The organism is Pedobacter sp. MC2016-24, from assembly GCF_015223055.1.
Taxonomy (GTDB): domain Bacteria; phylum Bacteroidota; class Bacteroidia; order Sphingobacteriales; family Sphingobacteriaceae; genus Pedobacter.
Genome location: NZ_JADFBX010000005.1, coordinates 1 through 230,686 on the forward strand (window position 1 = coordinate 1; position 230,686 = coordinate 230,686).

At 41.1% G+C, this 230,686-nt stretch carries 175 protein-coding genes and 1 pseudogene (1 of these 176 cut by a window edge); 37 read left to right on the plus strand and 139 right to left on the minus strand.

Annotation, left to right across the window (positions count from 1 at the left end; all coding sequences use genetic code 11):
• Nucleotides 1-244: 244 nt before the first annotated feature.
• From IM797_RS13375 to purU, 28 genes are all read right to left on the minus strand, one after another.
• A complete protein-coding gene (locus tag IM797_RS13375; protein ID WP_194127650.1) occupies nt 245-868 on the minus strand; it encodes a hypothetical protein in 624 nt (207 codons plus the stop codon).
• An 87-nt stretch (nt 869-955) separates the two neighbouring features.
• Nucleotides 956-2,563 (minus strand): gliding motility protein RemB, encoded by a 1,608-nt coding sequence (locus IM797_RS13380; protein ID WP_194127651.1) that lies wholly within the window; start codon nt 2,561-2,563, stop codon nt 956-958.
• Between the two features lie 3 nt (nt 2,564-2,566).
• Nucleotides 2,567-4,513, minus strand: coding sequence for a nucleoside-diphosphate sugar epimerase/dehydratase (locus tag IM797_RS13385; protein ID WP_194127652.1), 1,947 nt, complete (start codon nt 4,511-4,513; stop codon nt 2,567-2,569).
• Nucleotides 4,514-4,612: 99 nt separating this feature from the next.
• A complete protein-coding gene (locus tag IM797_RS13390; RefSeq protein WP_228098853.1) occupies nt 4,613-5,527 on the minus strand; it encodes a glycosyltransferase family 4 protein in 915 nt (304 codons plus the stop codon).
• A 29-nt stretch (nt 5,528-5,556) separates the two neighbouring features.
• Complete coding sequence (locus IM797_RS13395) at nt 5,557-6,462, minus strand: NAD-dependent epimerase/dehydratase family protein (RefSeq protein ID WP_194127654.1); 906 nt, start codon at nt 6,460-6,462, stop codon at nt 5,557-5,559.
• A gap of 25 nt (nt 6,463-6,487) precedes the next feature.
• Nucleotides 6,488-7,537: a glycosyltransferase gene (locus tag IM797_RS13400; protein WP_194127655.1), complete on the minus strand. Its 1,050-nt coding sequence runs from the start codon at nt 7,535-7,537 to the stop codon at nt 6,488-6,490.
• Between the two features lie 13 nt (nt 7,538-7,550).
• Nucleotides 7,551-8,228: a hypothetical protein gene (locus tag IM797_RS13405; RefSeq protein ID WP_194127656.1), complete on the minus strand. Its 678-nt coding sequence runs from the start codon at nt 8,226-8,228 to the stop codon at nt 7,551-7,553.
• Nucleotide 8,229: 1 nt separating this feature from the next.
• Nucleotides 8,230-9,774, minus strand: coding sequence for a lipopolysaccharide biosynthesis protein (locus IM797_RS13410; RefSeq protein ID WP_194127657.1), 1,545 nt, complete (start codon nt 9,772-9,774; stop codon nt 8,230-8,232).
• A 4-nt stretch (nt 9,775-9,778) separates the two neighbouring features.
• Nucleotides 9,779-10,777: an acyltransferase gene (locus IM797_RS13415; protein ID WP_228098854.1), complete on the minus strand. Its 999-nt coding sequence runs from the start codon at nt 10,775-10,777 to the stop codon at nt 9,779-9,781.
• Complete coding sequence (locus IM797_RS13420) at nt 10,767-11,786, minus strand: hemolysin activation protein (protein ID WP_194127659.1); 1,020 nt, start codon at nt 11,784-11,786, stop codon at nt 10,767-10,769. Before IM797_RS13420 ends, IM797_RS13415 begins: the two co-directional genes overlap by 11 nt.
• A gap of 13 nt (nt 11,787-11,799) precedes the next feature.
• The gene (locus IM797_RS13425; protein WP_194127660.1) at nt 11,800-12,345 is read right to left on the minus strand and encodes an acyltransferase; all 546 of its coding nucleotides are present in this window, start codon (nt 12,343-12,345) and stop codon (nt 11,800-11,802) included.
• Entirely contained in the window at nt 12,317-13,486 is a 1,170-nt protein-coding gene (locus IM797_RS13430) for a hypothetical protein (RefSeq protein WP_194127661.1), read from the minus strand. Before IM797_RS13430 ends, IM797_RS13425 begins: the two co-directional genes overlap by 29 nt.
• On the minus strand, nt 13,483-14,580 hold the full coding sequence (locus IM797_RS13435; RefSeq protein ID WP_194127662.1) for an EpsG family protein: 1,098 nt from the start codon (nt 14,578-14,580) through the stop codon (nt 13,483-13,485). The genes IM797_RS13430 and IM797_RS13435 overlap by 4 nt, the downstream gene beginning before the upstream one ends.
• A 10-nt stretch (nt 14,581-14,590) precedes the next feature.
• A complete protein-coding gene (locus IM797_RS13440; RefSeq protein WP_194127663.1) occupies nt 14,591-15,805 on the minus strand; it encodes a glycosyltransferase in 1,215 nt (404 codons plus the stop codon).
• Nucleotides 15,806-16,951, minus strand: coding sequence for a non-hydrolyzing UDP-N-acetylglucosamine 2-epimerase (wecB, locus tag IM797_RS13445; RefSeq protein WP_194127664.1), 1,146 nt, complete (start codon nt 16,949-16,951; stop codon nt 15,806-15,808).
• 12 nt (nt 16,952-16,963) lie between these two features.
• A complete protein-coding gene (locus tag IM797_RS13450; protein ID WP_194127665.1) occupies nt 16,964-18,085 on the minus strand; it encodes an NAD-dependent epimerase/dehydratase family protein in 1,122 nt (373 codons plus the stop codon).
• 16 nt (nt 18,086-18,101) lie between these two features.
• Nucleotides 18,102-18,530, minus strand: a complete 429-nt coding sequence (locus tag IM797_RS13455) for a WxcM-like domain-containing protein (protein WP_194127666.1) — start codon at nt 18,528-18,530, stop codon at nt 18,102-18,104.
• A gap of 3 nt (nt 18,531-18,533) precedes the next feature.
• Complete coding sequence (locus IM797_RS13460; RefSeq protein WP_194127667.1) at nt 18,534-19,568, minus strand: polysaccharide biosynthesis protein; 1,035 nt, start codon at nt 19,566-19,568, stop codon at nt 18,534-18,536.
• Nucleotides 19,561-20,886, minus strand: a complete 1,326-nt coding sequence (locus IM797_RS13465; protein WP_194127668.1) for a hypothetical protein — start codon at nt 20,884-20,886, stop codon at nt 19,561-19,563. The genes IM797_RS13460 and IM797_RS13465 overlap by 8 nt, the downstream gene beginning before the upstream one ends.
• A gap of 58 nt (nt 20,887-20,944) precedes the next feature.
• Nucleotides 20,945-21,991 (minus strand): glycosyltransferase, encoded by a 1,047-nt coding sequence (locus IM797_RS13470; RefSeq protein WP_194127669.1) that lies wholly within the window; start codon nt 21,989-21,991, stop codon nt 20,945-20,947.
• Between the two features lie 59 nt (nt 21,992-22,050).
• Nucleotides 22,051-23,154, minus strand: a complete 1,104-nt coding sequence (locus IM797_RS13475) for a lipopolysaccharide biosynthesis protein (protein WP_194127670.1) — start codon at nt 23,152-23,154, stop codon at nt 22,051-22,053.
• 9 nt (nt 23,155-23,163) lie between these two features.
• Nucleotides 23,164-25,656, minus strand: a complete 2,493-nt coding sequence (locus IM797_RS13480; protein ID WP_194127671.1) for an SLBB domain-containing protein — start codon at nt 25,654-25,656, stop codon at nt 23,164-23,166.
• A 104-nt stretch (nt 25,657-25,760) separates the two neighbouring features.
• A complete protein-coding gene (locus IM797_RS13485; RefSeq protein WP_194127672.1) occupies nt 25,761-26,459 on the minus strand; it encodes a hypothetical protein in 699 nt (232 codons plus the stop codon).
• Nucleotides 26,460-26,732: 273 nt separating this feature from the next.
• Entirely contained in the window at nt 26,733-27,518 is a 786-nt protein-coding gene (locus IM797_RS13490) for a HEPN domain-containing protein (RefSeq protein ID WP_194127673.1), read from the minus strand.
• Between the two features lie 4 nt (nt 27,519-27,522).
• Nucleotides 27,523-28,176, minus strand: a complete 654-nt coding sequence (locus IM797_RS13495) for a hypothetical protein (protein ID WP_194127674.1) — start codon at nt 28,174-28,176, stop codon at nt 27,523-27,525.
• 611 nt (nt 28,177-28,787) lie between these two features.
• Nucleotides 28,788-30,023 (minus strand): MFS transporter, encoded by a 1,236-nt coding sequence (locus tag IM797_RS13500; RefSeq protein ID WP_194127675.1) that lies wholly within the window; start codon nt 30,021-30,023, stop codon nt 28,788-28,790.
• A gap of 38 nt (nt 30,024-30,061) precedes the next feature.
• On the minus strand, nt 30,062-30,727 hold the full coding sequence (locus IM797_RS13505) for a FadR/GntR family transcriptional regulator (RefSeq protein WP_194127676.1): 666 nt from the start codon (nt 30,725-30,727) through the stop codon (nt 30,062-30,064).
• Between the two features lie 49 nt (nt 30,728-30,776).
• Complete coding sequence (gene purU, locus IM797_RS13510; RefSeq protein ID WP_194127677.1) at nt 30,777-31,601, minus strand: formyltetrahydrofolate deformylase; 825 nt, start codon at nt 31,599-31,601, stop codon at nt 30,777-30,779.
• 115 nt (nt 31,602-31,716) lie between these two features.
• Between purU and IM797_RS13515 the strand changes: the two genes are divergently transcribed.
• On the plus strand, nt 31,717-32,688 hold the full coding sequence (locus IM797_RS13515; RefSeq protein WP_194127678.1) for an EamA family transporter: 972 nt from the start codon (nt 31,717-31,719) through the stop codon (nt 32,686-32,688).
• Here the strand turns inward: IM797_RS13515 and gmd are convergent.
• From gmd to IM797_RS13585, 14 genes are all read right to left on the minus strand, one after another.
• Nucleotides 32,672-33,808, minus strand: coding sequence for a GDP-mannose 4,6-dehydratase (gene gmd, locus IM797_RS13520; RefSeq protein ID WP_194127679.1), 1,137 nt, complete (start codon nt 33,806-33,808; stop codon nt 32,672-32,674). The two genes, IM797_RS13515 and gmd, sit on opposite strands and share 17 nt — an antisense overlap.
• 91 nt (nt 33,809-33,899) lie before the next feature.
• Nucleotides 33,900-35,174: a nucleotide sugar dehydrogenase gene (locus IM797_RS13525; RefSeq protein ID WP_194127680.1), complete on the minus strand. Its 1,275-nt coding sequence runs from the start codon at nt 35,172-35,174 to the stop codon at nt 33,900-33,902.
• 91 nt (nt 35,175-35,265) lie between these two features.
• Nucleotides 35,266-37,179 (minus strand): TlpA disulfide reductase family protein, encoded by a 1,914-nt coding sequence (locus IM797_RS13530; protein WP_194127681.1) that lies wholly within the window; start codon nt 37,177-37,179, stop codon nt 35,266-35,268.
• Nucleotides 37,180-37,190: 11 nt separating this feature from the next.
• The gene (locus IM797_RS13535; RefSeq protein WP_194127682.1) at nt 37,191-38,636 is read right to left on the minus strand and encodes a RagB/SusD family nutrient uptake outer membrane protein; all 1,446 of its coding nucleotides are present in this window, start codon (nt 38,634-38,636) and stop codon (nt 37,191-37,193) included.
• A 74-nt stretch (nt 38,637-38,710) separates the two neighbouring features.
• Nucleotides 38,711-41,947: a TonB-dependent receptor gene (locus tag IM797_RS13540; RefSeq protein ID WP_228098855.1), complete on the minus strand. Its 3,237-nt coding sequence runs from the start codon at nt 41,945-41,947 to the stop codon at nt 38,711-38,713.
• Between the two features lie 228 nt (nt 41,948-42,175).
• A complete protein-coding gene (locus IM797_RS13545; protein WP_194127684.1) occupies nt 42,176-43,180 on the minus strand; it encodes a FecR family protein in 1,005 nt (334 codons plus the stop codon).
• Nucleotides 43,181-43,275: 95 nt separating this feature from the next.
• Nucleotides 43,276-43,857 (minus strand): RNA polymerase sigma factor, encoded by a 582-nt coding sequence (locus tag IM797_RS13550; RefSeq protein ID WP_194127685.1) that lies wholly within the window; start codon nt 43,855-43,857, stop codon nt 43,276-43,278.
• A gap of 170 nt (nt 43,858-44,027) precedes the next feature.
• Nucleotides 44,028-45,170: a TlpA disulfide reductase family protein gene (locus IM797_RS13555; RefSeq protein WP_194127686.1), complete on the minus strand. Its 1,143-nt coding sequence runs from the start codon at nt 45,168-45,170 to the stop codon at nt 44,028-44,030.
• A 36-nt stretch (nt 45,171-45,206) separates the two neighbouring features.
• Nucleotides 45,207-46,640 (minus strand): PKD-like family lipoprotein, encoded by a 1,434-nt coding sequence (locus IM797_RS13560; RefSeq protein ID WP_194127687.1) that lies wholly within the window; start codon nt 46,638-46,640, stop codon nt 45,207-45,209.
• A 12-nt stretch (nt 46,641-46,652) separates the two neighbouring features.
• Nucleotides 46,653-47,507, minus strand: a complete 855-nt coding sequence (locus IM797_RS13565) for a DUF4843 domain-containing protein (protein WP_194127688.1) — start codon at nt 47,505-47,507, stop codon at nt 46,653-46,655.
• 13 nt (nt 47,508-47,520) lie between these two features.
• Complete coding sequence (locus IM797_RS13570) at nt 47,521-49,005, minus strand: RagB/SusD family nutrient uptake outer membrane protein (protein ID WP_194127689.1); 1,485 nt, start codon at nt 49,003-49,005, stop codon at nt 47,521-47,523.
• 53 nt (nt 49,006-49,058) lie between these two features.
• A complete protein-coding gene (locus tag IM797_RS13575; RefSeq protein WP_194127690.1) occupies nt 49,059-52,529 on the minus strand; it encodes a SusC/RagA family TonB-linked outer membrane protein in 3,471 nt (1,156 codons plus the stop codon).
• Between the two features lie 182 nt (nt 52,530-52,711).
• Nucleotides 52,712-53,881, minus strand: a complete 1,170-nt coding sequence (locus IM797_RS13580) for a FecR family protein (protein ID WP_194127691.1) — start codon at nt 53,879-53,881, stop codon at nt 52,712-52,714.
• A 111-nt stretch (nt 53,882-53,992) separates the two neighbouring features.
• Nucleotides 53,993-54,574, minus strand: a complete 582-nt coding sequence (locus IM797_RS13585) for an RNA polymerase sigma factor (protein WP_194127692.1) — start codon at nt 54,572-54,574, stop codon at nt 53,993-53,995.
• A gap of 132 nt (nt 54,575-54,706) precedes the next feature.
• On the opposite strand from IM797_RS13585, the gene IM797_RS13590 reads away from it, so the two are divergent.
• Complete coding sequence (locus IM797_RS13590; protein WP_194127693.1) at nt 54,707-56,482, plus strand: aminopeptidase P family protein; 1,776 nt, start codon at nt 54,707-54,709, stop codon at nt 56,480-56,482.
• A gap of 118 nt (nt 56,483-56,600) precedes the next feature.
• Here the strand turns inward: IM797_RS13590 and IM797_RS13595 are convergent, their stop codons facing one another.
• From IM797_RS13595 to uvrB, 24 genes are all read right to left on the minus strand, one after another.
• Nucleotides 56,601-57,389, minus strand: a complete 789-nt coding sequence (locus tag IM797_RS13595; RefSeq protein ID WP_194127694.1) for an SDR family oxidoreductase — start codon at nt 57,387-57,389, stop codon at nt 56,601-56,603.
• A 13-nt stretch (nt 57,390-57,402) separates the two neighbouring features.
• Nucleotides 57,403-58,236 carry an amidohydrolase gene (locus tag IM797_RS13600; protein WP_194127695.1) on the minus strand — a complete coding sequence of 278 codons (834 nt, stop codon included), beginning with the start codon at nt 58,234-58,236 and terminating at the stop codon, nt 57,403-57,405.
• Nucleotides 58,223-59,080 carry a fumarylacetoacetate hydrolase family protein gene (locus IM797_RS13605; protein ID WP_194127696.1) on the minus strand — a complete coding sequence of 286 codons (858 nt, stop codon included), beginning with the start codon at nt 59,078-59,080 and terminating at the stop codon, nt 58,223-58,225. Before IM797_RS13605 ends, IM797_RS13600 begins: the two co-directional genes overlap by 14 nt.
• Before the next feature lie 47 nt (nt 59,081-59,127).
• Nucleotides 59,128-59,892, minus strand: coding sequence for an SDR family NAD(P)-dependent oxidoreductase (locus tag IM797_RS13610; RefSeq protein WP_194127697.1), 765 nt, complete (start codon nt 59,890-59,892; stop codon nt 59,128-59,130).
• Nucleotides 59,893-59,901: 9 nt separating this feature from the next.
• Nucleotides 59,902-61,560, minus strand: a complete 1,659-nt coding sequence (locus IM797_RS13615; protein ID WP_194127698.1) for a UxaA family hydrolase — start codon at nt 61,558-61,560, stop codon at nt 59,902-59,904.
• On the minus strand, nt 61,560-61,895 hold the full coding sequence (locus IM797_RS13620; protein WP_194127699.1) for an L-rhamnose mutarotase: 336 nt from the start codon (nt 61,893-61,895) through the stop codon (nt 61,560-61,562). The genes IM797_RS13615 and IM797_RS13620 overlap by 1 nt, the downstream gene beginning before the upstream one ends.
• A gap of 15 nt (nt 61,896-61,910) precedes the next feature.
• Nucleotides 61,911-63,110, minus strand: coding sequence for an L-fucose:H+ symporter permease (fucP, locus tag IM797_RS13625; RefSeq protein WP_194127700.1), 1,200 nt, complete (start codon nt 63,108-63,110; stop codon nt 61,911-61,913).
• A 228-nt stretch (nt 63,111-63,338) separates the two neighbouring features.
• Nucleotides 63,339-65,696, minus strand: a complete 2,358-nt coding sequence (locus IM797_RS13630; protein ID WP_194127701.1) for a right-handed parallel beta-helix repeat-containing protein — start codon at nt 65,694-65,696, stop codon at nt 63,339-63,341.
• A gap of 209 nt (nt 65,697-65,905) precedes the next feature.
• The gene (gene rfbA, locus IM797_RS13635; RefSeq protein ID WP_194127702.1) at nt 65,906-66,766 is read right to left on the minus strand and encodes a glucose-1-phosphate thymidylyltransferase RfbA; all 861 of its coding nucleotides are present in this window, start codon (nt 66,764-66,766) and stop codon (nt 65,906-65,908) included.
• A 22-nt stretch (nt 66,767-66,788) separates the two neighbouring features.
• The gene (locus tag IM797_RS13640) at nt 66,789-67,370 is read right to left on the minus strand and encodes a DUF3109 family protein (RefSeq protein ID WP_194127703.1); all 582 of its coding nucleotides are present in this window, start codon (nt 67,368-67,370) and stop codon (nt 66,789-66,791) included.
• A gap of 3 nt (nt 67,371-67,373) precedes the next feature.
• On the minus strand, nt 67,374-68,150 hold the full coding sequence (locus tag IM797_RS13645; RefSeq protein WP_194127704.1) for a DUF3108 domain-containing protein: 777 nt from the start codon (nt 68,148-68,150) through the stop codon (nt 67,374-67,376).
• 22 nt (nt 68,151-68,172) lie between these two features.
• On the minus strand, nt 68,173-68,688 hold the full coding sequence (locus tag IM797_RS13650) for a DUF2480 family protein (protein ID WP_194127705.1): 516 nt from the start codon (nt 68,686-68,688) through the stop codon (nt 68,173-68,175).
• A gap of 63 nt (nt 68,689-68,751) precedes the next feature.
• Nucleotides 68,752-70,848, minus strand: coding sequence for a peptidylprolyl isomerase (locus IM797_RS13655; RefSeq protein ID WP_194127706.1), 2,097 nt, complete (start codon nt 70,846-70,848; stop codon nt 68,752-68,754).
• A gap of 128 nt (nt 70,849-70,976) precedes the next feature.
• Nucleotides 70,977-71,543, minus strand: a complete 567-nt coding sequence (lptC, locus tag IM797_RS13660; RefSeq protein ID WP_228098856.1) for an LPS export ABC transporter periplasmic protein LptC — start codon at nt 71,541-71,543, stop codon at nt 70,977-70,979.
• A complete protein-coding gene (locus IM797_RS13665) occupies nt 71,543-72,883 on the minus strand; it encodes a hypothetical protein (protein ID WP_228098857.1) in 1,341 nt (446 codons plus the stop codon). Before IM797_RS13665 ends, lptC begins: the two co-directional genes overlap by 1 nt.
• Nucleotides 72,846-73,598, minus strand: coding sequence for a type III pantothenate kinase (locus IM797_RS13670; protein ID WP_194127707.1), 753 nt, complete (start codon nt 73,596-73,598; stop codon nt 72,846-72,848). The genes IM797_RS13665 and IM797_RS13670 overlap by 38 nt, the downstream gene beginning before the upstream one ends.
• Nucleotides 73,599-73,662: 64 nt before the next feature.
• Nucleotides 73,663-74,583 (minus strand): DUF6427 family protein, encoded by a 921-nt coding sequence (locus tag IM797_RS13675; RefSeq protein ID WP_228098858.1) that lies wholly within the window; start codon nt 74,581-74,583, stop codon nt 73,663-73,665.
• 95 nt (nt 74,584-74,678) lie between these two features.
• Nucleotides 74,679-75,665 (minus strand): glycosyltransferase family protein, encoded by a 987-nt coding sequence (locus IM797_RS13680; RefSeq protein ID WP_194127709.1) that lies wholly within the window; start codon nt 75,663-75,665, stop codon nt 74,679-74,681.
• A gap of 96 nt (nt 75,666-75,761) precedes the next feature.
• Entirely contained in the window at nt 75,762-76,613 is an 852-nt protein-coding gene (locus IM797_RS13685; protein ID WP_194128035.1) for a UDP-2,3-diacylglucosamine diphosphatase, read from the minus strand.
• Between the two features lie 157 nt (nt 76,614-76,770).
• Entirely contained in the window at nt 76,771-77,736 is a 966-nt protein-coding gene (locus tag IM797_RS13690) for an energy transducer TonB (RefSeq protein ID WP_194127710.1), read from the minus strand.
• A gap of 42 nt (nt 77,737-77,778) precedes the next feature.
• Nucleotides 77,779-80,262, minus strand: a complete 2,484-nt coding sequence (locus IM797_RS13695; protein WP_194127711.1) for a YfhO family protein — start codon at nt 80,260-80,262, stop codon at nt 77,779-77,781.
• Nucleotides 80,263-80,381: 119 nt separating this feature from the next.
• Complete coding sequence (locus IM797_RS13700; RefSeq protein ID WP_194127712.1) at nt 80,382-80,633, minus strand: DUF4834 domain-containing protein; 252 nt, start codon at nt 80,631-80,633, stop codon at nt 80,382-80,384.
• A 104-nt stretch (nt 80,634-80,737) separates the two neighbouring features.
• Nucleotides 80,738-80,938, minus strand: a complete 201-nt coding sequence (locus IM797_RS13705) for a YwbE family protein (protein WP_194127713.1) — start codon at nt 80,936-80,938, stop codon at nt 80,738-80,740.
• A 14-nt stretch (nt 80,939-80,952) separates the two neighbouring features.
• Nucleotides 80,953-83,004: an excinuclease ABC subunit UvrB gene (uvrB, locus tag IM797_RS13710; RefSeq protein ID WP_194127714.1), complete on the minus strand. Its 2,052-nt coding sequence runs from the start codon at nt 83,002-83,004 to the stop codon at nt 80,953-80,955.
• Nucleotides 83,005-83,200: 196 nt separating this feature from the next.
• Here uvrB and IM797_RS13715 point away from each other — a divergent pair, with 196 nt between their 5' ends.
• The 8 genes from IM797_RS13715 (at nt 83,201) to IM797_RS13750 (ending at nt 90,626) form a co-directional block, all read left to right on the plus strand.
• The gene (locus IM797_RS13715; protein ID WP_194127715.1) at nt 83,201-83,890 is read left to right on the plus strand and encodes a YjjG family noncanonical pyrimidine nucleotidase; all 690 of its coding nucleotides are present in this window, start codon (nt 83,201-83,203) and stop codon (nt 83,888-83,890) included.
• 37 nt (nt 83,891-83,927) lie between these two features.
• On the plus strand, nt 83,928-85,268 hold the full coding sequence (locus tag IM797_RS13720; protein ID WP_194127716.1) for a flippase: 1,341 nt from the start codon (nt 83,928-83,930) through the stop codon (nt 85,266-85,268).
• An 83-nt stretch (nt 85,269-85,351) separates the two neighbouring features.
• Nucleotides 85,352-85,999, plus strand: coding sequence for an FkbM family methyltransferase (locus tag IM797_RS13725; RefSeq protein ID WP_228098859.1), 648 nt, complete (start codon nt 85,352-85,354; stop codon nt 85,997-85,999).
• An 11-nt stretch (nt 86,000-86,010) separates the two neighbouring features.
• Nucleotides 86,011-86,907, plus strand: coding sequence for a glycosyltransferase (locus tag IM797_RS13730; protein WP_194127717.1), 897 nt, complete (start codon nt 86,011-86,013; stop codon nt 86,905-86,907).
• 40 nt (nt 86,908-86,947) lie between these two features.
• Entirely contained in the window at nt 86,948-88,045 is a 1,098-nt protein-coding gene (locus IM797_RS13735; RefSeq protein WP_194127718.1) for a DegT/DnrJ/EryC1/StrS aminotransferase family protein, read from the plus strand.
• A gap of 3 nt (nt 88,046-88,048) precedes the next feature.
• The gene (locus IM797_RS13740; RefSeq protein ID WP_194127719.1) at nt 88,049-88,657 is read left to right on the plus strand and encodes an acetyltransferase; all 609 of its coding nucleotides are present in this window, start codon (nt 88,049-88,051) and stop codon (nt 88,655-88,657) included.
• A complete protein-coding gene (locus IM797_RS28720) occupies nt 88,657-89,877 on the plus strand; it encodes a glycosyltransferase (protein WP_194127720.1) in 1,221 nt (406 codons plus the stop codon). Before IM797_RS13740 ends, IM797_RS28720 begins: the two co-directional genes overlap by 1 nt.
• Nucleotides 89,874-90,626 carry a glycosyltransferase family 2 protein gene (locus IM797_RS13750; RefSeq protein WP_194127721.1) on the plus strand — a complete coding sequence of 251 codons (753 nt, stop codon included), beginning with the start codon at nt 89,874-89,876 and terminating at the stop codon, nt 90,624-90,626. Before IM797_RS28720 ends, IM797_RS13750 begins: the two co-directional genes overlap by 4 nt.
• 10 nt (nt 90,627-90,636) lie before the next feature.
• Here the strand turns inward: IM797_RS13750 and IM797_RS13755 are convergent, their stop codons facing one another.
• The 3 genes from IM797_RS13755 to IM797_RS13765 form a co-directional block, all read right to left on the minus strand.
• The gene (locus tag IM797_RS13755) at nt 90,637-91,353 is read right to left on the minus strand and encodes a 3-ketoacyl-ACP reductase (RefSeq protein WP_194127722.1); all 717 of its coding nucleotides are present in this window, start codon (nt 91,351-91,353) and stop codon (nt 90,637-90,639) included.
• A 117-nt stretch (nt 91,354-91,470) separates the two neighbouring features.
• Nucleotides 91,471-93,270 (minus strand): translational GTPase TypA, encoded by a 1,800-nt coding sequence (typA, locus tag IM797_RS13760; protein WP_194127723.1) that lies wholly within the window; start codon nt 93,268-93,270, stop codon nt 91,471-91,473.
• 109 nt (nt 93,271-93,379) lie between these two features.
• Nucleotides 93,380-94,135 carry an esterase family protein gene (locus IM797_RS13765; protein ID WP_255526862.1) on the minus strand — a complete coding sequence of 252 codons (756 nt, stop codon included), beginning with the start codon at nt 94,133-94,135 and terminating at the stop codon, nt 93,380-93,382.
• Nucleotides 94,136-94,503: 368 nt separating this feature from the next.
• Here IM797_RS13765 and IM797_RS13770 point away from each other — a divergent pair, with 368 nt between their 5' ends.
• The 9 genes from IM797_RS13770 (at nt 94,504) to IM797_RS13810 (ending at nt 101,820) form a co-directional block, all read left to right on the plus strand.
• Complete coding sequence (locus IM797_RS13770) at nt 94,504-95,208, plus strand: esterase family protein (protein ID WP_194127725.1); 705 nt, start codon at nt 94,504-94,506, stop codon at nt 95,206-95,208.
• Nucleotides 95,209-95,255: 47 nt separating this feature from the next.
• On the plus strand, nt 95,256-96,329 hold the full coding sequence (locus IM797_RS13775) for a RimK family alpha-L-glutamate ligase (protein ID WP_194127726.1): 1,074 nt from the start codon (nt 95,256-95,258) through the stop codon (nt 96,327-96,329).
• Between the two features lie 19 nt (nt 96,330-96,348).
• Entirely contained in the window at nt 96,349-97,452 is a 1,104-nt protein-coding gene (locus IM797_RS13780; protein ID WP_194127727.1) for a carboxylate-amine ligase, read from the plus strand.
• Nucleotide 97,453: 1 nt separating this feature from the next.
• Complete coding sequence (locus tag IM797_RS13785) at nt 97,454-98,284, plus strand: type 1 glutamine amidotransferase (RefSeq protein WP_194127728.1); 831 nt, start codon at nt 97,454-97,456, stop codon at nt 98,282-98,284.
• Between the two features lies 1 nt (nt 98,285).
• Nucleotides 98,286-99,470, plus strand: a complete 1,185-nt coding sequence (locus tag IM797_RS13790) for a hypothetical protein (RefSeq protein ID WP_194127729.1) — start codon at nt 98,286-98,288, stop codon at nt 99,468-99,470.
• 53 nt (nt 99,471-99,523) lie between these two features.
• Nucleotides 99,524-99,679 (plus strand): FeoB-associated Cys-rich membrane protein, encoded by a 156-nt coding sequence (locus tag IM797_RS13795; protein ID WP_194127730.1) that lies wholly within the window; start codon nt 99,524-99,526, stop codon nt 99,677-99,679.
• Nucleotides 99,680-99,696: 17 nt separating this feature from the next.
• On the plus strand, nt 99,697-100,287 hold the full coding sequence (locus IM797_RS13800) for a Crp/Fnr family transcriptional regulator (protein ID WP_194127731.1): 591 nt from the start codon (nt 99,697-99,699) through the stop codon (nt 100,285-100,287).
• A gap of 91 nt (nt 100,288-100,378) precedes the next feature.
• Nucleotides 100,379-100,912, plus strand: coding sequence for a YceI family protein (locus IM797_RS13805; protein ID WP_194127732.1), 534 nt, complete (start codon nt 100,379-100,381; stop codon nt 100,910-100,912).
• A 35-nt stretch (nt 100,913-100,947) separates the two neighbouring features.
• Nucleotides 100,948-101,820, plus strand: a complete 873-nt coding sequence (locus tag IM797_RS13810; protein WP_194127733.1) for a pirin family protein — start codon at nt 100,948-100,950, stop codon at nt 101,818-101,820.
• 344 nt (nt 101,821-102,164) lie between these two features.
• Here the strand turns inward: IM797_RS13810 and ispF are convergent, their stop codons facing one another.
• Together ispF and porV are read right to left on the minus strand one after the other, a co-directional pair.
• Nucleotides 102,165-102,647, minus strand: a complete 483-nt coding sequence (gene ispF / locus IM797_RS13815; RefSeq protein WP_194127734.1) for a 2-C-methyl-D-erythritol 2,4-cyclodiphosphate synthase — start codon at nt 102,645-102,647, stop codon at nt 102,165-102,167.
• 75 nt (nt 102,648-102,722) lie between these two features.
• Entirely contained in the window at nt 102,723-103,952 is a 1,230-nt protein-coding gene (gene porV, locus IM797_RS13820) for a type IX secretion system outer membrane channel protein PorV (RefSeq protein ID WP_228098860.1), read from the minus strand.
• 246 nt (nt 103,953-104,198) lie between these two features.
• On the opposite strand from porV, the gene IM797_RS13825 reads away from it, so the two are divergent.
• On the plus strand, nt 104,199-105,815 hold the full coding sequence (locus IM797_RS13825) for an SUMF1/EgtB/PvdO family nonheme iron enzyme (protein WP_194127735.1): 1,617 nt from the start codon (nt 104,199-104,201) through the stop codon (nt 105,813-105,815).
• 67 nt (nt 105,816-105,882) lie between these two features.
• On the opposite strand, the gene IM797_RS13830 is transcribed toward IM797_RS13825, so the two are convergent.
• The 30 genes from IM797_RS13830 to IM797_RS13975 all read right to left on the minus strand — a co-directional run bounded on the left by IM797_RS13830 (nt 105,883) and on the right by IM797_RS13975 (nt 132,481).
• Nucleotides 105,883-106,380, minus strand: coding sequence for an acetyl-CoA carboxylase biotin carboxyl carrier protein subunit (locus IM797_RS13830; protein ID WP_194127736.1), 498 nt, complete (start codon nt 106,378-106,380; stop codon nt 105,883-105,885).
• A gap of 2 nt (nt 106,381-106,382) precedes the next feature.
• Nucleotides 106,383-107,039: a DUF4159 domain-containing protein gene (locus IM797_RS13835; RefSeq protein WP_194127737.1), complete on the minus strand. Its 657-nt coding sequence runs from the start codon at nt 107,037-107,039 to the stop codon at nt 106,383-106,385.
• Complete coding sequence (locus IM797_RS13840; RefSeq protein ID WP_194127738.1) at nt 107,036-107,740, minus strand: 16S rRNA (uracil(1498)-N(3))-methyltransferase; 705 nt, start codon at nt 107,738-107,740, stop codon at nt 107,036-107,038. Before IM797_RS13840 ends, IM797_RS13835 begins: the two co-directional genes overlap by 4 nt.
• Before the next feature lie 11 nt (nt 107,741-107,751).
• Entirely contained in the window at nt 107,752-109,068 is a 1,317-nt protein-coding gene (locus tag IM797_RS13845) for a hemolysin family protein (RefSeq protein ID WP_194127739.1), read from the minus strand.
• Nucleotides 109,068-109,619, minus strand: a complete 552-nt coding sequence (locus IM797_RS13850; RefSeq protein ID WP_194127740.1) for an inorganic diphosphatase — start codon at nt 109,617-109,619, stop codon at nt 109,068-109,070. The genes IM797_RS13845 and IM797_RS13850 overlap by 1 nt, the downstream gene beginning before the upstream one ends.
• 2 nt (nt 109,620-109,621) lie before the next feature.
• Complete coding sequence (locus IM797_RS13855; RefSeq protein WP_194127741.1) at nt 109,622-110,284, minus strand: DedA family protein; 663 nt, start codon at nt 110,282-110,284, stop codon at nt 109,622-109,624.
• A gap of 136 nt (nt 110,285-110,420) precedes the next feature.
• Entirely contained in the window at nt 110,421-111,794 is a 1,374-nt protein-coding gene (locus IM797_RS13860; protein WP_194127742.1) for an NADH-quinone oxidoreductase subunit N, read from the minus strand.
• A 4-nt stretch (nt 111,795-111,798) separates the two neighbouring features.
• Complete coding sequence (locus tag IM797_RS13865; protein ID WP_194127743.1) at nt 111,799-113,265, minus strand: NuoM family protein; 1,467 nt, start codon at nt 113,263-113,265, stop codon at nt 111,799-111,801.
• A 21-nt stretch (nt 113,266-113,286) separates the two neighbouring features.
• Nucleotides 113,287-115,179: an NADH-quinone oxidoreductase subunit L gene (nuoL, locus tag IM797_RS13870; RefSeq protein ID WP_194127744.1), complete on the minus strand. Its 1,893-nt coding sequence runs from the start codon at nt 115,177-115,179 to the stop codon at nt 113,287-113,289.
• A gap of 23 nt (nt 115,180-115,202) precedes the next feature.
• A complete protein-coding gene (gene nuoK / locus IM797_RS13875; protein ID WP_194127745.1) occupies nt 115,203-115,532 on the minus strand; it encodes an NADH-quinone oxidoreductase subunit NuoK in 330 nt (109 codons plus the stop codon).
• Complete coding sequence (locus IM797_RS13880) at nt 115,525-116,028, minus strand: NADH-quinone oxidoreductase subunit J (RefSeq protein WP_194127746.1); 504 nt, start codon at nt 116,026-116,028, stop codon at nt 115,525-115,527. The genes nuoK and IM797_RS13880 overlap by 8 nt, the downstream gene beginning before the upstream one ends.
• Nucleotides 116,029-116,055: 27 nt before the next feature.
• The gene (locus tag IM797_RS13885) at nt 116,056-116,556 is read right to left on the minus strand and encodes an NADH-quinone oxidoreductase subunit I (RefSeq protein ID WP_194127747.1); all 501 of its coding nucleotides are present in this window, start codon (nt 116,554-116,556) and stop codon (nt 116,056-116,058) included.
• 32 nt (nt 116,557-116,588) lie between these two features.
• Entirely contained in the window at nt 116,589-117,626 is a 1,038-nt protein-coding gene (gene nuoH, locus IM797_RS13890; RefSeq protein ID WP_194127748.1) for an NADH-quinone oxidoreductase subunit NuoH, read from the minus strand.
• A complete protein-coding gene (locus IM797_RS13895; RefSeq protein WP_194127749.1) occupies nt 117,626-118,630 on the minus strand; it encodes a 2Fe-2S iron-sulfur cluster-binding protein in 1,005 nt (334 codons plus the stop codon). The genes nuoH and IM797_RS13895 overlap by 1 nt, the downstream gene beginning before the upstream one ends.
• A gap of 17 nt (nt 118,631-118,647) precedes the next feature.
• Nucleotides 118,648-120,012 (minus strand): NADH-quinone oxidoreductase subunit NuoF, encoded by a 1,365-nt coding sequence (gene nuoF / locus IM797_RS13900; protein ID WP_194127750.1) that lies wholly within the window; start codon nt 120,010-120,012, stop codon nt 118,648-118,650.
• The gene (gene nuoE / locus IM797_RS13905; RefSeq protein ID WP_194127751.1) at nt 120,012-120,524 is read right to left on the minus strand and encodes an NAD(P)H-dependent oxidoreductase subunit E; all 513 of its coding nucleotides are present in this window, start codon (nt 120,522-120,524) and stop codon (nt 120,012-120,014) included. The genes nuoF and nuoE overlap by 1 nt, the downstream gene beginning before the upstream one ends.
• A complete protein-coding gene (locus tag IM797_RS13910) occupies nt 120,517-121,731 on the minus strand; it encodes an NADH-quinone oxidoreductase subunit D (RefSeq protein WP_194127752.1) in 1,215 nt (404 codons plus the stop codon). Before IM797_RS13910 ends, nuoE begins: the two co-directional genes overlap by 8 nt.
• Before the next feature lie 6 nt (nt 121,732-121,737).
• Complete coding sequence (locus IM797_RS13915) at nt 121,738-122,241, minus strand: NADH-quinone oxidoreductase subunit C (RefSeq protein ID WP_194127753.1); 504 nt, start codon at nt 122,239-122,241, stop codon at nt 121,738-121,740.
• Entirely contained in the window at nt 122,241-122,783 is a 543-nt protein-coding gene (locus IM797_RS13920; RefSeq protein WP_194127754.1) for an NADH-quinone oxidoreductase subunit B, read from the minus strand. Before IM797_RS13920 ends, IM797_RS13915 begins: the two co-directional genes overlap by 1 nt.
• A gap of 105 nt (nt 122,784-122,888) precedes the next feature.
• Complete coding sequence (locus IM797_RS13925; RefSeq protein ID WP_194127755.1) at nt 122,889-123,260, minus strand: NADH-quinone oxidoreductase subunit A; 372 nt, start codon at nt 123,258-123,260, stop codon at nt 122,889-122,891.
• A 76-nt stretch (nt 123,261-123,336) separates the two neighbouring features.
• Complete coding sequence (locus tag IM797_RS13930) at nt 123,337-125,061, minus strand: hypothetical protein (RefSeq protein ID WP_194127756.1); 1,725 nt, start codon at nt 125,059-125,061, stop codon at nt 123,337-123,339.
• A 67-nt stretch (nt 125,062-125,128) separates the two neighbouring features.
• Nucleotides 125,129-126,037: a substrate-binding domain-containing protein gene (locus IM797_RS13935; protein WP_194127757.1), complete on the minus strand. Its 909-nt coding sequence runs from the start codon at nt 126,035-126,037 to the stop codon at nt 125,129-125,131.
• Nucleotides 126,038-126,060: 23 nt separating this feature from the next.
• The gene (locus IM797_RS13940) at nt 126,061-126,288 is read right to left on the minus strand and encodes a hypothetical protein (protein WP_194127758.1); all 228 of its coding nucleotides are present in this window, start codon (nt 126,286-126,288) and stop codon (nt 126,061-126,063) included.
• A gap of 3 nt (nt 126,289-126,291) precedes the next feature.
• The gene (locus tag IM797_RS13945) at nt 126,292-127,113 is read right to left on the minus strand and encodes an energy transducer TonB (RefSeq protein WP_194127759.1); all 822 of its coding nucleotides are present in this window, start codon (nt 127,111-127,113) and stop codon (nt 126,292-126,294) included.
• 23 nt (nt 127,114-127,136) lie between these two features.
• Complete coding sequence (locus IM797_RS13950) at nt 127,137-127,682, minus strand: biopolymer transporter ExbD (RefSeq protein ID WP_194127760.1); 546 nt, start codon at nt 127,680-127,682, stop codon at nt 127,137-127,139.
• A gap of 9 nt (nt 127,683-127,691) precedes the next feature.
• Nucleotides 127,692-128,309 (minus strand): biopolymer transporter ExbD, encoded by a 618-nt coding sequence (locus IM797_RS13955; protein WP_194127761.1) that lies wholly within the window; start codon nt 128,307-128,309, stop codon nt 127,692-127,694.
• A gap of 86 nt (nt 128,310-128,395) precedes the next feature.
• Complete coding sequence (locus IM797_RS13960) at nt 128,396-129,223, minus strand: MotA/TolQ/ExbB proton channel family protein (RefSeq protein WP_194127762.1); 828 nt, start codon at nt 129,221-129,223, stop codon at nt 128,396-128,398.
• Nucleotides 129,224-129,499: 276 nt separating this feature from the next.
• Nucleotides 129,500-131,104, minus strand: a complete 1,605-nt coding sequence (gene pckA / locus IM797_RS13965) for a phosphoenolpyruvate carboxykinase (ATP) (RefSeq protein ID WP_194127763.1) — start codon at nt 131,102-131,104, stop codon at nt 129,500-129,502.
• A 143-nt stretch (nt 131,105-131,247) separates the two neighbouring features.
• Nucleotides 131,248-131,601 carry a translation initiation factor gene (locus tag IM797_RS13970; RefSeq protein WP_194127764.1) on the minus strand — a complete coding sequence of 118 codons (354 nt, stop codon included), beginning with the start codon at nt 131,599-131,601 and terminating at the stop codon, nt 131,248-131,250.
• Entirely contained in the window at nt 131,591-132,481 is an 891-nt protein-coding gene (locus IM797_RS13975; RefSeq protein ID WP_194127765.1) for a diacylglycerol kinase family protein, read from the minus strand. Before IM797_RS13975 ends, IM797_RS13970 begins: the two co-directional genes overlap by 11 nt.
• A gap of 231 nt (nt 132,482-132,712) precedes the next feature.
• Here IM797_RS13975 and metK point away from each other — a divergent pair, with 231 nt between their 5' ends.
• Together metK and IM797_RS13985 are read left to right on the plus strand one after the other, a co-directional pair.
• On the plus strand, nt 132,713-133,963 hold the full coding sequence (gene metK, locus IM797_RS13980) for a methionine adenosyltransferase (protein ID WP_194127766.1): 1,251 nt from the start codon (nt 132,713-132,715) through the stop codon (nt 133,961-133,963).
• 472 nt (nt 133,964-134,435) lie between these two features.
• Nucleotides 134,436-134,783, plus strand: coding sequence for a hypothetical protein (locus IM797_RS13985; RefSeq protein ID WP_194127767.1), 348 nt, complete (start codon nt 134,436-134,438; stop codon nt 134,781-134,783).
• A 47-nt stretch (nt 134,784-134,830) separates the two neighbouring features.
• Here IM797_RS13985 and IM797_RS13990 read toward each other — a convergent pair whose 3' ends face one another.
• The 11 genes from IM797_RS13990 to IM797_RS14040 form a co-directional block, all read right to left on the minus strand.
• The gene (locus IM797_RS13990) at nt 134,831-138,502 is read right to left on the minus strand and encodes a glycosyl hydrolase (protein WP_194127768.1); all 3,672 of its coding nucleotides are present in this window, start codon (nt 138,500-138,502) and stop codon (nt 134,831-134,833) included.
• Nucleotides 138,503-138,532: 30 nt separating this feature from the next.
• Nucleotides 138,533-139,732 carry a glycoside hydrolase family 88 protein gene (locus IM797_RS13995; RefSeq protein WP_194127769.1) on the minus strand — a complete coding sequence of 400 codons (1,200 nt, stop codon included), beginning with the start codon at nt 139,730-139,732 and terminating at the stop codon, nt 138,533-138,535.
• A 59-nt stretch (nt 139,733-139,791) separates the two neighbouring features.
• Nucleotides 139,792-140,901, minus strand: coding sequence for a DUF4998 domain-containing protein (locus tag IM797_RS14000; protein WP_194127770.1), 1,110 nt, complete (start codon nt 140,899-140,901; stop codon nt 139,792-139,794).
• Between the two features lie 16 nt (nt 140,902-140,917).
• Nucleotides 140,918-142,084 carry a DUF5000 domain-containing lipoprotein gene (locus IM797_RS14005; RefSeq protein ID WP_194127771.1) on the minus strand — a complete coding sequence of 389 codons (1,167 nt, stop codon included), beginning with the start codon at nt 142,082-142,084 and terminating at the stop codon, nt 140,918-140,920.
• A 23-nt stretch (nt 142,085-142,107) separates the two neighbouring features.
• The gene (locus IM797_RS14010) at nt 142,108-144,051 is read right to left on the minus strand and encodes a RagB/SusD family nutrient uptake outer membrane protein (RefSeq protein WP_194127772.1); all 1,944 of its coding nucleotides are present in this window, start codon (nt 144,049-144,051) and stop codon (nt 142,108-142,110) included.
• Nucleotides 144,052-144,071: 20 nt separating this feature from the next.
• The gene (locus IM797_RS14015) at nt 144,072-147,284 is read right to left on the minus strand and encodes a TonB-dependent receptor (RefSeq protein ID WP_194127773.1); all 3,213 of its coding nucleotides are present in this window, start codon (nt 147,282-147,284) and stop codon (nt 144,072-144,074) included.
• Nucleotides 147,285-147,472: 188 nt separating this feature from the next.
• A complete protein-coding gene (locus IM797_RS14020; RefSeq protein ID WP_194127774.1) occupies nt 147,473-148,762 on the minus strand; it encodes a M28 family metallopeptidase in 1,290 nt (429 codons plus the stop codon).
• Between the two features lie 3 nt (nt 148,763-148,765).
• Nucleotides 148,766-150,022 carry a DUF2264 domain-containing protein gene (locus IM797_RS14025; RefSeq protein WP_194127775.1) on the minus strand — a complete coding sequence of 419 codons (1,257 nt, stop codon included), beginning with the start codon at nt 150,020-150,022 and terminating at the stop codon, nt 148,766-148,768.
• A 7-nt stretch (nt 150,023-150,029) separates the two neighbouring features.
• A complete protein-coding gene (locus IM797_RS14030) occupies nt 150,030-152,246 on the minus strand; it encodes a glycoside hydrolase family 3 N-terminal domain-containing protein (RefSeq protein WP_194127776.1) in 2,217 nt (738 codons plus the stop codon).
• Between the two features lie 140 nt (nt 152,247-152,386).
• On the minus strand, nt 152,387-154,051 hold the full coding sequence (locus IM797_RS14035) for a RagB/SusD family nutrient uptake outer membrane protein (RefSeq protein ID WP_194127777.1): 1,665 nt from the start codon (nt 154,049-154,051) through the stop codon (nt 152,387-152,389).
• Nucleotides 154,052-154,062: 11 nt separating this feature from the next.
• Complete coding sequence (locus IM797_RS14040) at nt 154,063-157,254, minus strand: TonB-dependent receptor (protein WP_194127778.1); 3,192 nt, start codon at nt 157,252-157,254, stop codon at nt 154,063-154,065.
• Between the two features lie 365 nt (nt 157,255-157,619).
• Here IM797_RS14040 and IM797_RS14045 point away from each other — a divergent pair, with 365 nt between their 5' ends.
• From IM797_RS14045 to IM797_RS14060, 4 genes are read left to right on the plus strand one after another with little or no spacing between them, the layout of a single operon-like run.
• Nucleotides 157,620-160,322 carry a glycoside hydrolase domain-containing protein gene (locus IM797_RS14045; protein ID WP_194127779.1) on the plus strand — a complete coding sequence of 901 codons (2,703 nt, stop codon included), beginning with the start codon at nt 157,620-157,622 and terminating at the stop codon, nt 160,320-160,322.
• A gap of 22 nt (nt 160,323-160,344) precedes the next feature.
• Nucleotides 160,345-162,507 carry a right-handed parallel beta-helix repeat-containing protein gene (locus IM797_RS14050; protein ID WP_194127780.1) on the plus strand — a complete coding sequence of 721 codons (2,163 nt, stop codon included), beginning with the start codon at nt 160,345-160,347 and terminating at the stop codon, nt 162,505-162,507.
• An 8-nt stretch (nt 162,508-162,515) separates the two neighbouring features.
• Nucleotides 162,516-163,160 (plus strand): carbohydrate-binding family 9-like protein, encoded by a 645-nt coding sequence (locus IM797_RS14055; RefSeq protein ID WP_194127781.1) that lies wholly within the window; start codon nt 162,516-162,518, stop codon nt 163,158-163,160.
• Nucleotides 163,161-163,215: 55 nt separating this feature from the next.
• Nucleotides 163,216-164,124 (plus strand): class I SAM-dependent methyltransferase, encoded by a 909-nt coding sequence (locus tag IM797_RS14060; protein WP_194127782.1) that lies wholly within the window; start codon nt 163,216-163,218, stop codon nt 164,122-164,124.
• A 27-nt stretch (nt 164,125-164,151) separates the two neighbouring features.
• Here IM797_RS14060 and IM797_RS14065 read toward each other — a convergent pair whose 3' ends face one another.
• The gene (locus IM797_RS14065; RefSeq protein ID WP_194127783.1) at nt 164,152-165,234 is read right to left on the minus strand and encodes a substrate-binding domain-containing protein; all 1,083 of its coding nucleotides are present in this window, start codon (nt 165,232-165,234) and stop codon (nt 164,152-164,154) included.
• 440 nt (nt 165,235-165,674) lie between these two features.
• On the opposite strand from IM797_RS14065, the pseudogene IM797_RS28725 reads away from it, so the two are divergent.
• The 6 genes and pseudogenes from IM797_RS28725 to IM797_RS14090 form a co-directional block, all read left to right on the plus strand.
• Nucleotides 165,675-166,679: pseudogene (locus IM797_RS28725) on the plus strand (DUF5107 domain-containing protein); the annotation flags it as partial.
• Between the two features lie 1,236 nt (nt 166,680-167,915).
• Nucleotides 167,916-168,833, plus strand: coding sequence for a tetratricopeptide repeat protein (locus tag IM797_RS28730; protein WP_370583087.1), 918 nt, complete (start codon nt 167,916-167,918; stop codon nt 168,831-168,833).
• Nucleotides 168,834-168,845: 12 nt separating this feature from the next.
• The gene (locus IM797_RS14075; RefSeq protein ID WP_194127785.1) at nt 168,846-169,748 is read left to right on the plus strand and encodes a phytanoyl-CoA dioxygenase family protein; all 903 of its coding nucleotides are present in this window, start codon (nt 168,846-168,848) and stop codon (nt 169,746-169,748) included.
• A 3-nt stretch (nt 169,749-169,751) separates the two neighbouring features.
• On the plus strand, nt 169,752-170,570 hold the full coding sequence (locus IM797_RS14080; protein WP_194127786.1) for a sugar phosphate isomerase/epimerase: 819 nt from the start codon (nt 169,752-169,754) through the stop codon (nt 170,568-170,570).
• The gene (locus tag IM797_RS14085) at nt 170,560-171,825 is read left to right on the plus strand and encodes a sugar MFS transporter (protein WP_194127787.1); all 1,266 of its coding nucleotides are present in this window, start codon (nt 170,560-170,562) and stop codon (nt 171,823-171,825) included. The genes IM797_RS14080 and IM797_RS14085 overlap by 11 nt, the downstream gene beginning before the upstream one ends.
• A gap of 53 nt (nt 171,826-171,878) precedes the next feature.
• Nucleotides 171,879-173,567: a sodium/sugar symporter gene (locus IM797_RS14090; RefSeq protein WP_194127788.1), complete on the plus strand. Its 1,689-nt coding sequence runs from the start codon at nt 171,879-171,881 to the stop codon at nt 173,565-173,567.
• Between the two features lie 83 nt (nt 173,568-173,650).
• On the opposite strand, the gene IM797_RS14095 is transcribed toward IM797_RS14090, so the two are convergent.
• The 17 genes from IM797_RS14095 to IM797_RS14175 all read right to left on the minus strand — a co-directional run bounded on the left by IM797_RS14095 (nt 173,651) and on the right by IM797_RS14175 (nt 203,797).
• Nucleotides 173,651-174,910: a DUF2264 domain-containing protein gene (locus IM797_RS14095; RefSeq protein ID WP_194127789.1), complete on the minus strand. Its 1,260-nt coding sequence runs from the start codon at nt 174,908-174,910 to the stop codon at nt 173,651-173,653.
• A gap of 9 nt (nt 174,911-174,919) precedes the next feature.
• Nucleotides 174,920-176,119, minus strand: a complete 1,200-nt coding sequence (locus tag IM797_RS14100) for a glycoside hydrolase family 88 protein (protein WP_194127790.1) — start codon at nt 176,117-176,119, stop codon at nt 174,920-174,922.
• Between the two features lie 43 nt (nt 176,120-176,162).
• On the minus strand, nt 176,163-177,665 hold the full coding sequence (locus IM797_RS14105) for an alpha-L-fucosidase (protein WP_194127791.1): 1,503 nt from the start codon (nt 177,663-177,665) through the stop codon (nt 176,163-176,165).
• 2 nt (nt 177,666-177,667) lie between these two features.
• On the minus strand, nt 177,668-179,458 hold the full coding sequence (locus IM797_RS14110) for a RagB/SusD family nutrient uptake outer membrane protein (RefSeq protein ID WP_194127792.1): 1,791 nt from the start codon (nt 179,456-179,458) through the stop codon (nt 177,668-177,670).
• A 62-nt stretch (nt 179,459-179,520) separates the two neighbouring features.
• Nucleotides 179,521-182,730, minus strand: coding sequence for a TonB-dependent receptor (locus IM797_RS14115; RefSeq protein ID WP_194127793.1), 3,210 nt, complete (start codon nt 182,728-182,730; stop codon nt 179,521-179,523).
• 331 nt (nt 182,731-183,061) lie between these two features.
• On the minus strand, nt 183,062-185,320 hold the full coding sequence (locus tag IM797_RS14120; RefSeq protein ID WP_194127794.1) for a hypothetical protein: 2,259 nt from the start codon (nt 185,318-185,320) through the stop codon (nt 183,062-183,064).
• Between the two features lie 55 nt (nt 185,321-185,375).
• Complete coding sequence (locus IM797_RS14125) at nt 185,376-187,142, minus strand: alkaline phosphatase family protein (protein ID WP_194127795.1); 1,767 nt, start codon at nt 187,140-187,142, stop codon at nt 185,376-185,378.
• Between the two features lie 30 nt (nt 187,143-187,172).
• The gene (locus IM797_RS14130; protein ID WP_194127796.1) at nt 187,173-188,624 is read right to left on the minus strand and encodes a M60 family metallopeptidase; all 1,452 of its coding nucleotides are present in this window, start codon (nt 188,622-188,624) and stop codon (nt 187,173-187,175) included.
• Between the two features lie 12 nt (nt 188,625-188,636).
• Complete coding sequence (locus IM797_RS14135; RefSeq protein WP_194127797.1) at nt 188,637-190,373, minus strand: alkaline phosphatase family protein; 1,737 nt, start codon at nt 190,371-190,373, stop codon at nt 188,637-188,639.
• A 16-nt stretch (nt 190,374-190,389) separates the two neighbouring features.
• Nucleotides 190,390-191,988 carry a DUF5008 domain-containing protein gene (locus tag IM797_RS14140; RefSeq protein WP_194127798.1) on the minus strand — a complete coding sequence of 533 codons (1,599 nt, stop codon included), beginning with the start codon at nt 191,986-191,988 and terminating at the stop codon, nt 190,390-190,392.
• A gap of 51 nt (nt 191,989-192,039) precedes the next feature.
• Complete coding sequence (locus IM797_RS14145) at nt 192,040-192,783, minus strand: fasciclin domain-containing protein (RefSeq protein ID WP_194127799.1); 744 nt, start codon at nt 192,781-192,783, stop codon at nt 192,040-192,042.
• Between the two features lie 23 nt (nt 192,784-192,806).
• Nucleotides 192,807-194,360 (minus strand): RagB/SusD family nutrient uptake outer membrane protein, encoded by a 1,554-nt coding sequence (locus IM797_RS14150; protein WP_194127800.1) that lies wholly within the window; start codon nt 194,358-194,360, stop codon nt 192,807-192,809.
• A gap of 4 nt (nt 194,361-194,364) precedes the next feature.
• Nucleotides 194,365-197,475 carry a SusC/RagA family TonB-linked outer membrane protein gene (locus tag IM797_RS14155; RefSeq protein WP_228098861.1) on the minus strand — a complete coding sequence of 1,037 codons (3,111 nt, stop codon included), beginning with the start codon at nt 197,473-197,475 and terminating at the stop codon, nt 194,365-194,367.
• Nucleotides 197,476-197,561: 86 nt separating this feature from the next.
• Nucleotides 197,562-198,605: a DUF5007 domain-containing protein gene (locus tag IM797_RS14160; RefSeq protein WP_228098862.1), complete on the minus strand. Its 1,044-nt coding sequence runs from the start codon at nt 198,603-198,605 to the stop codon at nt 197,562-197,564.
• A gap of 5 nt (nt 198,606-198,610) precedes the next feature.
• Nucleotides 198,611-199,261, minus strand: coding sequence for a fasciclin domain-containing protein (locus tag IM797_RS14165; RefSeq protein ID WP_194127802.1), 651 nt, complete (start codon nt 199,259-199,261; stop codon nt 198,611-198,613).
• A gap of 25 nt (nt 199,262-199,286) precedes the next feature.
• Entirely contained in the window at nt 199,287-200,816 is a 1,530-nt protein-coding gene (locus tag IM797_RS14170) for a RagB/SusD family nutrient uptake outer membrane protein (protein ID WP_194127803.1), read from the minus strand.
• An 11-nt stretch (nt 200,817-200,827) separates the two neighbouring features.
• A complete protein-coding gene (locus tag IM797_RS14175; RefSeq protein WP_194127804.1) occupies nt 200,828-203,797 on the minus strand; it encodes a SusC/RagA family TonB-linked outer membrane protein in 2,970 nt (989 codons plus the stop codon).
• Nucleotides 203,798-204,210: 413 nt separating this feature from the next.
• On the opposite strand from IM797_RS14175, the gene IM797_RS14180 reads away from it, so the two are divergent.
• Nucleotides 204,211-208,317, plus strand: coding sequence for a hybrid sensor histidine kinase/response regulator transcription factor (locus IM797_RS14180; RefSeq protein WP_194127805.1), 4,107 nt, complete (start codon nt 204,211-204,213; stop codon nt 208,315-208,317).
• Nucleotides 208,318-208,328: 11 nt separating this feature from the next.
• Here IM797_RS14180 and IM797_RS14185 read toward each other — a convergent pair whose 3' ends face one another.
• Nucleotides 208,329-210,518 (minus strand): polysaccharide lyase family 8 super-sandwich domain-containing protein, encoded by a 2,190-nt coding sequence (locus tag IM797_RS14185; RefSeq protein WP_194127806.1) that lies wholly within the window; start codon nt 210,516-210,518, stop codon nt 208,329-208,331.
• A 165-nt stretch (nt 210,519-210,683) separates the two neighbouring features.
• Here IM797_RS14185 and IM797_RS14190 point away from each other — a divergent pair, with 165 nt between their 5' ends.
• The 4 genes from IM797_RS14190 to IM797_RS14205 all read left to right on the plus strand — a co-directional run bounded on the left by IM797_RS14190 (nt 210,684) and on the right by IM797_RS14205 (nt 214,484).
• Nucleotides 210,684-211,487: an META domain-containing protein gene (locus tag IM797_RS14190; protein ID WP_194127807.1), complete on the plus strand. Its 804-nt coding sequence runs from the start codon at nt 210,684-210,686 to the stop codon at nt 211,485-211,487.
• Nucleotides 211,488-211,690: 203 nt separating this feature from the next.
• Complete coding sequence (locus IM797_RS14195; RefSeq protein WP_194127808.1) at nt 211,691-212,224, plus strand: hypothetical protein; 534 nt, start codon at nt 211,691-211,693, stop codon at nt 212,222-212,224.
• A gap of 78 nt (nt 212,225-212,302) precedes the next feature.
• Entirely contained in the window at nt 212,303-213,130 is an 828-nt protein-coding gene (locus IM797_RS14200) for a hypothetical protein (protein ID WP_194127809.1), read from the plus strand.
• On the plus strand, nt 213,117-214,484 hold the full coding sequence (locus tag IM797_RS14205; protein WP_194127810.1) for a hypothetical protein: 1,368 nt from the start codon (nt 213,117-213,119) through the stop codon (nt 214,482-214,484). Before IM797_RS14200 ends, IM797_RS14205 begins: the two co-directional genes overlap by 14 nt.
• 3 nt (nt 214,485-214,487) lie before the next feature.
• Here the strand turns inward: IM797_RS14205 and IM797_RS14210 are convergent, their stop codons facing one another.
• From IM797_RS14210 to IM797_RS14245, 8 genes are all read right to left on the minus strand, one after another.
• Nucleotides 214,488-217,355, minus strand: a complete 2,868-nt coding sequence (locus IM797_RS14210) for a carboxypeptidase-like regulatory domain-containing protein (protein WP_194127811.1) — start codon at nt 217,353-217,355, stop codon at nt 214,488-214,490.
• 91 nt (nt 217,356-217,446) lie between these two features.
• A complete protein-coding gene (locus tag IM797_RS14215) occupies nt 217,447-218,085 on the minus strand; it encodes a response regulator transcription factor (protein WP_194127812.1) in 639 nt (212 codons plus the stop codon).
• 238 nt (nt 218,086-218,323) lie between these two features.
• A complete protein-coding gene (locus IM797_RS14220) occupies nt 218,324-220,615 on the minus strand; it encodes a Gldg family protein (protein ID WP_194127813.1) in 2,292 nt (763 codons plus the stop codon).
• Nucleotides 220,616-220,625: 10 nt separating this feature from the next.
• Nucleotides 220,626-223,403 (minus strand): pitrilysin family protein, encoded by a 2,778-nt coding sequence (locus IM797_RS14225; protein WP_194127814.1) that lies wholly within the window; start codon nt 223,401-223,403, stop codon nt 220,626-220,628.
• Entirely contained in the window at nt 223,393-226,044 is a 2,652-nt protein-coding gene (locus IM797_RS28400; protein ID WP_228098863.1) for a hypothetical protein, read from the minus strand. The genes IM797_RS14225 and IM797_RS28400 overlap by 11 nt, the downstream gene beginning before the upstream one ends.
• A 1-nt stretch (nt 226,045) precedes the next feature.
• Entirely contained in the window at nt 226,046-228,319 is a 2,274-nt protein-coding gene (locus tag IM797_RS14235) for a Gldg family protein (RefSeq protein WP_194127815.1), read from the minus strand.
• Nucleotides 228,320-228,322: 3 nt separating this feature from the next.
• A complete protein-coding gene (locus IM797_RS14240; protein ID WP_228098864.1) occupies nt 228,323-229,246 on the minus strand; it encodes an ABC transporter ATP-binding protein in 924 nt (307 codons plus the stop codon).
• Between the two features lie 153 nt (nt 229,247-229,399).
• Nucleotides 229,400-230,686: the 3' portion of a RagB/SusD family nutrient uptake outer membrane protein gene (locus tag IM797_RS14245; RefSeq protein WP_194127816.1), read on the minus strand. The gene runs 165 nt beyond the window's last position; 1,287 of the gene's 1,452 nt are visible here — the last part of the coding sequence; its start codon lies off the right edge, out of view; it ends in the stop codon at nt 229,400-229,402.

Sequence of the window (230,686 nt, forward strand, 5' to 3'; positions counted from 1 at the left end):
GCCTATCGTTTTAGTTAAAATGAATTCGGGGACCTCCCGGTTCTTCCAAACATTTTTTAATATACGCTTTATTTTTGGGCAAAACAAATTTGAAGTTTTGAGATTTTCGATGGGTTTAAATCAGAAAAGTTATAAGTATACTTATAACTTTTACAAAATAAGGGTAAAATTATAATCATACTTATAGTTTACAGCCCATTTCAAAAAAGTTATAAGTATAATTAAAATAACCTTGGCAAATTCTCTATTTTAATGCACTTAGATCAAGTGCTTTCCTAAAGCTTTCCAATTCTGACAGGCTGTATCCATTTCCATCCAGGCTCACCGAATAGCGATCCTTGTATAAAAATTTAATGGATGAATTGGCTGACTGCTCCGATTTGCTATCTTCTGTCTGTGTACGAACCCCATTGATCTCAGCAGTTTTGGTTACTTTACCATCAGCTTCTGACTCTGTGTCCATGCTTAAGGTCATTGACAACAAGGAAACCACGGCACTTCCGGATTCGCCTGCGCCATCCATAATCATCACTTTGATGGTTTTGCTATTGTCATCCGCACCATACTCTGCTTCGACAGTACTGATACCGCTGATTGCTGCACCACCGGCACTAAAACTTTTTCTTTTTAACCCGTTTAAGGTTTCCGGAACCACAGCCTTTAATTCTGCATTGGTTAATGGGGTTAGCCCTTTAAGCTTTTTACCCATTTCTTCCATTTTATCGGCAGCACCGGACATTTTACTTAAATTTCCAACATTTTCAACGATGCCACCACCACTGGATTCCGCTGCTTTTTCTTCTTTCTTTTCGTTACTACTGCAAGAGAACAGCAATAGTGCTGCACCGGCGATCAAAATTCTTTTCATAGGGATTAGTTTTTATCTGCCCTAAAGTAAGAATTTTTATAGTTAATGATGTATTAAGGAATTATAAAAAATACGGGTTAGCAGATGTTAAAAATCCTGGTAAAGGTTTCTGAAGGATGATCTGAGACCGAATGTAATTAATTTCGTACTCATCGGATTTACTGCATTGCTTTCTTTTCTATAAACAGCTCCTAGTTCTAAGCGGAGGTTATATTTCGGGTTAAGAAGATAGGCTACTTTAGCTTCGCCAAAATAAAGGTTTGTTTTAATGCCATTACCAACTTTACTTCCGTAGTCCAAGGATCTATCAGTGTAACTTTTAAAAATATCATGCCCAAAATTCTGTCCGGCGGGATCTAGTCCATATGTAGCATAACTCAACTGCCCCTGGAAGTCAAAACGCTTATAGCTATAGTTTAGAATTCCCAAAAACTCCCTGAATCCTGCACCAAGCGGATGTGCTAAAGGTTGGCTCATACCCGAGTAATTTGAGATCCGATCAAAGTGTGCATAGGTATAAGGTCTTGCTGTATTGAACTCAGCTAAATAATTTAAGCTTTCTACTTTGAACAAATCAGAACCTCTAACACCAATTTGTGCAGCCCATTTATTTGCCCAATAACCTTTATTGCTGAAGAATTCTTTAGCAGTAAATTCATCAATCATGAACTGTCCGTATGCTGTTGTTTTATCCGAAAGCTTGTAACTTGTATTTAAACCCAAACGAAGTTTATCAGGTGAATCCGCGTTAGATCCTTCAATTGGCCTCAGGAATACAAAGGGATGAACGTAGTTGAAATCAAACCCCCGCTTTCCTTCTTTCTCAGCATCGGACCAGGTAACAGCTTGAAAAAAACCAAGTGATAAACGATTGCTAACTGTCCAATCGATATAATGCATGGCATTCCATTTTGCTCTTGCACCTAATCGCCGATCTGTGGTCAGTCGTTCTGCACCATTATCTAACATGTAGGAAAAAATGGTTTGATATTGAACGTTCCCAACCGTCGCCCTTAAACGTAAAAAAGAATAATTCCCGGCAACGTCAGACAAGAGCATCGAACGGTAGCCGTCACCGATGAAATTTTTATCATATCCCAAAGCAAAATTCAGGTGTTTATTCGGTGTATAAGAAAGCAAAGCGGTTACATAAGACCAATCTTTGGTTTTTCCATCTAATTTACCAGACATTTCGCTCGGAACGACTTTATTTGAATCAATAAATTTGGTCAGATAGTTTGCAAATACACCCTGGTTTTCAAAACCGTTCATATAAAATGAAAACTGCTTCCCAACTGTTCCGCCAACCTGAAAACCACGGGTATTTTTCCATGTGGTTTTCTGTTCTTGAAATTCTCTCCCAATTTGCAAATCAGTTAGAAAGTCTGCATAAATATTATAATCAGGCCCCTTAAAATTCAACAAATGTTGTTCAGTTAATATGCGTCTCACCCAACTACGTCTGTTAAGGCTATCGGTACCCATATTCATTAATTCGAGATATCTGGCGTTTAAAAGACTATCGTCTGCATAATAGCCTTTAATAGACGTATGCATTCTCGAGTTTACATCATAAACCGATTTGTTAAGCTTTTGATAAAATTGGTAGGAATATGGAATGTTAACATTTGGCGTCTGAGCATTGGCGCTTGTAAAAATAAAAGCGATCAAACTCATCCATAGGTATTTCTTCATGTATTAAGGTTTGTTTTGTATTTGAGCATCCAATTCTTCAAATACCGAATTTTTACTTTTAAACTCTGGAACGATTACTTTCATTTGTTGAACCACCTGCCTGATATTGTTCGTATTGGCACAAGCCAGCAATTGATAAATTTGGCTTTCGATATCATTAAAAACATATTCCCTGACCTGACCAATCATAATCTTTTCATGGTGCGTAGGCATGGTGTTTTCGCTATCGTTCAATAGCTCTTCAAATAATTTCTCACCAGGTCTTAAACCTGAATAAGCAATTTTAATGTCCTGGTTAGGGATCAAGCCTGCTAATCGAATCATCTTTTTAGCCAGTTCAACGATTTTAACGGATTTACCCATGTCAAATACAAAGATCTCTCCACCTTTGCCCATGCAACCTGCTTCCAATACCAATCTACAGGCTTCAGGGATGGTCATGAAATAACGTGTAATTTCCGGATGAGTAACCGTAACCGGCCCACCTTTTTCAATTTGCTGCTTGAAACGTGGGATAACTGAACCGTTAGAACCCAATACATTGCCAAAACGTGTGGTAATGAATTTTGTAATCGGCTTTACATTACCTTCATTTAAATAGCTTAAACCGTTTGAGAAAATCACATTTGGATTATTCAGGGAGTTGTTTAACGACTGCACATAGATTTCTGCAATTCGTTTGGACGCTCCCATCACATTGGTTGGATTAACTGCCTTATCTGTAGAAATCATCACGAATTTCTGTACGCCATGTTTAACGGATAGATCAGCGATGGTTTTAGTACCTGAAACATTGGTTTTAATCGCTTCTCCAGCATTATCTTCCATTAAAGGAACATGTTTATAGGCAGCAGCATGGTACACATAATGCGGCTTATAAGTATCAAATAAATGCTGCATCCTTTTCTGGTCCTTTACATCACCTACAAAAGCATGAAAATTAGTATTGGCATGCGTCTCTTCCAACTCTAAGTAAATATGATGCAAGGCAGTTTCACTTTGATCGCAAAGGATGATCAATCCAGTTTCGAATTTTAATAACTGCCTTACGATTTCACTTCCTATGGAACCTGCTGCACCGGTAATTAAGATGCGTTTACTTTTTAGTTGATTCTGAATACCTTCAATATCAATCTGTATAGTTTTTCTATTTAAGAGATCTTCGATATTGATATTTTGGATTTGCGCAGTAGTTACATCACCTTTCGCCCAAACTTCTGGCGAAGGAATATTTAATATTTTCACCTCATTTTCCAGGCAAATGTCAACGATTTGGTTTTTACGCTCTAAAGGAATCGTATATGAAGCAAAGATAATTTCATCTACTTCATGTTTGACAATCAAATGCTCCAGGTTTGCAGCATCCAATATTTTTACCCCATCAATGGTTTTCCCAACTTTACGCACATCATCATCCACAAAAGCAATAATAGCTTTGTTTACTTTTGCATCATGGTCAAAGGTTCTTTTGGTTGCGACACCAGCCTCCCCAGCACCATAAATAATTATTCTAATCTGATCCAGGTTCGCATTTTTGATGTACATAAAAAAGTACTTTACCATAATTCTGTAGGTTATTAACAACAGAAAGCTGAATAAAGTGTATACAATAATGGCGACATTACTAATTACATGTTGCCCTGTGATTACAATAGCTAAAGCATGAACAAAAAACAGGATTAAAGAGCTGAGTATGACAGCAAAGAGTATCCTAAAAGAATCTTGTGCAGATGTATATCTCACAATTCCTGCAAATGTCTTCACACTATAAAAAACCAAGGAGTTAACTGCGATGACCAATACAACGGCCTTATAGAACGCTGCAAAATCAATGGTAACTATTGCAAAGTTGTGCTGTAAAACTATAGCGAACAGCAAAGCAAAGATACTTAAACAAATATCTATAGTAAAAATAATCCAGCGAGATACAATTTGTAGTTTTGTAAACATAAGTCTATTTAATACATTGCTCTCAAAAGTAACAATAATTGAACCAAATTGGAATTACTTATGGTTGAGTTGATTGAGAGCTGCCGCAAAAATAGCTTATTAATCCTTAAGCATCAACCTTGGTTTTAAAATAATGTAAACCAATGCCAAAGGTAAAGTAGACAAGAAGAACAATGTTACTAATCCTAGCGGAACAAAAACAACGATTGCTATGATGATCAATTGTATGGTTGCATATAGGCTTGATACCCATAGATGCGACCATTTTTGTTCATTGGCTAGAATTTGGTAGAAATGCAGTCGGTGCGCATCAAAAATATTTTGTTTTAAAATCAAGCGATGTACAATCGTCAAGACCGCATCCACCCCGTAAACCGCCAAAAACAAAATGTAAACATAGTTCCCTGTTTGCATAATAAGGTTTAAAATTAGATAAATGATGTAAAACGCAATCGTTACACTTCCAACATCCCCTGCAAAGCACTTCGCCCTTTTCCTGAAATTAAAGAAAAGAAATACACAACAGGACATAATGGGCAACCAGATAAGATCTGGATTTATAAAAGCAAACATTTTATAATTTACATATTGTAAGCCAGAAAGAATTACCAAACTGTACAAGCCCGTAATTCCATTAATACCATCCATAAAGTTGTAGGCATTGATAATTCCAATAACCAGAACATATAACGCTGCACAAATGTACCAAGGAAAAAGCTGGAATATACTTAGCGAAAACAACATTAAGGTAACTGCCGTTAAATGGAAGATGATCCGGATTTTACTGGATAGAGTAATCCTGTCGTCTATAAAACTGATGGTGCCTATAGTAAACATGCCCAAAATGATCAACCAAGATTCTGGATGTAATATTAACAGACATAAAGCAACGAAGAGAAAAATGACTCCCCCACCACGTATTGTTACTTCACTATGAGAACTTCTTTCATTGGGATGATCAATGATATTGTAATGATCTGCTACTTTAAAGTAATAGATCATTACAACGAACATGATTATGATTAGAATCAGATAAAGCATTATTAGTTAATTTTTAGCCCCTTTAAAACAGGTTTTGGATTCCAGTTGAATGCGTTAACAGCGTTTTGATCATCAAACGTCAAATCACTGGTAATTTTATCAAGTTTTTTTGAATTTATCGGAGCGTATTTTCCTAGAAAATCTCCAAATTTCGCCATTAATTTGGTAATCCACATAGGTAAATTTAATGGTTGTTTCTTCCCCAATTGACGGGCAATATTCGAAGAAAGTTCAGAAAAACTCGGATGATATCGATCCGTCAGATTGTAAACCCCACCAATCCTAGCAACTTGAGGAAGTATCATGGCGACGTCTTCTGCGAGCACTACACTTTTACGTGCCCTACCTCCAGCAACATCAAAGTAATATCCCCTATTAATTCCATTAATCATTGCACCAAGATTACCTGGAGGGTTAACGCCAACCAATAATGGCAACCTCAAAATAGTACAGATTACACCTTTTCTTTTACACCAGGAAAGAATTAGGTGTTCTGCTTGTATTTTGCTCAAGCCATAAGGATCATTTGCAAGTAAAGGGGTTTCTTCATTGATTTCAGATCCTTCATCTTTTCCATATACAGCTACTGAACTAATAAAAACAAATGATTTTAACCGCGTTGGCATTTGTTCAAGGCTATTTAATAAATTTTTTGTACCGATTACATTGATATCAAAAAATTCCTTTTTTTCATTTTCTGATTTCGGAATGAAATGTGCTTTTCCAGCACAATGAATAACTAAATCAGGGCAATCTGATAATTGCGGTCCTTGTAATGATAAATCACAACTTATCGAGTTTCCGACACCCCTTCCTATGGTTTCAACAACATAGCCTTTTTCGATTAAATGATCATTGATATACTGACCTAAAAATCCATTTGCACCAGTGAGGAGTACTTTTAACATATTTAATGGTATCTATTATTGATTATTAATTGGAAAATTTTCTATAAAGAGAAACATATTTTAATTTGTTTTTATCCAAATCAAAGTTTCTTTTGAATAGCGATAAAGAGCCCTTTTTAAAATTGCTAAGGTCTTCTATACATCTATCAATTCCTTTTGCAATCGACTCTACTTGATTATCTACCAGAACACCATTCCCGTCAATTAATTCACTACATCCGCCAACATTGCTCAAAAGCAAGGCATTCGAGCAAGACATGGCTTCTATTGCTGATATAGGTAAACCTTCACTTTCAGAAATAAGTGCGAAAATATCATAATCTACAAATTGCTTAAACCCGTCTATTTTCCCTAACATTTTAATGTTTTTCAGTTGATTTGCTTCAATTTTCTCATTGATTAAATTAGCTTGTTCGCCCTCACCAACAATTGTCAATTGTACATCTGAACGGTTTTTTAGTGCATCTACAAGTAAATCAATTCTTTTAGGATGCTGCAGCCTAGCAACAGCGAGCATTTGAATTAAATTTGAAGAACATAGAGATTTTTCAGGATCCAAAGCTTTAATTCCATTAGAAATATGAATCAACTTCTTCGCTGAAATTTTTATTTTAGTTCTAGCCACGATCATATCATTCTCAGATACACAGATAATCATGGAAGTCAATTTAGATAAGCCCCATTCTATCCTATTAAATATCATGGAAAAAAAACCCCCATTATACACTGAAGACCAACCATGGCTAACATATATCGAATTGATCTGAGAATAAGCTGCAACAAGTCTACCATAGACACCTGCAATAGCAGAATTACATATTACTAGTTTTATACGATGCTCCTTGATAAAAGATGCTAGCCTAATAAAGTAAGACATTGACAATGAGGACACTCCACTATGAATCAATTGACCTACTACCTTCCCTTTAACTTCTTCTGTTAACCAGTTCTCTTCATTAGTAGCCAAATAACAATCAAATCCATGATCATTAGAAATTTCAATCTGTTCCTTTACAAACTTTTGGGCTCCCCCAATTTCACTTTTAGTAATTAAAAACAGAATACGCTCTCTCATAAAACATTAACACTTAAATTCTTTCTCTCATCCAATCTATATTGGATTTTATTACAACCGCAGGAAACCCTCCCAATATGCAATTCCCTTCTTCAAAAGAACTGGTAACCATTGCCCCAGAAGCTACAATTGAATGATTAGAAACACCTGCACCTTTACTTAATACTGCCTTATGGCCAATCCAAACGTGATTTCCGACAACTACATTTCTTGAAGGATTAATTCTTTTCCCTTGAAGATCAACTATGCTGTGACTATCACCTGTACGCACAACAATGTCACTAGATAACATACAATCCACTCCAATAGTAATATTGCAGCCCTCAATGCAGGCAAGCTCAGTATCTTTTTCAATCGTCGTAGCATTCCCTATCAAAATCTTATTATTCTGATCTTCAACCCAAAATTTAGTCCCCTTAACGCTACAGTTTTCACCGATTTCAATCACGTTATTATCACCATAAATCTTAATATCGACCTCTAGTCTACTTTGATTGCCAAATGTAATGGCATTATTATTTCCCTTAATAAGTATCCTAGAATTTAGCAAAAGCGCAGTACCATAATCAATCTGGTTATTTATTCCCTTTTTTGCAATTTTATTATTTCCAGTTATTTTATTAGTTATAAATGATCTCCATTTCCAAAAGAATTTTGATGTTTTAATTTTACTTTTTATAGTACTTATCATATTATTGTTTTATAAATGGTAACTTACTCAATAAAGATCTAAACATTTGTTTTTCTGATTCATTGATTCCAAAGAAAAACATTAGGAAACCATAAATGAAACTCAAAGCAATCGCTTTTGGTGCAAACATAAAAAGATTATGAGCTGGATAATATTTATTGATTAAAAATCCGATGATCAGCGTTAGTCCTAAAGGCATTAATAACCCTAAATAACATTCTTTAAAAAATCTAAAAATATTTAGCTTTAGTACCTTCCAGTAAACATAATTCATACCAATAACATGACATGACATCGTAGCTATAAATATACCAATCGCACAACCTAAAGCCCCAATGGATGGCGACAAGACAATACCAATGATCACACTCACAATAGAAGCTACAATGAAAATACCTGCTCTATATCTGACCTCATTTACAACAAACAAATAGGTGGATGCGATCTCCTGAGTTAAAGTAATAATACCAGGCAAAACTAATAATAAAACAATTTGATAGGAGGGCTCAAATTCTTTACCCATCCATAACATAATAAACTCTTTTCCAAATGTGACCAATCCAATAATTAAAAGTCCCATAATTAATAATTGCAGACGTCCAACTTTAATCATTAAATCAGTGATTTCCTTTTGGTTGTTGGATTCCAGGTGCATTTTTGAAACTTTTGGGAGAAATAAGCCATTCAGTGCATGTGCAAAAGTCCAGGTATAGCCTTCAATAATAATTCCGATTGAAAAAATAGCAATTTGCTCAGTTCCTGAATATCTTCCAAGAATAGTAGGAACTATATTAATTAACAGTCGCTGTGCAATTCCAATGATCGTAATCCATAAAGAAAATTTGAACAATTCCTTTAAAAGCTTATTATTTTTGTAGTTAAACTGCACTTTAATCGGAATGTTTTTATGAATATAAGTTAGTTTTATGAGGATAATGATAATGCCAATAGCTGCATTGATGGCCACAAGTGCATATAATTTATAACCTAAAAGCAGGGCTATAACCATTAAGATAATCACCCCAACTTTACTTATGATATCACTGAATTTCAGGATAACGAATTTCTCATAGGCGATTAAGATTCCATCCATAGGCATAAAGGGAAATGACAGGAGGCTAAAAAAGCCCGCTATGCAGAAAATCACATAAAATTTTTCTAATTCTGAGGGTGTTAATTCCGTAAATATTTGACCTAAAAACGCATAAACAACCAGAAGTGCCACAAATATCCCTAAACTGATATATAAATAAAAACGACTGGTTAAGCCAAGCAATTGGTTGACCTTCTCATCATCGTGTTGAGACCTATATTTTGCAATAAAACGTGCTATGGCCGAACCTAGGCCAAAATCCATCACAAAGTAGCTCAAAAATGAGGTAACCAAGATGTATAAACCATAATCCGACCTCCCAATTTGCTTAATCATCCAGGGTGTATAGATGAGGCCTGCAACAATATTAAAGATGATTGCAGCATAAGAAATTATCGCACCACGCTTAATTTGGTGAGATGAATTTACATTTTCGATATTCTCATTTTTCATCAATTTATAACTGTGATGGTAAATCCCTTTTGCTTCTAATTCCCATTAATAAACTGTATGCCTTATCCAATTTCAACTTAAAAGCTATTTGCAGGCCAATAAAAATCAATACAGAAGCCAAACACAAATAGATAATTGGATTTATAAACTCAACAAATTGATTGTGAATTAAAAGACGTCTAAATGGGAAAACAAGAAAATGAATAAGATAAATTGAAAATGTAAAGGCTGAAATGGAATAAATGTATTTATTATCAAAAAAAGACAGCGCAGATAAATTCCAAAAACATATAGCTCCTAATATTTCACAAGGAATAGCCAATTTAGAAAAATATCCTCCCTTTTCTGGTTCAATCAATAATCCCAAGCCTAAAAACAAAATAAATAGTAAAAAGAATAAGTACTTATGCTCTGCCAATTTTGCATTAATACTTTCCATTTTCCCTCTAGAAATCATCCCAAGAATAAAAAAGCCGAGCCAGTTGAAACAATTTAAATAATTATATACCTGACTTATACCAAAAAAACGATTACTAATTTGATCAAGATATCCAAAGGAAGTTAGTATCAAAGAAGTAACCGTTAATATAAGCAATCCCAACTTCAACTTGTTATTTTTAATTTTAAACATAATCAGATAACAAATCATCAATGTAGTTAAGTAATATAAATAACTTCCATTACCAATTAGCCAATTTAACCAGGTTCCTAGTTCAAATCTATTTATGACTAAATACACTACAGTACCTGTAAAAACCCATGGTACTAAAATTGTAGTTACTTTATTATAAAAAAAGTTCTTGAATCCATATTTATCAGGGTTAAAAAAATATCCTGCGATAAACAGAAAGCAAACGACACCTATTGTACCTAGTCTTTCTGTTATAATACTTAAAAAACCGTAATCTACACTTCTTGAATGAGCCATAATCACAGATATTATAGAAAATACTTTCAAAATATCTATGCGCCTATTGATATCCTTAGTCAAATTACTTACCATTAAAAGTTAATCTTCTAATAAAGCCCTTTTTTAAATTTTCGAAATCACCTATTGATAAACGTCTAAATCCTGATTCTAAAGCACGATAAAACTTCACTAATGGATATCCATTGGCCATAATTCTATCCAATTTCCTTCTAAAATTCACGTCTTCCATAATGTATTTAGGATGAGTTAGTGGAAGTTCAATCTCATAAGTTTTCATAAAGAAAATACCTCTAATTCCTTTGGGTAAAATCTCCATTGAAGTAGCTCCATGAGCTGCATTCATACCAATCCCGATATTAGATATCAAATTATATTTAGGTACAATGTTCAAATGGTTATTCAAATAGAAACAAGCACCCAATATTGACTCATAATGCTCTTTTCCTGATTCTCTATTTGCTGAAGCCACCTTTATAAAATTACTATAATCCTTATCACCCATTACTCCCTTTAGAACTCTATGTGCATGAGGATCATCCAGCCATTTATATGTGCTATCCCAAAGATCAATATTCCGTTTCCAAGTGGCCCAACCAGTAATCGAGCCTGATTTAGTAAAGATATAACTATCAGGAGTATCTTGATAAACCTCCATTTGGTTCATTCCACAAATAATTCCAATTCTTTTATCGTCTTTATACCTTTCCAAAAGTTCTTTACAGTACGGAAAAAAATTTAAGGCAGCAACGTCATCATCTTCTAACACCACCCCATACTCTTCAGTGCTGAACATCCATTTTTGGGCAATATATTCAGATGGATCGACTCCACAATTCTTCTCCTGATACATCTTATGCACCTCGCAATTCCAGTCAATATCCTCCACGATTTTTCTACATAGCTGAATATTTTCCACATCATCTGGCCTATTTTCACGTGCACCATCCTGATACAGATACAACTTCGAGGGTCTCGCTAATTTAATTTGTTCAAAGACTTTAAATAAAGGCTCTGGTCTTGCAAAGAAAATTATCAAAACTGATAAATCTATTTTAGACTCTTTACTTTGGTTTTGTAACATGTTATAACAATTTTTAGTTCCTAAATTTAATTACTTTTGCTGGAGTACCTATGGCAATTCCATAGGCTTCTATTTCAGAATTGACTAAACTCATCGCTCCTATAACAGCTCCATTATTAATCTTTGATCCTTTTAAAACTTTACATCCAGCAGCGACCCATACATCATCCCCGATATAAATCCCTTCGTTGTCAACCGAAAGCATTTGTGAAGTAATTAGCTGGTCTTTTTTAATCCCATGGTTACTATCAATTATATAACAATGGGCGGCAATATTTGAATTATTTCCGATCCGTACGGACTTCTTTGAAAAGATGATTGTACCAATTCCAATATCTACATTATCTCCGATCACAATCTCACCATCCCCCCAAAAATAGACTCCTGGATAAATGGTCACATTTTTTCCAATCGTTATATTAGTTGCATTTACATATACTTTACCTAATACTTTTACACAGTCGTTTGCTCCTTTTATTCTTCCTAAAAAAACCCCTTTACGATAAACGGACAGCAATTTTTCTTTTATCCTATCTAGGATTACCCAAAAGTTGATCATCGTTAAAAATCAAAATTATTTCATTTATAAAATTATCATTTAAATCAGAGATTACCTGAAAACTACTAACTGATAGATTCAAATTCGTTTCTTTGATCGCTGTGGCAATCTGTTCTGGATTATCCTCCGTATAATATTTTAAAAGATGCCCAATTTTAGACTTTTCAACACAATGAATCTTACCAGAGACTACACAAAGTCCCATTGAGAGATAAGATAATACTTTACTAGGGAAGGAAGTGTCCAAATATTTCCCTGACATCTTTTGAGTACTCAATCCGATATGACATGTCTGACAATATTCAATAAATTCATCACCACTTTTTGAGCCATCGAAAACAATCTTACAACCAGCTCCACGGTCATTATTTATCTCTTCAATACGTTTTAATAATTTTTCGACTTCGCCAAAGCCAATAATGTGCATTCTATATAAATCAGATAAATACATGGCACTTTCAATTGCATTGAACGCACCTGCTTTTTCAGAATCAATAATTCCAGCGTAAACAAGGTGTATTTTACCATCATCTGGTGGCGAGCTTTTTCTTTCTATCCTTTCATAACTACCGTAAATAATAACATTTGGTTTACCCTGATCCACACGATTCACCAAAAAATCAGTAGCCAAAAGGTAGCCATCAGCGCAGCGTATAATTTTGTCTTCTAACCTATCAAAATAGGAATGTAGGGAAGAAACGTCTCCGTAGATCTCCTCTACTTCCAATATTAATTGGAATTTTTTTAGCTTTTTTGCCAATAAGACTGGAAGTGCTAGCCAAGGGGAGTGATAAACTAAAACTTTTTCATTCTTTTTTATCTTAAGCAGCATGAAAAAGAATAACCACAATAAGCTATATACCACTTTTAATTTGAGCATCAATTTGTTCATTGTTCGAAAAGTGGGACAAAAGATGACCTTTTTTGCCTTGTGAACTGAAAACTCATTCTTCGAAAAAATTACTTCTCCAACTTTCGTATCATCTCTCCAGGATGGTGAAATCACCAGTACATTAAAACCAGCATTATTGATCGCATCACAGATATAATTCATCTTATTGACGGCAGCAGGAGAGGATACTCGATTGGTGTTCATGGAAGGAACATCAAAGAACCCAATATATTTTATATCTTTTGTCATAAATATACGTCATTTAACTGCATTTCTTGCCAGAAAAATTTATACTCTGAGCCAATATTTGATCTTACATACATCCCTACCAATAGCAAAATCAAGAAAGCATAAATTATATTCTGTATTTGCTTTGAAAAAATAGTTAAAGATTGTATAGATAAGGGAACCAAAACCATAATGAATACAGAGAAGTATTGTACAATTCTTAAAAAAGCATGTATCTCAAATACTAAGGATAAAAAAAACACCGCCATAACCATAGCCGCATATTGCATTTTCGCAACAGGTAGTATTTCAACAACTTTTGTATAACGGAATAAAGCCAGCAAAGAGACAATCAAGAGCATTACTGTAAGTGTAACCGGTTTAAATTCTTCCATGTGCCCATACTCCTCATAAGATTGGGAAAGTCCGATAAACAACAAGGAAATCTTACTGCTCAGTAATAGTAATAACGGAAAAAACAAAGTCAATGGCCAAAGAATAATGTCCGGTCTCTTAATCCGTGCAATAAAATAAAATGGTAAAAATATCAAACAAGATTGATGTATGGTAGAAGCTACAAGAATCAAGATTACATAACGGATAAGTTTACGTTGTTTAATCCATTCAAATCCAATTAAGGTTGCGGCTGTTGCTATTGTTTGCCGATGTCCAGTTATAGAAAAAAAAGAATAAAAAAGTACTGCGTAAATTACGTACGCGAGAATTGCGCTTTTAAGAGTTGTTGTATTCTTATAGATAAAATTCCCTAAAACCGGAAAAAACATCATAGCAATCAAAAAAAGAAAACCTTGATAATCACTAATAAAGATTTGTACTATTTTTTCAAAAACCATGAACCCTGGGTCCTTTCCAACTCCTATAGTATAATGAAGTACAAATTCAAGTATAACTTCATCCCAAGGGGTAGTCTTGACCGTCTCAAACATATCAAAATATGCATAAGTGTCTGTTCCTACTGCTACATTTCTTAATCCAGATTGTAAGATTAAAATTGCAGAGATTATGAAAATATATTGCTTTCTATTCGAATCACTATCTGGCAAACCTTTTATCCCTGTCGAGTAAACAACGCCAATAGCAATTATTAGAAACATAACAAATAGATTAAAAATCATTGCTTCTCATTTTCTTATATAAATCAATCGTTTTTTGCGTCAGTCTTTCATAATCGAAATTTTCTAATACAAACTTGCGGCATTTTAAAGAATAATATGATTTCCCTTCATTTTGAATGATTTTAATCGCATTCATTATTTGATCGATATTATTCGTATCAACAATATAACCACATCCCTCACCAACGATCTCCGGACAGGCGGTGCTGTTATATACAACAGCGGGAGTACCACAACTTAATGATTCCGCGATAACCTTACCAAAAGTATCCTCAGTGGATAAATGAACATATACATCTGCAGCTGCATATACCTTCGCCATTTTATATTTGCCATCCAAATAAGGGATATGAATAATATCTTTCGGTAATTTTTTTATGTCATTCAGTTTCCCCACCATTAAGAGTTTCATCTTTGAATCCAATCTGTTAACCAGCTTAATTAATCCCTGATATTTAGCATCACTTTCAGACCAACTTGCACTTACTACCAAGATTATAAACTCAGATACTGAGATCGAATAATCACCCCTCACATCAACCTGATTAGGATTAAATGTCTCATGATCAATCCAATTATAGATGGGTTGAATTGGATATTTATTTAGAAAAGAAAAACTTGCTTGACTAGCTAACCATTTGGAGACAGGAATTACTGTCATTTTTTTTATCGCAGTAAAGTATTCCTTTTTATCATAAAAACTAGATCTAGAACGATCTAACCAAATGCTTGCAGGATATTTTCTTACTTGTGGGCATTGGTCACATTCGGATTTCCATTTAAAACAGGCTACATCAGTATAATGTGCACATTTCCCTGTATAAGCCCAGCAATCATGTAAGGTCCAAACTATAGGAATATCTGAATTTGAAAGATAGGAAAACAACAATTTAAAATTCAGATAGTTCCCATGCAGGTTATGCAAATGAATTACATCAGGCTGCTCAGCCTGTATTCTTCTAATTAGTTTTCTAGTCCCGAATTGAGAAAAATATCCTTGTTTACCTGTTATTCTGGACAAAAGATTATGCAAATGATTTTCAAAACGAGTACCAATTTTATAAGCGTCAGGGTATTTCGTAGTTCCTTGTCCGTAAGCAATTGTACAGCTATGTCCTTCTCTGATTAATACCTCCGCCAAGTCAACACAAATACTTCCCGTACTTCCGTAACCACTTACCGTATTAATTTGAAAGACTTTCATTTATATTGAATTTTTTGACCAAACAACTCGTTGAATATAATCCACATAACTAATGATAATCCGGACTACCTTTTCAGATACATTAGGCATAGAATAATCTGCAACTAACTGTAATGTTCTTTCCGTTCCTCTGGTTTGATTTCGTAGGTGTACCAAGCCCTGCATGATCCTATTAGAATTCATTCCGACCATCATCACCGCAGCTTCTTCCATCGCTTCCGGGCGTTCATGAGCATCTCTGATATTTAACGCTGGAAAATTCAATATAGATGACTCTTCTGAAATGGTGCCGCTATCTGACAATACAGCAAAAGATCTCATTTGAAGCGCATTATAATCATTAAATCCCATCGGTTTTAAGAATTGTATTTCTGGCCTCACTTCGATCTTCATTGCATCAATCATATTTCTAGTACGTGGGTGAGTACTAACAATAATTGGATAACCATAAGTTTCAGCGATACAATTCAAGCTGTAGATCAATCCAGTGAAATTTTTCTCACTGGAGATATTTTCTTCCCTATGAGAGGATACCACAAAATATTTATTCTCTTCAAGATTTAATCTAGATAAAATATCTGATTCTTCTATTTGTGGTAAATAATGATTCAACACCTCAAACATTGGAGAACCTGTTTTAATGATTCGATCTGCAGGCAATCCTTCCCTTAACAAATATTCTCTAGCGATGTCACTATAGGTCAAGTTGACATCTGAAATATGGTCTACAATCTTTCTATTTGTTTCTTCGGGTACTCTTTGATCAAAGCAACGATTTCCGGCCTCCATGTGAAAAATAGGAATATGTCTTTTTTTTGCTGGAATGGCACATAGACAACTGTTGGTATCGCCCAAAACCAAGAAAGCATCTGGTTTTTCAGATTCCAATACGCCATCTATTTTAATGATAATCTGACCTATAGTTTCCGTTGCTGTTGCTCCAGCTGCATTCAGAAAAAAATCAGGCTTACGTATGCCCAGGTCATCAAAAAAGATCTGATTTAGCTCATAATCATAGTTTTGTCCTGTATGAACGATAATATGATCTATTGCTTCTGATGCATCTAAAGCAAACATGACCCTAGATAGTCTAATGATTTCGGGTCTAGTGCCGACAACAGTCATTACTTTTAACTTGTTCTCCATCAATATATATTATTAAACATTTTCAAAATAGGTATCATGATCAATAGGATCATAAAACTCATTTATCCAAAAGTTGGTGTATAAATCCTCATCGCCAATATTCTTAATATTGTGAGTATACCAAATAGGCATATCTACATAGGCTGGTTCAGCTCCATTAAGGTAAAAATCCAAGACCTCAGTTGAGCCAATTCTCCTTAACTGAATTAAAGCTCTCCCCTTAATTACGGCAAAACGTTCAATTTTGCGGGTATGATAATGATTCCCTCTTGTTATTCCCGGTACAGTCGTAGAAAATGAAACCTGTCCTCCAACATTTAACCGTATCACTTCTACAAAAGTCCCTCTTGGATCAGTATGCTGAGTAAACTTAACTGGAAAATGGTTTGGAATATCCATATAACACCGGAAAGTATTAAACAGGTTTATTTCAAAATTGCTATTCAGCGCTGGAATAATTCCCAATTTTGTATACTCCTTATGATATTTAATCAATAGCTCCAACACTTCAGAAACTTTGCATTCATCTGTATGAGGGATCACATAAAAAGGATTAGAAACCTCCGTTCCAATTTCATTAATAATGATTTTTACTAAATCCCCAACATACAGCAATTTCACTTCGCCATCAACCTCAATTTTCGGTTGTTCTCCTAAATTTAGCTGATGTGAAAAAGTCGCTATAAAAGAATTATAATAAGGATGACCAAAGGGCCCAAAAACATTTGGAATAACCAATCCACTAAATTTGGCGCCAGCCTTTCTAGCCCATGCTTCAATTAAGATTCGACCTTCCCTCTTACTCTTCCCATAAAGATTATCTTTGTTCTCCTGAGAAGACGATGAGAATAAGACGTCCGGTTTATTCCCCGTAGCCTCCAAAGCTTTGATCAATTTTGAAACGAGTCCAACATTCGTCTCATAAATAACTTCAGGATCATTATGCCTATTCATTGCCGCGAGGTGAACAATCACGTCACACTGACGTACAAAATCATTCATTTTCTCCTCATGACAGAAAAAATCCTTGTCAAATTCGATACGTTCAAAATCGTCTGGATATAGTCCAAGAGTATGGTATAAGTGTTTTCCTATAAATCCATTCTGACCGGTTATTCCTATTTTAGTTCGCATTATAAATATTTAATGTCTATTTCAAATTATTGAAGTAATCTGCATTATATTGCTGGTCATCATGCTTTGCATCTTCGATACTAGTATCTGCAAATACCATCACAGTAGCATCTGATTCTAATGCTCTTAAACTAGTTGCATGACCTTTAGGAACATGAAGAACATGAGGATCATTCACAGACAAAATGTAAGTTTTGATCTCTAAGTTTTGATCTGGTTTTTCAAAATCATTAATCTTTACAACATGGATTTCGTAGCTACCTTTCGTTACAAAAAACCACCTCTGTTCAATTTTATGTCCTCTCCATTTTCTACGGAACTTTGTATCAAAGTGACTAATCAAATACATCCTTTTGACATCTTTCATGTCAAAAACATTAACAAAAGCCAATATTCCAAAGCTGTCGGCGTGATTACCGCCAGGCATTAATGATACACTTGCCACCTCTTAGCTTGGATATTGAATCGCCGTAACATCACCAAAAACTTCTTTTTTGATCAAAGGAAGCCCAGACAATAATGTTTTCATACCCTCTACACCCTGCTGCTCAGTATTGTGAGAGTGATAATCTTCAATTCTTGAAATATCGGTTTCACCTTCAGAAAAATACTGTGCATAATTTAAATCTCTATTGTCGGCAGGTATACGATAAAAATCACCCATATCTTGGGCCTTTACCATTTCTTCTCTAGTGCATAATGTTTCATATAGTTTCTCTCCATGACGGGTTCCAATTACCTTAATTTCATTGTCGGCATTACATAATTCCTTTAGCGCTTGGGCCAAATCACCAATTGTACCAGCAGGAGCTTTATTTACAAATAAATCACCAGGATTACCATGTTCAAAAGCAAATAATACTAAGTCTACTGCATCCTCCAATGACATCAAAAAGCGAGTCATGTTAGGATCGGTAATCGTCAGTGCTGAGCCTTGTTGAATCTGCTTTAAGAACAATGGAATAACAGAGCCTCTCGAAGCCATTACATTTCCGTAACGGGTTAAACAAACTACGGTTTCCGTGGAATTCCTTGAAGCTGCTATAGCAACCTTCTCCATTAATGCTTTAGAAATCCCCATTGCATTAATAGGATAGGCAGCCTTATCAGTACTCAGGCAAATCACTTTTGCAACATTATTTGATATAGCCGCATCGATTACATTTTGAGTGCCAAATACATTAGTTTTAGTGGCTTCTAAAGGAAAGAACTCACAAGAAGGAACCTGTTTAAGTGCTGCGGCATGGAAAACATAATCGACATCTTTCATCGCGTTACTGATACTACTGGCATCACGAACGTCTCCAATATAAAATTTTAATTTATCACTTTTTAGCGTATTACGCATGTCATCCTGTTTCTTTTCATCTCTGCTAAAAATGCGAATTTCAGAAAAGTGCTCAGTATGTAAAAAACGGTTCAGTACGGCTGAGCCAAATGAGCCGGTACCACCTGTAATTAATAATGTTTTATTTTTAAACATGAGTTTGAGTATTTGAAACTAATTCTTTAAAATCTCTATATAAATTATCCTGAATGACAGTGCCTTGGTGATTCTTCTTACCACAAACATAGGCCTTTTTAGCATATTCATCTATTAAATCTGGCTGATCAACAATCTCGTTAAGTACCTTTGCAATATCTTCTCGATTATCTATGCAGAAAGCGGCATTCTCCTTTTGAAGATATTTTAATCCAGAATGTTCCTTCCAGCTAACTGCCATCACCGCACACCCGCTTCCTAAACAATCCACAATCTTAGTAGAAAAAGACAAACGAGTTAAGAGCCGGTAAGATCGATCAAAAGACTCGGCGTGTAGCGCAATATCGCTTGCCATATAAACATCTTTTAATTCAGACTGAGCTATGGATTTATGTAAAAAAATACTTTCTCCATCATTCAATCTTTCCTGAACTCTTTTTGAGCATTGAGTTGGTGTATAAATATCCAGACGGATTTTAACTCGATCCTTATTTATAGTTTTTAAAATTTTTCCAATATCGCCTAGCGTTTTCCATCGTCCACAGTAAACTCCTCCTGCAAAAACTATTCGAATCGGATCATTGATTACCTTTTTTGAATACTCCCCTTTAAAATCTATTCCTTTACGTAAAATTTTCATATTGGCATTCAATGCCTTGCTAAGTTCGTCCTTTTGTTCCTCTGTCATCGTATAAACCAGCGAATAACATGGAAATGTTTTTTTTAGAGCGTTCCTCAAAAATAACCTGTTCAACCAAAAAAATGGGGAATAGTTCCAGTGTCGAAATGTATAATGATCATCTGAAATATAAGAAATCAGTCGGCAATTTTGCTGTTTAGCGACATGTCTTGATAACCTAAGCATAAACAAATTTGCATAACAAGGGGCAAAAATGATATCTGGTTTAAAATCCTGTATAAAATCATCTAATTGCGTATTATTTGAATTGGCTAATTTCCATAACACTTCACGTGCAAAATCAAATATCGTCCAGTGAAATTTTTTGAAAAAAGAATAAAACTTATTTGGTTTATCCTCTGCCTGAGCTTCTTTCGGGTTTTCCCTCAACTCAAATTGATTTCCAACCTTACCTTTTCCCAAAATATTCTTAATCATCATAAAATCCGTCATCTGGAAATATTTACGACATATACCATTCATTGGCACACCAGGGCTACAATATATCTGAGCAAATTCAGCATCCATATTCTGAAATAGATTACTCAATACGTTGCCCCCGCTATTATCCGTTCTCCAAACTTCGTATGATAAAATAAGGATTTTCATCCTACCCTTAGCCTCGTTTACAATATTCATGTTGTTTCAACTGTTATAACTATAGTCCTCATTATGGTAAGAGTAGATTGAAGAAATATCATTTAAAAACCTGAGTTATAAGTTTTGACACTTCGTTCCAGGAAAATTCTTTTTTCTTTAAAGCCATTTTATGCTTTAAAGACCAAAACAAATCTTTATCATTTAATAACGATAGTAACCCAGTCTTTAAAGATTCCTTATTAGGTTCAACCCAAATACACTCGTCAGATTTCAATTGTTCTTGCAGTCCTCCAACTTTAGTGCAAACCATTGGCAGTTCCGCATATATCCCCAATGTAATGACACCTGACTGTGTCGCTTCTAGATAAGGAATAACTAAAATATCGGCCCAACTAAGTAATGCACCGATCTCTTCATCAGTTAGAAACTTATCTTTAATCTTTATGCTTTCAGAAGTTGAACGATTTACAATAGGATAAAGACTCTTGCCCGCTATTATCAACTGATCAAAATCAGGCAAAATATCACTAGCTGCATCTATCAGTAATTCTACACCTTTATACTTTCCTATTCTACCCACAAAAAGAATGTTCTTACTCAAATGCTGCTCCTTTATAGTTACAAACTCATTTTCATAAATGCCATGAGGAATGATATGAAGACGTTTGTTAGCCTTCATTCTATTTATCACTTGATTCTTGACAAAAACAGTTAGGAAAATAACATCTGTAGCCAATTTAATCTTTAAATCACTATCCAATTGTAACCATTTATTATTCTCCCCTTCATGTAATATACCATCATGGATGGTAATCACGACCTTCCTGCCAAGAATTCTAAATAAGATCATGAAAGGAAGTGCCCAGAAATGATTATAGGGCAAATATAATGTATTATATTCCCTGCACATCTTTGGAAGTAACATCATGAACTTAAAAGGCAAATAAAATAGAGTCCTGAACAAGAAAGATAGTATACCACTGTAAGTAGACATCACTATGGTGTGATCCAAACCATAATTTGCTGTTGCCTGCTTTGAAATTAACACATCATACTCTACACCTTCAAGCTCTTTTATAATTGAAGACGCATAATTTGGTAATCCACCGTTTCGCCCAAGAGAAATTATTAGTACCTTTTTCAAAAAAACTATTTTAAGTTATAATTAGAGATCATTCTTCCATTGAGGACTTGAATTAAGACTTATTCCTTAGCCATTATATCCCTAAAATATTTTTTAACTACCAAAACGACTATACCAATAAATACTGCTCCTATTGCAGAAAACACCATGAACATTAGCCTTCCCCTACCTTCCAAAGGTAATGGTAAAGTGGGTGAATCCACCACTTGAATTAAGGGTGTCTCTTTTCTGAGAGAGATTTTTGAAAGTTCTAAATTTTTAACCAGTTCAAGTAATATCCCTTTATTCGTCTCCGCACTGAATTGTGATTTTTGTATAGGTGCTAAGCGTTGAACGGTTCTTGTTGGATTCAAGTTAGGCGTAGCATCTGCTACAAATGCCGCTGTATAAATAGCTCCGTCCATCACAGCTCTTACAGAATCTACTTTCTGCTGCAGAATTTTCACATTATCCATCGATTTTCTGGTTTTAGTCTGGATGTAAAAATCACTTACATTTTTAACGATCTGATCATTGAATGATTTAGAGAAAAATTCGTTGCTAGACTTCACATCTGCTTTGATAATACTCAATTTTTTATCGGGCTTTAAAACATTTAGGTAATTCTTATTTATATCATTCACAATAATACTTAAAATACTATCCTGTACACGATTTAAAGTAGGTAATCCCCTATCAAGACTACCCATTGGTTTAAAAATCAAGTCTTTCAACTCACCTTTCTCTGCCCATGTCTTTCTAAGATTATTAATATCGATATATCTATCAACTAGCAATACTTTAGTCCCCTGATAGGAAACTTCGGTCAATAAGGTCTTAACAATCATACTTCTGGATCTATATAATGCTAAAATATTATCACCTTGGAACAGGCCACCACCTCCATTAATATCCATTCCAGCCATTGACGCTAGCCCCATTATAGAGCCTAAACCTCCCCCCCCCACTTTGTCCTCTTCAAGTACAAAGGTAGTTGTAGCAGTATATTGTATTTTTCTAGAATAAGTATAAGCAAAACCGATAACTGCTCCTAAAATTCCAAAAGAAAGTATCAACATCCATTTAGAAAGCAAGTAAGTAGTCCATTCGTTAATCTTAAAGATTAGTTCTTTCAAAGACATTTCATAGTGATCTTGCTTCTCCTTTGGTTTCTCTAAGTCCATATCAATCAGTTATCTTAACAAACTTACAACAATAGCTGCTAAAGAAGCAAAAGCAGTCCCTATACCTATCCAACTTTGTGCAGTCATTTTTTCTCTGTCCGCTCTTTTTGGAACTAGAATCTCAGCACCCGGTTTTACTTTCGGAAAGTTATTAAAGAATAAAAACTTCTTCGCAGCCTCTACAGAGCCATTAGCGTACTTAATGTAAGCACCTCCTCTAAGCGCACTAGCTGTAAATCCACCTGCACCATTTACATAATCTTTAAATCCTCTATTGTTAGCATAAACAATGCTATTAGGATTCAAAACCTCTCCTGTGACCTTAACTGTTTGCAATTGTCTCGGTACACGGATCACATCACCGTCCTCTACAATTAGATCTATTCTAGACAATGGTTTTTTCAAAATTCGCTCCAAATCAATCCCAACCAAATCTGATTGAATCAATTTTTGCTCAACATCAGCCTTTACTGTATCCTTAACTCCCGCTTCCTGAGCTCGTTTCAGCCCCAAAAGCTTCTTATCTTCTTCTTCTTTATTGTTGATGGCATTTTTATCTGAAGGATTTACTTTCTCAGCTCCTGGTCTTTTTAACGAAGCACCTTCAATATAAGCGGTTGGCGTTAATCCACCTGCCCGCTTAATCAAATCAGAAATTCTTTCATTCTTATTGGTAATCGTGTATATACCGGGATACAGCACCTCACCTTCCAATTTCACTTGCTTTTGCACCTGATAACCTTCAGAATTACGTACAGATATCACATCGAAAGGTTTCAGCACAAAATTATCATCCACAACCTTTAAATTCGCATCCACATTTACAATAAATACCTCTGCTGTCCTTGCAGATGCAGACATTGCGTCACTATTTTTGATCCTTCTGGATATCTCAATCCGGTTTGGCGTCGCACCTTCCTTAAAACCACCAGCCATTTGAATCACATCTTCTAAATTCATGTTATCTGCATAGTCAAATGTACCTGGAGCTCTTACTTCACCTTGAATACTCACCTTATATTCATCACGTAAATCAAACAAAGAAGAAATACTAACCTTATCTTCTCTTTGTAAAGTAACATCAGGATCCGTACCAGCTAAAACCTTCGCCACATCAAATGAAATTAAAGCGAGTGTATTATCAGCGTTCAAACGATTGATATAACCCCTATTTAAAAAAGCATCTTCGGTTAAGCCATCTGCCTTACGAATTAATCCCTTCAATGTCAAACCTTTGTCCAACTCAAACTTTCCAGGACGAAAAACTGCTCCAGCAATCTCTACTCTATTTTCAAAACGATCCAATATTGTTTCCACTAAATACTTATCGCCATTTAAAGGCCCATAAGTGGCATATTGGCTTGCAGGAACATCAATAATTCTACGTTCCTTATTGGTGTTTTGCAAAACTTTAATTTGTGCTGTATAGGCCTGATTGGTAAAGCCCCCTGCAAAGCGAATCACATCATCCAGATTTTCTGTACTCAAAACCTCAAATAAAGCCGGTCGTTTTATTTCTCCAGCGATTTCAACCCTACTTTGATAAACAGGGATATTGATGATGTCCTGATCTTGCAAACGAATATTCCCCTTCTGAATCCCGTTTAATAAAAAATCGTATACATCAATTGTTGAAACCACTTTATTATTTCTAATCACCTGTATCTTCCGAAACGATCCATTGGTATTTGGTCCTCCAGAAGCATTCAAGGCATTAAAAACAGTAGACAGAGAGGATAGCGTATAAGTACCTGGTTTAACCACCTCTCCCAAAATAGTAATCTTAATGCTTCTAATGTTTCCTAAGTTTACTGAAACTACCGTTCTACCATTTCTTAGTGATGGGTAAGTACCTCCCAGTTTAGAAGTTATCTTTGCGGTAGCCTGTTCAATAGATAAGCCCCCTACTGAAACAGGGCCAGCATATTGTAAACGAATAATACCTTCTGGATTAACCTTTAACTTATAATTCGCTTCATTATCACCACTTAAATCTATTAAGAGCTCGTCATCGGGGCCAATTACATAACTCTTTGGCGTAGCCATCCTCAAATTGGGCTCAAATGTAATATTGCTATTGGCAAAAAGTTCTGCACCAAAAATCTTAGGTTTTAAATCCTCCAGGGGATTGACATCTTTTTTTACTGGACTTTTAGCCTGTATAGCATTCTTTTCGGTAGCACCCTCCACTTTTCTACCAGCGACTTCATCATCTGAAGTCTCCGTTGTATTAGATGAAGTACCACCCTGCTTCCGCACCTTTTCCACACGCAAGCGCAATTTGGCAATCTCATCAGCCTTCATGCCCTGCGCCGCAGCCATTTGCTCCAACTGTGCATCATTATAACCCACAGATTCAGCCTTTTGGATCATCTGTTTGATTTGTGCATCAGACAATTCATCCACTTTGACGTTCGCATAATTGGTTTGCGACATCGCAGTCTCTGATATAAGTACCGCACACAATAATAAAATTGCGGCAATTGTTCTCTTAAAATTCATACGTGTGTTCGAGAGGTTAATGCAATAGGGTAAATAGGATATTAGTTTCACCTGCAAATATATCAAATTTATTAAATTCCGATACATATCTGTAATTCTATCCATTACCTGTTAATTCCCAAATGAAACTGAATGCCCACAGAGACCGGATTCAACAAAAATTCCGTCTTCCTGTATTTGTTAAACGTTTTGGTATTACTGGCATCCTGCATCACCGTCTCCTGCCGTTCATAGGAATTGAAGAAATCCATACTGCTTTCCGCAAAAATACTGATTTGAGGAATCGGGTTAATTTTTATACCAACTACTGGCGCAGCAACAAAACCAGCCTTGCTTGCCTCAACAATCGTAGGTGTTATGGCCGTAGAAGATACAGCATCCAACAATGTATTTCTATTGGTTAAGGTTCCATCAAATTTATTATACCTAAATCCAACATCCAAACCAAGATAAGGTTGAATCCTGGAGAAGTTAAGGTTTTTCTCGAACCCAATTTTGAAAGCATAATCTGTTAATTTTCCATCTGCTTCCTGGCAAGTCGCACAGTTATTAACCAATTTGACATTTTTCTTGATGTAAGATCCATTCAAACGATAACTAAACTGGTTATCATTGAATTTGATCATGAGACCATTGAAAGCAGCATTGGTAAATTGCTCGGCATTTTTCTGACTTAAAACTCTGGGCATTTGCACCATACTGAACCCTCGTACTGCAATCGTATAATTGTAATCCCCATTCATTTGTGAAAAGGCAACATTACTCAGCAGCAAGCAGAAAATAATTAGTAGATTTTTATTCATTTACACTCCCCTTTGTTAAACTTTGTTAGAAAAGATTTTAAACCTATCCTAAAAGTTACTCTGCACCGATAAGCATTTATTATGCCACAAATCAGTTTCAACAGTTTGGTAACTTAAATTCAAGCCGAGGGCGTTAATTCACTATATTAAAGCTACGATTTGTTTGGTACAAAAAACACTAAGTATAAAATATTGCATAATTTTCTAAACACATGGTTCAAACCTGGCCATTGGTCTATAGTTGACCTATCCCATTTATACTGTGTTGGATATCTACTGAAATACTTCTTTCGCTTGCATACGTGCTTTAAACTGCGTTATCACCAACTTATGCAATGCGGCAATCTCCTTTTCCATCAAATCTGCTTTAGACAAGATTTCTAACAATTGATTCCGATTGATTAAGTAAATAAGCTCATACCGAACCGAGCGGTAAGCCTCATCCAGCAGGGTAAGCAATGACATCTCTTCTTCATCATCAGGATTAAAAATTACCCCCAATTCTGGTACGTAACGGTACATCAACCTTTGATGGCTACGAACAGCATGAGAAATTTTCTCCCTCCCCATAATCAACAACTCCGCTGTGCGATAGCTCAATTCAATTACCTGATGCAGCATAAAGGCAGCGAGCGGATAGTTGTCCTCTTCGAGATAGAATTGAAACCCTTTCTTAAAATCGCTTACTTTTTTCCATTCTAGTTTGAAGTTTCGCTTCGCCTTTTTCAAGACAGCTTTGGCATCCAGATCGTTCGACAGTTCCGTATGGTAACAATCCGATTGATAAATTAGGTTTTCATCCCTGCAGATGGTATAAAACACCAGGCTTCCAGATTGTAATGACCGTTTGATTTCCTGGATATAAAATATCCTAAAATGATATTCCGGATGGTCAGAGAGGGCCATACTCACCAATGGTCTGGCTTCCGTGATGTGCATTTTGGCAGAATTCGGCAGCAGAATGATCAATTCACTAAACCGGGTTCCTTTATATTTAAAATCATTCAAATAGATGCGCTCCATACGAATGAGCTGAGTAAGCCTGTCGATTAATTCCATCGCGTTATTTTTTCGTTTTATAAAACACCAAACCATCCTGTTGCTGAATCTGAAACTCATTTGAATAAATATGAGCATAGACGAGATCCCTCAAATTGGTTAAAAATCGCGGCTTCCATTCTTCAGCGATGATCAGATTAAGCTTTTGATACAAGAACAATGCTGTACAGCCCCGATCGAAACAACCGGTCTTTTTTAAGTCGAGTAAAAACTCATAAACGAACTCATTTATTTGGAGATCCTGTTCTGCATTACGATACAAATCTTCTGTGATGGTTATTTGTACATCTTCCCCTTTTATTTTCCAGGGATGCACAAACTGAAAATGGCGCTCGCTTTCAGTTTCACTAACTGTTCCCCTGATCATCCGCCTTTCGGCTGAGACATCGATGTTATCGATTCTGGTTTGAAAAACAGGCACTGATGGAGGAACATGCTCAAAAACTAAAGCCATTAGCTCATAATCCTGATAAGATAGCTTCACATGCTCACTCAAATGCTCATAGTCATTTATTTCATAAGTCGTCTTCCCAAATAAAAATGACATTTCATGTCTTGAAAAGCCATTGATGACCCGCTGCATGGTAAAGATGTAACGTTCGATGAATTCATGCTGGTTGAGCATGCCGGAAATTTTAAGGATTTGATTGTTAACCATTTGCTCATTTTTAATAGTCATAAAAATGAGTCCCGAAGGGATTTAGGAAAGCGCCATAAAAAGCGAAGATGCAAATAGCGGGCTCTAAATACCGCCCCTCTAGGCTTTCTCACGGCCTGGCAAAACGGAATTACAATAGAGCCCATGACGCTATTTGCACCTGCAAAAGTACAACAAATATGGTCATGGGCATTAATCTACTGTCTCGTTTGCCGTAATGTGAGAAATTTAGAGGGCGAGACTCTTGAATTAATACCTCATTTAAGAAGTAATGATATGTTGTTGTATTTCTTTATTTCACCATATATAAGTTTTATCAGTTCAGTTTATTCCGATCATTTCAAGGTTTACCCGATAATTTGAACCCCATTTATGCACAGGATAGTTTCTGATTCCTTCCCAACTTGAGGTCGCAATTTGCGACCTCAAAGATTTCTATACGAAGATACCGACAACCATTTAAACAAACAAATATTTCACAATAATTAATATTTTAGAAGAAAATAAAAAATATTGAGCGTTTTCACAATATTTTGGTTGTTACAGCTTTGACTCTTCGTTAAGAGAGTCCTGGAACGTCAAGCTAAAAGAAAGCAAAATCACACCTAAAACTAGGCAACTTTCTTCTTCCGTTCCAGGTTCGGCAGGAAACCAGTAATTACCCCGATCAGTGGTAAAAATGCACAGATCTTAAATACATATTCTATACTGTTGTTATCTGCAATTTTACCCAGGATAGCAGAACCCAATCCGCCCATACCAAAAGCAAAACCAAAAAACAAGCCTGCAATCATACCAACCTTACCCGGAACCAATTCCGTAGCATAAACTAGGATGGCCGAGAAAGCGGATGAAATGATCAAACCAATTACAACCGATAAAATACCTACCCAGAATAAAGAAACATAAGGCAGCAATAACGTAAATGGAGCCACGCCTAAAATGGAAATCCAGATGATGTATTTCCGGCCAAAGCGGTCGCCCAAAGGCCCACCAATCAAAGTGCCTGCCGCAACAGCTCCCAAAAAAGCAAACAAATAAATCTGTGATTCCTGTACAGAAACATGGAATTTATCAATCAGGTAAAAAGTATAATAACTGGTCATACTGGCCATGTAAAAGTATTTGGAGAAAATCAGGACCAGCAAAATGCCTAAAGACCAGATTACCCGGTTACGGGAAAGGTTATGATGGTTTTCCTCTACAGCCACCTGTTTCCTGGCAGCTTTAATCACCAGTTGTTCCTGGTACCATTTTGCAATGACAGAAAGTACAGCGATACCCACAATAGCGATTAGCGCAAACCAAATGATATAAAACTGTCCGTAAGGCACCACAATTAGCGCTGCCAACAACGGCCCGATTGCACTACCTGCATTACCACCCAATTGGAAAATAGACTGCGCCAGCCCCTTTTTACCACCCGATGCTAAATGCGCTACGCGCGATGCTTCCGGATGAAATATCGAAGAACCAATCCCGATTAAACTAACCGAAAGCAGGATGTTTACAAAACTTGAGGCAAAAGACACGGCAATCAAACCCATCATGGTAAAGCCCATGGCGATAGCCAATGAATAAGGTCTTGGTTTACGATCTGTATAAAAGCCGATAAAAGGCTGCAAGATAGAAGCGGTCAACTGATAAGTCAGGGTAATTAAACCAATTTGGGTGAAGCTCAGGCTAAATTTTTCTTTCATCACGGGGTAAACCGCTGGAATAACAGCCTGAAGCATGTCATTGATCAAATGACCAAGACTGATGGTAAATAAAATAGAAAAGACTGTGTTCTGAGCCAATTTCTTCGGATCAATAACAGCGGCAGTGGAAAGGGAATTATTTTTCATGATTAATATCAGATCATCTGATGAATGTATATAAATTTTTATTGTGATACGTGCCCTATGATTTTTGCAGCGATGTTCCAGGCTTTTTTAGGATCGCCGGCAACAATACTTTTCAAAAGTTGTTCGTGAATGGCGTATGATTCCTGGAAAACAGCTGTATCCGGATAGATCTCATTAAACCAATGTTTAAGGTGTATCGATACAGAACGATACAGGTCTACAAAGATTTCATTTTTAGAAGCCCGGGCAATCGCCATGTGAAATTCGATATCGGCATTGATGCAATCCTGGAGTAAACCCAAATCGGCCCCTTTCTTACGATCAGCAAGGTGTTTCTTGATCAGGATAATGTCCTGATCCGAACGATTGAGCGCTGCCTTTTCTGCAATTTTCATTTCCAGCAACCTCCGCACCTCGTCCAGGTCTTTAATTGCAGCTCTTTTTAAACGCTGATCCATCGGTTCGCGGCTTCCGCTTACTTCTTCAACAAAAGTACCGACACCCTGCATAACCTTCAACAAACCCGAGTTGGCCAATATTTTAATGGCTTCCCGAATGGTAGAACGCCCAACGCCAAAACTTTTCATCAGTTCCGGCTCGATAGGCAGCTTTTCCCCCACTTTATATTGGGCCGATGAAATCTGTTCCTGCAGCCTGGCAGCAACTTCATCGGCAAGGGATTTCCTGGGAATTAATGTTTTCATAATTGCTAAATTCATCTGATGATACGATGAATCGCAAAGGTATTATTTTTTATTCAAACACAACAGTTTTGTTTTTATAAACAAATACCCGGTCGCTCAAAACCAGTCGCAGCGCTTTTGCCAATACCGCTGTTTCGATTTCCTTACCAGACTTTACCATGTCAGCCGCGGTATGTGAATGGTTTACGGGAATAATCTGCTGGGCAATGATTGGACCTTCATCCAAATCGTCGGTTACAAAATGTGCGGTAGCCCCGATCAGTTTTACGCCTCTTTCAAAGGCTTGCTTATACGGACTAGCGCCGGCAAAAGCTGGTAAAAAAGAATGGTGAATATTGATTACCCTGCTCGGAAAATTGGCCACAAAAGCAGGAGAAAGAATCCGCATGAACTTAGCCAGCACAATATAGTCGGGATTATAGCCTTGAATCTTCTCAATCATTGCCCGCTCCGAAACCATTTTATCTTCGTGATAGGGGATTAAAAAGAAGGGCACACCAAAGCGTTCGCAAATCTGTTGCAAAGTACTGTGGTTACCAATCACAAAAAGCACATCAGCACCCAGCGTTCCAAAATTATTACGGACCAGGATATCAGCCAGACAATGGTATTCCTTGGTGACCATCACTACAATTTTCTTATCAGGTACCGGATTGATCCCGATTATAGCACCTTCAGGCAATACTTCCTGCATTTTTTGCTCTACAGCCAGCTCATCGGCTACGCCATCTGTTTCCAAACGCATAAAGAAACGCGCCTCAGCTTTGTCTACATGCTCGCGCATGGACACAATATTTAATCCGGCTTCCGATAATATCCTGGAAATGTCCGCAACAAGACCCACACGGTCTTTACATTGTATTATTATAATCATCCTATTGCAATACTAAATAAAAAAGTAATATAATCATACGCTGTCCGAATTTATTACTACCAGCTTAGTCGTCTTTTGGTGTATTTTTGCATATTCCCTTCAACAAAATCAGAATATGCCCGCTCAATCTATAAAAAAAGCCAATCCAATACTCGTTATACTCGCTTTTGCAGTAGTGTACGTGGTTTGGGGCTCCACCTATTTTTTCATCCAAAAAGCTTTGGCCGGATTTCCGCCCTTCATTTTAGGATCGTTTCGATTCCTCGCGGCTGGTGTATTGTTAATGGGCTGGTGTATTTTTAAAGGCGAAAAGATATTCGATAAAAAAAGTGTAAAATATGCAGCCATTAGCGGCTTGCTGATGCTTGGTGTAGGAAACGGCCTGGTGATTTGGGTAGAACAATCTATCCCAAGCGGCCTGGTGGCCATTATGGTATCTTCCGCAGCCATTTGGTTTGTGATTTTAGATAGGCCAAAATGGGGAGAAAACTTAAGCAACAAATCGACTGTAGCGGGCTTAGTGATTGGCTTTATCGGGGTGATCCTCTTATTTGCCGAACAGCTTTTCCAAACCCTGGCCCAAAATCAAAGCAGCACGCAGATCATCGGCATCATTTTATTGCTGATTGCACCAATTGGCTGGGCTGCGGGTTCTTTATATTCCAAACACACTTCCTCCGGTAATAAAATTTCTGTTTCGGTAAATACAGCCTGGCAAATGTTGGCTGCTGGCTGTGCTTTTATTCCGGGCGGATTAATAACGGGGGAATTTAAAAATTTCAACTGGCAAACGATCCCAACAGAAGCCTGGCTATCTGTTGGGTATCTCATTATTTTTGGATCTATAGCCGCATTTAGCGCCTATGTGTGGTTGTTAACCGTTCGTCCGGCAACACAAGTCAGTACCTACGCCTATGTCAACCCGGTTGTCGCCGTTTTGCTGAGCGTGGCATTTACGCAGGAAAGGGTAACCATAATCCAGATTATTGGATTGGTCGTCATCCTTGCCAGTGTATTGTTAATCAACCTGGTTAAATACAGGAAGGAAAGCCAGCAAAAGCAAGCTGTGCCTATTCAAAATAGTTGAGTGTCTTATAACCACCCTGCTTCAGGTATTCATCTTTCTTCATCAGGTGTAAATCTGACTGAACCATATCCTGAACCAATGCAGGTAAATCATATTTAGGTTTCCAGCCCAATTTCGTATTGGCTTTGGTTGGATCGCCTAGTAAAAGGTCAACCTCTGTAGGACGGAAATATTTTTCATCAACTTGTACAACCACCGTACCTGGTTTCAGATAGGTATCGTTTAAGCCCAATTTAGCTACGATTTCCTGATCTACATCAATGATTACACCCCGCTCATGCTCATCCTTACCGCTAAACTCAACTTCTATACCCAATTCTGCAAAACTCATTTTCACAAAATCCCTAACTGTAGTTGTGATTCCTGTAGCAATCACATAATCCTCAGCCACTTCCTGCTGAAGGATCAACCACATGGCTTCGATGTAATCTTTGGCATGTCCCCAATCTCTTTGCGCAGAAAGGTTACCCAAATACAGACAACTTTGCAATCCTAGGGCAATTTTACAAGCTGCACGGGTAATTTTACGTGTTACAAAGGTCTCTCCCCTAAGCGGACTCTCGTGATTAAATAAGATTCCGTTGCAGGCATACATTTGATATGCTTCCCTATAGTTGACGGTAATCCAATAGCCATACATTTTAGCAACCGCATAAGGTGAACGCGGATAAAAAGGCGTGGTTTCACTTTGCGGAACCGCTTGTACCAATCCATACAATTCAGAAGTGGAAGCCTGGTAAATTTTTGTTTTTTTCTCCATTCCTAAAATCCGAATGGCCTCTAACAACCTTAAAGTACCGATACCATCTGCATTTGCGGTATACTCTGGCATTTCAAAACTCACATGCACATGGCTCATCGCCGCTAGGTTGTAAATTTCGTCAGGCTGGGTTTCCTGGATGATCCGGATCAAATTGGTCGAATCTGTCAAATCACCATAATGCAATTTAAAATTCACACCTTTCTCATGCTGATCCTGGTATAAATGGTCAATCCGATCGGTGTTAAATGATGAAGCACGTCTTTTCAAACCGTGCACAAAATATCCTTTCTTCAGTAAAAATTCGGCTAAATATGCACCATCTTGTCCGGTAACACCGGTTATTAACGCTACTTTCATTGTATATCTATTGTTTATTGTTGTTAGATTCCTGCCTAAAGACCTTTTGTTTTCAGCACCGTAAACATACGGAAATATTTATTTTTTTTTCCTACAGCCTTGCATCCGCAAACTTGCGGTCAATACATGATTTGGTATCAAATACAATGGCGCCCTCGTCCTTGTATAGCTGATAATCGATGGTTAAAAATTCGTCATGTGCCACTGCAATCACAATCGCCTGATAATCCCGGGCTGCAAGTGTCCTTTCCAGCTTTATCCCATACTCCTGCTCCACTTCATCCGCATTGGCCCAGGGATCGTAAACATGAACGTCCATCCCATATTGCTGCAACTCAGCATAAATGTCAATTACCCGCGTATTGCGGATATCTGGGCAGTTTTCTTTAAAAGCGAAGCCCAAAATTAGAGCCTTTCCACCTTTCACAGGCGCATCTTTGGCAATCAGCATTTTAACCACTTTACTGGCCACAAACACACCCATATTTTCATTCACCCGCCTGCCAGATAAAATGACCTGTGGGGTATAACCGAGTAAGTTCGACTTATGGGCAAGGTAATAAGGGTCTACACCAATACAATGTCCGCCAACCAATCCGGGTTTATATTTTAAAAAATTCCATTTCGTTCCCGCAGCAGCAATCACATCTGATGTATCAATATCTAGTTTATCAAAAATGAGGGCCAGTTCATTCACAAAGGAAATGTTCACATCCCGCTGTGCATTTTCTATGGCTTTCGAAGCCTCGGCGACCTTAATGCTCGGCGCCTTATGTGTCCCGGCCGTAATGATACTGCCATATAAGTTATCGATCCAATCGGCCACCGCCGGAGTAGATCCCGAGGTCACTTTAATAATTTTAGTTAAGGTATTGACCTTATCGCCCGGGTTGATGCGCTCCGGGGAATATCCACAGTAAAAATCCTGATTGTATTTCAAGCCAGAGTACTGTTCCAGAACGGGAACACAATCTTCTTCAGTACAACCCGGATAAACGGTAGATTCATAAATGACAATATCCATTTTGGATAAATAACCTGCCAACATTTTAGACGCGGCCAGTAAAGGACGTAAATCAGGCGCCTTAAACTGGTCGACCGGCGTAGGCACGGTTACAATATATACATTACAATCCTGCAGCAGGTCCGGATTGGCTGATAAAGTCAGCCCATTTCCAAGTACCTGTTGCAAGGCATGCAGATCTGCTTCTTTGGTCAGGTCTTTTCTGGCAAGCAAATCTGCCACCCGGTTTTCGTTGATATCAAATCCCAAAACCTGGTATTGTTTGGCAAATTCTATGGCTAAAGGTAGTCCAACGTAGCCCAGTCCAATAATGGCAATGTATGGTTTATTTGCTGCTGACATACCGGCAAACATACACAAACCGTATTATTTTCCACAATTATAATCTATAACAATACCAGGCGGTATCACAATTCTTTTTGCCGAAAATCCATTACCGCTGCTGTTCCAGCAAAACATCAATTTGCGCAGCGAGCTTATGTTCCAGTTCAGCACCTTCAAAACCTATGGTACGGAATTGCATCAAACCATTCTGGTCCAGAACGGCAATTGTAGGAATCACCGTAAAACCGACCTTTTCACCAATGTCCGGATCATTGTTAAAATACAATGGAAAGGTGTATTGCGGATTTTTAGCCTCCCAGCCTATCGCATCTTTAATCGTATTTCTGGCGCCGCTATTGACCACCATAAACATCACTCTTGGATGGTCTTTATATTTATCATAAACTTTTTGCAAATAAGGCATTTCCTGCATACAAGGCACACACCAGGTCGCCCAAAAATCTAGGATGACGATTTTATTCTTCATCATCTCCTTTGTCACAGCCTGTCCCTTCAAATCCATTAGCTTTCCCAGGTCCGGACCGGGCTTATGCATCATGATCTTTTTCAGCGACGCCTTTAGCTGTGTATTTTTTAATACTTCAAGGGCTTTTACTTTCGTAGTAAAGGCTCCCTCAGCATTATTGAATTTACTGAAATTCGTTTTGGCAAGCTTGATGACAGCAGTATCTGAAGGATTTTTTAAAAGCACCTGCCATAAAGCTTCAAAAGCTTGTTCAGGCTTACCTGTCTGTTCATAGACTTTGGAAACATCGATCAGGCTTTCCCGGTTTGCACCTTGCTTTTCAGCCTGAGCAGCAAAATTTAAGGCTTCTGTCCTATTGCCCAGATACAGCTTGTTTAAGGCAATGATCGCATATAAAGTTGACTTCGCTTCCGCGATGCCTGTTAACCTGTCACTTTCGGGTACGTATGGCAAAATGTATCCATATTCAGGAAAATACCGGATTAAGCCTAACGGCCATTGTGCTACCATTTTTAAAGATTTTTCTGCATACGCAATCGCTGTGTCCGGCGCAAGCTTATTCGCCGTAAGTAAACCTGCAATGTCCTTAAGTTCTTCTGGAGTACGTGGATTTTTTTTGCCTAAACTCCTGCTGGCATGGTATACCGACTTATCGCCATTTCCAACAGAAGCATAATGCCTGAACAGTATTTTATGGATTTGCTGTGCGTTTTCATTCCCTTGTTCATCACGCTGCTTAAGTAAAGCTTCCAGTTGGGCAATCTTCAGACCAGTATCCTGCTCCCTGGCAATGGCCGAAATTTTAAAATCTCTTGCGATTTCTGAATTCGGATAGCGCTGCAACACCATTTTGTAGACAGAATCTGTTCTTTTTTCACCAATGGTAAAAAAAGCAGCAGTCACACTATTCAGGTTTGCTGCAACGGTCGGATTTTCTTCAAACTTATCGGAAATGATTTGATATACAAGCTCACGCTCCTTTTGTTTATCTGCCGGTGTTTTAGCAAGCGCCATTTTAACCACCTGCAGGTAAACTTTAGCCTCAAAATTATCCGGGTAAATTTCCAGTTCTTTTTGTAGCAATGCGTATTGCGCGGGACGCAGGTTTGGAGATTTGGGCATTTCTGCGCTCAGGCTGTAAGCCTCATACAAATAGCTCGACTTTTCTCTTTTATCCCCTTTATAAACCTTGAGGTTATAATGGCGTTCGGCACTGGGCTGGTCGACAAGATCCCCGCTCTGAAAAGTAAAAGAAGCATAGGTTGCATAGCGCTGCAGCACGAAAGAAGTTACCCAATCTGCTCCCTGCCTGGTCATTGGCAATTTAAGCGGCAACTCATAAAATCTTGAAAAGGTGAAGTTCAGGTCAACCGAGCTTGCACCTTTCCCAATTTTGGCACCTGATGCACCTGGATGATAGATGATCGTTACTTTGTCACCCCTTTGCGGGTTTTCTGGTTTTATTTCAACAACCTGTGCTTGTAGTTGCTGTACTGCAACTACAAGACAGATCATGAGGAACATTTTCTTGATCATAGGATTTTTTTCTAATTGTAACCCGGATTTTGTAACATATTCGGATTGGTCAGCATGGGTTCAGAAGGTATTGGAAACAAAATAGCAGTCGACTTCCAGGCTGTTTTGATGGGAGCCAATACATCATCAGCACGGGTTTTTGTCGGATCTCCGGTGACACTTTTCCAACGTTTCAGGTCAAACCAGCGATGTCCCCATTCTGTGAACAGCTCCAGGCGACGCTCTTTTTCTACCTGCGCCATGGCTGCAGCCTGATCAGCAACCAGTGGTAAAGCTGCCAGACCCGCCCGATCCCGGATGACATCCAGATCTTCTTTCATCAAAGAAAATTTGTTCTGTTGCGCGCGGGCTTCAGCACGGATCAGATAAGCTTCAGCAAATCTCAATACCATTGAATACTCTGTAGGCGCATTGATTGTACCTACCCTTACTTTGTATTTTGCCGGGAAATAATGCGTTACGGGCGGCACAGCTGTGGTTATATACTCACCCACCCAATTTGTTTTGCGCAGATCATTTGTCCCAAAAGCTTCAACCAGACTTCCGGCTCCTTTGTTTAACCTGTAAAAAGGTGCCCCTGTAGAAAGCAGGGTATTGCCTTCCCAGGTATTTCTACCGGTGCTGGTATTAATGGACTGCAATTGCCAAACCGCCTCTGAACTGTTCTTTAAAAATACCTTAGTCATGTGGGCAGCATTGTTTGGATCTGGATTTTTAAGCAATGCATACCCTGTGGTATTGATCACCTCGGTAGCCTCCTGTTCAGCCAGAGCATTGTTGCCTACATACAGATAAGTTCTGGAGAGCAATAAAGAAGCAGCCGTTTTATTTGGACGAATCCGTTCTGCATTTCCGGGATATGGCAAGACCAGCAATTTCTTGGCCTCTGTTAAATCATTGATCACAGATGCATATACTTCGGCTTTGGCCGTTCTAGGTAAACTGGTATTTTTGAGTACATCTGTATCCAGGATCAGGGGTACATCACCAAAAAAATTAACGAGATAAAAATAACAGAAAGCCCGGATAAACAAGGCTTCTCCCAGGAGTTGATTTTTAACTGCCGGACTTAGCGTTGTCGAAGCATTTACGCCTGCAATCACCGTATTTGCCCGGTAAATAAAGCCATATGGCTGCGTCCACATGGTACCTACGTATTGATTACCCGAGGTAACTGCATTATTTTTGAATTCATCAAAAGGTGCAGAGGCTGAAGCATAGGTAAATTCGTCAGCAGCCATGGCACACATAAATGTAGTAACAACATTGGCAAACTGGTAATTAAACCCGTTCATATCACTGTATATGCCTGTGATGGCCGCTGTGGCGCTTGCATCATTTACAAACACAACAGAATTTACCAATTGATCCTTAGGAGCTCCGACGTTTACATATTTTTTGCAGGAAACTATTGCACTTAAAATGGCAATAGACAAAATTGAATATAATATTTTCATCAGTATATATTTTTAGTTGTTATGAAGCTTGCAATGCAGGCCATGTTTGACCAGCTATTGCTTGCCGGTATGTATTAAAATGCCAATTGTAAACCTGCCGTATAAACCCTTAGTGGTGGCAGTGCATAACCCTTGGTTTCCGGATCAAAACCATCATACGAGGTGATGGTAAATAGGTTTTGTCCCTGAACATATACACTTAAATTATTAAATTTCCGGTTTTTTAAAAGGTCAGATAAATTGTATTTGAGGGAAACATTTTTAAGCCTGATGAATGAAGCATCAACCCAGTTTGCGTTAGAAAGTCTGTATTGATTCTGATAAGCATTAAAGATCGCTTTGCCTGAAGTTGTACTTGCTCCGGGAATGGTCGCTTCCTGACCTTCAGTTTTCCACCTATCCAGCGCGCTCGCATCCTTGTTCTTTAAATAGCCATTTGAATAGGTCAGATAGCCATAATTTAAGCCCGGACCTTCCTGTTTGGCGAATTGGAAAAAGAAATCCAGACTAAAGTTTTTATAGCTCATGCTGTTTTGCAAGCCCCCATAAAACTTTGGCATGGTATTACCCATAACAACCATATCCTTAATATCGGTAAGCGCCCCATCGCCATTAACATCCCTAAACTGAGGAACACCTGTTGCAGGGTCTATGCTCAAAAAATCATAGCCTTTAACAAGGGTTAGCGGCTGGCCAATGACATAGACGTTGGCATTGGAGGAATTCGCAAGATCCGGATAGGACAATAACTTATTTCTGGCGATGGTCAGATTGGCTGAAGTCGTCCAGTTAAAGGCCTTACCGCGGATGTTGGCCGAGGTCAGCTCAAACTCAAAGCCCTGGTTCTGTACAACCGCAGGTAGATTTGCCGTATACTGTGTAAATCCCGATTGCGAGGAAAGGGTATAACCGATGAGTTGATTACCTGAACGGGTCCGATAAAAATTGGCAGTCAGTAAAAACCGATCTGCAACAAATCCCAAATCAATACCTGCTTCAAGCTTTTTGTTTACTTCCCAACTGTAATCCGGATTGGGGAAACGGCTTGGATAAATTCCTGCAGTACCACCATAAGGAAGACTGGTAGATGACCAGCTGTCAAGATACTTGTAGTTTCCAATCTGATCGTTACCCACAGTACCATAACTTCCCCTTAGTTTTGCAAACGACAAGACATGCAGGTTATCTTTCACAAAGGATTCATTGCTGATTAACCAGGCTGCACCAACAGCACCAAAATTACCAAATCGCTTGCCTGGCCCAAATCTGGAAGAACCATCTCTTCTAAATGTCCCGTTGATGATATACTTTTCCTCCCAATTGTAGGTTAACCTTCCGAAAACAGAAGCATATCTATATTTGGAGTACATATAAGTGCGCGGCGTTACCACTGTTGCGGCTTTAATATTCTCCAATTGTTCATCACTGATGTAACCACCACCTACTAAGGACTGGGCTTCTGTTACGCTATGCTGGAAGGTACTTCCGGCCAAAGCAGAAAGGTTTCCTTTACCCAATTTAACGGTATAGTCCAGTTGTGGTTCAAGGATATAAGAGTTTAAGGAACCATTGCCATAATTGGCCGTACTCCCACTATAACTGGCAGGGTTGAAACTGATTTTAGGTAAGGTCTGGAGTTGCTTCGAATCCATGCGGTTATAACCCGCACTTAACTTTGCATTTAGACCGTTAATGATGGTGTAGCTGAGTGAGGTATTGGCAAATAAATTATTGGTATTGGTCACATTTTTCCGTTCCAATAAAGCAAAAGGATTCTGCTCGATTGTATTGAACCAGAAATAATTACCCTGGGCATCATAAATAGGCATGTTCGGTACCAGGTTAAATGAACCTGCGAGATCCGTGATTGCTGCATTGTTCTCGTCCAGGGCATATTTTATCGAAGTAGTCAACCTAAACTTATTGTCTTTCGAGTTATAGTTCAGGGAAGAATTCAATGCCCCTCTTTTGTACCCGGTATTCCCCGGCAAAACTGATTTTTCATTACGGTATGTCCCGCCGATTAAAAAATTGGTTTGTTCCGTTCCACCGCTTAAACTGAGCTGTGCTTCTGTTAAGTTTGCCGATTTACCAAATAATTTTTCCTGCCAGTTCTGATCCAGATTCGGATCCCACTGAAAATCCGGAGCCTGGGCATCCGTCGGGGTTATGCCATCATTTTTGAAAGCCTCGCGCCGCAATTCCAGGTACTCAGCTGTACTGAGCATGTCTACCTTGTGGCTCACTGAAGACACCCCCTGGTATATATTAAACTTTGTTTCCGCTTTGCCGGATTTTCCTTTTTTGGTCGTGATCAGGATGACACCATTTGCTCCCCTTGAACCGTAAATCGACGTTGCATCGGCATCTTTCAGCACATCGATCCGTTCAATATCGGCAGGATTGATGCTGCTTAATGGACTTTGGGTTCCGTTTGCTCCATTAAACTGGCTCAAACTTTCTGAGATAAATGGAATTCCATCTACAATATACAAAGGTGAGTTACCTGAAGAAATCGAGTTTTGTCCACGCAAACGCACATTATAGCCTGAACCCGGGTAACCAGTAACTGCAGAGATATCAAGCCCTGCAACCCGCCCCTGTAATGCGGCAAGCGGATCGGTAACAGGCTGGTTTGCGATATCTTTTGAGGTTAAAGACGATACTGAACCGGTATTATTCCTTTTGGTTGTTGTTCCATATCCGATAACGACAACCGCATCCAGCGTACCCACATCTGGTTTCAAAGAAACATTCGTCATCCGCCCGTTCTTTACCGGGGCTTCTGCCGTAACATAACCGATATAGCTAAAAACAAGAACGGCATTTTCATCAGGTACCTGTATGATGTATTTACCCTGGTTATCTGTAGTCACGCCTTTATTTGTACCCTTAATCTTCACAGATACACCTGGCAGCGGAAGTTGATGCTCATCTGTAACCAATCCATTGATGTAAACATCCTGAATGGTCGCATGCTGCGTTTCAGCTGCAAGTTTGAAAATAATGACACTGTTGTTGACTTGTTTATAACTTAAGCCCGTTCCCTTTAAGAGTTCGTCCAGCGTATTTTTCACAGAACGTTGTTCTTCACTCAGGCGCAGGTTTTTAAACGCAGAGATCAGCTCATTGCGGTACGCAAATCTGAAATCCGTTTGCTTTTCAATCTGGGAGAATGCACTGCGAAGTGTTCCATTGTTTACGCCAACAGAGACTTTCACATCTGTGAGGGTTTGTGCGGAACCGGTAGAAGCCGTTAGGCTACCAATCGTAAAAAAGATGACCAATAAAAGGATCGCGTTCACTTTCATAAAAAATTTTAATTTTTTAATATTAAACGGAGCATAAAATGCCGGAACACACCGGCTTGCAAAACGAGTAGAATTGTAATACATTGCGTTGGTTTTAGTTTGAACTGAAAGGAAAATTTAAGACCGCTTTGCAAACTCCGGTTGCCGCCGGGGTTTGCTTTTTAGTCTGCGTATTTAAACAAGGGCGAAGCTTTATTCCTCATGGTATGGTTTAGGTTGGTTATAGGTTTAACATCCTGGTCCGTCAATCTGAACCAGGTTATCTTTTAAAGTCAATGTTGCCCCGGTAATTTCTCCAACTACCTTTAACACCTGACTAATGTCATTTTTATTCAGAAATGCCGCTGTAAACCGGCAAGCCTTCACTTTTTCATTTTCAAATTGAACTTTTACAGCATAGCGCTCAGCAATAATACCGGCGGCTTCCGCTAAGGTAATGTCATCCATGATGAGGTCATGTTTTTTCCATTCCAGGGCCGCCACAGCATTTACTTTTAATTTTACGGCCGAACCTGCTTTTGCATTCCACGACAATTGTTGATCGGGTGTTAAAACCGCAAGCGTTTTTTGCTCATCTTCTACCTTGACTTTACCCCGCGTTACGGTAACCACCACCAATTGATTGGCCGCATCGGCCTTGATGTTAAATGCAGTACCCAGAACTGTAGTTTTGATTTTACCCGTATGGATGACAAAGGGATGTTTAGGATCATGCTTAATATCGAAGTAGCCTTCGCCAATCAATGTGACCTCACGCAATGCTTTACCTTCAAATGAATCTGCATACTCAAGATGGCTATCCTGATTGAGTTGTACCGAACTTCCATCTGGCAATTTGATCCATTTGTGCGCCGTATGTTGGTGTTTAACCGGGTTTTCTGTTTTTAACATGGATGTTTCATTCTTCGGACCAGCAGGTTGATTTAACCATACCGCCAGGCTGCCCACCAGCAACACCGCAGCTGCAATGCCCAACCATTTCCAGGAATGTTTTTTTACAGGATCGGGCTGAAGCGCAATTTTTTGTTTGATCTTCTGAAGCAGTTCAGCTTCATTGAGCTCAGGCTCTGTAAATTTACCATCGGTAAATAATGCCTGTGATGTTTCCATTGCTTCACGCCATTCGGCTTCATAACCTCCTGACCTGATCAGCTCCTGTACCTGAGCAATCTCTTCCGTACTGCAACGGTTAAGAATAAAATTTTTAAATAATTGTATGACCGGTTTTTCCAATTTACACCCTGTTTAATAGTAATACAATTAACATAGGGGGTACATGTACTCCGCTTAAAAATAATTTATACTTTTTTAAGGTGTGCCTGAGCAGATTAGCTGCGATGGATAAATAGCAGCAATAAAGCGCCATTTTTAACCATAAAATCTTTGATTGTCCGGATGGCCTTCACCATCTGACTATTTACAGTGCTGTCTTTAATGCCTAATTTCTCGGCTGCCTGCTTATAGGTATAACCCGAATTGTGGCAAAGGTTATAGATAAGTTTACGCTGCGGTGGAAGCTGGTTGATGGCCTGATTGATGAATGCCCGCGTTTCCTTGTGTTCTGTATACTGCAAGCCATTTTCTGATTGATGAATCGCATTTTCAGCAATTTCATCCGAGATCCAGACTTCACGTGAAGCGCGTTTGATGACATTCAAGGCCTGGTTTTTTGCAATTGTGAACAAATAAGCCTGGATTGACCGGTCTGTATGGATCAATGCACGATGTTCCCACAGTTTAACAAAGGTATTTTGAGTGACATCTTCCGCCAGTTCAGCAGATTTGAGGATACTTAGCGCATAGGCATAGATTTTCCTTACGTACAGGTTGTACAATTGCTCAAAGGCATTTTCATCCTGTAGTTTAAGTTTTTCCAACAATGCGATTTCACTGGTACTCCCCAACCCCATAGTCTACAAATCTAGTAGATTTTAATTCAAAAGCTTGACTTTTCGATTATTATTGGGAAAGTTACATAAATTTAACAGTATTCAAAAGTCAGCACCAAATTGTGGGTTGCCGCTCACTAGTGCGACTCCCCACAACCTGGCTGACCCTAGAGGTGATTCATGCTTTATGATCAATTCAGCAACGCTGCAAGTTTTTCATTCAGCACTTCACCCATCAAATGGGAACCAATAATTTTTCCGTCCGGACCAATCAGAAAGTTAGCAGGAACTCCGGTAATTCCATATACTTTCCTTGCTTCATTATCCCAACCCTTCAGATCAGAAACCTGAGGCCAGGTTAACCCATCTTTTTTAATGGCTTCAAGCCACTTGGCTTTATCACTATCTACGGATACGCCAAGGATTTCAAATCCCTTTGATTTGAACTTAGCATATTGTTTTAAGAGATTGGGACTTTCTGCACGACATGGAGAACACCAACTGGCCCAGAATTCTACCAATACATATTTCCCCTTAAAGTCTGATAAAGCCAAGGGCTTTCCATTCACATCATTCTGGATAAAGTTGGGTGCACTTACACCCAATGCAGTTACAGCATGTGCATTTAACAATTTGTATAAACTCTGCCCACTATAAGAAAGGCGGAGCTTGTCATTCAATTTATTGAATATAGGAAGCGCGACTTCCGACTTTACTGAATATCCGCCCACAAGCTCAGATAATGCCTGTAAGGAGAAATAAGCGTTTGGATTTGCTTTGGCAAAAGCCAGCATTTTCTCGCCTCTGGATTTTCTGAATGCCTGCACTTGTTTATCCAGCACCTTAAAATAAAGTGTATCGGCTTGTTGTTCGGGAGTAGCACGATGAATGGCCACATTCGCATGATGGTGCACGGTCATCACAGTTGGTCCAACTTCCTGATCAAAAGCTTTCATTTCTTCATAAACTTTTGAGCCTTTCCAATGCGCATTATAAAGTGAATCTGCAGAATTAATCTGGATATTTTCCTGACCAAAACTCACATAGATTACATCACCTAAGCCTTTAGTACCATAAATTTCCTTATCCCTGATCCCTTCACGAGACAAGGTCATTCTTCCGCTGGCATAACCAGCGATGTTACCTGTAAATTTAAATGTCCCGTTCAGCAATTCACAGGAATCAGTCCCCCCCTTACCTTCTGAATTGTAGTCCAGGTAAATTTTTGCTGGTTTATTTAAGTTCCCGATTTTACCACTGATGGTAAAGTTGGGTGTTTGTGCTATGGCCAGGATGGGTAATAAAGTGGCCAGCATTAAAATTTTTAGTTTCATGATTGTTGTATTTTTAGCTATTTCTTGTTAGAAAAGTTAATTTGCCCTGATTAAAAAGTCGACAGGTGAGCCCGGTATACCATTTATGGTACTCAGGATATTTCCTTTCTTAGTGCCAGAGATGTCAAGCGTATGTAGGGCACCCGCTACACCAACATATAGTTTGTTCCCGTCATCGCTGATTTTAATCATGGAAATCTTCTTTCCGGCAAAATCTGCCTCCTGCAATTCTAAGTTCTGCCCGATGGGATTGTAGCGGTAAATTTTATCATTGCTTGAAAAATAGAATACGTTAATACTGTTTCGTACCCATTTGGAATCTGCCTGAACAAGCGAAGACCCTGCAAAAACACGCTTTTCTTCAGCTACGATTGACTTGGTATCTGCGGTAAGCTGATTGTTAAATCTCAATTCGTAGGTATTGCCATCAGGTTCTTTGAAAAAAGCGTAGGTTGTTCCAGCAGAACTTGCTTTCATATAAATGGGATTTGTGAGCCCGATATTTTTAGGATCAAATGGAGCTGTCGGCAATGTACTTGAAGTATAGGTTTTACCCAGGTAATTTCCGCCACCGTCAAACGTAACAAGACTTTTAGATTTAAGGTCATAACCCAAATAAAAGGCACCACCATAAGTAAAATAAGGCGATAAGGTGTAGTCGCCATTTTGCTCATTGGCAAATTTGCCATAATCAGGGGCGAATGGTGCGGTAGACTGCACGCCTATAAACAGCTTTCCATTAATCACCCCCTGGGCAACTGTACCCATTAATGTCTCCACACGTCCTGGTGTAATGGTACTTGCCGGCAGAAAAAATTGAGACCTGAAATTGTCTTTGTACAATAGCGTGCTTGGATTAACAATCACACTTCCTGTGGATGGATCATTACATAATATCCAATATTCCTCTTTAGACAGCAATTGGTAAGGAAGTGGTTTTGAATAATAAAGCTGCACCGGATTTTTAGGCAGAGATCCCGTTTGAAGGCTCTCATATATATTTGCCAAAACGGTATTGTCAGGCTTTACAAAAGAGAGTTTAGCGGTTCCGCCATCATCACTGAGAATGAGCGTTCCTTGGGAAAACTGTGTAGTTCCGGTGATTTTAAACTTGTATTTATAGATCAGGCCATTCCTTTTATCGGTAACAATTAAGGTTGAACTACGCTCACCAGTCCCCAGATTAAACAGCATTTTTAATGGGTAGCCTGTATAGCTCACCTCTCTTAAATCTTCCAGCAACAAAATACGCCATTCAAAAGTAAGATCCTTTAAAGGGTCTGCTCCGGCCAGGCTGACTTCAGGCTTAATGATGAGCGAGTCGCCTATTAAGGCAGAAATGTTAGCATTCAAAATGCCTTTCACGACTGGCTCTGACGGTGGGGAATAGGTATAGTTACCCAGGTCCTTTTTACAGGAGGTATAAAAGATGGCTGCAAAAGCCAGTAGATATAGAAGTTTCTGTTTCATGATGGTAGGTGCTTAATTCATGATAATTTGATTGCCATTCTCATTGATGAAAAAGTAGCTATTGACTTGCGGGAAAAATTTAAGATATACCTTAATGGTTGGCGCATCAACATGATAAAAGTCGTAATCTTCAGTCCCGTCTGTTCTTTTCGTGAGCACATAGCCTTTTTCAGGATACCTTGCTACCCAGGCAAAAGGGTTCCTAGTGAAGTTACGTGCATTTTCGAGGTAATAGAGAGACCTTGGAATACCAAGAAATCCATTCGGAGCGCTGGTATTAACGAGTTCTCCACCACCGGAAATCAGGTACAACTTGTGTGCGGTTCTGCTGTAAGTACCCAGGTTTCCCTGCCACCATCCCCACCATACCGGCTGTTCCAATCTGTTGGAATATATAATTCTCTTTGTACGAATGGGAACCGGCAAAAGACCTTCAAAATCTTCACCACCAACAACTCTCAACCCGAGAATAACCGAGTTATTGGCGAGTTCCGGATCTATATTCTTGAGGACAACTGGAACCATTATCTTTCCTGAATCTGCAGGTAGCACGTAGTAAGGTTTTAACGCCTCATAATGTTGGTTAACGCGAGCAGTGGTTAAGCTGTCGACCACAGTTAAAACAAATTTTCTGGCTGTCGGCAATCTTTTACCTGCTACGGTAACGGGTACAAAAATCGTATCGCTGGACAGGCCAGGATTTTCAGCAAAAGAATAGGTTATCGCCGCCGTATCCGGATTGCCTTTGACATCTAGATAATTCAGGGAAATATTATCCTTAAGACCTTCGTACTGAACGATCTCATTTTTTTTGCAGGCAAACAAAAGTATGCTCAGCAAAAGTATGTAGTTGATATTGGTTTTCATGGTTCTTATCAATTTAATTTCTGTAACCCAACTCATCGAGTGGCATTGGAAAAACAAAGATTTTATCAGATGCGGGATAGATCAATCCATTGGTGCTGATTATATCCCGGTTTAATCTTTTGTGCATATAGAAAATCTGGCTTTCTCCGTAAAACTCTTTCCTGGCATCTTTGACCAATTCACTAATAAAATCTCCTTTTACGATGGTTTTCGGTAAGAGTATACGAATTCCACGGTGAAGCCGTACACTATCAACGTATGCTGTTGCCTGGTTGGGGTTGCTGTCGAAACTAGCCTCGGCAGCTATATAAAACATTTCAGAGAGACGGATGGCGGGAGCAACTACCGGATGCAGGTTGCGCAGTGGGGTTGAGTTCCTGGTATATTTTTGAAGGTTGGAACGTTTAGCCCCAACATTATCTAAAAACCACTGTCTATACCTCCAGTCTTCTCCCCCCAACCCAGATTCATAAATCAGGTCTTTTTGCGTAATTGTAGGTACAAATGCAGCATTAACATCAGAAAAACGATTTTCGAAATGTTTCATTGCGTCAACACCTAAAGCCCATGAGGAAATTAATTCGGGATAAAAAAGTTTGTCCCGCTGTTCTTTGTTGGTGTTAAATACATCTACCTGCTGGGCCCATGGGAACTTCTTAGATTCAATCACTTCCTTCGCATTGCTCAGACTATTGATCAGGTCCTGCTTGTATAAATAAGCTCTGGCCAATTCTCCGCAAGCACTGAAATAATTCATCCGGTGCCTTCTGTTCTGGAGGAAAAGAGATGGATTTCTGGTCTCTGTAGATTTTGCACTTTCTGCAGTACCTTCCGGATACGTTTTATCAGGATAGCCAACTTTGTAATCTGCAGCCAGGATCGGATCTGAAGCCTTCAATAATGTTTTGGCCTCATTAAGATCTGCAACGACCTTATTCAACACTTCTGTAACATTGGAAAATGGGGTAGCCTTAATGGAAACCGCTGTTACATAAGGAATAGCCTTAGCCGTTGGATTATTTTTGTAAGAAGGTGCATACATTCTTAATAGATCAAAGTGCAGGTATGCCCTCAAGGTGAGTGCTTCGCCTTTGATCAGTTCGTAGTTTTTACCCTGGAAGAGAGATTTCTTTTCATCGATAACTTCGAGGATTGCATTGCAATACCCGATTGCTTTATAGGCATTGGTCCAGATCTGTGCAGCTTTACTCACCCATTGCGGGTCGTCATATTTAAAGGCAGCTATGTTTTGCGTATTCAAATCGGTAAACTCGTAATTCTGCGCAATGATATCAAGGTTGCTCACCGTCAGGTTACCCCCGTACAAATCCAGGGTACTACAGTAGGTATAAACTCCATTTAGTGCCTCTTTAAAGCCCTCTTCAGTACTAAATAACTGTTCTTTGGTCACATCTGATTCCGGCTGAACATCCAGAAATTTTTTGCATGAGGTAAATACCAGTATGCAAGCGATGATGTATAAATATTTTATTTTCATCAGTATATCTTTGTTTTTAATGGTAAGAAGCTATCATAAACATATTGATTGTGTTAAAATGAAGCCTGTAGGGAAAAAGTAATATTTCTTGCAAAGGGAGAATCAATACCACGCTCTATTCCTACACTTGAGGTCCTGAATATATCGTTCATGGTAATACTTGTCCTTAATGTCTGGAAACCCGCTCTGCGGATAAAGTCCTTTTTAAAATCGTAGCTCATGTAAACAGATTGCAGTTCAATTAGGTTTTCCTTCTGTACGAACCTTGAACTTACCTTTGTTGCCGTTAAATCAGCAATATTTTTATATAAGGCCCGATCGCCTGGCTTCACCCATCTTTGTGATAGTGCCCGGCTGTCTACGTTGAAACGGGGATCTGCATTCTCGATCCTATCTACCAAGGTCTGATTGTAAGTCTGCCCACCGAAACGGTAATAAAGGCTGAAGCTTAGCATAAAGCCCTTATAACTGATATTACTTCCTAAATTTCCAGAGATTTTTGGAGTGCCATCACCAATCGGCTGCGTATCTGTGATGTCATAGTCATAAGTTAAACTACCATCCTTTTTAACATAAATTTCTCTTCCGTTCTCCGGATCAATACCAAGTGATTTAACCCCATATATCGTGTACAGAGATTGGCCTTCAGCATAGCGTACGATAGGGATTGTCGCCAAACCGATCTCCCCTTCTTTATTATTGTCCGGGCTGTTTTGTATGCTGTTGATTTTATCATTGAAGGCCTGCAGTGAATTGGACAACTTGACTAATGTATTGGTATTGTGTGTTGCATTTGCCGTCACGTTAACATTCCAATCCGCATTTCGGAAGGCATTTGCCGTCAGATATAATTCAAACCCTTTATTGGCAATATCGCCCAGGTTTTCCTTGTAGGTTGTAAAACCGGTAGATGGAGGGAGTGTGATATCCGTAATCAATCCTTTAGTCAGTTTGTAATAATAACGCGGAGAGATCACGAAACGATCCTTTAGTAGTCCTAAATCCAGACCAGCATCATAAGTTGTTGTTTTTTGCCATTCCAGGTTGTCATTCCCGTAGCCTACAAGTGTAGCTCCAATGCCTGTAGAATACCAGTTGCCTGTCTGATACTGATAAATAGCACGTGACATGTAAGGATCAAAACCAACTGATCCTACCTGCCCTGTACTTGCTTTTAACCTCAACTGGCTGATGATTTCAGATCCCTGCAGAAAGCTTTCGTTATGTATGTTCCATCCCAAACCTGTAGCCCAAAAAGGAGCGAAACGTTTGTTTGATCCAAATGAAGAGGAACCGTCCATTCTGAATGAAGCATCTGCCAGATATTTGTTTTTATAAGAATAGTTCCCGGAAAAGAAAGCACCCAGGGTACGGTTGATAAGCACATTACCACCAGGAGCCGATTCCTCTTTATAAATGCGGGCAAAGCCAATATTGGTAAATTTATCATTGGAGAACCCTTGGGCCGAGATAGATTTGAAATCTGATTTTCTGGCAATCACATTTGTACCGAGTACCAGATTGAAAAAGTTTTCGCCAAGTTGTTTATTATAATTCAGCGTTACATTTCCATCAATACCGAGTGCATTGGTAGTGGTATAATCGTAAGTTCCCCGATTATTTAGTTTGTCTGTGGTATAGTCGTAAAACTGACTGCTCAAAGGAGAAACAAAACGATCAGACTTTGAGGTGGTTTGATTCAGGCTCATCAAAGCTTTTAACCGGAAACTTTCAGACAATTTGTAATCTATGGTGAATGCATCTATCAATTCCAGATAGCTGTCCTTGTTAAAATTGTTCAAACCCGCCTCAAAAAGAGGGTTAAATACGTATGCCGTTCTATACTGACCATTTACTGGATCTGTGTAGCCACGATCGATGCTCCATCTGGCCAATTCCTGTACAATCCTGCCTGTGCTGTCCGTTTTCGGGTAATAAGGATTCATCAAAGCATAAGTAGAAAAACTTCCGTAAGGTGAATTTGCCCCATTGGTTTGATTGACAGAAAGGTTGTTTCTAAAAATTAGTTTTTTAGACGGCATATAAGTAAAATCCATGCCCCCACTGTACCGGTCTCTGGTTACCCCTTTCATTACGCCGGGTTGAGTCTGGTAACGCATATCAATACCATAACGAAAACTTTGGTCTCCGCCTTGAATATTCAGGGAATGCTTCTGTGCATATGCATTACGAAGTGGTTGAGATAACCAATAGGTATTTACGCCACTGGCTACATTTTTCAACTTATTAAAAAGTTCCTGATCAAGGGCATCCTGAGTAAGATCACCTACACCTGGCGTAAGTTTGCGGTACAAGCCGGCCATTTGTTCATAAGCAATTTTATCTTTTGCATTAAGCACATCGTAACCAGATAAGTCCGGAGCTGAAAGGGTAAGTTCCGAATTGTAAAACAACTGCAGTTTGCCAGATACAGGTGCTTTAGTGGTGATGACCATTACACCGTTGGCAGCTCTTGAACCATATACGGCGGTGGCCGCCGCATCTTTTAATATATTTATTGACTCAATGCGGTTGATGTCCAGGTCAACAACCTTTTGTAAGGACACCTCAAAACCATCCAGGATAAAAGCAGGTAGGTTAAAAGAGCTGGATAGGTTATTGCGGTCCAAAACGTCGTCTTTATTCAGTGGCAGTCCCGGCAAAGCGGTTGCACCTCTTACATTTATTCTGGGCATCGCATTTGGATCTGATCCGGCTAAGTTGTTATCTAACAACCTGAAAGAAGGATCGAAACTTTGGATGGCCTTGAGCACATTTTGCGGATTTGTTCGTTTTAAGTCATCGCCTTTTATGGTAATGGCATTGCCGGTGTAACTTTCCTTTTTAATGGTTTGATACCCCGTAACCACGATGTCTTTCATTGCATTTACTTCCGACTCCATCAATACGGTTAAAGTTTTGCTATCTGTCACTTTAACCTCTACCGGCTTATATCCAATGTAACTAAATAACAATAGCTCACCAGGTTGTGCTTCCAACTTAAACCCACCATTTTCGCTGGTCTGGGTTCGTCTTCCCGGTATCCCCTTAACCGATACATTGACGCCGGGGATAGATTGATTGGTTTCTTTATCAAATACCCTTCCCGTAACGGCGAGCAGAATTGGCCTGGCTTCATTTCCAGAAGCGCCCCTATCTGTTTGTTTTGGACTGAGCACAATGGTTTTATTTACAATGATAAAGCTTAGATTGTCGTTTTGCAGGCACACCTGAAGCGCTTCATACAGGGGTACGTTTTTTAATTCAACATTGAGGCGCTGATCTGAGGTTTTAACTTTTCCTGTATAGAAAAATAAGTAACCAGTTTGTTGTTTGATTTCCTTTAATATTGTTGCCAGCGTAGCATTTTTCCTCGAAATGGTCACAGTCTGGGAAAAACTTGCGGCTGATAAATGTAAGGTTCCGATCAGTAATAAAATAGCGGTTAATTTCATCACTAGTAATAGTTTGTACTTTACCTGCTGTATCTGAAATACAGGGTTGTAAAGAAAAGTTAATTTCATATTTTTGGAATAGAATTAAGTGAATAAATAGCAACCCGGTCTCAACATCTGGCTGCTGACTTTTTTTGAACCGGAAGTGGTGAGATACTTCCGGTTTTTTAGTCAAATCATTTTATCGTTTCCCGATCTATTGTAGTTTTCTTATCATCTGATTTGGTTTAGTTGGTTAAAGAATAGGTTCATTATTTATTATTCTGCAGATTTGATACAGGTATTCGTTGGTTATACGAAACCTTAATGGTTTTCCCTGCTACATCAAAATGTACATTTTCAATTTTCAATATTTTAAATACTTCCGATAACTTGCTGTTTCGAAAAATCTCTCCATAATATTTCTCCTCGCTTACCGGGCCTACGTAGATCACATTGACGTCATACCACCTCGAAACCTGTCGCATGACAGACCTAATGTCTTCTCCGTCAAATGAAAAAACACCATTGATCCAGGCCGTTTCCTGCGCTGTATTTACGCGATGCTTAACCAGTGCATCCCCATAAGCCTTATTCCATACTGCCTGCTCACCCGGTTCAATGGTCTCAGCCGCTCCAGGCGTGAAAACTTTCACGGCTCCTTCAAGAAGCGTTGTTTTTATTGCTTCTTCGTCAGCATAGGCGTTGACATTAAAATGGGTACCCAATACTTCAATCGTTTGTTGTCCCGAAATTACCCTGAAACGACTATTTTTATGCTTTGCCACTTCAAAATATGCTTCCCCTTTAAGCTCAACCAGCCGGTCTTTCTGATTTAAAGCAGTGGGAAACGTTAGAGAAGAAGCCGCGTTGAGCATTACTTTAGTACCATCTGAAAGCATAATGGTGTATTGTCCGCCGTTGGGCGTAGAAATTGTATTGCGTATGGTTGTTGTAGATTCTTCCTCAGCAGCAACTGCTGTGTAAATCAACTCGCCATCTTTGGATTTGCTGACCGTGATACCTGACTGCCTGGTAATTTCACCTTTCGCAGCATCATTGAGTACAATTTTTTGCCCATTTGCCAAGGTAAGAATTGCTTTATTTCCACCGGGTGCAATATCAGCTGCAAGCTGGTTATTCAAGGAGCGATTACCCTGATAAAAATATAAACTCAGGCCTACCACCATCAATATCGCTGCGGCTGCAACAATACGTGGCCATAATGCTAAACGTTTCGGGACTGATTTGCCAAGTCCGGACTTCTGCAGTGTGGCAATCCAGATCTTCTCCTTTAAATGTAGAAAATCTGCTTCCTTTTCAGAAAACTGAAATTTACGCGATTCGTCCAAGTACCAGTTTTCTACCCAAGCCCTTTCTTCAGCATTAGCGAATCCATTGTTATACCTTTCTACGAGTTCTTTTGCTTGTTCCCTGTTCATTATTGCTTGATATTGACAGCCAATTTAAAAGAAGAACAGGCGAAACTGCCTTTGGGGGTATACAAAATGTAAATAAATTTAAAAAGCCAGCAATTCTAACAAAAAACGCACTTATCGCAGAAAAAACATCACCAAAATCCCTGATCCTAACATTGGAACTTTGTTTTTTATGATTTTCAGTGCATTCTGAACCTGCTTCTTAACAGTTTGAGGTGAAATGTTCAATTTTTCTGCAATTTCTTTGTGAGACAGATTTTCCTTTCTGCTCATTTCAAAGATTTCCCGCATCCTTGGTGGCAAGTTCCTGATCTCAGCTTCCACAATTTCCAAGATTTCCTGCTCATCAAAAAATGCAGAAGAAGTAGTAGACTGTGAAACAAAATTTGCTACGGAGCTCAAGTAGTCGTTACGCACTTTGTTTTGGGCTACAAGATTGAGGACCTTATTCCTGACCGAAACATACAGATATCCTGATAATTTCGTATTCACATTCAATGAAGATGACTTCAGCCATAAGCTGCTAAAAACGTCCTGTACAACGTCTTTGGAGCTGTCTTCATCTTTGAGCATGCGAAACGTATGATAATACATTTCAGCCCAGTAGCGATTGTAAATTTCAGTAAATGCAATTTGATCCTCCTGTTTCAACAAAATGGTCAGTTCCTCATCACTAAAATTGTTATAGACTAACATGGTTTAACTGAGCTGATTGGAGCAGAACGAAAATAGGCTTTTTAATTGAATTTCAAAAATCCGGCCTAAGTAGCCTAACATTCTTCTTCATATTTTCTATAGATTTGCCAAAGGACATAAAAAACTGAACATATGACTTATCAGGAAAAATTAAGCAAAATACGCGAACAAATGAAAGCCGACAACGTTCAGGCTTACATCATCCCTTCCGCAGATCCGCATATTAGCGAGTACTTACCTAAACATTATAAATGCATTCCTTTTGCCTCAGGATTTACAGGTTCTGCAGGCACATTGGTCATCACGGCCGACTTTGCCGGTCTGTGGACTGACTTCCGTTATTTTGAACAGGCTGAAGAACAGCTTGCCGGAAGCGGTTTTGACCTGGTAAAACAGAAAGTTCAGCATGCACCGGAATATATCCAATGGCTTCAGGAAAAATTGGAAAATGGCGCAGTTGTTGCCAGCAATGAAAAATTGTTGTCGATTTTACTTGGCGACCTGCTAACCCAGCAATTGGGCATTAAAAACATCACACTGGCCAACAAGGATTATCTGGATCCAATTTGGGAAAACAGGCCAGCCTTGCCTGCTGAGCCTGCATATTTAATTGAGGACAGACACATCGGACAATCGGTAAGCAGTAAAATTGCCGCGGTAAGAACCAGCCTGCAAAAACATGCGGCGGCTTATCACCTGATTTCTTCTTTAGATGACATGGCCTGGTTGTTCAACATCCGCGGCAAAGATGTCAGTTACAATCCCGTAGTATTGAGCTTCGCCCTGATCAGTCAGGATCATGCCAAGCTATTTGTAAATCCTGACAAACTGGATACCGCAGCTAAGGAACTTTTGTTGAAAAGCGGCGTAGAAGTTTTCGCTTACGAAGAAATTGAAACGGCATTACAACGCATTCCTGAAAACAGTAGCATCCTGATCGATCCAAAGCGCAATTGCTTTGCTTTCAGCAAACTGATTCCCGCTTCTGTGAAACTGATTAAGGAAACCAATCCCACAACCAATTTTAAAGCTGTTAAAAATGAAACAGAGCTGAACAATACCCGCACAGCAATGCTTAAAGATGGCGTGGCCATTACCCGGTTTTTAAAATGGCTGTCGGAACATATTGGCAAAACAACCATTACTGAATTGTCTGCCGCAGCAGAATTGCGAAAATTCAGAGCAGAGCAGGAAGGCTTTGTTGGCGACAGCTTTACCACCATCAGTGCTTACAAAGCACATGGTGCCCTCCCTCATTATGGTGCTTCTGAAGAAAGTAATGTGGAAGTGAAGGCCGAAGGCTTATTCCTGGTAGATTCAGGTGGTCAGTATTTTTATGGAACCACAGACATTACCAGAACCATCCCTATGGGAAACAATACGGAAGAAGAAAAAACAGATTATACGCTGGTTTTAAAAGGTATGATTGATGGTTGTAAAGTCCGGTTCCCTAAAGGTACTTGTGGCTATCAGATTGATGCGATTACTCGCAAGCCATTATGGGATTATGCCATTAACTATGGTCACGGCACAGGTCATGGTGTAGGTTATTTCCTAAATGTTCATGAGGGCCCACAGGTCTTTAATGCAACTGCGACTCCGGTTGCCATCGAACTGGGTATGATTACTTCCGTAGAACCGGGGGTTTACCGCCCTGGCAAACACGGCATCCGCATCGAAAACCTGGTAAACACAATTAAGGATGTGAGCAATGCGTTTAATGAATTCTATGCTTTCGAAACTTTGACCATTGCACCGATCAGCACCACTATTGTAAAAAAAGAGCTGCTGGAGCAATCGCAAATCGACTGGTTAAACAGCTATAATGCTTTGGTATTTGAAAAACTTAGCCCGCTGTTAAATACAGAAGAAGCAGCCTGGTTAAAAACTGAAACGAAAGCGATATAATTGGCCTTCAGGTCAGCAAAAAACCAGCTATGTTAAGAGAAGTCCCAGACCCTGCAACTACAGGGCAGCAGATGCCGGACTTCGACTAATACAGCTGGTTTTTTATGTAAAAGGAGTACTATTCCGGACTAATCGATCTGTCTAAATGCACATATCCCCCATCTACATACACCAATTGTCCAGTAGTATGGCTGGATACCTCAGAAAGTAAAAACACTGTAGCATTTGCCAGTTCTTCTGCCGTTGTCATCCTTTGTTCAAAAGGAATCTTTGCTTTAATGGAAGCCAGTTTCTCCTCCGGATTTGGAATGGAGTTGATCCAGTTCTGATACAAAGGTGTGTAACACTCTGCAACAATGACTGCATTTACACGGATGCCATAAGGCAATAATTCTACAGCCCATTCCCTGGTCATGGCATTTCTTGCACCATTTGAAGCGGCATAAGCAGAAGTGCCTCCTTGTCCGGTATCTGCTACTTTAGAACTGATGTTGACGATTGAACCTCTGGACTTTTTAAGTGCAGGTAAAGCATAATGAGCCATCATGTAATAATGGATCACATTTTTATGTAAGCTAGCCACGAAGCGGTCATAATCACCACTCTCCAGACCAACACCATCATTAACACCTGCATTATTGATCAGTCCGTCAATCCTGCCATATTTTTCCAGAACCAGGTTAACTGCTTTTTCACTTTCTTTAGGATCCATCAGTTCTGCTGCGACCTGGAAAGCCTGACCGCCATTGGCGACCAACTCATCAACTACCTTTTGGTTATCTGCAGCATTACGGCCAACAATCACAGGAATTGCACCTTCTTTTGCCAATACCTGGACGATGCCTTCGCCAATTCCTTTTGCCCCACCGGTAACGATTACGACCTTATCTTTTAATCTCAGATCCATATTTTTGTATTGCTTAAATTAAATTGTAAAAATTAGTGGCATTGCCGCCCCAAAACAAATCACGTTCGTTTGCAGACAGTGCTTTGGTATATTCATCAACAAGGTTCAGCACAGCTCCGTAGCTACCTGCAAGCAGGCAAACTGGCCAATCTGAACCATACATGACCCTTTTGGGACCAAATGCCTCGAAAACTACATCCAGGTAAGCTTTAAAGTCCCCCGACTTCCAGTCAGACCAATGCGCTTCGGTAACCATTCCAGAAACTTTGCAGGATACATTTTCCAATGCGGCCAGTGCCTGAATATCCTGTTGCCAGTCAGCGATCTTTTGATTCTTGATATCTGGTTTAGCGATATGGTCCAACACAAATTTCTGATCTGGAAAACGGGCTGCAAGCGCTGTGGCAAACTTCAGCTGATCCGGAAAAATCAAAATGTCATAGGTATAGTCAAAAACCTTTAAGGCCTGAATACCGTTTAAAAAAGCGGGTTTCAGCATCAGCGCCCGATCGGCTTCACCTTGCAGGATGTGGCGAAACCCTTTTAATTTTTTAAAACTACGCCAGGCAGCAAGCTGATCCTTGATATCTGCCGCTTGTAAATCCACCCAGCCTACAACACCTTTGATGAAATCATAGGCATCGGCATTTGCGAGTTGGAAACGATTTTCTGCGTTCGACTGATCGGATTGTACCACAATACAGCCGTCAAACTGATGTTGTTGAAGTACCGGAAGTAAATCTCCCGGTAAATAATCCTTACGGAGTACGGCCATCTCTTCCGAGATCCAGCTGTCCCTTATTTCATCATACACCCAGAAATGCTGGTGTGCATCAATTTTTAACATAGTTCTTCACTTCTTGCTTCGAAGTACCCAGTCCGTCAATACCCAGTTCTACCACATCGCCATGTTTAAGATATACCGGTGGGTTGAAGCCCAGACCAACACCAGCTGGCGTACCTGTAGAAATTACATCTCCAGGCAATAAGGTCATAAACTGACTTACATAAGAAACCACAAAAGGTACATTAAAGATGAAGTTAGACGTATTTCCATCCTGCATCTTTTCACCATTTACAGTTAACCAGAGACGCAGGTTATTGACATCCTTAATTTCGTCTTGTGTAGCCAGGAAGGGGCCTAAAGGCGCAAAAGTATCACAACCTTTACCTTTGTCCCAGGTACCATTTCTTTCAATCTGGAACTCACGCTCAGATACATCATTGTGCAATACATAACCAGCAACATAGTCCAAAGCCTCGCCCTCTTCTACATAAGATGCCTTGCGGCCAATCACTACAGCCAATTCAACCTCCCAATCTGTTTTTACCGAGTTTTTAGGGATGGTGATGTCATCATTCGGGCCTACCATTGCGGTAGTTGATTTCATAAAAATCACAGGTTCCGGTGGTATAGCTGCACCGGTTTCACGGGCATGATCGGCATAGTTCAAACCAATACATACTATTTTTGAAGGACGTGCAATTGGCGAACCCAAGCGTGTTCCTGCCGGAACTACAGGCAAATTGCCTTCATTCGCTTTTAAAAATTCTCCCAGTCGTACCAGACCGTCATTGTTAAAAAACTGCTCGTTATAATCACCACCAAAGGACGACGTATCGTACCAGGTATCATTAATTATTACACCGATTTTTTCCTGATCGGCTGCTCCCCATCTGATTAATTTCATTTGTTAAGTATATTTTTTTTGAAGATAATAATTCTTTTCCAACCAGACTAGTTGTTCAACTTGATAAAACCACCATCCAAAGGATAATCGTTTCCAGTTACAAAACCAGCTTCGTCGGAACACAGATAAAGCGCAAGGGATGCGACTTCTTCTGGTTTTCCCATTCTGCCTATCGGCTGACTCTTCGATAATTTTTCAAATATCTCTGCTTCTTGTCCGGCATAGTTCTTGGCAATAAAGCCATCCACAAAGGGAGTATGTACCCTGGCAGGAGAAATGCTGTTGCACCTGATGCCATCGGCCATATAATCCCTGGCCATAGACATGGTCATGGCATATATCGCACCTTTACTCATCGAATAAGCAAAACGATCGGCAATGCCAACTACAGCGGCAATAGAAGCCATATTGAGTACCACAGCCGAGCTGCTCTTTTTCAAAGCGGGTATCGCAGCATATAAACAATTATAAGCCCCTTTTACATTCACATTAAATACCTTTACAAAATCTTCTTCACTGGTATTTTCTACTTTCCCCACATGGGCAATTCCTGCATTATTAACCAGGATATCAATCGCACCAATCTGATCAAACACGGCAGTTACCGTAGCCTGGTTACTCACGTCACAGCCAAAAGCCGTTGCGGTACCACCTGCCGCCTTAATTTCTTCCACAGCTTGTTCAGCTGCTTCAGCATTTAACTCAATAATGTTGACATGCGCACCTTGTTTTGCGAAAAGCAGGGATATTGCTTTTCCTATACCGCTACCGCCCCCCGTAATAATTGCTGATTTTCCTTTTAAACTAAACATGGTATATAATTATAATGAAACTCCTCTTTTCCATGGAATAAAGTCGTCCTGATTCAACAAAACTGCTTTGGGGATGATCTCACCACTTGCAGCCTTAATGCAATATTCCAGGATTTCTGCCCCCATCTCTTCAATCGTTTTCTCGCCCCGGATAATTCCGCCCGTATCAATGTCAATAATGTCACCCATCCTGGTAGCCAATGCCGTATTGGTCGCAATTTTAATTACCGGACACACCGGGTTTCCTGTTGGCGTACCTAAACCTGTAGTAAACAAGATCAGGGTAGCACCACTGGCCGCTTTTCCGGTAGTGGCTTCCACATCATTGCCGGGTGTGCAAACCAGGCTTAGACCCGGTTTTGTTGCAGGCTCTGTATAATCCAGTACATCAACCACCGGAGATGTCCCGGCCTTTTTCGCAGCTCCAGTGCTTTTTATCGCATCGGTAATCAAGCCATCTTTGATATTACCTGGCGAAGGATTCATGTGAAAACCGGAGCCCACTGCATGAGCCTGGGCATCATAATCCTGCATCAAGGTAATGAATTTTTCGGCTGTTGCCTGATCCTGACAGCGGTCAATGATGTTTTGCTCTGCTCCACACAATTCCGGAAACTCTGCCAGCAAAACTTTGGCACCTAAAGCAACCAGTAAATCGGAGGCGTATCCCACCGCAGGATTGGCTGAAATGCCGCTAAACCCATCGCTACCGCCGCATTTAACACCCACACATAAGGCACTTAAAGGAGCTGGTTTTCTTTCTATTTTATTGATTTCCTCTAAACCCACAAAGGTTTGAAGGATAGCTTCTTTAATCAACTGCTCTTCACTCTGGCTTTGCTGTTGTTCAAAAATAAGCACCTTTTTTCCGAATGAAGGGTTGCGGGATTTGATGTCGTCCAATAGGTTTTGCGTCTGCAAATGCTGACAGCCTAAACTCAACACCGTAATACCGGCAACATTGGGATGATCCGCGTAGGCAGCGAGCAATTTACTCAGCAAGTCCGAATCCTGCCGGGTACCACCACATCCGCCCTGGTGATTTAAGAATTTGATTCCGTCAACATGTTTAAACACGCGGTGTTTATTCAGATCGGCAGTACCAATTGTATCTATTTTAAAGGAGGAGATCGATTCTCCGGCTTTAAAAGCTTCCAGTAGTTCTGCTGTAAACTGTTTGTATTTATTGGTTACATTGTAACCTAAAGTATTGTGTAACGATTCCTTGATCACATCCAGGTTCCTGTTTTCACAGAAGACTGTCGGTACAAAGAGCCAGTAATTGGCTGTTCCAACCTTACCATCAGCACGGTGATAGCCCTGAAATGTACGGTTCTTAAAAGCGCTGACATCAGGTGCTTTCCATTGATAATTTACATTGCGATAAGCGTAATCCTGCGAAGCATGGTGGACGTTATCTGTAGTCATTAATCCGCCCTGCGGTATAAAGGCTGTTGCTTTACCAACCAATACACCATACATGATCACTTCTTCCCCGATATTTAAGTCATTTATAAAGAATTTATGCTTGGCATGGATATCATCTTGTAAGGTAATTTCCGTCTGGTTCCAGGGAATGACCTGCCCTTTAGGCAAATCCTGTAAAGCCACCAAAACGTTATCGTCGGGGTGGATTTGTAAAAAACTTTTATTTGTTAGTATTGACATTAGGCTTTTAACTCAAATATTCTATTCATCATCATCCATTTCTCTCCCGGCTTGGCTCCGGGTATCGCTTGCTGGTATTTCCACATCAGCTGCTCCCATTCCTGTACTTTTTCATTCTCCGCATCTGCTGCTGCTTTTTGATCAAAGCTGAACGCATCGTTTACTTCCATAATCATGAACAAACGATTTCCCGTTCTGTAAATCTCCATCGCCACAATGCCCGAGTCTTTGATGCTTGCTTCAATCTCCGGCCAGACCTGCTCATGCATCACCTCATATTCTTTAATGAGCTGAGGATCGTTAACCAGATCAAGCGCTAAACAATATCTATTCATCTTTGTATTAGTCAATTAGTTTTTAATTATTTTGTAACCTCTGATTCCATACAGGAACACCACAATAAAACAAATCATAGGAACTACATAAGAGATTGGCGTTGAGTAATGATCTGCAATTGTACCCATCACATATGGAACCAAGGCTCCACCAACAATGGACATGATGACAAATGAAGACGCCTTTTTAGTATGCTGACCAAGATCTTTAATGCTGAGTGCAAAAATTGTTGGAAACATGATTGACATGAAGAAAAACAAAGCCATTAATGAATAAACCGAAAGCCAGGCATTATTCCACATGACAACTGCACATAACAAAACATTAACTACAGAATAAGTTGCCAGTAATTGATTTGGCTTGATCACACGCATCAACGCAGTACCAATAAAACGACCAGCAGTAAATAAAATCAGTCCAATAGAAAGTAGTTTAGCGGCCATTGCATTATCAATACCGATATGACTTTCCGTACAATAATTAATAAACAAGGTAGCGACACCAACTTGCGCTGCAACATAGAAAAACTGGGTAACTACACCAAGACTAAAATTACTATGACTAAATAGAGGCTTTTGATTAAAGACCTCGGAACTTACGGTTTCATTGTCTTTAATTTCAGGTAACTTTGTACGAACAAAGATTGCAGCTACGATGAGTACCAATATACCAATCACCACATAGATCATCTTAACAGAATCAAGATTTCCATTATCAGTACTACTCTTCTCTCCAAAAAACAGATAAGATGCTATAATTGGCCCTAAAAAAGATCCGACACCATTAAAGCATTGGGACAAATTCAATCGGGTTGCAGAAGTTTCTGGTGTACCTAATACCGTTACATAAGGATTTGCAGCAGTCTCTAAGCAAGCCAGTCCGGATGCAAGAATAAATAGTGCAAGAAGAAATGCATTAAAACTGGATTGTTCTGCAGCCGGATAAAATAAAAATGCACCTACGGCATACAAAATCAAGCCCATAATGATACCTTTTTTGTATCCATATTTATTCATAAAAATACCAGCAGGCAATGCTACCAGGAAGTATGCGCCAAAATAGGCCGCCTGCAATAAGGTAGATCTTGATTTGGTTATATTTAGCGCCTCCTGAAAATGTTTATTTAAAACATCTAGCAAGCCATAAGCAAAGCCCCACATGAAGAATAATGAGGTAATCATGATTAAAGGAAAAAGGTATTTATTTTTAGCCATTGGTCTAATTATTTGGTTTATCCAAAGGACGCGATTTATACCGCAATTTATTTTATGATTTTATCATATCATTAAGCAATTTTTACATAAAATGATAAAATGACCATTCTCTTCGAGGCTGCATAATTTGTGCTGAAGAAGCACAAAAGACGCTATGCCTCCTCAGAGAAGGTAATTTTATTTCCAATTGGACGTAAACCGTACAAACGTAACACTTATGGTGCTCAGTTATTTTAACACATTATCGAGTTTAATTTTTAAAGGCGATTGGTTGCGAAAAACAGTCAGTTCAATACTTTGATTGGTTCGGCTCCGTTCCTGCTCTTCGAGCAGGTCAGGTATTTTAAGCAGTTTTCGTTGCCTGTAGGCAATCAACACATCATTTGGTTTGAGATAATTAGCAAACGGGCTATTTTCGGCAATACTCAGAACCAGAATGCCGGTTTCATCAGGCATTCCGGTAGCGGAACGTTCGCCAAGCGTTTCCAGGTTTTTTATTTTCAGTCCGAACCACTCTACAATGCTTCCTTTGGATATTGCTGCTGCCTTAGTGAGTACTGGAATGGGTGCTTTCTTCGCGAGCCTCTTTAAATCTGTTGAGGTTACACCGAATTGATCCATTGGAAAGTTTTTGAAGCCAACAAGAAGTGCTCCGGAGCCCGGCTTTACACGATAATCTCCGGCAGCAGGATTGATAAATTCAGGATTCCCATAGGCTGAATGCTGGTCATTTCCCATTTCCCGGGATTTATGCAGGGATGCTAAATCCGGAAAAAAATTATGGTCTATATGCTTTCCCCAATCGGTGATTCTGATTGGATAATAATTGCGTGTTACCAGGTTGTGTTCAAAGCGGTCGCCACTATCTTCAAACCAGACATGCGGATGGAAAGAATTGTTGAGTATGATGTTGTTTTCTACCGTTCTAAAAAAGCCTTCCCTCAATTTAAGTCCGCCATTTAAGCAAACGTTGTTATAAATTAAGTAATTGCTGGATCCGTCATCCAGGTCAATGTCCCAGCCATGGTCACAATGAAAACGGTTGTCGTGAATCACAATTTGTTTGATCACATCTGCAGTCACCAGCGTACGGTTCTTTTTCACAAGCGCTTTCATCTCTGCAGCTTTGGGATGCCAGAATCGATCCCTGCCCCAGGAATTGAATGCGCCATGATCTCCTGTTTCCAATACCGTGTTGAAAACATCATTGTACGCGATGGTATGCCCGCCCCATGTGCCTTCACTGACATTTATTCCGGCTCTTGGAACGTCATAAATGGTATTGTGGCTGACAGTGATGCCCATCGACATGGAGATCTGAACTCCTGCAACTTGTTTTTCCACCTGTCCTAAGCCATACATTAAGGTGTTTTCTACCGTACAATCCTTTGGAAAGTTATCGTTTTTGGGGCCTCGCAATGTATCCATCGCGGCAAAGGGAACAAATTGATTGTATTCAAAAACGGCGGAACGCACAGCCTTAGGGTCACCAACAAAACAAACACCACTGGCACCTGCATAGGCAATATGACATCCGGAAATGGCATTATTCCGGTTATAATTACTTAGAAATATCGCATTTCCACCTACCCTATTGAAATAACAAGATCTGATCTGACAATGTGCTGCTCCTTCCATGAAAACAGCCCCGCCCCGGTAAATGGCCCAATCACTACGCAACAAAGGTTCTTTAGTTTCCATGAAGGTTCGCAAGGTATGCCGGAGTTCAAGACCTTCGATAATAATATTATTTACTGGCGCCTGTTCCGTACCACGGAATTCGAACAGATGCCTCAACTGTGGAATTTCTATCCATGCATCATTTAAATTACTTGTGGTGTCAGGATAGGCATAAAGCAGGTGTGCTGCTTTGTCGTAATACCATTCTCCAACGGTATCCAGTTCTTCGAAAATATTTTCTACAAAGCGGTATTGATCGTGCATCCCTAGCTGCCGGTTATTTTGAAAACCGCCTTCCAGGGTCAATTGATTATTGGCAGATTTACCAGTAATCTGATATTGGTATCCACCCCACTCATGTTTATGCAAAGCATGAACAAAGCCACCAATTGGATTTTTCCATTTTGCTATTCGTTCCGGACTCAAAGCGTCGGCCGCATAACCACCATAAAATCGGATAGCCGGATTATAATTCGGATACCTGGCCATCCGCATCGGCTTATGGTTCATAAATAACTGGTCAAAAACATAATCCCCCGGAACTTTGGCCTGATAAATACCGTTCTTAAAAAGCTTCCATGTCAATGACATCCGGTGGGCTCCGCTGATGACGACATGCTCACCCGGATAGGCCTTAAATGACAGGGGTTCAGCATCCTTCCTGGAATCATCCGGACTAAAGACAATGCGCTCTCTTAAATAATAGGTTCCTCCGCGCAAAAAAACAGTTACGGTACCTTTTAAAGACCGGGCCATCAACTGTGCCTTGCCAATACTTGCATAAGGAGATGCCTTAGTACCTGCGTTACGGTCGTTCCCATTCACAGCAACATAAATATCCTTAGATGAAGCTTTTGCAGTCCATAAGACCAGCACGGTAAGTAAACAGCTAAAACAGGTTTTCATGATCTCATTTGTTTAACATGGTGATTAATCCCCCTCAAACATCAATTCCTCCTGAACAAAGAAAAAAGATTTAGCTATTAAAAATTTTAAGCTTTTACCCAATCATTCAACTTTTTTGGCTAAAACCGATCAAAGCTGAATCTCAAAGAAAAAAATTTAAACAAAAAAAGCTCCGGTAACACCGAAGCTCTAGATCCTAAATACCTTTCCTACTTGATAATTTTGAGTAAATAAGCGCCATATCCGCTTTTAACCAAGGGCGTCGCGATCGTCCTCAATTGTTCCTTATCAATGAATCCCATTCTATAGGCTACCTCTTCAATACATCCAATCTTCAAGCCCTGACGTTCTTCGATGACCTGAACAAACTGTCCCGCCTGCATTAAAGAAGCAAAAGTCCCAGTATCTAACCAGGCTGTTCCCCTGCTCAGCACACCTACCTTCAGCTTGCCTTGCTCCAGATATACCTTATTCACGTCTGTAATCTCATATTCACCCCTTGGAGAAGGTTTGATATTCTTAGCGATTTCGACCACGCTGTTGTCATAAAAATACAAACCAGGAACTGCATAGTCTGATTTAGGTTCTGTTGGCTTTTCTTCAATAGAGATCGCGTTGTTATCCCCATCAAATTCAACCACACCATACCGTTCCGGATCAGATACGCGATAAGCAAATACAACGCCACCTTCCGGATCAGCGCTGGCTTGTAACAATTTAGCCATACCATCACCATAAAAGATGTTATCACCCAATACCAGGGCTACTTTATCGTTGCCAATAAAATCAGCACCGATGACAAATGCCTGCGCCAGCCCGTTCGGTTGCTCTTGTACCGCATAAGAGAACTTGCAGCCTAAAGCACTTCCATCGCCGAGTAACTTCTCAAAGTTTGGCAAATCATGCGGCGTAGAAATAATGAGCACTTCTTTAATCCCGGCCAGCATTAAAATGGACAATGGATAATAAATCATCGGTTTATCGTAAACAGGCATCATTTGCTTGCTCATCACCAGCGTTAAGGGGTGTAGTCTCGTACCACTACCACCTGCTAAAATTATTCCTTTCAATTGATATCGTTTTATTGAGTAATTACTTATGGAGTGTATCCCCATTCGAAGATACAGTATTTTCCAACTCTGCAAACCAATCTGCACCATATTTTCTAATCAGTGGCCCTTTCAGGAACTGATATACCGGAACCTTAAGCTCGCGACCAAAAGAACAGGCATCATGACAGATGTGCCAGCGGTCGTAATTCAACACCTCAAATTCCGGATACTGGGTAATGCGAATCGGGTACAGGTGACAGGAAATTGGCTTCTGCCAATCCACCAGACCTTGCTCATAGCCCTTCTCAATCCCACATTTGGTAATGCCGTTCTCAAAAGTTACATAAGCACATTCCTTATTGCCATCCACGCAGGGCGTAGTCAGGTCACCATCGGCGTCTACCACCGAAGTACCCTGTTGTTCAATGGCTTCAATTCCTTTAGGTTCCAGCAGGTGTTTAATTTTAGGATAAATATCCTTTAAAATGGCGGTTTCAGCTACATCCAGTGGGGCACCCGCATCACCTTCCACACAGCAAATCCCTTTACATTTATTCAGGTTGCATACAAAGCTTTCTGTAATGACATCCTCATGAACCAATGTATTTTGTACTTCTATCATTTTTTATTGAACTATGGCCAATGGATATCTTAACCCATCAGCCGATTTAATTTCCATAGTCACAGAACCGACGATTATTTCGACCTGTGCTTTTACCGGAACCCGGTTGCCATCATCAGTAACCCAAAGATACAAACGGCTATCCTTTCTAAAGATCCGACCTGGTTTAATTGAAGGGCTAAATTTCAAACACCTGATTTTCCCCAGTTTTGTTTTGATGACCTCACGACCTACAAACTGTATTTCAAGCTGACTCACCTCGTCACCCAAAAAGTAATTCAGCTTGACAAAGTCATTGATTTTTATTTTAGAGATGTCCAGGCTCCGCGCAAAGTAATAGGCAGAGACCAGGTCAAAGGTCTGCGTTGTCGGTGTTGCAAAAGTACCTTTAGTCGCAACTACTTTTTTATCTTCCTGATGAAACCGTGCCTTATCCTGGCGGCGATAACTGCCTTCACGGATATTCTCCTGGTAGAAATAAGGTTTCAGATTCTCTTTATCAATATAGGAATCATAATGGTCCCTGATTTTATAAAACACATCAAAAGTTCCGGAAGTCTCTCCATCAACCAATAGTTTATAGGTGGGTTTACCGTTAAACTTCAAATCCGAATCTTCTACCTTGATTGTCCCCTCAGCGGCAGTAATGAAACCATACTTCAGCTTATACTTCAGGACTTCACCGGCCTGAAATACGGGTTCCTTAACAAATGGCAATTCCTGCGCTATCGCGTTTAAGCTTAGGAATGCAAAAATGACGAACAACAATGATCTTCTCATACCTAAGTTTAATGTTTGATTACTAATCTTTACGCTTGTATACCGGCACTGTAGAGCATGGCTCCCCATACATGATGCTCTTTACAACCGGAGTCAGCAAATTGGTCACTTCTACATAAGCCGATACTGGTACCTCAATATCTGCACAACCTTTGATCACCACACGTTCATTCGCAAATGCAGCTAAATCAATTTTTGCCAGCGCTTTACTGAACAGCACAGCTTCCAAGGTCTCCAGACTTCCAAAAACAACTTCATTGGCAAAAGGTTTCATTCTGTTGGCCAACAACATATAGGCCCAGGTTGGTACAATCGCATCCGCACTGCAAATGATTGCTACATTTTTACCTGCATAGGCCGACCAGTCATGCGTTTTAATAAACTCCCTGAAGTCTTTCTCCCTCAATATCAAACCATGAAAAAGATTCTCCTTAATGTCATAAACTACCCTTTCACCCTGGTCGAAATATTCTTCCAGATTTAAGGTAATCAATCCACTTGCGGCTACTTTATTGACAAAATTTTCTTGAATATCCATATGCATGAAATAAAAAAACCGGAAGCAGTACTGCTTCCGGTTACAAAATTACGTAAAATAAGATTAATAGAATTTCACCCTATTGTCTTTTATGTTAGCCTTATCCTGCAAAGCCTGGAAAGCACCGGATAAAGAACGTTGAGCAGCGATTTGCATCATACCTTCTTTTTGTTTGTAAGTGTTTGCCAACGGCGCTGGATTGGTAAATCCATCAACTACAAATGCATAAACACCTTGCTCGCCATCTACCGGCTTAGAAAGTTTACCTGGTTGCGCACCAAAAACAGTTCCAACCAATTTATTTTCCTGTGCTGCTCCCGGGATAATTGGATTTGCAAACACAATGTTTTCAACCGGCAATACTGGCTTACCCAATTTTTGAGCAACCTGATCAATTTTAGCAGCACCTTGCAATGCAGCATTCATTTTCTCAGTCAGCATTTTTGCTTTCACCGCTCTGCGAACCATAGGCTCAATATCTTTCTTCACGGCGTCTAAAGGAAGCGGACCTTTTGGCTTCACATCAACCAAATGAGCAACTACATAAGCATTCTCCATTTGATAAACATCTTTCAACACATCACCTTTATCTGCTGCATAAGCATCACGGATCAACTGGCGCGGGTTATCTAAGCCTGGAGCAAAACCTTGAGAAGCGGTTACTTTATCGGCAACACCTACAGTATAACCTTTCTTTTGAGCAAGCTCAGAAAAGTTACCACCATTTACTTCGTTTAAGAATGCAGTCGCTTTTTTATAAGCCGCATCTTTAGTTTTATTACTTGAAGTCAGGCTTTTCTCAATGTAAGCCAGTTTAGCCACTTTAGAAGAACCAATCTGTTTTTCAATTTTGATCAGGTGAACACCAAATTGTGAAGTCACAACTTTAAGGTCGCCAGCTTTACCATTGAAAGCTGCATTTTCAAATACAGGAACCATTTGTCCGCGACTGAAAGTACCCAGGTCACCACCTTTATCTTTCGAACCATCAATGCTGAATTTTTTCGCTAAGTCTGCAAAGCTTGCACCATTTTGAACCAAAGTTTTCAATGAGTCTGCAAATTTAACCGCTTTATCAGCGCCACCCATTTTACTCGGGTCAATTAAAATATGACTTGCTTTAACTGAATCCGGAGAAAACCTGGTATCAATTACTTTTACCAGTTTATAAGAGTTACCAGAAAATTTCGGTCCGTAAAAACTTCCGGCAGGAAGGTTAAATACTACTGAATCAACAGCAGGATCCAATTTACCTTTACTCATATAGGTGTATGGAACTTTCACATCTGAGTTTACTACAGCAAACAAAGAATCATTGGCGGCGATTTTAAAATCAGCAGCCAATTTGTCTACCTGAGATTTCACTGCAGCTGAATCCTCTTTTGTCGGGCTTACGCTGAATGAAACATACTGGAATGTACGGGTCTCAGCAGGGCTGTCGAAACGTTTTTTATTATCGTTATAATAATCGCTGTAATCAGACTCTGACAATTTAACGCTGGCATCAGCGATAGCTGCATAATCCAGGTTTACATATTTGAAGCTCGCCAGTTTGTTGCGGTTTAAATATTCATCATTCGCCTCAAGTGTAGTTACATAAATTGAGTTACGGATTAAATTGGAGTATTTTTTCTGTAAAGCTTGTTTTTCAACTTCTGTTTGCAACAAATCCCATTGTTGTTTCAACTGAGGATTTTTATCTTGTTGTTTTAAAGAGTTGATTACTTCAGCACGGTTTACTTCACCTGTTTGGGGATTACCGAAATACTGTACAATTAGTGGACTTGGATTTTTTCCTTGCAACAGGTCAAACAATTCATCACTGGAAACAGTTAAACCAAGACGGTTATACTCTTTAGTTAAAAGAATGTTTGCAATCTCACCCTGCCATGCATTGTCAACAGCCATAGCTTGCATCTGCGGATTTGCAGAACCGCCATATTGTTGTTTAAACTGAGCTAAATTCTGATCCACTTTTGGAGTGAATTCATCAATGTTTATTTCTTCGCCGTCAACTGATCCTACAACTTTTTGAGAAGCAGCCCAAAAAGGCTTACCTACGTTAATTGCATCACCAACTAAAAATGCAACAATTGCAAAACCGATGGCTCCAACCAGGATATAGCCTGCGCGATTCCGCAAAAATGTCATTAATCCCATAATATTCTTATTTATAAATCTTTTTTAAGAGGGCGCAAGATACAACTTTTGGTAAAAAAAGAAAATATTAAATTGTATTTGAATAAGTATTTAAAAACTAAGGTTCTAAGACCTGTATTTTTCCGATTTTACTCGCCCAATTTTCCGTTGATAAATGCTTCGCCATTTCCGCTTCCGGTGGAATAGGTGCTGAAATTTTGAGGGGCACTAAAGTTTACAGCATCGGCAAATGAACCATCAGGATTGGTTACGATACCTTTTGGTGAAAAAAACATCTGTTTATTCTGGTCCCAGATTAATTCTTCAGTATTGAAAGTCATGGTTTGGTTAACCACCACCACATTGCGTTTAAAGATGATCAGCTTCTCCGTCTCCTTCATAATGGCATAATCGGAAGTAATGGTGCCGGTAATCTTTTGGAACTCATCCAGGAACTGAATTTTAACCCCATTAGGCATTTCCTGATAGGGCGAACCGCTGGATGGGGTAACCTTATCCAAAACCGGCGCATAACCTTTTGCTTTTACCTTAGCCGAATCACTGTATATGATTTCTACACCTTTAGTCCGGTCTACATTTAAGCTGATCTTTTTGATGACTTCAACTTTCTTCAAATCATCATCCCCACAACTGCTCAGCAACAGCTGAACCAGACAGATGGCAATTCCCTGAAAAACAAAGCGACCTGCTTTCATTAATCAAACCTAAATCGTTTAAACCAGGTATCGTTTAAAGTGAATCCTAAATGGATGTTGACGTAATTTTCCTGTACCAGACCATTCGTCATCGAGCCTCTTTTACCCAATTCTGTAGTCAGGTTGATCTTATAAACGGCATATCTGTTGTAAACCAATGGCAATCCAAATCCAAATGTAACTGCCATTTGTTTGATGTCCTGACTGCTGATTCGCATATACGTTTTATCATAAGTGAAACCAGCACGATAATCCATACGGTTAAAATAACTGCCGATTGAATTGATATCAGGTGTGATTTGTCCACCCGCTGAGAAACCCCAGCTATCCTGTAAGCCATCGTTTACACCGTCCATGGTCAGTTTAGACCATTTTCCGGTTCTAAAATCAGCGCCAATCATCCATTTGTTATCTCTTTGAATGGAAAAACCAAAATTGTGCATCAAAGGAAGTTTCAATTTAATACCATTCTGCTGAACTGAATCCACGGTAACATAAGAAGCAGGATTCTCTTCACCAGTAGAGGGATCGAAAGGGAACCTGGTTAACACTGTACTGCGATCGCTGCTGATGCTGGAAGATGCTGATCCGGAATAACCCAATGTAATACGGCTTTTGGTACTCAAAGGAATTTCAAATTGTGCACCGTAAGAAAAGCCAATTCCACCAACACTGTTTTTAATTTGCTGTCTTGTATTGTAAGCAGGATAAGTAACAGGCTCAATGGTTTGGGTTTGGATCAAGTTACCGAAAATATATTCAACATTGGCACCAATGCGCACATAATCGCCAAACTGTTGTCCTAATCCCAGATATGCTTTATTTAAGCCACCTTCACCAGAATAACGGTTATTGAAAGCCGTAGAATCCAGTGTACTTGATCCATTAGCTGCATACCCGGAGTTTTTGGTGTATTGGTAACCTACATCTGTAAATGGCAGCAAGCCGAAGCTTAATCCGGTACGACCCGGGTTTAAAGGGAAAGCCAATGCAATGTGACTCAATGAACCATTGAAACTGCCTTCTGAAAGACTGCCTTGTTTTAATTTTTTAAACTCAACTGAAGCACCGATGTCTACAGCAGTCATCATGATACCTGAATAAGTAGCCGGATTCTGCATGTTGATGTTGCTATAACCGTCCGGGCGATAAACACCGGTAGAAATACCACCCATTGCCTTAAACTGAGGCAACAGCAAGCTGTTTACATTTCCTAACCCATATCTGGAATATGGGGATTGTGAAGTAACCTGCGCCTTAACCGAAACACTGGCAAACAAGGCCATTATAGCTACTATATAATTAATTTTTTTGTACATATTCAAACGCAATAACTTCATTTAATCCTTTTAACACCAAATACGGATCGTGTATAATTTGCGGCGCAAAGATGCTGTTTTTTAATTGCTTCAGCAAGAAAGCTCCGTTACCACCTGTTAACAGTACCGTAAGATCAATATTTTCTTTATTATAGGAGGATATATATCCTTCAACTTCATTCAATAAACCTTGTAAAACCCCATTTTTTATCGCAGATATCGTATCTGTCCCAGCTGGAATCTCTTCATTTTCATTCCAGTCTACCCATGGCAAGCGACCTGTAAAATGGTTTAAGGCACTAAAACGCATGTGTATTCCCGGACTAATGCTACCGCCAAAATACGCTGAAGCGCTGTTGAGTAAATCGTAAGTCATACAGGTTCCAGCATCAATCATCAGACAATTCTGACCAGGATAAGCTGCATGGGCTGCCAAAACTTTAGCCCACCTGTCTAATCCCAAGGTTGACAAGCTGTGGTAATGGTTATCGATGCCCGTATTCACTTGCGTTGAGAAAGGGATGTACCGGGTTCTTTTTTTCAAAACATCAACAACCTCCTCCAAATCTGCATTTACACTTGAAATCGTTGCATTTTTGATGTCGTACTGCTGGATTAAAGAAATCAGCATATCCGGATCAATTTGCTTTAAAATCTGGTAATCAACCAGCGTTCTTTCCTCAAAAACGGCCAGTTTAATATTCGTATTACCAATATCTAAAACAAGGTTATGCATGACCTACTTCAAACTTCATGGCACAAAGCTATCAATCTTTAGCAAGTTTCAACGCGTCAATTTGTTAAAAAACGTTAAACAAAAAGCATTGGATCGCAAAAACCAAAATCAGGAACAAGCTTTCATAAAACCATCTCTTTTTGGCATTAGAGTAGTAATAAGCTAGCAAAACGGCACCCGGAGGCACACAAAGTAAGAAATGATAAAGGTTAAAATCCGGTTTGGTATAAAAACTGACAATCGAAATCAGGAACATAAAAAACAGCATCTGAAAGGCTTTTCTGGTACTGATAAAGCTCCTGAAAAAGTTCTCCCGCAATTGAAGAATAGCCAAAACCATCATCACCACTACCGGAACCAATACCAGGTAATCATTGTATTGAATTTTAAATACGGAAGGAAATTTATTGGCCAGTGGCAACCAGATCTTATAGAACATGGAAAGACTATCGTTCCAATAATAATATACGGCTACAAAAAAGAAAATGGTTAAAAAACCCACCAGGCCGGAAATCCATTCCCGCCAGTTGAAGGAACGGTACAGCAATAAAGCCAGCCAGATCATCACCAACATCACGATGAAGGGGAAATAGATGAGGGTTCCTATAGCAATAATCATCCCGATATCAAACATGATCATGATGGCATTTGAGGACTTACCGATTTTGAGAAACTTATCCATCATCCAGATCAACAGAAAATTACAGATCAACGTGGGGCTAAGTACCAGGAAGGGCATAAACAAACTGGCCCCCGTAATGTACATCAGTGCCGGCAGAAAACCAGGCTTATTCAGCAAATTATGGTTATTCACCACGCGGTTAAACAAAATGGCCTGGATATAAATGATGACGCCCGCAAAAAACACATTGGCACTTGGCGAAAATGTATTTTGAATAGGGATCTGAATGAAGAACTTGGTATAAGGTTCCAAAAACTCAAAATTAAGTTCCGGAGGTGTTTCTGCAAATATGGCAATCCGCATAAAAAAAGTATATGCGAATAATATGAGCAGATTTATAGGGTTTAAATTTCTAAATTGATTGATCATGCCTGTTTACTAAGGCAAAGTAAAGCAAATTATCTGGCAAACTGTTTGACAACTTTATCTATTACTGCAGCGGTTTCATCCGGAAAATGAAATTGATGCTCTTGCGGACGCTCTACCCAGTCCTTAATTACAGGCAACCAATTCTTATTGCTTCCCCAAATGACAGGCAAACCAAATTGCTTCAATGCAAAAGCATTACACTGCTGCTCATATTGGAATTTCATAGGCACCACCAACAGCTTTTTCCCTAGAAACAGTGCTTCGGCAGGGCCTTCAAAGCCGCCACCACTCAAAAAACCGGCACAGGAAGCCAGACTGATGTTAAACAATTCGTTGTGAATTGGCGAGACAGCGACATTTCCATCCGTATAACTTAATTTGGTATGTTTAGAAAACACCTGCCAGTTTACGTTTGGCACCTGCTTGAGTAAAGGCACAAGCCAGCGGTCATCTATCGCAGGCAAATAAACCGTATAATGGCCCAGGTTGCTGGTGCGCATGTTCCTGATCTCTGCACGAATTACAGGTGTATAGATGAAATCATCGTAACGGTCAAAATGAAAACCTACGTAATGTGAGGCGGGTGCATAGTACTTCAGTACCAATTGTGCCCAATCTATGCTTTTTGGTTTAGGAACCTTTTTAGATTGAAAAGAGGCCTGATGACTTAAGCCCACACTTTCTATGCCTTTTACCCGGCACGCCCAGGCTGTTACAGGCTCAAAATCATTTAATATGAGGTTATAGTCTTTTAAAGGAAGTGTCCTTACATCTTTAACAAATTGAGGTAAGTCCATGGTCTTCCAGGTTTCAAGGTGATTGACCCCACCCTTTTTTCCGAAAATAAAACTGAACCCATGCAATTGGTACTTGATCTCCTGCGTCAGCTTAACGTCGGCCTGGGTACCACTGATCAGCAAATCTACGTCTCCGTACTGCTGCAGCAATGGCACGATTTCTCTAGCGCGACTGACATGCCCGTTACCTGTACCCTGAATGGCATAAAGTATTTTCATCTGCACCTAATATCTGTAATTTTCACCAGTATATAATTATTTTTTAACTGCGATGAATAGAAAATAGGAAATGTAAGCTCATGCAGGTGTTATGATTTAGACAATTTCCAATTTAATCTTCTGGAGCAAAACATTGATGTCCAGCTTACTGGATAAATCTTCGCTATCAGACAATTGCCCTTCCTCAACCTCATCTTTTTGAAAGTCTTTAGGATCGTATTTAAAAATCTTCCAGGTTTTATTGTGATACTCAAGTGCGGTCAGATTTTCCACCCAGTCGCCACTATTCAGATAGGTCACCTGTCCGTTTTCTACAGCAATGGTTCGCATTTCCGGTTGATGAATGTGTCCGCAGATCACAAATTCATAGCCGTTTTCGATTGCCAGTTCGGCAGCCGTATTTTCAAAACTATTGATAAATTTTACCGCATCTTTAAACTTGGCTTTTATCTTTTTAGAAAAACTCATTTTTTCCCTTCCGAATAATTTGAGGATCCAGTTGACCATGCTATTGATCAGGATAAGTGAATCGTAACCAACTGCGCCCAGTTTGGCAAGCCACTTGGAATGCTGCATCGTCACGTCAAAGATATCTCCATGAAAGAACCAGGCCTTAGCGCCGTCCAGTTCTACAACCAATTTATTCTGGAGGTGAAACGTACCCATGTGCATATCTGCAAATTTCCGAAGCAATTCGTCGTGGTTACCGGTCAGATAGTGAACTGGTACACCTTCCACAACAAACTTCATCAGTTTACGTAACACTTTCATGTGCGTTTCCGGCCAATACCTTTTGCTGAATTGCCAAATGTCGATGATATCCCCGTTCAGGACCAGCATTTTGGGCTTAATGCTCTTCAAATATTTTAGAAGTTCTTTGGCATGGCAACCGTAGGTGCCCAAATGGACGTCAGAAATGACAACAATATCAACTTCTCTTTTAGACATCATCCTCCTCTATTGTAAGTTCATAAGAACTAAAAAAAAGCGCAACAATTGCGATCAGACAAGCAATAAAAAACAATTCCACCATGGGGATATTAGTTTATTCCCAAAAGTAGAACATGAAGATTAACAAACGATTAACAATACGTTATCAATTCAACTAGCGACTTATGGAGAAGGTTACAGGAATATTAAATTTAACCCTGACTGGAAATCCATGTTGCTTGCCAGGAATCCATCCAGTCGAGCGCTGAACAACCCGAATAGCCTCTGCGTCGAGGTCGGGATTCAGGCTTCTAGCAACCTTAACATCTGAAATGCTACCGTCCTTCTCTACCACAAAGTTCAAAAACACCTTGCCTTGTATACCAGCTTGCCATGCTGCATTGGGATATTTAAGGTTTTGCTTTAGATAAGTAAAGAATGCTGCGATACCTTTTTTATAACTCGGAGCCTCTTCCTGTATGGTGTATTTGTAATTCTGACCGTCTTTCGAACTCTCCCCTGAAACAAATTTGCCTTTATCAAACTGCTCTTTATACCAATAGGTACCAGAAACATTAGTGGCAAACCAGACACCGTCGCTAAAGCCAGCAGCATAATCCCCCTCTAAACTAAGCAGCTCTTTTTGGTCCGGGCTTTTAAAAAACTCTTTAAAATGTCCATTCCCATCCTTAACCATAACATTTCCTAAAGAATCTGCCATGTACATTGTTTTTTCAACCTTATAACGCCGATCATCAAGTGCATATTCAGTAATTTTCTTAAGCGCGCCGTTCTCAAAAAAAAGATAGGATTTATCCACCAGCTGATTGTTTTGGTAGTTGAACATAGCTTCCTTTGCCCCATTCATTTTATATCTGACAAGACTTCCTTCATATATCAGGAAAGGATAAAAACTTGAAACGGAACCTAAAGTTTTAACTTTGCCATTTTTAAAGTATTCTACCAATTTAAAATTCACCGAACCTGAATCAGCCCTTTCAATAACACGTATAAAGTCAGCACTATCCACACTGGTTACAAATTCGCCATTATCTTTTAGATAAAATACGTTTTCACCACTTTGTGCATACAAAGACAAACTTGTTATAGTTAAAAATGCGAATACGATGATCCATTTCATAAGAGCTATTTGATAACTAAAAAATACAAAAAGTTGCTTAAGTTATTTCTTTTTCTTCCGTTCTGTGTAAAAAGCTAAACCAAACCCTGCAACCAGCAAAATAGATCCTGCCAGTGAGATGTGTTCACCCATGTAATATGAGGTTGGTTCGAACTTGAATTCCACTTTATGATTTCCAGCCTCAAGCTGTGCCGCACGTAATACGTAATCGGCTCTGAAATAAGGTTTTTTAGCACCATCAACATACATATTCCAGCCTTTGTCATAATAGATCTCCGAGAACACAGCTACAACATCCGTAGGGGCGCTATAGGAATAAACCAGATGATCCGGATGGTAACTATCTAACTTAATCATCGCTCCTGTACCAGGGCCTAAACGCTTTTCATCCAATTTATCTTTATACATGACATCTACAATCGCTTCCTTCTTAGGATCAAAACTGCTGATGGCCTGCATCTCTTCATCCGCATTTTTTGCAAATTGTACGTTCGGCACAATCCAGGCATGGCCCGCAGCTGTTGCGTTACGCTGCATTTTATAAGAACCATTTTGCGGGTCCTGTGTGATGATATATTTGGTATTCAACATATCCAGTACATCCTGGTTCACACTTTTTGCAAACTGCTTTTCAATCAACTCCTGGTAGCGTTTCAACTTCGCTGCATGATAGCCACCAATTGTTTTATGAAATTGCGAAGCACTGGCATCTGAGAAAGTCGCGATACTCTGGTCATAAACCCTGAAGTCAGGGTCTTTATCAGCCATAATGAAATCATCCACATCACGAGGCTGAAAATGAGCACTCAAATCAGCTTTACTGGAGAAGTTGCTGTTGTTCAGGTAACGACGGTCAACCTGCCACATATCAACCAAGACCACCAATGCCAGTAAGACCATAACCGTCTGAAAGCCCATTTTTTTACCAATCAATGCCCACATCAAACCGAAGGCAATGGCAATAAATATAAAGGAGCGGAAGGCATCAGCCCGTGCAATGGCAATACGATCGGAGATCAGGGCATTTGCAATGTTATGAGCAATCGTTGTGTTATTTTGTAAACTTTGCGTAAGTGCCTGTACAATTTCCTGGTGATTTGCGGTCTTAAAACTGAAGAACAAAGTTGGTACGACAGCCACAATCAAAGCAAAACCTCCTGTAATTCCTGCCGACCAGGTTAGTTTTTGTAACAATACCTTCTGATCGGTCTGCCCATCCTGAACTTCTTTGACGGCAAGAATGGCTAATATCGGCACCATTAAGCCTACAACAGCTAAAATAGACTCTACAGCCCTGAATTTATTGTACAATGGGAAATAGTCAAAGAACAGATCAGAGATTAAAGGAAAATTTTTACCGAAAGACAGGAAAATAAACAATACTGTTGTTCCCAATATCCACCACTTTAAGTGACTTCGAACGATAAATAAGCCAAAAACAAATAAGAAACAGATCACTGCACCAAAATAATATCCACCAGAAGTTCCAGGTTTTTCTCCCCAGTACTGTTGCATATTCAAATTTTGACCCAGCTGCTGGATTACCTGAATGGTTTGGTTGGGATCACCACCTGTTACCTCAGCAACAGCCTTATACATATGGCTTTCTGGTTTTACCAGTTCATTGATGCTTGTTGCACCACCATATAAATCGGGAATCAAAAATGTGAAGCTCTCTCCTACACCCTGACTCCATCCATAAGCATATTCTTTTGCGTTGGCATTTCCACCGTCGCTGGCTGCACTGGTTAAATTTGATTTTCCCCTGTTGGTTTCCTGAGCATATTCTGCTGTAGTCCACAATAATGCAGCATTAACCATAACACCTACGATTAAAGCTACAGCAAGTGTGCCTATCGCTTTCCAAACATCAGGCAAAGTTTTTTTCTTATAGGCCTGATAAATTTCTACACCCATAAAGATGATAATGGATAAGAACAGATAATATGCCATCTGCACGTGGTTTGCCCGGATCAGCAAAGCCAGGAACAAGGCTGACAAACTACCGCCCAGCAAATATTTACCCCTTAAAGTTATGATGATACTGGCAATCAACGGTGCAAAAAAGCCTATGGCCAGTACTTTGTTGTTGTGCCCGGTTGCAATCAACACAAAGTTATATGTAGTAAATGTAAAAGCAATGGCGCCTGCAGCAGCGAGCCAGGGATTTACACGAAGTACTATGAATAAAAAATAAGTACCGATCAGCAAAAGCAATACAGGGCCAACTGGTGCCGGAAGTGTATTCACCACCAGATGCATGGCATAGGTAGCAACGCTGGAGCTATATTTTGCCCAGATCTGGTAAGCAGGCATCCCACCAAACATTTGATTGGTCCATAAGGGGGCTTTGCCATCCTTCTCCTTATACTCCATAATCTCTTTTTGCATGGCTTTAGCCTGCAATACATCACTTTGTGAAGGGCCTTTACCTTGCAGCACAGGGCTGAAATAGACAAAGCAGATGACAACAAAAAATCCAATGATGGCAAGATGTATGCCATTCGCTTTTAACCAATTATTCATTAAGGGTGGTTTAGATTATAAACTAACCCCAAAACTAGCCAAAAAAGCTTTATATCAAAACATTTTTATTGTTCTCCAGATGACTTTCGAAAAAAATCGCCGAAGTGGGAAAAAACAGGCTATTTGACTTCCTCGTAGTCGACAAAATCGCCCAACTTATCCGCATTGCCATGCTTAGGCTGAGGTGGCACATAATCAATAGAGATAGACCCCTCAGGTTTTGGATTACGCTGACGGGCCTGTTCATTGGCTTGATCCTGCACTTTATTTACCATTTTCGCCAATACCACCGGAAACAACCAGCGAAAAAGCAAACGAATGGCGTATAGAATCAAGACCGTGATGAGAAGAAATTTTACTAATGCTCCCATTTAATTTTTTAACGTTTATAATCAATAACTAAGCTATAGACGGATTTGAAATTTGATTATTACAAGCATCCGCTGATTATTGCAATGTCATTACAATACCGCCACTACAGCTCATCCACAATTTCAGCAACTCGGCCTACCTGCCCATCTTCCAGTCGCACTTTAATACCCCTGGAATGAAAAGGTGCCGAAGTTAACAAATTGGCGACAATACCCCGGGTTAATTTACCGCTCCGCTGATCCTTCTTCAGGATAATATCTACCTCCAATCCTGGATAAATGTCTTTTCTATTTTTTCCGTCCATTCGTATTTCTCAATTTACAAACTTACGCTTTTACCAAATCTTTCTTCAAACAACTTTTCCATCGCAAACATTTCGTCCCTTAAGCGCGCTGCAAGCAGGAAGTCCATATCCTTAGCGGCTTTAGCCATTTCCTTCCGGGTTTTATCGATCGACTTCTGCATTTCTGGTTTGGTCATATATTGTACAATAGGATCGGCAGCCATACTCACCTCATCTACTTCAACATATGGTTTACCTCGTTTGTTTTCACCAGAAGAGAAATCCAATACGGAAGTCTGCTCAATGATGGCTTCACGGCTTTTACCAACTGTCTTTGGCACAATACCATTTTCCTGATTGTAAATGACCTGCTTTTCCCGGCGCCTGTTGGTCTCATCAATGGTTCGCTCCATAGACTCGGTTATTTTATCTGCATACATAATCACCCGGCCCCGATCGTTACGTGCTGCACGACCAATGGTTTGGATCAGCGCACGATCAGACCGTAAAAAACCTTCCTTATCGGCATCCAGAATAGCCACAAAGGATACTTCAGGTAAATCCAATCCCTCCCGAAGCAGGTTGATTCCGATCAGGACATCAAATTCGCCCAGCCTTAAGCCCCTCAGAATCTCTACCCGTTCCAGGGTTTTCACCTCAGAGTGAATATAGCGTACCTTGATGTTCAGACGATCCATATATTTGGTGAGCTCCTCGGCCATTCTTTTGGTGAGTGTAGTCACCAATACCCGGTCGCCCATTTTTATAGTCTTATCAATCTCGTCCAGTAAGTCATCCACCTGGTTGATCGCCGGTCTCACTTCAATTAAAGGATCCAGCAGGCCTGTTGGTCTGATGACCTGTTCCACTACGATACCTTCTGATTTTTGCAATTCATAATCCGCGGGTGTAGCACTCACATAAATCGTTTGTGGTGCTAACCTTTCAAACTCATCAAAATTCAGCGGACGGTTGTCCAGGGCAGAAGGCAAACGGAAACCGTATTCTACCAATGACATTTTACGCGACCGGTCACCACCATACATAGCCCTGATCTGTGGTACAGTCACATGACTTTCGTCAATCACCATCAGGTAATCATCGGGAAAATAATCCAGCAAACAAAAGGGACGCATACCGGCAGCACGACCATCAAAAAACCGCGAATAATTCTCAATACCGGAACAATAGCCCAGTTCCTTCATCATTTCGATATCAAAGTTCACCCTTTCTTCCAACCGCTTGGCTTCAATCAGGTGCCGGTCTCCAATCAATTGATTTTTACGGATCTCCAACTCTTCCTGTATACCCCAAATGGATGAGGTGAACCTATCCTTTGGCGTAACAAACAGATTAGCCGGATACACCGCCATATCCTCCAGTTTCTCCAATGTCTTTCCCGTTACCGGATCAATCACACTCAATTCCTCAATATCATCCCCAAAAAAAGAAATCCGGTAAGCACTATCCAGGTAAGCCGGAAAAATATCTACAGTGTCTCCTTTAACCCGAAATGTCCCGCGTTTGAAATCAGTAGTGGTACGGGCATATAAAATCTCGACAAGGCTATGTAAAAAAGAGTTTCTGGAAATACGGGTACCTACAGAAAAACGAAACACAGATTTAGAGAAATCTTCAGGATTACCCATACCATAAATGCAGGAAATGGACGATACCACAATGACATCTCTTCGCCCGGACATCAGGGCTGAGGTTGTCCGGAGCCGGAGCTTTTCGATCTCTTCATTAATGCTTAAATCTTTTTCTATATAAGTGTTGCTACTGGCAATGAATGCCTCAGGCTGATAATAATCGTAATAGGAAACGAAATAGTTGACTGCATTTTCCGGAAAGAATTGTTTAAACTCACCGTAAAGTTGTGCAGCTAATGTTTTATTGTGACTTAAAATCAGGGTCGGCTTTTGCGTTTCCTGAATCACATTGGCAATGGTAAACGTCTTTCCAGAACCGGTTACACCAAGCAGCGTTTGGTAATGTTCATCGTTATTCACGCCTTCTACCAATTGTTTAATGGCAGCAGGCTGATCTCCTGTAGGTCTGTAATCAGAAACAATTTTAAACTTCATCCGGTGTTCTTTTAATGTTGCGCATCGCCAGGAATCTTGGTTGCTAAGCTAAACCGCAATTAAGATCAAATATAAGGATAATTTAGGTCAGGCTTTTGGCCGCGTAAAGGATAAAACATTGGGGTGACAGAGAAAGTTTTAAATAAAAAATACCTCAGAAAAATTGTCTGTACCTTTGCGACATAATAAGGAACTTATGATCAAACATATATTTTTCGACCTCGATCATACCATTTGGGATTTTGATAGAAACGCAGAGGAAACACTGACAGAACTTTATGAACAGTATGCATTGCAAAAACTGGGCTTAAGCTCTTGCACGGAATTCATTGAGGTATATACGGCAAACAACCACCTGCTCTGGGCAGAATACCATATCGGAAAAATCACCAAAGAAACATTGCGCTCTGAACGTTTCAGCAAAACATTTATTCAACTGGGTATTCATCCAGACCACATACCGCAGCAATTTGAGGACGATTATGTCCGCATGACACCCACCAAAACAAATTTATTTGAGGGTTCAACAAAGGTACTAAGCTATCTTCAACAGAAATTCGACCTGCACATCATCTCCAATGGATTTAAAGAAAGTACTTTAATGAAAATGGACCGCTCAGCATTAAATCCTTATTTTAAAAATGTGATCATTTCTGAAGATGTAGGCGTTAACAAGCCCCATCAAGCAATTTTTGAATATGCCTTACAAAAAGCCGGGGCCTCCAAAACAGAAAGTATCATGATTGGCGACAGCCTGGAAGCTGACATCATAGGCGCTAAGAATTTTGGTATGCAGGCCATCTTTTTCAACCCCAATAAAAAGGAAGCTCCTGATTATGTAGACTGGCAGATCCACCACCTGGAAGAATTATTGCTCCATTTTTAAACATTGATTTGCCGTCAATTTTCTCATCTTTGCAACAATGAAAATCCCGGGAATTAAAGGTTTTGACGAAGCAGCCTTCAACAAGTATTTAAAAAACACCAGCTGGCTGATGTTCGGAAAAATACTTAGCATGGTCATCAGTTTTGTCATCATACGGTACCTCGGACCGGTATCTTTTGGTGACCTGAGCTTTGCCGATGCACTGACAGCCATTGTAGCTGCTGTGGGTACCTTAGGACTCGACACCTTCATCATCCGGGAAATCATCAATCATCCGGAAAAAAGAGACGAAATACTAGGCACTTCCCTGGCTTTGCGTATTGCTGTAAATCTATTGCTCATCCCAATAGCAGTCGGCATTTATCTCGCATTTCATACCCTAACAGAAAAACCGGGTAATCCATTAACCTGGATTGTTCTGCTCCTGGCATTTGCCGCATTTTTTAAATCGTTTAACATAATTGATTCTTATTATCAATCACAGGTACAATCCAAATATGTTGTTCATGTGCAAAATATTTGTGTTATTGTATCTGCGCTTGTCAAAGTATTACTGGTCTGGCTACAGGTTTCATTAATCTGGTTTGCCGCGGCCCTGGTTTTTGACGGTCTCATCCTTGCCCTTGGCTTGGTTGTCCTCTACCATAGCCATGGATTTAAAATGCGCAACTGGAACTTTAGCCAGAGTAGAGCGCGTTCCTTACTTAAACAATCCTTCCCCCTGATACTGTCCGGCATCATGATCATTTTATACATGAAAATAGATATCCTGATGCTCAAAAGAAACGGCAGTACAGAAGTAGGGATTTACGGTGCCGCCGCAAAAATCAGCGAAGCCTGGTATTTTATACCCACTGCCATCATCACTTCCGTTTTTCCTGCCATCATTCAGGCCAGAAAAACAGATATTGAACGTTACCATAAGAGATTGGGCAATTTATACGATTTACTGGTGTTCATCAGTGTTCCCATCGCTTTCATGGTCAGCTTTTTACATAACTTTATCATCAACCTTTTGTACGGACATCAGTACGATGGAGCCGGACTCATGCTCGCCATACACATCTGGTCGGGTGTTTTCGTATTTCTGGGCAGTGCCAGTTCACAATATTTGCTGGCAGAAGGGTACACCATGATTTCCTTTAAAAGAACAGCAGTAGGGGCGATCATCAACATTGGCCTGAACTTTTGGTTAATCCCCTTGTACGGTGGCGTCGGTGCTTCTATTGCCACACTGATTGCCTGCTTTTTCTCTACTTTCTGGATACTGCTGATCCCAAAAACAAGGCAACAGGGCGTCATGATGCTCAAATCCCTATTCCTGATTAGCCTGATCCAAAAACTTGTTCATTTCAATAGTGCCGGCAAACAGGCCTAAACGCAATTATTAGTTGATAAATTAGTTTTTTGCATTTAACATCTTACCTTTGAAATTCCAGACCCAATAATTCTGATCATTTTATGTTGAAACGTGTATTATCACCCTATACCCTGTTAAATCCCGATAAATTAAAAGTAATACTCTCCCTGGGATTCAAAGGTTATCTTGCTGAAAAGGGCTGGTTCAAGGCATTTGAAACGAAATCTTCGGTAGACTTCAATGGCGATCCCATTCCATGGGTAACCTACTCCTTCATCGATTTTATCAAAGAAAGAATTACCAAACAACACGATGTATTTGAATTCGGTTCAGGAAATTCTACACTTTTCTATTCAAAATATGCAAACCATGTTTCTGCTGTAGAGCATGATCAGGAATGGTATGAAAAATGCAAAAACACCAATCTTAACAATGCAGACCTGATCTATTGTGCACTGGAAACCGGGGGGGAATACTGCAAAAGTGCAAACACAACCGGCAAAAAATTCCATTTGATTATTGTAGATGGTCGCGACCGGGTAAATTGCTGTAAACAGGCCATCCAGGCTTTAACAGCCGATGGTGTGATTGTTTTGGATGATTCTGAAAGACCTAAATACCAGGAAGCCATTCATTTTTTAAAAGAAAAGGGCTTTAAACACATTGCATTTACCGGAATGGCGCCAGGCGTAATCTATGCAAAATCTACCTCTATATTTTACAAACCTGCCAATTCCATGGACATCTAAACACGATTAATATGGAGCTTGCGCCAATTGTCTTATTTGTCTACAACCGACCAGAACATACTAAAAAAACCCTGGCTCATTTGCAGCAAAACAAACTGGCCCCGCAATCTCAGCTTTTCATCTTTTCTGATGGCCCTAAAAATAGTAAGGGGGCAGCAAAAGTAGAAGAAGTTAGGGCAATCATCCGGAACATTCCCGGTTTCCTGTCCGTCACGGTTATAGAACAAAAACAGAACTTCGGACTGGCAACGTCTGTAATCAACGGCGTAAGCAAGGTGCTGGAAAGCAATTCAAAAGTTATTGTGCTGGAAGATGACCTCATCAGTGCTCCCGATTTCCTGGATTTCATGAACCAGGCACTCGAGACCTATAAAAATGAACAGAAAATATTTTCGGTATCTGGGTATAGCTACCCGCTTGACATCCTGAAGAAATATCCTTTCAGTGGTTATTTTTCCCATCGGGGATCATCCTGGAGCTGGGGTACCTGGGCCGACCGCTGGTCTGGCATCGACTGGGAGATTACAGACAAAGCAACATTTTTAAACAATAGCGCCTTGCAACAGGAATTTAACCAAACCGCTGGCCCCGATCTTTCCAAGATGCTCATCAGGCAACTAAACGGCGAAATTGACTCCTGGGCAATCCGCTTCGCTTACAGTGCATTTAAACAAAAAAAACTCCATGTTTTAGCTGCAAAAAATAAGATCAACAACATCGGTCACGACAATTCCGGCACCCATTCTCCTAAAACAGATAAGTACACGGTACCACTCGTCACAGAGGCTAAATATACTTTTCCCAACCCCATCCAGGTGGTGCCTGCCATCAAAAAAGCACTCCTTAAATTCCACACCAAACACATCCTCATTCGCCTGATACGCAAATTTTTTCCCTTAAAAAGATAAAATCATTACTTAACTTAGCCCATCGCAAAAATGCTAAAATATGAGCTTTAAGTACCCGGTATATCAGCCTTCTTTAAATGGTAACGAAAAAAAATATGTGTTAGATTGTCTGGATTCAACCTGGATCTCTTCAAAAGGCAAGTACATTTCGGAGTTTGAAAACAAATTTGCAGCTTACATTGGCATTGAACATGCTTTAGGCGCCAGTAATGGCACAGTAGCCTTGCACCTGGCCTTATTAACCCTGGGCATCAGGCCCGATGATGAAGTGATCGTTCCTACACTCACTTACATTGCTTCAGTAAATGCGATCACTTATACCGGTGCAAAACCAGTATTTGTAGACTCAATAGCAGGAACCTGGCAAATCGATTATAATGATGTAAGAAAGAAAATCACGCCAAAAACTAAGGCCATCATGGCGGTCCACCTTTACGGCCATCCATGCGATATGGACGAGCTAATGGCCATATGTAAAGAACATGGAATCTTTTTAATAGAGGACGCGGCAGAGGCCTTCGGCACTTATTATAAAGGAAAGCATGCCGGAACTTTTGGAGATATCTCTATTTTTAGCTTCTTTGGCAATAAGACCATTACCACTGGCGAAGGTGGGATGGTGGTGATGAATGACGAAACTTTATACAAAAGAGCGTTACACTTGCGCGGACAAGGTCTGGCTCAATACCGTGAGTACTGGCATGACATCGTAGGCTATAATTACCGCATGACCAATATCTGTGCAGCCATTGGTCTGGCACAACTGGAACAGGCAGATGGCTTTATTGCCCAGAAAAAGGCAATTGCAGCACAATATCGTGAAACCCTGAAAGGCTTACCACTGCAAGTTCATCAGGAAGCTAAAGATTGCGTTCATTCCTACTGGATGGTATCTATCCTCACCAACAGCATCAAAGACCGTGATCCTTTAAGAGAATTTTTAAAAGAAAAAGGCATCGAAACCAGACCGGTATTTTACCCGGTACATACCATGCCGATGTATGCCACATCTTATCAAAAACATGCTGTTGCAGAAGATATCGGCTGGCGCGGAATTAACTTACCCAGTTATCCGGCACTGACTACCGAAGATGTAGATTACATCTGCAATGCCATTAAAGCTTATTTCAATGGATAAGCCATGGAAAAACTATATATAATGGGCTGCGGCGGTCACGCAAGAAGCATTGCCGATACGTATTTACAAAGGTATCCCGATGCTGAACTTACTTTTGTAGACCAGAATGCAAGGCCAGGTGAACGTGTTTTAGGCTTTAATCTCTTGCCTGAAGTAGATGACACTGAATTACAGGAAAATCCTGTCTTTATTGGCATCGGCGACAACGCTTCGCGTGCAGCAAGTTTTGAGCAATTTCACAAGCAAAACCTGGTCACCATTATTTCAGCTTCGGCATACATCAGCCCCTCTGCTCATATAAGCCGCGGCTGTTTTGTCGGTAATTTTTGCCATATAGGCCCCGAAGCATTTGTGGATGAGAATACCATTTTAAATACCGGAAGCGTTATAGAACATGGAGTACGGATTGGCAGGCATTCACATCTTGCACCCAACGTATCCGTATCCGGAAATACAACGATTGGAAACCATGTGTTTGTTGGCGTAGGAGCGAGTATTATTGACAAGCTGAGCATATGTGACCACGTCATTATTGGCGCAGGCTCATGTGTCATCAAAGACATTACCGTTCCCGGAACCTATGCCGGCACACCCGTAAAAAAAATTAAATAGTGGGGGAAGAAAAAAAAATAGCCATTTGGGGTTCCTACCTGACCTGGGATGGGGGAATAGACTTTTTATGTTATCTGGTTAATGGCTTATATTCCGTACAGGATAAATATAAACTCAAATTCTATCTGATCCTGCCTTACGACAACATTACCGAACTGAAAAGCTTCACACTTTCTGTATTGAATGCTGTTACTAAAGGCGGAAAAATCCAGTTAGGCGGTACAAATGTGAACGATAAAATCAGGGCAGCTTTTAAACAATACGACATTCCAGTAGAAATAGTTTACTACAATTACCTGCAAAAAAATGTAAATAAAAAGTTAAAAAAGCTAAAAATTGATGTGCTGTTCCCAGTTATAAAGTCCTTCAATTTTGACTTTGAAACTTCGTATGTATCCTACATCCCTGATTTGCAACATAAACACCTTCCCCATTTCTTCTCAGCAAAAGAAATCAAATTCAGGGACGAACGCTTTACGTCACTTTTGGATACCAGTAAAGCAGTTATTGTAAATGCATTGGCTGTTAAAGCAGATATTGAAAAACATTATGGGCAGACTTATAACGTATTCAGTCTTCCATTTTGCCCACCAGGACCATCTGCGGCATGGCAGATTTCAAACGAAACAGCTCAGTTGAGAAAATTCAATCTACCTAAAAGATACTTTCTCATATCCAATCAGTTCTGGAAGCACAAAGACCACATTACCGCATTTAAAGCTTTCAACCTGCTGATTAAACAGCCCGGGTATGCAGATGTTAAGCTGCTTTGTACCGGACTTATGCAAGATCCGAGATTTCCGGAATATGTACAGGACTTAAAGGATTTCATTACGAATAATCAGTTACAGGATAAAATCCGTTTACTGGGTTACATCGCAAAAGAAGAGCAAATTGCTTTAATGAATCAGACAGACGCTTTAATTCAGCCCACTTTATTTGAAGGTGGCCCCGGTGGAGGTGCAGTGTACAATGCCATTGCCATGGGCACACGCTGCATCGTTTCTGATATTCCGGTAAACCTGGAAATAGACGACGATAAAATCACTTTTTTTAAAGCGGCTTCGCCAGAAGATCTGGCCAGAAAAATGGCCCTGGTATTGAATACGCCATATCAGAAACCTACCCTTGCCTTGCTGCAGAAGGAAGGTCATGACAGAATGCAGGAATTGGGAGAAGCGCTCATCAAGGTAATGAAACAAGTAAATCCTACTTTATGAGTAAACCATGCTTGTCTGTCATCACCATCGTTTACAACAATGTAAAAGACATAGAACGCACCATGCTTTCTGTGCTCAACCAAACTTACCCCAACATTGAATACATCATCATAGACGGGGCTTCTACCGACGGAACGAAGGACATCGTCTATCAATACAAGTCCAGACTTGCACAGTTCATCTCAGAACCGGATAAAGGCATTTACGACGCGATGAACAAAGGCATCGGACTGGCTACGGGAGACTATCTCCTTTTCATGAACTCCGGCGACGAGATTTACGCTCCCGAAACCGTTTCAGAAGTATTTGCTACTGCAGAGGCTGCCGATATTTATTATGGCGAAACTGAAATGTTTAACGACAAATGGGAAAGCCTGGGCCAGCGCAGGCACCACGCACCAGAAAACTTCAGTTGGGAGAGCTTTAGATTTGGCATGAGTATAAGTCACCAGGCCATTTATGTAAAAAGAGACATTGCAGAACCTTTCGATCTGAACTATAAATACAGCTCAGACATCGACTGGATCATTAAAGCGGCTAAAAATGCGTCCAGCATTGTCAACACACACTTATATGTGGCAAAATACCTGGTTGGTGGAATCTCCAAAAAGAAACACCTCGCCAGTTTAAAAGAGCGGTTCCGGATATTTACCAAATACTACGGATTGATTCCAAATCTGATCAATCATGCTGTAATAGCTTTAAACCTTACCCGGTATTTTATCCGAAACCGCCGTACAAACGATTAACTTTCAAGGTTTAGGGATTTGTAGACCAAAGACCAGCTTCTTTGACAAATACCCTCCTGTTTAGTTTCAACTGCGCAACCACAAGCTCTGCAAAATCTTCAGGCTGCATCACCCTTTCCGGGTTACCATCTGTCAGGTTCAAATCTTTGGCCATATCTGTAGCTACTGTACTTGGCAACAAGGTACTTACACGGATATTGTGTTTCCTTACTTCCTGCATCAAAGATTCAGACATCCCAATTAAACCAAATTTAGACGCACTGTATGCGCTGGTGACTGCAGCACCATTTTTGCCTGCGGTAGAAGAAACATTGATGATGTCTCCTGTCTTTCTTTCAATCATTTCGGGCAATACTGCACGGGTTACATAATAAGCACCTAGTAAATTCACTCGGATGATCTGCTCCCATTTTTCAGGTTCAAGCGCCATAAAAGAACCAAAAGCGCCGATTCCGGCATTGTTGATTAAGATATCGATTGGCCCCAATTCAGATTTCAAACTGGCGACTGCCGTATTAACGGCATCGATATCCGCCACATCCATCGTAGCAATGGCTGTTTTAACACCATACTGATTTAACGCTGCAGCTACCTCTTCTAAGTCAGCTGTAGTTCTGGCTGCCAAACCTATATTTACCCCTTCTTGTGCCAACGCAATGGCCAATGCTCTGCCAATGCCTTTTCCCGCACCCGTAATGATGGCGTTCTTTCCTTGTAATGATTCCATGGTATCTTATGCTAAAATGTGTCTACTTGATTCAAAGCACAAAACTAATAAAAAACAAAAGCCCGTTTCTGACGAAACGGGCTTTATGACTTATCAATAGAATAATTATTCTAAAAATTATACGATTTTATTGACTTTACGTGCAGCTTCAGTTAAGTGAATTTTACGTAAACGCATGCTTACCGGAGTAACCTCAATGTATTCGTCAGCCTGGATATACTCCATAGCCTCTTCCAAAGAGAATTTAATGGCCGGAGCGATACGCTGACTATCATCTGTACCAGAAGCACGCATGTTGGTCAAAGCTTTACCTTTCACAATATTGATAACCAAATCATTATCGCGGATGTGCTCTCCTAAAATTTGTCCTTCGTAGATGTCTACTCCCGGATCAACAAAGAAACGACCACGATCCTGCAATTTGTCAATTGAATAAGCAGTTGTACTTCCTTTTTCCATAGAAACTAATACACCATTCAATCTTCCAGGGATTACACCTTTCCAAGGCTCATAAGCTTTGAAACGGTGGGCCATAATGGCTTCACCACCTGTAGCAGTCAGTACGTTATTTCTCAAACCGATGATACCACGTGCAGGAATATCAAATTCCAAGTGCTGTAAATCACCTTTTGGCTCCATGATCAACAACTCACCTTTACGTTGTGTTACCAACTCAATTACTTTACCAGCAACTTCACCCGGAACATCAACAATTAAGGTTTCGATAGGCTCACATTTTTTACCATCAATTTCTTTAACGATAACCTGTGGCTGACCTACCTGAATTTCATATCCTTCGCGACGCATTGTCTCGATCAATACTGATAAATGGAGAATACCCCTTCCGTAAACCAGGTAAGCATCCGGAGATTCAGTTTCAACAACTTTAAGTGCTAAGTTTTTCTCAATCTCTTTATACAAACGCTCTCTCAAACGCTGAGAAGTTACAAACTTACCTTCTTTACCAAAAAATGGTGAGTTGTTGATGGTGAACAGCATGTTCATCGTAGGCTCATCAATTTTGATAACCGGCAATTGCTCCGGAGCTTCGAAATCAGCAATAGTATCACCAATATCAAAACCATCAATACCTACAACAGCGCAGATATCACCTGATTTTACTTCTGTGGCACGGATTTTACCCAAACCTTCGAAAGTATATAATTCTTTTACTCTTGTTTTTACAATTTTACCATCACGTTTAATCAAAGTAACCGGTTGGTTTTCTTTAATTACACCACGGTGTACACGACCAATTGCAATACGACCTACAAAAGATGAATAATCTAATGAAGTGATCTGCATTTGCAAAGTACCATCGTTGGTTGGCGCAGCAGGAATGTTAGCTACAACAGCATCTAACAAGGCAAAAATATCCGTAGTAGGTACTTTCCAGTCTGTACTCATCCATCCTTGTTTAGATGAACCGTAAATTACTGGGAAATCCAACTGATCTTCTGTCGCTTCCAGGTTAAAGAACAATTCAAAGATTTGCTCATAAACTTCTTCCGGACGGCAGTTTTCTTTATCTACTTTGTTGACAACTACAATTGGCTTTAAGCCTAATGCCAATGCTTTTTGTGTTACGAAACGCGTTTGAGGCATCGCACCTTCAAAAGCATCACACAATAACAATACACCGTCAGCCATTTTCAATACACGCTCAACCTCACCACCGAAATCGGCGTGACCAGGGGTATCAATGATGTTAATTTTTACATCTTTGTACTGAACTGAAACGTTTTTGGAAACGATCGTGATCCCACGTTCACGCTCCAAATCGTTATTGTCAAGTATTAAATCTCCGGATTGTTCATTATCACGGAAGATTGAACAGGCGTGTAAGATCTTATCAACCAGTGTAGTTTTACCGTGGTCAACATGGGCAATGATTGCTATATTTCTAATTTTTTGCATAAAATGCGTATGATTTTTGGCGCAAAGATAAGGTTTATTATCAATATATCAGCACGTTAGTTTAATGTACTTGATAGAATTTCTGATTTTCTTTGCTGGTGGACTAAAATTAACTTGTTTTTCTTGAAAATGCCCAGGTCAAAAAAGCAGGCATCGCTTTGCCCCAGGTAGCGACATCGTGCTTACCACCCACCATCTCGTAATAGGCTATATCAGCAGAACGCTCGTATCCTTTTTTAACCAGTTCTTTAATCACATCAATCGTATCATCTATCGAATCAATGATAAAATTTTTATTCCTGTCGGCCAGTTCATCTTCTGTCCCGGTCATTAACCAGAATTTAAGATCAGGCTTTTTAGCGGTTTGTGTAATCATTTGATGCAGGATACGGTCGTCATCAGTATATCCATCCTTCAAATCCTTAGCGCGCCACCAGAATGAACCCGAGAATACCCCAACAGCATCAAAATAATTATCGTGGTTCCAGGCGATGTCGAATGCCGTAAGCCCCCCTAACGAACAACCCGCAAAAGCGCGCCTGCCATTAATTGGCATTTCCACCTCTGCCTGTACATAAGGGATCAGTTCTTTAATGATAAAATCTGTGTAAGCGGTAGCTTTGCTGCCGCGGCCCATAAAGTCAAGCTGACTGGCGACACCATATTCATGAACCCGGTCGGCCGAAGCCTTGATCGCCACCACAACCAGGGCTTCGATTTTATACCCGGCATATAACTTTTTCAGCGTTTCCTGTAAATCCAGCATAGTCGTATCCTGTCCATCATTCAGCAGCAACAGGTTTAAAGTTTCATTACCCAATAAGTTATCGGGTATAAAAAACTCCAGTTCAACTGTTCTTTTCAAATGAACAGACTTTAAATCGTGTTTGGTCTTAATTACTTCAGGAAGCAACATTGCGGTATACATAAATCAAAATCCCCTTTCTCACAAATATTTAGCAAAGGTACCATTCTCATTAAAAAATCATTAAGGCCAATTTTTTTTTTACAAACCTTACAGGTTTCAGTAAGGGCAGAATCATTGGCTAGCGAAAAGATTGCAGCTATAACGCAACCAAAAACACCAGCATGATGATAAAACGTATCGCCTGATGTAAATACACTTTCGTAGTCAGCAAAGCTTGATTAAAATGCAGATTTTCAGAATAAAACAGTTTCAAACTTATTTTTTAATCATTTGTTTTTCTAACTTAAAGAAACAAAAAACTCACTATGGGGGAAGAATATAAAAAATGGTACAGTCCAAATCTGAATGCCGATTTTGAACTCCTTACTATTGGTCATAGCGGGTACCCTATCCTGCTGTTTCCAACCAGTATGGGACGTTACTATGAAAGTAAAGATTTTAAATTGCTCGATTCCATCCGTTGGTTTACAGACGAAGGCAAGGTGAAGGTTTACTGTGTAGATGGAATTGACAAATCAAGTTGGTACAACAACGACATCCATCCGGCCGACCGTGTAAAAAACCACATCTGGTACGACAAAATGTTGCTGGAAGAAGTTGTCCCCCTGGCACAACATGAAACCGGTCACCATAAAGTAATTACTGCCGGCTGTAGTTTTGGTGGTTACCATGCCGCGAATTTTGCATTTAGATATCCAGGATTGGTTAGCCACCTCTTCAGCATGAGTGGAGCATTTGACATCAGGGGTCAACTGGATGGCTTTTACAATGAAGACGCCTATTTCAATAATCCGGTAGACTTTCTGCCAAATGACGACAATCCCGATTTGTGGAATATGAGAATTGTGCTGGGGACGACCGACAGGGATATTTGTCGGGGAGATAATGAACGTCTATCACAAATTTTAAACGAGAAGGAAATCAACCATTGGCTGGATGTACGCCAGAATGCAGACCATGACTGGCCCATATGGCGACAAATGCTGCCAGATTATCTGGCTCAGTTATAGTGTAAAAAAGAATTTTAACCCCAACCATAAAAAAACAACAAGTTACAATGAAGAAAATAGGGATTTTATTTGGACAGGAAAGATCCTTTCCTGAAGCCTTTGTAAAAAAAGTAAACGAATTGGCCCCCAGTGGAATTAAGGCTGAGTTTGTAAGCATTGATAAAATCTTTCAGGCCGAAGCCTTGGATTACGCTGTCATCATCGACCGCATTTCGCAAGATGTACCTTTTTACCGTGCCGCACTAAAAAATGCAGCAATTACCGGCACAGCAGTGATCAACAACCCGTTCTGGTGGAGTGCCGATGAAAAATTCTTTAACAATGCACTGGCGGTTAAACTGGGCGTACCTGTACCGAAAACAGCATTAATCCCTTCGTACGAGCAGCCAACAGACACTTCCGATCAATCGTTTAGCAACCTCGCTTTTCCCTTAGATTGGGAGGCAATTTTCGAGTACACCGGTTTTCCGGCGTATATGAAACCTTTTGATGGTGGTGGCTGGAAAGAAGTATACAAACTGCACGATAAAGAGGATTTCTTCGATAAGCACAGTCAAACCAAACAGACGGTGATGATGCTGCAAGAGGAAATCATTTTTGATGCCTATTTCAGGTGTTACTGCATCGGTGGCAAATACGTACGCGTTATGCCATACGAACCCCGGAACCCCTTCCATTTACGTTATGTTGTGGATGGCCCGCCATCCGATGAAAAACTATTGAAAACCATACACGATCATGTGATTACCTTAAATCAATACCTGGGTTATGATTTCAATACGGTAGAATTTGCGGTACGCGACGGTATTCCATATGCCATAGATTTCTGCAATCCGGCACCTGATGCGGACATCAATAGTGTAGGCCAGGAAAATTTTGACTGGGTGGTAGAAACGAGTGCCAAATATGCCATAGAACGGGCACAGTCGAATGTAAGAGGTCAGGACAATTTAACCTGGGGCAAATACCTGCAAACGGCAGCTAATGCTCAGCCACTTTTACCTGTCGCCGGTAAAAAAGCAACATCACCAAAGTCAGAAGCCCCGGCAAAATCTGTAGCCAAACCAAAAGCGACAGCCAAAGCTAAACCTGCCGCAAAGGCAACAACATCAAAAAAATAGATTGTATTAAAGGGAACAGATGATGAACGAATTTACGCTTGGAGTTGAAGAGGAGTACATGGTAATTGATCCCGTTACCAGGGAACTGACATCACACGATCAGAAGATTGTGGAAGCCGCACAAAAAATACATAAAGATCAGGTCAAGGCCGAAATGCACCAGGCCGTAGTAGAGGTTGGTACAGGAATCTGTAAAAATACTACCCAGGCCCGGCAGGAGATCTCGCAGTTGCGATATACTGTGTCCCAACTTGCCGGAGAACAGGGTTTACGCATCGGCGCTGCCGGAACCCATCCCTTTTCACATTGGGAAAAACAATTGATAACCGAACATCCCCGGTATAGTGAAATCGTAAACGAACTGCAGGAAGCCGCACGTTCCAACCTGATTTTTGGCCTGCATGTTCATGTAGGCTTTCAATCACGCGAGCTGGCGATACACATCGCGAACCAGGTACGCTACTTTTTACCTCACGTATTTGCACTTTCAACCAACTCCCCTTTCTGGGAAGGCAGAAATACAGGTTATAAGTCGTTCCGGACCAAGATATTTGACAAATTTCCGCGTACAGGCATTCCAGATATGTTCAACAGCATTGAGGATTACGACAATTACGTGAAATTGCTGATCAAAACCAATAGCATTGACAATGCCAAGAAGATCTGGTGGGACATACGGGTACACCCTTTCTTTGAAACCATCGAATTCAGAATCTGCGACTGTCCCATGCTGATCGATGAGACCATGGCTTTTGTAGCCTTGTTCCAGGCACTGTGCGCCAAATTGTATAAACTGCGTTTGCAAAACATGAGCTTTATTGGCTATTCCAGAGCATTAATCAATGAAAACAAATGGCGCGCGGCGCGCTATGGCATCGATGGGAACCTGATCGACTTTGGAAAAGAAATGGAAGTAAACTGCCGTAACCTGGTACTGGAGCTGCTGGATTTTGTAGACGATGTAGTGGATGAACTGGGTTGCCGGGAAGACATCAATTACGTTCATCAGATTTTAGCAAAAGGGACAGGTGCCGACAGACAATTGGCTGTTTACGAACAATTTGGTAACTTTGAAGCCGTAGTAGATTATATCACTACCCAAACATTGATAGGCGCAAAGTAACATGAGTGGAAGAAATAAGATCAGGATTGCCGTTATAGATATGAACAACGGTGTTGCTAACCAGGGAATGCGCGGCATACAGGAAGTTTTGCTGCGCTATAGTGCGGAAATGGGATTAAACTTATCCTTTGATGTGTTTAATTTAAGACAAAAAGGCGAAATACCTGGCCTGGAATACGATATTTACATTTCAAGCGGCGGCCCTGGCAGTCCATACGATGGAGAAGGTGAAAAATGGGAAAATGATTTCTTTGATTTACTGGACGGAATTGACCGTTTCAATGATCAGCATGAACATACCAAAAAACACGCTTTCCTGATCTGTCATTCCTTTCAAATGGCCAGCAGAAAGTTCGGCATAGGAAAAGTAATTAAAAGAAGATCAACGGCCTTTGGCATCTTCCCTGTTTTTTTAACTGAAGAAGGTGAGCAGGACCCTATATTTGATGGATTACCCAATCCATTTTATACCGTAGACAGCCGCGATTGGCAGGTTACCAATCCCGATGACGAACTTTTCTCTGCCGATGAAAACCAGGTACTGGCCTTAGAAAAAGAACGCCCTCATGTTGATCTGGAACGTTGCGTGATGTCTATCCGCTTCCGGCCGGAAATTGTAGGTACGCAATTTCATCCAGAGGCCGACGCAGCAGGAATGAAAATATACCTGCTGCAGGAAGATAAAAAGGCCGCAATTATTAAAAATCATGGCGAGGAGAAATATCTTGACATGCTGCATAGCCTGGACGACCCCAACCGCATCCAATTGACACAAAGCCTGGTACTTCCCAATTTTTTAAATGAGGCCATCAACGCTTTACAAGAAGCTTAACATGATCGAGACTTACAGGAAACCATTCAATCAGCATTTTACCGGGGAAAAATACAAAGCATTTCTAGAATCGCTTGAAAAAGGCTTTACTGAAATACCTTTCCGCGTGGCCGAAACACCGGTATTCATACCCACAGAATTAAAAGACAAACTCATTGCCGCCGGGCAAGAGATCGTCAATTTAATTAGAAAACCTGATTTTAAACAGCTGACTGAAAAATCAATTCCTAAGACATGGCAGGTTGCTGCTGAAAATGATCACCCTCATTTCCTCACGTTTGATTTTGGAATTTGTAAGGATGAACAAGGAAACCTGATTCCAAAACTTATAGAAATGCAGGGCTTCCCGTCTTTGTATGGTTTCCAGCTGCATTTGGCTAAAAATTATAAATCTTCTTTCGATCTGCCTGACAATTTAAGTCCTTTTTTTAATGGGATAACTGAATCTACTTACCTTGAACTGCTGAAAAAAGTGATTTTAGGAGATCATCAACCACATGAAGTTGCCCTGATGGATGTGGATGCGCAAAATCAAAAAACGGCCATAGACTTTTTCATTACGCAACATCATCTGGGTATTCCCATATTGAGCCTGACAGACATCTTTAAAGAAGGTGAGGATCTCTTTTATAGCGCAGATGGTAAAAAAATACAACTTAAACGGATCTATAACCGATTGATCTTTGACGAAATTGCCAATCAGCCCGAATTGTTTAAACAGGGCTTTGATCCGCGTGAGCCGGCCAATGTAGAATGGATCACCCATCCGAATTGGTTTTACCGGATCAGTAAATATACAATGCCTTTCCTCAAAAGCGAATTTGTACCAGAAACGTATTTTTTAAATGAGCTTACAGAGATTCCCGCTGATCTGGAAAATTATGTATTGAAACCACTCTTCTCTTTTGCAGGAATGGGTGTGATCATTGATGTAACTGCTGCCGACATTCAGGACATCCAGGATCCCGAAAATTGGATCTTACAAAAGAAAGTGGTGTATGAGCCAGTAGTGCAGTCACCCGATGGCGGCGTAAAAGCAGAAATCAGGCTCATGTACCTCTGGCCAGACCAGGGTGAACCGCAACTGTGTATCAACCTGGCCAGATTGAGCAGGGGCAAAATGATTGGTGTACGCTACAATGCTGATTTTGATTGGGTAGGTGGAACGGTAGGCTTAATGGAATAGTAAATTGACATTCAACAGACCTGTCCCGGACAGGCTTTAATTATTTTTGTGTTATGGACATTCAAACCATTATTCTAATCGGACTATTCATTGCAGCCATCTGGTATGTTGGCCGCATGATTTACCGTGCAGTATCGCCTAAAAGTGGCGGCTGCGCTTCGAACTGTAAATGCGGTGTTGACTTTTCAAATGTAAATCCCAAGAAGTAGATTTCATCTATCAACCTATGCTGGAGCACCTCAAAGCTTATTTACAGAAAAAAGTAGCCATTACAGATGAACAGTTTGCGCTTATTTCTGATAAGCTTAAAGTAAAGCATTTTGCAAAAAATGAAATGATCCTGATGAAGGGCGATGTCTCCGCACATGGATATTTTGTGGTAGAAGGACTTTTAAGAAGCTATTCAATTGACAGCAAAGGCAAGGCACATATCATCCAGTTTGCACCAGAACAATGGTGGTTATCGGAACGGAATGGGATGCTGTATAAAGAAGCCTCCGACTTTTTTATTGATGCGATAGAAGATACCCATGCCATTGTGGTTCCAAGCGATTTTATAGTACAGGCGGCAAATATTGTCCCTTGCATGAACGATCTTAACCATACCATTTTAAACAATGCGATCCGTTTTATGCAAAAACGAATCAATATGCTACTGAGTGCTACTGCGGAAGAAAGATACCTTGACTTTATTAAGCTTTATCCAAATCTGACTTTAAGGGTGCCACAATGGATGATCGCCTCCTACCTGGGCATTACCCCAGAATCATTAAGCAGGGTACGTAAAGACCTGGCACATAAACATTTCAAACCTTAACCCATTTCTTACCATACATCAATGTGAGGCCAAACTCTTTGCTGTAATTTTGTGTTGTTAATAAAAAATAAACAATCTAAAACACAATATTATGGCAAATACAACATGGTCACTAGATCCAGCACACAGTGAGCTGCAGTTTAAAGTAAAACATTTAATGATCACTACCGTTACAGGTAGCCTGACCAACTTATCGGGATCAGTAGTTTCTGAATCGGATCATTTCGAAAATGCGAAAGTAGATTTTGAAGCTACAACTGACTCCATAGATACCAGCAATAAAGACAGGGACAACCACTTGAAAAGTGCCGACTTCTTTGATGCAGAGCAATATCCAAAAATCACATTCAAATCTACAGCATTAACCAAAGACGGTGATGACTACACCTTAACCGGCGATTTAACCATTAAAGATGTAACCAAGTCGGTTAAAATAGATGTTGAATTTGGTGGTATTGCTACCGATCCATGGGGAAATACAAAAGCCGGATTTACCATCAGTACCAAAATTAAAAGGACAGAGTTTGGACTTACCTGGAATGCCGCATTGGAAACAGGTGGTGTAATGGTGAGTGAGGATGTGAAAATATTAGGTGAACTACAATTCGTAAAACAAGCCCAATAGCAATCACGGTCCTTCGTTAAAAGAAAGGAAACAAAATGGAAACAACTATAAAACGTGTTTCGGCCGTTTTAAATCCGCCTGCGCCACATATGGTAGGCGATGGCTTTAGGGTACACAATTTTTTTCCAAGCGGATACCGCCTGGAAATGAGCCCCTTTTTTCTACTCGATTACAATGCAAAGATCAATTTCTCTGCACGTAATGAGCCAAGAGGTGTAGGTGTACACCCGCACCGGGGTTTTGAAACAGTAACCATCGCCTACCATGGCGCAGTAGCACATCATGACAGTGCAGGCAATAGTGGGGTGATTTATCCGGGCGATGTCCAATGGATGTCGGCCGCCAGTGGAATTCTGCACAAAGAATATCATGAAGCAGAATTCAGTAAAAAGGGGGGTAACTTCCAAATGGTACAGCTTTGGGTTAACCTACCTGCAAAAGATAAAATGAGCAGTCCTAAATATCAGGGCATCAAACAAGCGGATATGGCGAAGTTCAACCTTCCTGAACATGGAGGTAGCGTTGAGGTAATTGCAGGCGCATACCAGGGCACCAAAGGTTCGGTGAGTACCTATTCACCAATCAACGTATTCAACGCCCGGTTAAATAAAGGAGGAAAAGCCTCTTTTAGTTTTCCTGCAGCGTACAATACCGGATTTGTAGTAATTGAAGGTAGTGTTACAGTCAATGGGACTGAAACTGCAGCCACCAACCAATTCGTTCATTTCAAAAACGAAGGTGAACTGTTTGAAATTGAGGCTGCAGCAGATAGCATCGTATTAATCCTAAGCGGTGAGCCGATTAACGAGCCTATCGCCCAATATGGCCCGTTCCTAATGAATACCAATGAAGAGATTCAACAGGCGATTAAGGACTACAATGAAGGTCGGTTTGGCTATTTAGAGTAAAAAATAACCGTTCTCTTCGAAGACTGGAATTTTTTGCCCGCTTCGCTAAAAGGGCAAAACTTCCTAGGTCTTCTCTGAGAAGGTGATTTTTTAGTAAATCATACAAGGCTGCAGGAAACAAAGTTCCTGGTCGAACTTAATTCTGTAATTGAATAGCTTGATGCGTAGAATAAAAATATAGCCGGTAGGCTATTCATTTAAATGAATAGCCTACCGGCTTTTTTGTACTCAACCAGACTCAATACCGGTCTGCGCCCAGCTGGAAGGAAAATTACCTGTTTAGAAACGTCCTAGCGTCTTCGCTTCTTTCTTCAGCGCAATTATGCAGCCCTTGAATAGAACGGTTATTTTCCCTTTTGAATTAAACATATTGCATAGGCAACCACCCCTTCTTCTCTACCAACAAAACCCATTTGCTCATTTGTAGTTGCTTTTATCGAAATGTCATCCGTCGAAATCCCGGCAGCTTCGGCGATGTTCTTTTGCATCTCCGGAATATGCGGATTGATTTTTGGTGCTTCAATGCAAAGCATGGCATCGATATTACCAATCTCATAATCCTTTTCATTAAGCAGTTTAACCGTCTCTTTCAATAAGATCAGGCTACTGATTCCTTTCCATTGCGGATCGGTATTTTTAAAGTGGAATCCAATGTCCCGCAAATTTGCAGCCCCCAGCAAAGCATCACAAATCGCATGTAAAAGCACATCAGCATCAGAATGTCCAAAAGCTCCACTATGATGCTCCAGGTTTACACCACCAACTATAAAAGGGTGATTTTCTTTCAACTGATGTACATCAAACCCAAAACCTACTTTAATCTTCATGCTGTTATGTATTTATATTATTTTTATGTTTATCAAATTAATGAGCTATGTTCTTACCGTTCCTACGAGCAAAAACTAACGATCTTTTGCGGCCTCCCCGAAGTTAAACAACAGGGTAAAACGTAAAGTATTGGCCAGGGCACTCTTTTGCGAATTGGCCACCAGATAAGCAAAATCTATGTTAAAAACATTGTATTTTAATCCGGCACCAAGGGTAAGATACCTTCTGTTACCTTTTGCCGGGTTTTCATAAAAATATCCGGTACGAAAAGCAAATTGCTGACTGTACCAATATTCCATTCCGGCAGCGATACTCAGTTCCTGTAACTCCTCCTTAAATCCTCCCGGAGCATCTGAAAAAGAACCAAAAATGCTTGCCGGTACCGATCGGTCTGGACTTTTTCCTGCGATGATTCGACCATCAACATCATACCTGGGCTGTGTCGGAACCATGAGCTTATTGAAATCCAATGCAAATGTAAACTGGTTATAATCGTCAATCAGAAAAGTTGAGGCCGCCCCGATCTTAAGATTGGCCGGCAAGAAGAACTGGGAACGTGCATCATTATAGCCGATTTTAGTACCAATGTTAGACAAATTGATTCCCGCAGATACGATGGCGTCAGCGCCTAAAAAATAAGTTGGCTTTTTGAAATAAGCAGAAACATCGACTGCCAGGGCCGAACCTGCATGGGTTTGTGGGCCACCTGAACCCGGCGAAGACGAAGTATTTGAATAAATATACCTTAAGGTAGTCCCTAAGGAAAAAGATTCACCAAACCTCCTGGCATAGGTTACATCCGCCGCCAGTTCACTTGGACTGTAAACGCCCAGATCCTGCCGATTGATATCTGTCAGCAAGATCTCTCCCAGATTGAAATACCGCAATGAACCTCCAATGGCTGTTTGCGCATTCGGTTTATAATAACCACTTAAATAAGTGAGCGTCACATCCGGAACCAGATTTTTCAACCATGGGCTGTAAGAAAGTGAGATGCCATATGTCTTGTCTAAAAACGCAAGTTTTGAAGGATTAATCGCCATCGCATTGCCATCAGGCTGCACCGCTACACCGGCATCTCCCATTCCTGCAGCACGGGCGTCAGGAATGATCAGTAAAAATGGGACACCGGTAATGATGTTGTTGTATGCACTCCCATTGGTTTGTGTACCTGGTTGTACCAATTGCGCAAATGAATCCACGCCTGCTGCCGTTAAAGAAAAAATACAGAACGCAGTTTTTACGAGATGCTTCAAATTCATTGGTGGCAAATGACTAAACAATTGTGCTACGCAAGTTAGCATTGTATGCCTTAATTTCAAAGTATTGAGCACCTAAGTTTGGCTTTACAAAACATCTTTAACTTATTCATCATGTTTTTTATTGCATAATCCTTTTTTTATGTAATTTTAACTTCTGTGTATTCGTCGGTGGCAGGTAGTAAAAATAACATCAATTTTGTATTTTTAAACGACCTGGAATTTAGTCACCTGCAAAGCGCCCGGCGAGAATTAAAACAATTAATGCTACTGAAAAACAAATAGATAGTAATGAAAAAAATATATCTCTATTCACTTACGTCCCTGCTGGCTGTAACTGCTTTGGTTTCGTGTAAATCCAAATCCGGCACCTCAGATAAAACAGGAATGGCTTACAATAAACAGGAGTATGGGGGCTTTTCGGTAAATAATAAATACAAAAGAGGGCCCGGACCAGGTTTAGTTGAAATTGAAGGTGGCGTTTTTATTGTCAGCGGAAGTGCCATTAATGTACCAGGACAGGAGCTCAGTTCTTATAACCACAAAAGAGAAACGACCGTTTCTTCTTTTTATATGGACGAGACTGAGGTTTCCAATACCAACTGGCTGGAGTACATGAACTGGATTCGTACCAATTTCCCAAAGGATTACGAATACTATTACAATGAAACACCTGATACCCTCGTATGGCGCAGTCCACTTTCTTATAATGAGCCTTACGTAGACAACTATTTAAGACATCCGGCTTACCAGGATTACCCGGTAGTAGGTGTAACCTGGGAACAGGCTACAAGATATTGCAGCTGGAGAACCGATCGTGTAAACGAATTGCTGCTTCGCGACCGTGGCTATATGACCAGCTTCAAAGACCTCAACGGAACGAACGGAAAATCAACGGCTGCCGCTGGAAATGCTGCGGCAACGCCAAGACCTGATGGCCCTTACAATACCGATTTGTACCTGAACAATCAGTATGATGATAAAGGTAAAAGGGCAATGAAGGACCTCAATCCTGCAAATGCCAATACTGCGAATGCAGGCGCTGGAACTACTGGTAAAAACGCAGCAACCCGAAACGTCAGACTAGAAGATGGTATTTTAAAACAACCTTACAGACTTCCTACAGAAGCGGAATGGGAATATGCTGCTTTAGGCTTGGTGGGCAATACAGAGTATGAAAACATCAGCGACAACAAAATCTATCCCTGGAATGGATTGGGTATCAGTTCTGCTAAAAAAAATACCAGGGGCCTGATACTTGCCAATTTCAAAAGAACGAAGGGCGATTATATGGGCGTTGGCGGTTCATTGAATGATAAAGGTAGCATCACCGTTGATGTCAGATCTTATACTCCTAACGATTTTGGCCTATACAATATGGCTGGAAACGTAAATGAATGGGTAGCAGACAACTATAGATCCAATACTTTTCAGGATGCTGATGCCTTCAATCCTTATCGCGGCAATTATTATCAAAATAAAAAAGTTGCTGATGAGCGGACAGGCAGAATTGATAAAGACAAATACAACAAACCCGTTATGGTTGATGCCATCGCACCCAGAAAACAAACCTGGGCTGAAAAACAGGCAGCGGAAAACAAACCTACGGATTCTATCAATACAAAAAATAGCTATGCAGATCAACGTGGTTACCGGGATAGGGCTAATGCAGAACTCTATGGAGAAACTACCCTGGTTACTGACAAATCCCGCGTATACAAAGGCGGATCATGGAACGACCAGGCCTTATGGCTGAACCCAGCCACAAGGAGGTTTATGCAACAGGATGAATCCACTGCAGATATCGGATTCCGTTGTGCCATGACCATGTTGGGAGCCCCTGAAATCAGGACCATAGGCAAACCACATTTTAAAACTAAACAAGCTAAGTCTTTCCGGGGAAAATAAAGCTCAGCAATATAAAAAAGCCTCTGTTCAAACCGAACAGAGGCTTTTTTATGCCCGTAAATCCTACTTAAGCAAAGTGAATCAGAATTTGGTTTTTCTCTACCTTGACACCTTTAATAACGGTAATCTTTTTTACCAGTCCGGCACTTGGAGATTTGATGATATTTTCCATCTTCATTGCTTCCAGTACCAGTAAATTATCGCCTTTATTTACTTCTTGTCCTTCTTCTACCAATACATTCAACACCAAACCAGGCATAGGTGCCTTAACATCCTTCACTTTACCAGATTGGCTATTGTCCATACCCAATTGTTTCAATAACAAATCGTACTGATCTGAAATGGCAACCTGGTACGTATGGCCATTTACCTTAACTACGCTGGTTTTATCCGCTTTGTTTTCCGACACCAGTTCCATGTGATAAGATTTGTGCTTATAAATTACATGGCTATGTCCAGGAGCAATGTCGCGGTTATCTATCCGTACTGCAGATCCGTCAACCATCAACTCTTTTCCGGTTACATCAACCTCAAAATCGTAATGCTCATTTACTTTTACCTTCATTGTTATTGTGTTAATACATATTGTATCAGATTAGCACCCATTTTAAGCGCTGTCATTCGTTTTTCTTGTGTATCCTCAGGATAAGTGCCATAATCTTCCCAGCCATTCCCCAGATCGCATTCAAAGGTATAATAACAAACCATCCTACCCTGCCAAATCAGGGCGTAACCCCTGGCCGGCTTGCCATCATGTTCATGGATTTTAGGTAAGCCATTCGGAAACTTATATTTCTGGTTATAAAGCTGGTGACCTGGAGGCAGTTCTTCAAACGTCAACTCCGGAAATACCTTTTTCATTTCTACCCGGATAAACTTATCCAGGCCATAATTGTCATCGATATGCAGAAAACCACCACCGGTTAAGTATTTACGCAAATTAGCTACCTCAGCAACGCTAAATACCACGTTACCATGTCCGGTCATGTACACAAAAGGGTAATTGAAAAGCTCTGGACTTCCCACATCAACAATAGCTTCCTGTGCCACAAAATTGGTTTTTAAATTTTTATTGCAAAAATCGATCAGATTGGGCAAAGCAGTTCTATTTGCATACCAGTCGCCACCCCCGCTATATTTCAGTTTAGCCATCTTGTAAGTTGGCAATATAAAACTGCAATGGAAAAGAATAATAAATAATGGCAGAAATACCTTAAATCTCATCGGTTTAAATAATTCACTTCAAAACAAGCCGCCAATGCAGCGGTCTCTGTTCTAAGTCGTGTATTACCTAAAGTTAATGGTTTATAGCCATTTTGCAAAGCCAATTCTATCTCGGCTGGCGTAAAATCACCTTCGGGACCGATTAAAATGGTATAGCGTTGATGCGGTTTAACCAGTTCAGCAATATAATTACGCGGCTCACCGTCCACGCAATGCGCAATCATTTTTTCATCTGGATTGGGAAGTTTTAAAAATGAAGAGAGATTGATCTGCTGATTTAAAACCGGGTGGTAAGCCTGAAGCGATTGCTTCACAGCTGAAGTGATGACTTTGTATAAGCGATCTTCCTTAATTACCCTCCGCTCCGACCTGTCGCAGATCACCGGTGTAATTTCATCAATCCCTATCTCGGTCGCTTTCTCCAGGAACCATTCCAGACGATCTATATTTTTAGTGGGTGCAACTGCAATATGCAGGTGATGATTCCGCTTCTGATATTCGGTCTGCGTATGGACAACCTGAAGGGCTACATGCTTCTTTGATTCACTGACAATCTCAGCCTCATATAAGCCTCCCCTTCCATCAATCAGGTGAACATGGGCGCCAACACCCAGTCTCAGTACTTTAGTGCAGTGCTTGCTTTCCTCATCGCTCAATACATACGTATCAGCATTAATATCTGGCGTATAAAAAACATGCATCGTTATTTTTTTTAATGAAGATCAATCATATCTTTCTTATCGATCACCAGTTCCAACTTGATGGTTTCAATGTTTTGCTCTGTCTTTTTCAGGATCGTAAACAGATAACCATAACATTCTTCGCTGTCTCCAACCTCTGGTATTTTTCCAAAAGCATGAGATACCAATCCGCCAACAGTATCAAAATCTTCGTCCTCTGGTAAATCATGAGGCAAATGTTCATTTACGTCATATACAGTTGCATACGCGTTGATGATGAATTCCGTTTCCGAAATTTTCTCCACGGTCGGTTTTTCTTCATCATACTCATCCTGAATTTCCCCTACAATCTCTTCCACAATATCTTCCAGGGTAACCATACCGGCTGTACCACCAAATTCATCAATAACAATGGCAATTTGAATGCGCTTCTGCTGCAATTCACTCAACAGGTCGTTGATCTTTTTAGTTTCAGGAACAAAATAAGGTTTACGGATGATATCGCTCAAAGTCCACTCCCGGTTCTCGGCCAAAAGCGGCAGGAGATCCTTGGCATGCACAATACCGATAATCTTATCAATGATATCATCATATACCGGAAGTCTGGAATAACCCTCGGCAATGATTTTGTCTACCACTTCCTTTTTAGGCGTAGACAACTCTACACCCATAATTTTAGTTCTGGGAACCATAATATTTTTTACCACGCGCTCATTGAAATCAAATACATTCCGAATGAGTTCATGTTCATTGGTATCTAAAGCACCACTTTCTTTTCCCTGATCAAGCAAGTAGTACAATTCTTCCGTACTGTGAACTGAATCATGACCACCTACATTTGAAATGCCAAACATTTTCAAAACCACATTGGCAAAGCCATTTAACACCCAGATAAACGGTCTGAATATCAAATAAAAACCCTGTAAGGGTAAAGCAATGAATAGCGTAGTGGCTACCGGTCTTTGGATCGCTACCGATTTCGGTGCCAGCTCTCCAAATACGATATGCATTACGGTGATGAATAGAAAAGCGATACCAGTTGAGATTGAAGTAATGTATACCTCAGCAAGGTTAAAATTAATCAGCAGATCGTGCACGATGTTGTGCATTACAGACTCACCAACCCACCCCAGTCCAAGAGAAGCCAGTGTGATACCCAACTGCGTTGCCGCCAGGTAGCCATCCAGGTGTTGTGTAATGTATTTTGCAATATTGGCAACCTTACTCCCAGATTTGGCTTTGATCTCAATCTGGGATGCCCTGACTTTTACGATAGCAAACTCTGCTGCAACGAAAAAACCGTTCAGGGCAACCAAGAAAAAGGTAAAAAATATTTTAAATAATTCCATTAAGATTTATTTCTAAACTTCTCGTCGTAAAGCTTAATACTTTCTTCAATCACTTTGTGTGCATACCGTACACCAAGCAGATGTTCAATGGTTACTTGTTTTTCTTCTAAAGCCTTGTAATCCTGAAAGAATTTTACAATTTCTTTCATCGTATGCGGAGGCAATTCAGCAAGGTCATTGATATAGTTTACCGACATGTCGTTTTTAGCCACAGCAATGATTTTATCGTCTTGCTCGCCATTGTCAACCATATGCATGACACCAATTACCTTAGCCTCAATAATGGTCATTGGATATACATCCACAGAACATAAAACCAGAATATCAAGCGGGTCATTGTCGTCGCAATAGGTTTGCGGGATAAAGCCATAATTGGCAGGATACATCACAGATGAAAACAGAACCCTGTCTAATTTAATCAAATTAGAGTCCTTGTCTATTTCATACTTTGCTTTTGATCCTTTTGGAATTTCAATAATTGCGTTTACAGTTTCCGGCATGTTGTTACCCGGAGAAACGCTGTGCCACGGGTGGTGATCGTCTTTACTCATTTTTATTGTTCAGTATTTGATAATTCATCATTGTCATCTTTAGCTACCCTTTTCTTCACAAATGCGAGGATTAATGGTAGCGAGGTGATCACAATAAAACCTATAATTATGTATAATAAATAATCTGTAATCTCTTTTTCAAAGCGTTTGCCTAAAAAATAGCCCAGCAAAGTTAAGGAAGCTATCCAAATAATTCCACCTGCCAGGTTATATAATGCAAATCTTTTGAAATCCAATTTTACCACTCCAGCAAAAATCGGTGCAAATGTTCTTACAATCGGAACAAATCTTCCCATAATTAAGGCAAAAGCGCCTTGTTTATTATAATAGGCCTCGGCAGCCTTTAAATAACGCTTCTTAAAGAAAAAGGAATCTTTCCGGTCGTACAAAACCGGGCCGGTCTTTCGGCCAAACCAATAGCCCACAAAATTACCAGACACCGCACATACAAACAATCCTAAAATGAGGACATAAATATTGACATCCAGTTTACCTGTCGCGACAAACATGCCAGCCAGAAATAGCAGATAATCCCCGGGAAGAAAAAACCCGAAGAACAAGCCCGTCTCGGCGAAGATCACAAACATTACAACGTAAAAACCACCTTCTTTAAGTAATTTTTCGGGATCAATGAAGTGCTGTAATGAGTTCCAGAAATCTTGCATAGTTTTATTATTCGTAAAACTACAAATAATTATCTAGAGAACCCGATATGATTCAAATAATTATTAAGCACGCAACTCCTTAACTATTTGAATCATCAAAGGCTTCATCTCAACATAAATGAACGCCTGGTGTTGACTAGATCAGATTTAAAATGACCGAAGGATAAACCCCTAAAAAGATCGTAATCAGCAAGGAGATAACCAGCACAATTTTGTACTGCACAGGCGTTTCAAGTACCGTATCATGACCATCTTTAAAGTACATGGCTACAATCACTTTAAAATAATAATAGAAACCTACCAGTGCGTTTAAAATCGCAAAGGCAACCAGGTAAACCTGGTAAGCAGTCATGACATTTAAAAACATCAGGTATTTTCCAATAAAACCAGCCGTTAGTGGTATACCAGCCATAGATAACATGGCTACAGTAAGCACAAAAGCAGCAAACGGATTCCGTTTGGCTAAACCATTGAAGTTTTCAAAATTATCATTGCCTGTTTTCTGTTTCACCAGGATCAGGACCGCAAAAGCGATGATACTGGCAAAAGTATAAGCTGCAGCATACACCAACACATTGTTGGCAGAGTTGCCTGTTAAAGTAATCAGGGAGAACAATAAATATCCCGCATGCGAAATACTGGAATAAGCCAGCATACGCTTGAAGTTCTTTTGAAATAAGGCCGTTACGTTTCCGATCAATAAGGTCACGCATACAATAACCATCAAAGGCTGTAACCAGAAGTCGTGCAAAGGTGCAAAGGTATCCGCGAACAAGCGTAAAAAGGCTGCAAAACCAGCAGTTTTAACTACAGTCGACATAAATGCCATGATCAGCGTAGGCGACCCCTCGTACACATCGGGAACCCAGAAATGGAATGGTGCGGCACCTACTTTAAAACAAAGGCCGATCATCATCAAAATCACACCAGGATAAAACATCGGTGATATCGATTGATAATTTCCCACCAGGTATTGATTGATCACTTCCAGATCGAAAGAGCCTGTAGCGCCGTAAATCAGGGTAATACCAAACAATAAGAAGCCGGTAGAGAAGGCTCCCATCAGGAAATACTTTAATGAAGCCTCGTTTGAAGCAAAATTATTCTTACGGATACCTGCCAGGATATATAAACTCACTGACATGATTTCCAGTCCCACAAATAACATCGACATGTTTTTGTAAGACACCATGATCACGATCCCCGCTAACGCAAACAAGATCAGGGTAAAGTATTCTGCAACGTTTTCACTTTTTGCAGCAAAGTAATTTTGTGTCAGTAAAAAAATCAGGATCGTTCCTACAATGGTCACACCGGTAAAGGCCAATGCAAAATTATCCATTTGCATCATGCCGTAATACGATTGATTGGCATTCCAACCGGCAGCAGCAAAACCCAACGAGGTAAGCAACCCAAGTAAAGTGATGGGCAATAATGCTTTTTTGGCTTTAAACAAACCTGCGTAAAGCACTACTAAAGCTGTAACAGTGATGGTTATAATGATATTCATTTGCTTAGTTTACCGAAGTTAATTTTTGTGTTACCTGTTCTATTAAATGTTGTACCGAAGCCTCTGAAAGCTGCAGCACTGGTTTTGGATAAACACCCAAAACAATAATCAACGCACAGATGATGTATAATACTACCTGTTCCGATCCTTTAATGTCTTTAAAGCCGATCGTAAGCTCGTTCGTTTTCCCAAGCATAATATTCTGGTACATTCTGAACATATATACCGCACCAAAAATAATACTCAGACCTGCAAAAACAGCGGTCCACATATTATATTGATAAATACCAATCAACAATAAGAACTCACCGATGAAACCATTGGTTCCCGGAAGTGCTACTGTTCCCAAAACAATAATCAGAAAAACGATCGCCAGTTTAGGTGCCTGTTTTGCAATCCCGCCAAGATCTGCGATTTTATTGGTCTGTAAACGATCTGAAATGATATCCAACACAAAGAAAAGACCCACAACATTAATACCGTGACTCAGCATCTGAACCATTGCACCTTGCATGCCCTGGGTATTTAAAGCAAAAATACCAGCCGCAATTAAGCCAACGTGACCAATAGAGGAATAAGCCACCAAACGTTTGGCGTCTTTTTGTGTAAAAGCAATGATCGCTGCATAGAGCACGCCAATTACTGATAGAATGATGACTAAATGTCCCCATTGCTGTAATCCTGACGGTACAATAGGCAATAACCAGCGGATAACACCATAGATACCCATTTTTAGCATAATACCAGAAAGCAACATGGTACCCGCGGCCGGAGCCTCGGTATAGGTATCTGGTTGCCAGGTATGGAAAGGAAAAATAGGCATTTTGATTGCAAAAGCAATAAAGAAGGCCCAAAAGATCCAGCTTTGTTGTGTAGCATCCAGGTTAAGTGCATACAATGCCTGTATGTCGAAATTATGTGCCGGGTTTTGTAAGTACAGGTAAATAATACCCAGCAGCATAAATAATGAACCTGCAATGGTGTAAACAAAAAACTTCATGTTCACTTTAATCCGGTTCTTACCACCCCAAATGGCACAGATGAAATAAATTGGAATCAATGCTGCTTCCCAGCCGATGTAAAACAAAAAGGCATCCATTGCGGTAAACACCAATAACAAGCCACTTTGCATAAACAGAATCAAAGCAAAAAATGCAGCTGCATTTTTATATTCGCGCTGATAGCTCGCCAGAATAATCAGGGGAACCAGTACATTGGTCAGCAAAATCGTAATGATACTGATACCATCGATACCCGCATGAAAATGAATACCCAGATCTGCGATCCATGGATAATTTACCACAAATTGTGTACTGGCATCAGGTGTAAAATTACACACAACAATACCTGCCAGGGCTAATGAAATGATTGCAGAAACCAATGCAACGTGTTTTGCTGCATTTCCAGAGAAAGCAGTAACCAGGGCGCCAACCAATGGTAAAAATATGAGAAGTAGTAAAAGTTGTTCCATTATCTTTTCTTGAACGATCTTTTATAGAGATAAATAAGTATACAATAACAATGAGATGATTCCTACCACCATCATAAAAATATAGAAGCCAACATTACCAGACTGAATTAACCTCAGTCCTTTACTTGCTTCTGTAGCACTCCATCCAAAGCCATTCACAATGCCATCAACGATTTTATTGTCCACAATCCTGTATAAAAAGCCGGAAATGACATCCAGTGGTTTGCGAATTAATGCATCATATATCTCGTCAAAATAAAATTTATGGTAAGAAAGTCTAGCCAATAACGAACGTGGTGCCTCATCGGCAACAGGAATGTGGTTTTGTTTCACATATTTGTTATAAGCAATACCGATGGAGATGAGTACACCAACCACAGATACAGCCATCAGCATATATTCTGTAGCATGATCTGGTGCCTCAGCGGTGTGCTTGATCACCGGGGCAAGCCAGTGCGATAGCCAGTGGTTTCCACCAAGGGCCTCTGGAATACCAATTACGCCACCAATAGCAGAAAGTACAGCCAGTACAATCAAAGGGATGGTCATTGTTTTAGGCGACTCATGAATCTTCTCTTCAGCATGGTGCGTTCCGCGATACTTTCCAGAGAAAGTAAGGAACAACATCCTGAACATATAGAAAGCGGTTAAGAATGCACCAAATACCGCAATGGCCCACATTACTTTATTGTGTTCATACACATGCGCCAGGATTTCATCTTTAGAGAAGAAACCGGAGAATGGAGGTAAACCAGCAATGGCAATGGTACCAATCAGCATAGTCAAAAAGGTAACCGGTAATTTTTTACGTAAACCGCCCATATGACGCATATCCTGCTCATGGTGTAAAGCATGAATCACAGACCCGGCACATAAGAATAATAAGGCTTTAAAGAAAGCGTGGGTAATGACATGGAAAAATGCACCATTATAAGCTCCTACACCCAGACCTAAAAACATATATCCCAACTGAGATACTGTAGAGTAAGCCAATACTTTTTTAATATCTGTTTGTGTCAAAGCGATAATTGCCGCAACAATAGCCGTTGCTAAACCAACAATCGCAATCACGTGCTGGATCACCGGAGCAAGGTCAAATAACAGGTTTGATCTCGCGATCATATAAATACCAGCAGTTACCATGGTTGCCGCGTGGATCAGGGCAGATACCGGCGTTGGTCCAGCCATTGCATCAGGTAACCAGGTAAACAAAGGCAACTGCGCAGATTTACCGCAGGCACCAATAAATAACAATAAAGCGATTAAAGCAATGGTGGTATTGCCAGGCAGCATATTTGCAGCTTGTGGCCAGATCTTAGCAAATTCAACACTTCCAAAAGTGGTGAAGATCAAAAATACACCCAGTAAAAAGCCTAAATCACCAATACGGTTCATCACAAAGGCCTTTTTAGCTGCCGATGCATAAGCACTATTGGTGTACCAGAAACCGATCAACAGGTAAGAACATAAACCTACGCCCTCCCAACCAATAAACATGACAATATAGTTAGCACCTAAAACCAGCAATAACATAAAGAAGATAAACAAGTTCAGGTAGCTGAAAAACTTACCGAAACCTTCATCGCTATGCATATAACCAATCGAATAAATGTGGATCAGAAATCCAACACCCGTAATGATCAGCAACATCAGCGAACTCAATGGGTCAACCAGGAAGGACAAGGGAATATGTAAACTCCCCGCACTGATCCAGTCAAATAGAAAGATCTCATGAGATTTTACCGAATCGGCACCCAACTCAAAAAAGATACCCAGGCTAATGGCAAACGAAATCAATATCACGCTGCTTCCAATAAAACCAATCACAGTTTTAGACAATGAATTTCTCCCCAGGCCATTTATTATAAAGCCTAAAAGTGGAATCAACGGAACCAGCCAAACTAAATTTATCATCTTCTAATATTTCTTCTTAATAATTACCACTTAAGGCGATTCAACACATTTATATCAGTACTCTGCGTATTTCTGTAAACCATTACAATGATACTCAAGCCAACAGCAACCTCAGCGGCAGCCAGGGCCATGATAAAAAATACAAATACCTGTCCCGATGGATCGTTGTTATGCACAGAAAATGCAGTCAGCAATAAGTTTACGGCATTCAGCATCAACTCAACCGACATGAAAATAACAATGGCATTTCTGCGGGTCAACACACCAATCACACCGATGGTGAAAATGATCGCACTTAACCAGATGTAGTGGTTCAACGGAACTCCTTGCAATTGTTGCGTAACGTTATCCATTCGCTTCTTCTTTTTTAGTTAATAATATAGCACCTACCATCGCGGAAAGCAATAAGATAGAACACAGTTCAAAAGGCAGCATAAACGGCCCGAACAATTCTTTACCCAGGTTTTTAACCAAACCTAAGTTTGGATTCTGTAAGGCTACCGGATCAGAAATCGCCGTAGCTTTCAAGGCACCAGCTAAAGTAACCAGTAAACAGCAGCCTGCAATCACACCCACCACCTTCACCAGGTTAGATTTTAAAGGTTCATTGTCTTTATTCAGATTCAAAAGCATCAGTACAAAGAGAAACAGTACCATAATTGCCCCCATGTAAACGATAAAATTTACAACTGCCAGGAACTGCGCATTCAAAAGGATATAATGAACTGTGAAAGTAAAAAATGTAACAATCAGATAAAGTACACTATGCACCGGGTTCTTTGAAAAAATAACCAGCAGCGAAAAGATAACGCTTAATGTTGCTACAAAATAGAATACCGATGTACCCATTAATTTTCTTGTTTAATTGATTTAATACTATTTTACTTCCAGCGGGGCTTCTACCAGCTTGTCTTTACCGTAAATGAAATCTTTACGCAGGTAATCAGAAGGCACAATTGGTCCGTCCAGGTAAATTGCTTCTTTTGGACAAGCCTCTTCGCACAATCCACAAAAAATGCAGCGCAGCATATTGATTTCATATACCGAAGCATATTTTTCCTCGCGGTACAATGCTTTTTCTTCCGGTTTACGTTCAGCCGCAATCATCGTAATCGCTTCTGCTGGACAAGATAAAGCGCACAATCCGCAAGCGGTACAACGTTCTCTACCTTCCTCATCTCTTTTTAAAGAGTGCATCCCCCTAAAGTTGGTGGAGAATTCCCTTTCCACTTCAGGATACCTGATGGTCGCTTCTTTCTTAAAAAAGTGACTGATGGTAATAGCCATTCCTTTCACAATTGCAGGCAAATAACTTCGCTCGGCAAAGGTCAGTGGTTTCTGTGCTAATACTTTTTTCTTATTGGTCAATGGTTCCATTAAACCTCCTTATTATTCCACAATGTGGATGGTTAAAATCCTTCAATTATTCCGATAACTACTGCAGTTACCACTATGTTCGCTATGGCCAGAGGAATCAATACCTTCCAACCCAAATTCATCAGTTGATCGTAGCGGAAACGTGGAATGGTCCAGCGTACCCACATAAAGAAAAATATGAAAACAAATATCTTCACAAAGAAGATCGCCATGCCGAATAACGGTGCCCAGGTTGGACCCAGCCAAACAGCCATAGTGTCCATTCCTGGATAGTTATAACCACCAAAATATAAAGTAGCCATGACCGCCGATGAAACGAACATATTGATGTACTCCGCAAATAAATAGAAACCCAGTTTCATTGAAGAATACTCCGTATGGTATCCACCAATCAGCTCAGTTTCGCACTCCGGTAAGTCAAACGGAGCCCTATTGGTTTCCGCAAAAGAACAAACCATAAACAGGATAAATCCAAATGGCTGATACAATACATTCCAGCGCCATCCATGCTGACCTTCAACAATCTCTCTTAAACTTAAAGTATTCGTTACCAATAATAAAGCAATTATTGATAAGCCCATCGCGATCTCATAACTGATGTTCTGAGAAGCCGCACGGATTGCACTCAATAATGAATATTTATTATTAGATGCCCAACCACCGATCATTACGCCATATACCCCCAGTGATACCACACCAAAAATGTACAACAAGCCCACATTAATATCGGTAACCTGCAAAGGAATTACCCTTCCGCCAATGGTGATATCACTACCCCATGGAATAACGGCAGTACCAATACAAGCTGTCAGCATGGCCAGGCCAGGGCCTACCATAAACAACCACTTGCTGGCATTCGAAGGAATGATCTCTTCCTTCATAAACATTTTCAAACCATCAGCCAGGGGCTGGAACATCCCTGCAGGGCCTGCTCTGTCGGGTCCTAACCTGTCCTGTAAAAATGCAGCCACTTTACGCTCTGCATAAGTAGAGTACATCGCAATCACTAAGCTTATACCAAATATGATAGCTACAAGTACAAATTTTTCTATTACAAAAGCTATATCCATTAGAATTTAGTCGTTTTTTCTAGTTCAATGCGGTTTGCTTCCTGCAATTTCAGATTTGGTTGAATTACAGGTAATGGCTTTAACGTTTCATAGTGATTAGACGCAATTACAGAAGTATCGCTAATGTGTGTAGGATGCTCAATTACCCAATCCGCAGTCTTTTTCTTATCAAAGCGGCAAGTATTGCAAATAAACTCCGCTACTTCACCGTAAATATCTTTACGTCCTGTAACCCGCAATACATCCTCTCCCTTGTACCATAAAGTCACTTTACCACTGCAGGTAGGGCAATCTCTATGGGCATCAATCGGCTTGGTAAACCAAACCCGGTTTTTAAACCGGAAAGTCTTGTCGGTTAGTGCACCTACCGGACAAACATCGATCACATTACCTGAAAAATCATTGTCTACCGCAGTCTGGATATACGTCGAAATTTCCGAATGATCACCCCTGTTTAAAATCCCGTGAACCCTTTTATTGGTAATCTGATCAGCAGTAAACACACAGCGGTAGCATAAAATGCAACGATTCATGTGCAACTGGATTTTATCACCTATATCGATACGCTCAAAAGTACGGCGTTCAAATTCATATCTTGTTTTTTGCAAACCATGCTCATAACCGAGATTCTGAAGGTCGCATTCACCTGCCTGGTCGCAAACCGGGCAATCCAGCGGGTGATTGATCAACAGCATCTCTACTACCCCACTACGGGCTTCAATCACTTCCGGCGAGGTGATGTTCATCACTTCCATTCCATCCATCACCGCTGTACGGCATGAAGCCACCAGTTTAGGCATCGGGCGTGGGTCTTTTTCAGAACCTTTGCTTACCTTAACAATGCAAGTACGGCACTTTCCACCGCTACCTTCTAATTTAGAATAATAGCACATTGCAGGGGGTACGATATCTCCGCCTATCTGCCTAGCAGCATTTAGAATAGAGGTACCGGGTGCAACTTCTACTGTTATCCCGTCTATGGTTACCTTAACTTTATCACTCATTGTTAAAGATATTCTTGTTAATTTTCTGTAGTAACTGCTTTGGCAATCGGATCGGCATAATTTGCCAAACCGTAATTTGTGTCCAGGCTCTTAACCGGTTCCTTCACATGCCACTCAAATTCATCTCTAAAGTGTCTGATGGCACTTGCAACCGGCCAGGCTGCCGCATCTCCAAGCGGACAAATGGTATTTCCTTCTATTTTCTTAGACACGTCAACCAGCAAATCGATGTCGCTCATTTTACCATGTCCGTATTCCAGTCTGTGTAATACTTTTTCCATCCAGCCTGTTCCTTCACGGCAAGGCGAACACTGTCCGCAACTCTCATGGTGATAGAAACGGGAGAAATTCCAGGTATTTCTAACCATACACTGGTCCTCATCAAAAGCGATAAATCCACCAGATCCCATCATGGTACCTGTAGCAAAACCACCTTCAGATAAAGATTCATAACTCATCAGCCTTGGATCGCCATTGGCTAATTTCAAAGTTAAATTGGCAGGTAAAACAGGTACTGATGAACCACCGGCAACAGTTGCTTTTAAACGTTTGCCATTGGCGATACCACCACACCATTCATCTGAATAAATAAACTCTTCCACCGGTAAACCCAGCTCAATTTCATACACTCCGGGGCGCACTAAATTACCTGATGCAGAGATCAATTTAGTTCCTGTACTGCGGCCAATACCAATCTTAGCATATTCGTCACCACCATCATTGATGATCGGAACTACTGCTGCGATAGATTCAACGTTGTTTACCACAGTCGGACAGCCATACAAACCTGCAATCGCAGGAAATGGCGGCTTGATGCGTGGGTTACCACGTTTTCCTTCCAGGGATTCAAGTAAAGCCGTTTCCTCACCGCAGATGTAAGCACCACCACCCGGCTGAACATACAGTTCCAGGTCGTAACCCGAACCTAAAATGTTTTTACCCAACCATCCGGCAGCTTTAGCTTCTGCAATTGCTTTTTCCAGGATGCGAATCTGCGGCATCATTTCACCACGTACATAAATGTATGAGGTTTTTGCACCTAGCGCGAAGCTGGACACAATCATTCCCTCAATCAAAGCGTGTGGGATATGCGTCATCAGGTACCGGTCTTTGAAAGTACCCGGCTCAGACTCATCCGCATTACAAACCAGGTAACGGGCTACCCCTTCTGGTTTGGCTAAAAAGCTCCATTTCATTCCCGTAGGGAATCCTGCACCACCACGACCGCGTAAGCCTGACTTTTTAACTTCCTCAACCACTTCATCAGGAGTGAGGGTTTTTAAAGCCTTCTCAACAGCACGGTACCCACCTTTCTGGCGGTAAACATCAAGTGTATTGATGCCTGGTACGTTTATATGTTCTAATAATAGTTTACGGGCCATTATTTTTTGCGTAAATCTTCTATCAATTCGTCTACCTTTTGCTCGTTCAGGTTCTCATAAAAAGTATACTCCGGACCGATCTGTAAAACAGGGCCATAACCACAGGCGGCAAGGCACTCTACACCTCTCCAGCTAAACAGGCCATCGGCAGTAACTTCATTTTCCTTAACGCCAAGCTTATGCTCAATGTGGTTCATCAGCTTTTCAGCACCAACCAGGCAGCAAGGTCCTGTACGGCATACTTCCAATACAAATTTACCCTGCGGCTTTAAAAAATACATACTGTAAAAAGAGGCTACTTCGTATACCTCAATATCCTGGATATCCAGATAGTCAGCTACCTGATCCATAGCACTGGCACTTAACCAACCCAATTCTGCCTGTACTTCATGCAGAATTGGCAGCAAGGCAGATTTCTGCTTGCCTTCAGGATATCTTTTAACAATTTCATCGCACTTTGCAAGCAAAGCCGCTGAAAATACGACAGGTTGTTTTTCTTCTACTTTAAGCATCTAATTCTCCTGCTATAATGTTCATGCTACTCATGTTAATGATGGCATCTGAAAGCAGCATACCTTCGCTCATGTGTGCAAACATCTGGTAATTTATAAAACTAGGACGTCTGAAATGTAAACGGTAAGGTGTCCTTCCACCATCATTGATCAGGTAAAAGCCAAGCTCACCGTTACCACCTTCAACAGCATGGTAAACTTCAGCCTTAGGGGCATCAATTTCGCCCATTACAATTTTAAAGTGATAGATCAACGCTTCCATATTGTTGTAAACCTCTTCCTTTGCCGGCAGATAAAATTCAGGAACATCCGCATGGAAAATACCAGCAGGTTCGTTCTTCAATTTATCCATGGCCTGTTGGATCAGGCGTAAACTTTGCCACATTTCCTCGTTCCTGACCAGGTAACGGTCGTAAATGTCACCGCTGGTACCTACAGGCACTTCAAAATCGAAATCCCCATAAGATGAATAAGGCTCACTTACACGAACATCATAATCTACCCCGGTGGCGCGCAATAAAGGTCCGCTCCAGCTATAACTCAAAGCTTGCTCCGGAGTTACGCAAGCAACACCAGCAGTACGGTCTATAAAGATCCTGTTTCGGTTCAGTAAGTTTTCAAACTCCTTCAAAGCAGCAGGAAATTCCTTCAAAAATTTATTGATCTTGGCAAAAGCGATTTCATTAAAATCTCTTTCAAAACCGCCAATACGACCGATGTTTGTGGTCAAACGGGCACCGCAAATCTCTTCGTAAATCTCGTAAATGTGCTCCCGAAACTGGAACAAATACAAGAACGTAGTCGTTGCGCCCGTATCCTGCCCGATAATTGTATTGCAAATGATGTGGTCAGAGATCCTGGCCAGCTCCATGATGATTACCCGAAGATAATCTACACGTTTTGGCATCGTGATGTTCAACAGTTTCTCCACCGTCATGTGCCAACCCATGTTATTGATCGGTGACGAACAATAGTTTAGCCTGTCGGTTAAAGGGGTGATCTGGTAAAAAGGGCGGTGTTCCGCAATTTTCTCAAATGCACGGTGAATGTAGCCGATGGTAGAGACACCACTTACGATGCGTTCTCCATCCAATTGAAGCACATTCTGAAAAACACCATGTGTCGCAGGGTGGGTCGGACCTAAGTTTAAGGTGACCAGTTCGCTCTGCGGATCATTGTCTGTATATACCGGTTGATTGTGATTCATATAAACTTATCTACCAAAGTATTCGTCTTTTTTATCTACTCTGTTTGGATCTTCTAAAGGATATTGTTTCAGCATGGGATGAACACCCAATTCGTCCATATTCAATATTCTTCTCAAATCCGGGTGACCGTCAAACTTAACACCGAACAAATCGTATGTCTCGCGTTCCATCCAGTTTGCACCATTCCATACAACGGTAGCTGTAGGGATGTGCGGATGATGCTCATCAATAAAGACCTTAATCCGAACCCGAACTCTTTTCACCATGCTGTGCAAATGGTAAACCACTGCAATACCATGTTTCTTTTCAGGGTAGTGTACAGCAGTAATGTCGGTTAGAAAATTAAAATCAGTAGTACTGCTTTCTTTCAAAAAGGTCAGTACTGAAATGATGACATCTTTACTTGTTTCAAAAGTCAGTAAGCCATACGGCTCGCTCACATTAACTATTTTATCACCGAACTTATCGCCCAGTATGGTAATCAATTCTTGGTTCGTAATTGCTGCCATTATAATATTCCGTATGAAGCCAACATTTCCTGATATTGCGCCGAATCGCGTCTTCTGGACGACTCATTCCGTACCAGCTCCTGAATCTTACCAAAACCATCTAAAATGGCTTCAGGTCTTGGAGGACAGCCCGGAACATATACGTCTACAGGAATGATCTCATCAATCCCCTGTAACACAGAATACGTGTCAAAGATACCGCCACTTGAGGCACAGGCACCAACGGCCATTACCCAACGTGGCTCGGCCATCTGCAGGTATACCTGTTTTAAAACCGGACTCATCTTCTTGGCAATCGTTCCCATAACCATCAGCAAATCTGCCTGACGGGGCGAAAAGCTCAAACGCTCGGAACCAAAACGACCTAAATCGTAATGTGAACCCATTGTTGCCATAAATTCAATACCGCAACAAGATGTAGCAAATGGCAGTGGCCATAATGAATGGGAGCGAGCCAAACCGATAACTTTATCTAAAGAGGTGGCAAAAAAACCAGATCCTTCTATGCCTGGCGGCGCGTCTACTATATTGATGTCACTCATGATACAAAACGAAAAAGGTTCATTCCTTTAAAGAATGAACCACAAATTTACAATTTTTTGATGCAAATGACCTACGTCATCTGCATTTAGAAACGATCTAAATAATTAGTTCCAATCCAGCGCTTTCTTCTTTAAAACGTAGATAAAGCCCAATAACAGGGTCCCCATAAATACAAACATTTCGATCATGCCTGTCATCCCTAAAGACCTGAAATTAACTGCCCATGGATACATAAAAATAACCTCCACATCGAACAACACAAACAGGATGGCCACCAGAAAATATTTGATAGAGAAAGGCTGACGCGCGTTACCAACAATTTTAACACCGGCCTCAAAAGTCTCCAGCTTATCTTTTGTTTTTCTTCTTGGTCCTAAAAAGTGGGTAGCAATCAAGGTCACTACCACAAAACCTAAAGCAACAATAACTTGAAATATGATTGGTAAAAAATCTACAGGTACACTTTGCGTTTCCATACTATATAATTTGAGGCAAAATTAAAACAAAAAGGCAGGATATCAACCCTGCCTTTTCATTTATTTTATGATTTCATTATTTTTTCTTAACCGGGGCTTTAGCTGCTGGTGCAGTTAACGATTTAATACCTTCTAATGCTGTTGCATTCTGAGGATCGATAGCCAGTGCTTTATCCCAATATAATTTAGCTTTTGCTTTATCGTCTTTATAAGAAGCAAATCCAGCAATCTGGTTGTAAGCTTCTACCATGCTTTTTGGAGAAGGTGCTGGTTGCGACGCTTTAGCTACACGAACCTCAGCAGAATCTAAATATTGCTGATAGAAAGGCAATTTCAATCCTTTAGGATCAGTATCGCTATCCATTAAGTTCGCTACCCTTGCTCTCCACAAATGAACATCAATCGTAGTTGGAGATGCTTTCAATACGTTCGCAAGTGCCGCATCACTTTTCGCCAAAATGTCTTTAGAAGGATTAGTTTTATTGCTGTAGCCTTGTCCATACAGGAAGTAACCTGCCAATCCCTGGTAGTAATAGTTGTACAATGAACCTTTACCATTTGGGTTGAAACGGTTTACGATATCGTAAGTAGAAATCGCTTTTGTCCAATTTTTAGCATCATAATAGCTTTTCGCAACGTCAGCTAGCGCCTCAGCATTTGCTGAATCCAGTTCAACCGCTTTGGTTAAGCTGATTAATGCTAAACTGTCTTTACCATTTTGCAATTGAGCTTTACCTAAGTACAAGTAATCTGAAGGAATGATACGACTTGGATCTTTAGCTTTCGCAAAGAAATCGTCCATAAACTGCAAACTTTGCGGGTAATTTTTATTTTCAAAAGCCGAATATCCTTGTAATCTGGATACTACCAAACTTTTAGGATCATTTGGATTTAAAGCTGCCAGGGCAGTTGACTCTTCCTGTAAAGTTTTATAATCTTTTGCATAGAACAAGAACTGTGCATAACGCAATCTTGATTCGTAAGATTTATCAGTCAGGTCCAGGTATTTTTTATAGGCTGTCAAAGCTTCTGCAGATTTAGCTGCAAATTCATTTGGCAACTGAATAGCCCACTGCATATATAACTCAGCCAGCTCTCTGTAAGCCGGGCCATAGTTTGCATCAGCAGCAATTGCCTCTTTCAAACGCTCCTCAGACTCAGGAAATGCTCTTGATTCTTTGTACATACGTCCGATCTGAACAGTTGCTTTCAACAATCCAGCATTGATATTCAAGGCCCTCATGTAGTTAGACAATGCTTCAGAATTCTTTTTTTGCAGGGCATAGTAATCGCCCAATGCTAAAAAGGTTTCTCCGTCTTTATCGTTTGGATCCAACTCATCTGCTTTTTGCAAATAAGGTAATGCCGATTCGAAATCAGGTTTATCAGCAGCGATATAAGCTTTTCCGATATACAACTGAGGGATGTAATCCTTTTTAGAAGAAACTTCAACCGCTTTGGCAAAATTTGTTTTTGCAGAAGTTGGGTTGTTAGACACTAAATCCGCTTCTCCCAATCCAATATAGTTCAATGAATTTTTTGGATCTGCGGTTACACCTTTAGTAAAAACTGCACGGGCAGAATCCACATAGTCCATCTTCAAATACACTTCACCTAAACTAAAGTAGTTATCTCCTTTACTGGCTTGTGAATTTACCAATGCTTTCAGCATGGTCGACGCTTTCTGGTACTGCTCGGCATCTATGGCCTTCTTTGCATCATTTAAGCTCTGAGCAAAAGAGGCAGAACCCATCACTACTAAACCTAAACTTAAGGTTATTGCTTTCTTTGTCATTTTCATGGTTCAATTATTGTTTTTAGCTGTTATGAAGCCAACCAACGCGGGCTTCATTCCCCAAATATAAAATTTACTTTGTATTCTTAAAATTAAAATCGCGGGAAGATATCTTATGCGGACCCAATCCGGATTTAAGTACAATCAATTGTCCCCTCGGACTCACCAACCAATTGGCAAAACCCGTGCCCAATCCGTCTCTTCCCTCTGCATTAATGATGTAAATATTACGCAGAAACGGATAAATGCCATTGATCAGGTTAACCTGTTCTGGTTTGTAAAATTTATCATCCCCTTTCTTTCCTTTCACATTCTTCACTCCCATCATTTTCACCTGTTCAATATAAGGTGCCATTTCCTTCTGATTATCGATGAGCCAGTTCACACCAACCACACCAATAAATCCCTTATTTTCCGCAATATACTTAATTACATCGTTATTTGTCTTCAAAGTATATACACCTTTTGCAGGCAAATCTTTAATCTGTGCCAGCTCTTTAAAATAACGAAGTGTACTCGAATAAGCATTGTCAAACACCAATTGCTTAGTTCCCGCAGAAGTCCCTTTCAATATATCAACAACTTCATTAACGTTAATGTTTGTATCTAAATTACTTTTGTTCGTAATCAGGGCAATTCCATCTATGGCAAACCTGGATGTTTTAGGAACAATACTACGGCTTCTGTACAGCTTATCTTCAGCTGGCGTTAACATGCGCGAAAGGACAATTACGCGTACACTGTCATTCAAAAATGTAGGAATAATCTTTTGTTCATTACCTTCAGTGACGGTAAATTTAGTATCCGGATAGTCCGATTGAAAAACTTCAATCTGGTCGGCCAGCACTTCAGAAAAAGACTCGTCAACCAACATGGTTACCGTACCGGATGTCCGGGTCTCTTCCACTGCATCTGCAGGCTTCAGTTTCGGTTTACAGGCAATAAATGCCGTCAATAAAAGGATCAAACTTAAGTTCTTCATTACCTATTTTATTTAGTGCTGCGTTATTCTTCTGCTTTCGGACTCACTACACGCCAAAACCTGATGATTGCATATACGATCAGCAGGCAACCCAAAAGGATTCTATAAACCGGCTGCAACATATTTAAAACCTGATTTCCAAAAATGAGCATGCCTCCTAAAACCAGGTAAAAGAGAAACATGACCAGGCCTAAAATGAACAGAAATCGCTGTTGAGGCGATTTCTGTTTAAACGTTTCAAAACTAAACATCTATTATTGAGATAAAGTAAAGCTGATTGGAATGTTAAATTTAACACGTACCGGTTTACCATTTTGGATACCCGGAGTCCAGTTCGGGCTGTTCTGTAATACGCGGATTGCCTCCTCGTCAGTACCACCACCCAATTTTCTTTCCACTTTAATATCAGTAAGCTTACCATTTTTTTCAACCACGAAAGATACGAATACCTTACCCTGGATGTTGTTTTCCTGAGCCATGGCTGGATATCTTACCGCTTTCTTTAAGTAAGCGTAGAATTTCTCCATACCACCAGGGAAACCTGGTTGAGTCTCGATACTTACATAGTCATAAACCTTAGTATCTTCAACTACTGCTGCTTGTTTCGGACCTTCACCAACCGGACCAGCGATCACAATGTCAGCATCAGGATCACCTGCTACAGTTTTTTGTCCCGGGTCAGCTTTTTTCAAGTCTTCAATCTGAACAGGCTCTTTGTCAACCACCTCATTATCCGGTTTTACAATCGGAGGAGGGAATTTAACCTGATCCTGTTTTGGCGGCGGTGGCTCTACCGGTGGCGGCGGAGGTGTCTCCGGGTTTACCGGTGGAGGTGGCGCAACCACAACCTCAACCTGCTTCACTTCGTTATCTTCAGGAAGCTTCCCCTTAATCAAGCTCACGAGCTTAGGGGCAACGAACATCAATATAAAAACTGTTGATGCTATAAGAAGTGCCTTAGTCGTATTTGCATTACTTTCTCTACGTAGCTCGTAAGCGCCGTATTTCTTGTTTTTATCCGCAAATACTACATCAAGCCACTCTGTTTTTAATAAATCTATCTTAGAACCAAACATAGCCTAGTATTTAATATTGTTAATTATTTATCTAAAATTCCAGCTTGTCTCATGAAATCTTTTTCAGCATCAGTAATGTTCTCGTCATCGATCGCTGGTGCAGTTGTGATCTTTGCAATCGACAACTCATCCATGATATCAACAAAGTTTTTATAAGTAGCGCCTGATGTTGGTTTGATCACCATGATGATCTGTCTTCCACCAGTAGCTTCTGCTACTTTCTTTTTATTATCTAATATTGATTTTCTGATATCACCGAAGCCCTCTACATTAGGCTTTGATTTACCTGCTTCTCCCATGTACCAAGCCACTTTATTGTTTTTACCCAACAAGATGGTCATCGTTTCCGAAGCACGCAATTCATTCCTTTCAACCGAGTTATCGTCTTTATCAGGCTTTGCAATATCCATTGCAATTGGTTTCGACAGGGAGGTTGTTAGCATAAAGAAGGTAATCAACAAGAAGGCTAAATCCACCATCGCCGTTAGATCGACTTTGGTATTGGCTTTCTTGGTTCTTACTTTACCGCCTTTTTTGCCACCCCCGCTGGAGGTATCTAATTCTGCCATAATGTATGATTATTGAGCATCGCCTTCGGCAGATGTAATTAAACTAAATTTGTTAACTTTTTGCTTTTGAAGGATATCAACAACCTTTTTAACGGTTGGATACTCTTCCTGTGCATCTCCTTTAATACTCACGCGCATTTGTGTGGAGTGCAGCTCAGCAACAGAGTGACGGGATTGCATTACCCATTCTGCCAACTGGTTGTTGGTTGAATCGGCCGGAATACCACCAGAATTTGCTAAGAATGCTTTACGTTTCTCCCCATCCATGGCGATGAAATTTTTCATATCCTGGATTGGTACACCGAAAGCACCAATAACACCGAAACGCTCTTTTTCTTCTGGAGTGAAGTTAATGTTATACTTCTCACCCATTTTTCCAAGCGTAGCCATTTTGATGTCTTTACCTACGATCTCGTAAAACACTTTTCCTTTACCGATGGACAAAATACCCATATCCAAATCTGGAACTTTCAACTTGTAAGTTGAAGAAGGGATTGTCACGTCCAAAGGATCAGGCTGACGTGCAGTTGCTGTTAATATAAAGAAAGTAAGCAATAGGAAAGACACGTCGCACATGGCGGTCATATCTATCGAAGTACTCTTTCTTTGGACCTTTGCTCTTGGCATAATTTTAAAAATTACTAATGTTTTAACTAATGATGTTTATTCTTCCGGTTTTCCATAAAAGCCGGTAAAAAAAAATTCATTATTTTTTATTTATGCGTAGAAGCGTAAGTCTGGATGATGCTGAAACCTGCTTCATCAATTGCATAAGTCAATTTATCAATTTTAGAAGTCAAGATGTTGTACATGATAATTGCCAAAGTAGAAGTACCGATACCTGTAGCTGTGTTAATCAAAGCCTCAGAGATACCAGTTGCCAATGCAGCCTGATCTGGAGCACCAGAGTTAGCCAAACCACCGAAGGCCTTGATCATACCTGTTACTGTACCCAATAGACCCATCAATGTACCTACTGATACCAAAGTAGCAATTACAGTTAAGTTTTGCTCTAACATTGGCATTTCTAATGTAGTCGCTTCTTCGATGTCTTTTTGAATTGCTAAACATTTCTGGTCAGTATCCATGTTAGGCTCAACTTCCATCTCACGATATTTTTTCAAACCTGATTTAATTACGTTAGCAACAGAACCTTGTTGTTTATCGCATTCTGCCATTGCAGATTCGATGTTGTTAGAGTTCAAAAGTGATTGAACTTTTTTAACAAAAGCATCTAAGCTAGATGTTCCTGTTGCCTTACCAATTACGATAAAACGCTCTACTGAGAATACGATTACCATCAATAACATACCCATCAATACTGGTACGATCGGACCTCCTTTGTAAGCCATACCCATGTAGTTACCAACCTTAGGTAAGTTTTCTGGATTATCATCAATAAAGTTTTTAGCGTCTCCCAGGATAAATTTGAAAATACATACCCCAATAATGATACAGATTGGAATAGTTAGTGTAGCGAATAAATTTGAAGCTGATGAGCTCTCTTTCTTTACTGTTGTTGGTTTTGGTGCGTTTGCCATTTTTTTTTAGTTTTTTAGTTTTTAGTACTTTTTGTTTTTTAAAATTAGATTAAATATTCCGTAATACACACAACGACGATTACAAACAATTGTTGCAACAACAAATTTATAATTTTCATTTTAATTCCAAATTAAATAATCGTTAGCTTGTTATCCCGAATCATCCCTTCCCGTATTCGTGTATAATTAAAAAAGATTGTCTCGGTGGTGAGACAATCTTTCGCAATTAAAACTAAAAAAAAGCTGAAATGCAAATTTTTAAGTAAAAAAATGCTTTTAATGGGTGTTTTCCACAACTTTTGGTAAGGATGCCAGCATTTCATCACTTGCATAGTCCTCAAATTGCTTGAAATTCTGGATAAATGCCAGGGCAAGTTCTGCTGCTTTTTGATCGTATTCTTTTGGATCAGTCCAGGTGTTTCTTGGATTTAAAATTTCCGCAGGTACTTCCGGACAACCCACTGGAATATGCAGTCCGAAGATGGGGTCGGTGTCAAATGCGATGTTCTCAAATTCGCCTTTCAAAGCGGCTGAGATCATGGCCCTGGTATAGGCCAGTTTCATTCTTTTACCTACACCATAAGCACCTCCGCTCCAGCCAGTATTGATCAGCCATACATTAACCTGGTGCTTTTGCATTTTCTCTCCCAGCAATCCCGCATAACGGGTTGGATGTAAGGGTAAGAAGGCTTTTCCAAAACAGGCAGAAAAAGTGAGCTGAGGTTCAGTTACCCCTGCCTCCGTACCTGCAACCTTAGCGGTATAACCCGAAATGAAATGGAACATGGCTTGTCCCGGTGTCAGTTTGGATATCGGTGGCAATACACCAAAAGCATCTGCAGTTAGGAAAAAGATATTTTTAGGAACCCCTGCAATAGAAGGAATGATGGCATTTTCAATATAGTCAATTGGATAAGCCACACGGGTATTCTCTGTTTTATCAATATTTGAAAAGTCGACGGTACGTGTTTGCGGAAAATAGTTGATGTTCTCCAGCAAAGAACCGAACTTAATTGCGTTAAAAATCTGCGGCTCTTTTTCTGCGGTCAGGTCTACACATTTCGCATAACACCCGCCCTCAAAATTAAATACCGTTTCTGATCCCCAGCCATGTTCATCATCACCGATCAGGCCGCGCTCAGGATCTGCAGAAAGTGTTGTTTTTCCCGTACCAGACAAACCGAAAAAGATCGCGGTATCACCATCTTTACCCACATTTGCCGAGCAGTGCATCGATAAAGTATCTCTTTGCTCTGGTAAAATGAAATTCAACACAGAAAAAATTCCTTTTTTGATCTCACCAGTATAACCGGTGCCCCCAATCAGGATCATTTTTTTAGAGAAATTCAGAATCGAGAAGTTGGATTGTCTTGTTCCGTCCAATGCCGGGTCCGCCAAAAAGGTAGGTGCAGCAATGATGGTCCATTCCGGCTGGCCAATCACCTCATCTGCAGCCAACCTTAAAAACAGGTTATTCGAAAACAAATTCTGGTAAGCCGTTTCAGTAACCACCCTGATCGTTGTTTTGTAATTTTCATCTGCGCATGCGTAGGCATCACGAACATAAAAATCCTTTTGATTCAGGTGCGACGTAACTTTTTCAAACAGCGAATCAAAGTGCTCCGGCGTAAATTTAATGTTAATGTCTCCCCACCAAACGCTATCCGCCGTCAGCGCATCACAAACAACAAATCTATCCTTTGGAGAACGACCGGTAAATTTTCCGGTATCAATCGCCAGTGCCCCGGAATCGGCCAGTGTACCTTCTCCGTTTTTTAAGGCCTCTTCAACCAATTGTGCTACATTAAGCTGAAATAGCGCCTTGTCCGAATCTAAATTCAGATAGCTCAAATCAGGCTTAAGCATAAAAGCTTTGCTCATAAATAATAAGTTAGTCCGACAAAGCTATACAGATTAAAAGTAAAAAAGCACCTTTTTGCCGTAAAAATTTTACTTATTGTCGCCCATACACTAACAGCAAAACGCTCATTATCAATAATTTAAAACGTTTTCATAAAACGTTTTTAGCCACCTGATTTTTTAACTTTAAAGCCCGCCGCCTGAAGCAATAAAATCACTTTATCCCTAAAATCACCCTGGATTAAAATTTCGCCTTCCTTCGCAGCCCCTCCTACCCCACATTTATTCTTCAGCATTTTGGCCAGCTGATCCAGTTCATCGTCATTTCCCCGGAAGCCGGTAATCAGCGTAACGGCCTTTCCGCCACGATTTTTACGATCCAGTGTAACCCTCAAATCCTGCTGGTTATTCGGAATCGCTGCATCCGTCTGTTCGTCTTCAACTTCATAATTAAACGAGGGATCTGTAGAGTACATAATCCCGCCAAGATCGCTTAATGATTTCTTTTTAGGCTTCATATTTTGGAGTAATGATATTTAATGAAAGGGGTATAATTCCTGCTTCTATTTCTTTGCCCATAAAGAAGGGCTCGCCATCAATATGGATGGCATCTTCCATACCTCTTACAATACGGATCTGCTTTCCTTTGATGATCTCTACAATATTGGAGCGGTCGGTTTTCGCCATCATCATTTCATAGGCCAAAACCGGCAGCTTGTATAAAGGAAATGCATTCACGATACACACATCCAACAAACCATCTGTTACCGAGGCTGTTGGTGCAATATGAGCATTGTTTCCATATTGAGAAGAATTGGCCAAACTGATTACAAAAGCCCGTCGCACATATTCTTTGCCATCGATATAGATATGGTAAGTTTGTGCCCTGTAGCTTGTGGCTTCTTTTAAGGCCAGCTTGGCATAGCCACTCAGGCCACGTGTTTTATGTCCGGCAAATACCGAACTGATCCGGGCATCGAAGCCCATACCAGCCATATTGAAAAAACTCTTGTTGTTAAACGTCCCGGTATCGATTACCTGTACCACACCGGTATTGATCACCTGTATGGCTTTCACCGTGTTCATTGGTATTTTTAGAAACCGGGCCAGGCCGTTTCCAGAGCCAAAAGGCAAAACACCCAGCACCTTTTGTGCCTGCATGACCTTACTTGCTACTTCATTGATTGTTCCATCACCGCCAACTGCCACAATGATGTCAAAATTCTTATTGGCAGCCTCCTCCGCAATTTCTGCCGCATGCCCGGCATATTCCGTAAAAGCAAAATTGGGATTAAATTGCTCCCTGTCCAGATGCGCATCAATTAAAGCCGGGATTTTCTGTTTATCCTTACCACCCGAAATCGGATTAATGATAAATAATATGTTCGATTTTGACAAGATCTTATAGTTATTTCAGGTACAAAATAATCGATATTTTTTGACTATTTAAATATATAGTGTAATTTTGCGCTATTAAAGTGGACTGATTTGCGATGCTATGTAAAAGTAGCGGGATTGCAACCACGTAAAAAAAAGTGCTAACCTATCATACACTTCATTTTACCGCCTGTTTACAGGATCATCTTCCATTTTACTTAATTGTTTACTCTTTTAAATTAATTATTTAAAATGTCGTATTTATTTACATCAGAATCTGTTTCTGAAGGCCATCCAGATAAGATCGCGGATCAAATCTCGGATGCGTTAATTGACAACTTCCTGGCATTTGATGCCGATTCTAAAGTAGCTTGTGAAACTTTAGTTACTACCGGACAAGTGATCCTGGCCGGCGAAGTAAAATCAAAAACTTATCTGGATGTACAGCAAATTGCACGTGATGTAATTCGTAAAATCGGTTACACCAAAAGCGAATATATGTTCGAAGCGAACTCTTGCGGTATCCTTTCTGCCATTCATGAGCAGAGCCAGGACATCAACCAGGGTGTAGACAGAAGCAGCAAAGAAGAGCAGGGTGCTGGAGATCAGGGTATGATGTTCGGTTATGCAACCAACGAAACGGAGAACTACATGCCTCTGGCATTAGATTTATCACATACTTTATTACAGGAACTGGCTATTTTAAGACGCGAAAATACAGAAATCACGTATTTGCGTCCGGATGCCAAATCGCAGGTAACTTTGGAGTATGATGACAACAACAAACCAGTTCGTATTGCAGCCATTGTCATCTCTACACAACATGATGATTTTGCAGAAGAAGCAGAAATGCTGGCTAAGATCAAGAAAGACCTGGTAGACATCCTGATTCCAAAAATCATCAGCAAATACCCGCAGTATGCACACCTGTTCAATGATCAGATTGAATACCACATCAACCCAACTGGTAAGTTCGTTATTGGTGGTCCACATGGTGATACCGGTTTAACTGGCCGTAAAATCATTGTAGATACTTATGGTGGTAAAGGTGCGCACGGTGGTGGTGCTTTCTCTGGAAAAGACCCAAGTAAGGTAGACCGCAGTGCTGCTTATGCAACACGTCATATCGCCAAAAATCTGGTTGCAGCCGGTGTTGCAGACGAGATCCTGGTACAGGTAAGTTATGCCATTGGTGTAGCTAAACCAATGGGTATTTACATCAATACTTACGGAACTGGTAAAGTAGACAAAACAGATGGCGAGATCGCTAAAATCGTTGAAGGTATATTTGACATGCGTCCGTACTTTATTGAGCAACGTTTAAAATTGAGAAACCCAATTTATAGCGAAACAGCAGCTTATGGTCACATGGGCCGTAAACCAGAAACAGTAACCAAAACCTTCAGAACACCAAATGGTGAAGAAAAAGTAGTAACTGTTGAATTGTTTACCTGGGAAAAATTGGATTTTGTGGAGCAGGTTAAATCTGCTTTTGCATTATAACACATAAACGCTTAGCGAAAAGAAAAAGGGACAATCCGCATTGGATTGTCCCTTTTTTGTTTTGGTTTCCGGCAGGCAGTACTTTCAATTTCAGAAATCAGTTGCTGTTTACTAAAAATAGCCTTTCTGTTACTGTAAAGCTATATACGGGTAAGATATCGTCAATATAACACCTGAATAAGTACAGGATATCTTCAGGAAAAATACAGACCCGCTTTACCCCTGCTTTACCCCCCCTATACCCCTGCGCTACCCCTTCCTTACCTCTAGGGTAAAGCAGGGGTAAGGAAGAAGTAAGGCGGAGGTAAGGAAGCCCAGTACTCAAGCTGTATTTTTCCTGTACTTATGGTGAACCCATTCAGGCCTTATCCCAGGCTGAAACTGGGCGCAAAAGGGCCAACACACCAGTTGATTGATTTAAAAGAAACCATTTGGCATAAAATGTTGTTATCTAAGAAAAAACTCAAAGGTTATGGAACATCCGATAGAAATGAATACGCTTAGCCAGATATTAGAAAAACTGAGACTTAAGGGCTTAGATAACGAAATAAAAATGACCGACCATGGTAAGATGCAGGGAGTTGGCCTAAACAAGATTTACAGACCAGAAGATCTGACCATCATCAAAACCTATCGTTTTGAAGGAGATTCTGATCCTGGAGATAATTCTGTTTTGTATTTGCTGGAAGATAAAGACGGACAAATCGGTTATATCCTGGATGCTTACGGAATGTACAGCTCGCAGGAAGGCGCAGGCTTTGACGACTTTCTAAAAAAGATTCCTACAGCAGACCGTGATTTGCAGGAATTGTTAAGTTAATAAACAATTGCGTTTACCGGTTTGCCATCCGGTAAACGCAATTTGTTCTATTTATAAATTTCTATGGCTACAGGGCCCATCAATCCTGCTCTTGGATCACCTCTGTAGGCAGATGGAATGGTCTGATAATGGTTAGAGAGTGTGCTGTAAACCAACACTTCAATATCATTAGCCCCAGCTTTGAGAAACTTACTGATCTCTACTTTATAAGGCTTAGACATCAGCACAGCAACTTCTTTTCCGTTCACTTTTACAGCACAAGTGGCTACTACAGCGCCCAGGTTAAGCATCACCTCACCCTTCAGCTGCTGCTCAGAAAGCGCTACCGATTTACGGTAGTAAAGTCCCCCGGAATAATGTCTCATTTGCCCGGTAAGCGACCAGTCGCCCGCTGACATCAAGCCAGTTTTACAGAACAATTTAACTGGAAATGGAAAAATAGCCACATCCTGAAAACCCGTTTCTCTTGCTACTTCGATGGCAACTTCACAAATCCGATCTTTCTTTTCTGGTAAATTAACCTGGTAAGTATTCAATTTCCTTTCTGTTTTCAACAGGATTACTGCTTTATCGTTCAAACGCTGACCGTCGATCCAGATCCGGGGATTTTTTCCATAAATACCCATTTCCATTTTTTCGAGGCCCGGAGTTGACTTAAAGCGGTAACAATATGCTTTATTCAGGCCTTTATCCGGATCGAACATCAAATGGTCAGCAAGGTACCACTTCATAGCCAATGTGGTAGAATAAGGAGATATGGCCTCTGGCGTTTTTTGATTTGCAGGAATAAAAACCATAGCGCCCCTAGGACGGTCGTCCCTGGAATTCGGCCCGACTTTAAAACCTTTTTTAGGCACATTGGCATAGCCGATCAGGACAGAATGCCAACCTTTAGTCAGATTGATGATGCTATCCTTTACTGCAACACCGTCAATAAGCAACTGATCAGGTTGTCGTACACCCTTTTCTATTCGATACGGCTGATTTATATCTGCGTAAACCGCAGTTTTAAAGATATGTGATCCTGCACCGTCCAGGATAATGAAACCATCGTTTACTTTGGCTTTTAAACCGTGGTAACCTTGCGGACCAGGGTGGTCCCAAACACCAAAACGCCAGGAGAAGCGGTAGGGCTTCCAATCGGTAATTTGATTGTTCAAGGCATCCTTTAACAAACCTTCAAAATCCTTGCCGGTTGAATCGCGCAATACCTGCATCTGGTAGCCATAATCGTAAATCCCTTCTTCCCAGTCTTTATCCGGGAATGCAGGCGACATCCAATTCTTAGCCGCAGTTGCTGAGGCAGCAAATTTAAAAGTCCTTGCTTCTGTACCAATCATGCCTTCAAAAGCTGGCAAACGGAAATCCCCCCATTTGTTGTTCATGGTAGGCAGAAACTCCACATTCCAATCGCCGGTTAAGGCAATGCTTTCAGCAAGTGCAGGTTCTTTACGTTGTGCACTTTCCACTAAAGCTACGCCAGGTGAAAAGACAATGAGCGAAGAACTGCTGGCGTCGGCAGTAGCCCGGATATAGGTTCCTTCTTTGGTTTGTCTGATTACGGGTAAGGCTTTAGTTTCCCCGGTTTTGGCATCCCATAGCTCTGCCTTGCCCAAAGATCTGAAAAAGCATTCATTACCCGGTTTTACGTTCATGGTCATGTACAAATCACGGTCCCCGATTTTGCGGTGCAGCACTTTACCGCCACCTTCTCCGGGAATAAAATCCGGCGTAATCTCTTTACTGATCAATTGTGCAATGGAAGCAGAGCTGGCTATGATTCCACGTCCGCCTGCAGCATTTTGCTGTTTACCGGCTTTTTTGCCCGCAGCAAATTCTGCAGCAGTGACTCCAAAAATCTCTTTGACAATGGCATCTACCGCAGCATCATTGCTCCCCTGATTGGTACTTGCAACAGGCAATGATCCGGTGGATACGACAATGCCACCCTTGCGGTAAAAATCAAGCGCCCTTTGTAAAGCGGCATAATGCATGGCCTTCATGTCTGGAAGTACAAGTACTTTATAAGACATGTCGGATACATTCAGGGAGCGATCTTTAATTTCAGTTTTCATGAAAGAACGGTGGTCTATAAAATCATAGTCCAGCCCCACATCGCTTAAGTTTCTGGCCGTTTGAAAGCAGGTATCTGGAGTTGTGCCCGGAATGCCTTGCATGGCCTCTGTAGGATACATGACCGCGATGTCACTTTGATGAATACCCTGACTCATCAGGTAACTTAGCCGCTCCCCATATTCCAGCCATTTTTTCATGTGTGGCCAGTAAGGCATTCTATAATGAAAATCTGGTGGTGCCCATTCCCACCATCCCCCATGGGTAGTGTAATAAAGACCGTGCATACAAATCAGGTTCCCACCTGCAATAAAATGATGGTCGAGCTGTTCTGTTAACCACTCGCCACTGCTACCCCAGCCCATGCTGTGAAACGCTTCCAGCCAGGACCTGGGTCTTTTATAGAGGTGCGCTACAGAACTTGATACTTTGGTTTGAATGAAGGACGAGCCACGTGCCGGCGCGTCATTTCCGGGTGCTGTGTACCAGCTCTCTACACGGAAATAATCAACATAAGACATTGGATCCATACCACGTCCGAGATTGTCGGAGCCATAAATTAACCCGCGGCTGTAATGCCAGTCGAACACAGGTTTAAAATACCGCTCTTCAGCCAGGTCCATCAGTACATCGGCATAATCAATCCTGATTTTAGGGGTAATCTTACCGATATCTTCTTTTAAGGCAGGTAAATAAGGCAGAATATCATATCCTTTACGCTTATTGAATTCTGATACAAAATCTTCAGACCAGGTGGTCATGTCAAGTGGAATAAACAATTCATCCTGGAAAAAATAATTCATTCCTTTCCGGCCTTGTGCATCCATTTTATCTTCAAAGCGCTGAAAATAGTGCTTAACCAATTCTTTCCCATGATCTGGGTGCAACATGTAATTGCTTTTGGTGGTGATGGTAAAGATTTTCCAGTCGGTGTCTTTACCGGCTTTGAAATCTACCTGGCCATTTTTAGCATTTTTTGCCAGATCGACATATTGCAAACCTTTTACGGGCTTGACTGGCCAGGCAACCATGCTGATTGTTCCTGCCGGCAATTTGGCATTGAAGGCTGAACCTGCTTTTAGGGTATCTGTTTTAATGAGCAGCGTACCCTGGTAAGATTTGAACTTGGCCAGGTCGCGCACTTCATCCGTGGAATAACCATTGCCCACCCAGCCGATGGTATAATCATCCAACCCAACGGCCATACCTCTTTTGGCAGCTTCACCAGAAAACCAGTTCCATGTTTTCCACCATTCATCAGAGTAAACAGCCGGGTTGCCATGTTCTGTGCGGCCATACAAGCCATAACCCATTTTTTTATTTAACTCGTAATCTGCACCCTTGGGATCGGTATGCAAATAGCTAACAGCAAAACCATCGGTAGATGACTCCTTCAGGATGTCAAGTTGTTCGGTTAAGCGCGCTTTAGATAAAGTATCGCCGTTCCACCAGAAAAAAGGAACATTGCCATACCCTTTCGGCGGATTGATAAAGCCAGGTAATACGTTTAGTGAGGCATCTCTCGATGGATAACCGCTAAACTTGGTATCGTGCGGAATACCATTTTTCTTTTGTGCCATACTGTTTGTGGCACAAAGGGTAAAAACGGAGGCGATACTGGTTGCAATAATAACTGATAGCTTCATATTGATTTCGGTTGAAATAAATTATTAGACCTAGTTTGTATAGTTTTTATATCGTTTTAGAGCTTCTATGTAATAGTAGTCGCCGTAGGTAAGCGGTACATCAATTTCTGATTTTTTGGGCATATGTCCTACCCCATGCATTAGAATGAATCCTCCGTTTGTACCCGGGGCGGCTTTGTAGGCTACTGAAGAAAGCCTGCGGATAATTTGCTCAGCTATTGTGAAATACTCCTGCTTTGCCGGTTTGCCATTATACTTACTCAATTCCAACAATGCCGATGCAATTATTGCTCCGGCGGATGCATCTCTTAAAGCATTTGGAATACCTGGGGCATTAAAGTCCCAATATGGAATTTTGTCTTTTGGCAGGTTTGGATGGTCAAGTATAAACCTGGCAATGTGGTTGGCCTGATCCAGGTATTTTTTATCCCTGGTTTCGCGGTACATCAAAGTATATCCGTACAAACCCCAGGCCTGTCCTCTTGCCCATGCCGATTCATCTGCATACCCCTGATCTGTTCTTCTTTTTTGAACTGCGCCGGTTTGCGAATTGTAATCGACTACATGATAAGAACTGTAATCTGGTCTGAAATGGTTTTTCATGGTTGTATTGGCATGCGTAACCGCAATTTTGTAATAAGAAGAGTCGCCGGTAGCGCGGGTTGCCCAGAATAAAAGCTCCAGGTTCATCATGTTGTCAATGATGACCAGAAAATCCGGCACTTTTGAATCCCAGGACTCAATACAACCTACTGTTGGGTTAAACCTGCTGGCCAGGGATTTTGCACTGGTTAGTAAAATGTCTTTATACGCTGGCTTCGGCTTAATTTGATTGGCCAAACCGAAACTGCAATACATCATAAATCCAAGATCATGTGTTGTTTTATTGTTCTTTTCTTTTTCCAGCACTTTCAAAATGCGTTCTGCTTCGTTGTAAAGCCCCTGATCTTTGGTTTGCTGATAGAGATACAGCAATGTTCCAGGATAAAAGCCGCTTACCCACCAATCGGATTTACAGGCTTCAAATTTGCCTGTTACCGGATAAAATGTTTTTGGAAATTGATCTGGTGGAAGGTTTTTCATCAGTACGTGGTATTGCCGGCCGGCATCTTTGAACTCGGCATTGATGGTTTTTAAAAGTGCAGGATTGGGCTTTGGCGCTTGTTGTCCGGAGGCATTCCCGAAGAAAAAAAGAGCTAAGGCACAAAAAGAAAGGTTTAATTTATTCATAGGTCTTGGATTTTAAACACCACTGATAAGCGTATACTTACCAGTGGTGATATTGTTGCTTATTTTACGCTAACGTTGACTTCGCCAAGTACGACAAAAGTTTGCGGCCCGCTTACGGCCACGACTTTAAGGTAGCGTACCTGAGGAAAATTGAGAATGGTAAAAACCTGTTCATTGTTGGTCAGTCTGTCAAAATCGTACGTACCCAGGTCATTCCAGGTGACATTGTCAGTACTGCCCAGGTATTGCACTACATTTGGTCCACGTTCATCTGGTGTGGTTTGCACCCAGCGCCACAAACTAATGGTTTTAACACTCCGAACAGCACCCAGGTCGACAGTAATAAAATGCGGGTACCTGGAGGTCGTTGCCTGCGTAACCCACCGTGTAGCCGGATTGCCGTCAATCATATTTGCTGGTATACTCAGGTTATTGGCATCAGGATTCTGCGAAGAGAAATCAATTACCCGCCATTCTGATTTGTTGAGAACATAACTCTCTACCAATTGGTCATTGGTAAAAAAAGCTTCGATATTGTTAGGATACAAATGTTGTGTCCTTAATTTATACGGCGTTTCTTTTTTATAATCCGTTAACTGTAGCGCGAGTGTGCCGGGCAAAACGGTAACCGTCTTTAAGGCTCCGGCAGTGGTTGTATATTCCACTTCAGATTTAACGATGGTACTACCTGTTACTACTGGCTCAAACTGCAGACTAAGTGTATTGGCCAGGTTAATGGTAGAAGATTGTACCACCCTGTTTAATAACGTTCCGCGGTAGCGTTCGCCCCAGGCATCGCCAGAAACCTCTACAGGCACAGAGATATGCCCTTCTGCGTCATAGGTTTTGATGATAAAGCTATAGTAATTTTCAGGAAGATTGGTCACGGTATAACTGATCACTGCCTGATTTGCTGGTATAGGGACTTCTACAGAATCGGTATAGTTGTTCCAAAAAATCCTGGCTTTGACCACTTTAGGATCGGACCCTCTCAGCCAGGAAATCTGAATCTTATTGAGACCAGATTTGGTAGTTACTGAACTGGCTTTTCCGGGATAAATCTTCCCATTGGGTATCACATATTGCTCATATGTACTATCCATTCTTTTACAGGCCATAAAACTACAAATGCCCGATAGCGCAATTGATAAAAATATCTTAGTTTTCATATTAACAGCTTAACATTTATAATTTTCCCCAAAAAGTGATCTCTGCGATGGTGACCTGACCTGTACCACCCCAGGTTTCCGTTGTTTTAAAACGCAGGTAGCGGTAAGCCGGAGGCGTATCGGGCATTTCAAAATCTTCACCGTTTGTAAAGCCATAAGCATTGTCTTCTGCAGTTACACCGACACCACCTGAAGGTTTAAATGAATCAAATTTACCGATCAGTGTCCAGGATGCCCAGCTTCCATCTGATGCAGGTGCATTAGAACCCCATAGTTCAAATGATTTGACGCATGCCCCAACATAGGTATATGGTGGTGTCCTCTGATGCGCTTTCATGCGGCTCAGCACCACAGGAACTTTCAGGTCAATGGTAAACCATTGAGGTATGGGTGTATTGTTATTTGAAGCATAAATACTCAGGTTAACCAAACCATCCCAAATGTTGGCCAACACGTTGGTTCCTAAAGCGGCCTGATCTGTTGGTAAAGCATAGCCCGCGAAAGGTTTGGGTACCCGTTGCTCAAACAAAGGCGTAAGATCTTTGATAATGGCTTGTGATTTATTGCCCCAACGGTCCCTGAGATAGACAGAAAACTTTTTAGGTGTAGCAGAAAGTCCCCTTACAGAGAAGGAACTTGCGGCAGATTTGGTGTAAAATGTTTGCAATGGGCGCAACAGACCATTTCCGGTAGTATCTGCATCCACAACAATAGCCAGATTGGCCTGCAAATCATTCTTTATTCTCACTTTCACTCCACCGAAGCCGGCTTCGATGCTTAAGTTATTGTAGGCCAATTCCACAGGAGGTGCCAATGGTTTAACTTTCACAATTGCCGGAGCCGATTCTTTTTCATTGCGACCTACACTAATGATTTTCACTTCATGTTCGTTCGTGTCACCAAAGCCTTCCAATTTCAGCGTATCGGTATAGATAGATGATTTGGACTCTTTGAATACACCGGGCTGAATTTCATATAGCGCTTTTACATAAGCCAGGTTCACATCTGAACTGAGCTTATACGTAATATTTGCGCCTCCGGGCGTATTTTCAGCTTTAAAATCAGTTACCTGCTGTGGAGCCGCAGCATTTGGATCATTGTGATCTAATCTTGGATCTTCTTTACAGCCTTGCAGACCAACGGCTACCAGTAAAGTAAAGATCATGTACAATATATTTTTCATCACCTTTTTATTTTATTCGTGAATTACCACCCTATGTTTTGCACCAGGTTCCTATTGTTCAAAATGTTATTGTCACGAATGGGCCAGAAGTAATCTTTTTGGCCGAAACGTGGAGAAAAAATCAGCTTTTTACGATAGTACAGTGCAGAGGTGGACTGTTCGATGTCCCAGCCTTGTACCGGCTTTACATATTCCTGCGGCGCTTCTTTCCATCTTCTAAGGTCCCAGAAACGGGCGCCTTCAAATGCCAATTCTATTAAAGTTTCCCTATGGATAATGGCCCTCAGACCTGGCTGTGTCAAATACTTGCCTTTGTTATTGGAATAAGTAGACCAGGCAAACTGTACCGTTTGTAAACCGGCCCTTTCACGCACTAAATTGATGTATTTATAAGCTTCAGCATCCGGTCCGCTTTTTTCGTTTAAGGCTTCAGCATACAATAAGTACAACTGTGCAAGTCGGAAAATCGGCCATGGGTAATTGGTGATGCTATAATCATTGGCAGACGCCCCCTGCGTATTCTGGAAATGAACATATTTCTTGATAAAGTAACCGGTTACCGAACCAAAATCTGCTTTTCCTTTACCATTTGGTTGTCCTTTTTTTGCCGATACATAATAGGTACCAGTAGGTACGGCATCATTGTAATATCCCTGTCCATACCAGACACCACCGTCAAATCCAAGATTGGCATAAAAACGGGGTTCCCGGTCAAAATTGGTGGAAGAAGTTTCATAGTTCAGCTTGATGTAGCGCTGATCGGCAGCTGTTCCTGCTTTTATAGCAGGTTGATTTACGTTCCAGGTTGGGTCTTCTTCGATAGGAATCCCGTTCTTGCTGTAAAACATATCTGCAATTTTTAAAGGTGGCGCCAATTCGTACCCAATCACGGTATTGTCCTGGTAGCGAAAATCGACATTCGGTGTGGCTATCAACTGTGTACTTGCAGAAAGGCTCTGGCTATTTGCCCAGATGATTTCAGGATTCCACCTCTCCGTAAAAGCATTTCTGATGCTGAGCTGCTGTACAATCTGATCCGTAAGTACAGAAGCAGAACTGGCCCTGTCAAATTTGTATAAGCGATGCCCTGCCGACTCGGCAACTGTGATGGCCTCTTTACAAGCCAGCGCAGCAGCATCCCAGCGGCTCGCCGAAAATTGCTGATTGAACAATTGGGTACCGTCCGAATTTTTCAGGGTTGCCTGCTCTGAGTTTCCGTTAAAAAGCGGACTAGCTGCGGTAACCAGTACTTTTGCTTTTAGTGCATAGGCAATTGGTTTCGTAATCCTGCCCAACATTTTTACCGGATCGGGTACTATTGGCGGCAAATTGTCCTTGGCCTCATCGAGCAATTGTACGATGTAGGCAAAACATTCATCAACAGGAGCCCTGAAAATTTTAACCTTGGAAATGTCGATTTCTACCGGCAGGTTTTCTTTGATTAGTGGAATGGGGCCATACATCCTGACCAGGTAAAAATGGTAATAGGCCTTCAAAAATTTCACTTCTGCGATCCACTGTTCTCTTTCTTCTTCCTTCAGGTCGGGAACTTTTCCTATGTTTTCAAGGAAAATGTTACAATCCCGCAGTGCCCTGTACATGTTTACCCAGATACTATACGTATCTGTGGAGCTGCTACTATCACCAATGGGGTTCACGGTAGCCTGACGGCCCATGGCAAGATTGAATATCCGGTGGTTAAATGTTGGTTTTGGGGGTCCGTCAATTGCCCAGATCTCATCTCCACCAAGAAGGGATGGATCAGCCTCAAGACTTCCATCTTTAGGCATATAGGAATAACAGGTGTAAAGGTATTTCTCTGCCTCAGCGCGCATAGTGAAAGAGTTGTCTATGGTTGCTATGTTATCGGGAATAATATCTAAATACTTTTTACAAGAGCTGAATGTAGAGAAAAAAACAAGGATGGCTACTTTCAGGCACCAGTTTCCTTTTCGTATATATTTCATGTCGTACATATGATTAGCTATTAAAAGGTTAAATTGAGACCAAGATTGAATACTTTTTGCAGGGGATAGCCTAAGCCGTTACCTGCCATTTCAGAATCCCAGATTTTGAAATTACTGAACATCAGCAAATTGGTAGCACTGGCATAGATTCGAAAATTGGTGGCCTTGATCCTGTCTACCAGTTTTTTAGGGAAGGTATAACCCAACTCTACCTGTTTAAGTCTTAAAAATGCTGCATTGCGCATATACCAGGTGCTGACCTGGTTGTTATTGGCATTTGGGGTATTGCTTAGGCGGGGTAAGGTTGCATACACATTTCTGTTTTCTTCCGACCAATAGCTATCAGCATAGGCTTTTAGCAACTGGTTAGTATAGATTTTCCCCGAACTTGCCTCATTAGTTTTCGGATAGTAATAGGGCACAAAAGGAGCAGTTGCTGCAGGGTCAATCCAGAAAGACTGGTTGGCCGAACCTTGCGCAAATGCAGAAATATCGAATTTTTTATAACTTAAAGAAAAGCCAAAACCGTAAACTACTTCGGGAACAGTAGGATTGCCAATAGGTACCATATCGGCTTCATTCACCTTTCCATCGCCATTTACATCGGTATATTTGATATCCCCACCGCCATACTGCCCGCCAAACTCCTGGCGTGGCGAATTGGCTGCTTCCTGATCGTCAACAAACAAACGCTCGGCGATATAACCAAAAGTTTGCTGCAGAGAGTTACCTACCCGATATTTCCAGGGCTCTGCATATTGTGGTTCTTCATACACCTCATATTTGCTCGTTGCATAAGTAAAATTTCCACGTACAGACAACCAAAGATCTTTAGACCAGGCGTGTTGCATATCGAGGGAAATGTCTACTCCACGTCCGTTCGCTTTACCAACGTTAGATCTGGAAACGGAGGATAAACCCATGGTATTTGGAATGGAAGCCCGTGACATGAGTATGTTGTCACGCTTTTCAGTAAAATATTCTGCGACGAGATTGGCTTTACCAAACAGACTCATTTCCATGGCTATATTTTGCTTTTTGGCACGTTCCCAGGTAATGTTAGGATTGGCATATCTCAATACGACCACGCCATTTTTGATCTCACTGAGGTCTCTCCCAAAAACACCTCTACGGCCCACATTGTCCAGATCTGTATTGGATAAGTAGAAGAACCTGTCATCAACTTCCCCGATCTGATCGTTACCTACCACACCATAGGTATAGCGGAAGCGCAGATTGGTGATCACGTTTTTTAACGGAGCAAAGAATTTTTCGTTGGAGGCACTCCAGGCTAATCCAGCAGAAGGGAAAAAACCGAACCTGTTATTTTCAGCAAATCGTTCTGATCCATTGTAACCAAAATTAAACTCGGCGAAATACCTTCTGTCATAAGCATAGGTGGCACGACCAGAAACGCCCAGGTTTCTGGAAGGGAGAGATTGAAAGATATCTACAGCATTTGCACCACCCAGGCTTTCCCTGGCAATCATCACGAGCAATCCGCCGATTTCATGCTTTTTGGCAAAAGTTCGGTTATAATTGACAGTAGATTCAAAGTAAAAAGTTGAATTTAGTGTTTTAGGTAATTCTGAAAAACCCAGATACTCTTTACCAGTTGTATTGGCTAAAGCGATGGTATATTGATTGGCGAGCAGGTCATAGCCACCCAATTGATAATAAAAAGGGTTATAGCTCCTTGCATAGCTAAAATTAGAGGTACGTGTTAAGTTGACCATCGCTCTTGCAGAAAGTCCTTCGGTAATCCCACTAAGATTTTGCTTCAATTCAAACTGGGCCAGCATTTGAGAACGGCTTTCATCGCGGTAACCCCTAACCATGTCGGCATATGGATTGATATAGTTGTTTCCAAAAGCATTTCCGAACATGATGTGTTTGACAAATTTATGGTCTTCATCTACGGGATAATAAGCCGGAAAAAGCACGGGGTTAGAGCGCATCACATTCCGGTACATGGTTGTACCGGATTCTATCGGGCCATTATAATCGTCAAAGTTACCACTCAGGCGCACGATCAGTTCGGTTGATTTGGTCAGGTCGATATTCACGTTAGAACGCAGGGAATAACTTTTAAAATCGATGTTGTTATTAAAGTTGTTTCGGTTGTCGACCTTTAATAAACCATTATCCTTACTAAATGAACCAGCCACATAATACCGGGCCACGGTACCACCACCACTGACGTTGAGGTTGTAGCGCTGGGTGTTTGCATAGTCTTTAAACAACATTTTACGCCAGTCGTTTGCCGGAAAAATAAGCGGATTTACACCGTTTGCTGTATTTTCTATTTTATCTTCAAGATAAGGGATTGGCGTCAGGGAGTTCCGTGTTGCGGTAGCCTCATTGGCCAATCTCATATAAGTAACCGGATCGGCAAGCTCCACATTGCTGGTTGCGGCACTGGCAGAATTTTCTACCCGCAATGATACTTTTGCTTTACCTACAACACCTTGTTTGGTGGTTACGAGAATAACCCCGTTTGCCCCGCGGGCACCGTAAAGTGCAGTGGCTGTTGCATCCTTCATCACAGAGAAGGTGGCAATATCATCTGTTTGCAACCTGGCAAGGTCTGTTGCAGTAAGTTCAATTCCATCAATCAAGATCAGGGGTTTGGTATTTGTACCAAAAGTGGTGATCCCCCTTACAAAGAAATCGGCATTGTCGGCACCCGGTTCTCCACTTCGCTGGTAAGCGATAATCCCAGCTACCCGACCTGCCAGTGCGGTTGTTAAGTTACTGGAAGGAACTTTTAGCTCCCCCGGTCTTACTGTGGTAATGGAACCGATTACACTTTCCTTTTTTTGCACCCCAAACGCTACTACAGCGACTTCATCAAGGGCATTTTTAGGGTTTGGTAATAATTTAACATCGAGTTGTTTTTTATTTCCTACTACGATTTTCTGGCTGATGTAGCCAATGTAAGATACAATGAGCACTTCTGTATCACTGTTAACCTGAATGGTATATTTACCTTCATTGTTGGTCACTGCTCCCCGCTCTTTACCTTCAACTTTGATGGTTGCTCCCGGAAGCGACTCTCCTGTTTCATCATAAACAGTTCCGGTGACTACTCTTTGCTGAGTAAGTCCAAGTTCGTTATTTTTTAGTTTTGTGGTGGTTGTATTGAAAACATCCTGCTTGTCTAAGCGACTTGCCAGCACAGATATTGTACTGAAAATCAGCATACACGCCAGGAGAATGCGTATTTGTTTCATACTTATAACGATTAAATAGTTATGGATCACGAAAACAATGGTTTGTTTGGTTTTTGTGCTTTCGTTTTTTTGATTGGAGCGCGTTAGCTCTTCAGCGTGCCATGCAGGCGCCCTGAAGCAAGAAGTGCGTATCGGATTATACCATAGGCGATTTTTCTATGTGGGTTAGTTATTTGGTTAGGTTTTGTTTAAAATGTATTGAAGAATTTGGTCATGAGTTGAAAGTAGTGCGCGAACTCAGTTAAGGGTAATGTTTCTGCCCGATCGTATACATCATGATAAGCCTGAATACCACCCTGGGTATAAATAAAGAATGAGGGTACACCCAGCTGGTAGAATGGACAATGGTCACTTTTACAAGCCTCGCCCCTGATGTCAACTTTGGGCACCAACTGATATTGGTTGTTTAAGCTTACGATCTGATCAAATTGTTTTTTGAAAATTGTACCATTCACAACCTTAATACCTTCTTCACCAGTACCTGCCAGATCGAAGTTGACCAGAAATTTTATTTTAGTGAGGTCGATCAAGGGGTTTTTCACAAAAGCTTTTGAACCGAGCAGGCCGATCTCTTCTCCGCTAAAAGCAATAAATACAGTATTGTATTTGGGCTGATTTGCGGCATAATACTTCACCATATTGAGGAGGAATGTCGTTCCGCTGGCATTGTCATTGGCACCAGGGAAATACACCTTTTTGCCAAGGAGCCCCAGGTGGTCAAAATGAGCGGTAATGACCAGGGTTGAGTCTGATCCGGAACTGCCTTTAACCATCCCTGCTACATTCCGGGTTTTGTAATCGGGAATCAGTTTTGCATCTACATTTACGGTCAGGCTATGAATATCTGCAGGATTCAGGTCTTTCTTGTTGACACTAATTACAGGCCTGGCGTTCTGATAAGTTAAGGTTGTCCAGGTTAATTTTTCATTCGTAAAAACAATCAGCCCTTTAAAATCGAGCTCATCTTTTGTACGCAGTGCTCTCACTGCAGCAGAGATGTTGCGTTGATCAGCTACAGATTCATTGGCCGCAGGACGGTCATCCAATAAAATAAAAGAGGCTTGTGCCTTTTTTACCAAAGCATCCAGTTTCTCAGGCGTATTGATTTCCGCACGTTGTACCGGAATGACGTTAAAGGTACCATGTACTGCCGGACTGGTCGCATCAATGAGATAATCTACAGCTGTTTTTAGCAATTTACCGTTCAACCTGACTTCAACCTTTCCTGGAAAGGTATTTACAGACAAATCAAAATCCTGATAATAAGTGTCCTTATTTAAAGGAATCAGTCCGGATTTTTTAAACTCTCCTGCGATAAAAGCAGAAGCAATCTGATCGCCATTTTCTACATAACCACGGCCCCGGAACTGAGGGGAAGTTAAAGTCTTCAGGACTTTTCTGGAATATTCCATGTCCTGTGCAAACAGGTTACAAGATTGAATGGCAAAAATGACGATAAGTAAAGCTCTGTATTTCATAATTTAAGGAATTGAATGATCGGCCGGCATGTTAACTCCACTCCACAATTTTTTGGTGGTCCAATCGGCTGCAGGCCCTGCCCAAAATACATTATTTTCGGGTAAGCCCAGGGGCAAAAGTGCCACAGCGCATAGATAAAGGCTACCTGTAGAGATATAATATTCGCCCATATCAATCTGATGTCCGCAAAAACCAATGGTTAACCAGCCTTGTTTATCGAAAGTTCCCGGAGCTTCGATCATGCGTTTAATGACCAGCGACATGGCAGACCTGACCTGGGCCGGGTTGATAAATTCGGGCAATTTCTCCTGTAAAGCGATGTGGGCAAGCCCCTGCAGGGCACCAAAACGATAAGCAAGGGACCTTCCTACCGCGGGAAAAGTACCCTCCGGGGAAATGCTGCGTTCCTGGATATCTGCGTACCTTACGGCCCGCTGTAATGCAGTCTGATAAACCTCAGGTTTTTCCAGTCCTTTGTCAACCACCATTTTGACGATGTCCAGCATCATGGGCTGGATCACAAAACTGTTGTAATAATCAAAATGAAAACCGGGACCATCACCGTATATACCGTCTCCTTTATACCATTCATTGTGTTTTTTAATGGCATAGTCAATTCTTACGATATCGGCATCGGCATTGGCCATCAGTAAAAATGCTTCTACCATGCCCATAAACAATAGCCAGTTGTTATAAGTGGGCTTGATGTTGCGCGTTGACTTTAATGCGGCAATGACATTTGCTTTTGTAGATGCATCGAGGGGTTCCCAAAGTTGTTTGGGAGCCCGGATCAATGCATGTGCTAAAAATGAAGCGTCTACTAATGCTTGTTCGTATTTTTGTGAAGTAAACTGCATAAAATCTGGCGAAGCAGGGTTTACCGCGTTGGCCAGGCTTTTTTGAGCGAGTGAAATGTATTTACTTCTTAGTTTTCCTTCTTCAGTTGCATCCGGACCCAGTTCCAGCCATGGTGCAATCCCTGCCATCAAACGACCAAAAGCTTCCAGATGAGTAACTTTAGTCCGGTCTAATGTGCTTTTGGGATTAACCTCCACAGGCATATCTTTTTTTAACCTTCCCTGGCTTAAGCTTTGCAATACGGGATCGGCTATTTTCGTCAATACCGAGATCCAGTACTTCCTGCTGTCCGATCCGGGAACGGTTACATTCGGCGATGGCGATACAGCTGATGCATCTAAGGCAGTCAGGCCAATAACTGCCGCGGGTGGAATCATGGATAAAAAATCGCGTCTATACATCACCGTTTTATTTAGTTAGCTGTAGGGTTGTTTTTTTAAGTTCTTCCGAGTTTGGCCCGATCATTACCGTAAAGCTACCCGGTTCGGTAATCCACTTGCCGTCTTTCCAAAACTCAAGTGCCCTTGCTGAAATCGGAAACGAGATTTTTTGACTTGCACCTGGCTGCAGGCTAATGCGCTTAAAGCCTTTCAATTCTTTAATTGGCCGTGCCAATGAGGAAATGTCATCCCTCAGGTAAAGTTGAACAATTTCATCACCTGCCACTTTTCCTGTATTGGTTAACTCTACCTCTGCAAAAACAGTTTCCGTATCTTTCATATTGCTTTTAGATAACTTGATCTCCGAATATTTGAACTGGGTATAGCTTAGTCCGTAGCCAAAAGAGTACGTTGCGCCTTGTGCAGTTCCCCACATTTCTCTTGGCCGTCCAGGGATTAAAGTATTGTAAAAAGCAGGCACCTGCCCTACATTTCTCGGATAGGTAACCGTCAGCTTTCCGGAAGGATTGTTTTCTCCAAAAATGGTTTCGGCGACTACTTTACCGGTTTCCTGACCAAGAAACCAGCCATCCAGAATTGCTGGAACGTTATCTTTTGCCCATTGAATGCCGGGTGGACGACCATGTAATAAGACCAGTACAACCGGTTTTCCTGTAGCAACAATGGCTTGCATCAATTTGTTCTGATCGCCCGGTAAGGCAATATCATCACGGTCCACATTTTCCATTACGGTCTTCTCATCATCACCCAATACCAATATGCAGACATCGGCCGATTTAGCTACGGCTACTGCTGCCGTGATCTGGCTATCGTTAGGATGTTGGATGTCTGTACCTTTCGCGTACAGTATACTTGTGTTTTTATCAACCAGACTTTCTATTCCCTGTTTAACAGTAATGAAGTGTTTGGGTTGCTGTGTGGAATAAGTTCCCAAACGAATGGTATCTGCATTTGGCCCGATTACTGCAATTTTTTTAAACTGATCTTTTTTGAAGGGAAGCAGGTTATTCGCGTTTTTCAACAAGATGATGCTTTTACGTGCAGCTTCCAAAGCTAAGACATCATGTTCCGGACTGCTCAATACTGTTTTGTAGTTTGATCTGGGACTTGACAATGAACCATCAATCTGGGAGAAGAACACATCAGCGTTTACATCAGCATCTTTTGTCCCCTTTTGCAGTTCTGTCATTTCTTTGCCAAGCGGATTCTCTTCTTCTTCCAGGTGCAAGGCGATCTTGAATTCCAATACTTTTGTTACCGCTTCATCCAAAAGCTTCATTGGTACTTTTCCGCTTTTTACTGCATTGACCAATAAAGGACCATACATCCTTTTATCCGCCCAGGTTTGTTTAAAAGCCAGCTCGGTATGTACCCCAGCTTCCAAAGCTTTAAGAATGGTTTCTTCACGGCTTTCTGTAGCAAATAACCTGTCCTGTACCCAACGCAAATCGTTATTGTCCGATACCACCAGGCCATCAAATCCGTATGCTCTTCTCAGTACATCATTTAATGTATAAGTATTGATGTGGCAGGGTATGCCATTTAAAGTATGGTGAGCGGGCATAATTGCCCCAACATGAGCTTCTTCAACAGCAGCCCTGAAAGGTGGAAGATGAACCTCGTGCAAACTACGCAGTGAAATTTCTACTGCGGCGCCGTTGGCACCAAGTAATGGTTCGCTATCGGCTACAAAGTGCTTTGCCGTGGCCACCACATGGTCTTTATTGAAACGATTTTTACCGGTTCCCTGTAATCCATTTATAAAAGCCACCCCAATTTTACTCACCAGGTAAGGATCTTCACTATATCCTTCTTCAAATCTGCCCCAGCGAGCATCTCTTAATACACCAAGCATTGGCGTATAACAGTGTTGGATGCCCATAGCCCTCGCCTCTTTGGCAATAACGGTGGAAACTCTTTCAACCAGTCCGGTATCCCATGAACTCGCTAAAGCAATGGCCTGAGGAAATGAGGTTGCACCTGCTGCCACGATACCGTGTAAGGCTTCACCAGCCTGCATATGTGGGATATTGAGTCTTTTATTGGCATTTGGGTAAAAGGACGCCAGTTGATGGGCCTTTTCTTCTACCGTCATTTTGCTCAATAATAAAGCAACCTGTTGACGCTCTTTTGGGGTCAATGGAATATAACCTGTTTTTTCCTGCGCCTGGATAGTTGAAAGTTGCAGGCAGATGATGGCACATAATGTAAATTTTAACCTCATGAGTATTTGGTATTACAATCGATTGCGATTTAATAAGTTATTGCGGCAATTGGTTTAAGTAAATGAGAGTGTCCCAATTTGTAGTTCAGGACACTCTCGGTATCAATTGTGTGTATAAAAAACTTTAATGCGACTATTTCTTATTTATAACCCGGGTTTTGTGCCAGTGTTGCGCCCACGTTTCTATCTATCGCGGTTTGCGGTATTGGCATCAGGTTATTATATTGCTGGACAGAAGCGGCTGACTCTGGTGATCCAAATCGTTTGGTGCGATCATATACCAAACCTAATCGGGTTAGGGTCAGCATTCTGAATTCTTCACCGAACAATTCGCGCGCACGTTCATCTAGTATATAATCGATATTCACATCAGCAGCAGCAACAGGCGTAGCAATAGCACGTCCCCTAACTGCATTTAAATCATTTGCAGCTAAATCGGTGCGGCCTTTATTTAAATAAGCCTCTGCTCTTAAAAAGTAAGTTTCAGGTAAGCGGATCACATAGAAATTTCTCACATAGCCGTTATCAGGAACTGCATTGATGTGCTTATCCGTTCCAAATTTGGCCCAGTTTGGATAAACAAACAACATCGTATCCTCACGGGTAGTCAGGTAAGATTTAGGAATAAGATCTTTCTTTTTAAAGATCACCACTCCATTCCCGTCTTTAATATCTGCACCAAAGTAGTACTTACGTTTGATATTGACTTCATTGTTTCTGATATCAGTACCTGAATTTTTCCAAATGTTATAATTGGTATAGTTGGTTGGTTTTACAAAACCTACACCCCGACCGCTTGTGTCGGTTGGTGTACCCGGATAACCCAATTTAGCTGCACCCCAATACTGGCACCACATCATCCTTTCGATCAATGGTCTTGTTAGCGTACCAGGAACACCCCCTAATACCGGTCCGCCGGTTGCAGTTACCGCAAATTGTGCATTCCAGATACTTTCATTATTACCTGTCTGGGTATTTTGATTACCCATCACAAACAAATCGTAGTAATAGTTTTTATCTGCCTCAGCTGCGCGGGCACCAAACCGTGCTTTTACCAAAGAATAATTACCATCAGTTCCGTCAATAACGCGTGTTGCAGCGGCAATCGCACCATCATAATCTTTTAAGCTGATGTTAACTTCTGCCAGTATATGGTCAGCTGCCGCTCTTACTACTCTTCCTGGTTGCGTAGTTGTTAAAGGGAGATTGGCCGCAGCATAGATTAGATCAGCCTGTGCAAATTTATATACTTCATCCCTGGTATTACGTACATAATCAACCTTCGCTTCGGTAACAGGTGCATCAACGATAGGCACACCACCAAATGCATTGGCCAGGTTACGGTAAGCAAATCCCCTGAAATAACGAGCTTCAGCGATTGCTGCATTTTTAGCGGCATCACTTGGCCAAACTACCGCTGGATTAGCCGCTCCGGCAATTAAAGTATTCGCTACTTTAATCAGCGTATATTGCCAACTCCACCAGTCACCGGAAAAGTTATCTGTTCCATTAACAATGCTCCAATTGTTATATTTTGATGTAGGGTCACGTGGATCAAAACATACATCTGTACCCAAACCTAAAATCCATGCATCTTTAGTCTGATCTGCCGAACAGTAAAACAATTGTATGTAATGGTACATGGAAGCGCTCATTACAGAAAACTGTGCGGGATTTAATAATGAGTTACTTTCATCCAGGGCCTTTTGATTTTCAGTTAAAAAATCTTTATCGTTTTTGCAGGAAGCCATGCTCAATACCATGACTGCTACAATTGCCGTTATTATATTTTTATACGTTTTCATATTTAATAAAATTAAAAGCCAACATTTAAACCAAATGTAAAAGCACGCATGATCGGTTGTGATTTATTAACTGCATTATTTGAAGAACCACCGTTACCACCGATCTGTGCTCCATTCGCAGGATCAAGACCTGTCCAGCCTGTTAATGTAAATAGATTGGTTCCGCTTACATAAGCTTTAAGATTTGCGATCTTCAACTTATCTGTAATGTCTTTTGGGAACAGGTAACTAAGCGAAGCATTTTGCAACCTAACGAATGTTCTGGATTGATAAAAACCATACTGAAGTGGGTTGCCATAGTTTGGTCTAGGGTATTTATCACTTGGATTATCAGGAGTCCAGTAAGGCAGGTTGAGCCAGTTTCCAATGGTAACAGCACCTGGATTTAATCCTCTTAAATTCGTTGACATAAAGAAATTATCCTTACCACCGCCAAATATTCCATTTAAGCTAAAGAACAGCTGAAAATTTTTATAAGTAAAGGTATTGGATAAGTTCATGTTAAAATTCTCTTTTCCATAACCGATGATCGAGCGGTCGGCAGCAGTTATTTTTCCATCAGGAGTACCATCCGGACCACTAATATCTCTAAACTTAACATCGCCAGCAAGCGCTCCGTTAGCAGCTATATAAGCTGCATCTGAACTTTGAACGATACCATCAAAAGTATAATCATAAATCGCACCTAAAGATTTTCCGATAAACAGACTATTACCTGTATCGTCATCTTCTTTTCCGGTTAATGGATTGATTTTATAGTTTAAGTGCACCAATTTATTCCTGTTCATCCAGAAAGCAAATCCACTTTCCCATTTAAATCCGTTTTCGAATTTAAGGTTAATGGAATTTATGGTTACCTCAATACCTTTATTATCTACTTGACCAAGGTTATCCTGAACCACATCATAACCTGTGATATTTGGTATCGCACGTGTAATTAGCTGATCCTTTGTTGAACTTTTATATGCCTCAATCGAACCCCACAACCTGTTATTCAGGAGACTAAAATCAATTCCAAGATTGAAGGCTGAAGTTTTTTCCCAGGTTAAGTTTTTGTTACCCAATTGAGAAGGGAAAGTATATTGATAAGAAGTGGGACCAAATACCACATATCCCGGGCTCGGATAGCCGGATGTACCAACTGCAGAACCTACTGTAGCTTGTGTTTTATATGGCGATATTCCCTGATTACCAGTCCGTCCATAAGATGCCCTGATTTTAAGATTATTGATAACAGTGAGGCTTTTCATGAAACCCTCTTCACTTAAAGCCCAGGCGACAGAAGCACCAGGGAAGTTTCCGAATTTCCTACCGGGAACAAATGCGGAATATCCATCTCTTCTGAAGTTAAAAGTAGCAAAATATCTGCTTTTATAATTGTAGTTTAACCGGCCGATATAGCCCACATTGGTGAAACTACTGTAATTGCTGTTAGACCTTTGGGTAGTCGCATTATTTAATCCGTAAATACCTAAAATTGAAGATCCGAAAGAAGCATAGTCAGTTCCTGTGGCACTAAGTTCTTCTGTTTTACTTTCATCACGGGTATAACCAACCAAGGCATCAAGATGATGATCTCCGAATTGACGATCGTAAGTCAAGATATTATCAAACAAATAAGTAAGTGTGGTTCCATTCATTTTATTGCCGTAAGCATTGGCTAGAAACTGGGATGGATTAGCAATATTTCCAGGCAATAAGGTATTCACCTCACCTGACTCATGGTGGAAGTTAGCAACATTGCTTCCTGACCTTTCTCCATTTACGCTTAAGCGGTAAGAGAGACCTTGTACAAAAGGAAATTTAATATTGATAAATCCTGTACCGCGCATGCTATAATATTTCTCAACGTTATCATCTATCGTTCCTAAAACTTTACTGCCTGCATTACCCCAATATGGGTTATAGTTTGAACCGTTTCCTTGTGGAAAACGTTGAAGCAAACCGTTGTTTGTTCCATCTACATATTTGTAACTATAAGGAGACAAATAGGTAGCCATGTACAAGTCGGCAGGAATACCTGAATAATCTCTCGAAGAATAATAGCCGTTAATACCGTAAGAAAGCCAACTATTTATGGTGTTTTCAACCTTTAAAGTAAGATTTGGCTTACTATAGTTATCATTTGCTAAAACTCCTTTTTGATTGATATAACCAGCTGAAAAATAATAATTTACATTATCAGACCGACCTGAAACACTAAGATCGTAATTTTGAACAGGTGCATTTTGCTGAATATCTTTGATCCAGTCTATAGTATGCCCTTCATTATAAGCCTGCAATTCTAATGGTGCAGCACCAATTACAGCCGCAACATTAGCTGGATTATTCCCCCTTGCCTTAGCTAGATCCGTTCTCCATTGAATGTATTGCTCACCATTTCTCATCTCAGGAACACGCGTCCAACTTTGTGTGCCATAGTAACTATTTAATGTCACTTGTGGTTTGTCAGTTTTACCACGTTTTGTCGTAATTAAAATCACTCCATTTTGCGAACGCGAACCGTAAATGGCAGCAGAACTTGCATCTTTTAGAATATCAAAACTCGAAACATCATTCATATTGATCTGGTTCAAGTCTCCATTAAAGATAACCCCATCCAATACAATTAAAGGATTTGAGCTTGCACTGATAGAGTTCTGCCCCCTTACAACAATATTAGGTGTCGCCCCGGCAGTTGTTGAAGGTCCAACGTTTATACCTGGCGTCCCCTGAATGGCTTCTAAAGGGTTAATCAGTGGCACTGACTCTTTAGGTCCACCTTCCAGTTTTACACTACTAACTGCCCCTGTCACATCCTTACGCTTCTGCGTACCATATCCTACAACCACCACATCATTCAATTGATTGGCAGAAGGAACAAGTGTTACGGTAATTTTTGTGCGTCCACTGATTTTAACCTGTTGGGTAACATAGCCCAGATAACTTACGGTTAACGTCGCATCGCTTTCTGTTTTCAAAGAAAACGCGCCGTTCACATCGGTGACAACGCCACCACCTGCAGAACTTTTAATACTTACACCGATCAGGGATTCGCCTTTTTCATCCAATACTTTACCAGTAACAGTGATGGGGGCAAGCAGTTTTCTTGCTGCGATAGCCGTACCGGATGTCCCCAGCAAGGCTATAAAAACAAAAGCAATCAACATGGTTGCGACTTTTAAATTTAAAAAACCGCAATTAAAGAGTTTGTTTTTTGTCATACTTCATGAGTTTAGAGTGGTTCATTGATTCCATTTGGTTTACATTGGTTAGTGTTTGCGATTAATCGCGTGCTTTTGGTACTTTAAGTCAAGAAACAAAAATGTGTTAAGTGTGCGAACACAGAAATACCTCTTGATACTTACACAAACATAATAAAATATTAATGTGTGCGAACACAATTTCGAAATTATTTTTTATTCCTCGTTTTTTGTTACTATGTTTGAATACGAAGATTTTTGATTTAAACACTGTACTTACACGGAAATCTTTATAAAAGCAATACTGGTAGTTTTATAAAACAATTACCAAAAACCACGACAACCAAGTATAAACCATTCGATTTGTTTCAATAAATCAAAATTTTATGAAAAAATTGCTATTCTCTTCCTTGATGCTCATTGCACCCCTGGCTTATGCACAAAACAAGGACAAACTGACCCATCCTATTGACGTAGATGCAATCAGAGAAACCAAACTAACCGGATACATCGGGTTGAACCCAACTGTGATGTCAAAACCGGCAACACCTGCGCAAGCCAACTCCTTTCTTAAAAAATTTCCAGGCAAAAAGTATTTTACATTTCCCGAAGGACATGAAAATTCGATCAGACTGTTAGATAGTTTACCTGAGAAATGGACAAGCTACAACACCGAAGCTCAGACAAACTTTAAAGGCAAAGCACAACCCGGAGAATATTACACTTTTCAAATTGGGGTTTATGCCAATGAAACGCCTTTAAAAAATGTCAAAGTAAGTTTTTCTCCGTTAAGCAGTTCAAATGGACAAGTCATTAAAGATGTGACCTGCTTTAATACAGGAGGTATCTCTTTTAAAGGCGAGCCATTTAGCAAATCGGTGCAACTGAAAGCAAAACATGTATTGCCGCTGTGGTTTGGCGTACAAATTCCGGAGGATTACAAGGGAGAGTTTAGAGGTCGTGTAGAAATAAAACCCGAAGGCCTGCCAGCAACATTTGTCAATGTAAGTGTAAACGTAAGCGGAAACCTAATGGTAAACCATGGCTTTAACGATGAGACAACCTTAGCAAGACTAGCCTGGTTAAACACGAAAGTGGGGTTGGACGATGGCATTACCAATGGTTTTAAACAGGTAACCAGAGCACAGAAAGATATCTCTATATTAGGTAGGACAGTCAAATTATCTGAACAAGGCCTACCAGCCGACATTCAGACCTTTTTTGACAAGAACAATGAATTGATCGTATCCCGGGGTGAGCCCATCCTTGCTTCTCCAATCAAATTCGTTATTCAGCAAAATGGAAAAGAACTGGAACTGAAGGCTGGCACCATTAAATTTGAAGATCATTTTCCGGCATCAACTCATTGGGAAACGAAACTCACCCATGGAGACATTACTGTAACTGTAAAAGGCCGTGCCGATTACGATGGATTTATAGGATACAGTGCAACAGTAAGCTCGGCTAAAGATGTCGCGATCGATGACATCAGAATCCAGGTACCGCTGCGCCCGGAAAAAGCAACCTATATGATGGGATTGGATAAAGAGGGCGGCTTCAGGCCAAAAGACTGGCATTGGAAGTGGGATGTTATTGAAAAACACCAGGACGAAGTATGGATGGGTGCTGTAAATGGCGGATTGAAATTGAAACTGAAAGGAAAAAACTATCAAAGACAATTGGTAAATCTGTATTATCCTTTTGGCCCACTCCACGAGCCTGAATCATGGGGCAACGGAAGCAAGGGTGGAATAGACATTTTTGACGAGAACCAAAGTGTGATGATCAAAGCTTATTCCGGCCAGCGCATCCTGAAAAAAGGCGAAACCTATCTTTTTGATGCTGAATTCCTGGTTACGCCATTTAAACTGATCAATAAAAGTATTCAGTTCAACGACCGGTATTACCATTCTGACATTGATACCACCAGCAATACGATCAAACTGGCATTGGAACATGGTGCAAACATCATTAACGTGCACCATAAAAAAGACATCTACCCGTTCCTGGATTATCCTTTTGCGAACGACAATACCCCAGATCTAAAAGCTTTTATCGACAGTACACACAACAAAGGATTAAAAACAAAGATCTATTACACTACCCGTGAGATCAGCGTTAATGCTCCGGAATTGTGGGCAATGCGTGCATTGGGGGATGAAATCATTTATCCAGGACCAGGGATGGCTACAAGAACACTGGTAAATCCCAACGGCGTACACCCCTGGTTGGGACAAAACCTTAAAGAAAATTTCATACCAGGATGGGTGGCCACGTTTACTTCAGGAAAATATAAAGGCCGTCAGGATCTTGCGATCCTAACAAGACCAGACTCCAGGTTAAATAACTTCTTTTTAGGCGGCATGGAATGGATGTGCAAGGAATTGCAAATCGACGGCATATATATGGATGATCTTGCACTTGACAGGGAAACCATGCAGCGCACCCGTAAAATCCTGGAGCGCGAAAGACCTGGAGGAAAAATTGACATGCACACCTGGAATCACTATAATAAGTATGCAAAATGGGCTTCTTCTCTGAATTTATACATGGATATGTTACCATATATTGACCATTTATGGGTTGGAGAAGCAAGAGATTATAACAAATCTGCAGACTACTGGCTGATTGAAGTCAGCGGTGTCCCTTTCGGCTTATCGTCACAAATGCTGAATAAAGGCGGAAATCCATGGAGAGGAATGGTGTTTGGGATTACCAATAGGTTAGGTTGGTTTAAAGCAAAAACTCCGGAGCACATCTGGAAGTTCTGGGATGACTATCAAATTGAACGCAAACAGATGATTGGCTTCTGGAATGACGAAATTCCGGTAAAAACAAACAATCCTAAAACAGAAGCTACGATTTACAAAGGTAAAGACGAGGTCATCATTGCAGTAGCCAACTGGACTTCGGACCCGCAAAAATGCAAACTCAATATCGACTGGAAATCACTGGGCCTTTCTCCGGATCAGATTACAGCAGAGATTCCTGAAATTATTGAATTCCAGGAAGCACGCAAAATAGATGTTACCAAGGAAATCGAATTAGAAGGAGAAAAAGGATTTCTGATCGTTATTAAAAGAAAATAGCCAACCAGTTAAAACCAACATAATGACTGTAAATTCATTAAAAAAGGGCATGATAGGCTTGGCTTTGCTGAGCGCATCAGCTGTATGCAGCTATGCTCAGCAATCCATAAAAATATATGTTTCGCCAAAGGGCAAAGCACAAGGTACCGGGACGCTTCAAAGCCCGGTATCCGATATTGCAAAGGCACTCAAAACAGCCAATGCAGCCAGTAAGAAATCCAACAGGCCCATAGAAATCATTTTACGCGGCGGAGTATATCCAATAACGAATACGTTAGAAATCGTACAGGACAAGACCTGGTCTTCCAGAGTCCCCTTAACAATTAAAGCCTATAACAAAGAGCAGCCCGTTATTCATGGCGGAAGGATAGTTTCATCCAATTTAATCCAGCCGGTATCTGACCCTAGCTATCTGAGCCGCTTTTTACCTGAAATACGAAATAAAATCAGGCAGGTGGATTTAAGAAAAGCGGGAATCAAAAGCATTGGAAAGTTGAGAATGACCGGTTTTACACGCCCCTTTGCTCCTGCTCCACTGGAAATATTTACCAATGACGAGCCAGGAAAGATAGCAAGATGGCCAAACAAAGGTTCAGTACCTATATATTCAGTATTGGACACGGGCTCCATTCCAAGATGGGGCGACTCGACTAACCGTGGTGGAACATTTACTTACAAAGACATCAACCGCCCGAACCGGTGGAAAGAACCTGCCAAAGTATGGATTGCGGGCTTTTTCATGTGGGGATATGCAGATGATGCCGTTCCGCTGAAAAGCATCGATACCCTTAAAAAAACCATCACAACCTTAAGGCCCCATGCTTATGGTTTTGGCAGCGGAAAGCCCTGGAGGGCCTGGTATGCCTACAATTTACCGGAGGAAATAGATTTACCCGGGGAATACTATGTAGATACGGAAACTAAAATGCTCTATTTTCTACCTCCGGATAACTTAAAAAAGCTGGAAATATCAGAACTCGAAACGCCATTATTGGCCATCGACGATGTCAAAAACATTAAAATCAACAACCTGAACTTTACCTGTAGCCGGGGCATTGGCATCACCATGGAAAGAACAGACAATGTAATTATCGATGGCTGTAAATTTACAAACCTGGGCATGGTTGGTGTTTTTATGGGAAAAGGAGTCGAGGCAGAATCGGATAACCTGAGTGTATTTGCTGTAAAACCAGTATCCAGGGGCATTGGAAGTTTAGTCCAATATGTTTATGACCATACCGTATTTGATCGCGAAGCCGGCAAAAACAACGGCATCATCAATTGCGAAGTCTACAATACCGGCTCGGGAGGTTTCTTAATCAGTGGCGGAAACAGGTTAACTTTAGAACCAGGTAACAATTACATTAAAAACTGCAGCATCCACGACTTTAACCGCATTGAACGTTCGTACAGACCTGGCATATGGATTACCGGTGTTGGGAACCGGATTTCGAACTGTGACATTTACAACGCGCCTTCTTCGGGCGTCATGTTACATGGCAATAACCATGTGGTAGAATACAATAACTTTCACCACCTGGTGATGGATTCTGATGACATGGGCGCTCTGTATTTTGGGCGAAACCCTTCAGAACGCGGACAGATTGTGAGATACAACTACTTTCATCATATTGGTGGCGAACACAAAACCATGGCTGTTTACCACGATGATGGCGCATGTGGAATGGAAGTTTATGACAATGTTTTTTTCAAAGCAGGAACTGTTGCCGGATTTATTGGAGGAGGAAGGGACAACCCTTATCACAACAACATTTTTATTGAAACCAAATATGCAGCCCACATTGACGACAGACTGAAACACTGGGCCAAAGCTATGCTGGTTAAAGATGGTACTTTTCAAAAAAGACTAGAAGCTGTTAACTATAAAAATCCACCTTACGCTACGCAATATCCGCACCTGCCGGGTTATTTTGAAGATAATCCTGAGCTACCTAAGCGCGATACTTTTTACAGGAATCTATTGGTAAAAATGCCCAAAAGAGTGGAAGGCAAAGAAGAATGGTTGCCTTTTACAGAAAGCAATTACGAAACCAATGAAGATCCGGGATTTGAAAACTATGCTGCAGAAAACTTTAAATTACGGAAAGATGCGATCGTATGGGATAAGATTCCGGGGTTTAGAAATATTCCCTTTGAAAAAATCGGCTACAAAAAAGTTAATTAACCAGACAAATGACAACACTTCAAGTTGAATATCTGGCACACGTCAGCAGCAATACGGATCCCTTTGAGGTATCCGTATTGCTTGACAAAATCAATCGTCAGCACATTGGCGAATATCCCTGGACCGAGTTTAAAGATGAAAATGTACAGGCAGACTTTGTCATTGCACAGGGTACAGACTGCTTGCTCCTAAAATATTATGTCCGGGAACCACACAGTAAAGCCACCTACCTTCAAACCAATGATCCTGTTTATAAAGACAGTTGTGTTGAATTTTTCCTTGGCATTGATAGTCCCTGGGAATATTACAATTTCGAATTTAACCATGCTGGCACTGGCTTATTGTGCTTTGGAACGGCTAAGGAACGACAATTTCTTAGTCCGGCTTTGGTTGAGCAGATTAAATATGCCAGATCCTTTAAAAAGGACCAATCAACAGACCTCGTTACCTGGGAACTCTGCCTTGTGATTCCGTTTTGCATATTTACTTTCCACAAAATCACTCAATTGTCCGGATCAACCTGTTATGCCAATTTTTACAAATGCGGTGACGACCTCCCGATAGTTCATTATGCAGCATGGAATCACATCAGTTCTGATACGCCTAACTTTCATTTACCTGAATTTTTCGGACGACTTGATTTTCTACATTAGTATTAAATCTCTTGGCAATTTGTCGTTTTTTTTATAACCTTGCTAAAAAAATTAAATGTTTCAAGAAGAAAGCTATAACAAACACGGTAATTGGTATAACAAACTGTTCCCGACAGAGGAGTCAAAAAAAGCTTTCTTACAAAAATTTAAAGATGCCGATCAAAATACCGTTAACAATTGGCTTCAAAAAATAAAATTCTCCTGCATTGACCCTTTAATTGCCCAGGCCGGACAAAGCTGGTTTACTGTTGGTGATGCCTATGGCATGGATGCGCATTACATCACAGCTCATGGAAATCAGCAATCTGCACACGCGAGCGACTTAAACAGTGATTTTTTGAGTGTAGCGCACAAGGAAGGTTTTATACAGGAATTTTCTGCTGAGAATGCCGAAAAGCTTTCTTTTAACGACAACACTTTTGATTACATCCTATGCAAGGAGACGTATCATCACTTTCCAAGGCCATTTATGGCAGTTTATGAGATGCTTCGCGTATCGAAAAAAGCTGTAGTCATCATTGAACCTCAGGATCCAATTTCTAAAATACCAGCACTTTTGTTTATCTCCAACATATTGGCTGCTATCAACGATAAATTGGTTCAAAAGTTCTGGAAAAACCGCTTTTCTTATGAACCTGTCGGGAATTTTGTATACAAAGTTTCAGAAAGGGAATTTGAAAAACTAGCAGCAGGCATCAACCTTCCCCTTGTTGCTTTTAAAAAAATCAATTCACATTTTTATTTTAAAGGTGCTGAAACGATGAAAGCCACGCCTGGAAACCTAAAATTTATCACCTTAAAAATTAAGAAAAAGATATTTGATATCCTTGTTGCTTTAGGTGTTTCCAGCAGCCAGGTACTGAGTTCCGTGATTTACAAAGTAATGCCCGATGAGCAAGAGCTGAAACGATTGAAGGATGCTGGATACCGTATTGTACAGATTCCTGTTAATCCTTACCTGTAAAGACAAAAACCAACAGGAATCTTAAATTTAAAAACGGTTGTACAACATCGATTCGTCAATGTAATAATTGAGGTTCTCTTTGGTGACAATATCAAGCGGAAGAAATTTAATCGCTGCAATGTCTTTTTTAAAGACCAGGTGATCTACCAGTTGATTGATACCCCAATAACCCTGTCCCAAAGGATTTTGATTAATCAGGAAACTAATCGCCCCTTTATTGAGGTAATGCAGATTCTGGGGAAGAAGATCATAACCGATGATTTTTATGTGGTTGATGAATTTTTGCTCAAAATATTTAGCGACCTCATGTGCTCTTGAGGTAGTTACATAACAAAACTGTAACTGAGGATTATTCTCAACAATGGCATCAAGCTGCTCTACAAACAGGGCATAATTCCTGAGATTCAATTCTGCCTTGATGAACTTATATTGGTGATTTAAATTATACTGATCAAAATAATGGTGGAGTCCCTGTTCTTTTTTAGTCAAGTGTAACTGGCTGGAATTGGCGATATCCTCATCTATATGGGCTATTAAAATCGTGGAAGGATTTGACTGACCGTAATGAATCAGTTTACCCGCAACAAGTCCACTTTGATAAGAATCCTGCCCGATATAACTTAAAGGATCAAATTCAGCAATCTGCGTATTAAAAAGTACAAAAGGTATACCTAACTCCTTCCAGGTTTTAAAAAAGGGTAAAACCTCTTCATAAAAAATAGGCGCCAATAAAATCCCGTCCGGATTGGCGCGGGTAATTTCCTCGGCCTTCTTTTGAAAAGAGCTGATGTCATAGGGATTAAACATATATTGAGTGACTTTAACCCCATATTGCCGCGCTTCTTTTGCTGCTTTTCCAATTCCTGCCTTGGGATCTATCCAATATGAATCATATTTCGGATCCCCGATCAGGGCCGCAAAATGAAAATCTTTTTTTGTCCCGAGCGCACGCGCCATTAAGTTTGGCTCGTAATTCATCTCCTCAATTATTTTGAGAATACGCTCTTTCACTTTCTCCGAAACATTTCCCCGATCGTGAAGCACACGATCGACAGTACCTGCAGATACTTTTGCCTTTACCGCAATATCCTTAATACGGATGTTTTTCATACTCACTTGTTTACTATATCATTCAATATGAAACAACCCTGCCTTTCTAATTATCTCATTTTGAAATCTGTAAGAGCGGAATCGTTTCATCAATTCTTTATTTTTTGGTTATCATCTTCAGGTATATGAATTTCATCATCAATTTACAGACTTGAAATCCGGCTATATACCTTGTAAAAATTTAACAAATGTATCTATTTAGTTTGTAAGATAATCATAAAACAGGGCCGTGCATTTCTATGAGATCAATTCAGTTCAAACGGAAATGTATACGTATCGCAAATAAACATATTTTTATCGGTTTATTCATAAATAAACAAACTGTGTCCGCACACATTATTTTTATAAGAAGCTTGTTTATTAATTTATTGTTGATTAAGTTTGATTGTATAAATACCATAGCACTTCCCTACTTAACGCAACTCAGTTAACAACAACGAATGAAAGAGATTAAAAAGCTTGAGAAAGCGATAATTAGAACAGAACAAATTGTCCTGACCACCTATCCATATAATGACCCAAGCCCAATTGCAGAATTTGGACGGCTATACCCATACAACAGGTTTGATGGTTATACAGATCAAAGCAGCGCGCAAAGCTGGGAAATGATCATTATGGAAAATAATTATATTAAGATCTGGATCAATCCAATGGTAGGTGGTAAAATATGGGGCGCAATAGAAAAATCGACCGGAAAAGAATTTATTTATTTTAACAACGCGGTTAAGTTCAGGGACGTAGCTATGCGTGGCCCATGGACTTCAGGCGGTATGGAGATCAATATGGGGATTATTGGACATACCCCTTCCTGCTCTGCACCTGTGGATTATAAAATGGTTGAAAATTCTGATGGAAGCGTAAGCTGTTTTATTGGCGCGACCGATTGGCCCTCCCGTACAGAATGGCGGGTGGAAATTAAACTCAATAAGGACGCTGCTCATTTTAGTACCAAAAGCTGGTGGCACAACAACAGCTGTATGCCGCAGTCGTATTACCAATGGAATAATGTTGGAATCAAAGCCGCGGGTAACCTGGAGTATATTTATCCGGGCAAGCAACGATTGGGCCATGATGGCGCGTCACAGAGCTGGCCCGAAGATGAACAAAACCGTAAAATTTCTTTCTACGATCAGAACGATCATGGAGAATACAAATCATACCATGTATTTGGATCATACAGTGATTTTTGGGGGTGTTATTGGCATGATGACCAGTTTGGTATGGGACATTCTGCCACGTATGACGACAAGCCTGGAAAAAAAATATGGATCTGGGGATTATCACCATACGGCATGATCTGGGAAGATTTACTAACGGATAATGATGGACAATACACAGAAGTACAAAGCGGCCGATTATTTAACCAAAGTATCGCAACCAGCTCTAAAACACCGTTTAAACACAGATCCTTCTTACCGTATAGTTATGACACCTGGGAAGAGCACTGGTTTCCGGTAAAAAACAGTGGTGGATTAACTTACAGTAGCCGGCAGCTTTCATTTTATCTGCCAACGCAGGTTTCTAGCCCACAAATTAACCTATGCGCCATTGAACCGATTAACCATACTTTAATCCTATTCAATAATAAAACGGAAATCTTAAGGAAAGAGATCCAACTGGATCCCATGCAGACCTGTACCCTGACACTTCCCATGGCTGTTCTTGCAGAACACCTGACAATAATGTTAGATCAGCAAATTATCTTCAACGGTCCCGAACAAAGTTATCCGCTCAAAAGGCCTTCTAAAATTGACCGTGCATATAATTTCAATTCGGCTCAGGCGCTCTACATCCAGGCAAAAGAATGGGAAAGACAGCGTTTTTTCGAGCTATCCCTTAAACATTATCAGCTCTGTCTAAAAAAAGATCCCTTCTTCATTGAAGCACTGTCTGGCCTGGCCGGACTATATTTCAAGCAAATGAGATTTGAGGATGCACTGGGTTTATTGACCACAGCTTTGTCCATTGACACCTATCATCCTGAGAGCAATTACTTATATGGATTGGTAAACGACCGTTTAAACAACGATTCTGATGCCAAAGACGGATTTTCAATAGCAAGCCAGTCTGTAGAATACCGGATGCCTGCTTTTAACGAACTTGCAAAAATGCTATTGAGAGCAGGACAGATTGATCAGGCGGAGACTTACATTGCGAAAGCCAAGCAATTCCAACCGGAAAACCTACAGGTCATTTACTTTGAAATTGTGGTCAACCGCCTCAAAGGCCGTACGGAAAAAGCACGTGAAGCCATTTATTCCCTGCTTAAAAAAGATCCGATCAACTACCTGGCCAATTACGAACTTGATCTGCTCAACCAGGATTCCATACGCCCAATAACAATTAGCGAACTTCCTTATGAAACGTATATAGAACTGGCGGCTTTTTATACCAATATCCACCTGTATCAAGATGCAATTCTCATTTTATCAAAATCGCCAGATTATGCTATGATTCATCTTTGGATGGCATGGCTGCATCATGTTTCCGGCGCTCCTGACGCTGCTAAAGCCGCATTGAAGCTGGCCGCAACATCCAATCCTGACTTTGTTTTTCCGCATCGGGAAGAAGACATCTATGTACTCAACTGGGCAGTAAATGAACATGCGGACTGGAAATTCAAATACTACCTGGCATTGGCCTATATTCAAAATCTGAAAAAAGAAGACGCTTTATTGCTGTTGAACGATTGTGCTGATCAACCTTCTTTTTACCCCTTTTATATCCTCAGGGCAAACTTAAGACGCGAACTTGGTCATCCAGGCAGACTAGGTGATCTCCAAAAAGCCCAGGCTCAGGCTCCGGATGAATGGAGGCCGATTTTAAGCCTATCCAGGTATTACCTGGAGAATGAAGACTGGACTGCTGCTTTATCTATTGTAAAGCAGGGCTATCATCAGTATCCCGACAATTATTATCTTGGCTTACAACTCGCGAAATGCTTAATGCACACCAAACAGCTGGATCAGGCCATTAGCCTGATGAACAATATGACCGTGCTGCCAAATGAAGGCGCATCTGAGGGTAGGAACAGCTGGCGGGAAAGCCATTTGTTATCCGCATTTAATGCCATTGAAGCAAAAGACTTTGATCAAGTACTCAAACACATCAGCCTGGCCAGAACCTGGCCAGAAAACATGGGCATAGGAAAACCTTACCATGTTGATGAAAGATTAGAAGATTTCATTCAGCTGATCTGCAGCACATCTGACAATGCGGCACAAAGAGCGCGGTTATTCAGACGCATTACCCATTATAGAGCCGAACACAAGCAAACACCCTATTCTTCTTTGGACCTTTTGGGTATTCTGCTTTTACGGGCAACCGAAAATCATAAAGAAGCCGATAAAATACTGGAACGCTGGAAAAAACTGGAGCCCGAAGCTTTGGCTTTGAAATGGGCCATTGCCTTCCTTGAGGAGAACCAGCAGGAGATTGACAGGCTCTCCAAAGAGAAACCACTGATCAAAGAAGCCTTTCCTTATGAAATACTATTTGAGGACAGATCTTTTAATTTTATAAAGAAATTATATGAACTGGGATTACTTGACAAAAGCACGCATGCAGTAAATAACGAGTTAACAAATAATTTGGACTAAAAAAACAGCACAATGAACACGAATCAACTCAAAGACCTATCAGAACACCACCAATTGGTATCAGATTTTTTCAAATGGCCTGTCAACAAAAAAGAGTGGGAACAATACATGCTCAGCGATGAGCAAATCACCTTTTTTAAAGAGAATGGTTATCTGAGTAACATTAAGTTTTTGGAAGAATGGCAGGTGGACCAGCTAAATGAAGATCTGGTACGGATTTCTGATCCCAATTTACCAGACCACACCTTGTTTCATCAGTTCTTTTCCAACGCATCCACTGACCCAAATTCAGTATTGTTCCATGCTCTGGGCGCCTGGCGGATCACACCAGCATTTCACGATATATTGTGGAATCCCGCATTTGTCATGGCTGCAAGTCAGCTGCTGGGAAATAAGGCCGTTCGTTTTTGGCATGACCAGTTATTTTGTAAACCCGCCCAACATGGCGGTGTAGTGGCCTGGCATCAGGATTACTCTTACTGGACCAGAACTATTCCACTTCAGCATTTAACTTGCTGGGTTGCACTTGATGATGCCACCACAGAAAATGGCTGCATGTATTATGTACCCAAAAGTCATGAATGGGGCTTGTTGCAAAAACCTGAACTTGCAGGTGAAATGGAAGGATTAATGGAATTTTTATCGGCAGAACAAAAGGCTGCTTTTAAACCGATTCCAATGGAATTGAAAAAGGGCTATGGCACATTTCATCATCCCTTGCTTGTACACGGATCCTATGAAAACAGATCAGACAGATCACGGAGAGCATTTGTGTTAAACATGTTTGCGGATGGCACCATTTCAGACACAGACACCCCTTTAATGCCTGGCACTGAAGCTGTTCCAAAAGGAGAGAAAATAACAGGCCAGTATTTTCCGATATTGATGGACCCTCAGCAGGAATTGGCGATATAAGCCATGGAAAACCTATTTTTTTGTACGCGCTGGGGAAGTGAGCACCTCTCCTGGACTGAGTTTGCGAAGCGTGTAGCAGACGCAGGGTACGACGGTATAGAATCCAGTCTGCCAACAGATGAGCGCACATTACAAGCGATGACCGCAGCTTTGCAGAATGAAAATTTAAAATTTATAGGGGTACACTGGGACACCGTTACCCCTGATTTTAACCAACATCGAAAAGAAATGAGCGCCAGGTTGCAGGCCTTAATAGAATTGAAGCCATTGTTCATTACTGCGCATACCGGAAAAGATCATTTTAACTTTGAACAAAACCTGGAGTTGCTGCTGCTTGCACAAGAACTGAGTTTGGCAGGTGGTGTAACCATTGTACATGAAACACACCGGGGTAAGTTCAGTTTTGCAGCCCACACCACCAGGGATTTCCTCGAAAAACTTCCCTGGTTGAACCTGACCCTCGATATTTCCCATTGGTATGCCGTAGCAGAAAGCTACCTGCAAGATCAGGCCAGCGCAGTCGAAATTGCGCTATCGCGCACCACACACATTCACGCACGCGTCGGCTTTACACAGGGTCCACAAGTAAATGACCCACGCCGACCAGAATGGCAGGAAGCACTTCAGCATCATTTGACATGCTGGGATAAAGTAGTCTGTATGCAAAAGGAAAGAGGCACTGAAATATTTACATTTACGTCAGAGTTTGGCCCTTTTCCGTATCTGTCGACAGTGACAGATCCGACAGCAGCATTTGCGCAACAATGGGACATCAACAATTACATGAAAGATTTACTTAAAAGCAGATACTATGCAGAATGACAATACCACGCTGACGACAAGAAAGAATGCGCTGACGATGCAAATCATGACTATCGGGGCTTTCTTTTTTATTTTCGGCTTCATTACCTGGGTCAATGGTACTTTAATTCCCTACCTCAGGATTGCCTGTGAACTGGAGGAGTGGCAAGCTTATCTGGTGACTTTTGCATTCTATATCTCTTACACGGTAATGGCTATTCCTTCCAGCAAATTACTACAGCGTACCGGTATGGTAAAAGGCATGCGTGTAGGTCTGGTTATTATGGCTATAGGCTGTGTATTGTTTATACCTGCTGCCCTATTGCGTTATTACCCCATATTCCTGCTTGGACTTTTTGTTGTAGGAACAGGAACCACCTTGTTACAAACAGCAGTTAACCCGTATATTACTTTACTTGGCCCGGCAGATAAAGCAGCACAAAGAATCAGCATCATGGGCATCTGTAATAAGTTTGCGGGGGTGCTGGCACCAATTATTTTGGGAGCCATTATTCTTAAAAACTCAGACGGGCTGATCGCAGAACTTGCGGCAATGACTACGGATGCAAGAAAAGTACGGCTTGACAACCTGGCCCATGCTGTTATTGTACCCTATCTGGTGCTTACCGTCGTCCTTTTAATCATTGCCTATCTGATCAAATTTGCACACCTGCCAGAGATTGAAGCGGAACTTGCAACTGAAGAACCCGATAATACTGCCAACATCAAAGACAAGAAGATCAGAACGAATTTTGTTCTGGGTTTTATCGCTACCTTTTCCACAGTTGGACTGGAAGTTATTGCCGGGGATACGATTGGCAATTATGGGATTTATCATGGTCTGTCTTTAAACGTAGCCAAACATTTAACTTCTTACACCCTGGCAAGCACGATGGTCGGCTACCTTTTTGGAGCCTATGCCATACCAAAATTCATATCTCAGGAAAAAGCATTCACCTACTCTTCCTGTCTGGGCATCATCATCTCCCTTCTGGCCATTTTTGTTCCGGGAACGGGCTCTATTGTATTTATTGCCTTGCTTGGTCTTGCAAATGCATTGTTATGGCCGGCCATCTGGCCGCAGGCTTTAAAAGGATTAAAAGGAAAACAACTGAATCAGGGTGCAGCCATTTTGATTATGGGTGTTGCCGGTGGAGCAATTATGCCACTCATTTATGGCCTGTTAACTAAATATACTGGTAATCAATACGCTTACATCATATTAATACCATGTTACCTTTTTACTTTTTACTATAGTATGAGGGGAAGGAGATGAATATTGAATTAAAACATTATATTCGGAGTTCAAAACCAACCAAATCATAATGAATGAAAAATAACTTATTGGATACGAAAGATTATGTCGTATTCCTAATCTATTTCGTGATTGTTGCAGCGTATGGCCTTTACATCTACAACAAGAAAAAATCAGCCTCTAGTGGCTCAAAAGACTACTTCTTAGCAGAAGGTTCTTTAACATGGTGGGCCATCGGCGCCTCACTAATCGCATCAAACATCTCGGCCGAACAGTTTATAGGCATGAGTGGCTCAGGCTTTAAAATGGGTCTTGCCATTGCAACTTATGAATGGATGGCCGCGTTAACACTCATTGTAGTGGCCGTGTTCTTTATCCCGGTATATCTTAAAAATAAGATATTTACCATGCCACAATTTCTACATCAGCGTTACAACAGTACCGTTGCCATGATCATGGCTGTATTCTGGTTACTTTTGTACATCGTGGTAAACTTAACCTCCATCCTGTATTTAGGAGCTCTGGCTGTAAGTAGTATCTCTGGCTTCGATTTGACACTTTGTATGTATGCCATTGCAGCTTTTGCAATCATCATCACCCTTGGTGGAATGAAAGTAATCGGTTATACAGACGTAATTCAGGTGTTTTTCCTGATCCTGGGCGGATTGGCTACAACTTATCTTGCTTTAAACCTGGTGTCTGATCATTACGGAACCAAAGGCATCCTGGATGGCTACAGTTTAATGACGGAAAAGGCCTCAGAACACTTCCATATGATCCTTAAACCGGATAATGAAAGTTACATCGACTTACCTGGATTAACCGTATTGGTGGGTGGTATGTGGATAGTCAACTTAAATTACTGGGGATGTAACCAATACATCACGCAACGTGCCTTGGGTGCAGATTTGAAAACCGCACGTGGAGGTATCCTTTTTGCGGCATTTTTAAAACTTCTGATGCCGATTATTGTGGTTCTTCCTGGTATTGCGGCTTATGTGTTGTATAAAGACGGTGCTTTCCAGACTGAAATGTTACAAGACGGATCTGTAAATCCCGATCGTGCTTATCCGGTATTGTTGAACCTATTGCCAGCAGGCTTAAAAGGCTTGTCTTTCGCAGCCTTAACTGCTGCGGTTGTGGCTTCACTGGCTGGAAAAGCAAATAGTATCGCTACGATTTTCACACTGGACATCTATCAGAAAGCCATTAAAAAAGATGCCACTGAAAAAAACCTGGTATTGGTTGGTAAAGCATCTGTGGTGATTGCGATGATCCTTGGTGTAATTATAGCACCACATTTGGGTATCGATAAAAAAGGAGGTTTCCAGTTCATTCAGGAATATACCGGATTTTTCTCTCCTGGTATTTTTGCCATGTTTATCTTAGGTTTCTTCTGGAAGAAAACGACTTCAAATGCGGCTTTATTTGCTACATTGGGTGGTTTTTCGTTATCTGTATTGTTGAAAAAGTTACCATTAATGATGAACCTGGAGTTTTTACAACCGATGGGTTTTTCCAAACTGGTTACACAAGAAAATGGCACCTCAATTTATGAGATACCTTTCCTTGACCGTATGGGATTTGTATTCCTGTTCTGCGCAATCGGGATGATCATCATCAGTATCATTGAAAACAAACGCGGCGTTGTCCCTAAAGGACTTGAAGTGGATACAAGCATGTTCAAAACCACCAGAAGTTTTGCTGTGGGAGCTTTGATCATCATCGGCTTATTAGTGGCCTTGTATACTGTTTACTGGTAGTTTACAATTTTAGAATAAAAACAAATAGCCCTGAACCAATAAAGTTCAGGGCTATTTATTTTTAAAGTATCCCTGTGATCAGCCTAATAATCAACATGGTAATCTTTAGCAAATGCCTGACCTGCCCAGGCTTGCTTAGCCGTCCAGTCGGTTGCCGGAGCAGACCAGAACTCGTCTGATGCTGGCAAACCCAAAGGCAAGAATGACAAGGTAGCCATGTATAAACTACCCGTAGAGGTATAATAGTCCGCAATCTCCGGCTGATGTCCACAGAAGCCCAATTGCAACCAGCCATTTTTATCGAAGGTTCCGGAGTTGCTGTACATATTTTGCTTGACTTTAGTTAAAGCGCACCTTACTTGAGCAGGTTTGATGTTTACAGGCAACTGTTTCATTAGCGCAACCTGGCTTAACGCCTGGAAAGCACCTGTCCTGTAGGTAATGGAGCGCCCGACCGGCGGAAAGGTTCCTTCCGGAGAAATCATCCTTTCCTGGCCCACTGCATAGCGTTGCATGCGTTTTAACGCCAGATCATATACTTTTCGTTCTACCAGTTGTTTATCAGCCATGACTGCCAGTGTATCCACCATCATGGGATGGATCACAAAAGCATTGTAGTAATCGAATGCCAGATTTGGTCCATCCCCGTACCAGCCGTCACCTTTGTACCATTCATTAATCATTTTTGGCCCTTCATTGAGGCGATCGACATCATATTGCTCGTTAACAGACAACAAAAAAGCCTCGGTGATGGACCCGAACAACAACCAGTTACTTTTAAAAGGTTTTCTGTTTCTTAAAGACTTAAAGGCCGATATGATCCGCTGTTTAGTTTGTGGCTCCAATGGTTCCCACAAGGCTTTTGGCGCCCTTAAAAAGGTTTGGGCCAGGTAGGCGGCATCTACAATGGGCTGATAGTCCTTTGTAAAATTAAGTTGATCAGGACTGCCCGGTGCAAAGCAATTATTTAAACCTTTCAAAGCATCTGCTCTTAGCTTTTTCCGGAGTTTGCCCTCTTCCGTATCGTCATCAGGAAGAGCAAGCCAGGGCGCTATGCCCGCATAGGTACGGCCGACAGCTTCCAGATAAGTAACTATGGGCGACCTGTTGTCAAAGGTCGGGGATTTCTCCAATGGCATATTTTTAACCAGCGTACCGTTTGCCAGATTAGACACTACCGGACTGGCAATTTTATACAGTAACCGGCACCAGTATTCACGGTCATTTTTTGGTTTCTGAATTGGCAAACTTGGCATATCCTGTGCCGCAAATAGCTTTTTTGGACTTATTGCACTGAGCATTCCTGCCAGAGATACTGCCCCTATAAACTTTCTTCTTTCCATATTACAATTTTATAAATACCAATTCTTATAACGCAATAGCGCTTCCAGAAAATAATAATCTGCATAAGTTAAAGGCACATCAATTTCCGATTTTAAAGGTAGCGCACCCGTACTGTGCATCAATAAAAAGCCGCCATTGCTACCTGGTTTTGCACGGTAAGCATCTGAAGATAGAGAAACGATCATTTTTTCCGCTTCAGACACATACATCTGACTGTCTTTTTGACTCGCATACTGTCCCAATTCCAACAAACCAGAGGCTATAACTGCGGCTGCAGAAGCATCCCGATAGGTATTGGGGATGTCTTTTGAATCAAAATCCCAGTAAGGTATCTGATCTTTAGGCATGTTTGGATTGTTGATGATAAATTTAGCAATGTTTTCAGCCAGTTTGAGGTATTTTTTATCTTTGGTGAAGCGGTACATCATGGTGTAACCATATAAAGCCCAGCCTTGTCCGCGGCTCCAGGCCGATTCATCGGCAGCTCCCTGTGCAGTACCCTTCTTTAAAACCCGGCCTGTAACCATGTCATAATCGACCACATGATAAGAACTAAAGTCCGGTCTGAAGTGATTTTTCATTGAAGTATTGGCATGGTTAATAGCAATAGCTTTATATTTTGGGTCACCGCCATGGTCTGTTACCCAGGCCAGCAATTCCAGGTTCATCAGGTTATCTACAATAACCGGCCCCCTCCACTTCTTACTGGAGTTCCAGGACTGGATCACTTTTGCGGCAGGTCTATACCGTGTAATCAACGAAGCCGCAGCGGTATCAATAGTTGGTCTGTAAGCCGGGTTCCCGGTAATCCTGTAAGCGTTGCCAAAACTACAGAACATCATAAATCCCAGGTCATGATTACCGGTATAATGCTTTTCTTTTTCTAGTGTGCGCAGCCTCATCTCAGCTTCTTTCAACGTAGCTGTATCCTTAGTATATTCATAAATATACAAGAGTGAGCCCGGGTAAAAGCCGCTGGTCCACCATTTGGTATCACTGGTTTCTACCTTGTCCTTCTTTGAATAATACGTTTTGGGCATCACACCCATGGGTACATTTTTAGCCAGGATTTTATATTGCTGGTCTGCAAATTCAAATTGCTGATCAATCAGCTGTGTCATCTGCTCTTTTTTCCCGTTTGCCTGTTGCTGCCCCCTGGCCAGTCCAGCGGCAACCAGCAGACAGGCAGTAAACCAAATTCTGTTCATAGATTTATTTGTGTGTGTAGTTACGTTGTTAGTTTTGTTCGCGTTACATTTTCGCGTCCATTAGTTTCGTCGTTTTAGATTTTGGCGCGACCAGTTTCATTTTAATCACAAATGCGCTTTCAGGCTGAAATTTTGCAGGAAGTATGACATCGTAATAGGTGTTCTTATCCAGGTCCAATCCAAGATCAGACTGTTTCAACTGCAATTGCTGGTTGTTTAACAAAAGAGTTGCTGTACCCGGAACTTCCATGGCAGTTTTGGGCACGGCAATACGCACAATACCATTGACAGGCTTATTGAAAACAGTAAGATAAAGGTTGGTGTCCTTTTGCGTAAAATAGCCCAGTTTAGAAGGATTAAATGCGGCGTGGCGAACCCCGTAAACTGCCTCGCCATTTACTTTTAACCAATCACCAATCTGTTGTGCTATCTTATCCTCTTCAGGGTGCATATTTCCATTGCCATCCGGCCCAAAATTCAATACAAAATTGCCATTCATAGATACGGCATGCATCAACAGATCCAACAAATCGGCTGTAGTTTTGGTATAAATGCCCGACCAGTCTTTCATGTAACCCCAACCATTTGGCGGAATCGTCATTACGGCATCCCAATCGTTGCCACTAACCCATTCAAATTCTGCCGGAAGCTTACGTTCCCAACCCTGCTCATAATCACCCAGAATATTTCCGTTCGAATCGAAATGCCGGGAACCATGTTCATCGTTACGGAAACGGGAACCGATAATCAATCCGGGATGTTTTTCGCGAAGTTCCTTCTCTAGATTATAAGTAAACTCATAAGCACTTTTCCATGATGCATCCCAGGTTCCGTCAAACCAAAAGCCTTTTATTTTCGGATAGTTATCCAATAGTTCTAATAACTGGTTTTTGGTGTACTGCAAGAACTGATCGAAAGACTTTTTCTCCGCTTCTGTTTTTGGCACTTTACCCATATAATTTGGATTGTTCCATTCTAACACAGAAAAATACAGATAAACGTCTATTCCTTCAGCACTATAGGCATCTACAATCTGCTTTACAATGTCTTTCTGGTAAGGGGTCTTAGAAATGTTATATTCTGAATATTTTGTTGGCCAAAGTGCAAATCCATCGTGGTGTTTTGTTGTAAAAATCACATATTTCGCGCCCATATTTTTAGCTTGCTTTGCCCAGCGTTTCGCATCAAAATCTTTTGGGTTAAATTGCTTGTACAAGTTATCATACGTATTTTTCCAATCTTTAGGGGCGGTCGGACCAGCCCAGGAACGAATCCATTCTGATGCGGCAGCTCCAGATCTTGCGCTTACGCCATTCCATTCGTTTCCTGCTATGGAGTATATCCCCCAATGGATAAATTGTCCGAGTCCGTATTTACGAAAAGATTCCATGTCTGTATCTGTTCTGTTAGGCGGCGTCAGGGAGCCATATTTCACTTCAACTTGTTTGACAGGCTTGAGTTTAGGTCCAGTCCACTGAGCATTCGCATGACCAACAGCAACTATGGTTGAAATTGCTAGAATTGCGCATTTTAATTTGTGTTTCATAATTAATTATCTTTCCAGTTTGGGTTCTGCTTCAGGTTTTTATTTAACAATAGATCTTGAATTAGAATCGGAAACAGATAAGCCTTATTTTCTTCAAACTTACGTCCATTGGGTAGCGTTTTAGCGTAAGGCATAATGTAACCTTCGGCACTTAGATATACATCTTTATCAATTACAACTTTAGGAAACTGGTTTTGAACAAATTTGATTCCTTCAATAGGCACATTGATTAATTTTCCTGCCTTCCATCTCATCAAGTCATCCCAGCGCGTATTTTCAAAAGCCATCTCTACCCTTCTTTCTCTGCGGATCTCTCTCAATAATGGCGCAATTTTTCCACCCACATAAGTCAGATAGATTGCATCGAGCCGTGGATCTGCGGGCTCATTTCCAACTGTTAAATGTGCCATTCCGACACGGTCTCTTAACTTATTGATGGTTTGGTCAATCACAGCCTGTGTGGCCTGTCCAAGCTCATACTTTACTTCAGCATAATTTAGCAATATCTCTGCATAACGGAACACCGGCGCAGCCTGCTGCCCATTGGTCACCCTATTCCAGTCTGCAGGATTGTTATAAAACCATTTGGCTACGCGATAACCCGTTGCACATTTATTGCCGTTCATGCCGGCCAGATTTGGTAAAGGTGCATTTTCAGAACCCATAATGGTTGTACTTGACAATTGATAAGTACCGAAATTGGCAATGGTTTGTGTTAAACGGGGATCACGGTTTTGCATCTCGGACTGAATAGATCCCTTACCCTGAAACAAAGGGCTGGAAGAGATGCTCAAGCCATCCGTACAGAGATAGTCATCCACTAAACTACGGGTTGCCCCAAACTGGTGCCGTTGATTTTGTGCAAAATAACGGCTAAATGCAGCGCCATAGTCCAGACTTCCATCATATTGTCTCCAAAGGATGATTTCTGTATTCGCGCTATAGGATTCCGTAGCAAATAAACCATTGTAAACGGTACTGCTATTTCCTTGCGCCAGTTGATATTTAGTCAACAAAGCCTCTGAAGCCTGCACTGCATAGTTTAGGAATTTGCTGCCATCCAGGCCCAATTCGCTATGATATTTCCGGTAAGTACCTTCATATAATCCAATCCTCGATTTTAAAAAAAGTGCCATATCTTTATTTAAACGATTATTAGCTTCCGAGCCTTTAACTGGCAAATACTCGATTGCCCGGTCCAGAATCATGATCACAGAATCCATTACCTGAGCGCGCGGGGTCCTTGCTGCAAATAATTCAGGAGAATTGGTTTGTAACGAATGCTCCAGCCAGGGTACATCGCCAAATAACTTCACTTTATCAAAGTAATCCCAGGCTTTGAAGAAATAAATCTCCCCCAAGTACGGCTTTACAAGCTCATTGGCCAGGTTTCCGCGTTTATAATTATCTAAAAAATAATTTAGATTTCTGATCCCCTCAAACTTCCAGCCTCCGGAATCATTTGCGCCAGACAGGTACGCGATATATTCATCCGTACCTACTTTTGAGTAAGTGTTTGGCGCTGCATTGTCTGTGATCAGATCACCATATACTAAAGTACTTACGTTTACGCCATAAGGCTGCATGGTACCATCTGCATTACCGCTCCCAAAACCAACAACATAGGTTGGATAAAAGCTATTGACATATAGCTTCAAATCGTTTTCAGTTTTCCAGAAATTCAAATCGGTAATTTTATCCAAAGGAAAACGGTCCAGGGAATCCTTTTTACAACTATAAAGCGCTAAACCTGTTGTAAAGGCCAGTATAAGTAATTTGATGTTCTTCTTCATTTCGATATCATTTTGTTCTCGACTGCTTTAAAGCGATCAAAAAAATTCATTAATAATTTACTTTAAAATGTAGCCTGTATACCAAATGCAAAAGATCTGATAATCGGGTAATTCATACCAACCAATTCCGGATCAAAGGTTTTAGGCACACTTTTAAATTCAAACAAATTGTAAGCAGAGGCAGATACTCTTACCCGTTGAAGTTTAATTTTATCAGTTAAAGCTTTAGGAATGGTATAACCAAGCGCCAAATTTTTCAAACGCAAATAAGCTCCATTAGCCAGGTAACGGCTTTGGGTTTGCCTGTTTCTAGCTGCATTTTTATAGGCAGGATAAAAGGCGTCTGTCCGCTCTGGGGTCCATGAATTGTTATAGGTTTCCCAGGTACCAGTTGAACCTGCTCCCCAGTACAGATTATTATTGATCCATAAATCACGTTTACCTACACCTTGAACAAATACATTTAAATCGAAATTTTTATAGCTGGCATTTGAGTTCAAACCAAACTGATACCTTGGTGTACTGTTTCCTATGATCTTTCTATCTCCAGAATTACCCACGGTGTTGTTTCCGAAAGCGATCTGATTGTCTCCGTCGAGATCTTTATAACGAACATCTCCCGGAAACCACAGACCGGATGAGATTAGTTTTTGATTTGGCGCATTGTTAATTTCATCCTGGGACTGGAATATGCCATAGGTTTCATATCCCCAGATTTCACCCATCTTTTGTCCTTCATACAATATGGCATCACTAATTATTTTTGTTGGGTTATTGGCAAATTTCACTACTTCAGACTGGGCATCGCTAAGCGTAGCTGTAACGTCATAATTCAATCCATAGCTGGTATTGTTTTTATATTTCACACCCAGCTCCCAACCTTTGGTATCCATAGTACCTGAATTAACCTGAGGAGATGCTGCCCCCAATACTGCCGGATATTTCAGTCCATCAATCAGGATGTCTGATGTTCTTCTGCGGTACCAGTCAAAGTTAATTTCAAGATGATTGAAGACAGTCAGGTCAAAACCAAAGTCAATGGTCGTTGCTGTTTCCCAGGTGAAGTTGGGATCTACCAATCCCGGTGGTGTGATGCCTACCGGGCGTATGCCACTCATTAAGTAACTGATTTGTGCAGATGTACCATATTGCAGGATATATGGATAATATCCACTTACATTCTGGTTTCCTAAGCTACCGTAAGAAGCCCGGAGTTTAAAATCATTAACATAAGGTTTTATACTTTTCGCGAAATCCTCTTCAGTAATGCGCCATCCCAGGGAAACTGAAGGAAAGAATTTGAACCTGCGATCGGCCTGAAATCTGGAAGTACCGTCAGAACGGCCATTCGATTCAAATAAATATTTACCCTCATAGTTATAAGTCAATCGATAAAACAGACCTTGAACTGCCCAATGGTTTTCACTGTCAGCAACCGTCATTACGCCCTGCGCCTGACTCATGGTCGGGACATTTACATTGATTCCATTCCGCTGCCCTGAAGCGTCCTGTTCCGTATACCATTCTCTATTGAAACCGACCAGCCCATGGAAATTATGCTTACCTGCAATTGTTTTTGCATAATCAGTATAGACGTTGATGGTGTACTTGTTAGAATTGAAATTATAACGGGAAATGTAATCGGGATCTGTTTGCGTCGTTGTATAAGAGCCCACAGTAGTTTCTAATCGCTCCAATCGTGGTAAAATCGTTTTTCTGATGGTGCTATTGGCCAGATAAGAGATGTCTCCTTTTAAAGTCCATGCTTTAGTAAAATTGATGGTTGGTGAGGCCGCCAGCAGAATATTCGAATTATTTTCATCAACAGACGAGCCGTAATCCATGAAAGAAAGAATGTTATCCGTATACTTCTGAGGAACATGTAAAGACGCAGGAACCAACATCGGCATATTCACGTTGCGCCCAGGCTCCTGAGACATGGCAACCCACCATCCGCCTTTACCTGCCGGACTTACCGGCTCTATATAGGTTGAGTTGTTGTATGCCGTTTTAAAATCCATTTTGAACCAGTTGTTAACCTTAGAGGATACATTTAACAAAGCGTTGTATCTTTTCAGGTTGTCGGTATTGATTTTGTATAAGCCATCCTGGTTCTGATAACCAAATGATCCATAATAGGATGTATTTTCATTCCCTCCTGACAAGGATAAATTGTGTTTTTGCATTGGTGAGGATTTTAGTAAGGCCTCTTTATAAGGATTTACATTTCCCCTCCAAATGATATTTTTCTGACTGGCGTCTGTATAGTAATATGGCTCATTGTTTACAGGATCGTCCATATATTCTTTGATCTTATCGAGCTTTGCCAATTCATTTGATACAGAACCGTTTTCCATTTGCAAGCCTTTCACTATTGCATCCTGAATCGTATAAGCATCCAGGATATCAGGAACAGCAGTTGGTGAACTCCACTGAAAAGAATTTGAATAAGTCACATTCGTCTTCCCGCCTTTACCAGATTTGGTTTTGATAAGCACAACACCAAAAGCACCACGGGCACCGTAAATCGCTGCTGAGGCGGCGTCTTTGAGTACTGTTACAGATTCTATATCCTCAGGATTGAGCATATTGGGATCCATTTCAACCCCATCTACCAGGATAAAAGGAGATCCGTTTGAAAATTTGATCTTATTGCCATCATTTGCATCCTTATTGAAAGATGTTGCACCTCTAAGATTATACGTAGCACCGGTTTTAGGATTTCCATTGGCAATATTGACATTGAAGTTTGGGATCAGGCCCTGGAGTGCCTGACCAAGATTAGCCGTAGGTCTGTTTTCCAGCATTTTAGAATCAATCTGACTCACTGCACCAGTTAAGTTGGCTTTCTTTTGCGTGCCGAAGCCAACAACAACAACTTCTTCAAGTGCTTTCTTATCTGCTTTTAGCACAACATTGACCAGGCTACCGCTAACAACTACTTCTTGTTGAAGATAACCGATACTGCTGATGATCAAAATCGAATTTTTCTCTTTTAGCGCAATGGAAAATACCCCGTTAGCATCCGTGCTGGTTCCATTTTTTGTTCCCTTTACCAAAACATTAACACCGGGAAGTGGTAATCCATCTTCATCTTTTACAAGTCCTTTTACATTTTCCTGTAGTAATGATTTGATTTTTTCCGGAGCATTAAATGAAATACTCCGTGCAAAAGCATCACCACATGAGACGAATCCCAGCAATGGAATTAAAACCAGCAATTGCCATTTCGCTTTTGAATGAAGCAATTCATTAGGTATTTTTTTTTTCATACAATTCAGGTTTAGTTTAAACGGCTAAAAGCATCATGAGCCCATGATGTATGCAATTGGCCGGATCAAAACTGTAGTATTATTTGATTAAAAAAGATGAATTTTCTAAGAAAAAAGATAGAAAAATCATTAAAGGCCGGCCTTACGGCAGTTATTCTTTGTCTGATCCATTTTATCCTGCATCATCAAATTCAGAATTAATAGACTGTCTATGCCTGTAAACAGAAGAATATACCATTTATAAAGTTCCATTGTTCAAGTTTAAGTTTAAGCAGGCATGTAACAGTACATGCCTGCAGTTTGTAACTCAGATCAGTTTTTATGAATTGTTTTATTGAACATTTGCGGATTTCATGGTCCTGATTTTATTATTGGCAGATGCACCTCCATCGCCATCTGCGATATAAAATGTTCCGGTATATGGATCATAAGTAATCCCCACGATACCAGAGAACATAGCGGAAGTCGCGGCGCCATCTACATAACCACGAGTTGCGCTGGACGTTAGTTTTGTAAATGTCGAAGCGTTTCCGGCAACCTCAGTCTGCATTTTTGAAATGTAGAAACCTCCAGTATTAGAAATGATCAATTGGTTGGCCGGACTAATATATAGTCCCCGTGGCTGCAAGGTATTGGTTTTTGCAGTACCTAGAACAACAACTGTATTATCAGACAACTGAATTTTGCTTAATCCCGTGCCCGTCCAGCTCGACACATAGAGCGCATTCCCATCAGCACTTAACCGAACTCCCCATGGAAAATTGAAGGTTGCTCCAGCACCCACACCAGCCGTAATGCCAGCGCTTCCACTACCCGCGATTAAACTGACGGTATTTGTTGCCAGATCTATTTTTCTTACCCGGTGTCCGCTCCATTCAGCAACATATAAGCAATTACGCCTTTCATCATAACACAATCCTGATGGGCGGTTAAAGCTTGCAGCCGTCCCTACACCATTGGTACCCCCGGCGGTACCTGAACCGGCAATGGTACTTACGGTAGCTTTATAGCCCGCATCAATGGTAATCTTTCGCACTTTATGTGAACCAGTTGCTGCTACATTATCTACCGTATAGAGATTTCCATCCTTATCCATTGCCAATCCCCATGGTCCGTTAAACTGAGCTACAATTCCATCACCGTTTACTGAGCCCGCGGCCCCCGTTCCCGCCAATATGGTCGTGTTGCCTGTTCTATCGACGCGGATAATTCTGTTGCCACTGCCTTCACTGATAAAGCGATTACCGAGCTTATCGATGACAACATCCTGAGGGGCATTTAAACTCATTGTATTATTTAAGGCCAGGGTTCCAACCTGCAAATTCGTCAAATCCGGTTCAGGATATTTAGGTGCTTTAACTTCCAGATCCAGATCGATAGCTTTCGATTTAGGGTCCGGATTTACAAAATTCAAGGTTTTATCTGCAAAAGTCTGGTCACCCGAAACGACAAACTTAAATTCATCAGCCAAAGGAATGCTTAAGTTTAACTTTCCGTTGGCTGCAATGGCACTGGTTACAAAATCTGTAAATGAGCCCTGTCCTTTCTTGCGGTAGCTCACCTTCACATTCACATCAAAAGCATTTCGTTTATTATTTACCCCATAAACAGAAGTAAACACACTCAGTTCAACCGGAACAACCGGATTCAATAGTTTTGATGTCAGCGTAACTTTTCTATACTTTTCCTGTGCAAGTGAGGTAATTACAGTATCTGGCAGGTAATAGGTCAGATCACTCATCAAAATCTTTACCTGCCCCGAAAAAGGGGCATTGATTAAAAGCTTTCCATCTTTGTCCGTGATGCCATTCAGACCAATATCTTTAAAGTCAGCATCCCCGGTTAGTTTCTGCAATACCGAAATGCTGGCATTTGCAAGGGGTTTTGTATCATCTTTGTCTACCACAGTTACTTCTAACGGAACCGTCAATGGTTTCAATTCGCCTTTTAATGCTACAGAGGCTCCACGTACATTTTTAAGACTGGTACGTACAGTATCGGGAAAATACTTGATCGTATCTCCAACAGCAACAATGATGTCATTTGGATACGGTAAAGAGATCATCAATTTACCATTGGCATCAGTTTGTTCTGGTCCGGTAGAGATCCATTGCGTTTGTTCAGGCGCGCGACTACTTACAGACAGGACAAAACCAACCAAGGGTTTATTGCTGGTTTTGTCTGCTACATCGATGCTCAACGGCGCCATGCCGTATTTTGGTGTAGTATGCAAGCTTACATGCCCCCCACTTTCAGACACAAACTCGAGTCCCTGTTCAGCATGGTGATAATAAGTCGTATCTACCGCTATTTTTAGCAGATTTGGATAAGGCAAATTGGTATTGATTTCCCCTTTGTCGTTGGTACGAATGGTGTCAACCTGGGTATAATTGTCTTTAGCTGTTGTTTTACGGCTGATGATTACTTTAATTCCAGCCACAGGAAGCTGGTCATCATCATTGACTACACTAATGCTAAGCGGGGCGGTAATTACAGGGTGTTCCTGAAAGGCATCATTGCTTAACTTTTTACAAGCCATGAAACCCAGGGCAAATAGCAACAGGCCCAGAAAATAATAGCAATATCTCATATATGTTTGATTTTACTTTGCAGACTAGCAGGATTGCGCTGCAAATGTTTCCTATTTATTTAATAAACTCGCTTTCATAATTAACCAGGAATGCTTTTCCATCAAGTTTCCAGGAGTCTTCTATTTTCACGCCATACCAATACAGGATTTGTGCGGCTACATCTGAGTTTCTGATCAAAAACTGACTTGGCAAGACCGGTACTTCTGTGCCACAAGCAGGCTTTACCAGGGATTCCCAAATAAAATTACCTTCCAGTTTCATGTTTTTCCCTATAGCCAAAGGGCTATAGTTTTTGAAATAGGATAACCCATCATTTGCGGGCCAATAGCCAATGAGATTAGCATAGTAAGGGTCTGACGGGCTTACCCCTGCTGCACAAGCATCTTCCAGCAGTTTGCTATCCGGCAGTGCGGTATTCCAAAACCTGATATTTGCCACACTTTGGTTTGCATTATTCCCATAACCGCTTTTCCACCCGGCGATCAGCTCAATGGCATTGCTCACATCCTGACCTGTAATTTCCATCGGGTTGGATGCTTTAACCCCGTCCTGATAAATGATCATGTAACGTTTTCCGGCCAACATATAAATCTTGGCAGCCAGAGTATACCATTGGTCGGTAGTCATTTTAGGAGGCCCTGCAGTACCGAGATCTTTTGAGTAGACGGTCTTAGTAGATTGTGCGGGGCTTGATTGAGAACCTTTCAAAGCAAATCTCCAGCCCCCATTAGATCCGTCATGTACAAACCACCAACCAGAGGCGGTATTGGCCGGAGAGGAAGTTTTAAAAAATATCGGCGCGTTCAATGTACCGAAAGCGTGTACACGAAGTTTAAATTCAATCGTAAATTCACCTGTCGCCCCAAGGTTATACTGGGCTGCATCTGCTGCCGGAAGCCGCGCCAAAATCGTACCTGCAGAGAATTTAACACCATCAATTACCACAGGAGCATTGATTTCCAAGGGCTTAAAATCGGCAGCATAATACATGGTAAAAACATTCCGATCCCTGGCCCTGGTAGACTCTGCACCGTAAGATTTACCTGTGCCCCCGTGTGTTGAGGTGACAATGACCAACCAATCCTCACTGGCATAGGTCTTTCTGTTTTTAAGTGCTTCGATTAATTCTCCGATATAACCATCCGTCTTTAAAATCGCATCTTTATAGTCAGGGACATCTGGAGAAAAGCCAGCAGCTAATCCAACTTTATTGGGTTGGTTAAAGTTCACAATAACCAGATCGTTGTTACCGGTTTTAAGCTTAACCAATGCAGAATCCTTTACAGCAAGATCATTTGCAACCTGAAGGGGCTGATCCGCGTAAACCAGTAATTTATTGTTCAGACTTGCCCAGGGGGTAATTGCAACGGCACGTCTCATTTTCCCTGAAGCCTGCAACCGTTCAATAAATGTTGGCCAGGCTGTTTGCGCATCGTGTTCATGCCCATCCCCTTCTAAAGGCACCTCAAAGGTGCTGTCGATGATGCCATGTTTTCCTACACCGACACCTGTCATCAGGTTTTTCCAGGTTCCCCCATCGCTTACTAAAAAATCACTATAGGCATCAAAGCTATATTTGCTATTGGCTAACATGGCTGTAATTTTTGGAGGCGCGATGGCCTTAATATCTGCACCTGTTGCGCCATCAATTGCAATCAGTAACACACTCCTTTTGCGCTTTACTGATACATTTTGTTCTTCAAACACATATGGTGGGTCAAAATATTTTTTACAGCCCAACAAACAAAAAACCACGAGTAAAACAGCGGTAAACACCGGTTTTAAAGTATGGCTGGTATAATTTAATTTAATACTTTTCATCTCTTTATAAATTTTTATAAATGAATACCACTATTTACTCGGATCCAATAGCCAAACCTGCTCCGTTAACATCGGATATTTAGCAGCGATCTTATTTTTCGAAACATCACTCAGGTCCACACCCCATGCATCCATAAAAGGTTTCATATTTTTCTGGGTATATTCAGAAAGGCGTTCGTAAAAGAAATCCTTCCTATCCTGATCATTATTTGCCCCAAATCTAGCCATGCGCGCCTGGGTACATAAATAGGTCATAAAATCAAAACCGTAGCGTTCGAAAATCTGAATGAAGAGTCCCAATCGTGCATCTACCGAGGCTGAAGAAAACTGTTTTGCTCCTGCAGTAGCGGTAAAGGCAATTGCCGCAGGCATCACCCGCTTGTAATTAGCGTGTTTATAGCCATGCCGGTTTGTGATTTTGAATGAGAATAAGTTATTAGATACTTCTCCCAGGTCTGTCCAACTCCAGGTAGATTTCATTTGCATGTTATGCCCAATCTCGTGATAGGTACCCCAGTTTGAACCGACTACCAGATCAAGGCTCACTGCTTGATTAAAGTAATTGTCATTGGCCGTTGCCACAACAGGATAGCCAGAATGTTGAGCTCCTACGCTTGGCTGAATATCGTGCACTATACGCCATGGTAGTGTTGGATTGCGGTTCCGAATGTCGGTTGTCGTTTCAGACAAGCCGTACCATTCCCAATAACTATGCAGAATTTCCTGATCCCAGGCCGTCATTAATGCTGTCGGACTGTCAATTGGATATCTACTCAGCTTACTTGTCGGCAGGGTGAAAATCATTCGTTTACTACGCAATTCGAAATACGGAACCGTTGTTTTTGCAATCATGGCCTTCCATTCTGCATCCGTTGTTTCACCCAATATAAAATCAGGAGACTTACAAACTCCACTAAAGTTAAGTTCAACGGTATAGCCCAGTGGTCTTGAAGGAATTACCCAAACATTCCCTCCATACAGGTTACGTGCATAATTTTTCCCCGGATATAACTGCTGTCTGGTATAAATAATGGGTGCGCGCTGTAATGGATCATGACCAGTAAGATTATCGTCCTGGGCACCAATTTGCAACTCCAAGCCATAAGCACCCTCTGGTACATTAACCTGTACCAATTCACCTGCTGGTGCATATAATCCTGTACTTAAAAAGCCTCCCGGTGCGACACTCACCCGAATATCATTGGATTCTACCTGCACATAATCCAGGTTTATCTTTACCTTATAATTGTCATATCGGGGTTCTGCAATACCAACCAGTCCAGGAAAGGCCCTTGCGGCGTTAAACTGCGATTTATCAACCTTTTTACTCGAAGTATCTAAATCCAGGTTAAAAGTATCCTTGGGATGATTGTTATCTGTGGTTCCGTCCGGATAAGAGATACCATAATTTTTAGTACAGCTGATTGTCAATCCTACCAGGGCAAACAATAGCATTTTGTTAAAATTAAATGTCTTTTTCATTGTATGCTGATTTTAGGGATTAACGTTGTTGTATACAGGAACCCAGGTTTTGCCATCAAGCCCCAGATTTAAAGTTTTGATACCCATCCAACCATAAATCACGCTTGGGATGTCAATTCCATTTGGCATCCTGGTATAAATGTCTGCCGGCAAATCCACACACAATTTGGAATCAAAATCGCTGAAAGCTGTCCACTCAAATTTATTTTTTAAAACGAAGTCATTTTTTGAAGGGCTTTTATCCTTGAACAGTCCGCCAAAACCATCAGTCGCAGGCCAGTAGCCAATTAAATTGTTATAGTTGGGATGTTTATTGTCTATTGCGCCCTTGCAGGCATATGCCGAAATCACATTGTCTGGAACAGCAGTATTGAAGACTTTGATTTCCGTTACCAACTGTTTAGTTGTATTGCCATAACCAGATCTGTAACCGGCTACCAGTTCTTCAGTATTGTTTACATTTCTGTTTGTAATGTCTACCGGGTTAGCATAAGCTTTAACACCATCCTGATAAATCATGACCCATCTCTTGTTGTTTTCAGTATAAATTTTAAAACCAAGGGTATACCATACTCCTATCTTAAGTGCAGGTTGGTTGGAAATCATAATGGCCGATGGCAGTCCGCCTAATCTCCATTGACCATTTACACCAGAGTGAATAATCCACCAGCCCGTTGTGGAATTTGCCGGACTGGATGTCTTAAAAAGGATGGGCGCGTTGCTATTTCCTGTAGAGAACCGTAGCACTTTAATTTTAAGCTCGACCGTGTAATCACCACTGGTTCCGAAGTTATACAGATTGGATTGCGCAGCCGGAATGTTTGCCGTGGTATCATTTGCCAGAGCCACAGTTTTTCCTTCATAAGGTAAACCTGAGGTTCCTGGTTTTGAAAAATACTGGTAAGAAAACCTGGGATTGTAAAAAACAACAAAGGTATTCAATAAAGGTTTACTAAAGAGTGTACCATCATTTTGAGCTGGTGGTACCGGAAAATCGCCTCCTTGATTTGAGGCCACAATGACCAGCCAGTTCTCCTTCTTGAAACCTGGCCTTTCCCTCAAGGTGCGCATTGCTTCAGCAATATAACCATCAACAGTTAAAATTGCGCTACTGTACTGGCCCACGGAGGCGTCATAACCATATTGTTTTCCAGCTCTGTCCACGCTGTTAAACTCTGCCAATACAACTCCAGCCTGGTCGTTTTTCAACTCGGTCAGCAATGCCGTTTTTACTGCTGCATCGTCATTGTTAAAGTTCTGATTGAGGTCAGCATTGCTGATCAGGTTCTGACTAAAAGCAGGTGTGGAAGAGAATGCTGTGGTACGCGTATCCGGATTGCTCTGTTTAATCTGCTTAAAAAACATGGGGTAGTTTGCCAGGTTATTACCAGAAAAATCAGCTTGTGTTACCTTGTGCTTTACTTTATTCACGCCAGTCAGCATATCGGCCCAGGTTGTTGCCGCCAAACCACTTACATCACTCAGGCTATTAAACGTTTGCATCGCATTTTCACTGATTTCAGTTAAAGCGGGTGCCTGAACAGTATTTACAGCCGCTCCTCTTGCCCCATCAATAATGATGTAAAGGATTTTGGGTGCTTTATAGCCGCTAATGCTATCTGCTTTATCGGAAAGGTCCAGTTTATTCGCAAAGTCCTTATTACAGGATGTTGCTGTAAGCAGAACCATAATAACCAGAACCAGGTTTATTCCGCATATATATTTTTGATGTTGCTTATGAATTTTCATGTCTTAAATATTAAGGTTATGGACGTAAAGTGAATCGTACGATATTTCCTACCGACTTGTTATCAAACTTATTGATATAACCGACCATGACTACGGCAGGAAAGCCAAGTGGCGAAATCGTTTCATAGATGTCTCTAATTACACCAGAAAACATCCCTGTATTGTTGTAGCCATCGGCCAGGCTACCATTCCCGTTTAATATCATAAAGCCTTGTCGTACTACACCATTATATTTGGTAAACGACCCTGTTACCAGAATGAGGCCATTAGACAATTGCGCAACAAAACTGGTATTCCCACCTTCCAGTGTACCCAATTTAAACGATTCATCAACAGTACCATTTTGATTAAGCATCACCAATCCATTCGCTGGTTTCCCGTTAAAGTTTCTAAAGGATCCTGAAACCATAAACTTTCCGGTACTTGCATTATACCTGATGGATTCAATGGCACCATCGGCACCAGACCCAACCTGGAAGCCGGGATCAACCAGACCATTTTGGTCAATTCTGGTGATATAGTTTACATTCTTTCCCTGAAAACGGGTAAAGCTCCCCACAACTACAATTTTGCCGTCGCCCTGCATGACCGCATCGTTAAAGAAGCCGTTCGGTCTTTCGTAACTTGTTCCCGAAGCCAGACTAAAGTTATAGGTAGAATCTAACTGTCCATTAGGTTTCAATTGAAGTAAACTCTCCATTCGGGTTGGAAAAATCACTTTATTATCGCGTGTAGAACGTTCATAGAAATATTGATAATAATTCATAAATCCACCTATTGCAATCACCTTATCCTTATAACTAAAAATCTTATTGATGGTACCTTGCACTGCTCCATTGTAAGCGGCAACGGTATCATAGCTATTCCGCGGTTCCAAAGGTGTCAGATTCACGACCTCCACTATAGCCGAATCTAAAGAACCATTGGCATTTAAGCGGGTAATACCGCCAATGCTCTTGCGTTTGTTATAACTGGTAAAAGTACCGGCAACCATAAACTGCCCGTTGCTCAGACGCAGTATACTGGTTAATGATCCGCCAACGCCTGCACCGGCAGCCAATGTTGGTAAAAACTCACCATCGGCAGAAGTCAGCACAATTGCATTCACTGGCGCCTTAAGCGAGGCTTTCTTTTCAAAATCTGTAAAACCACCTACCAGCAACATGTTGCCATTTGGCAGGGGCAAAATCTGGTTAATTGTACCATTACTACCTACCGTTGCTTTAAAAGTGGGGTCTATGCCAATCTTACCTGTGATTGTAAATTCAGGCCCGAAAAAAATCTGTCCGTCAATAATGATGGTCAGACCTCCGGAACTGGCACCTGCCGGTACTTTCACCTTAATACTGCTGTCTGTTACTTCAATAACCTGAACTTCTGTCTCGTTCAGATAGCATTTTAGTTTTTCTTTGTAGTTCAGTAAACCACTCACCTGGTAAACCACCTCGGCCCCAACAGTTCCAGAAGCAGGTTTTGGTGCAGCGTTGGATACCTTTATCCCCAATGCCGCTTTCCCTCCTGCATAAGGATCGTCCTTAAGCGTTTCTGATTTCTTACAAGAGAAGATAGCCAGCAATAAAATCATGCCTAGCAGATAAAAATTTGGCTTATCCATCTTTTGTATGTTTATTTTTCTTTGATTCCACATGTTCTGATCTCCTATAATTTACTGTCCAATGCCATTTTCAGTAGCCAGTGTAATAAAATTGATGGCATTAAATCCAAAAAAATGATTTGTAAAACGTAGCGCATGAACAATACCATTGGTTGGATTTATATCTGATGAAGACACCGGTGCATTGATCCACAAGCTTTTCGGTTTGGACAAATCGGGGATATATGAGATCATCAATTGTCTGTAACCGGCATATTTAATGGTCACTTTATCATTGTCCGTTCCGTTCACTGCGTCGTTAAAAATGACACCAATATTCATTGGCTTATTGTTAAAGGATAAATAGCCCTGTCCAGAATAGGTATCCAGGGCCAGCGTATCTACCTGTCTGAAATCTTTCAAACGGCTCGTTCCTTTGAAAACATACATAGACAATATTTCTCTCCAGGCTTTGGGTTTAATATCGGCCAATGTTTTAACCGTATCCTTTCCTGTCACATAGAGGTAACTGTTTAACATGCGCACAGAAGATCCGATACAAGGATCTGGGGGTGCAAAAAAAGTAACATTCTCGTTTTTAAAAACATCCTCCATACCCGCCAGCTTGATCACCTGTACCAGTGTATCAAAATAAAGTGGTTTAGACTCCAGGTATTGCATGATATTGCCATCAAATTTGGCATTGGTTACGCCGCTATCCAAATAGTGGGCATTTTTTTTACAGCCTGTGGCCATACAAGCCATGGCTATCAAGACAACCAGCATTCCTTTTAAGTATTTTTCTATCGTATACATATTTATCGCTTATCTAGTAAAACCTATCTCCAGTAATTATTCAATACCATATATGGATTATTGATCAGGGCCTTCTCGTTGATGGGCCAGGTCCAGGCCCCAGCAACAAAAGCAGAGTAAGACATTGGACGTGAGGAGAAATTTGGATCCATGATTCTTTTGGTTCGTACCAGGTCATAGTAATAATGTCCTTCACCCATCAGTTCTTTACATCTTTCATAATAAATCGCATCTTTAATCTTTCCATTACCAGGGTTTGCAGGAAAAGGATCGGCACCAGCCCTCGAGCGAATCTTATTTAACAATTCCTGGGCTCCCGCATCATCTCCCAGTTCAGCTAAAGCTTCTGCATGCATCAAAATGGCATCAGCTAAGCGAAATATAATGGGGTTATCATCATCTCCTTGTGTAGGTGCTGCACGGTTAAAAAACTTATAAATGATCGCTTTACCGGTTTCATCATAGAGATCAGCGATGTCAAACCAAATGTTTTTACGCTTATCCGCTACACCTTCAGGATAAATGGTCTTCATATAACCTGAGCGATAGGCCAGTTCACTTAGCGTTCTGTCGGTAGAGGTCAGGAATGGCAAATGGGCGACACTATTGGAGAATTTATGCCGGCGGTCTACACTCACTTCGCCATAGTTACTACTCAACTGAATTTCAAATAATCCTTCCTTAGAACGGCCAAACATTACCAGATAGGTTTGTTCTATCGGCAACAGCGCATAAGCGCCCTGTTCAGCCATGCCTATATCTTCCAGTTCGCGGGCCAATACGTCCACTGCTTCATAATAAGATTTGGCACGTGGCTGATCAAATCCGGCACACCACATATTCATGTGCATCATCAGGGCGAGTGCACTTCCACGCATGGCACGCACGGCACGGTTGGCCGGATCTTTGTAAGTCCAGGGCAAGTCTTCTTTTACTGCATCAAGATCAGCAATACAGTTTTTAAACACGGTTACCAGGGTAGTACGTCCCAATGGTTCCTGATTGTAGGCATTTGTATAATAAGGCACATCGCCATACAACCTAACCAGGAAAAAATAGGCCATACAGCGCATAAAAACGGCTTCGGCACGGTACTGTTTTTTTAAAGTTGCTGTGAAAGCCGGGTCTTCTATCCGGTCCACTTCCTTATATAAGATGTTGGCAGATTGAATCACTTTGTAAAAAGGCGTCCAGTCCGGGATCTGGTCATAACGTGCTCTTGCCTGATACCATTCCAGTTCTGCATTGTAGTCTGGCCTGGTCCGGCTTGCATCTGCTGCCAGGGTTTTTTTAAGGTCATTGCCAGCCATATAATCAAAATCGTAACGTTTCGGAAAAGTACCGCCGGCTTTGGCATAACTGTTCCGGAAATCTCCGGTGGCCAGCAATATATTTGACATGGTTGCCGCTCTGAACAAGCGGTAAACATCTTTGGTAAAATCTTCTGCATCTTTGGTTGTTTTCCAATAATTATTACCGGAAAGGCTGGTTACCGGTTCTACATTCAGAAACTTTTTACACCCTGGATTTGCGATGAGCAGCACCAGCAACGGAATACTATATAAAATCCTTTTCATCGTTTTAAAATTGTACGTTAACACCTAATGAATAACTGCGTCTGCTTGGGTATCCTTTTGAATTGTCCCTGCCTAAATCAGTCACATTCTCCGGATCTGGACCTGAGTAATTGGTAAAAGTATAGAGGTTGTTCCCTGTGCAATAGATTCGCATAGAGGTGATTCCCATCTTCTCTGCAAATTTTCGGTCAAATGTATAGGCCAGTGTCAGCGTGTTGATTTTCAGGTAAGATCCGTCTTCCTGGAACAAGGTCTGATCAAAGCGGTATGGAGAATACACATCATAGCGCAGGTAATCATATGGATTTGGGTACATGGCCTGGTCGCCTGGCACCTGCCAGTGTTCGTAATTAACCAATGGAACCAGGTTGTTTTGCTTTACAGGATTGGCAAAGTTCTGGAAACGTTCTGCCAAAGCGTTATTCAAAATGTCGCGCTTCAAAGTGTAAGACATATTCAGGTTAACCGAATAGTTTTTATAAGAAAAGAACGAAGAAATACCACCTGTAATTTTTGGAAAAGAGTTACCAGCAATAACCAGATCTTTTTCATCCAAAATATAATCTCCATTGATATCAGCCCAATATGGATCACCTCCCTGGAAAAAAACCGTTTTTGTGCCATTGCTTGTTCGATACCGAAGTCCGGTAACCGGGTCTACAGCAACATCTTCTGTGTTAGCGTAAACACCTTTGGTATTGTAAAGTACATTGGATAAACTGTTTCTTCCCAGGCGATACAGGATATTTTGTTTGGTGGCCTCGTCCTTGATCAGTATAGAGCGAACCTCATCTGGCAGACGTGTAAGTACGTCCTTATTTATTGCTCCGTTCATGGATACAGTCCAGTTTACTTTACTATTTTTAGCAAGCGGCCTAACGGTTAAACTCAATTCATATCCGTAGTTAACCAAACTCACCTCATTGGTTTTGATTTCCTCAAAGGCATTGTGGTCAGCCAGGGATTTGGTACGTACCTGGTTGTCTACCATTTTATAATAAGTGTCGAAGGTTAGCTGGTATTTTCCTTCCAGGAAACCAACATCCAGACCAGCATTGAGTTGCGTGGTTTTTGTTGGCGTGAGCAGGGTATTGGGCAATTGTTTAAATCCAATTCCTATTGCTTGTGAACCGTTATATGATCCACTGTAATTGTAAGCGCCAAAGGAATCAAATACCGTACCCACAGGTACGATATTCTTTCCCCAGCTACCCCTCAAGGAACCATAATCTAACCACTTCGATTTGGCAAACCAGTTTTCCTTGTTAAAGTTCCATCTCAAACCTACCGATGGGTTTTTAGACCATGGAACATCCGGACCACTACTTGAAACACCATCCAGTCGGTAAGAAAGATCCAGCACATACTTTTTATCAAAGTTATAAGACAGTGACGCAGCAATGGCAGCTGAGCGCGAATCGGCATAGCTGTTCAACACCCCTCCTTTAGACTCTGCAGCATTGAACCCCAGCGGCCCCTGGTACTGATCATTGGGGGTACGCGACTGGTTAATTACCTGTGCCTGATATGCACGCACATACATCTCATTGAAGACAAAGAAACTCAGGTTATGATAGTTATTGAACGTTTCCGTATAATTGATCATGTTCCTGTTATACAAAGTGCTTCTGCGGTCGTTGTAGGTATATAAGTTCGACTTGTTGTTATTTAAAATGGATGGCTTAAAAGTATCTTCCGTGCCTGTATTGTAGTCGTAATTCACGACACTGGTCATGGCCAGGGTTTTCAAAAACTGGTACCTGCCTTCCAGATTGGTCTTGATATTGGCCGTTTTATTTTGATTGTCGACAATCAAAACGCCCGTTGCATCCCCTGCTCCGCTAAACAGAGATGGCGGAGGTAACAAAGATGAAGATGAACTTCCACTGGCTACCCCTCCCTGTTGCACACCGTTTCCACTTCCTTTCTGACTTACGCCAAGCGCTGAGGATACGTTAGCAAACAAACGGAACTTTTCATTGGGCTGATACAAAACGTTCATGCCAAGGGAATATCGGGTCAAACCGGTATTTTGAACAATACCATTCTCATCATAATAGCCAAGGTTTACCTTATAATTGAATTTTTGATCTCCTCCTGAGGCGTTCACATTGTGCGTCTGATTAAAAGTGGTCCGGTAAAAAATACTTTGCCAATCGGTAGAGTTGTTGTAAAAAGCATTTAAACTATCTGCCAAAAAGGGGGTATTGTCAATCAGTTTCCTGGAATCATACAGATCTTTGCCGTAATTGTAAATTTGCCATAAACGCATGTCCCGTTCTGTTTTACCGCCAATCACATCTTTCAGTTTTGGTGGTGTATTCACAAAAAAATTGGTAGTATACTGGATAATCGGCGTTTTTGATTTCCCCCTTTTTGTCGTGATCAGGATTACCCCGTATGCACCTTGCGATCCATACAATGAAGTGGCTTGCGCATCTTTCAACACAGTTACTTCCTCAACATCCTCTGGTGGAATAAGAGAAAGCGGACTAATACCCGGCCCTCCTTGAGAGAACCCATATTCATAGTTAGAGTTTGCATCTAAGGGCACACCATCGATAACAAACAAAGGCGAAGTGGGAGTTAAAAAGGCATCACTACCAGAACCCTGTATATCGATACTTGACAAACCACGCATGAAGATAGACCCGCGTGCGCCGGGACTTCCTGTATTGTTCTGAATGTTAAGGCCGGCGACCTTACCTTGCAACAGCTCAACCACATTAGAAACCGGAACATCCTGCAGCGCTTTACCGCTAATGGTTGTTGTAGCACCTGTAGAAACCTCCTTTGTTTTTGCAGTGTAACCCACAACAACAATTCCTTTCAGGTCATTATTGGATTCCTTTAATACCACACGCAAATTTTGTTTATCGCTGGCTTTTATCTTTTGGCTTTGAAAACCGATATAACTGAATGTAAGTTCGGCGTTGTCGGGAACGTTAATTGAAAAAGATCCGTTACCAGCTGTTGAACCAACCGATTTTGCAGGTGTTCCTGTCGTAATATTGACTCCGGGCAATCCAAGATTGGTTGAGCGCTCCAGTACGACACCTTTTACGTTAATCGTTTTTTGGGCGTAAGTGAACGCTCCGCTGCCGAGTATTAGCATAAGGAGTAGTAAAATTTTAAACAAGCGCTTCATAGCTATATTTTGTTTTTTCGTGTTCAGCTTTAATCTGTCTTGACTTCTATACCTCATTCGTTCTCAAATTTTGGGTTGTCCCGATTAAACCAAAAAATAATTTCCCATGCACCAGGACGGTAAATGCTGAAGTCAAATGCCAGAAATCCATTTTCTTTAACTCCACCAAAGCCCAACCGGTCATATTTAAACATGACTGACGCTTGTTTACCATCAGTAGAGGTATAAGCTGTCGGAATGGCAACCAATGGTATCGGATAAGCAACATCATACTTCACATAAGTATTGGTGATGTTCATGTTGAAACCATGTACAAGCTTAGCCCAGTCGGTACGGTTAAATTTATTCGGGTCAATTGGCCTTTGTAAAGAATCCAGGAATCGGAATGTCAAAGAGTTTCCATCTCCTTTTCTGTTCATATATACATTTACATCACTGGCACCCAAAAAGCTGGAAGTACGTTCACCAGTCATAAATATACCTGTTGGCCGAATTGGCGTATTTAAATCTGCGCCAGTAATCGGATCAATGGAATTCGGTTCTGAGGGGCGCTCCTTATAAGGTTGGAGCGACATATTATTGAAATAACGACGTCCGCCATTGTTGGTTACCTCTACGTCAAAGGTATAACCAGAGTCTGGCAATGATTTGAGGATATTCTGGTTTGCTGCTGCCCATAAGATAAATTCACCAGAGTGCTCTCTGATTTCAAACAAAGGGTGCTGCTCCACCACCCTTTTTGCTTCAATCTCGGCCAGGGTTTTTTCCAAACCTGTATAGGCTTTCTTCCAAACCAATACATCAAAAGGTTTGATCAATTCCGGAGCAATAACACCATCACTGTTTCTTGGGTTGACGATTTTGAAGGTCAATGGCAAGGTAGAGCTCTGGGCATCAAAATTATTAGTCATTAAAGTGGTTCGTCCCAGTACGGGCTTATAAACTGTTTGCGTAAACCGCGCTTCCAGATTGAAGGTATCCCGATCTGTAGGCAATAATTTTTTACAGGCTCCGGAAATGCAGATGAGGAGCACCAAAGGGATCACATAAAACCTTTCATATTTTTTATTGATCATGTTCTTTATAGCTGATTTCATAACTGTTATTGATTAAGTCGCTGCGTAAATTCACTAAACCCAAATTCGTGCGCAGGGTTAAGCACATGTACTACTGCATTTTTTGTAAAAATATTTACAGCCTGAGTGGTTGTCCTTTGCCATTGAACGATGTACTGAGATCCTTTCATGTCGCTGTACATAATCGTTTTAGGGCCACCTTTTACAAAGCCATAGGCATTTGAATTGACTTCCATCCCATGCATCTCATAGTTATACCGGGAAGTGCCCAATATTGCCCCGTCGGTAAGCAGTAAGCTGTCGGTAGTATACTTCCCCCGAATCAGATACCTGTTCAACATGGTATCTAACTGTTCCAGTTTAGCTGTACCCAGATTTATTTTCGGCCGCTTATCTGCAACTCTTACATTGTTTAAATTCAGCAGGGCAATGGTAAAACTGCGGTTTGTCGGCGCAAATAGCGTAAAATTAGCATCTGTCCTTAAAGAATCTTTAAACCAGGAAACCCGGTCGGCCACTTTAAGTAAAGAATCATAAACACCTGGCTGTGATTTCAGATACTCATATAGGTTACCATCATACTCGTTGACCTGGTTTTCGAAATTGTAAGCACCACTATCTTTCTTACACGCTGTAATGAACAGCACTGTGGCAAAGAACAGCGTCAGATTTTTCATCAGATTTTTGTTTAGTTTCATGTAATTACCTCCAATATTCATTTTGAACCAGTAAAGAATTGTTTCGAAGTACGTCTTCAGCAATTGGCCAGAAGATGCCATTGCTACTGATTAACTTATTAAAATCAGCATCGTTTTTCATGATCCGTTTATAGCGTACCTGATCGTACCATCTCCAGCCTTCACCCATCAATTCGCGTCTACGTTCTTTAAAAATGGCATCAATTAATCCGTTGGTCCCCCCGGTATACAAGGGTAGGCCACGATTGATCCGAAGTTGATCCAGTACATCTATTGCTGGTTGGGTATTTCCAAGAACAGCCATAGATTCGGCATACAAGAGCGCAATTTCTTCCAGTCGTGTAAAGACAATAGCAGAACTAAACAATCCAAGAGAGCCATCTGTGGAAGCATTACGGATACACTTAATTTTACTAAAAATGGTATTTGAACTGCCAAAACCAGTAAAATAATCTGTCACCGCACGTCCATTGGCCGGATTGATGGAGAACCGCTGATCTTTGGCTTCATCAAAAACAGATAAAATAACTGGATCCGGGATATAAATTTGTGGAACAGGTTTGACTACAAGCGGTGCCGCAAGTGTAAGGTCCTCAATATGCCCATCTAAACTGGCCTCCATATTACTCCAGGCAAAAGGTAAACCAAATAGCTGATTGGAGTTCTTATCGTAAAACAAGCCATCAACCCGGGTTAAAAGTGGTGTAACCGAGTAGCTTACCCCTGCTTTACCGGCATTGTCAAGAACAAATTTAGCATAGCCAGACGCATCAATATAACGTTCGTTCCAGGCGCAAACATGTGCAAGAATAGCATAAGCAGATATTTTGGTGATCAATACGCCGTTCCATTCTGCAATGGGCTGCCCATAATAGAGTCCCGGAAAGATTGGATCATTTACGTCTCCATATTTATAGGGAAGATCAGTAACAGCCTTTAAAAGCTCCGATTCGGCATAACCAAGTACTTCAGCTTTCGGACTACGTTTAACCTTTTCAAAGCTGCCATCATTAACCGATTTGATTAAAGGCACATCGCCCCAGATCCGGGTCATATAAAAATAAGCAAAAGCACGTAAGGCATGCATTTGTGCCATGTCGACCTGGTAGTTTTTCTCCGTATACTGCCGGTCCAAAGCCAATACTTCATGTGCCCTGCTGATGAACAAATTTGCACTGTTGATGACGGCATAGAATCTTCTCCAACTGCTTAACGACTGAACCACAGGATATGGTGCATTCAGGTTGCTGTTGATGATGGCTTTCAAATCCAACCTGGAAGTAGCCTGAAAGTCTCCGTTTCTCAATTCACCATATAACCAGTGGCCATTATTATCTGCCAGTGCAGCCCGCAACAAGCCATAAGTCCCCAACAAAGCAGAACGCGTATCCGTAATCGATTTCCAGTTATTGCCTTCATTAACCAGATGTGTCGCATCTATATCCAGCTTCTTATTGCATCCCCCCATTAGCGTGCCCAGAAGGAACATTGCGGTAAGGATCTGAAAAGATTTTTTCAATCTATTGAATTTCATGTCTTTCATTTCTATAAATCAACCTTAATACCTAATACATATGTTTTTGGAATAGACAAGCCGAATCCGGTATCAACCCCGGTATAATCAACTATTTCAGGATCACCACCTGTATAAGGAGTAATGGTGAATAAATTCGTCGCAGTTGCATACACGACAAATTTGCCGTTTGATCTTTTTCTTGGGTTCATGAAACCGAACCTGGAAAGGTCATAGCTTAAAGAAATCGACCGTAGTTTAAGGTATGATCCGTTTTCAATAAAAATATCCTGATCTGTACGATAAGATTGTACCGCACTCCATGGATTATACACCGGATATTTCGAAGCATCAAAATCAGTTTGCCAGAATGTAATTTCATCCACTGCCAGGATATCATTTTTACCTTTTCTATTGATAAAGTCGAAACGGTTAGCCACGGCCTGGTTGAGAATATTACGTCCCAGGGCAAAGTACAGGTTGAAGCTCAGGTTAACTCCGCGATATTCAAACTGGTTGGAAAAATTACCGGTAAATTTAGGGATGTAGTTCCCAAGGGCAACCTTATCAGCTTCATTAATAGTATAGTCTCCATTCTGATCTTTCCATCTTGGATCTCCCCCATGAAAAGGTAAGCCTTTATAATTCAAAATCTGATAAGTAGCTGGATTTACCGGCACGTCTACGTCCGCATTAAATACACCATCCGTTTGTAATACCCAAAATTTATCAATGGCCTGTCCAACAACCAACTTTTGTGTACCGATAGTGATTTCGGAAACCCCACCTGGAAGCGCATTAAGTTTATTCCGATTGTAGCTTGCATTGAGACTGCTGCTCCAGTTCAACTGTCTATGTCTTCCTGTTAAAACATCAGCCTGTAAGATTAATTCTATACCGCTATTGTTTACATTCATTCCGCTCTGATAAGCGGCAGTATAACCCGACTCCGCATTTACCGGCATAGGTAACAACATTCGGTTATTGTTTTTCGAATAGAGGTCTATTCTGGTTTGTAAACGATTGTTAAAAAAGCCTGCATCCAAGCCGAGGTTTGTTTCCTGTACATAAGCCCATGGGATATCATAGCCTACCCAGCCTTTAGTATAGGGCCTGGATAGCGTTCCAAAACCACCATAAGAATAAAACGCAGGATTTCCTGACCATCCAAGATCTACATCATATTGTGGCCCTGCTGCGAAGCGGTCATTTGCAATGAGACTGCCGATACGACTCCAGGAAGCTGAAAATATCAGTTTAGAGAAAATAGCATTGTCTTTAAGCAAACGTGTTTTCAGGTTATAATCAGCAGTGACTACGGGCGAAAAAAACCAGCGCGCAGTAGGCTGCATGGTAGAAGAACCATCTGTACGGGCAACCGCTGTAAAACTCAATTCCTCATTCAATTCATAATTTGCCTTAGCAAATAGTGAACTAAGGCTTGATTTCTGCCGGTCTGTAAAACGAAAGACAATAAAATCTTTTGGCAGCAAATAAGCACTATTTTTAGGATCCCCGTTTACCACATTGATCCGGATATAATCACTCGATCCTTTGTAGCCATATGCGTAATTGTATTTGTTGACATCAGCCTGAAAGGAATGTCCCGCTTCGAAGTTGAGTTTTTGACCTCCGTCAATTTTATGGGTATACTTCAGTACATTATCGACAACAACACGCTGATTAAAGCCAAAATAATTGGATACGTAATTGTTTCCGTCCCACATTGTTGAAGGATAAAAGACGTCACGGAGACCCTCATTGTAATCAAAACCAATACGTGATATGAAATCAAAACCCCCGATTCTGGCATTCAGTGAGAAATACCCCTGCACGGCATTATTTTTATTTTTATCGATGGACCTGGTATCATACTCCTTCAATAAGTTGCCGTAGATCAGTTTATTTGGCGAAATTGGACTGGTAAGGTCAGGCACATATTGCATTTCAGCAAAACGGTCCCTGAACGAACGGTTCCTGCCACGTTCCAGCCGGGTCGCATTGATCATACTTGATACCGTAAGCCACTTTAAAGGCAGCATATTAATGAAAAATGAGGCAACATACCGATCCAGCTTGGTATCGTCTGCATTACCTGCATTGCGGGTGTTGCCACCAAAAAAACGAAAATTAGAGCGACTTGTACCCCCCGTAATACTTGCGTTTATGTTGTGTACCGGACTATTTTTATAATACAAATCCGTCCAATTGGATGGGCCATAGTAGTTTTCGTTGGTCGCATCACGCAGGTAGCCGGGATAATTATCGTAATCAGCAGGGCTTGCAAACTTTTGGTAAAAAGGCTGTCTGAAATCATTTTCGTTTTTAGCATTTGCAGGTGTTACGCGATCTTTTTGCACCATGCCATAATAGCTGTTGAAACTGATCTGATTCAGGCCTTCCTGCGCATTTTTGGTGGTGATAAAAATCGCCCCGTTCGCAGCTCTTGGTCCATACAAGGCGGCTGCTGCTCCGCCTTTAATGACATTAATCGATTCGACATTGTCCAGGTCTATTGTAGAAAGCAGGTTTGTTGCTGTTCCGATTGGCAAATAATCAAACCGCTGTATATCGAACATGAACGGATTGTCCTGAATTAACGGGATTCCATTCAGGTATATGGTAGGTTGCACCTGATAAATATCCTTCCGGGACAACAAAGGCATTGACAGTCCCCTAATCAGCATGCTCTGTTCTGAGCTCCCTGGCTCACCGGTTGTTTCCTGAACATATATTCCTGCTACATTTCCTTTTAAGGCTTGGTGAAGCGAACTTACAGGTAGCATACCCAGCTGCTTTAAAGGCAGAGAGTCTATATTCTTCACAGATACAAAGCGCCTCAGCTTTACTGATCCGGAGTCTTTTCCTACAGTGTCCTTGCCTACAGTGCCATCCTGAAAAAGGCGACTATATCCACTCAGTGGAAATCCAAGACCAACAAGGAAAAAAGACACAAGCATCCAATGGCATCGCCTGTACTTGATAATTCGGGTATTTTTCATCCGTTTTAAAGTTGTTGTTTCGTTTGTTTATGGTGCTGCAGGGAAAAGCGTATAACGCGCCTGCAGTGCTGGTTTATTGAATGGTATTAAGCGTTAGTTGGTTGGTTTAGTCAATGTTTAATCATACATATTGGTTTAGGTTAACAATTCAATTATTTGCCCGGGCAATCCTGATAAAGCGCACGATAATAAAATCGGCACAAGTATCCCGAAGGGGAATGCTAACTATATTTGGTATGATCAAAACTGTAATATTATCTCCTTAAAAAAGATGAATATTCTAAAGGAAAGGGTAGAAAAATCATTAAAAAATGCCTTGAAATAGAAAATAGAAGTATATTTTTACATATTACTACCGATAAGCCACGTGTATCCTTAGTGTTAACGAATAAATAACATTTGATAAAGACTTTATGAAACTTCCAGCAAGGGGACTTCTATTTGCCTGCCTGTCAATTTTTGTTTTCAGTATAAAACTGCATGCGCAGTACCCAGTTTCATTTAACAATTTTACAATCGAAAATGGATTATCTCAAAACTCAGTTGTCGCCATCACTCAGGATAAAGCTCATTTTTTATGGTTTGGAACAAGGCAAGGCCTAAATCGATATGACGGCTATCAATTTAAAATCTACAGAAACAATGCTGACTATCCGCAAAGCTTATCCAGCAACGAAATAACCCAGTTGTTTACAGATTCTAAAGGGAGCATGTGGGTAGGCACCGTTAACGGACTCAATAGATACGATCAGGTGCAGGACCTGTTTATTCGTATTAGCATAGGCCGTAGAAACAAGAAGAAAAACCCGGTAATTGAATCTATTTATGAAGACCGGCAACACCGGCTTTGGATAGGAAGCTCACAAGGGCTGTATCTGTTAACTGACGATCGCAAAAATACGTTCAGTACTTTCCAATTTGGGCGGTCAAAGAAACCAGCAGACAGAACCATCTATGCCATTTACCAGGATAGTAAAAACAACATCTGGCTGGGCACAACAGATGGTCTGCTTTGCATGACTGAAAAAGATGGCCGCTATACGTATAAAAGGTTCCGATCCAACCCAGAACAAATCAATTCCATCGGCTCCAATTACGTCACTGCTGTTAATGCAGACCGCAAGGGAAATTTATGGGTTGGTACAGACAATGGCTTGTCGCTTTACCATCCCGAAACCCAGACATTTACCACCTACAGGCATAGCGATAAAGATTCAACAGGCATTATTCATAGTGACATCAGAGACATTACCCTTGACCACAAAGGGCTATTGTGGATCGGTACCCAGGAGGGCCTGAGCATCCTGGATCCCATCAGTAAAAAATTCAGGAACTATCAGCATGATACTGAACTCAGGAACAGCATCAGTCACAATTCTGTGCATAGTATTTTTCAGGATGTAAATCAGACCATGTGGGTCGGAACGTATTTCGGGGGTGTTAATTACTGCTATCCCATTGCCACGCGGTTTAACGTTTACCGAAACAGCAAACTGAAACCCAGTATTAGTGGCAATATCATAAGTTCTATTGTAGAAGATGAGGAACAAAACTTATGGATCGGGACTGAAGGTGCCGGTCTAAGTTTTATAGACCGCAAACATAACCGTTACAGCAGCTATAAAACCAAGCCCAACGATCCGAATAGCATCAGTTCTAACCTGATTAAAATTGTCATTAAAGACAAAACGGAAAACGGTCACCTTGTCATCGGCACCCACCATGGCGGCTTGAACTTATTTAATCCTGTAACACGCCAGTTTAGGAGGGTTTTAAATGTAAAAGATTCAACAGGTGCTATAGGGACCGCAGAGATTGTTGCGCTGAACCAGGATCAATATGGAACAATCTGGGTCGCCTCCTGGAACGGCCTGAGTATTTTAAAAAAACAAAGCAATGGCTATCCGGAACGTACCACTAAAAGCGTGTTGGATAAATATATAAAAGCCGAAAACCGGGGTATCCAGGTCTTATTCAGAGATCGCGCCAATCAACTTTGGATTGGAACTACTGCCGGTTTATTCTCTTATAATTTCAGCAGTCGAAAACTCTCGCTTTATAGGAAAAAAGCAACGGATCCCAACAAACTGAAATCAGACTACATCAATTGCCTGATGGAAACCTCAGATGGCCAACTTTGCATCGGCACTTATTTCGGCGGATTAAGCCTATTCAATAAACAAACCAATAAATTTAAAACTTATGATGAAAACGATGGCCTGGCCAACAACAATGTACTGGGTATCGTAGAAGATCAGAAGGGAATTTTATGGATCAGTACGGCCAATGGTTTATCGAAATTGGATTTGAAAACCGGTGTTTTCAGAAACTATACACAAGTAGATGGTCTGGCAGGTAATGAATTTAATTTCCGGTCCTATCTTGGCAGCCGCAATGGAGAGGTATTCCTGGGCGGCCTAAATGGCATGACCTCTTTTTATCCTGAAAACATTGAAACGAACGATGACGTAGTACCTATCGTTTTTACCGGATTAAAACTGTTTAACCAGCCGGTAGCAGTAAACGGACCGGATCAGCTCCTGAAACAACAACTGATGAACACCAAAGACCTTACCTTTCGGTATGATCAGAACAATTTCACGATTGGCTTCGCTTTATTAAACTACATCAAATCGGATAAAAATAAGTACGCCTATAAGCTGGAGGGCTATGACAGGGACTGGAATCAGGTTGACCATCCGAGTGCAACGTATACCAACCTGCCGTCCGGACAATATCGATTTGTTGTAAAAGGTTTAAATAATGATGGCATTGAAGGAAGTAATGCTGCGACAATAGGGATTCATATTTTACCACCGATCTGGGCCAGCTGGTGGGCATATTTAATTTACCTCCTGATATCTGCTACTATTTTATTTCTGGTGATCCGTTATCTGTTTGTCCGCGCTTTATTAAAAAGAACGGAAAATATACAACAGATGAAGCTCAATTTTTTCACCCATGTATCTCATGAAATCCGCACGCCATTAACACTCATCCTTGGCCCCCTGGAAAGTTTGCTGAAGAGTACAAAAGATCTTCCTGAAGTAAACAGCCAGGTTGTACCGATTAAAAACAATGCAGACCGATTGATGCGGCTCATTACAGAACTGATGGATTTCAGGAAAAATGAAAGCGGTAAACTTAAACTAAACGTAGCTCCTTATCACATCATTGCTTTTGCAGATGAGATCTTTCAATCCTTCAGCTATCTGGCGGGTAAGCACCACATTGATTACCGCTTTGACCATGCTGATCAGGATATTGAACTATATTTTGATAAAGCACAAATGGAAAAGGTATTATTTAACCTGCTTTCCAATGCCTTTAAATTTACAAAGTCCAAAGGTAGCATTCGGTTATCTGTTGCAGAAAGCACAGACAGCGTTATTATCCAGGTCAGAGACAATGGCATTGGAATTCCTTACGATAGTCAGGCTAAGCTTTTTAGCGAGTTTTTCCAGGTAAATGCCCAGGGCTCCAACCACATTGGCTCTGGTATTGGCCTGGCTTTGTCTAAAAGCATCATCACTGCACATCAGGGAAATATCAATATAGAGAGTACGCCTGCAAGCGCAACCCAACCTGGCGACACCTGTTTTACGGTTACTTTGAAAAAAGGGAAATTGCATTTCAGTGCATTAGATTTAAAAACGTTTTTAGATGATGGTATCGAAAAGAGCATTTATTCAGCTCCGCTTCCTGTGCCCGATTCCAAAACCACCGACCTTCGGGTACCGCAGCATCAGGAAACCATTTTAATTGTAGAAGACAATGACGAAATCAGGCAGTTGCTAAGAAATTACATTGGTAACGATTATAAAATAATAGAAAGTGCGGATGGACAAGAAGGCTGGGAAACAGCCATAGAATTATTACCTGAGTTGATCATCTGCGATGTGATGATGCCCGTAATGGACGGGCTTGAACTCACCAAAAAACTAAAGATGGATGAACGAACCAGTCACATCCCCATCATTTTGCTTACTGCAAAGTCATCCCATACACATCAAATGGAAGGAATGGAAATGGGTGCCGACAGTTATGTAACCAAGCCTTTTAGCATGGAACTGTTGAAATTAAATGTGCGCAACCTGCTGCAATCGCGTGCAAACATGCGCCAGAAATTTAGCCAGCAGGTAAGTCTCCAGCCCCAGAACATTACGGTAAGTACCATAGATCATAACTTTATGGCCAAAGTAATGCAGTGCATTGAGGAGCGCATGGCAGATCAGGACTTTGGCGTTCCTGAACTTTCAGCCCAGATTGGCATGAGCCAGCCGGTATTGTACAAAAAGATCCGTGCCATTACTGACTTGTCTGTTAACGACTTCATCAAATCCATTCGTTTGAAAAAGGCAGCCCAGTTGCTCCTGCAAAAAGTTTATAACATTTCAGAAGTCTCCTACCTGGTCGGCTTTAACGATCCCAAATACTTCAGCAGGGAATTTAAAAAGCAATACGGCCAAACACCCCGTGTGTATATCAACTTGATGGAAGGTGGGGAAACAGAACAATAGCAAGATTCTACTTATAAAAGGATGGATACCGTTTGCCCTGCATATTGTTTTTGAGGAAGGTCTAAAGTAATGGTGCGAACATCAGTGCTACTGAGCTGGATGCTCACTTTTAATTTATCATGAAGATGAGCCGGATCTGCTGCATGCAATTGATATCGCCCATTTGTCAGTTTTCTGAGCATCAGCACTGCCGGAATATCTGTTGAAACTGCGATCTTTCCATCATTAAATGACACATCAGCTTCATAAAATACCATTTGCCAAATCTTCAGCCCCTGATGGTAAACAGCCTGGAGCCTATCGGTATTCGATTCAATTTTAATAAATTTCTTCGTCAGGTAATTTTTCATCTGAGCTTCAGTTTTCATGCCTGGCAGTAGGATGTAAGTATATTTTGATGCATCAGGTCTAATACCATGAGCTATACTCAATTGGAAAACAGATTTATTTTCTATTCTTTCATCTGCTTTATCCCCACCCACACTAATCTCAGTCCAGTCGCTGCGCCTGTTTTCAACAGACAGGTTCACGATGCCCTTTTCAGGAAAGACATACCCAACCTGATCATGCAACACCCAGTCTAAATGTTTCTTGAAACTCAAATGCAAATTTTTACGCTTATAATGTGTTACCCTGCCGCCATCACTTAATGTCAATCCATCTGGCGCAGCAACGACCTGATTTAAGGTTGTGGCAATTGGCGCAGCCAGACCAGCGTTAATTCCTGTTCCGAGACAGACAATTTCCTCCTCGAACATAAACCAGCCTTTTTTTGCAGATACCTGCAGATCATTTTTCATCACGTAGGCTGTTGCGCCGTAAATCCCATCAGATACACCTCCAGAAAAAGGGTCTGTGCCTCTTCGATCTCCGGCCCCCGGTGCTTTATCTTTGAGTATGGGTAGGCTATCTGGTAAGGTTGTACCTGGCAACCTTGTCCAATTCCACAAAGGAAATATATTAAAATACTCATTTCCTTTCAACTGAAGATTCATGGTTCCCTCTGCTCCCCAGAAACCCTTCATGTTTTCTGAATTGCCGATCTCCTGCGAATATTTCCTGCTGGATACCGCATGGATGGAAATAAAGTAAGCAGGTCTGATGTGTACAGTATAATCAGCATTCCAATAGTGCCGGTGTGAAGACTGGACTTTAAAGGAAGCAGGTACTTCGGATGTCATCCTTTTTCTGATGGTCTGATATTGCTCCTTTCCCCTGGGGTCAATCCTTTCCAGTATGGCCAGACTGGAGATATAGTCAACCTGTGTAGCCCCGACCCTAGAAATCCCCCTTCCAATGACATTCCAGTCGATCCATTTCCCCCGGATGACACCGAATATAGACTCCAGGATAAACTTTCGAAACAACTCCAGCTTTTCTCCCTGCAGCGCGTATTTTGTTCCAACAGTATAAGCGGCGGATTTAAGTACGCTAGACATAAACACCGTTCCATAACCTCCGTTGTACAGGTATCCGTAATGCATATCATAGGAAAGATCATATTGAATGCCTTCACCAGTGGTATACTGTATCGGGGCATAACTCTGCTCAGCCCCCAGTTTCAGCATGTTCTCATCTTTCAACAATGCCCCTATATATATCCACCCCATTGCGATCAGGGACTTATTTGCTCCAAAATTAAATTTATGCATGGGATTGTTTCGCCCGTTGCTGGTTACAGCCGTATCCTTACATATGGTAGCCAATGTACTTTTCTCCACCAGATTATCCAAAGGCTGTGCACCAAATCTCATGTTCACCAAACTAAGTGCTAAGCTTTGCGGCCGAGTAATTCCCTGCTGATACCAATTATCGCAATAAGGCAAAGGTTTAAGACCGCTGAAATAGCTCAAACTTTTTTGAATCACATCCCTAAGCTTAAGATTCTTATAAAAGCTACTTTTAGGATGACCATATGCAAGTGTCATGATCCTTATTTTTTCCAAAACAGGTATCCAGGACGGATTAATGCGTTTGTGATCAGCATAGTCTATGGATTTGTACTTCCCATTCACTGGATCCAAATCCATCAAGTCATACTTAATCTGCTGATCAAGTTGCCTGACATTCTTTACTTCAGCAAGTTGCTCCTGATGAACCCGGCTTAAAACCGTTTGAAAAACCTGATCAGGCTGATTCTGTGCCCGACTAACCAAAATGAATAAAAGACTAAGTAGAAGAAATGAGATAATTACTTTCATGAACCCGGTAAATTGCTGTCACCAAATTTGTTATATTATTTGCTTAAAAAAGATGACTATTCTAAAAAATAGGGTAGAAAAACAGGCATTATCCTTGTGTTGTTTTGCTGTTTAAATGTTATATTAGTGTAGAAGGATGCCTTCTTGAAAATTAAATCCCTTGAAATGAAAAAACTCTTTTACTACTCCGCATTAAGCTTTGCATTGATGTTAAATGCCTGTAGCAGCTTAAACAAATCGAATCCGTCAAAAGAAAATTCAAAATCTATGTCAAACCAGGTGATTACTGACAAAAAGTGGAAGCTGATTGAGCTGGAAGGTAAACCTGTAGCGGATAAAATTAATGGCAAGGAGCCTTTTATACTGTTGCAAAAAGCAGACAACCGATATTCTGCCTCAGCCGGATGTAACGGCCTTGGCGGAAATTTCGAAATTTCAGACAACAACAGAATCAAATTTACGCAAGGCATGTCTACCATGATGGCCTGCGATCACATGGAAATTGAAACCGGGCTAAATCGTGCGTTGGTTACTGCTGACAATTATACGGTCGGCGACAATACGTTGTCGATTAACAAAGGTCGTATGGCGGCCTTGGCTCGTTTTAAAGTGGTAACAGCTCCTGTAGCCAGTAAAGCGCTAAACGGCACTTGGGAACTGGATTATATTTCAGGACCAAGAATCGCTTTTGACGGTTTATATCCTAATAAAAAACCGACAATAATTTTTGATCTTTCTGCAACAAAAGCAAATGGAAACAGCGGTTGCAACAATTACAACACTACTTTTACCATCGACGGCAACAACATCAGATTTGCAGATCCGATGAGTACAAAGATGGCATGCGAAGGTATTGGTGAGGCTACTTTTTTCAAAACGTTGAAAACCATTTCAAAATATGACGTGAGCGGTACCACGCTAAATCTGATCATGGGCGACATCGCTGTGATGCGTTTTAAAAAGAAATAGCATTTGTTTTTAATTACAGCTGAGCATAGCCCGGGAACAAAAAAATGTTTCCGGGCTATTTTGTTTAGTCACATCATCATGTGATGCCCAAAATTTCTTCGTAAAGGGCCTTTTTTGAATATTTGTATTGTGATAACAACCTAGAAAACAGGCGCTCTATTACAAAGAAATAAAAGATCCTTAAATAATTAATCTTAAACAAAATGAAAAAAAAATTATTCACTATGATTGCTGCATTAGCAATAACATTCGGGTTAAGCAATTCCGTTCATGCACAAACAACAGTACGGTCAATTGCTGTAACAGTTGAACTAAAGGATATTATTGGCATAAGTCCGACTACCCCTACAGGGAGTTCACTCGTGGAGTTCCTCTATGAAACAGCAGCACAATACAATAGCGACCAGACCTCCACAATTACCGATCAGTTCAGAATTACAGCAACCAAGGCATATGATGTGTTTTTAAAAGGTTCAGGCCCTTTTGTAGGGCAAACTACGTCTTCTAACACACTTGATCTTAATATTCTGGCAGTAAGCGCAAGACCAGGCCCTAGCGGTACACTTCAGACTGCTGTAGTACCTACTACTTCAGATCAGCTATTGATTACAAATTCGCCAGCTGCCCTTGACCAAAGTTTTGATGTCAGCTACAAAATTGCAAAGAATCCTGTTTTATTAACATCAGTAAAACAAAAATATGCCACTTCACTTACGCTATCAGTTGCGGCTCACTAATTAATTTTTTAATGGGGAACCGGAGGTTTATATGTATATTCATATAAACCTCTTCTTTTTTCTTAACGATCTTTACAAATGCAAATCCGCTCAAAATTTCTTCTATTTATTTTTACCCTCATTGCTACATGCGATTTTAATGTGGTATGTGCGCAAGCATTATCCTTTTCTCCAACCCGTATATTTTTTAAGGGTAACCCCGGGGAGACGGTTACAGAGAATGTCACTGTGGTGAATTCCGGAACGGATGTGTATGAATTTGTAACCAGGCTTCAGGACTGGAAACGTGATTCACTGGGCACAAAAGTTTATTTCCCAATGGGAACCCTTCCCAATTCGAATGGAAAAACAATTAGCCTTTCGAGCACCAATTTCAGCCTTGCAGCTGGTGAGAAAAAAAGTTTTACGATCAGCATGCGCATTCCTGAGTCTCAAAACAACAGCGTATCGACCAACAGCATGCTTTTTTTTACCCAGGCTAATCCTAAGGAGTCTGGCAAAAGTGATGCGATGGGCATCGGGATCCGGCTAAGTATTGAGCTGGGTGTCCAGCTATTTTATACACCCGCAGAGGCCAGGCCCGGAGAAATGAAGTTCCTTGCTTTTGAGTACGATACCACGATTAATGAACAGTATAAAACAGGACGCCTCGCGGTGAAATTTGAAAACACCGGAGACTTAAATAAAGACGGTTTTGTCAGATTTGAACTGACCAATAAACAAACCGGCGAAGAGATTAAACTACAGCCAATACCCATTGCCATTATGCCACATAATTATCAGTGGGTTTATGGTGCCTTAACAGCTGGCCTGAGTGCCGGCGATTATCTCGCTGTTGCCATTCTGGATACCGGGGGAAATAATGATTTAAAAGTAGCAGAAAAAGACATTCATGTTAAAAAGTAGCTTTATAACGTCATTTTTTATGTTGTTGAGCCAGATACTATTGGCCCAGAATCCTACATTTACCATTAACGAGGCCGCCTTAATAGCCGGACAACTTACAGTTGATGCTTCTGGATATAACTATACGCCACCAACCCTGGGCTTATTCCCCTCTATTACCATAGCCGGTACGGGCTCCACCCTAACACCAGGGACAATCCCTATATCTTCTTTTACAGCAGCAACTTTAAAAGGAAGCACCGTAGGTACTCCCGTTGCATTAAGTAGCACCGCAACACCCTTACAGACCGATCTATTGGCACTATTAGGTGCCGGTGGAGGACTATTTTCTATGCGTTATTCCATTGCCTCGCTTTCACCTATAGCCTGGACAGCAGGGAGCTACACCAATGCGCTAAAGTTTGGCATTTCGGGAGTTGCGCTTGGCGCAGACATTACTCCAAAAAATGCAACCTTAACCGTTACGGTACCTGCATTTATCTCTGTAGTTACAGATCCAGGTGATCTGGAATTTCTGATAAATGACCTCAAATACCTCAGAAATACAGACATCTCCTTAACTAAAACCACAAATTACCGATTTACTGTTCCCTTAAAGATTAACCTGAAAAGTAATACGGCAACATTTACATTTACTAACGGATATACGAATGTTCCTGCTCCTACCACAAATTTCAACCTGGTTACCGCCAAAACAACGACGCCGGTAAACACTCAAATTAACCTGAGTACTACAGCACAGGCATTTCTACCGACTTTGGCCGTCCCAACAGGTAATACCAGCAATGTAACTGCACAATACACCATTTCAACAGCAAATATCCTGGCAGGCTTCATCAATAAAGGAACCTATTCCGGAACCTTAAATATGGAGTTATCCGATGCCACCTCCGCTTATCCTGCTGCAACTAACAATAAAACAGTTAACATGAGAGTGGTGGTCAGTGATCTTTCAGAATTGTCTATCAGCACGTCGAGCATAAATATGCAGCTTTCTACCGCTGCCAATTATAAAAACGGTATTTTCCTTGATGTCTCCAATCACCTGACAGTCAGCAAAACTACCCCGTACAGCATTACTGTAATGGCAACTGATGCCAATTTAAAACTGGGCACAACCAGCACCATTCCGGTAAACATACTGAGTATCGGCCCTGCTGCCGGCCAGAGTAATGTCAACACGATCAGCGCTCTTACCACCAGTCCGCAGCAACTGGTAAACGGCAGTGCTCCGACAATAGACCGGAACATCGGCATCAGGTATGCCATCAATGCGTCACAAACACAGGCGCTGCTTAATAAACCAGCAGGAATCTATAGTACAACCATAACTTATACCTTAACCGGACTTTAAAGGTCATTTGAATTTAATGACATCAACTTTGCGTTGTTCATATTTGTATTTGAATTCAATATTTACAACCTCGTTCCGCTTAACTTCTACACGTTCTCTTGGATTGATCATTGCATAAGGCATGCCTTCGGTTTCCACACTCACACTGTATTTACTTTCCGGTAGGTAAAAACTAAATTCCCCTTCGTTATTCGTAACGGTATTATAAATCCGGCCATTTTCTGCAACAGCTTTTACCCTTAGCCCAGCCGAAGAAGGCGTACCTTCGCTATACCGGTCAGCAACATAAGCCAATTGCCCTGTCAGCCGCTCGGTTTTAACAAGCGGGATCTCTAACCGCATATCTTTACTTAAAAAGACATCCGTTTCCTGGCTTGCGGTCCAACCTTTATCATTGATGATAGTAACAGCGTAAGCCTTATCTTTGACACCTAAAAATTTAGCCAGCCCCTTCGCATTCGTTACTGCAGCTAAACCATCAATCTTAACCCAAATACCGGGCTGAAATGCCTCATCCTGATCATGGTAGCCGTTACCGTTGCGATCTTCAAAATAAACCAGTTCCAGTTTTTTATTTTCGGCATTGTCATTACGACCAAATCGCTTTTCAATGCCTATCCGAATCTGATGGTTATTAAAAGTCCGCGAAAATTCCTGCTTGTACGTTTGAACCTGAGACTCGACCCCTATGAAAGGATTATAAATTGTCGACGCCGTTTGTTTACTCAGACTGTAAAAAAGATCCGCAGAGACTGCCCAATCACCTCTCAAAGCCCATTTAAAATTTCCACTAAAGGAGTAGCTCTCACTATTATTAAAGCCAAAATAGTTATACATCGTGTTCACGTGTATATCCAAACGTTCTTTCAAAATAGAGAATCGCGTGTTTGGGCCAAATGAATAGGTAAAATATTTAGGATTTTCAGAGATGGCCAATGCATCGGTCAAAAAATAACTGTTGTATTGCCCATAGGCTGTAAAACCTACAAAACGATTTTTATAATTGGCATTTATCCTTGACGAAAAGAAAGGTGCCGGTGGGATACCCGAAGTATTTTGGAAGGTATAGCCATTGTCAGCATCCAGCGAAAAATCATGGAAGGCATTGTTGTAATTGACGGTCAGCTTAGTCCTGAACGAAGCCGATTTCCAAACGCCAGCGTTCGCAATTTCCATATATTGCCTAAAGTAATAAGGCTTGATCATTAAGGACCACTGCTTGATCCGCTTGCCGTACCCAAACTCATAGGCCGTATTTCCATAATTACTGCTAACAGACAAAAAAGAAAGTTCGGGGCTATCAAAGGTTTTAGGTTGATTGTTCATCAGGCTAAACCTTAAACTCAAATTGTCTTTGTTTTTCAGATTAAAGAACAATTGGTTTTCCAATTGAAGTAGTCCCTTGCGTAAGCCACCATAATAAGGCGTGGAGTAATAATTGTTGCTGTAAAAACTAATTTTGTCCCGACTGATACCATAATTTGCACCCAATGAAAAACCGCTTTTAAGCGCATTGTTATCCGCGCTTAAGCCGACAAGGCTATAGCCTGTTTCCAAACTTAAGCTTTGCTTATTTGCTAAAGGAACATTGGAGCTTGCAGAAATCATGGTGGTGTTGATCCCGGTAAAGGTATTGTGATTTCTCAGCAGCACCAGGCTTTTACTATCCGAGTTGGATTTGCCGTCTTTATAAGTCAATGCAAATGTTTGCCCCTGACCCGGAACATTAAAATCTGAATACAAAAGATAATTATTTTCTACCCCATAAAAATTAAGTGAACTGGTTTCATTGATGTTAAACGTTCCTTTAACACCTCTTCCATTCAAATTAAAGTCCAGGATTTCATAAATGCTTCCACCTCTTATGCCCCAGTTTTTAGTATGGTATTCAATATAACTGTCATAAATATTAGTGCCATTCTGACCCGGATTGTTATAATAATCTCCATTAAACTGATAGTTGAGCTGCTGGTCATTCGCCAGCTTGTATTTACCATTTCCCTGAACCTGGTAAAGCGACGAAGCATTGTCAACATTCATATACCTTAAGGCAATGGTATTGGGATGGTTTTGGTAAAAAGGAGATGGATTTAAGGACAAGCGCCGGTCACTAGAAACCGTCATAATCCGCAAACGCCTCAATTGCATCACATTACCGCTCACATCGAGTGCACGGATGGTAACAGAAAAATCTGCAGGATCCTTACTATTCAATTTGTTTTTAGCAATAAAAGGTAAAGTCTCCTGTACTCCGGCCTCAAGCGTAAGGTTCGTTTTTTCGCCGATAAAATCAAGTCCATCAGGAATTTCAGTCAACTCCAATCTGAAATAAACAGGTACCAATCCATTGTTGTAACAACGTACCATCACCCTGGCCTGATTGGTAATTGGATCAAGATAAATTTCCGATTGATCAACGTCAATAACCAGTCCCGGTCCATCGCTCAGTTTGGCATAAAACGTTGCCATTTGCTGGACAGATTTCTTTTCATCGATATCCCGGAGCGAGATATTGATATCCTGTAAACGCTTGTGAATGGTTGCGCTATTGCCTAGATATTTTAATGGAAGCCATTTTTTTTGACCTGCAGCCACAGTGATTGTATCTGGCAGTTTCAACAAACCAGACTTTAACTCACCATTTTGCAGCAATTGTTTCAGTTGAACGGCTTCACTGCTGTTGTTCTCGATCCACAACAAATTGGAAAAAGTCTGTCCGGTATTTACATCGACCGTATCTACCTTAAAACCATATGAAATTGCAGGTTTGGTAACCTGGGATTTGCCGGATAAACAAAAGAAAACCGATAGCAGGATCAGAAGGATCATCCCCTTCTTTTTCATCAGCACATCGCTCCACTTTTTACACATAAAATACCCGTTCTTGCTATCTACAAATGTTGCATTTATCTATATAAAAAGCCCCATTTGGGCAGTCACATAAAGATGTGGTGCCGATCCATTAAAACTTGAGCAATGCGACAAGTTCGCCCTTACTATTGATGTTTAATTTTTTGTAAATATTCTTGATATGTTCTCTTACGGTATCTATAGAAATGCCGAATTTGTAACCGATGAGTTTATAACTTAAACCTTCAACGATGCCTTCAACGATTTCCTGCTGGCGCCGGGTCAACTCATCAATCATGTTGTTCCTGTTCCGGATATGATCAAATACCTTTCGCGCTATGGCCGGACTGATAAATGAGCCACCATGCGCAACGCTTGTAATTCCATTGATCAATTCCTGCTGGTCAAATCCTTTAGAAAGGTAACCCTTGGCTCCGGCCTGTATACATTTCATCACCACATCTTTATCTTCAACATCTGTGATCATGATAATTAAACTGTCCGGAAAGCTTTTATATAACATCGGAATTCCGTCCAGACCACTGATTTCAGGCATTCGGATATCGAGTAAAATAATATCCGGCGACTGGTACTTTGAGGTATCCAATCTGTCAAAATCTATTAAAGATTCCAGTTCCAAAACAATTTCAAAAATGATGTTGGAATAACTTGACAACAGGACTTTAAGAACGCTCCGCACAATCGGATTGTCCTCAATAATTGCAATTTTTATTCGCTCGAAGTTTCCCATAATTCTTATCAATAAATCCTGAACATAAACTGAACATACACACTTAATATTGATGCTAAATTGAATCATTCAGCTGCAAGAAAATGAATATTATTTTACAGCGTCGTTAATCCACAACTGTAAGATGACAAAAATTATACAAGGGAAATAAAAAATAAACGAATTGAACAAAATGAACAAAAAAAGCCTGCAATTTGCTTGCAGGCTTTTAAAATTTATGACTGAACGGAACAGTCTGTTACTTGCGTTTCCTGCGGATGAGTAAAATCAGGCCGGCTAGAAATATTGCCCCCGGAATGATACCGTAATACAACACCTGAATCGTTTTTACGCTGGCCTTGCTTAGGATCGTGGTATTGTCTTTTGGCCTTGGCCGGCTCACATCTATCGGAAACTCCCCGTAAGTAAACCAGCTAAACATCCGCATGGCGAAATAACCGTTAATCGTAGTCATGTTTGCCCGTGACAACTCTGTATTACTAAAAAAATCTGCATCACTGGCTACCACAATCCGTTGTTCCTTATTGTTTACTTGACGGGTCAGCATCAATGCAGTGGGAAAGGATCCTTGCTGATCTCCAGCTTTGACATCAATGGATAGCGCTGCGGAATCTATTGTGAATTTTCCTTTTTTGATCCAGGTAGTTTGCGCGTCCGTAGTTAAAAGCGGATGAATGGCAAAAGGCCCGGACTCTTCATACCCTAAAGCTCCGGCCCCAGGCATTGAAACCACTGCCTTTTGCTGAAAAAACGGCTGTAACTCAGGAGCCATCGCTACAGATCCGGCCGCCAGTTCAGGTGCAACCAGGTCAAAGGAATACTGTTGACTTCGCTGAACTACCGTTCCATCCAGCATTTTTACCCCAAGCGATTCCAATAAAGGATTAAGCACATTTTGCTTACCAGGCTCACCTGCAATGACCAGGTTACCGCCTTCGGCGATGTATTTTTGAAGCCTGGCTTTAGCTAAAGTACTGAAGGCAACCTTCGGATCACCAATAACCAAGGCGGCAATGTCAGCAGGAAGTTCTTGACGCTCCAACGAAATGCTGTCAATATCAAATCCCTGGTTAATCATGGAATATCTGGCCAGCTTATCATTGGCCAGCGTTTTATAATCCCGGTCACCCACTTTATCTATGCTACGCTGATAACCATCGCTAGCAAAAACAACCCTTGGTATCTTGATCATTACCCTTTTCAATGCCGCATCTGTTTCTCCTTCGTTTGGCCAAAAATCCTTGTCAGGTGGTGGAAATGTGCGCAACAAGCTAGTCCTACCCTTGTATTTCACCTGCATCACCAAACGACCATTTTCACCATTCAGGTTTATTTGCTTTCTGATTTCTTCTGGTTTCAAGAAATTCCGGAGATTTAACTTTTGCAACTTTGCCATATAGTACACAAGTTCTTTTAACGTCCTCTTGCTCTCTATCAAGCTTGCCGTCATTCCCGGAATGGTGTCGTAATAATAGACCCATTTCAGTTTGATATTTGGTTTAAAACGTAAATAAGGCTCCCAACGTGCGATATCCGCAATACGCCGTTGCGGAGGAGATTCCCAGTAAGACCCATCCATTCCATTGATGTACTCGGTAATCTCAACCGGTTCATCCCCCATTTTTCTGAGCAAATCCTGAGAGGTTTTGGTCAGCGTATTCACCTTCGTTGCTGTCGCATCATAATACGCGATCATGGGTTGTCGGGAGCTGATATAGGTAATAGTCAGTCCAATGAATAAGATCAACAGATACCGTATCGCCTGCTGTACAAATGTTTTGGATACCCGCTCCAATTCCAGTTTGGTTATAGTAAAACCCAGAAATATCCCAATCATAGCGAGGTAATAGATCACATCACGTGTATTTAACAAGCCAGCTATCATACGCTCTGTCCGACTAGGCATAGAAAGGCTATGTGTCAGATCGCGGACAACATCAAGTCCCTGTCCAACCTTTCCAATATAATTCATAAAGGCAAGCAGTACAAAAGTACTGATGGCTGCAACTGCCTGGTAAGTAGTTAAACTGGATACAAAAATCCCAATGGCAGCATAAGCATTCAGCAGTAAAAAAACGGCAAGCAGTGCCACCAATATGTGTGGATAATCAAAATGTGGGATAAATATTGCACCAATCAGTACAAATAAACACATCACGCCAATAATCACCAGGTTATAAGCCAGCATAGCCATAAATTTACCATAAACCACCTGGCTTAATTTTACCGGTGAAGAATACAGGAGCTTAATGCTGCCGCTACTCGTTTCCCTACTGATGATACCCATCGTCAGCAACGGAATATAGAGGTATAAGCTTCCCAGCATTCTGGATAGTAAACCAATAGCGTTCGGGTTCGTATACAAATCTCTCGTTAAAAATTCAGGAATAGCTCCGCGCGCCACTTGTGGCATGGCTGCGGTAAAGATGATGCTCATTTGCGCGAAGAGTACAATGATCAGTAACCAGGCAACCGGGGAATAAAATAGCAGGCTGAGTTCCAACCTGGCTATTTGTATAATTTTCTTCATATCTAATTGATTATTTTTCTACTGGCATCAGCACCAGCCTGATGTAGTTCTTATCCTGAATAAATCTCATTGCAGCTTCCTGAACCGATTTTGCCGTTATTTTATTTAATGCAGCATCGTAGTCAAAAAACTCGGTCAGGGAAGCCTTGTTCATCTCCTGTGAAAGCAGATAATCCAACCAAAAACCATTATTGGTAGCGCCTGTTTGCAAACTCAGCTTCCGGGCAGCTTTAAATTTTTGCAAATTCTCTGCCGATGGACCTGCGGTTCTCATTTTATTCACCTCATCCTGTGCAGCTGCAATTAACTTATCTACATTTTTCGGATCACAGTCAAATGAGATCGTCAGACTGAACCTTTCTTTGAGGTATTTGCTTAGACTTAACTGTACATTTGGCGTATAGGTTCCACCTTCCTGTTCGCGAAGACGTTGGTTCATACGTATGTTTAAGGCATCGGCAACCGCATTCATTTTTATGGTGTTTTCAAGGTTATAATTGAAATCACCAGAATAAACCAACATCACACTTGATTTCTGTGTTGTGCCACTATATACCGTTTTAACGATACGCCCTGCAGGAATGTTAATCCCCAAATCCCGGGCCTTTTCTCGCCGACCATGAGCAGGTAGCCCACCCAAATATTTTTCCAGCAAAGGCTTGATGCTCGCTTCGTCTAAATTCCCCACAAACAGGAAAGTAAAATCAGAAGCATCTGCAAAACGATCCTGATAAACCTTATAGGCCTTTTCCAGGTTAATCGAAGCAATGCTATTGCTGCTCAGTGGCTTTCTGCGCAGGTGATGATTCGACAATACCTGACTTACTGTATCCGCAAAAATCCGGCTTGGATCATTGGTTTTGTTGGCCAGTTCTTCGCGGGTTCTGCCGATCAGTGTTTGATAAGACTCTTCACTTTTACGGGGCTCCGTAAAGTAAGCATACAGGAGTTCTAAAGCTGCAGGCAAATCTTCTTTAGTCGTGCTGCCACTGAAGCCCTGGTAATTATCCACAATAAAAGGGCTTACTTGTACTTCTTTTCCAGCGAGTAATTTACCCAGTTGCAAAGCATCATAATTCCCGGCACCTGCTGCCGTAATGATCGCTGCAGCATTAATGGCACTTTGGTAATCCACATCGCTGACCAGGGAAGCACCACCTTCAGCAAATCCTTTAAAAAGAATCTGGTTGTTCTGAAAATTTGTTTTCTTCAAGATAACCTTTACACCATTACTCAGCATGATTTTTTGTAAGTCGCCGGGCTTTATGGTTTCCATGCTACCGATCTTGCCAGTTCTAGGTTCTGTTTTGAGCAAAGGTAGGTCCAATGCATCATCTACAAAGGGTGGTAAATTCTGTGCATAAACATCTTCAAGCCAGCGTTGGATCGAAGCCTCTGTAGGTAAAAAAGCCTGATTAGCAGGTGATGCCTTCACAATGATATCCCGATCGGTATCTTTTAAATAAAACTTCATTTGGGCATTCATTTCTTTCAGACTGATTTCCGGGAGCAGTTGTTGTGTCAATTCGTATTCCTTAGCAATGCCTGGTGCCGCGCTTCCGGTTAGAAAATGTTGTAAATAAGATTTGATCAAGACATCTGAAGACGTTTTATCCTTTTCCTCCAACGCCTTAGACATGGTTAATGCGTAACTCTTTTTGATTCGGTCCAGCTCTGCCTGGCCAAACCCTTGTTCCTCTATCTTACGAAGTTCCAGCCAAACACTTTTCAATGCAGGTTCTGTCTCGGCAGGCTTAGTCGTGACACTTACAAAAAAAGAATTCAAACCTCCGGACATGGAATTTAAACCGGCAAAAGACATCTGCCTAAATCTGGCACTTAGCATTTGTTTGAATAGTTTCTTAACCAGGTCGGTCCGATAATCCGCCGCCGAACTTACCGTATCTCCTGGCTGCTTGATCAGGATATCAATAGAAATCCCGCCCAATTCCGGATCCAAAAACTGCATATATTGATTTTTACCTGTCAATATTGCATGATATGACGGCCGCACTTTCTCTTTTTCCGGATTTTTGAGGTCAGAAAATTTCGCCTTAATATCCTTTTCCATCTGATCTACATCGATGTCACCTACAACTAGTAAAGCCTGCAGATTTGGCCGGTACCAGTCTTTGTAAAAACTGCGAATTTCTTCCGGGGTAACTTTCAGCACGACTTCCTCGGTTCCAATTGGCAAACGGGCCCCATAATGGGATTTATTGGTGTACAATGGAACAGCCTTTTCATCGTAACGCTGTGCAAGTCCCTGACGCACCCGCTTTTCTTCAAGGATCACATGGCGTTCCTTTTCTACATCCTCAGCCTCAATACTGGCTTCCTGTGCCCAATCACGCATGATCTGTAAGCCACCCGCAAGCAATTTCGGGTTGTCAGAAGGTAAGGGCAATTGGTAAACTGTTTCATCAAATGTAGTAGTTGCATTGATGTCCGCACCAAAACGCACACCTGCTTTCTCTAAATAGTTTGAAAGTTCCTTTTTAGGAAAATGTTTGGTTCCATTAAAACTCATGTGTTCTACAAAATGGGCTACCCCCCTTTGCTGATCGGTTTCAACAATAGATCCTGCTTTAACTGCCAGGTACAGGGTTACCCTTTTTTCCGGTGTTTTGTTTTTACGGATGTAATAGGTAAAACCATTCGGTAATTTGCCCATCCTCAACTCCGGATCTAAGGGCAAAGCCTGGGTATCTAATTGCGTTTTACAAGCCAGCGTCAGGCAAAGCGTAACAATGGACAATAGTCCTAGAAATTTATATTTAATTGGCATATTGTTCTCCTTTAATGATGTCCACAATCTTTTCGTTCTCAATAATGATCATCCCCTGTCTATCGGTGGTGATGCCGTTGGCCAGGTTATACGGATAAGTAGGTACCCCATCTTTCATCACTGTAGGTAAGAAAGAGAACTGTACATTATCTGATATTTGACCCAAGGCTTCCCCTACTTCAATGATGTGGGTGGATACCACAAAGAAACTGTTCCTGTTTTCAGAGAAAGCTTTGGTTACGGCTAAGGTTGCATCATAAGCATCCTTCACATTCGTTCCTTTAAACAGCTCATCAAACAACACATACAAATCCTGCGAGGCATTGACGGCCTGTGCGACTGCTTTGGTACGCAGTACTTCCGCGTAAAAATGGCTATAGCCCATATCCAGGTTATCCGATACGTTGATTGAAGAGAACAGGCCGTCTTTAACCGAAAACTCCATCCTCTTTGCCGCTACCGGGAAACCCATGTGTGCCAGGTAAACTGCAATCCCCATGGATTTCATAAAGGTCGATTTACCCGCCATATTCGCTCCTGTCAAAAACAGCATGTTTCTATCTTTAGTCAGCTGTAGGTTATTGCTCACCCCTTTTCTCAATCCCGGATGGCGGAAACCTTCCAGATCCAGAACCATCTGTTCGGCTGGCAAAGCCTTCGCATAAACGAAATCCTGCTCCGCAGCGACAGCTGCTACCCCTAAAAAGACATCCAGCTCATAGATCAGTTTCAACAGGTTTTCCATCTGGCTGATCATCGCATGGCGGATCACATAGTCATTTTTGATCAGTTGCATCAATGAAAGTTGCCCTTCAGGCGCATCCAGCAGGCTTTGCAACCTGGAATCCTGCAATACTTTCCATGCGGTATCCAAATCTTTCTGATAAACTTCTATACCTGTTTTTCCTTTAAGGTCTGAGAAGAAATCCCGGAAAGCCTGTAATACTTCAATGGTAACCGACTGCCCAGCCTGCAATTGAAGCAACTCGGCATTGTGGAAAAGCACCTGTTTAAACTTCTTCGCAAAAATGCCCCAGGCTACTCTTGGCAAGGCTGCCCCTGCGCCACCAGCAAGGTAATCTTCCATCGATTCTACTTGTGAACGGATCACCGGGAAAATCACCCGGTGCTGCTGGAAGAAGGCAAATATGGAACTACGCTGGTTGATCTGTCCTGGTGTTTTCAAGGGCCGGGCAAACATGACTTCCAGCATCTTTTCCCCACCTCGGGTTTGCAAATGGTTGAACAAACTGTAAATGGATTGCTGTTTAAATTTGCCCTGCAAATTCAAGTCTTCTATGGTCTGCTTATCTGCAAGGAAATCGGCATGTGGCTGTTTTGCTTGTTTTTTGTCTTTGATCAGCTCAATAACACCTTCGTTATTGATGATGATCATTCCATGACGGTCATCCGTAATGCCTTCAGTCAGGGTATAAGTATACACCGGTTTACCATTTTCCATGCGCGTAGGCAGGTAACGGAAAATCATGTTTTTACATTTCTTTTGCAACACTGCTCCCGCTTCCATGATGTGCGTAGAGATCACAAAAAGTGATTGCGGTTTGCTGGCAAAGGCCTCCATAATGGCAATCGTGCCTTCATAGGCATCTTTTACATTGGTGCCCCTGAACAGCTCATCAAACACCACAAACAGATTTTTGCCTGCACCCAATTCAACGGCCACTTTTTTCACCCGCAACACCTCGGCATAGAAATGACTGGCACCCATGGCCAGGTTATCCGGTAAATTGATGGTGGTATACATGCCATCACAAACCGAGAATTCCATGCTTTTTGCCGCAATCGGGAAACCCAAATGCGCCAGGTACATGGCAATGCTCAGCGATTTCATGAAGGTGGATTTCCCACCCATATTGGCACCGGTCAGGAATACAATATTGCTATCCGGGGTCATGGTTAAAGAGTTGGCAACTGGTTTGTTCAGCAAAGGGTGGTAAACACCTTGCAGCTCCAATCGGTTGGCATTTCTTTCCAGCGCGGTTGCAAAGCTATACCCCCGCTCCCGGGCTACACCCGCAATGGATATGTACACATCCAGCTGATAGATGTGCTGTAATATTTTTTCCAGCAGTCCCCGCTGCTGGAACCGTAAAATATTGTCGTACTCGACAATCTTCCCGGAAGAGATCTTGCCCTTTCCATGATCGGTAAACAGCAATTCCAGTTCTTTGGCATTCAACAAAGCCAGTGCTTTATCTACCTCGATACCATAAGGATTCCCAGAAACTTTAGTCTGGATCTCCTGCATGAACTTTTTTAATCCCTGCAAAATCTCCATCAGTACGGTTACACTCTGGGCAGCGGCATTGAAATCGGCCATGCTAAAGCCCTGGTTAGACAACCTGCTGCGCGGGTCGGTATTGCTTAAATAGCGTTCTGCCTCTTCAAATCGGTTACCTTGCAAAGGGAAAGCGGTTTTGCTTTCCAAAAAATAATGCAGCATGGCCACCCGGTCATTGATGGCCTGGTGGTCTGCAAGCGGATTACGAAACAGCTCCTCCAGCAGGGCCGCACCGCCCTGCGTGAAGGTTTTGTTGAAAATATGGTAGATCGAATCGCTTCCCGATTTGGAGAAGATATTCAAATCATCGATCGTTTGTTTATCGGTTATAAAGCTCATCTTATTTACGTTTTCTACGCGTTAGCAATACAATTCCAAGCATTAGGATGAAACCAGGGATTATCCCGTAAAACAGGATTTCTAAAGTATTTAACCCGGCATCGCTCAGTTTCAATTTATTATCTCTGGTTTCAGGCCTCGTCGTATCAATAGGAAATTCACCATACGCAAACCATTTAAAAATGCTAAGGACAAAGCTGCCATTAACCGTTTTGAGATTTCCCCGGGCAAGTTCTTTATTGCTAAAGAAGTCTGCATCACCGGATACAATAATCCGTTGTTCCCGCTTATTCATTTTCCGGGTTAACATCAGTGCTGTTGGAAAAGCACCTTGCTGGTCGCCATTTTTGGCTTCGAATACCAGTGCTGCGGAATCCAGTACAAAAGATCCTTTTTTGATCCAGCTCGTCTTGGCATTGGTCAATAATAAAGGTTGGATTTTAAACGGCCCGTCATTTTCAGCACGTAAAGCCGCTACATCAGGCATAGATACCACTCCTTTTTCCTTATAAAATATCTGAAGTCCAGGATTCATCACTACAGAGGCGGCAGTAAGCCCAGATGTAACCAGATTATAGGAATAATCGTTGCTGCGCTGTACAAGTGTCCCATCGAGCATTTTAACACCTAGTGAATCCAGTAAAGGATTAACTACACTTTGTTTACCTGGTTCACCAGCGATCAACAAGTTTCCACCATCAGCAGTATATTTCTTAATTTTGGCCAATGCAAGCGGACTAAAAGCCACTTTTGGATCACCAATAACCAGCGTAGCAATGCCATCCGGAATTTGTTCCTTTTCGATAGAGATACTATCGATATCAAAGCCCTGGTTAATCAATGATTTTTGGCTTATTTTCACATTAAAAAACAGCTGATAGTCACGGTCGCCTATTTTATCAATCCTACGTTGATAACCATCCGTAGCAAAAACTATTTTAGGTGGCGTTACAATCAGGCGTTTCATAGCTGCAGCAATTTCATCTTCACCAGGCCAAAAATCCCCTTGAATAAAAGTCCGCAGAAAGGTGGTTTTACCCTTGTATTTGAGCTGGATCACCACGCGCCCGTTCTCTCCACTCAGATCTACCTGTTTACGTATGGCTTCAGGTGTTAAAAAATCAGCCGTATCTACTTCTAAACTCTTCGCCCTTTTTTTAAAAGCTTGAAAGTCAAAACTGCCGTTATAGTATACCCAATTTAAATTGATATTGTGTTTAAAACGTAGATAAGGTTCCCATATTTCAATTGCCGAAATCCGCTTATCAGGTGCACCATACTCATAAGAATCGTCCATCAAATTGATGTAAGCAGTCATTTCCACCGGATCATCACCCATTTTCTGCAAGATCTGCTGCGTAGCTTTAACAATGGTATTCACCTTGGTATCCGTAGCATCATAATAAAGAATCATGGACTGCCGCGAACTGATGTAAGCAATGCTTAAACCAATAACTAAAATCAAAACATAACGTGATGCTTGTTGTAACATCGATTTGGATGTTCTGGCCAATTCCAGTCTTGTAATGGTAAAGCCAAGAAAAATACCCGCGATAGCCAGGTAATAAATCACATCCCTGCTGGTCAATAAGCCCCTCACCATGCGTTCAGCCCTGCTTGGCATGGAAAGGCTGTAGGTAATATCACGTACGAAATCAATTCCTTGTCCAAAACCACCTATATAATTCATAAAAGCCAGGATGGCAAAGGTTCCGATAGCGGCAATCACCTGGTAAGTGGTTAGACTCGAAACAAAAATTCCGATAGCCGAATAGGCTGTTATCAGTAAGAAAGAAGCTAAAAGCGCAACCAGGACATGCGGATAGTCAAAATTCTGAACAAATAAAGCACCGACAACCACAAACAACCCCATTAACCCGATAATAACCAGGTTGTAAATCATCATAGAAAGAAACTTACCATAAACCAGCTCAGTAATCTTGACTGGTGAGGAATACAATAGTTTGATGGTGCCACTACTGATCTCCCTGCTGATGATCCCCATGGTAATTAAGGGCGTATACAAATACAGACTGGAAAGCATAGTGAAAAAGATGCCGGCCGGCATCATCTCGGAGTCTATGATTGTGGTAAATAGGCGATCTGACATGCCCGTAATTGCGGGAAAGAACTCCTGAAAATGCTGTATTGAACCGATGCTTAAAATGAAAGCCAGTGCCATCTGAATAAATAAAATCAGAATCAGTAGCCAGGCAATAGGGGAATAAAATAGCAGACTGAGTTCCAGCCTGGCTATCTGTATAATTTTTTTCATATGCTAGTTAGAAATTTTGGACAATTGGGCAAAAGTTTCATCTAAGGAGTTTTTCTCCATACTCAGCTCCCTTAAGCGCCAGCCTTGCTTTGCGCTCTCCAATACCAGTTTTTCAGCAATGCTACGATCACCATTGAAGTAAATCCGCAACTGTTTTTCAGTCAGGAACTCCACCCTTACAACACCCTCTATCACATTTAATGCTTCTGCCGATGGCGCATTTTCCATGGTCACCAACATGCTGTGCGGTGCGATGTAATTGTCAAAAGCTTCCATCGTGTCGGCAAATACAATTCTGCCACTTTCAATCATTACAATGTCTCTGCACAAATACTGAACTTCCGTTAAGATGTGTGTAGAAAGGATTACCGCCCGTTCCGTGGCTATATCTTTAATCAAGGCGCGTACTTCAAGGATCTGATTTGGATCGAGCCCATTGGTTGGTTCATCAAACACCACCAATTTTGGATGATGGATAATGGCCTGTGCAATACCTACACGTTGTTTGTAACCACCAGATAAATTTTTGATCAGTCTTCTGCTGATGTGTGTTAGTCCACAACGTTCCTTTACCTCCTCAATGGCAGTCTTTAATTGTCCTTTTTCTATCGAACGTAAAATCGCGGCATGTCTGAGGTATTCGTCCACAGTTAAATCCATATACAATGGCGGCATCTGCGGCAAAAAGCCGATTTCCTGTTTGGCTTTTTCCGGTTCCTTACTTAGGTCAATCCCATTGATGATCACCGATCCCGCTGTAGGTGTTAGCACGCCACAAAGGATATTCATGGTGGTTGATTTGCCGGCGCCATTAGAGCCGAGTAAACCCAGAATTCCGCTTCTTGGGATTTCAATATTGATGTCACGTATAGCCCAGCTGGTACTATAACGGTGCGACAAGCCGCTAATACGAACGATTGGTTCCATAATTTTATGATGTTGAATGGTACGATGATTTGCAGGAGGTATGCGTTCGACGGGTTAATTTGTACCCATCGAACGCCTTTTTTAAACCTGTTCTATTTATTTTCTAATTGCTTCTTTTCTGAATTTCGACAACGCCATTTGGTCGTGTGTTTTTTAATAATTTGGATTTTGCACAAGAAAATGATCTCTAACAATCTCGTCAGCGGGAATTGGATATAGCAATTGGTAATCACCTTTCCATGGCTGTTTTATCGGTATAGCAGAAAGTACCCCCGATGCTTTTCCGGTTCTTTTTAAATCAAACCAACGGTGACCCCATTCCGTAAAAAGTTCGGTCTGCCGCTCCTTCGCTACGGCAATCACTGCCTGCTCTTTCGACAACCCTGTTGAAATTGACTCCAGGCCAGCGCGGTTTCGCAAAGCATTCAAATCAGTTATAGCTAAGCTTGTTTGTCCCAGTTGTACACGAGCTTCTGCGCGAATCAGGTATTGTTCTGCCAATCTAAATACCATGTAGTATTCAGTTGCTGGTGCTCCAATGGCCATATTATGTCTCCCCGTTTTATATTTATATGGAAACCACAGTTGGGTTGTCACCGAAGCCGGTTTATTAAAGCTGGTACCAATCCAGTTAGACAAGCGAAGGTCGCCCGGCTCAAATGCATTAAGTAAAGATTTGGAGATAGTAAAGCTCACGGATCCACTATCGATCGGATTAGGTAGAAATGTAAATCCCTCCGGTGTTGAATTACCACGATGGAAATCATCAGGGCTCTGTGCCAGTTGCCAAATGGCCTCGCCGCTGTTTTTTAAAAACACACGATTAAGATCCGTAGTTTCCAACTGATACAGTGCAGTTTGCGCAATCACATCGTTCGCTTGGGCAGCAGCTTTATCATACTCCTCTAAAAACAGATATACACGGGCCAATAATGATTTGGCTACCCATTTATTCGGTCGGATCCGCTCTCCCGCACCCGCAGTATAGTCGCCAGGCAAGCCATTTACCGCATCTTCAAGATCCTTTACCATCTGCTTATAAACCTCCGATTTAGGAGTTCTGTTCATCGTAACCAGTTTATTAAAATCGGTGGTCAATGCCAATGGAACATCCCCATACAGATTAACCAGATAGAAATAGCAAAATGCACGTGCAAATTTAGCTTCGGCAGTTAGTTCTGCTTTAACCTGCGCATGTAACGTTGGTGCTTGTGATGCCTCAATCCCTTCTACTACTGCATTTGCCCCATAAATTGCCCGATATGCCGTATTCCACATCGTCGAAACAGTTCCGTCCCTGGCATCCAACATATTTTTGTTAAAGGTACTATAACTACCACCAGGATTTTCCAGCTCGTCAGCAGAAAGACCAGTCATCATTGTGGTTAAGCCACAGCCAAATCCCGTATAGCCGCTGATACCGTTGATCATTATAGAGTA

Coding starts and splice junctions, on each gene's coding strand:
- IM797_RS13935 (WP_194127757.1), bottom strand. CDS start 126,037: ATGAAGAACTTAAGTTTGATCCTTTTATTGACGGCATTTATTGCCTGT.
- IM797_RS13720 (WP_194127716.1), top strand. CDS start 83,928: ATGAAAATCCCGGGAATTAAAGGTTTTGACGAAGCAGCCTTCAACAAG.
- IM797_RS14185 (WP_194127806.1), bottom strand. CDS start 210,518: ATGAAAGTAATTATCTCATTTCTTCTACTTAGTCTTTTATTCATTTTG.
- IM797_RS13780 (WP_194127727.1), top strand. CDS start 96,349: ATGATGAACGAATTTACGCTTGGAGTTGAAGAGGAGTACATGGTAATT.
- IM797_RS13805 (WP_194127732.1), top strand. CDS start 100,379: ATGGCAAATACAACATGGTCACTAGATCCAGCACACAGTGAGCTGCAG.
- IM797_RS13700 (WP_194127712.1), bottom strand. CDS start 80,633: ATGGGAGCATTAGTAAAATTTCTTCTCATCACGGTCTTGATTCTATAC.
- IM797_RS14005 (WP_194127771.1), bottom strand. CDS start 142,084: ATGAAAAATATATTGTACATGATCTTTACTTTACTGGTAGCCGTTGGT.
- IM797_RS13690 (WP_194127710.1), bottom strand. CDS start 77,736: ATGAAATGGATCATCGTATTCGCATTTTTAACTATAACAAGTTTGTCT.
- IM797_RS13615 (WP_194127698.1), bottom strand. CDS start 61,560: ATGTCAATACTAACAAATAAAAGTTTTTTACAAATCCACCCCGACGAT.
- IM797_RS14195 (WP_194127808.1), top strand. CDS start 211,691: ATGAAAAAAAAATTATTCACTATGATTGCTGCATTAGCAATAACATTC.
- IM797_RS13755 (WP_194127722.1), bottom strand. CDS start 91,353: ATGGAATCATTACAAGGAAAGAACGCCATCATTACGGGTGCGGGAAAA.
- IM797_RS13565 (WP_194127688.1), bottom strand. CDS start 47,507: ATGAAAACCAATATCAACTACATACTTTTGCTGAGCATACTTTTGTTT.
- IM797_RS14180 (WP_194127805.1), top strand. CDS start 204,211: ATGAAACTTCCAGCAAGGGGACTTCTATTTGCCTGCCTGTCAATTTTT.
- IM797_RS14145 (WP_194127799.1), bottom strand. CDS start 192,783: ATGTATACGATAGAAAAATACTTAAAAGGAATGCTGGTTGTCTTGATA.
- fucP (WP_194127700.1), bottom strand. CDS start 63,110: ATGGCTAAAAATAAATACCTTTTTCCTTTAATCATGATTACCTCATTA.
- IM797_RS13830 (WP_194127736.1), bottom strand. CDS start 106,380: ATGAAGGTAAAAGTAAATGAGCATTACGATTTTGAGGTTGATGTAACC.
- nuoH (WP_194127748.1), bottom strand. CDS start 117,626: ATGGATATAGCTTTTGTAATAGAAAAATTTGTACTTGTAGCTATCATA.
- IM797_RS13605 (WP_194127696.1), bottom strand. CDS start 59,080: ATGAAATTAATCAGATGGGGAGCAGCCGATCAGGAAAAAATCGGTGTA.
- IM797_RS14210 (WP_194127811.1), bottom strand. CDS start 217,355: ATGTGTAAAAAGTGGAGCGATGTGCTGATGAAAAAGAAGGGGATGATC.
- IM797_RS14015 (WP_194127773.1), bottom strand. CDS start 147,284: ATGAAACAAATACGCATTCTCCTGGCGTGTATGCTGATTTTCAGTACA.
- IM797_RS14150 (WP_194127800.1), bottom strand. CDS start 194,360: ATGAAAAGGATTTTATATAGTATTCCGTTGCTGGTGCTGCTCATCGCA.
- IM797_RS13505 (WP_194127676.1), bottom strand. CDS start 30,727: ATGAAAACATTAATTCCCAGGAAATCCCTTGCCGATGAAGTTGCTGCC.
- IM797_RS14020 (WP_194127774.1), bottom strand. CDS start 148,762: ATGAAATACAGAGCTTTACTTATCGTCATTTTTGCCATTCAATCTTGT.
- IM797_RS13435 (WP_194127662.1), bottom strand. CDS start 14,580: ATGTTTCTAATAATTGCTATTGGCGTTGTTTACTCGACAGGGATAAAA.
- IM797_RS28400 (WP_228098863.1), bottom strand. CDS start 226,044: ATGAGCTTTATAACCGATAAACAAACGATCGATGATTTGAATATCTTC.
- IM797_RS14065 (WP_194127783.1), bottom strand. CDS start 165,234: ATGAAAAACATCCGTATTAAGGATATTGCGGTAAAGGCAAAAGTATCT.
- IM797_RS13930 (WP_194127756.1), bottom strand. CDS start 125,061: ATGAAAATGACAAAGAAAGCAATAACCTTAAGTTTAGGTTTAGTAGTG.
- IM797_RS13995 (WP_194127769.1), bottom strand. CDS start 139,732: ATGAATAAATTAAACCTTTCTTTTTGTGCCTTAGCTCTTTTTTTCTTC.
- IM797_RS13730 (WP_194127717.1), top strand. CDS start 86,011: ATGGAGCTTGCGCCAATTGTCTTATTTGTCTACAACCGACCAGAACAT.
- IM797_RS13525 (WP_194127680.1), bottom strand. CDS start 35,174: ATGTCAGCAGCAAATAAACCATACATTGCCATTATTGGACTGGGCTAC.
- IM797_RS13495 (WP_194127674.1), bottom strand. CDS start 28,176: ATGGTTAACAATCAAATCCTTAAAATTTCCGGCATGCTCAACCAGCAT.
- IM797_RS13415 (WP_228098854.1), bottom strand. CDS start 10,777: ATGGTAAGTAATTTGACTAAGGATATCAATAGGCGCATAGATATTTTG.
- IM797_RS13570 (WP_194127689.1), bottom strand. CDS start 49,005: ATGAAAATAAAATATTTATACATCATCGCTTGCATACTGGTATTTACC.
- IM797_RS14175 (WP_194127804.1), bottom strand. CDS start 203,797: ATGAAAAATACCCGAATTATCAAGTACAGGCGATGCCATTGGATGCTT.
- ispF (WP_194127734.1), bottom strand. CDS start 102,647: ATGAAGATTAAAGTAGGTTTTGGGTTTGATGTACATCAGTTGAAAGAA.
- IM797_RS13775 (WP_194127726.1), top strand. CDS start 95,256: ATGAAGAAAATAGGGATTTTATTTGGACAGGAAAGATCCTTTCCTGAA.
- IM797_RS13590 (WP_194127693.1), top strand. CDS start 54,707: ATGACTTATCAGGAAAAATTAAGCAAAATACGCGAACAAATGAAAGCC.
- IM797_RS14055 (WP_194127781.1), top strand. CDS start 162,516: ATGACAACACTTCAAGTTGAATATCTGGCACACGTCAGCAGCAATACG.
- IM797_RS13500 (WP_194127675.1), bottom strand. CDS start 30,023: ATGAAAAATAATTCCCTTTCCACTGCCGCTGTTATTGATCCGAAGAAA.
- IM797_RS14240 (WP_228098864.1), bottom strand. CDS start 229,246: ATGGAACCAATCGTTCGTATTAGCGGCTTGTCGCACCGTTATAGTACC.
- IM797_RS13550 (WP_194127685.1), bottom strand. CDS start 43,857: ATGGGGTTGGGGAGTACCAGTGAAATCGCATTGTTGGAAAAACTTAAA.
- IM797_RS13825 (WP_194127735.1), top strand. CDS start 104,199: ATGAAAAAAATATATCTCTATTCACTTACGTCCCTGCTGGCTGTAACT.
- IM797_RS13400 (WP_194127655.1), bottom strand. CDS start 7,537: ATGAGAGAGCGTATTCTGTTTTTAATTACTAAAAGTGAAATTGGGGGA.
- IM797_RS13540 (WP_228098855.1), bottom strand. CDS start 41,947: ATGAAAGTGAACGCGATCCTTTTATTGGTCATCTTTTTTACGATTGGT.
- IM797_RS13665 (WP_228098857.1), bottom strand. CDS start 72,883: ATGAAGTTATTGCGTTTGAATATGTACAAAAAAATTAATTATATAGTA.
- IM797_RS13955 (WP_194127761.1), bottom strand. CDS start 128,309: ATGCCAAGAGCAAAGGTCCAAAGAAAGAGTACTTCGATAGATATGACC.
- IM797_RS13380 (WP_194127651.1), bottom strand. CDS start 2,563: ATGAAGAAATACCTATGGATGAGTTTGATCGCTTTTATTTTTACAAGC.
- IM797_RS14090 (WP_194127788.1), top strand. CDS start 171,879: ATGAAAAATAACTTATTGGATACGAAAGATTATGTCGTATTCCTAATC.
- uvrB (WP_194127714.1), bottom strand. CDS start 83,004: ATGAAGTTTAAAATTGTTTCTGATTACAGACCTACAGGAGATCAGCCT.
- IM797_RS14125 (WP_194127795.1), bottom strand. CDS start 187,142: ATGAAAAGTATTAAATTAAATTATACCAGCCATACTTTAAAACCGGTG.
- IM797_RS14225 (WP_194127814.1), bottom strand. CDS start 223,403: ATGCCAATTAAATATAAATTTCTAGGACTATTGTCCATTGTTACGCTT.
- IM797_RS13785 (WP_194127728.1), top strand. CDS start 97,454: ATGAGTGGAAGAAATAAGATCAGGATTGCCGTTATAGATATGAACAAC.
- wecB (WP_194127664.1), bottom strand. CDS start 16,951: ATGGAGAACAAGTTAAAAGTAATGACTGTTGTCGGCACTAGACCCGAA.
- IM797_RS13865 (WP_194127743.1), bottom strand. CDS start 113,265: ATGGAACAACTTTTACTACTTCTCATATTTTTACCATTGGTTGGCGCC.
- IM797_RS14155 (WP_228098861.1), bottom strand. CDS start 197,475: ATGCTAATACTCGGCAGCGGAGCGTTCACTTACGCCCAAAAAACGATT.
- IM797_RS14060 (WP_194127782.1), top strand. CDS start 163,216: ATGTTTCAAGAAGAAAGCTATAACAAACACGGTAATTGGTATAACAAA.
- IM797_RS13425 (WP_194127660.1), bottom strand. CDS start 12,345: ATGATCAACTTTTGGGTAATCCTAGATAGGATAAAAGAAAAATTGCTG.
- IM797_RS13750 (WP_194127721.1), top strand. CDS start 89,874: ATGAGTAAACCATGCTTGTCTGTCATCACCATCGTTTACAACAATGTA.
- IM797_RS13530 (WP_194127681.1), bottom strand. CDS start 37,179: ATGATCAAGAAAATGTTCCTCATGATCTGTCTTGTAGTTGCAGTACAG.
- IM797_RS14160 (WP_228098862.1), bottom strand. CDS start 198,605: ATGAAATCAGCTATAAAGAACATGATCAATAAAAAATATGAAAGGTTT.
- IM797_RS13725 (WP_228098859.1), top strand. CDS start 85,352: ATGTTGAAACGTGTATTATCACCCTATACCCTGTTAAATCCCGATAAA.
- metK (WP_194127766.1), top strand. CDS start 132,713: ATGTCGTATTTATTTACATCAGAATCTGTTTCTGAAGGCCATCCAGAT.
- IM797_RS14115 (WP_194127793.1), bottom strand. CDS start 182,730: ATGAAAAAAAAAATACCTAATGAATTGCTTCATTCAAAAGCGAAATGG.
- IM797_RS14205 (WP_194127810.1), top strand. CDS start 213,117: ATGTTAAAAAGTAGCTTTATAACGTCATTTTTTATGTTGTTGAGCCAG.
- nuoE (WP_194127751.1), bottom strand. CDS start 120,524: ATGCTTAAAGTAGAAGAAAAACAACCTGTCGTATTTTCAGCGGCTTTG.
- IM797_RS13695 (WP_194127711.1), bottom strand. CDS start 80,262: ATGAATAATTGGTTAAAAGCGAATGGCATACATCTTGCCATCATTGGA.
- nuoF (WP_194127750.1), bottom strand. CDS start 120,012: ATGGCCCGTAAACTATTATTAGAACATATAAACGTACCAGGCATCAAT.
- IM797_RS13800 (WP_194127731.1), top strand. CDS start 99,697: ATGCTGGAGCACCTCAAAGCTTATTTACAGAAAAAAGTAGCCATTACA.
- IM797_RS13920 (WP_194127754.1), bottom strand. CDS start 122,783: ATGAGTGACATCAATATAGTAGACGCGCCGCCAGGCATAGAAGGATCT.
- IM797_RS13855 (WP_194127741.1), bottom strand. CDS start 110,284: ATGCAAGATTTCTGGAACTCATTACAGCACTTCATTGATCCCGAAAAA.
- IM797_RS14075 (WP_194127785.1), top strand. CDS start 168,846: ATGAACACGAATCAACTCAAAGACCTATCAGAACACCACCAATTGGTA.
- IM797_RS13480 (WP_194127671.1), bottom strand. CDS start 25,656: ATGAATTTTAAGAGAACAATTGCCGCAATTTTATTATTGTGTGCGGTA.
- IM797_RS13705 (WP_194127713.1), bottom strand. CDS start 80,938: ATGGACGGAAAAAATAGAAAAGACATTTATCCAGGATTGGAGGTAGAT.
- IM797_RS13770 (WP_194127725.1), top strand. CDS start 94,504: ATGGGGGAAGAATATAAAAAATGGTACAGTCCAAATCTGAATGCCGAT.
- IM797_RS14100 (WP_194127790.1), bottom strand. CDS start 176,119: ATGAACAGAATTTGGTTTACTGCCTGTCTGCTGGTTGCCGCTGGACTG.
- IM797_RS14050 (WP_194127780.1), top strand. CDS start 160,345: ATGACTGTAAATTCATTAAAAAAGGGCATGATAGGCTTGGCTTTGCTG.
- IM797_RS13515 (WP_194127678.1), top strand. CDS start 31,717: ATGCCCGCTCAATCTATAAAAAAAGCCAATCCAATACTCGTTATACTC.
- IM797_RS14200 (WP_194127809.1), top strand. CDS start 212,303: ATGCAAATCCGCTCAAAATTTCTTCTATTTATTTTTACCCTCATTGCT.
- IM797_RS13945 (WP_194127759.1), bottom strand. CDS start 127,113: ATGTTTGGTTCTAAGATAGATTTATTAAAAACAGAGTGGCTTGATGTA.
- IM797_RS13575 (WP_194127690.1), bottom strand. CDS start 52,529: ATGAAATTAACTTTTCTTTACAACCCTGTATTTCAGATACAGCAGGTA.
- IM797_RS14080 (WP_194127786.1), top strand. CDS start 169,752: ATGGAAAACCTATTTTTTTGTACGCGCTGGGGAAGTGAGCACCTCTCC.
- IM797_RS13925 (WP_194127755.1), bottom strand. CDS start 123,260: ATGGAAACGCAAAGTGTACCTGTAGATTTTTTACCAATCATATTTCAA.
- IM797_RS13680 (WP_194127709.1), bottom strand. CDS start 75,665: ATGAAAATACTTTATGCCATTCAGGGTACAGGTAACGGGCATGTCAGT.
- IM797_RS13630 (WP_194127701.1), bottom strand. CDS start 65,696: ATGAAAACCTGTTTTAGCTGTTTACTTACCGTGCTGGTCTTATGGACT.
- IM797_RS13440 (WP_194127663.1), bottom strand. CDS start 15,805: ATGAAAGTCTTTCAAATTAATACGGTAAGTGGTTACGGAAGTACGGGA.
- nuoK (WP_194127745.1), bottom strand. CDS start 115,532: ATGGATAACGTTACGCAACAATTGCAAGGAGTTCCGTTGAACCACTAC.
- IM797_RS13895 (WP_194127749.1), bottom strand. CDS start 118,630: ATGAGTGATAAAGTTAAGGTAACCATAGACGGGATAACAGTAGAAGTT.
- IM797_RS13490 (WP_194127673.1), bottom strand. CDS start 27,518: ATGGAATTAATCGACAGGCTTACTCAGCTCATTCGTATGGAGCGCATC.
- IM797_RS13670 (WP_194127707.1), bottom strand. CDS start 73,598: ATGCATAACCTTGTTTTAGATATTGGTAATACGAATATTAAACTGGCC.
- IM797_RS14040 (WP_194127778.1), bottom strand. CDS start 157,254: ATGACAAAAAACAAACTCTTTAATTGCGGTTTTTTAAATTTAAAAGTC.
- IM797_RS14000 (WP_194127770.1), bottom strand. CDS start 140,901: ATGAAAACTAAGATATTTTTATCAATTGCGCTATCGGGCATTTGTAGT.
- gmd (WP_194127679.1), bottom strand. CDS start 33,808: ATGAAAGTAGCGTTAATAACCGGTGTTACCGGACAAGATGGTGCATAT.
- IM797_RS14165 (WP_194127802.1), bottom strand. CDS start 199,261: ATGAAAAATCTGACGCTGTTCTTTGCCACAGTGCTGTTCATTACAGCG.
- IM797_RS13485 (WP_194127672.1), bottom strand. CDS start 26,459: ATGAATAAAAATCTACTAATTATTTTCTGCTTGCTGCTGAGTAATGTT.
- IM797_RS13620 (WP_194127699.1), bottom strand. CDS start 61,895: ATGAATAGATATTGTTTAGCGCTTGATCTGGTTAACGATCCTCAGCTC.
- lptC (WP_228098856.1), bottom strand. CDS start 71,543: ATGAAAGCAGGTCGCTTTGTTTTTCAGGGAATTGCCATCTGTCTGGTT.
- IM797_RS13600 (WP_194127695.1), bottom strand. CDS start 58,236: ATGTTAAAAATTGATGCACACCAGCATTTCTGGGTGTATGATGAAATA.
- IM797_RS13795 (WP_194127730.1), top strand. CDS start 99,524: ATGGACATTCAAACCATTATTCTAATCGGACTATTCATTGCAGCCATC.
- porV (WP_228098860.1), bottom strand. CDS start 103,952: ATGCTAACTTGCGTAGCACAATTGTTTAGTCATTTGCCACCAATGAAT.
- IM797_RS14130 (WP_194127796.1), bottom strand. CDS start 188,624: ATGAAAAAGACATTTAATTTTAACAAAATGCTATTGTTTGCCCTGGTA.
- IM797_RS14235 (WP_194127815.1), bottom strand. CDS start 228,319: ATGAAAAAAATTATACAGATAGCCAGGCTGGAACTCAGTCTGCTATTT.
- IM797_RS13950 (WP_194127760.1), bottom strand. CDS start 127,682: ATGGCAGAATTAGATACCTCCAGCGGGGGTGGCAAAAAAGGCGGTAAA.
- pckA (WP_194127763.1), bottom strand. CDS start 131,104: ATGAGCAAAGCTTTTATGCTTAAGCCTGATTTGAGCTATCTGAATTTA.
- IM797_RS14030 (WP_194127776.1), bottom strand. CDS start 152,246: ATGAGGTTAAAATTTACATTATGTGCCATCATCTGCCTGCAACTTTCA.
- IM797_RS14170 (WP_194127803.1), bottom strand. CDS start 200,816: ATGAAATTCAATAGATTGAAAAAATCTTTTCAGATCCTTACCGCAATG.
- IM797_RS13740 (WP_194127719.1), top strand. CDS start 88,049: ATGGAAAAACTATATATAATGGGCTGCGGCGGTCACGCAAGAAGCATT.
- typA (WP_194127723.1), bottom strand. CDS start 93,270: ATGCAAAAAATTAGAAATATAGCAATCATTGCCCATGTTGACCACGGT.
- IM797_RS13595 (WP_194127694.1), bottom strand. CDS start 57,389: ATGGATCTGAGATTAAAAGATAAGGTCGTAATCGTTACCGGTGGGGCA.
- IM797_RS14120 (WP_194127794.1), bottom strand. CDS start 185,320: ATGAGATATTGCTATTATTTTCTGGGCCTGTTGCTATTTGCCCTGGGT.
- IM797_RS13655 (WP_194127706.1), bottom strand. CDS start 70,848: ATGGGATTAATGACATTTTTGCGGAATCGCGCAGGCTATATCCTGGTT.
- IM797_RS13845 (WP_194127739.1), bottom strand. CDS start 109,068: ATGGAATTATTTAAAATATTTTTTACCTTTTTCTTGGTTGCCCTGAAC.
- IM797_RS14215 (WP_194127812.1), bottom strand. CDS start 218,085: ATGGGAAACTTCGAGCGAATAAAAATTGCAATTATTGAGGACAATCCG.
- IM797_RS13390 (WP_228098853.1), bottom strand. CDS start 5,527: ATGTTCGTTGTAATGATCTATTACTTTAAAGTAGCAGATCATTACAAT.
- IM797_RS13475 (WP_194127670.1), bottom strand. CDS start 23,154: ATGGACTTAGAGAAACCAAAGGAGAAGCAAGATCACTATGAAATGTCT.
- IM797_RS13460 (WP_194127667.1), bottom strand. CDS start 19,568: ATGTTTAAAAATAAAACATTATTAATTACAGGTGGTACCGGCTCATTT.
- IM797_RS13650 (WP_194127705.1), bottom strand. CDS start 68,688: ATGGATATTCAAGAAAATTTTGTCAATAAAGTAGCCGCAAGTGGATTG.
- IM797_RS13715 (WP_194127715.1), top strand. CDS start 83,201: ATGATCAAACATATATTTTTCGACCTCGATCATACCATTTGGGATTTT.
- IM797_RS13410 (WP_194127657.1), bottom strand. CDS start 9,774: ATGAAAAATGAGAATATCGAAAATGTAAATTCATCTCACCAAATTAAG.
- IM797_RS13585 (WP_194127692.1), bottom strand. CDS start 54,574: ATGTTAGTCTATAACAATTTTAGTGATGAGGAACTGACCATTTTGTTG.
- IM797_RS13685 (WP_194128035.1), bottom strand. CDS start 76,613: ATGTCTAAAAGAGAAGTTGATATTGTTGTCATTTCTGACGTCCATTTG.
- IM797_RS13880 (WP_194127746.1), bottom strand. CDS start 116,028: ATGGGTACATCGGTATTCTATTTTGTAGCAACATTAAGCGTTATCTTT.
- IM797_RS13985 (WP_194127767.1), top strand. CDS start 134,436: ATGGAACATCCGATAGAAATGAATACGCTTAGCCAGATATTAGAAAAA.
- IM797_RS13910 (WP_194127752.1), bottom strand. CDS start 121,731: ATGAATCACAATCAACCGGTATATACAGACAATGATCCGCAGAGCGAA.
- IM797_RS13675 (WP_228098858.1), bottom strand. CDS start 74,583: ATGCGGATTGCCATATTTGCAGAAACACCTCCGGAACTTAATTTTGAG.
- IM797_RS13535 (WP_194127682.1), bottom strand. CDS start 38,636: ATGAAAATATTATATTCAATTTTGTCTATTGCCATTTTAAGTGCAATA.
- IM797_RS14045 (WP_194127779.1), top strand. CDS start 157,620: ATGAAAAAATTGCTATTCTCTTCCTTGATGCTCATTGCACCCCTGGCT.
- IM797_RS14105 (WP_194127791.1), bottom strand. CDS start 177,665: ATGAAACACAAATTAAAATGCGCAATTCTAGCAATTTCAACCATAGTT.
- IM797_RS14010 (WP_194127772.1), bottom strand. CDS start 144,051: ATGAAATATATACGAAAAGGAAACTGGTGCCTGAAAGTAGCCATCCTT.
- IM797_RS13835 (WP_194127737.1), bottom strand. CDS start 107,039: ATGAGATTTAAGGTATTTCTGCCATTATTTATTATTCTTTTCCATTGC.
- IM797_RS13970 (WP_194127764.1), bottom strand. CDS start 131,601: ATGAAGCCTAAAAAGAAATCATTAAGCGATCTTGGCGGGATTATGTAC.
- IM797_RS13580 (WP_194127691.1), bottom strand. CDS start 53,881: ATGAACAGGGAACAAGCAAAAGAACTCGTAGAAAGGTATAACAATGGA.
- IM797_RS13375 (WP_194127650.1), bottom strand. CDS start 868: ATGAAAAGAATTTTGATCGCCGGTGCAGCACTATTGCTGTTCTCTTGC.
- IM797_RS13735 (WP_194127718.1), top strand. CDS start 86,948: ATGAGCTTTAAGTACCCGGTATATCAGCCTTCTTTAAATGGTAACGAA.
- IM797_RS13420 (WP_194127659.1), bottom strand. CDS start 11,786: ATGTTACAAAACCAAAGTAAAGAGTCTAAAATAGATTTATCAGTTTTG.
- IM797_RS13450 (WP_194127665.1), bottom strand. CDS start 18,085: ATGCGAACTAAAATAGGAATAACCGGTCAGAATGGATTTATAGGAAAA.
- IM797_RS14035 (WP_194127777.1), bottom strand. CDS start 154,051: ATGAAAACGTATAAAAATATAATAACGGCAATTGTAGCAGTCATGGTA.
- IM797_RS13990 (WP_194127768.1), bottom strand. CDS start 138,502: ATGAAGCTATCAGTTATTATTGCAACCAGTATCGCCTCCGTTTTTACC.
- nuoL (WP_194127744.1), bottom strand. CDS start 115,179: ATGATAAATTTAGTTTGGCTGGTTCCGTTGATTCCACTTTTAGGCTTT.
- IM797_RS13840 (WP_194127738.1), bottom strand. CDS start 107,740: ATGCATGTTTTTTATACGCCAGATATTAATGCTGATACGTATGTATTG.
- IM797_RS14220 (WP_194127813.1), bottom strand. CDS start 220,615: ATGAAGAAAATTATACAAATAGCCAGGTTGGAACTCAGCCTGCTATTT.
- IM797_RS13810 (WP_194127733.1), top strand. CDS start 100,948: ATGGAAACAACTATAAAACGTGTTTCGGCCGTTTTAAATCCGCCTGCG.
- IM797_RS13385 (WP_194127652.1), bottom strand. CDS start 4,513: ATGTTTACAAAACTACAAATTGTATCTCGCTGGATTATTTTTACTATA.
- IM797_RS14025 (WP_194127775.1), bottom strand. CDS start 150,022: ATGTATAGACGCGATTTTTTATCCATGATTCCACCCGCGGCAGTTATT.
- purU (WP_194127677.1), bottom strand. CDS start 31,601: ATGATTATAATAATACAATGTAAAGACCGTGTGGGTCTTGTTGCGGAC.
- IM797_RS14085 (WP_194127787.1), top strand. CDS start 170,560: ATGCAGAATGACAATACCACGCTGACGACAAGAAAGAATGCGCTGACG.
- IM797_RS13915 (WP_194127753.1), bottom strand. CDS start 122,241: ATGGCAGCAATTACGAACCAAGAATTGATTACCATACTGGGCGATAAG.
- IM797_RS13395 (WP_194127654.1), bottom strand. CDS start 6,462: ATGTTAAAAGTACTCCTCACTGGTGCAAATGGATTTTTAGGTCAGTAT.
- IM797_RS13465 (WP_194127668.1), bottom strand. CDS start 20,886: ATGAATATTGTAAACGAGGCTAAGGGTAGGATGAAAATCCTTATTTTA.
- IM797_RS13960 (WP_194127762.1), bottom strand. CDS start 129,223: ATGGCAAACGCACCAAAACCAACAACAGTAAAGAAAGAGAGCTCATCA.
- IM797_RS14140 (WP_194127798.1), bottom strand. CDS start 191,988: ATGGATAAGCCAAATTTTTATCTGCTAGGCATGATTTTATTGCTGGCT.
- IM797_RS14110 (WP_194127792.1), bottom strand. CDS start 179,458: ATGAAGAAGAACATCAAATTACTTATACTGGCCTTTACAACAGGTTTA.
- IM797_RS14095 (WP_194127789.1), bottom strand. CDS start 174,910: ATGGAAAGAAGAAAGTTTATAGGGGCAGTATCTCTGGCAGGAATGCTC.
- IM797_RS13850 (WP_194127740.1), bottom strand. CDS start 109,619: ATGAGTAAAGACGATCACCACCCGTGGCACAGCGTTTCTCCGGGTAAC.
- IM797_RS13555 (WP_194127686.1), bottom strand. CDS start 45,170: ATGAAACTAAAAATTTTAATGCTGGCCACTTTATTACCCATCCTGGCC.
- IM797_RS13790 (WP_194127729.1), top strand. CDS start 98,286: ATGATCGAGACTTACAGGAAACCATTCAATCAGCATTTTACCGGGGAA.
- IM797_RS13610 (WP_194127697.1), bottom strand. CDS start 59,892: ATGTTTAGTTTAAAAGGAAAATCAGCAATTATTACGGGGGGCGGTAGC.
- IM797_RS13560 (WP_194127687.1), bottom strand. CDS start 46,640: ATGAAACAGAAACTTCTATATCTACTGGCTTTTGCAGCCATCTTTTAT.
- IM797_RS13940 (WP_194127758.1), bottom strand. CDS start 126,288: ATGTTTAGTTTTGAAACGTTTAAACAGAAATCGCCTCAACAGCGATTT.
- IM797_RS13645 (WP_194127704.1), bottom strand. CDS start 68,150: ATGAGAAGATCATTGTTGTTCGTCATTTTTGCATTCCTAAGCTTAAAC.
- IM797_RS13430 (WP_194127661.1), bottom strand. CDS start 13,486: ATGACAAAAGATATAAAATATATTGGGTTCTTTGATGTTCCTTCCATG.
- IM797_RS13860 (WP_194127742.1), bottom strand. CDS start 111,794: ATGAATATCATTATAACCATCACTGTTACAGCTTTAGTAGTGCTTTAC.
- IM797_RS14135 (WP_194127797.1), bottom strand. CDS start 190,373: ATGAAAATTCATAAGCAACATCAAAAATATATATGCGGAATAAACCTG.
- IM797_RS14190 (WP_194127807.1), top strand. CDS start 210,684: ATGAAAAAACTCTTTTACTACTCCGCATTAAGCTTTGCATTGATGTTA.
- IM797_RS13640 (WP_194127703.1), bottom strand. CDS start 67,370: ATGATAGAAGTACAAAATACATTGGTTCATGAGGATGTCATTACAGAA.
- IM797_RS13405 (WP_194127656.1), bottom strand. CDS start 8,228: ATGATAAGTACTATAAAAAGTAAAATTAAAACATCAAAATTCTTTTGG.
- IM797_RS13885 (WP_194127747.1), bottom strand. CDS start 116,556: ATGGAACCATTGACCAATAAGAAAAAAGTATTAGCACAGAAACCACTG.